Here is a 227,350-nt window from a genome sequence, read left to right as displayed (position 1 = left end):
TGCTGATGGCACCTTGTCCGGCCGAGCCCGCGGCGTGCCGTTTGCAAAGGCGTCCCGGCATATCGCGGTGCTCGTAAGCGGCACGTCCGGCCTATCGGTCGCGCTGGTCCCGACGGACAGGCCGCGGATCGATACCGGCCTCAACCTCGCCTTCGATGGCAGCGACAGCGTCGTTTTCGACAGGGTCGAGCCGGCCCGCATCGCTGCCGTACCGGTCGGCTTCGACCAGACCTCGCTGATGCTCATGGGCGGCGTCGTGCGCAGCCTCCAGATTGCGGGCGCGTTGGACTCCCTGCTCGCGATTACCGTCAAATATGCCAGCGATCGCATCGCCTTCGAGAAGCCGATCGCGAAATTTCAGGCCGTGCAGCACAATCTCGCAAAGCTCGCCGGCGAATCCGCGGCGGCCCTGGCAGCGGCAACGTCGGCCGCCGACGCCCTGGCCAACGCCACCGCATTCGACGACGCGGTCTTCCTCGAAGCGACCTCGGCCAAGATCCGCTGCGGCGAAGCCGCCGAAAAGGGCGCGGCCATTGCGCACCAGGTGCATGGCGCGATCGGCTTCACCACCGAGCATATCCTGCACCGTCATTCACTGCGCGCACTCGCCTGGCGTGACGATTTCGGTTCGGAAAGTTTCTGGGCGGTCGAGCTCGGCAAGCGCATCGCTGCACGCGGCGCCGATGAACTCTGGCCACTGGTCGCCTCGCGCTGATCACTCGAAACGAGAGAGGAATTGCTCATGACCGCGCTCCGTTTCGATCCGATCCGTTTGCCACCCGAGTGCGAAGAACTGCGCAAGGAGGTGCGCGCCTTCCTTGCGGAGGAGATCGCCGCCGGCAGGTTCAACCCGTTCAAGCCGCTGCGCGAGGATGCCGATGCGCGCGAGTTCTCCCGCAGGGTCGGTGCGCGCGGCTGGATCGGCATGACCTGGCCGAAACGGTATGGCGGCCACGAGCGCTCGTTCCTGGAACGTTATGTCGTAACCGAGGAGATGCGCGTCGCCAACGCGCCGACGCGGCGCTTCTTCGTCGCCGACCGCCAGAGCGGGCCGATCCTGCTGCGCTACGCACCCGAGCACATCAAGCAGGATATCCTGCCGCGCATCTGCCGCGGCGAACTATGCTTTGCGATCGGAATGAGCGAGCCGAACTCCGGCTCCGATTTGTTCGCGGCCAAGACGCGCGCAACCAAGACCGATGGCGGCTGGCTGATCAACGGCTCCAAGATCTGGACCACATCGGCGCACATGGCCGACTACATGATCGCGATCTTCCGTACCTCGGCGCCAACCAAGGAGAACCGTCGTCACGGCCTGACGCAGTTCTTGGTCGACATGAAGATGCCGGGAATCAAGGTGAATCCGATTCCGCAGATCACGGGCCAGAAGGAGTTCAACGAGGTCGTCTTCACCGATGCCTTCGTGCCCGACGATCACCAGCTCGGCGAAATCGACGGCGCCTGGAAACAGGCGACGTCGGAGCTCGCCTATGAGCGCTCCGGCCCCGAGCGCTTCCTGGAAACCTACTACGTGTTGACCGAACTCGTGCGCGCCGTCGGCAACGATCCGGACACCCGCAGCGCCGAAGGCATCGGCCGCCTGGTCGCGCAGCTGCATACGATGCGGCGGATGTCGGTCTCGGTCGCCGGCATGCTGCAGGCCGGCAAGGAGCCGGTGGTGGAGGCCTCGATCGTCAAGGACATCGGCACGGTGTGGGAGCAGCAATTGCCGCACCGGGTGCGCGAGCTCGCGGCATTCGTCGATGAGGACGCAGGAAATCGCGAGACGCTGGAAGCTCAATTGTCGTTCGCGATCCGCACCGCGCCGAAGCTGACGATCCAGGGCGGCACCACGGAGGTGCTCCGCGGCATCATCGCACGCGGCCTGGGCTTACGGTGAGTGAACGACACCGTGCTTACGATTGTTCGAGTACCGGCGAAGAGCTCGCGAGTTGCGAGCCAGCGCTCAGGCGGCGTACTCAGTCCACCCTCTCCCCTTGTGGGAGAGGGTGCCGGAGATGCGAAGCATCGAAGGCGGGTGAGGGGTTTCCATCCGCACGGATGACAATCGAGAGAACCCCTCACCCGTCTCGCCGCCGCGTTCCGCGTCGGCGATCCACCCTCTCCCACAAGGGGAGAGGGTAACGGCGCAAGTGGCGCGACCGTGACCTATCAGGAGACCACAGACATGACCCACTTCACTGACATCGGCGTCGAGATCCACGGCCATGTCGGCCTGATCGAGATCAGGCGGCCGCCGCTCAACTTCTTCGACATTTCGCTGATCAACCAGATCGCGGATGCGCTCGAGGCATTCGATCGCGACATCGAGATCCGCGCCTCGGTGCTGGCAGCCCAGGGCAAGGCATTCTGCGCCGGCGCCAATTTCAACGATCCGGCGCGGCAGGCGCAGGAGGCCGGCGACAGCAGAGGCGACCCGGCTGACAGCCTGGGTCCGATCAACCATCTCTACATTCAGGCGGTGCGCATCTTCCGCTGCAAGAAGCCGACCGTCGCCGCCGTGCACGGCGCTGCAATCGGCGGCGGCCTCGGGCTCGCGGTGGCGGCGGATTTTCGCATCACCTGTCCCGAAGCGCGGTTTTCGGCCAACTTCACCAAGCTCGGCTTTCATCCTGGTTTCGGGCTCACCGTGACGTTGCCGGAGCTGATCGGCAAGAACAATGCGGAATTGATGTTCTACACCAGCCGACGCGTCACCGGCGAGCAGGCGTATCGCTGGGGTCTCGCCAATGAATGCGTGCCGCAAAACGAGGTGCGACCCACCGCAATGAGGCTCGCAGCAGAGATCGCCGAATGCGCGCCGCTCGGCCTGCTCTCGACCCGCGCCACCCTGCGCGCAGGCCTCGCCGACCGCGTGATGGCCGCAACCAATCACGAGCTCGCCGAACAGAGCCGGCTGCGCGCCACCGAGGATTTCAAGGAAGGTGTCAAGGCGACCGAGGAACGCCGGCCTGCGAATTTCAAGGGACGATGATTGCTTGGGGCGCCATCGCCGCCGGGCATTACGAGTAACTGATCAGCGGCTCACGTCGTGAGCGCGAATGCGACCCCAGCGATCAGGAAGCTGCCTCCTGAGACCGCGTAGCCGCGGGCGCGCGCTGACACGCAGACCTGCGCGACATCGGTGACGCGAAACGTCAGCCCGCTCATGATCTCAGCCACACCGGCCACGAAGCGGATGCGGCAATTGGGCAATTCCAGAATCGGCGCCTGATCGGCATCGATCGTCGGCGCGATCTCGAGGATCTTGCCCCAATGCGCGGCCAGCTCCGCCGGATCGGGGCTCTGCAGCTCAATCTCAGTCAACGCCTGCGTCACGTCCTTGCGGATCGCCCGCTGCCAATCCGGCCCTGCCGGCGGATAAGGGCCAAGGACGTCGTCGCTGCCCGTGGTGTGGTTGAGCTCGATGAAAGCGGCGCGGCAGTCGCGCGGATGCAGCTGCACGCCGTGATAGGGCGGATGATCGATCACATTCGCCGTGCGCACGCCGAGGGCATTGGCGCGCGCCCCGCGCGCATCCGGATCGTCGCAAGCGAAAATCGCCATGTAGCCACCACGGCCGTCGGTCTTCTCCAGGAAGCGCCCCGCCGCCGTACCTTCACGGGTCGGTGCCACCACCTCCAGCAGGATCGTATCGACCGGCAGCAGCGCATTCTCCAGGCCGTATTTGTCGACATGCGGATCGCGATAGCAGACTTCGAGCCCCATGATCGCAGCGATGTCGGAGACCACAGGCTCGAGCTGCGGCGCGACCAGGCAGATCTGGCGGAGATGCAGATGGCCGCTCATGATCAACTCCTTCACCAACGGCATGGACCTCAAGCGCATCCGCGGACACAAGACCTCATCCCGAGGAGCATGCGCAAGCGACGCGTCTCGAAGCATGGGCGCCAGGTCAACTACGTCCCCTGAAACACCGGCGCGCGCTTTTCGACAAAGGCCTTTGCCGCCTCCATGTGATCGGCGGTCTCGCTGCAGCGGGAATGATGCATCGCCTCCGCATCGAAGCAGGCCTCGAGCGACAGCGCCTCGGCATTGTTGATGTTGCGCTTGATGTAGCCGAGCGTCACGGTCGGCCCGTGCGCCAAAGACATCGCGAGCTCACGTGCGGCGGCCTCGACCTCTGCGTCCGGCACCACCTTCGTCACCATCCCGAGTGCGTAAGCTTCCTGCGCGCTCAGCAGCGGCGAGGTCAGATACAACTCGCGCGCCTTGGCGCTGCCGAGCAGCTGGGTCAAAAAATAGGTGCCGCCGAAATCGCCCGACAATCCGACCTTGGCAAAGGCGGTGGTGATCTTGGCGGATTCGCCGGCGACACGGAGATCGCAGGCGAGCGCGATCGACAGTCCGGCGCCTGCGGCGGCGCCATCGATCTGCGCCACCACCGGCTTCGGCACCTGGTGCAGCAGCCGCGACACCTCCATCCGGTCACGCAGCGTCGCGACCTTGGTCTCGAAGGGCGGGGGCATCTTGCCTTCGGCCATCGCCTTGACGTCGCCGCCGACGCAGAAGGTGCCGCCCGCGCCCTTGATCAGCACCGCACGAACCTCGGGGTCATCGACGGCGCGGCGTGCTGCTGCAACGAGCCCAGTCGTCATCGCCGTGTTCAGCGCATTGCGCCGCTCGGGACGGTTCATCGTGATCGTGAGCAGGCCGGATTCGAGGTGCTGCAGGACGGTGTCGTTGGTGATCATGGGAGAAGCCTTGTCTTGCGGACTGCGCCTTTTTCGTCATTCCGGGGCGACGCGTTAGCGTCGAACCCGGAATCTCGAGATGACGGACTCAGATCGAGGTTCCGGGTTCGATGCTTCGCATCGCCCCGGAACGACTGTGCTTAATGCTTCACCAGCGGGCAACGTGACATCTCAAGCGGCTGGAATGCCTCGTTGCCCGGCACGGTCGCGAGCAGCTTGTAGTCGTCGGAGCGTCCCTTCGATTCGGACGGCTTCTTGACCTCGAACAGATACATGTCGTGCACCATGCGGCCGTCCTCGCGGATCCGACCATTCTTGGCGAACATGTCGTTGATCGGGGTCGCCCTCATCACCTTCATGACGGCGTCGGGATCAGTGGTGCCGGCGGTCTTCACCGCATTCAAATAATGCGTTACTGAGGAGTACACGCCGGCCTGCGCCGAGGTCGGCACGCGCTTGGTGCGCGCCATGAATCGCTTGGTGAAGGCGCGGGTCTCGTCATTGAGGTCCCAATAGAACGCCTCCGCTAGCAACAGCCCCTGCGCGGTCTCGAGCCCGACGCTGTCGATGTCGGAGACGAAAGCGAGCAGTGGCGACAGCCTCTGGCCGCTCTTGGTGAGGCCGAATTCGGCCGCCTGTTTGATCGCATTGATGGTGTCGCCGCCAGCGTTCGCGAGCCCGATCACCTTGGCCTTGGAGGCCTGCGCCTGCAGCAGGAAGGAGGAGAAATCCGACGTATTGAGCGGATGGCGCACGCTGCCGAGCACCTTGCCGCCGGACTTCACGACCACATTGGTCGTGTCCTTCTCCAGGTCCTGGCCGAAGGCATAGTCAGCCGTGAGGAAGAACCAGGTGTCGAGGCCCGACCTCACCGCGGCAAGCCCGGTCGTGTTGGCCTGCGCGTAGGTGTCGAACACGTAGTGAACCGTGTAGGGACCGCAGGCCTCGTTGGAGAGGCGCACCGAGCCCGGACCGTTGAAGATGATGATCTTGTTGCGGGCCTTGGCGATCTCGCCGGCCGCGAGCGCGGTGGCCGACGCCGCGACGTCGTAGATCATCTCGACGCCCTGATTGTCGATCATGTCACGGGCAATGTTGGCGGCAAGGTCGGCCTTGTTGAGATGGTCGGCCGCAAGCACCTCGATCTTGCGCCCCAGCACCTCGCCGCCAAAATCCTCCACCGCCATCTTGGCTGCGGTCTCGGAGCCGGGCCCGGTGATGTCGGCATAGAGGCTCGACATGTCGAGGATGCCGCCGATCTTCAGCGGTGGCTGGCTCTGCGCCACCGCGCCGCCCGATGTCAGCGTCAGGATGGCTGCGAGCGCAACCAGTGGCACCAACGCGCCGGACAACGTTGCGCGGGACAATATGCGCGTCATTGAAATGACCTCCCTGATGGAGCCGCCGTCATTGCAGCGGTCCTTATTGTTTGGTCGCATCATGCCGCAGCGCCTGCCGAGCAGCAAGGGCAGCGCCGAAGCGCGCGCAAATCACCGTGTCGTGCCGTTTTTCCGTTCGATGGAATGGATGAAGTGTGTGATGATGATTGCATTCGAATCTCTTGGCGGCTGCAGACATGCCGAGCACGCAACGCGTGTTAGATATACTTATTACAACCATTCTCGCTGTCGCTGCGCCGACGGCAGTTGGTGCAGCGCCTTGCGCGTTCGCAGAACAGGGTGACGGCCGCGCGACCGAGGTCGTGGACGGTCGCAGCTTCCGTCTCGCCGACGGTCGCGAGATCAGGTTGGTCGGCATCGAGCCTGCGAGCGTGGATGGTGGGACCACACCAGCCAATGCATTGGCTGAGCTGGTGCGTGGCCGTGACGTCGTCTTGCGCGGGACCGATGACGCGCCCGACCGCTACGGGCGACAAAGCGCCTTCGTGTTCTTTGCGGATTCCGATGTGCTGGTGCAGCACGAGCTTCTCGCGCGGGGTGAAGCACTCCTGGCCGCCGACGTCACCGACAAGGATTGCGCGGCGACTCTCGCTGCGGCAGAATCCGAGGCGCGTTCCGCCCGTCGTGGAATCTGGTCGAGCACGACGGTCATAAAAAGCGCAGAAAGTCCAGCCGATATTTTGACTGGGATTGGGCGATTTACTGTTGTCGAAGGGAAGGTGTTGTCCGTACGACAGGCGGGCACAACAACCTATCTCAACTTCGCACGTAACTGGACACGGGGCTTCGCTGTGACTATTTCAAGGCGTGTGCTGCCGGCCTTCGAAGCGGCCGGGCTCACCATGAAATCATTGGAACAACGACGGATTCGGGTGCGTGGCTGGGTGGAGGCGCGTCCCGGATCGAATTCGGGGCCGCGAATCGATGTGGCCAAGGTGGCCCAAATCGAAATCTTGAGCAGCAACTGACGTAAGGTACGCGAGTAGCCAGGTGAACGGGTTTGCGAAACGGCACGGAACAGCGATGAGCGGTGGCCTTCGGGTCGCGTCCGCTTTGCTGTGTCTCGGCTTCGCCCTTGCCGGCTGCAGCGACATGGGCAAGCTGCAGCAAGCGACAGCGCCGACACCCACGCCGCGACCGAAGCCGGCCATAGTCCAGGCCACGCCCGCAAGCGATCGCGAGCACGAAAGGATACTTGCAACCTACGGCGGTGCATACGACGACCCGCAGCTCGAAGCGCTGATCGGCAAGATCGTCGACCGGCTGGTGGCCGCGTCCGATCGCCCGGACCAGGGCTACAAGGTGACGATTCTCAACTCGGGCGCCGTCAACGCCTTCGCCTTGCCGACGGGCCAGCTCTACGTGACGCGCGGCCTGATCGCGCTTGCCAATGACACCTCGGAGCTCTCCTCGGTGCTCAGCCACGAGATGGCGCATGTGCTGGCCCGGCACGCGGCGATCCGCGAGGATCAGGCGCGCCAGGTCGCTGTGGTGGCGCGGGTGGGCTCCGACGACCCGGATCTGACTGCGCTTGCATTGGCCAAGACCAAGCTGACGATGGCGAGCTTCTCGCGTGCCCAGGAGTTCGAGGCCGACGGTATCGGCGTCGGGATTTCGGCGAAGGCGCATTTCGATCCCTACGGCGCGGCGCGGTTTCTCAACTCGATGGAGCGCAATGCGGAGCTGAAGGCGGGAAAGGCCGGGCTTGATCCGCGGGCCCAGGACTTCCTGTCCTCGCATCCGGCCACGCCGGAGCGGGTGCAGAACGCGGCGGCCGCTGCCAAGCAATATGCCTCCGCCGAGCCCAAGGAGCACGACCGCGAGACCTATCTGTCGGCGATCGACAACATCGTCTATGGCGAAGACCCGAGCGAGGGCTTCGTGCGCGGACGGCGCTTCCTGCACCCGAAGCTCGGCTTCACCTTCCAGGCCCCGGAGAACTTCACGCTCGACAACACCGCGCAGGCGGTGATTGGCGTGCGCGAAGGCGGCGCCCAGGCGATGCGCTTCGACGTGGTCCGGGTGCCGGCCGAGCAGACGCTGGGGGACTATCTGAACTCGGGCTGGATGGAGAATGTCGACAAGTCCTCCACCGAGGAGCTCACGATCAACGGTTTCCCGGCGGCTTCGACCACGGCGAGCGGCGATCCCTGGCAGTTCAAGGTCTACGCGCTACGCGTGGGAAGCGACGTCTATCGCTTCATCTTCGCCATGCGCCAGAAGACCACGGAGAGCGAGCGCAACGCGCGCGAGACCGTCAACTCGTTCCGCCGGCTGAGCCTGGATGAGATCCAGTCGGCACGGCCGTTGCGCATCAAGGTCATCACGGTGCAGCCGGGCGACACCGTGGAGTCGCTGGCGGCGCACCGCATGGCCGGTCTCGACCATCCGGTCGAGCGTTTCCGTGTGCTCAACGGGCTCGATGCCCATACCCAGGTCAAGGTGCGCGACCGCGTGAAGATCGTGATGGAGTGACGCGAAGGACAAGGCCAATGGAGCAACCAGACACTCCCGTCATTGCCATGGCATGGTACCGGCCGGAGGAATGGGCTGATCTCAGGCGCCTTTGCCCCGACCTCGATGACACCTATGAGGAATGGCTCGCCCAAGCGGAAGCTGCGATCGAGGAGCTCGGCGGTTCGCTCAACATGCAGATCGTAAAGACTCTCTTGACCGCTGACGAACTCCGACGATGGAAACGGGCCACCGGACGCGAGGTCACCGGAAAAATTCGTAGCCAGCTCGCGGTAAAGGCGGCCAAACGCCAATCGCCCTAGTCCTTGATCGCTGTTAGCGTGGCGGACGTGCTGTGGCTTCGCCAACCTGCCTACGGCATCGGAATAGCGGACACGCAAGAGTTCTGCGCCGACTTCCGGGCCTGCACTATGTCGGGTGTGCTTTGGTGGGCCGGCTATTGCCCACACCAGTTGAGCGCATTCCCAAACAAAAAGCCCGGCCGCTGGGGCCGGGCTTTCGTATTCAAACGAACGAATGAGCGTTACGCCGCCTCGTCGGCGACCGCAGTGTCATCGCCGTCGATATCATCGATATCGCCCTCGGCGTCGGCCTCGCCCTCGGCAGCCGCATCGGCCTCGGTCTTGGCGCCGCGGCGCGGGCTCTTGGCGAGCTGGCCCTCGATCTCCTTGACCGCTTCGGTCTCGGTCGAATGCTGCACCACCGCGATCTCGCGCGACAGCCGGTCGAGCGCCGCTTCATAGAGCTGGCGTTCGCTGTAGGACTGCTCGGGCTGCGACTCCGAACGATAGAGATCGCGAACGACTTCGGCGATCGCGACGATGTCGCCGGAATTGATCTTCGCTTCATACTCCTGGGCGCGGCGCGACCACATCGTGCGCTTGACGCGCGCGCGGCCCTTCAAGGTCTCCAGCGCCCTCTTGACCAGCGCCGGATCCGACAGCTTGCGCATGCCGACATTGGCGACCTTGGCGGTCGGAACGCGCAGGGTCATCTTGTCCTTGATGAAATTGATGACGAAGAGTTCGAGCTTGGCGCCCGCAATTTCCTGCTCCTCGATCGCCAGGATCTGGCCGACGCCATGCGCTGGATAGACCACGAATTCGTTGGTCTTGAAGCCCTGGCGCTGGGTCGGCAGCTTCTTCTCCTCGACGCGCGGCGCCGCAGCAGGGGCCGCAGGCGCAGCGGCCGGCTTGACTGCCGCGGTCTTTGCCGGGGCAGGCGCAGCGGCGGCCTTAGGGGCAGCAGCGGGCTTCGGAGCAGCAGCAGGCTTGGCAGCAACTTTCGCGGCAGACGTCTTCACGGCAGCGGTATTTACGGAAGAGGCCTTGGCAGCAGTAGCTTTCGCGGCAGTCTTGGCAGTCTTGTCAGGCATTGCGCTTCTTTTGTTCTTCGAGGATTTGGCAGCCGAAGCCTTTGCGGCAGCCCGAACTTCCCTTGCAGGAGCCCGAACACGGCCTTTGGGAACGCTGCGGCTGGCCGCGGCGGGCTTTTTGGTACTCTTGGAAGCACTCTTTTTACGCGTTTTCTGTGACACAGCCTGCGCGCGGAACTGCCACGCCCCTGTTTGATGTTGCGGGAACCTAAAAGGGCGGCCAAGAATACGCATGGCCGGGTTCGGCTTGAGAATGTGCCATATATAGCACATTTCCCGCAAATATCAATGATTTAGAGGTGGGGATGGCGGTATTGTGACGGTTCCACGTGGTTAGGGTTAAGTGGCGAGGCGCCCGGCCCAGACAATTGCACCGTTCGGCCGTCGCGATCCTGTGTTACATCGTTGTTTCCGCGTAATGATTTCGTAACCATTCACCCGCCCCGCAACGGGTGCCAGCTGCGACATCCACGGTCAAGAGCAGGCGGGGCTAATCCCCAGCCCCCGGGTTCGACGAAAAATATTTTTCGAACTTGCCGTCCTCGCCATCGTGCTCCTTGGCGTCGGCGGGCGGGTCCTTTTTCTGGGTGATGTTGGGCCACGCCTTGGCATATTCGGCGTTCACCTCCAGCCACTTTTCCAGCCCCGGCTCGGTGTCCGGCTTGATGGCGTCAGCCGGGCATTCGGGTTCGCAGACGCCGCAATCGATGCATTCGTCGGGATGAATGACCAGCATGTTCTCGCCCTCGTAGAAGCAGTCTACCGGGCAGACCTCAACGCAATCGGTATACTTGCATTTGATGCAGGCTTCAGTGACGACGTAAGTCATCCAACGCTCCGGAACGGTCTAAAAATCGGCTGGCCTGCACTAGCGCAGGACGTGATGTGCCGCAAGTGAACGGGACGAAGAACTGAATAGCGCCTATCGTCCGGTCAACCTGACTGCTGTGCGAGCGGAGCTCTGACCTCGGGTCCGATCTCCGGTATGCAGGTCGCCGGCCATATCGGCCTCACGAGCTACCTTCCAGATCGACATAGAGCACGCGCGCGGACGCCGCGTCGCCACGCCGCTCGGCAAAGGCCACCACCTTCAACACGCGGACGCTGCGGTCGAGCGCGATGGTAAGTACGTCGCCCGGCTTGACGCCGTGCCCTGGCGAGGTCTCGCGAACGCCGTTGACGCGGACGTGGCCGGATATCACCAGCGCCGCCGCGCTCGAGCGGGCCTTCACCACGCGCGCATGCCACAACCATTTGTCGAGCCGCTGGCGCTGTGACGGAGTTTCCGACGTCGGCGTTGTCCTCCTCGCGAGCGCGCCGGGAACGGTACGCGTCAATCCTTCCGATTGTTCGCCGTGAGCTGCTCTTTCAGCGCGGCGAGCTTGGCAAAGGGCGAGTTCGGATCGATCGGCCGGTCGCGATCGCGCGAGCCGGAGCTCGAGGCGTAAGGTCGCAGCGCCGGGCCACTGTCACGCTTGTCGCGACCGCCCTTGCCGAAGTCGCGGCCCTCACGGCCGCCCCGTCCCTCGCGGTCGCCGCCGAACTTGCCGCCCTTGCGGTCGCGATCCCGGCCCTTGGCCTCTTGATCGCGGCGCGGACCGCGGTCCTCGCGCGCCTGGGCGCCTTCGCCCTGCGGCTGTTGAGCTCCTGCCCCCTCGCGCGGCGGGCCCTTGCGAAAGTCCTTGCCGAACTCCTTCACCCGATCGCGGCGGCCGTGACCTTGCCCATGGCCGCCATGGCGGTGACGCTCACCCCGTGGCTCGCCCTCGGCCGGGGTCGCCGCACCCGCGCCTTGCTCGCCGGCAGCCTGCTGGGGGCGGTCCTGATGCGGGCGATGATGCCGATGGCGCTGATGTTCGTGCCGCGGGCGGCGCTCCTCGGAGCGGCCGCCAGGACGCCAGACCTCGACCAGCTGCGGCTCAGCGGCAGCGGACGCAGCCGCCGCCACAATATCTGCCTCTGCGCTGGCGGCTTCCGTGCTCGCAGCTTCCGTTTCAGCCGGCACGGCCTCGGGCAGCTCGGCCTGGGCCGCATCCGCGGGCTCCGGTGCGACGGCGACGGCCTCCGCCACGGGCGGCTCCGACGCCGGGGCCGGCTCTTCTGCAGGCCGCGGCGCGAATTCGATGGTCGGCAAGGACGCGGCGGTTGCGACCGGCGGCGCCTCTTCGATGGTCTCGACCGTCTCCGGCACGGCTGCGACCTGTTCGACCACCGGCGTTACCGCAGCTTCTGCCACCGTTGGCACAGCCTCGACCGGGGCTTCGGCAGGGGTCTCAATGGGGGTCTCAATGCCCGCCTCAGACGTGGTCTCCAGCGAGGCCTCGGCGGGCACGGCGTCAGGTGCCTCGGCCGGCGCGGCCTCAGCGGCCGTGTCTTCAGCGACTGCGGCTTCAGCGACTGCGGCTTCAGCGGCCGCGTCTTGGGATTGGGCTTGGGCTGGCGCCTCCACCGGCTTCGGCGGCAACGGCGGACGCTTCTCCATGCGGTAGCCGAGCGCACGCAGGATCGACGCGAAATCCTCGCCGGCCGAGCCGGTGAGCGAGGTCATCGCCTGGGTCACGACGAAGCCGCGGCCGTCGAACGCGCCGGCCGGCTTCTCGCCGGGAGCGTTCTCACGCCAGGCCAGCGCCGGGCGAATCAGGTCGGCCAGGCGTTCGAGGATGTCGACGCGCACGGCGCGCTCGCCGCATTGGCGATAGCCGAGCACGCGATAGGCATCCCGCGGCAGGGTCTTGTCGACCGGAAACGAGGTGCGGCCCGAGCTCGCCAGATGCTGCGCGCCCGTCAGCGCGGACATGTCGACATTGCCCTGCTTCTCGGCCCACAGCAGCGCCGCGAGCGCGCGCGCGGCGGGCTTGAGCAGCGCCGGGACGTAGATGTGGTAGGCGCCGAAGCGGACGCCGTATTTGCGCAAGGTGGCGCGCGAGGGCTGATCGAGATCCTTCATCTCGTTGGCGATCTTCGCCCGCTCGATCACGCCGAGCGCCTCGACCAGCTGGAAGGCGATGCCCCGCGCAATGCCGGTGATGTCCTCGGCCTTGGACAGTTCGAACAGCGGCCCGAGCAGCTTTTCGATATGGGTCTTCAGCCACAGGTCGAGCCGGGCCTGGACCTTGTCGCGCGCCGCCCCCGTGAGCCGCTCGTCGGCGATGATCCGCAGCCGCGGATGCAAGGCGTCCTCGGTCGCAACGAGCTTGGCGACCGCATCGCCGGTCCAGCGGATGGTGCCATCGGCGGTGAGCACGAAATGCTCGTCCGGCGCGTTGGACAGTTTTTCGGCACGCGCCTCGATCTCGCCGGCCAGGGCTTTCTGGGCCGCGGCCTGCAGGGCCTTGGCCTCGGAGCCGGCCTCGGCGGCGTCGGGCGCGAAGGTGAATCCATCCAGCCGGCCGATCGCGTGCCCTTCGACGATCACTTCGCCAGTCTTGCCGATTTCCGTATTCAAAACACTGTTCTCCCGCAGGCGCCGCATCAATACACTGGTACGACGATCAACGAAACGCTCCGTGAGCCGTTCATGCAGGGCGTCTGACAATTTATTTTCAACGTCGCGGGTAATCCCCTGCCAATGATCGGGATCGGCCAGCCAATCCGGCCGGTTGGCGACGAAGGTCCAGGTGCGAATTTGTGCAATCCGCCCGGACAGCGTGTCGATATCGCCGTCGATGCGATCAGCCTGATCGACCTGCGCAGCATACCAGGCATCCGGAATGCGCCCTTTCTGCATCAGGAAGCCGAACACCGTGGTCACAAGCTCGGCATGCGCGGCCGGCGACAGCTTCCGGTAATCCGGGATCTGGCAGGCCTCCCATAGCCGTTCGACCGCGGCAGGACCATGCGCCATATCGCGTACCTCGGCGTCGCGTGCGGCATGATCGAGCACGCGCAAATCTTCGGCAATCGGCGCCCGGGTCAGGGCCTCATGCGCAGGCGGCAGCGCCAGCGACACCTGCAGGGCGCTGACGCTTGCGAAATCCAGCCGCGCATTGCGCCATTGCAGCATCTTCACGGAATCGAAGGTGTGGTTCTGCAGCGCATTGACGAGCTCGGGCTCGAACGGGGCACAACGTCCGGTGGTGCCAAAGGTGCCGTTGCGCGTGGCGCGCCCGGCTCTCCCTGCGATCTGGGCAAATTCCGCCGGGGTCAGCCGCCGGAACTGATAACCATCATATTTGCGGTCGGAGGCGAAGGCGACGTGATCCACATCGAGATTGAGGCCCATGCCGATCGCGTCGGTGGCGACCAGGTAGTCGACATCGCCGTTCTGGAACATCGCCACCTGCGCGTTGCGCGTGCGCGGAGATAACGATCCCAGCACCACCGCCGCGCCGCCATGCTGCCGGCGGATCAGTTCGGCGATCGCGTAGACCTCGTCAGCCGAGAAGGCGACGATCGCGGTCCGCCGCGGCTGCCGCGTGATCTTGCGGTCGCCGGCGAATTCGAGCTGCGACAGCCGCGGTCGCGTCACCAGCGATGCGCCCGGCAACAGCCGCTCGATGATCGGCCGCATCGTCGCCGCGCCCAGCAACAACGTCTCGTCGCGACCGCGGCGGTTGAGAATGCGGTCGGTGAAGACGTGGCCGCGCTCGAGATCGGCGGCGATCTGGACCTCGTCGACCGCGAGGAACGAGACGTCGAGGTCGCGCGGCATGGCCTCGACGGTCGAGACCCAGTAGCGCGGATTTTTCGGCTTGATCTTCTCTTCGCCGGTGATCAGCGCCACCAGTTCGGTGCCGACGCGATCGACGATCTTGTTGTAGACCTCGCGCGCGAGCAGGCGCAGCGGCAAACCGATGATGCCGCTGGAATGCGCGAGCATGCGCTCGATCGCAAGATGAGTCTTGCCGGTGTTGGTCGGACCAAGCACGGCGGTGACGCCGGAGCCGGCAGCACGATCAGGCGTGCGCTCGAAGGGCGAGGCAGCCGAAGAGGACGAGAAAGCCATTCGTTAATTTAAGTCTTTGCCGGCGAGAGGCGCGTGCGAGCCGTGACGCGCGATGGAACCACATTTTGAAGCTGTTTCAGGAGGTCGCGACCTCGCTCATCTGTCTCACTTTGCAACGCATATAGTGCCGCGCCTTAAGCTTCGGAACGCCTTGAGAACGAATCACGCCCGAATCGGTGACTCCTGTGTCTTTCCGGCTTCGTTCACGCAACATCTCGCGCCTGACGCCAGGGAGTGCACTAGATCAAGTTTTACGGACGATCACAAGCAACCGTTTTGCGACGGATTCGGCGCAGGCGACGCGGGCGCTAAGTCGAATCAGATTCGAGCCGGAGTCAAACGGATTCATGCGCTGACCTGCCTCGTCATTCCGGGGCCGCGCGCGTCAGCGCGACCTCGGAAACCAGATGTGGAGAGCGAACAGCGGCTGCGGGCTCGCCAGCCCTACTGCGTCTTCGCCACGTGCGGCGGAGTCGCCTGCGTCACGAAGCTGGTCGCCTGCAGCACGCCGGTTCCGAACGGGGTCGGGATCACCAGCTTGAACGGCACCAGGACGCGCGTGCCGGCGATCGGCACGAAATAGATCTCGAGGTTGCGCGCGTTCGCCAGATACTTGATCACGGGCCTGTCCGGAATATAGCCGGCCACAGGCGTGAAATAGATGGCGCAGACCAAGGCCGGCCCGCGATAGCCCTTATCGGCCTTCACGTTCTCCATGCGCTTGAAATCGAGCTTGAGCTCGTAGCGCATGCGGCCATCGAACACCGGCGCGCCGGCGTGGCAGGCTTCCGGGGTGAGCAGCTCGCCATTGCCGGGAACGCGCAACAGCGACGCCGTCATCGGATCGTAGACGCCGTGCTTATGCGCCTCGGTCACCGGGATCCGGTCGGGATCCACCGGCGGCGTCGGATCGATGCCGAACTCCTTCACATTGCCGTTGGCAAGCGTGATGTGGATCTGCTCGGACTTCTTGCCGGCTGTCGTCGAGGCCTGGTAGCTCTGGCCGACCAGCGCGCCGTTGACGATACGCCCCTGGGCGGAGCCCTGCCCCGAGCCTTGCGAAAAGCTCTTCAGGAGCCCCGCGGTGCCGCCTTGCGCGGCCGCACCGTATTGGTCGTCGCCGATCTCGATGGCCCAGGTGCCCTTGCCGATCGGAATGCCGGCGAGTGTCGCCTCATATTCGGCATCGAGCCGGCCCTGGGCATCGGCTCGCGGGACCGCGGTGAGCAGCGCCACGGTCAGCGCAAGCATCCCAGCTGCGCGAAGCGCAAACCGGGAGCCAAGGGCGCGGCCACAGGCGGGCGCGACGTTCGGGTGGGCTATGCTATGAGTCACGTCTAAGGGCCGATCCTGCCAAAACCGCCTGTGCGCGCAATTGCGCGATCGCCTTGTTACTTAAGTCAAAAAAACTGCGGTACAACGCAACTGGTCCATCAATGGCGGCTTTTCCCGCGCTTTGAGCCTTGCTCGGCTCGGAAAGCGCCCGCTGGGGCCGAGCCGGCCCGGTCATCGCCAGCCGGCGGTGCCGCGTGGTCCGGTCGAAGGCGCCGAAGGTCGCCCGACGGTCGCGGCACCGGAGTATCCTGGCGCTCCGATTGCGCCGTTTATATGATGGCGAGCGGATAGCTATGGCCTTGATCCGGCAAGGCCTTTTCGGGTCAGAAGCGCGCCCGGGCAACCGGTCAGCCTGCCCTGCACCCCGTTCCCGCTGCCGCCTGCGGGACCGGACGAGCGCCGCTCGCCCCAAAGCGGCGGGAGGTCAGCCGGCGCCCCCGCATGCGCCGGCAGAGGCGGCCTTCAAAAACTTGACGTATTCGCCCATGCCCCCTATACGTCCGCGTCTCCCAGAGAGAACTGGACGAGTTTTGGACCCCCGCGCCGCCCGCCTGATGCGGCCTATGGGTGCGGGGATGGAAGAGGATTTGCAACAATGTCGCGGCGCTGTGAACTGACGGCCAAGGGCCCCCAGGTCGGCCACAAGGTGAGCCACTCCAACATCAAGACCAAGCGGCGCTTCCTGCCGAACCTGTGCAACGTGACCTTCATCTCGGATGCACTCGGCCGCAACGTGCGCCTGCGCGTCTCGACCAACGCGATCAAGAGCGTCGATCACAATGGCGGCCTCGACGCCTATCTGCTCAAGGCCAACGCGGCCGCGCTGTCGCCGCGCGCGCTGGAGCTGAAGCGCCAGATCGAGAAGAAGGCCGCCGAGGCTCCCGCCGCCAAGGCGAGCTGAGAAAGCGAGCTGAGGACGGCACTCGCTGCTTTGTGGCCAGCGAGGCCGCTCGCTCGGGGCAATACATAAAGGCCGGGTCGAGCGACCCGGCTTTTTTGTTTGGGATGGGCTACACATCCGTTACCAGCAGCTGGACCCGCGAATTTAGAACTGCACATTCAAGACTAACAACCACGAGACGAAACGCGAGAAAATGCGATGACGTCTACGATAGTGATGCCTTACACGCGTATCGCCGCTTGGAGCGTCCGGGGCGGGATCAGCCTTCCGACGCATTTCGAAGCAGGAGAACTGTACCGATCCGATCGGTGCTCATTTATACTTACGAATACGCCCGATACATATCTAGAGAAAGCCGATATTGGCTCGTCAATCGCGGCTATTGCGCTAAACACCATCTTCTGCAGAGACGGGAAGGACTTCGACGAGGCGCTGACGAAGTCCATGAATGAGATTCGTTCGATGCGCCAAGAAACTATCCGATCAAATCCAGTGTTGATTGCGGAAGGATATGGAGAAGCCCGCGTTTCGATCGATAAATCAGCAACAACGGATAGATTTATTGTAGCCCTCGATGGGGTCGACAAAGCAGCGCTCAAACAAAAACACGCGGACGAATTTGAGAGCATGAGATTGGCGCTTAGCCTTGAGGGTAAAGCGCCAGCGAATTTCGTTCAAGTAGCAGACCAAGTGTATTTCAGGCATCCTAGTGGGCGCGACGTCTACAGCTTTTCCGTATCGATGAATGGCCGCGTTTATCTATCTAAAAGCCTCTCAACCGAAGGTGTGACGGATATTCAGTCGAGGTTTCTCGCTCTTCAAGTCGACAAGAGTTTGAGCGCTGTCAAGCGCCTCTCTTCGCGAATGACTGAACACGAGAGGGATCCACTTCGAGCCTTCTTGTTCGGATGGTCGGCGCTAGAAATCTTAATAGCCAAATGCTTTTCGAGATATGAGCAGCAGTTTATGTCACCCTTAGCCGACGGCCCACAGACAGTGTTGAGAGGGAAGTTTCTTTTTCGGGTGCGAGATGTCATGAAGGACAAGTACCGGTTATCCGACAAATTCCATTGCGTAAGTTCTATACTATTTGCTCACTCATCTGAAGATGACGTAAGGGCAGATGTTGAGCAGTTTCAGAAAATAAAGAAGATGCGTGACACGATGCTTCACGGCGAAGAATACGACGAAAATGGACTTCCTATAGAGGAATTGGCTTCGCTGCTGCAAAAATACACAACTGCGTATTTAGATGCGAAACCATAGCCCCAGTCGCTCTGGTTCGAATTTCGGGTTCTAGACCTATCGGGTATATGCTCTTTTTTTCACGTCGGAGCTTGGCCGATTTTCTAGACCGACCCCTCCGCACTGGTGACCGCTGCGTCTCCCAAGATCTTAGCTACTGCGGAGTATCCGCCGCTTCCGCGCGCAACAATCTGATTAAAGCGGCTCTTGTACTTTTCACAGCGCGAGAGTTCCGCGAGCATAGGTGAATCGCTAACGGCCCCAGTTCGGCAATTCCTGCCTGCTGGAAGAAGTGTCACAAAACCCTATCTCCCAAAGCGTCACAGGATGGTCTACACTCGCCAAGGTCGAGCCTGGGAGAGTTGCAATCGCAATGAAGAATATCGTCATCTGCTGCGACGGCACCGGTAACGAGATCAGCGAAAACATCTCCAACGTGCTGAAGCTCTACCGCTGCCTGCGCAAGACCGACAAGACCACGCCGCATCAGGCGGTGTTCTATGATCCCGGCGTCGGCACGCTATCGCAACCAGACACCTGGAACCGCATCAAGGCCAATTTCAACATGGTGCTGGGGCTGGCGACGGGTTACGGGCTCGATGACAACGTGATCGCAGCCTACTCCTTCCTGGTTCACCATTACCAAGACGGCGACCGGATCTTCCTGTTCGGCTTTTCCCGCGGCGCCTACACCGTACGCGTGCTGGCCGGATTAATTCACAAGATCGGGCTGATCTCGCCGGACCAGGTCAATCTCGCAGGATCAGGCCTGATCGCCTACAAGAAATATTCCTCCGACAATCCGAAGGCCGGACGCGGCGTCACGCTGCGCGCCGAGATTGCCGACGAGGACGGTCCGCTTCCGGAAAGCCGCAACGACCAGGCCGCGCAATTTGCCCGCATCCTGTCGACGCGGGCTCCCTCGATCCATTTCATCGGCGTATGGGATACGGTCGCGAGCGTGATCGTGCCGCGTCCGGATCGCCTTTACTGGCCGAGCCTCGAGGAGCTGGCCTTCACGATCCAGAATCCGAGCGTGAGGATCTTCCGGCAGGCGATCGCGATGGACGAGCAGCGCTGCATGTTCCGCCTGAAGAAGTGGGACGAGCCGCAGACCTTCAAGCCGGTGCGCTTCAACGACGTCAATGCGACCCCGCAGGATGCCAAGCAGGTGTGGTTCGCCGGCGTGCATTGCGACGTCGGCGGCGGTTATCCGGAGAAAGAGTCCGCGCTGTCGAAATATCCGCTGTTGTGGATGATCGACGAGGCGATCGAGGCGGGGCTTTGCGTCAACCCGCGCACCGTCAACCAGCTCGCGTGGGGCGTGCAGCGCAAGGGCAGCCCGTTCTCCTATGTCGCGCCTGAGATTCGCGGGCAGCTGCACAATTCGATGACGCCGCCCTGGCGGCTGCTCGAATTCATTCCGAAGAAGGACAAGTACAAGGAATGGCCGGCCCGCAAATCGCATTTCGGCTTCTACATTCCCGATTGCGAGCCGCGCTTCATTCCCGATGGCGCATTCATCCACGAGAGCGCCTTGATGCGGATCGCCGAGATACCGGAGTATCGGCCCGTCAACCTGCCTGCGTCCTATGAGCGCATACCGCTGCCGGTGAAGGGCGACGCGTAGGAGATCATCGGCGCGTCAGCCTCAAGTGTCGTCCCGGCGAACGCCGGGACCCATACGCCGCGGCGGCTGCGAGTTCGCGATGCCGGTGCCATATCGCGCTTCGATAACTAATAGCGGCGCCTATGGGTCCCTGCTTTCGCAGGGACGACAGCGGGGTGTAGGGTGCGGCCAGCGCCTCAATCTCTAATCTCTCGACTGCCCTCACGCCGCGCGGTGCTTACGCCCCGGCACCGCAGCGAGCAGCTCGCACATATGGCCGCGCGCAAGCATCACCATCGGTCACACCATCGTCAGATGGATAATCCCGTCCTCGACCTCACCCCGCGCGAACCGTTCACGCGCCATCTTCTCATAGATCGTGCGGCGTTTGTGCAGGTAGCTCAGCGCCTCATTGCGGGTACGGAATTCGGTCTTGAGCTGGCAGACTAGCCGAACCGATCCGATCGCCAGCGCAAAGGTGACGATCCGCTTCTCGTTCCAAGTGTCCGGCTCGACGACCTGGACACCGCGTGCAGGGTGCTTGACCATCTCGGCTTTCCTCCCACAGCGGCTTTCATCTCAGTTTGTATAAGGCGGAACGCTAACGGACGATCCGCCTCTTGCGTTTCTTTTTCAGTGCGGCCTCAGGATCGGCCTGCGTTTTGGCCTGCTCGGCCTCCTTGGCCAGGCGCAGGGCACGAAGGCGTTCCATGTTCTTGCGGACGTCGACGGCACGCTGATTGAACTCGGCCATCGCCTTGGCGCCCTCTTCGGACGCGATGCGCTGCCGTTCAGCCCGCGCGAGACTTTCGGGAGACGGTTCAGACGCTTTCTTGCGGACCATCTTCCCACCCTATCGGTGACGCGCGAACGATGTGTGACGCGCAACAGCCCGCTCGATCCAACGGATCGAACGGGCGGGCGGCACCATTTCAATACATCAGTGAAATGGCGCAAGCAGCTCAGGCGAGCGACAGATTTTCCGCGCTCACTTTGCCACGCATCTTGTCAGTCTTGAGTTCAAAAGAGACCTTTTGACCCTCCGCGAGACCGGAGAGACCGGCCCGCTCGACGGCGCTGATATGCACGAACACATCCGCTCCGCCGTCCTGGGGCTGAATAAAGCCAAAGCCTTTTTGGCCGTTGAACCACTTCACCGTACCTTGCGGCATTGCTTCTTTCTCCAAAGCATTCTTCGCGTGACCATCACGCGAACTCATTCAACTGAGCGATGTCTTTGGGAAATAGCCTGCGGGGCACATTCAAAAAGGCACAGCGGCTAATCGAACACATCGAAGGTAGAGGTTCTGGAAATAAATACAAGCCAACGGGCAGAATTGTTTTCGTGTGGGAGGGTGGTGTGACCCTCATGAAGGCGCGTGTGCGCGCCCCCGATCCGTCCAGAAATTGCTGGCAATCCCCCGTTGGCATCCCTATCTTTGGGAGACCCGCGGTATCGGCGAGGCCGCCGCCGGCTGAGAGACAATCGTGCTCCCGCCTTCCATCAAGGAGAGCACGGTGGTTCATTTCAATCAGACCAACGTTGAACTGACACGCGTTTCGTCGAGTCGCGTCTGCGACAGCGCGATACTCATGCCGCAGAACGACAACTTCGTCGATGACGGCCCCTGCCCTGTCTGCCGCGGCGATGCCGGAGCTGACCGGCCAAGCGTGGAATATCATGGACGTCAGTTGCGGCGCCGTTGGGTGTGCCTTGCTTGCGGCCATCAATGGACGACCAATCCCCAGGGCTGACGCGCAAACGCCGGCGCGCCGCACGATGCGCGGCTGCAATCGACCGCCTATCAGCGCAGCCCGCCAAACCAAAGGAATGAATTCGTGCAAGTCTTTGTTCGCGACAATGATGTTGATCAGGCTCTACGGATTCTGAAGAGGAAGCTGCAACGCGAAGGCGTGTTCCGCGACATGAAGCGACGGAGGTTCTACGAGAAGCCGTCGGAGCGTGCGGTCAGGGAAAGAGCCGATGCGGTGCGGCGCAAGCGCAAACTGGCCCGCAAACAGGCAATTCGCGAAGGACTGCTGCCCGCTCCGCCGGCAAAGAAGCCCGCGCCGAAGCGACCCCCGCGGATCGGATAGGACCGGCCAGGAACGGACTGCCGCGAGCGGCCGGCGTTCGCGCAGCCAGCTCGGCGTTGCAGCCGGACGCAGCGATCAGCGGCGTTCGCCCTTTTCTTTCCCCGCCTTCGCTGGCTCCGTCCCGGCGTTCGCTTCACGAGCCAGGCGTTCTGCCTTGAGCCGCTCCCGGTTGTCGTAAAAGGCGCGCTGCTTCTCTTCATACTCTGTGCTGGCCGCCGCTCGCGGCTTGAACAGCTTTTCGGCTTCGAGCACAGCCTTGGTTTGGCTTCGCTTTAACATATGGAGTTTCCTTTGTTTGAGTAAGTGGAGGCTGCCTGCAATCCAGCCGCGGGACGCCGCTCGCCGGACCCGCGCAGGCGAGGCCTGCCTGCACACGCCGAAATGAGGCCCTCGGCGAAGGTCATTCGGCGAGGTCATTCGCCCCGCGACGTCATCGCGGTCAGACGGATTGATGGGTAAGACAGATGATCCAGGTTGAAACGCTCGCAATCGACGGCGCTCGCGCCTGTCGGAAAGTCCCGCTCTGATGAGTTGGGCTGACGGATCGCGCGATTTGCCGTTCCTATAGCATACAACGCCCGAACACGCGACTTGTTTCAAGCTGCAGGCTGCGGCGTTTGAACCTAGCGCCTTACGCCGCCTGGTGCTTGCGCCCCGGTACGGCCGCGAGCAGCTCGCGCGTATAGGCGTGCTCCGGATTGGCGAACAGCGCTGCCGTCGGCTTCATCTCGACGATCGCGCCCTTCTGCATTACCGCGATGCGGTCGCAGATCTGGGCGGCAACGCGCAGATCATGCGTGATGAACAGCATCGACAGCCCAAGCCGTGCCTTCAGATCCTCGAGCAGCCGCAACACTTGCGCCTGCACGGAGACGTCGAGCGCGGAGACCGCTTCGTCGGCCACGATGATCTCGGGCTCCAGTGCCAGCGCGCGCGCAATGCCGATGCGCTGGCGCTGGCCGCCGGAAAATTCATGCGGATAGCGCTCGATCGCGCCAGTATCGAGCCCGACCATGCCGAGCAGCTCCTGGGCCCGGCGTAGCGCGGTAACCAGCGGCGTGCCGCGCGCGACCATACCGTCGGCGATGATGCGGCCGACCTTGCGGCGCGGATTGAGGGAAGCAAACGGATCCTGGAAGATCATCTGGATGCGATGGCGCTGCTCGCGCAGCGCGGCGCCTTCGAGCACGGTCAGATCGATATCGCCGATCCGGACCGTACCGCGGTCGGCCTCGATCAGCCGCATTACCAACCGCGCGACCGATGATTTGCCCGAGCCGGATTCACCGACCAACCCGAGCGTCTCACCCTTGTGGATCGTGAAGTTGACCTCGTTGGCCGCCCGTGTCTGTCGCGCTGCACTGAACCAGCCGGTCGGCGTCACATAGGTCTTGTCGAGGCCGATCACCTCGACCGCCTTCGGTGCGGCTTCGAGCGAAGCGCGCGGCGGCGGATCGAACGACGGAACGGCGGCGAGCAGCGCGCGGGTGTAGTCGGCTTGCGGCTGCGCGAACACCGCCTCGGCCGCGCCCTCCTCCACCACCCTGCCATGGCGCAGCACCACGACCTGATCGGCGATATCGGCGACGACGCCGAAATCATGAGTGATGAACATCACCGCCATGCTGTGGCTCTGCTGCAGGTTCCTGATCAGCTTCAGGATCTGCGCCTGGGTGGTGACGTCGAGCGCCGTGGTCGGCTCGTCCGCGACCAGCACGGCGGGCTCGAGCGCGAGCGCCATCGCGATCATCGCACGCTGGCGCTGGCCGCCGGAGAGCTGATGCGGATAGGCGCGGATAATGCGTTCCGGATCGGGCAAGCCGACCTCGCGCACCAACGCCAGCGCCTTGGCGCGACGCTCGCCTGGCTTCAGCAAGCCATGCGCTTCGAACACCTCCGCGAGCTGGTCGCCAATCCGCATCAACGGATTGAGCGCGGTCATCGGCTCCTGGAACACCATGGCGATGCGGCGGCCGCGCAGATCGCGCCAGCCATCTTCGTCCACTTTGAGCAGATCGCGGCCCTCGAACAGGATCTCGCCGCTGTCGACCCGCACGGTGTCAGGCAACAGGCCCATCAGCGCATGCGCGCACATCGATTTGCCCGAGCCGGATTCGCCGACCACGCAGACGATCTTGCCGGCCTCGAGGTTGAACGAGACGCCATCGACGGCATGCACACGCTCGGCGCCCTTCGGCAGCGCGATCCGCAGATTTTTGATCGCAACGACGGGATCGGCCATCATTCATCGTCCTTCGCGCGACAGGCGCGGGTTGAGCGCATCGTTCAGCCCTTCGCCGATCAGGTTGAGGCCGAGTACCGAAAGCAGAATCGCGAGCCCCGGAAACACGGTGATCCACCAGGCCTGACGGATCACGGTGCGGCCGGCGCCGACCATGTAGCCCCAGGAGATCAGGTTGGGATCGCCGAGGCCGAGAAAGGACAGCGAGGATTCCAGCAGGATCGCGGTCGCGACCATCAGCGAGGCCAGCACGATCACCGGCGACAGCGCATTCGGCAGGATCTCGCGCCAGATGATCCAGCTGCTGCTCTGGCCGGTGACAATGGCGGCTTGGACATATTCGCGGGTGCGCAAGGAGAGCACCTCGCCGCGCACCAGGCGGGCGACCGGCGGCCAGCTGACGATACCGATCGCGGCGACGATCGAATAGATCGAGGGCTGCAGGATCGCGACCAGCACGATCGCAAGCGCAAAGCTCGGGATGGTCTGGAAGAACTCGGTGAAGCGCATCAAGGCGTCGTCGATCCGACCACCGAAATAGCCGGCGACGGCGCCGAGCGGCACGCCGACGATCAGCGCAACCAGCGTGGAGACCAGCCCGACCAGGAGCGAGACCCGCGCGCCGAAGATGAGGCCGGCAAGCACGTCGCGGCCCAGCGCGTCGGTGCCGAGCGGAACCGTCGAGACCGTGAACGGCGCCAGGAACGGACGCTGCACCATGCGCCACGGAGAGTTGGGGAAGTAGAAGGGGCCAATGATTGCGACCAGGATCGCAAGCGCCAATATCACCAGCCCGATCATTCCGCTCGGGCTGCGCAGCATGGTTTTCCAGAACTGCCTCATGCCGAGAACTCGATACGCGGATCGACCAGGCGATAGACGAGGTCGGTGACGAGATTGAAGATCAGCACCATTGCCGAGCTGACCACGAACACCCCGAGCAGCAGGTTGTAGTCGCGCTGGATCAGCGCGTCGTACATCAGCCGGCCGATGCCCGGCCAGGCGAACACGGTCTCGGTCAGCACGGCGCCGCCCACCAATGTGCCGGCGTGCACGCCGGCCAGCGTCACCACGGGGAGCAGCGCGTTGCGCAGGACGTGGCGGCGCAGGATCACGGAATCGCGCAGGCCCTTGGCGCGCGCGGTCTTGACGAAATCGAGCCGCTTGACCTCCAGCATCGAGGCACGGGTCATGCGGGTGTAAGTTGCCATGAAGAACAGGCCGAGCGTGGCGGCGGGCATGACCAGGTGGGCGCCGACATCGAGCGCGTGACGGAAGCCGGTATAGTTGGCACCGACAGTCTCGTAGCCGAAGCTCGGCAGCCAATCGACCCAGACCGAGAAGAGGAGGATCGCGATCAGCGCGATCCAGAACAATGGCGTGGCATAGAAGATCAGCGCCAGCACCGTGATCGCAGTGTCCATGACAGTGCCGGCGAAGCGCGCAGCGAGCGCGCCCAACAGGATGCCGAGCGCAAGCGAGATGACGAAGGCGCTGAGCGTCAACAGCAATGTCGCCGGCAGGCGCTCGGCGATCAGCTTCGACACCGGCGCCTGCTGACGGAAGGAGAAGCCGAGATCGAAGCTGGCGATGCCCTTGACGTAGATGAGAAGCTGCTCCGGCAATGGCCGGTCAAGCCCGAACTTCTGCCGCAACTGCTCGACGAAGACCTTGTCGGAGGCGCCCGCTTCGCCCGCCATCACGACCGCGGGATCGCCGGGCGCGAGGCGGATGAGGAAGAAGTTCAACACGACGATCGCGAGCAGGACGATGACGCCCTTCACGATTCTTTGCGCGATGAAGGAGAGCATTGAAGGCCCGTGATGATCAGCTCGAATTGCCGGTGACAAGACGGCGCGCGGAGCTCAAGCCCGCGCGCCACATCGCCGCGTTACTTATCGAGCCAAGCGTCGCGGAAACCGTCATTGACGCCGATGCCGGTGGTGATCAGATCCTTCACCTTGCACTTGGTGATGGTCGGGAACTGCAGCTCGAGCAGCCAGGCGACCGGCACATCCTCGACCAGGATCTTCTGCACCTTGTCGTAGATCTCCTTGCGCTTGGCGTCGGGCGTCGCCACCGCGCCGTCGGCGAACAACTGGTCCACTTCCGGGTTGGAGTAGCCCTCGACATTGTTGAACAGCTGGCCCTTGGCGATCGCGCTGGTCAGATAGTTGCGGGACACGCCGAGCGCAGGATCGCCGTATTGATAGAGATAGGTGAAGGCGATGTCGTAGTCCCAGTCCATGATCTTCTGGTTGCCGCCGGGCACGTCGGTGGCGATGGTCTCGATGTTCATACCGACGTCCTGCAGGTTCTGCTTGACCGCCTCGCCCCAGCGCTGCCAGGTCTCGCCATAGGCCAGCGGCAGCATCCGGATCTTCTCGCCCTTGTAGCCTGCTTCTTTCAGCAGCGCCTTGGCCTTGGCCGGGTCGTAATCGTATTTCGGAACATCATCAGTGTAGAACTTGATCGTGGAGGCCGACGGGCCGGTCGCGACCTTGCCGAGCCCGTTCCAGATCACGTCCTTGGCGAAGTTGCGGTCGATCGCATACATGATCGCCTGCCGCACCTTCTTGTTGGCGAGGATCGGATTGCGGTGGTTCAGCCACAGCCAGGCCAGCGGGCTGAAGAATTCCCAGCCCGCGCCGGTCACGCAGGCGCCGGGCAGCTTGGAGACGCGGGGCACATCGAAATTCTCGATCGAGCCGCCCGGCAGCACGTCGACCTTGCCGGTCTCGAATGCAACCGCGCGTGCCGCCGCGTCAGGAATGATCTGCCAGTAGATCGCGTCGAGATAGGGCTTGCCCTTTTCGTGGTAGTTCGGGTTCTTCACGAGCTCAATGAATGAGCCCTTCTGCCATTCCTTGAACATGAAGGGGCCGGTGCCGACCGGCGCATTGTTATACGGATTGGTGTTCCAGTCCGTGCCCTCGTAGAGATGCTTCGGCACCATCGGCATCGAGCCGACCTCGAAAATGCCGATGAACGGGCCAAACGGCTGCTTCAGCGTGAACACGACGGTGAGATCATCGGGTGCCTCGACCTTCTCGACAACAGTCAGATTGTTGCGGGCGCGTGCGTGCGTCTTCTTCAGCATCTCGATCGAGAACAGAACGTCCGCCGAGGTAAAGGGCTTGCCGTCATGCCAGGTGACGCCAGGCTTCAGTTTGAACGTGTAGACCTTGGCGTCGGGGCTGATGGTCCAGCTTTCCGCGAGACCGGGCAGCGGCTCGAGCTTGGGGCTGTAGCGGAGCAGGCCTTCGAAGATGTTGCCCGAGACCATCTGGGTCGGACCATTCTGAACCATCGCCAGCATCAGGCCGGGCGGCTCCGGCTGGATCACCGCGTTGATCACCCCGCCAACCTTCGGCTCCTCGGCCCGGCCGTCCACAGGCCAGGCCGCCGCGGCCAGACCGCAGCCGAGAAGAACGCCCAACAACACCCGCTTCAACATCATGCAACCTTCCGAAAACGTCCCAGTCGGCCGCCATGCATTCCGTGCGCCAATGCGCCGAAGTGAAGCCGCCTCCCGCTGTGACAATTGCTCGCGCGGCGCGCCGGCCGTTGGAGCGCCGGCGGGCTTTGCGTGTTGATGGAGTTCGAATCGGCACAGAGCAATGCGTTGGAAGCATCGCGCTGCCAGCATCCATGCGCGGTTCGCGCAGGCTCCTCTCCGGTCAAGCTCTCGGAGGCAGGCTCACACGGCCTGAACAAGCGCGGCAAGATGAAAGTCGCGACAGCGAACGCTCAAAAATTGAACAACGTCAATTACATCTCATCGACACGTTGAACGCGCATCGCCGATAATGACGTTACCTTGACGCGATCACTGCCGCACCCGCGCGATCGTGCCGGCCACGATCTGCATGGCGACGCCGGTCAGCCAGCCCAGCATGATCAACCAAGTCCAGGCAATGTGGGGATCCTCACGCAGGATGATGATGCCGACCGAGACGAAGGCGGTCAGCGTCGCGAGAAAGGTGCCGACCGCACTGAGGAACTCCGGCGCATCGATCCTTTTCGCCGCCGGCGTGCCTTCCTCGTGCGGATGGAATGGCCGCGGCGGCGTATCGATACCGAGATAGAAGCCGACGGCGCCGGACAGCATCATCAGCAGCAAAAACCCCTGGTTCGTCAGCCAAGGAACGCTGGAGCCGACATGGGCCCCGACGAACACGCCGCAGGCTGCGCCGGCCAAAGAGAGACCGGAGCGTTCCAGCACATGCGCGAATTTACGGACACGAAACCGCATCGATCCACCTGCGCCAAATTGACCGGCGCCCCCGGGGCGCCGGTCCAGCCGAATTATTAATCTTAGGCGGCCTTGTTCAGGTCCGCATTGAGATGGCGCAAACCCGGCATGACCTCGTGTTTCAGCAACTCCAGCGAATGGCGCCAGGCCTCCGGCTTGTGCTTGTAGTCGAACCCGAACACCAGGAGGGTCCCGAAGCCGCCGACCTCGTGCCAGATCTGTTCGATCTTCTCGGTGGCGGTCGCCGGCGAGCCGATGACCCAGTTGCGGCGGGCGCAATAGTCCACGGTGACATCGGTATCCGGCACCTCGGGCGCGTGCTTCAGATAGTCCTTGAAGCCGAAATGCCCGAGCAGCGGCAGGAAGTACTCGCTCATCATCCGGCCCATCATGTCGCCGGTCGACAGCCGCCAGGCTTCCTCATCGGTGTCGGCGACGAAGACCTCACGCACCAGCCGCCAGTCGCGACGATTTGGCTTGCGTCCGGTCTTGGCCGCGCCGGCCTCGACCGAATCCCAATGCGACGACACGTAGGCCGGGTTGAGATTGAGGCTCATCGGAATGAAGCCGCGTTCGCCGGCAAGCTTCAGGGTGTCGGAGTTCTTCGACAGCCCGGCGACCCCGATCGGCGGATGCGGCGCCTGCACCGGCTTGATGTGCGGCTTGAGGAAGTCGAACATCACTTCAGGCTTGGTAACCGTCCAATACTTGCCCTTATGCGTGAACGGCGCCGGCTCGGTCCAGAGCTTGAGGATGATCTCGAGCGCCTCGCGCGTCATCTCGCGGTTCTGACCGCTCATGCCGTCAACGTTGAACATCGCCCAGTCGCTCGGAAGTCCGGATGCGGCGACGCCGAAATTGAGCCGCCCATCGGAGAGATGATCGAGCATCGCGACACGGTTGGCGAGCTCGGCGGGATGATGATAGGGCAACAGGAAGCCGCCGGGCCCGAGCCGGATATTCTTGGTCTCGCGGAAGGCCTGCGCCAGAATCAGATCGGGCGCGGGATGCGGTTCCCAGGGTGCGGTGTGGTGCTCGCCGATCCAGGCTTCCTGATAGCCGAGCTCGTCGAGCCAGCGCAGCACCGTGAGGTCCCACTCCTGGCCCTCCTTCAATCCGCACTCCGGCGGATGCGAGGGCATGGTGAAATATCCGATTTCCATTGGCGCTTTCCTCTCGCTTTGTTGCGGCGCATCTTCGCGGATGCGCTCATCGTCACGCGAGACGAAACACGACCATGCGAGCCGGCATCGCCGCACGTGGCCTGCGAAGTCTAGCACGTCGCAGCACGCCGACAATCATCGGCTGTGTCGCGGGCGGAATGATGAAACTCGAAGCTACGGTACATATCTACGCGACGCGCTTCAGCCGCTTCCCGGCGACAAGAGCCTCGTCCAATACGGCTGGTATTCGGGCAGCTTCGCAGCCGACCAGATAGCCGAGTGCGATCGCCTTTTCGCTGGCCGCATTTACGCCGGCGACATCATGCAACCAGCCGGCATGGACGCGCATGTCATTGAGGTCGCCAAGCGCGCTCTGCATCCTCTTCAGCGCGGCATTGAACCGCCGCGCGCGCCGGCCACCGCCGACGACATCGCGAAGCTCGGCAAAGAACTCGCGCGCATAACGCAGCTTCTTGACTGCGATGCGAAGCTTGTGGCGCTGCACGGCATCCAGTCGTTCCAGCCTGCCGATCCGCTTGACGATCTCGCGGGTGCGGCGCTTCAGCTCGCGCGCGGCAACGTCTGCAATCGGTCGCTGCCGCAACGCTTGGCGGAGTGGATCGGAAGCGTTCCGCCAGTCGCCGTCGAGCAGCCACGCCGTCACGTCGAGAAGCAGATGGCGGAATCGTTCGCTTTCCACCGCGGCGCGGGCGCGCGCGAAGCCTTTCCGCCGGTCGTTGGCCACATCCTCCTCCAACAGTGCGAATTCCGGCTGATCTTGATGAGCTGACCGAAACGGCGTCACGGTCTTGGTAAGGAACACATCGCGATCGCGCGCCGGCCCAAGCTGCTCGGTCAGCCATTTGAGCTCGCCCTTGATCCGGCGCACCTCCGCGCCGCGCACCATGTCCTTGAACAGCGACAGCGCTGCGCGCAGCCGGCGCAGGCCGATCCGCATCTGGTGGACACCTTCGGGATCTTCCCGCCGCACGGACGCTTCATTGGCGCCGACCTGACGCAGGCATTCGAGGCCAATTTGGGCGAAGGCAGCGGCGGTGCTGGCTTCAGCCAGCGGAATGTGACCGGCCTTGACCGGTGCATCGGCATCGCCGTCCAATAGCGCATAGCCGCGCTCCGCCTTGGTCCGGGGCGCATAGGTGAGCTCGATCTCGCGGGCCAGTTCCCGCAGCAGCGTTACGGCGTCGCGCCGATTGCCGCGCTTCAATTCGATCTCGATCTCGGCGATCGGGGCGCATTGATCGTTTGGGGTGCGGACTTCGCCGGTATCGAATGCCAATTCGAATTCGCTCTCGCCGATCCGAACCGGCATCGTCACACGATCGACGTTCGTTTCGAAAATCGGCTGCAATCGCTTGCAAAGCTTGCCGGTCAGCATCCGCCCAAGAGCAGTATCCTCGGCGAGATCGAGGCGCGGCTTGTCGCCTTCGATCTCTTGCTCCCATTCGTTGCGCCCCAGCGCCGTACCTGCGGCCGATTTGATGGTCTGCAAATGGCGGGACCCGGTGTTGCGGACACGAAGGCTCACGCCGTGATCACGCAGCGCACATTTCGGCGTGTCAAAATAGATCGATTGCAATTTGGCTTGCGTCGCCGCTCCGGCAGCGATCTCCTTCAGCCATGATAGTGATGCGGCGTTGCGGATCGCGGCAGCGGGGGCGGCAAGTTTCAGTTCGATTTCGGTGCCCATGGGTTCCCCGTCATCGGAGTGTCACACCTGCTCCGATAAGGGAATGGCCCGCAACTCGTTCCGTTTCTGGAGCCGAGTTGATGAGAGTTCGCGCGGGGACGCTCCGCAGACATCGCCGACATGGTCGATGGAAGCATGGCAGAGTCCTGCCGTCGGCTACTTCTGGCCTGTGATCGAGGACGGAACGCGATTGGCCGGCTTGGACGACTGTAGCCGCTGCACGAGATCCCTCGGCAGAGTGACGACGGCGGCTTGCGGCGAGGCGGGCGCAGCGACCGGCTCATTGCCCTGGGTAGCTGCTCCATTGGAGGAACTAATAGGCGCGTCACTCATCAATTTGGCCGGAGCGCGCGTTTGCGCGGGCACGATTCGCGTCACCACATGCTCCCGGAGCAGTTCGCTGCCTTCAGGGAACCACATCGAACTCGGCTCCGCCTTGTTGGCACGTTCGGCAAATGCCCGGCTCAAGCCCAATTTTTGCAGCCGTTCTTCCTCGGCTGCGACGCTCCGACTGCGCTCGGCAGCGGTGATGCCGCGATAGGTCGGCTGATGAAAACCAAGCTTTGCGCTCGACAGGATGGCGCGATCCTTGCCGCCCAGGAAGACGATGGTACAAGCGGACAAGCATTGCTTCTCGACCAGGGTGGACAATCCGTGCGCCTTGATGAGGTCGGACATTTTTTGTGCCTCGCGAATACGGCCGCCGACGGAATCGAGCCGCACCGTTTTCAGCTCCGGCATTGCGCTCAGGAAATCTTCCAGCTCCTTCGCAACACCGAACTTGATGCCGCCGGAGAACTCCAGCATCTCGCCATAAGCGAGAACCTTGAACTGATGCGGACCGAGCGAACGGTCGCCCGCGACGATCTCGGCGACACCCGCGATCTGCGGCAAGCCTTGCATGAAGAACTGCAAAAGCGTGCTGGCAGCCCCCAGCGCCACCATGACCTTGGCGACTAGACCCCATCGGCCCTTGCCGGCAGCGCGATAGCGCGTGGCCGACCGCCAGATGCCGACGAGCTGCCAAAGCGTGAGCAACGCCACGCAAAGCCAGATCGCGCTCATCCATAGCAAGGCCGGGACGGGCTCCGCATCGAACTGTTCATGCACGATCAGGCCCGCGATGACCGCGATCGTCGCACCGGCGATCACGCCGACCAGTCCACCGTTGACCCAATAGGACAACGGCAGCGACAGCTCTCCACGCCAGTGGCGCGCGATGTAGCTGCGCTTCCCCTGATCCGCCGGGGGTGGAAGCGGAGGCGGACTCGCGGCGGAAATAGGCGTCCCCTCTGGCGGAGCCGTCTGGCCGGCGTCGCCGAACAGCACAGCAGGACCAGCCTCGGCGAAACGATCCATAGCCGGCGCCGTGGAAAAGGAGGCCGATTCGAGTTGGATCGTCGACCGCTCCGCGCGGATCACGCTGGTCCCCGCGAAGCGATCGTACCAGGTATCGCTTCGGACATAGACCTGCCGCCACGCTGCCAAGCCTACGATCAGGGCCGGACCATAGGAGGCGAGCGTTATCGCAATGAGAACGTTCTCTGGAAGCGCGGTCACAGGAAAGAACGACAGGATCACGGGCCAGATGATCAGCGGGCCCAGGATCGCAAGCAGAAACAAATAACGCCGTCTCACCTCACTGGCGGACGGCACAGATCCGTCATCGGCCCGCACCAGACGCGTGCGGCAAATCCTGCGACCGGGCGTGCCCTGTCGATCGTCGAGCGCAAAGCGCCAAACCAGCAGCAGCGGCAGCAGCAGAATGCCCAGCGACAGGCCCACGATGGGGACGCCATCCGCATCGAGCATACTGTCGATGTGAATCTCCTTCGTGATCGCTCCATCTCTGGTCACGCGCTGCACGCGCAACGTGCGGGCCGACAGCAGACCGAGCACGCTATTCTGGCAATCGATGATCACGTTGGCATTGAAATCGGCCGGGATCGCCACGCCGGCGGGGAGCGAATCGAGCTTGCTGCAATTGATTGCGTAGATGCCGTCGGCAAATTGAATGCGGCCATGGGTCAGCGGAAACAGGACCAGCGCGCAGAGCTGGAGAATGACTGCAATGATCATGACGTCGATCAGCAGCGCGGCCAGCCGGCGCCAGACGCCGGCGCGCTTGAAGTTGCTGCTGAGACTTGGGTCCGTCACAAAACCGCTCGGCAAACATCGCTGGCAATGCCCGCCGCGGGGCCGGCAGACCACCTGTATGCTGCCCGGAATTGATTGCCGTTACAAGGTGTCACAACCGGATCGCGCGCGGAAGGTTAAAGGCTTTTCCCGCGCGCGTCGCTCTCTTGCCGGCTTTGCGACGGTCGCGTATTAGCGCGCACCAAATGTCGTCTTGCCGAACAACTCCTTCTGCGTCGACGGCTGCGAACGCCAATATTGTGGCGGCGCGCTGACCTGACCGCCGAGTTCGGCGCCCGCGTGCCAGCCCCAGCGCGGGTCGTAGAGCATGCCGCGCGCGAGCGCGACCATGTCCGCCTTGCCCGAGGCCACGATCTCCTCCGCCTGCCTGGCTTCCGTGATCAGGCCGACCGTGATGGTGGGAAGGCCGGTTGCATGCTTCACGGCCTGAGCAAACGGCACCTGGTAGCCGGGGCCAAGCGCGATCTTTTGCAGCGGTGAGACGCCGCCGGACGACATGTCGATCCAGTCGGCGCCGCGGCGCTTGAGCTCTTGGGCGAAGGCGATGGTCTGCTCGAGGTCCCAGCCGCCGCCGACCCAATCCGTCGCGGAGACCCGCACGCCGACCGGCTTGTCGGCCGGGAACGCCGCACGGACTGCCTCGAACACCTCGAGCGGATAGCGCATGCGGTTCTCGATGCTGCCGCCATATTGATCGGTGCGGTGGTTCGAGAGCGGCGACAGGAATTGATGCAGCAGATAGCCGTGCGCGCCGTGCAGCTCGAGCGCATCGATGCCGAGCCTGTGGGCGCGCCGGGCCGCATCGACGAAGGCATCGCGAATGCGCGTGAGCCCCGCTGCATCAAGCGCCGCCGGCGGGGCTTCACCCTCCTTGTGTGAGATGGCCGATGGAGCAACCGTCTGCCAGCCGCCTTGCGCGAGCGGGATCTGCTGGCCGCCCTCCCAGGGGCGATAGCTCGACCCCTTGCGGCCGGCATGCGCGAGCTGCATCGCCACGGCGGTCTTTGAATGTTTGCGGACCGAGACGAGGATCGGCTTCAGCGCGGACTCGGTCGCATCGTCCCACAGGCCGAGGCAGCCCGGCGTGATGCGTCCGATCGGCTCGACATGCGTCGCCTCGATGCAGAACATCGCCGCGCCTGACAGCGCCAGCATGTTGATGTGAGTGAAATGCCAGTCGTTGGCCGCGCCGTTGTCGGCGGAATATTGACACATCGGCGAGACCATGATGCGGTTGGCAAGTTCGAGACCGCGCAGCTTGATCGGAGAAAACAGGGCGCTCATGCGGGAGGGTTTCCGGGCTGGACGAGGGACAGTGCTAAGTAGCGTGCGGTTCGATCTTCCTCAACTGCACGACCATCTCTGGACGCGAGTAGCTTCGATCACTTCGAGGTTAGAAGGGCGCACCCTGCCACCAAGGACGCCGCTGTCGTCCCCGCGAACGCAGGGACCTATAACCACAGGATTGAGTTGTCCCGCTCTGGACGTGCCAGGTGCCTGTTTCCAACATCACGCGGTATGGGTCCCGGGTCGCGCTCACTTCGTTCGCTTGCCCGGGACGACATGGGCGTCATTCCACCAGCGTGAATTGCAGCAGCAGCGTGCGCTGGATGATCGAGAAATTGTCATCGGAAATCATGGTCAGCACCGTGTCGCCCTCCGGCGTGACGTGCGCATCGATGCCTTCCATATTGTCGATCTCCTGGCCGAGATCCACCGCGAAGATGGTGGGGCCGTCGACCAGCGCGCCCGGCGCAATGTCGGCGAGCCGCAGGCGGCGGATACGGATGCCGACGCCTGAGAACAGCGAGAATTTGCGCTCCAGCACCAAGAGATCGCCTGATGGCAGCAACACGGCGTCACTGACGTCGAAGTCCTCGGTGCGCCGGACGCTGAACTGCCCGGGCGTCGGACCACCAACCAGGAACGAGATCAGATTGCCGTTCGCGTCCAGCCCGCGCTCCGAGATCGCGATCAGGGTGCCGGCAAGTGGCAGATCTTTCGGCACGAAGACGAGCGCCTCGAGACCCTTATTGTTCGGCAGCCGTTTCGCCGCCGGAGGCAGCGGCACGATCTCGCTGCGCGCGCGGGTAAAGCCCTTCGAAAAGTCGTAGCGCAGCACCTGGTTGACGCGTTCGAGCCCGATATAGACCTGATCGCCGTCCATCGCGATGGATTCGGAATCGTACCAGCCGCGATCGAGGATCGGCCGCCCGTCGGGGCCAAGTAGCGGCGCGGCCTCGACCTCGGCGAGACCCACCATCTGTCGGCCCGAATACACGATGCGGCCGGTGAACCAGCTGCCCTGGTCGCTGATGGCGATGAAGCGCTCGCCTTTGGTATCAAGCCGGATGCCTGACAATCCGCCGAAGCCGGGGAATGACGACGTCAGCACCAGCCCACTGCGGTACTCCAGCGAACCGAAGCGCAGCCGCGAGCGGTCGCGCAGGTCGAAGGTCGGCAGCGGCCGTGCTCTCACCTCGATCGCGACCGGGCTGCTGACCGAATGCGCGTCGTGGACGGTTCGATTGGCCGCCGGGGTAAATGCCGCCTGAGCCTGTGCCAGCCGAGGGTGTGCGAGCGTGGCAAGTCCCGCGAGCGCCAGCTCCAGGAAACGTCTCCGATCGGAGACCGTGTATCGCGACATCGCTGCCAGGGCCCCCTTCCCCGACCCTCGCCGTCACGGCGAGGGAGCGCTGCCCAGCTTGATCACGCTCACGAATGCAGCCGGCGCTTCGGCACGTGTGCGGGCTGCGGCGCCGCGTGCGTCTCGGTGAAGAGTTCGGCCAACTTCTCGGTGATCGCCCCGCCCAGCTCCTCGGCATCCACGATGGTGACCGCGCGACGGTAATAGCGCGTGACGTCATGGCCGATGCCGATCGCGATCAGTTCGACCGGCGAGCGCGTCTCGATCTCCTCGATGATGTGCCGCAGATGACGCTCCAGATAGTTGCCGGGATTGACCGACAGCGTGGAGTCGTCGACCGGCGCGCCGTCGGAGATCATCATCAGGATCTTGCGCTGCTCGGCACGTCCGAGCAGGCGCTTATGCGCCCAGTCGAGCGCCTCGCCGTCGATGTTCTCCTTCAACAGGCCCTCGCGCATCATCAGGCCGAGGTTCTTGCGCGCCCGGCGCCACGGTGCATCAGCGGCCTTGTAGATGATATGGCGGAGGTCGTTGAGCCGGCCGGGATTGGCGGGCTTGCCGGCCGCAAGCCAAGCCTCGCGCGACTGCCCGCCCTTCCAGGCCCGCGTCGTGAAGCCGAGAATCTCGACCTTGACGCCGCAGCGCTCCAACGTGCGCGCCAGGATGTCGGCGCAGGTCGCGGCCACCGTGATCGGGCGTCCGCGCATCGAGCCGGAATTGTCGAGCAGCAGGGTCACGACGGTATCGCGGAAGGTGGCCTCCTTCTCGCGCATGAAGGACAGCGGCTGATAGGGATCGATGACCACGCGCGACAGCCGCGCCGGATCGAGGATTCCCTCCTCGAGATCGAACTCCCAGGCACGGTTTTGTTGCGCCATCAGCCGGCGCTGCAGTCGGTTGGCGAGCCGTGCCACAATGCCCTGCAGATGCGCGAGCTGCTTGTCGAGATAGGAGCGCAGCCGCTCCAGCTCATCGTGATCGCAGAGATCTTCTGCTGCGATGACCTCGTCGAACTTCGGCGCGAAAGCATGATATTCCGGACCGCGCGGCTCATTGGCGCCGCCACGGTTCGGCCGCGTCGCTTCGCCCGGCGTCTCGTCATCGCCAAGCTCGCCCTCGTCAAGGGTGTCGCTGGCCGAGGCCTGCGCCGCCTCCATCGCACTTTCCGACATCTCGTCCGACGTCGTCTGCGCCTGGTCGGCGCTCATCTCCTGCGCGGCATCGGAATCGGGCGAGCCTTCCGCGCCGGATTGCTCGTTGTCACCGTCGCGATTGTCGTCGTCGTTCTCGTCCTCTTCGGAATCGGCACTGCGCTCGTCACCGAGTTCGAGTGCCGACAAGAGGTCATGAACCATGTCGCCGAATTTGGCCTGGTCCTCGGTGAAGCGGCCCAACTGGTCGAGGCGGTTCCCGATCTTGTCCTCGAGAATTGGACGCCAGAGATCGACCAGCTTGCGCGCGGCAGTCGGCGGGGCCATTCCGGTCAGCCGCTCGCGGACCAGCATGGCCAGAGCATCCGACAACGGCGCGTCGGCGCGATCGGTGATCTCATCGTATTTGCCGCGATGGAAGTGATCGTCGAGCATCGCGGTGAGGTTCTTCGCGACGCCGGACATGCGCCGCGCACCGATCGCCTCGACGCGCGCCTGCTCGACCGCCTCGAACACGCCGCGCGCCTGCGGATTGGCGGGGATCAGCTTGCGGTGGATCTTTGGATCATGACAGGCGAGCTTCAATGCGATGGAATCGGCGTGGCCACGCACGATCGCCGCATCGCGCTTGGTCATCTTGCGCGCGGGCTCCGGCAGCCGCGCCTTGCCGGGCGCCAGGCCCGGCCGCTCGGCCGCGAAGGAGACTTCAAGCTCCGGCGCCTTGGCGATCGCGCGCAGGCAGGCCGTGACCGAGCGTTTGAACGGCTCAGTCGGCGCTTCCTTGGCTCCGTTGCGGAATTTGCTGTTGGATGTGGTCATCGCTGCTCAGTTTGTCGTCCCCGCCTTGTGCGCGATTGCGCGCTGGAGCGGGTACCCATAACCACCGGCGGCTAATATGGTTGGAGCAACTAGCCGCCTCGCTTGATCGAAACATTCCGCGGTATGGGTCCCGGGTCGGGCTTCGCTTGCCCGGGACGACACCGACGTTAGCTCAACGCCACATTGACTGCGGACTCCGGCAGCTCCGCGTTGAAGCAGCGCTGGTAGAACTCCGCGACCAGCGGGCGCTCCAGCTCGTCGCATTTGTTCAGGAAGGTGACGCGGAAGGCAAAGCCGATATCGCCGAAGATCTCGGAATTCTCCGCCCAGGTGATCACGGTCCGCGGGCTCATCACCGTCGACAGATCGCCATTGGCAAAAGCGTTGCGCGTGAGATCGGCGAGCCGGACCATCTTGTTGACGATGTCGCGGCCCTGCTGGTTCTGATAGTGGCGCGCCTTGGCCAGCACGATTTCCACTTCCTCGTCATGGGCCAGGTAGTTGAGCGTGGTGACGATCGACCAACGGTCCATCTGGCCCTGGTTGATCTGCTGGGTGCCGTGATAGAGGCCCGAGGTATCGCCCAGACCGATGGTGTTGGCGGTCGCGAACAGGCGAAACGCGGGATGCGGCTTGATGACCTTGTTCTGATCGAGCAGCGTCAGCCGGCCCGAGACCTCGAGCACGCGCTGGATCACGAACATCACGTCCGGACGGCCGGCGTCATATTCATCGAACACCAGCGCCACGTTGTGCTGCAGCGCCCATGGCAGAATGCCGTCGCGGAATTCGGTGACCTGCTTGCCGTCCTTGACGACGATCGCGTCTTTGCCAACCAGATCGATGCGGCTGATATGGCTATCCAGGTTGACGCGCACGCAGGGCCAGTTCAAGCGGGCCGCGACCTGCTCGATATGGGTCGACTTGCCGGTGCCGTGATAGCCGGTGACCATGACGCGGCGGTTCTTGGCGAAACCGGCGAGGATCGCCAGCGTGGTGGCGCGATCGAAACGGTAGTCGGTGTCGACCTCCGGAACATGCGGGTCGGTTTGGGAAAAGGCCGGCACCTCAAGGTCGCTGTCGATCCCGAACACCTGACGAACCGACACTTTCATGTCGGGCAAACCGGTGATCTCCTGCGCATTGGTCGTAGCGGCGGTCGTCATTCGTCCTCCGAGGTCCCGGGCGTTTTCCGAAACCAGATTTTGTCTGTGGCTGCGGTTTGTGGCTTCGCAACAGCCTAGCAGAGAGCGCTGGCGGGCAGAAGCCTAAGGGTTAATCAAAGTTCCGTTGGGATATCATCGAGATAGGCGCGAGACGCGATTTTTGAAAGGCTGCTCTGCGAATCATTGCCACCTTTTTCCCCTGCCCATCCCTGCTGCGATGCGGCGTGGCACTTTCCCCGGAGGTTCCTAGTTATGAGGCATCGTTATCAGCCCAGCCAGGATTTGCGTGGCCCACCTGCTTGATCCCCTCATCGCCTTCGTCTCCGAACATTCGGGACTGGCCTATCTCACCATCTTCCTGGCTGCCCTGCTGGAAGCCATCCCAATCGCGGGCTCGGTCGTCCCGGGCACGACCATCATCCTCGCGTTGAGTGCGCTGATCGCCGGCGGCGAACTCAAGCTGGAATGGGTGCTGGCCGCAGCGATCATGGGCGCTGTGCTGGGCGACGGCTCAGCCTTCTGGGTCGGCCACCGCAGCCAGCGGGAAATCCTGACCGCTTGGCCGTTCTCGAATTACCCCCGCCTGGTGGCCCAGAGCGAAGCTTTCTTCCATCGTTTCGGGACGCTGGCGATCTTCTTTGCCCGGTTCGTGGCCCCGATCCGCGCCGTGGTGCCGATCACGGCCGGAGCGCTCGACATCCCGCCGGTCCGCTTCTATGCCGTGAACGTCCCGGCCATTGTGCTCTGGGCCTGTGCGCATGTGCTGCCGGGCGTGTTCGCCGTGCAGCTCCTGCATCGCTATGCCGGCATCCCGCATCACAGCCACATCGCCAAGCCGATCTGGATCCTGGCCGTGGTGATCGGCACGATCCTGGTCTGGCTGGTGCTTCGGTTGCTGCGGAAGCGCCGCGAAGGACAATTCGTAGCGCAGGCGAGCGAGTAGTGGTGCCTCAGAGCGAATCGAGGATGGCACCGCGCCCGGGCGACGGACCGACATAGCGGGCGCGGGGACGGATCAGCCGGCCGTGCTGCAGCTGCTCGCAGGCGTGGGCAATCCAGCCGACCGAACGGGCCATCGCGAACAGGGCCAATTCGCTGCCCGCAGGCAGCCGCAGGCTGTGCACCAGCACGGCCAGAGCGTAGTCGATATTGACAAATTCACCGGTCGCCTCCGCGATCCGCTCCGGCACTTCGCGGGTGAATTTGCGCGGCGCTCCGGCACGATTGAGGGCATCAAGCAAGGAGATCGCGCGGGGATCGCCGCGCTTGTAAATGCCGTGGCCGAAGCCAGCAAACCGCTCCCCGAGCGCCACCCTCTCCCGGATCAGTGGCGCGACGTCCCGATCGATCAGCGCCTTGACCAGCTGCGACGCAAGAACGCCGGCGCCGCCATGCTTGGGGCCTTTCAAGGCCGCCAGGCCAGCAATGGTCGCGTCATAGAGGTTCAACCCGGTCGATGCCGCGCAGCGCACGGTGAAGGTGGAAGCGTTGAGCTCGTGATCGGCGAGCAGCACCAGCGCGCGGCGGATCAGGTCGGGCGCATGCTTGTGCTCGACGGCCCAGGCGTTCGCGACCTGCAGGTGCAAGGGCTGAGCTGAAGCTGCCGTGTTGAGCATGGTGGCGACGAGAAGCCGAACGATGCGTGCGCCCACCAGCGCCCGTCCCCCGGCTGCGCGGTTGAATGCGCCGGGATCGGCGCTGGCGGCCAGCGCCAAAACCGCGATAGCCCGATCCAGCGGCGCGGCACGCCGTGCAGCGTCGGCGATGACGGTCATCGCTTCAGAGACGACCGGACAATTGTCCGAAGCAAACGGATCGATCGCGGTCACGTCCCACAACAACGTCGCTGCGTGCTCGAGCGTGTCCTTCTCGGCCAGTTCGACGCAATTGACCCCGCGATAAATCGGGCCGGCTTCGGTGATGGTCGAGACGGCCGAGTCCAGCACGGGTAGATCGGCATCGAAGCTGCGGAAACCTCTCGGCTCCGGCGCAGGCGCCCGACGCTCCTTCAGGGCGCGGACGTCCTCGGCCCGATAGCGATGGCTGCGCGAATCCGGCGACGGCTCGGAGCGAATGAAGCCGCGGCTGACATACGCGTAGAGGGTCGCGGGCGAGATCGCCAGTTCGGCAGCCGCCTCTCGCGCCGAGAGATAAAGACCCGATGAATTTTTCATATTGATTTGTATAATCAAGATTGATCAATGCGTCCAGCTGATCAACCTTCCGAAAGCGACATCCCATCGGAAGGAGATCCCGTCATGAATATCCAGCTCGGCAGAACCCCAATTGGCCTGGACGGCATTCCAGCGGCCGAGACCGCGCTGAGCCACGTCGACGGCGAGCACGGAGAGCTCATCATCGCCGGTGAACGCGTGGCCGACCTGGCGGCCGCGGCGAGCTTCGAGGCGGTGACAGCGCGGCTGTGGAGCGCGGCAAGCGGCCAGCCGGTGGACGAGGTCGAGGTCCGTCAACAGCTCGGCGTCGCCCGCGAACGCGCCTTTGCGCGGATCCCCGAATTGCTGGCGGCCTCACCTGGCATGAGCATCATCGACGGCTTCCGCGCCGCGGTCGCGGCGCTGCGGGCCGAGGACGGGCTGGCGCATGAGGCCACAATTGTCGGCGCTTGTGCCGTGATCGCCGGGGCCTTGGTTCAGCGTGCGAACGGGGCTCCGCCGATCGCACCGGATCCCACGGCAAGTCATGCTGCCGATACGCTGCGCATGTTACGGGTCGGCGCGCCCGAGCGGCGCGAGGTCGCTGCGCTCGATACTTATCTGGTGACGGTTTGCGACCACGGCATGAACGCCTCGACCTTTGCCGCGCGTGTGGTGGCCTCGACCCAGGCCGACCTGTTCGCCGCCGTCACCGCCGGTTATTGCGCGCTGACCGGGCCGCTGCATGGCGGCGCGCCGGAGCCCGTGCTCGAAATGCTCACCGCGATCGGCACGCGCGAGCGCATCAAGCCCTGGGTGGATGACGCATTGGCGCGTGGCGCGCGGCTGATGGGATTTGGCCATCGCATCTACCGCGTGCGCGATCCGCGCGCTGACGTGTTGAAGGCGGCGATCGAACGGCTCGCCGACGCAGGCACGGCTCTTCCCTTCGCGAGCGCGGTTGAGGCCTATTGCCGCGAGGCGCTGCGGCGAAAAAATCCCGACCGCGTGCTGGATACCAATGTCGAGTTCTTCACGGCGATCCTGCTGGATGCGCTGAAGATTCCGCGTCAAGCCTTCACGCCGATTTTCGCTGTCGCCCGCAGCGCCGGCTGGACCGCGCATGCGCGCGAGCAGCAACGCACCGGCCGACTGATCCGGCCAAGCTCGGCCTATATCGGACCAACACCTGATGCGCCCAAGGCGTGAATTAACGTCGCATCCTGCACCGCGTGCGGCCGCGTTGCGGCCCACGCAAGGCGTATCAAGCGCGGATCAGGTCCGCACTACCGTCTTCAAATAATTGTAAGCCTTGATGATCTCGATCAGGCGATCCTCGGTCGAACGGTCGCCGCCATTGGCATCGGGATGGTGCTGCTTCACCAGCGCCTTGTACTTGCCCTTGACCTCTTCGAGCGTAGCATCGGGGCCCAGCCCCATCACCTGCAGCGCCTTGCGTTCGGCGTTGAAGACCTTGCGGGTCTCAGGCTTCGGTGCGGCTTGCGGCCCCGGGCGCCAGCTGGCGCGGCCATTGATCTCGGAGAACACGCTGAACGGATCGGCGGCGCCCTCGAGATCGCCATCGACATTGCCGCGCTTGCCCGCGGTGTTGGCGCCCATCTTCCAGGTGGGACGGTGGCCAGTCAGCGCATCCTTCTGATAGCGCGCCACCGCCTCCGCATTCATGCCTGAGAAGAAATTATAGGACTGGTTGTATTCGCGCACGTGATCGAGACAGAAGTGCCAATATTCGCGCGCATTCTCTCGCCCCTTGGGCGCGCGATGCGTGCCCTTGTTATGGCAGTCAGGCCACTGGCAAGGCGTGGCCTCCTCGCGCACCTGAGGCTGCCGCGAAGCCGCCTTCTTGGGCTTGATGCGGATGGAGTCGAAGAATTTGGATGAATCGATCGGCATGACGGACTTTGACTACGCAACGCGAAAAGCTTCAAGTCTTGACATTGCGAATACCTCAGAGGGGGCCGGCGGATTGACGAAAAATAATTTGATGCGTATTGCCGGACACCATGAGCATGAGAGACGCTATCACAAAGAAGTTGCGCGAAGCTTTCTCGCCGGAAAGCCTCGAGGTGCAGGACGAATCTTATCTGCATGAAGGCCACGCCGGCCACGCGCCGGGCGGGGAGACGCATTTCCGAGTCTATATCGTGTCGCAGGCCTTTGCCGGCAAGAGCAGGATCGAGCGTCACCGCCTGATCAATGCGGCATTGGCTTCGGAACTCGCAGGCTCAGTGCACGCGCTCGCGCTGCACGCCAAGGCCCCCGGCGAAGCCTGATTATCGCATAGAATTTCGTTCGCGTACATATGCATCACATCCAGCGCATCTGGCTCAGCTGACGCACAGATCAAAACGCCGTGCCGGCGCGCCTGGGCCTTGCGTCTTCCACCTCGCCACGCGGCACCGGCACGATCCGGAGCGCGGTGATACGGTTGCGCTCCCGCCGCAGCACACGGAAGCGAAAGCCGTGAAAGGTAAAACTCTGGCCGCGCTCCGGGATTGAACGGGCCTCGTGAATGACAAGACCCGCGACCGTGGTGGCCTCTTCGTCGGGCAGATCCCAATCCATCGCGCGGTTGAGATCGCGGATCGGAACCGAGCCGTCGACCACTACCGAGCCGTCGGGCTGAACCCGAACGCCGGCAACCTGGACATCCTGCTCGTCGGAAATATCACCAACGATTTCCTCCAGAATGTCTTCCAACGTGACGATGCCTTCAACTTCGCCATATTCGTCCACGACGAGGGCGAAGTGAGTTTTGCGGCGACGGAACGCCTTGAGCTGCTCGGAGACGGAGCGCATTTCCGGAACGAACCAGGGCGGCAGCGCCAGCGATGCGACGTCGGTCCGCGACATGTCACCTTCGGAGGCGCGGATCGCGCGCAACAGGTCCTTCGCATGCAGCACGCCGATGATGTTCTCCGGCGTGCCGCGCCAGAGCGGGATACGGGTATATTCCGAGGCCAGCACCTCGCGCACCAGTTCCTCCGGCGGTAGATCGGCGTTGACCATCACCATTTCGGTGCGGTGAACCATGACCTCGGAGACTTGGAGTTCACGAAGATCCAAGAGCCCGCCGAACATATCGCGGTCCTGCTTCTCGACCTTGCCCTCGTGATGCAACAGATCGACCGCACCGCGCAAACGTTCGGTCGGCGATAGGATCGGCTGGTTGGCGCCGACCTTGAAGCCGATCAGCCGCATCAACACGCGCACAACCGCTTCGATCACCGCGAGCAGCGGCCCAAGCACGAACACGGTGGTCCGCATCGGCCGCGCCACCGCGAGCGACACCCGATCCGGCGCGTTGATCGCGATCGTCTTCGGCAGCACCTCGGCAAAGATCACCACCAGCGCGGTCATGACGCCGGTGGCGTAGAGCACGCCGACTTCGCCGAACCAGGACGTGAACAGCCCGGTGGCCAGCGCCGACGCGCCGATATTGGCGATGTTGTTGCCGAGCAGCAGCGCGCCGATCAGGCGCTCGCGCATCTCGAACAGGCTCGAGACCACATCGGCATCGCGATTGCCCTGCTTCGACAGCCGCAGCATGCTGGCGCGGGAGGCGCCGGTGAGCGCCGTCTCACTCAGCGCAAAGAATGCTGATGTCGCGAGCAGGATGATGACGATCGAAAGCGTGATCCAGTCCATGATGCCGATGTCGCTTTGCATATGGGCCGCCCCTGCCGTTTCGCTGCCGATGCTCAACACGGCAGCATCCGGTCAGGCGCGGCGCTGAAGCTTGGCCTGCAAGAAGTCACGAACCCTCGACGGGTCGACATCCCTGGCGATCACGGCCCGGCCGATCGCCTCGAGCAGAATGAAGGTGAGCTTGCCGCGCTTGACCTTCTTGTCCTGGGCCATCAGGGCCATCAGGCTGTCGGCATCGCCAATCCCTTCCTGGGCGAAGCCGGCGATATCCTGCAGATGGGTCGGCAGGCCGACCGCAGCAAGGTGATGCTCGATCCGTTCGACGTCGCTTGCCGGCAGCATACCGAGCTCAGCGGAGAATTGCGCCGCCAGCGCCATGCCGACCGCTACGCCTTCGCCGTGGAACAGCCGGTCGGAAAAGCCGGTCGCAGCTTCCAGCGCGTGGCCAAAGGTGTGACCGAGATTGAGCAGTGCGCGATCGCCGGTCTCGCGCTCATCACGCGCGACAATGGCGGCCTTGGCGCGGCAGGAGGTGGCGACGGCGTGCTCGCGCGCCGACCCGCCCTTGACGATGTCGGCGTGGTTGGCCTCGAGCCAGGTGAAGAAGCCGGCATCACCGAGCAGGCCATATTTCGCGACTTCGGCGTAACCGGCGCGGAACTGGCGCGGCAACAGCGTGTCGAGCACCGCGGTGTCTGCAATCACCAGGACCGGCTGGTGGAAAGCGCCGAGCAGGTTCTTGCCTTGCGGCGAGTTGATGCCGGTCTTGCCGCCAACCGATGAGTCAACCTGGGCCAGGAGTGAGGTCGGCACCTGCACGAAATCGACGCCGCGCCGCAGGATCGCCGCGGCGAAGCCGGCGAGATCCCCCACCACGCCGCCGCCGAGCGCGATCACGAGATCGTTGCGCTCGATCCTGGCCGCGATCAGCGCCTCGCTGACCTTCGCAAGCCCGGCATAGGTCTTCGACCCCTCGCCCTCCTCGACCACGATTCTCGTCGTCGGAATGCCGGCTTGCGCCAGCGCCGCCTCGGCCGGTTCGAGCCAGTGGGTCGCGACGGTGCGATCAGTGACGATGGCGGTGCGGACGCCGGGCCGCAACGCTGCGATCCGCTCGCCGAGCGAGGCCAGCACGCCTCGACCGATGACGATGTCATAGGCGCGCTCGCCGAGCGCGACATCGACGGTGATAGGATCGACGGCCTTCAACGGAGCAGTCATCGCAGCCCACCCATGGCTTGGGTAACATCCGTCGGAGCGTCATCGGCCTCCGTCGCGTCGCCCTCTGCTGCTTCGGGCGCACCACAAAGGCGCGCATAAAGCGCGTCGATGCACTCATCCACGATCTTGTCGTGCGGCACGTCGCGCGACCAGATCGTCACATCGGCATGCTGGTAGACCGGCTCGCGCTCGGTCAGCAGCCGGGTGACGGTGCCGGCGGGATCGGCAGTCTGCAGCAGCGGCCGATCGGCCCGGCGCCTGACACGGCGCATGATCACGTCGGCATCCGCCTTGAGCCAGACCGAGACCGCCTTATCCTGAATGCGGCGGCGCGTCTCCTCGCGCATGAAGGCCCCACCGCCGGTCGCCAGCACGCCGGGCCCGTTTTCCAGCAGCCGCGCGATCACCCGCGCCTCACCGTTGCGGAAATAGTCCTCACCACTGGATTCGAAGATCTCCGGTATGGTCATGCCGGCGGCGGCCTCGATCTCATTGTCGGCATCGACGAAAGGCAGTTTGAGCCGGGCCGCGAGCCGGCGCCCGACCGTCGACTTGCCGGCACCCATCATGCCCACCAGCACGACAAGCCGCCTGCCCAGGGCCGCTGTGATCGCGGCCTCCGGAGCGGGAGGGCTGGCTGCTGGTTCAGGCGTGTCGGTCATCAATTCCGCTATTATCCCACCGGCTTGCTGCATTCAAAGGCGCCTGTTCCAGGCAGCTATACTCCGTGGACGCCCCGCCTTGCCAGATACACTTGCAAGCCGCCGGCGAACATGGTGGATGTCCCGCGTCCTTCGCTGCCTTGCTGGCCGAGATGCCCAGTCTTTTCCGATTTCTGACCGTGGTCGCCATCATCGTGGGCGTCGTCTACGGCGCGATCTACGCGCTGGCGAACTTCGTCAACCCGAAGCCGCGCGAAATGACGGTGACCATCCCGCCGGACAAGTTCCAGAAAAAATAGCGCGCGTCGCACTGCTGGCCGAAAAGCCACACCGTTTTGATTAAGTTTTTTACTGTTCTCTTTTGAACAAACAGCGCCGCGATCTCGGCCAACTTCGCTTCCAGGCCTCCAGGGCCGGGATGATCGTCCTGCGGCGCACCGATTCGGACTTCGACGAGACGCGGACACCAGATGCGGGCCAAGGCCTCGAATGCCACTCTGACCACCCTGTTCCTGGACATGCTGGCTGCGGAACAAGGCGCGGGCGAGAACACGCTCGACGCCTACCGCCGCGATCTCACTGACCTTGCCGTCTTCCTCAGCCGCAAGAGCTCCAGCTTTGCAGCGGCGGATACCCAGGTGCTGCGGGACTATCTGGCCGACCTCGACACCAGGGGCTTCAAATCCTCTAGCGTGGCACGCAGGCTGTCGGCGATGCGGCATCTGTTCCGCTTCCTGCTCAACGAACGCATCCGAACCGACGACCCTGCCGCGATCCTCGCGGGGCCCAAGCGCGGCCGGCCGCTGCCGAAGGTGCTGTCGATCGCCGACGTCGACCGCATGCTGACCCGGGCCAAGGAGCTCACTTTGGTGGCGGATGCCTCGCCGACCGCACGATTGCGGGCGATGCGGCTCTATTGCCTGCTCGAAGTGCTCTATGCCACCGGCTTGCGCGTCTCCGAGCTGGTCACGCTGCCGCGCACCGCCGCCCGCCACGACGCCCGCATGATCGTGGTGCGCGGCAAGGGCAACAAGGAGCGGCTGGTGCCGCTGAACCAAGCCTCGCGGCAGGCGATGGCGGACTATCTCGCCGCGATGGATGCGCTCAAGCCCGAGAAGAAGGCCAGCGTCGCCGCCTCGAAATGGCTGTTTCCTTCGTTCGGCGAGAGCGGGCACCTGACCCGCCAGCACTTTGCCCGCGACCTCAAGGATCTCGCAGTGGCCGCCGGCCTGCCGGCCCGGCTGGTCTCGCCGCACGTGCTGCGCCACGCCTTCGCCAGCCACCTGCTGCACAACGGCGCCGACCTGCGCATCGTGCAGACCCTGCTCGGCCACACCGATATCTCCACCACCCAGATCTACACCCATGTGGTGGAGGAGCGGCTGAAGAGCCTGGTGCGCGACCTGCACCCGCTGGCGGAGAAATAGCAGGCCGAGAAATAGCAGGCCCGGACGGAACCAAATCCGGCCCTCCCAGCCTTGACTTCGCAGCCATTCGACCCGAAAGAGCGCCATCCTGTCCGCGGGCGCGGCACAAGCTGCGCGCGCGGATCCCGAGCGATTCACTAAGCCGTTGAAGATATTTGTCTTCCAAGGCCGAGCCAAACCCGCCACGTTGCCTCACCCAGCGTCCCCATAAGCGATTCCATGCCGGACCCCATGCGCAGCTATCTTGATTTCGAAAAGCCCGTTGCCGAGCTCGATTCCAAGGTCGACGAATTGCGCTTGCTCGCGGCCTCCGGCACCGACATCGCCGAGGAGGTGACGCGGATCGAGGAGAAGGCCGGCCAAGCCCTGGCCGAGCTCTACGCCAATCTGACGCCCTGGCAGAAGACGTTGGTGGCGCGGCACCCGCAGCGGCCGCATTTCACCGATTTCGTCAACGGCCTGATCACCGAATTCACCCCGCTCGCCGGCGACCGCAAATTCGGCGAGGACGCCGCCCTGCTCGGCGGCTTCGGCCGCTTCCGTGGCGAGCCGATCTGCGTGATGGGCCAGGAGAAGGGTGCCTCGACCGAATCCCGGCTCAAGCACAATTTCGGCATGGCGCGCCCCGAAGGCTACCGCAAGGCCGTCCGGCTGATGGAGATGGCCGAGCGATTCGGCCTTCCCGTGCTGTCGCTGGTCGATTCCGCGGGCGCCTATCCCGGCATCGGCGCCGAGGAGCGCGGCCAGGCCGAGGCGATCGCCCGCTCGACCGATTTCTGCCTCGCGCTCGGCGTGCCCAATGTCTCGATCATCACCGGCGAAGGCATGTCGGGCGGCGCCATCGCGCTGACCACGGCCAACCGCGTGTTGATGCTGGAGCACGCAATCTACAGCGTGATCTCCCCCGAAGCTGCCTCCTCGATCCTGTGGCGCGACGGCACCAAGGCCCAGGAAGCCGCCAACAGCATGAAGATCACCGCCCAGGACATGCTCCGTTTCGGCGTGGTCGACTCCATCCTCAAAGAGCCGGTCGGCGGCGCCCATCGCGATCCCACCGCGATGATCGCGGCAACGGGTGAAGCGATCGTCCAGGCGTTCGACGAGCTGAAGGGGCTGGACGCCGACGCCATCCGCAAGCGGCGCCGGCAGAAATTCCTCGAGATCGGCCGCAAGCTCGGTTGAGGCGCTCCTTTTCTCCCTCCTCGCACCCGTCGGCTCGCGAATTTGTGAGCGAAAGCAGCCCTTTGGCCGCATTTCAGCCTGGACGCGGGTGTTCCCTGTTTAGATGTTGTTGACCACGCTGGCCGCGTGGCCGAGCGTCGGGAGGTGAGCGGGTTGCGGCCCAAAGGGCCAAAGGCTACAGTTTTAATCAAGGTTGAGGCATGCGCAGGGCTTGATCGGCGACAATTCCTTGTCTGCCGCTCCGGCCTTAAGGTGAGACGATTGGGGTTTTGCGACATGCCGTCGTGCCGGGGAGCTTTGCATTGATCAACCGCGCGTTTGTCCGGGTCCTGATGACCTCGGCGGCGTTGGCCGCTGGTGCGCTTTTGGCTGGCTGCAACAGCGATCAGGTGTCGCTTGCAAACAATGCCAAGGCCAACCAGCCAGTGCCGCCCAAACTGGTGGCCTCGATCGGCGAGAAGGACATGGATCTGCAGTCGCCGATCCTGATTCGCCTGTTCAAGCAGGAGGCCGAACTCGAGGTCTGGAAGCAGGACCGCTCCGGCAAGTTCGCGCTGCTCAAGACCTATCCGATCTGCCGCTGGTCGGGCGATCTCGGACCCAAGGTGCGCGAGGGCGATCGCCAGGCGCCGGAGGGCTTCTACTCGATCTCGCCGGGGCAGATGAACCCGCAATCGGCCTACTACCTCTCCTTCAACACTGGCTATCCCAACGCCTATGACAAATCGCTCGGCCATACCGGCTCGGAGCTGATGGTGCATGGCGACTGCTCCTCGCGCGGCTGCTACGCGATGACCGACGAGCAGATCGCCGAGATCTATTCGCTCGGCCGCGAGTCCTTCTTCGGTGGCCAACGCGCCTTCCAGTTCCAGGCCTATCCGTTCCGGATGACGGCGGTGAACATGGCCAAGCACCGCAACAATCCGAACATGCCGTTCTGGCGCATGATCAAGGAAGGCTACGACCATTTCGAGGTGACGCGTCAGGAGCCGAAGGTCGATTTCTGCGAGCACAAATACGTGTTCGACGCCTCGAGGCCGCCGGGCGCGACGCGTGATCCCGTGTTCGACGCCTCGGCGAAATGCCCGGCCTATGTGGTGGCCGACGACGTCGCGAACGCCGTGCGCGAGAAGCAGCAGGCGGACGAGGCGGAGTATGCCAAGCTCGTCGCCAAGGGCACGCCGGTCGCCAAGCTCAACACCGGCATCGACGGCGGCATGAACAGCGTGTTCGCCTCGCGCGTGCCGGGCGCCTCGACCGGCCTGTCCGAACCTGGCGAAGCGCCGGGTCTGTCGTTCTCGCAGTTCTCGGCGATGCCCGGCACCATCCCCGGTCACGTCAATCCTCCGCGTGCGCCGAACGCCGATGAGACCGCAGTTGCGGCTGCTCCTGAGCCGGCCTCGGTTGCTTCGACGACGCCGCGCGTCGCCGCCGTCAGCGCGCCGGAGAAGTCGAGCCTGCTGTCCAACTTGCGCAAGATCGGCTCGAGCGGCGCCGTGGCGGCCAACGCCACTGCTGCGACCTCGAAGCCTGTCGAGAGCAAGCCGGCAGCGCCAAAGGCCGTTGCCGCCAAGCCGGCCGAGACCCGGCCGAACAACACCAGGCAGGCCGCAGCACGTCCGCCGTTCAAGCCCGATGCTCCAGCAACGACCGCGACCACGGCACCGAGCCAGCCGCAGACCAACACGCTGGTCGCAGGCGCCTCGCCGGTGCTGCAGTCGAACTCGTTCGACAGCCGCTTCTCGGCGTTCAAGTAAATCGCGACCCACGCTCCGCGCGGGACGTTCTGCGATTTAGTTGTCAAACAAGCGCACCCCTGTCAGCCCCCGGCTTGACCGGGGGACCCAGTATCCCAGAGATTGCAGTCGTCCCCCGATAAGCCTCGGCTTACTGGATGCCCCGCCGGAGCCTGTCGTCGGGCTCGCCGGAGGCGAGACCCGATGGCGGGGCATGACAGTGAGTATGGGGACTCCGTCATTGCGAGCAAAGCGACCTGTCCGCCAGAGCCCGAAGGGCGACGGCGGAAGCAATCCGGTGCCTCATGTCGATTCTGGATTGCTTCGGCGCGTCGCGCCTCACAATGACGCGCGTGATGTCGTCCGATTTACAATTCAAACAGCGATCAGGACGTGAGCCGGCGTTCTCGCGGCGCGTTTTGCGTCCGAGCTATCCATTCAGTTCACCCTCTTCTGGAAGAGGGCGCAGGGAAGGCCGGACCTCGACTGAGGCCCGTGGCCCGCCTGCGGAAAAAATGCAGGCGGCAGGTACCGCGGGTCCAGCCGGACGACCCGGCCTTCCCTGCGCGATGGTTTTAACGTTTATACGCGCTCTCCTCGGGGACCGGCGTTGTTGCCCCCGTGTCGCGACAACGCGCGAGGCGCGTTGCGCTCGGCGCCAGCACCGGGGCGCCAGGACCACACGATTTCACGTCCGCATCGGCGTTGTTCGCCCGCAGCTGCTCGCCGCTGCAACACCGTCGCGTCCACCGCATCCCACACCCAACGCTCGTGACGATCGCGAAGCGCCCCTCTCATCGGGCGGGGACGCAGCGAGACAACCATATATTTCTGAAAAAGCGAAGCGCGATATTTTTCCCGAGCCGGCTTGACCACCCAAATCAGTTTGATGCGGCAAACAAAATTGGTTTTTCCGCGCGGGCGGTTCTTGCGCTCTTGCTGACCGCAAGCGTGGCGCAAAGGTCGGTCGGACCTGCGCGATCGGATTTGGCCTCCACCTACTGCACGATATGAGGTGTTCCGACCGCCTTCGCGACCTCCTCGCTGCTCAGCCCATGAATATCGCTGGGCGCGAACTCGACCTGAACGATGATGCGATCCTTGCGCTGCTTTCCGCTGCCCAAGGCAGGAACGGACTCGCCCTTCCGGATCGGGCTGACGACGACATTGAATGCGCCGGTATAAGGGTTGGCCGGGTCGGCAAAGTCCTGGATGTTCTTTGCAATGTCGGCCTCCAGGAGGGGAGCCAGGTTGATTCTTGCAAGTCCCTCTTGTGACAGAACGACCGGGAAATCGATCTTGTGGTGCATGGTCTGACTCAGGGGCCGCGCCTCCTTGCGCGGGTCATCCAATTGGTAGAACAGCCCCAATCCCGCCAGAGGGAGGATGTGAATATCGACTCCCGAGATTTGCAGATCCCCGCAATTGCTGACGTACAAATAAACGGCAGGCTTCTCCGGCGCTGTGATGCGGACATTCTTGTCCCTGACGTCGACGCAGACCTCGGGATTCAAATTGCCGAGCGCAATGTCATTCGCTCTCTTCGCCTCCAGGAGCGCAGCATTCGCCGTCGCTGTCGCGTGCTCAGCTTCCTTGAACTGCAAATATGTGAATGTTGCCGCGCCCAAACTCACCGCGATGGCGACTAGGCTCAAGAAAATGTCGAGATGGTCTCTGTTCAATGGCATGTCTCGCCCCGTGATCCCAGCACGTTTCGAAAGATCGAAGCTCAATCTGTCACGATCACTGCAATCAATGCGGCGGCCGTTGCGCAGCTCGCCGATCCAATAAGCAATCCGCAAAACGTCCGTAGTAAGAGCCGAACTCCCCGGCTCAGCCGCAGGATACACCTGCCAACCGACAAACCACCATGCTAGACTAGCGAGAACGGTCACAACGTCAGTGAATCACCCACATGTTTGAGCGGACCTATCGGCAGCGTCTCGAGGCTGATCTGGCGCGCTGGGAAACTGATGGCGTGATCACGCCGGCGGCGGGCGTTGCGATCCGCAGCGCGCTGCCGCCGCTTGCGCCGGGCGCCAACATTCCGGTCGTTGTCGGCATCGTTGGCGGGCTGCTGATCGCAGCCGCGTTTCTCGCGTTCGTGGCCGCACATTGGAGCGAGATCGCACGGCTGTTGCGCTGCGCCATCCTGGCTGCGGGCCTCATCGCCGCCTATGGACTTGGCGCCTGGTTCGCCCGCACGGGTCGGGTGGTGCTCGCTGATCTCTGCGCCAGTGTCGGCGCGATCATCTTCGGCGCTGGCATCGCGCTGGTCGGCCAGATGTATCACCTCGGTTCGGATTTCGCCGGCGGCATGCTGCTGTGGGCGATCGGCGCGCTCGGCGCGGCCGTGCTCACAGGCTCGCGCGGCGCGCTGGCGGTGGCCCTGGCAGCGGCTTGCATCTGGAGCGACATGCGTATGGTCGAGGGTGACGGCATGCCGCACGTCCCCTTCGTCGCGTTCTGGCTCGTTGCCGCCGGCCTCGCCATCTCCTGGAATTCGCGCGCCGCTGCACATCTCGTCGCGCTCGCCGCGCTGAACTGGTGGATCACGGTCGCACTCCAGGCTGGCGTGCATGATCAACTCGCCGTGCTCGCGGACGGCGCCGGCTTGCTGCTCGGCGGCGGGCTGACGCTGGCCGCGCTCCGCTCGCCCCGGCTGTCGGAGTTCGGTGCTGTACTATCTTCCTATGGAGGCTTCATGCTGGCCGCGGCGGCGGTCCTGGGCAGCGCGGCATTCGACTCCTCCGTTCTCCTTTACCTGCCGTCAGGTCATCCCGCCTGGGCACTCAGCTGCGGAGCAGGCGGCATGCTGCTGGCATTCGTCGCTGCCGCGGTCATGCGGGACTCCGGCGTGGCCTTGGCCGGACTGGCCATCGCCCTCGCGCTGTTCGCGCCTGAGCAAGGCGTGGCGCAGCAAGACCGCCAGCCATGGTTCGCCTATGCGCTCGAGCTCGGCGCCATGCTCTGCCTGGTCATCTCCGGCATGATCGATTCGGCCCGGCCGCGCATCGTCGCTGGCTGGCTCGGCGTCGCCGGCGTCATCGCCGCAATCACCTGGGCGGTCAAAGGCTCGCTCTTGGAACGCTCGATGTTTCTCGCCGTGGCCGGCGTGGTCGCGATCGTGCTGGCGCTTGTTCTCAACGCATTGCTGGCGAGGGATGCGCGATGATCTCTGCAGCCACGCTTGCACAACGCCTGGGGCGTATTCCGAAAACTCTTCTGTTCGGCTTGGCCGCGCTGATCCAGCTGGCGCTGCTGGCGGTGATGGTGGTCGACCGCATCGAGATCCTGCGCGACGGCAAGGAAGTGACATTGCAGACCCGACCGGTCGACCCGCGCGACCTCCTGCGCGGCGACTACGTGTCACTCGGCTACGACATCTCGCAGCTGCCGGCCGGCGCACTCAAGGATCAGCCGTCGCACGGGCAACATCCGGTCGTGTTCGTGAAGCTCGCCCCCAATCAGGACGGCGTCTACGAAGCGGTCTCGGTGCACACCGATCCGGTCCCGGTGCAAGGGGCCGAGGTGCTGATCCGCGGTCATGTCATCTATGGCGCGAGCTGCGGACCGAAGCGGGATTCGTTCTGCGACTCTTTGCGCCTTCGCTACGATATCGAGAATTATTTCGTGCCGCAGGGCGAAGGCAAGGCGCTCGAACAGCTGCGCAATCAGCGCAAGCTGATGGTGGTGGCGGCCGTGCTGCCCTCGGGCCGCGCCGCCATCAAGCGGCTCCTGGTCGACGGCACGCCGGCCTATGAGGAGCCGTGGTTCTAGCGGCCAAGTCTCTACAGACCGCGCGTCTGGGTCAAGATTTCTGACCAGGCAAGCCAAGCCAACCGCGATCCCGCGGCGGATTGACGGACGACTTATCATGTAATATCAAAAGTTACATGAGAGCCAACAGCCAGTTGTCCGGCGTGCTGCATGTCCTGCTCCACATGGCGGAGCAGGACGGCCCGGCCACATCGGAGATGCTGGCGCTGATGATGCAGACCAATCCCGTGGTGATCCGGCGGATCATGGCGGGCCTGCGGGAGCGCGGCTATGTGCGCTCTGAGAAGGGTCATGGCGGCGGTTGGACGCTCGCCCGGGACCTCGCCAGCATCACCTTGCGCGACATCTACGACTCGCTGGGCAGCCCATCGCTGTTCGCCCTCGGCAACCGGACCGAAAACCCGGATTGCCTGGTCGAGCAGGCGGTCAATGCCGCGCTCGACACCACGTTTCGGGAGGCGGAGGCCTTGCTGCTGTCCCGCCTCGGCGACGTGACGCTCGCCGCCTTGAGCGCCGATTTCCACAACCGCCTGCAACGCCACAAGCGCTCCCGCAAAGGACAGACCCGCCATGGCTGAGATCACAGATGGCACGCAGGTGTTTCTGCGCGCGTTCTCCGATCCGGAGATCGTTGCGCGCTACACCGACGGACCGCGCCGCTTCGTGCCCGGTCTCGACGGACTTCACCGCATGACCGCGGTCGTGCTTGGCGAGCAGGCGCCTGCGCATGCCAAGGTGCTCGTGCTGGGCGCCGGCGGCGGACTTGAGCTTTCCGCCCTGGCCGATGCGCATCCGTCCTGGAGCCTTGTCGGCGTCGATCCGTCGGCGCAGATGTTGCGGCTGGCCGAGCAGACGCTCGGCTCCCGCATGGGTCGCGTCGAACTGATCGAAGGCTATATCGACGACGCGCCCGCCGGTCCCTTCGACGCGGCGACCTGCCTGCTGACGCTACACTTCCTCTCGGCGCCCGAGCGATTGAGGACGGTGCGCGCGATCCATCAGCGGCTTCGGCCCGGCGCGCCGTTCGTGGCCGCACACAGCTGCCTGCCGCAGGAGCCGGCTCAGCGCGCGCTCTGGCTGGATCGTTATGCCGCGTACGCCGTCGCCTCAGGTGTCGATGCCGAGCAGGCGAAAACGATGCGCAAAACGGTCGAGGCCGGCGTCAACATGCTCAGCCCCGAGCAGGACGAAGCCATTCTGCGCGACGGCGGCTTCCAGGACGCCAGCCGTTTCTTCGCGGCCTTCACCTGGCAAGGCTGGATCGGCCACGCCTGAACAGCAAACGCCCGCCGCAGCCTGTCGCTTCCCCACTGAAACGTGTCTTTGTGTTGAACGGCGCGCACGACACAAAGGACACGTCGCGGCTGTGCAAGGAGACCAAACCGTCCATGAACTGGCTTCATCCGCTGTCCTATCTGTTCGCGGGCGCATTCCTCACCAATGCGATTCCGCATCTCACCAGTGGCGTGATGGGCCGCCCGTTCCAGACGCCATGGGCGAAACCGCGCGGGCCCGGACAATCCTCCTCCATCGAGAACTTGCTGTGGGGCTTCTTCAATCTCGTGATCGGCTATCTGCTGATTTGTCGGGTCGGCGATTTCGACCTCAGAGCCAATCAAGACGTGATCCCGCTTGGGCTCGGCGCACTACTGATGGGGCTTGGCCTGGCGTGGCGGTTCGGCCAGTTCAATGGCGGCAGGCTGAGCTGAGAAGCGGCAGGATTCCGCAGCCAAACTCGCGTAGCATCGGGGCCGACGATGAGAGGCCCCATGCAATCCGAGGCGAAATCCGAGGCAACATCGAGAGATTGCGGCGATTGCACGCTGTGCTGCAAGGTGATGGCGATCGAAGCGCTGGGCAAGCCAGCCAATGCGTGGTGTGCGCATTGCCAGCCGAAGCGCGGCTGTTCGATCTACGCCGACCGCCCTAACGAATGCCGGGCATTCCGCTGCCTGTGGCTGTTGAACGAACTACTCGACGATCAATGGAAGCCAGCCAAGGCGAAGTTCGTGCTGACGACCTCGGACGACGGCATCGAGGTGCGCTGCGATCCCGGCTTTCCGGACGCGTGGCGCAAGGCGCCGTATCAGAGCGAGATCCGCGAATGGGCCATGTCAGGCGAAGAGCATGACGTCACCGTCCTCATCATCAACGGTCCGCGCATCATCCTGGTCACACGCGAGCGTGACTTCGATCTCGGCGATGTCGGCCCCGACCAGCGCATCGTGCGCGAGCTCGACGGCACGCGCGTCGTCAATGCGACGGTCGTGAGGGCAAGCGAGTTAGCTAAGGCAAGCGACCTGGATCAAGAGTAAGCGCTGTTCACTGCGGCAGCCGGACGATCGCGGCAATGGGGCCGCCACCTGGCGGTCCCTGATGCTCGGCGCCGCCGGATACATAAACCGCGCTGGTCCCTGCCAGCCCGCTGATCAGGCCGCCGACGGCGGCGCGGGCATGCCGCGTGGCGCTGATGTCGGTATCCTCCAGCATCGTGTGCCGGACGCCGCGCACCAAGCCGTTGGGCGAGGCCTCGGCCTTGGCAAAGATGTTGACGAGCTGGCGGCCGTCGTTCGTTACGCCGCCGATCGACAGGCCGACGCTGCCCAAGACCTCGATCACCGCAGCAGCGTCGATCGCATCCTGCATCACCGCGTGGCCGATCTTAAACGCACTCGCCGACGTCTCCGAATTGCCAAGCACGATCACGACGTTATGCATGAGCTCGATGCCGGCCGAGGTCGAGGCCACCTGCGAAAACAGGTCGAAGCGGCGCATCACGTGCGCGTCGTCGATCTCGCCTTCGATCTCGCCGAGCGCCGCGGCCACGCCGAGGGCCGAGGCGCCGCGCGAATACGCCATCGACGCATAGGCGCTGCTGGTGACGGTCGTGTTGCCACGGCTCAGCGCGGCCGCGACGCGCTCGCTGGTCAGCAGCGGGCATTTGATCTGGACGAAATGAACATCGCGCGGATCGGAGATCCCGGCCTCGATCATGGCCCTGGCAACGGCGTTCGCCGTCTCCTGGATCTGCGCGCCGCGTCCGAGCTCTTCTGGGAGGAAGTCGCGGGTCTGCGCGATCCCGATGCTCAGACGCTTGCCGGAGATCTCGGACGGCGGCCGATCGCCGACATCATGCCGGGTAAAGACCGTGATGTGCGGGCTGAGCACGCCTTCCGTGCCGCCGGACATGACGAAGGCAATGCGCTGCTCGACGCCATCGGGCGACAGACCGAGATGCGGCGCCAGCGCCGCGCATAAAGCGGAGACGGCATATTCCCGGGTGAAATCGTTGACGCCGCCATTGCCCTCGGTCTTGCCGAGAACGGCAACGATCTTCGTCGGATCGATCGCGCCGGAGTCGATCCGGCTCATGAGGCCGGAGACGTCACCCGGGCCATGGGTCGCAATGCGAATGATTTCGACTGCTGTTGTCCGCATGCCGCCCCCTCCAGGTCTGCTCACGCGCGTTGGCCGTGCAAGACCCAAGCCAGCGAAGATCGCAGTTTGAAACGGATGCTCAACCTTTAAGAGTCAGCGCAGGCTCATCGGCTGAACGACGGCCGGCGGCGACAACGCCGCCGCCTGTGCGCGGTAGGTCAAGAGATCATGGTCGAGCGAGGACAGCACGCAGAGCGCCAGGCTCGCCCACACCGCGGCGCTGAAATAGAGCGACATCCAGGCGATCTCGTCCTTCCAGTGATCGAAATCATGGGTGACGATCCAGCGCGTGGCGGCGTCACGCAGGCCGTCTAGCGGATGCAGCAGCTTGGTGCCGTTGGCGCGCCCGATGCGCCAGCGGTTGAGATACATCGGCACGTCGATGACGATCAGGAAGCCGAGATAGAACGCGATGCCGACAAGGCCGGTGATCAGGAGCCAGCGCAGCGGCCCCTCGAAGTCCGGCAGCAACCGGCTGAGCCCGATCCCGACCAGCAGGAAGGTGACGGCCCACAGCGAGTTCTCGATCGCATTGCCGAGGAAGTTGGTGGTCAGGACCGCATACCAGGAGCAGATCTCGGCGACGATGATCAGCGGCACGATGATGCGCGCGATATTCACCGCGGTCGGCGCATCCGCGATGGTGCCGAGCTGGCCGAGGATAATCGCCCATTGCGCGGCGAAGCAGATTTCCGCGATGGTCGCGACCGAACGTCCGACGAACACGCTCGACAACCAACTGTCGACCAGGCAGATCCGCTGCACGTCGGCACGCGGCAGCACCGAGCGGAAGGCGCAGCCGAACACATAGGCCGCGCAGAGCATCAACATCGAGGACGTTTCCGAGCCGGCGGCTGCGGCCGTCACAGGCTGGCCGGAGAGCTGACGGTACAGCAGGATCCAGAACGCGATATTGGCGATGCTGACCAGGGTCAAAAGCCCCCACCACCACGCCACCGGATTCGACACCGCCTGCCGCCGCACGCCCATGCTACGCTCCACGTCTTTCGTCAAACTGACATGTCAACGTATTAATACTGTCATAATTGACCCGTCGGCCAGTACAAAAAGGCGTGTGCGGCCCCGGCAACCGGATACGTGCGTCGAAGGTTCCGGAGCTGCGATCCTGCGGCCGCTAGCGGACCGACCGGCAGGAACTTCTCCTACTGCGGACGGTTCTTGAGGCGCCGGGCGGATCGCCCTAACATCACTGCCATATCGAGGAGCCGCGGCATGGTCGGCGCCGGCGAACTGCAGCGCGCACCGCTGCTCACCTTCACGGTTATCATCCTCACCCTCATGGGCGCGGTGCTCGCCGCCGGCGGCGTATGGCTATTGGCGCTCGGCGGCTCGCTCTACTACGTCATTGCCGGCGCTGCGCTGCTGCTCACAGCCTGGCAGCTGTGGCAGCGGCGCGCCGAAGCGCTGTGGGTCTATGCCGCGCTGCTGCTCGGCACGATGGCCTGGGCGATCTGGGAAGTCGGCCTGGATTTCTGGTCACTGGCGCCGCGCGGCGATGTGCTGGCGCCGCTCGGCATCTGGCTGCTCCTGCCCTTCATCACCGCCCATCTTGCGGGAAACATGCCGGCGGCGCGCTGGGGCCTCGTCGCCGTGCTGGTGCTGGCCGCGATCGTGCTCGGCGTGGCGCTGCGCGGCGATCGCTTCGGGCTGAACGGCACGTTGGCGCAAGCAGCAGGCGCCGCAGGCACGGATACAACGGCCGCACAGGCGCAATCGGACTGGACCGCCTATGGCGCCACCAATTTCGGCACCCGCTATTCCAGCCTCAATCAGATCACCAAGGAGAATGTGAAGGACCTCAAGCTCGCCTGGGAATTCCAGACCGGCGATCACAAGGGCCCCGATGATCCCGACGAGTTCACCAATGAGGTGACGCCGCTGAAGGTCGGCGACCTGCTCTACACCTGCTCGCCGCACCAGATCGTGTTCGCGCTGGACGCGGCCAGCGGCAAGCTGCGCTGGAAGTTCGATCCCAAGATCGAGCATCACAAGAATTTCCAGCACATGACCTGTCGCGGCGTCGCCTATCACGAAACCAAGCCGGGCGCTGTCGACAGCACCGGCGCGGCTGCACCTGCGGAGTGCCCCAAGCGCATCTTCCTGCCGACCGATGACGGCCGGCTGTTCGCGCTCGATGCCGAGACCGGCAAGCCCTGTGAGGGATTTGGCGATCACGGCCAGATCGACCTCAAGGCTGGCAACGAGATCACGACGCTCGGATTCTACGAGGGCACCTCGCCGCCTGTGGTCACCGACAAGGTGCTGATCATGGCGGGCGCCGTGATCGACAACTACTCGGACAAGGTGCCTTCAGGCGCGATCCGCGGCTTCGATATCTACTCGGGCAAGCTGATCTGGGCGTTCGATCCCGGCAATCCCGACCCCAATGAGATGCCGTCGGCAACGCATCATTTCACCATGGGCTCGCCGAACTCCTGGAGCGTCGCAGCGGCCGACGAAAAGCTCGGTCTCGTCTACGAGCCGCTCGGCTCGAGCTCGCCGGACATCTGGGCCGGCAACCGCACGGCGGACAACGAACGCTATGATTCGGCGCTGGTCGCACTCGACATCAACACCGGCAAGCTGCGCTGGTCCTACCAGAACGTGCACCACGATCTCTGGGACATGGACATGCCGTCGCAGCCGAGCCTGATCGACGTGCCGACCAAGGACGGCGTGGTCCCGGCGATCTACGTGCCGGCCAAGACCGGCAACATCTTCGTGCTCGACCGCCGCGACGGCCACCTGCTGGTGCCCGCGCCGGAGACGCCGGTGCCGCAGGGCGCGGCGCCCGGCGACCGCACCGCGCCGACGCAGCCATTCTCCGACCTCAGCTTCCGCCCGCGCCAGATCCTCACCGGCGCGCAGATGTGGGGCGCCACGATGTTCGACCAGCTGGCCTGCCGCATCAAGTTCAAGCGGCTGCGCTATGAAGGCCCGTTCACGCCGCCGTCCGAGCAGGGCACGCTGGTGTATCCCGGCGATTTCGGCATGTTCGAATGGGGCGGCATCGCCGTCGATCCCGTCAGGCAGATCGCGATCGCCAATCCACAATCGATCCCGTTCGTCTCGCGCCTGGTGCCGCGCGGCAGCGACAATCCGGCCGCACCCAATGCGGCGCATCCGCCCGGCACCGAGCTCGGCGTGCAGCCGATGTATGGCACGCCCTATGGCGTCGATCTCGGCATCTTCCTGTCACCGCTCGGCATCCCCTGCATGGCGCCGCCCTGGGGCAGCCTCGCCGCGATCGACCTGAAGATCAACCAGATCGTCTGGCAGCACCGCGTCGGCACCATCCGCGACAAGGCGCCGGTGCCGCTGCCGTTCAAAATGGGCGTGCCGATGCTGGGGGGCCCGATGGTCACCGCCGGCGGCGTGGCCTTCCTCAGCAGCACGATGGACTATTACATCCGCGCCTTCGACGTGAATGATGGACGGCTGCTGTGGCAGGACCGGCTGCCGGCCGGCGGACAATCGACGCCGATGACCTATGAGGCGGGCGGCCGGCAATATGTGGTTACGGTCGACGGCGGCCATGGCTCGTTCGGCACCAAGCTCGGCGATTACGTCCGCGCCTATGCGCTGCCAGGTAACGTCGCGAGCCGGTGAGCCAACTCCCTCTCCCCGCTTGCGGGGTCGCGACGAGCTTCGCTCGCGCTGAGAGGGTCGGGGTGAGGGGGAGTCTCCGCGCACCGAACTCGTGGTGAGTCCCCCTCACCCGGATTGCATCTTGCGATGCAATCCGACCTCTCCCCACACGCGGGGAGAGGTTTGAGCCGGCCTAATGCGACGGCGTCGGCGCGGGCACCGCGGTGCGGTTAGCGAACACGTTGACCGGCTGGTAGGAAAACACGTCGCGACTCCTCGGATCGACGGTCACCTTCAGCCAGCGAACGTCGTTGTTGCCGTTGGCCTGGTTGTCGCCGAAGGTCTCGACGCGGGTGAAGTTCTCCAGACGGCGGCCCTGCGAATCCAGCAACGGCTGATCGATCCGGAAGTAGTGCGAATCGCCGTGGACATAGGCCACCGGCTTGCGGAACGCGATCACCTCGTCGCGCAGCGCGGTCAGGAAGCTGGCGAAGCCGTCCGGCTGGCCGTCGGTCTCGGCGAGCGTCTTCGGGTCGCGCAGCGGCGCCCGCGTCGTATCGGAGAGGTCCCAGCCCGGATCGGCCTGCGAGATGAACATCACGGCCACCGCGTTGCGCTGCTTGGCTTCTGCGAAGGTCTGCTTCATCCAGGTGATGACCGCGGCATTGCGGGCGTTGAACTCGGCCGGATCCGGATTGGTGTCGCAGAGATTGTTGCAGGAGCCCTGGATGTTCAGCGTCGCATAGGTGACGCGGCCGACATGCCAGCGGCGGTTCTCGACGCAGCCGGTCATGTTGCCGGAGGCGTCGAGGCAGAGCTTGTCGGTCTGCACCTCCTGGCGCATGCGGTGCTTGCCGAGCGTGAACGGCGTCGAGAAGAACACCTTGCGCTCATAGTCGAGCCGGTCGCGCGAGTTGAAGCCGCCGTTGGAGGCGCGGTCGCAATCAACCCAGTCGTTGTCGCCAGGCGTGAAGATCGCCGGCGCCTCCAGGCTGTTGAAATTGGCCAGCGCCTGCGCATAGAGGCCGGCGTCACACAGCGAGCCGGAGCCCTGCTTCAGGTCGCCGTCATGCGCGGTGAACTTCAGCCGATGCGCGTTCATGTCGGCGATCAGGTTCGGCACGCCGACGGTCGCCTGCAAGGTCGAATACGGCAGGTCGCCCCACAGGCCGATCTGATAGGTCTCATCGTCGTCGAAGTCGAAGACGTCGAAATCATGCGCGACGGCCGGCAGCGAGGCGGCCATCGACAGCACCGGCACAGCGAACAACAACAGCTGGCGCAGGCGCGATCGGACGCGCGACCACGCCGACGAATCGTTTGGACTCGTTGACATCAAAATTCCCCCAATACGGAAAATGACCGCCCTCTCAACGGCGGCGCGCCACCATGTTCGGCGTCCTTAACCGGCGCGTGACGGGCGTTTAACAATGAACTGAAAAGCGGATGTCAGGACGAAGAGCGGCCTCGAAAGCGCATCAATTTACCGCTCGAACGAGCGGTTTCGATGATGGCCGACACGAGCGCCACGATGCGGCAGCCGCGATCAGCCGCGCGGCTAAGGCGCGAGGTAACGCACCAGGTCCGGGCTGTGACGGATCTCGTCCGCGGGACCCTGTAGCGCGACGCGGCCCCGATCGAGCACATAGGCGTAGTCGGCGACGCGCAGCGCGAGTTCGAGATGCTGCTCGACCACGATGACGGCGATCTCCTTGGCGAGATCGATCAAGCGTTCGGTGATCTCCTCGATCACGCCGATCCACACGCCCTCGGTCGGCTCATCCAGCAGCAACAGCCTGGGCTCACCGAGCATGGCGCGGCCGATCGCCAGCATCTTGCGCTCGCCCCCTGACAAGGTGCCGGCCGGCTGATCGAGCCGCTGCGCCAGCTTCGGGAAGATCGACAGCACGCGATCGACGGCGGAGACGTTCTTGTTGATCAGCGAGCCGACGGCGAGATTGTCGCGCACCGACAGCCGCGCGAACACCGAATGTTCCTGCGGCACATAGCCGATGCCACCGCGCACGCGGCTCTCGGTCGGGCTACGACCGATGTCACGGCCGTCGAACATCAGGTCGCCCTTCCAGACCGGAAGCTCGCCGACGATGGTCTTCATCAGCGTGGTCTTGCCGGCGCCGTTGCGTCCCAGCACGGCGACGCCGCCGCGCCAGGGGATTCCGAGATTGACGTCGAACAGCACCTGGCTGCGGTTGTAGCCGGTGTCGAGATGGCGGATGTCGAGGAAGCTTTGTTCAGGCACGGCGCAAATAGATCTCCTGCACGCTCCGGCTCGCCTGGATCTCGGCCACCGTGCCGGTCTCCAGCACCGCGCCCTGGTCGAGCACGGTGAGGCGGTCGCAGATATCGCGGATGAAATCGAGATCGTGCTCGACGATGACGAGCGAGCAATGCGCCTTGATCGGCGCCAGCAATTCGCCGGTGACGCGGCGCTCCTCCAGGCTCATGCCGCCCGTCGGCTCGTCCAGCAGCAGCAGCCGCGGCTTGGCGGCAAGCGCCATCGCGATCTCCAGCCATTGCTGCTGACCGTGCGACAGTGCCGAGGCTGGATCATGGGCGCGTTCGGCGAGGCGAAACTGCTGCAGCATGGTCATGACCTGGTCGTGCAGCGCGCCGCGCGTCCGCGACAGCACGAGATCGAGCAGCGACGCCTGCGCCTGCAGGGCCAGCAGGATATTGTCGTAGAGCGAGAGCGCCGGCAGCACACTGGTGATCTGGAATTTCAGGCTCATCCCGGCGCGTGCGCGCTCGGCCGGCGACAGCGCGGTGATATCGGCACCCGCGAAGCGCACGCTGCCTTGCGTCGGCGTCTCGGCCCCGGCGACGCATTTCATCAGGGTGCTCTTGCCCGAACCGTTCGGACCGATCAGGCCGTGAAACTCGTTCTCGCCGACGGTAAGCGCAGCGCCGTTGAGCGCGGTGAGCTTGCCGAAGATCTTGACGATGCCCGAGGCCTCAAGAAGCGCCATGACCGACCTTTTCATGGCTGCTTTTCCTGGACCTGACGCCGAAGCTGCCGACGCGCTCGCGCTCCGACAGGACGAAGCTGATAAGGCCCAGCGGACGGAACAGGATGACGAGCAACAGCAGCACACCAAGAATGATCGGCCAGATATCGCGGTAATTGTCGGACAGCCAGAAGCTGACGCCTTCGATGATGACGGTGCCGATGACAGCACCGATCAGGGTGCCGGAGCCGCCGAACAGCACATAGAGCACGACCTGGGTCGAGATCACCACGCCGACCATGTTGGGCCAGACGAAACCTTCGTGCACGGCGTAGAGGCTGCCGGCCAGCCCGGCAATGGCGCCGCCGATTGCGAACACGATCGCTTTCAGATGCTGCGTCTTGTAGCCGAAGAAGGCGATGCGGGTCTCGTTCTCACGCAGGCCCGCAAGCGCCAGCCCGAACTGCGAACGCACCAGGAAGCGACAGAGCAGATAGACGAGAACGAGCAGCGCCAGCGCAAAATAATAGAAGACCGGCCCTTCCTCGAATTCGTAACTCCCCAGTGTCATCGGCGGGATCGAAGGAATGCCGTTCTGGCCGCCGAGATAGTACCAGCCGCGCGCCAGGCGATCAGCGGCATAGGAGCCGGTCAAGGTGCCCAGCGCCACAAAAATCATGCTGGTCGGATGCCGCCCCAGCAGCAGGAAGCCGCCCAGCAGCAGCGCGAAGGCCAGTCCGATCAGCACGCCGGCCGGCAGCAGCAGCAGGACCGCCGAGATGTTGAGATCGCGCCCGAGCAGCGCCACGCCATAGCCGGCGGCGCCGAAGAACAGCGCCTGGCCGAAGCTCATGATCCCGGCATAGCCCCAGACCAGGTCGAAGGAGAGCGCAAACAGCGCCAGGATGGTCACGCGGGTGGCGAATACCGTGAGATAGTCGGGCAAGGCCAGCGGCAGCGCTGCCGCAAGCGCCAGCAGGACAAGCTCGACGATCGGCAGGACATTCCACCGTGGCGCGGTGCTGCCTGCTGCTGTCGGCGCGAGGCCGGCCACTCCAGTTTCAGCCATCGTTTTGATGGTTCCTCTGCTCATCCAAAGCATGCACGGATCGTCTCGATCTTGCGAGTCCGCCACCTCGCCCCGCCTGCGGGGAGAGGTCGATCGCGAAGCGATCGGGTGATGGGGGCTCTCCACTAGCTCGGTCCTTGTGGAGACTCCCCCTCACCCCAACCCTCTCCCCGCACGCGGGGAGAGGGAGCGCACCGACATCTGCGCGATGGCTCGCCGATAGGCCCTGAGAGTTGTGGACGTCCTTGCTCATCCGCAGCACGCGACGAGAGCTCCGCGACATCGCAGCATCACGCATCAGCATTCCTTGGGATCGACGAGGCCTTCGCTGCGGGCGACGATCTCGTAATTGCCGCCCTTGGCGATGGCGGTGTACATCTTCATCTTGCAGTGGCGCTTGCCCGGCACCATCTCGGCCGGCCCACCCGGCCCTTCCGCGATCTTGGCGTGATCGAGCGCGGCCGCGACCGAATCACGATCAACCTTGCCGGCTTCCTTCACCGCCGCCGCCCACAGCATCAGGCCGCGATAGGTGCCGGTGGCCGCCGAGCCCGCCGCGAACAGGAAGTTGCCCGGATAGTCCTTCTCATAGGCGGCCTGGATCTTGGCGGAGACCGGATCGTCCTTGGTCAGCACCTTGAAGTAGTCGAGGCAGCTCGCCAGCCCTTCGATCTCGTTGGCCTGGTTGATGTTGAGCGTGTTCTCATCATAGTAGACGCAGGCAAGTCGCCCGCCGTTCTTCTGAAACCCGGCTTCATAGAGCTGCTTAAAGAACGGACCGACGCCGGGCGGAATGACGGTGTTGAAGACCACGTCGACCTTGTTGGAGACGATGCGGTTGACGGTCGCGGAAAAGTCGACCTGATCGAGCGGATAATATTCCTCGAACACCACCTCGCCGCCGCTCGCCTCGATCACCTTGCGCGCATATTCATTGAGCACGTGCGGCCAGACATAGTTGGCCGACGGCAGCGCGAACTTCTTGCCGCCGTTCTTGATCAGCCACGGAATGAACTCGTCGCACTGCTGCGCCGGGGTCGGCCCGGTGCAGAACAGATAGGGCGTGCACTCCTTGCCTTCGTAGAGCTGCGGATAGATGTAGAGCGTCTTGCCGCGCGCGACGATCGGGTCCTTGATCGCGTTGCGCATCGACGAGGTGATGCCGCCGAGCACCATGTCGACCTTGTCGCGCTGGATCAGCTTGCGGACGTTGCCGACCGCAACTGATTCGTTCGACGCGGTATCTTCGATGAAGAGCTCGATGGGCCGGCCCAAGAGGCCGCCGGCATCGTTGAGCTGCTTCACCACCATCTTGGCGGTGTTGGCGTCGGCGTTGCCGGCGTAGCCGATCGGGCCGGTCAGGTCGGTGGCGATGCCGACCTTGATCGGACCTTCGGCCGCATTGGCCCAATCGGGCCTGATCACCCAGCTGCCGACACCGGTCGCGACCGCGCCCGTGGTGAAGGCGAGCCCGGACAGAAAGCGCCGGCGTGACAGATCTGCGCGAAACTCAGACATGCAACTAAATCCCCTTGCCAGATAGCAGGCCCTGCGGCCGGAATTTGATGAAGACGATGGCGAGCACGAAGACGAGAACGTCGGCGATGACGGGCGCCATCACCCAGGGCAGCGCCGCGCTCATGGTGCCGATCACGGCCGCGCCCGCGACCGGTCCCATGAAGGAGCCGACGCCGCCGACCATGACCGCGACGAAGCCCTGGATGAGAAAGCGGATGCCGAGATCGGCGAACAGGCTGAACACCGGCACGACCAGTGCGCCGGCAAGGCCGGCGAGCGCAGCGCCAAACGCAAACGTCGCGCCATAGATCTTGGCGGTCGAGATGCCGGAGGCCCGCGCCAGCGCCGGGTTCTCCAACGTTGCGCGCACCCGCAGGCCGAAACTGGTGCGCGACAGCAGCAGGTAACAGCCGATCATGACGGCGACGGTGACCACGATGATCACGAACCGCCAGGCCGAGATGTGCACGCTGCCGAATTCGATCGAGCCGCCGATCGGCTCCGGCACCGAGAGATAAAGCCCACCGATCAGGCCCCGCACGATCTCCCGGATGATCAGGCTCAGCGCGTAGGTGCCGAGCATGGCCACGATCGGCGCGGCGTAGAAGCGCCGGATGATCAGCGCCTCCAGGATGAAGCCGAGGCCACCGACCAGGAACGGCGCCGCCGCCATCCCGATCCAGACTGGTATGCCGCGCGAGTAGGCGAGATAAGCGACGTAGGCGCCGAGCAGCACGAACTCGCCCTGGGCGAAGTTGAAGATGCCCATCATGCTGGCGATGATGCCAAGGCCCAGCACCACCAGCACGATGATCGCGGCGAAGCTCAGAATCTCGAAGCCGGCAACGAACGAACTAGCCATGCCTTGCGGTCCATCCCGGCTGCAATGGGCTGCTCCCTCACATCTTCTTCCAGTCGCCGGCCTGTTCGAAGGCATGCGCGGCGCGATAGATCGTGGTCTCTGCAAAATGCTTGCCGACCAGCATCAGGCCGACCGGCAGCCCATCGACCATGCCGCAGGGCAGCGACATCGCCGGATGATGGGTGATGTCGAACGGCGCGGTGTTGGTGATCATCTCGAGCGCGCGCGCGACATAGTCCTCGCGGCTCGCGGTCGGCTCCGGCAGCGGCGTCGCCTTCATCGGCGTGGTCGGCAGGAGCAGCAGATCGTATTTGGATAAGGCACGATCATAGGCGGCGGTCAGCCGGCGCGAGATGTTCTGTGCCTTGCCATAGAAGCGCGGCCCGTAGATGTTGTTGATGTAGGTACCGAACAGCAGGAACAGTTTGGTGGTTTCCGACAGCGCGTCGGCCTGGCGGCGCCAGCCGCGGTGGAAATCCATCAGCGACGTGGAGTAGAGGTCCGGGCGGCTCAAGCCGTAGCCATCGCCATGCATCATGGTCTGGGTCATGCCCTCGACGCCGATCGGGGTCCAGATCGCCGGCCCCATCAGATGCATCGGGATCGAGATCTCCTCGACGGCAGCCCCCAAGCTGGCGAGGCGCTTGGCCGCTTCCTTCACGCTCTCACTGACAGCCCCTTCCGCGCCGGGCTGTTCAAAGCCCTCCTTCAAGATGGCGATCTTCATGCCCTTGACGCCGGCACCGAGCGCTTTGGTGTAGTCCTCAACCTTCGGCGCCTTGATGCGCGGGTCATAGCCGTCGTCGCCCGCGATCACTTCCAGCAGCAACGCATTGTCCTCGACCGTCGCCGTCATGGGCCCGGTGTGGTCGACGAAGATCTCGATCGGCATGATGCCGGTGTAAGGCACGAGGCCCCAGGTGGGCTTCATGCCGTAGATGCCGCAGAACGAGGCCGGCATGCGGATCGATCCGCCCTGGTCGCCGCCGATCGCCATGTCGACCTCGCCGAGCGACACCACGACGCCGCTGCCGGACGACGAGCCACCGGCTGAATAGCCCATCTTGTGCGGGTTGTGCACCGGGCCGGTCGCGCCGGTGTGGCTGCCGCCCGACATGCAGAAGGATTCGCAATGCACCTTGCCGGCGATCTCGGCGCCCGCGTCCAGCATGCGCGTGACGATCGTGGCGTCGAAATCGGGCGTGTAGCCCTCCAGCGTCGCCGAGCCGTTCATCATGGGCACGCCGGCGAGCATGATGTTGTCCTTCAGCGCGACGGTCTTGCCCTTGAGCTTGCCGGACGCGGCACCTTTGACGGTCGCCTTGCGATACCAGGCGTTGCGCGGATTTTCCGCCGGCGACGGACGATAGCCGGGCGTGCGCGGATATTTCACCTCCGGCACCTCGTCCGGCAGCGCCGCCACCAGATTGTAGGCCTCGACCGATCCCTGCATCAGGCCGCGGAACGAGGCGACGTCCTCGTCGGTCAGCGACAGGCCACATTGCGCGGCAACCTCGTGAAGCTGACTGGGGGTTGGAAGCACGACCGACATGGCGCTCTCCTGATGCTGTTTCGTTGCGCGATACGTTTCTTGCGCATCACCAGGCTCCGCCAGCCCGTTGACACGGCGGCATTACTAGAACTCGAAATATTTTCCTTTTCAAGAATTATTTTGGACTGCGGCCCGCATGAGATCATCCGTCAGCAGGATGGACGGACTCAGAACGTCCTGATGACGCTGAAGTCGAGTCCGTCCGCCTCGCACAAATAGATCGGCATGTCGGCACGGCCGTTGCGGATCGTCACGGCCCCGCGTGCGCCGGCATAAACGAGGTTGCCGCCGGCCGCCTCCAGCGACCGCAGCGCCAGCGATCCGGCGCGCTCAGCGGCCGCCTGCAGGAAGCGGATTCCTTCATAGTTCGATTGCCCGACCGAGCCCACCGGCGGCGCATGGGCGCCGAACATGTCGGTGTAGCGGCTCATGAAATCGTCGTTGGCCTTCGAGCCCACGCTGTTGAAATAGCCGGAGGCGCAGAACAGGTTCTCGGTGTTATCGGCGCCGATGCCGAGCAGCACCGTCTCGTCCATCGCACCGGCGAGCCGCAGCGTGGTGGCGGCGAGGCCGGCTTCCGCAAATGCACGATTGAAGGTGATGCTGTCGGTGCCGATCAGGGAGATCAGCACGACATCGGGCCGCGCCGCGCGAATCCGCGCCAGATGGGCTTCGTGATGGTCCTCGCCGACGGGCACGAACTCCTCGCCCACCACCTGGCCGCCCGCCTCGGCGATATAGGTCTTGATGGATCGGTGCGACTGCCAGGGCCAGACATAGTCGCTGCCGATCAAATACCAGCGCAGCGCCTTTTTGGTCTCGGCGAGCCAATGGATCGCGGGGCGGGTCTGGCTGCGCGGGACCTCGCCGATCGCCATCACGCCGGGCGTGCGCTCGCCGCCTTCATAGACCGGCGTGTAGATATAAGGCACGCGGCCACGTGTGATCTTGCGCAGCGCCACCCTGACTGCGCTGATATGCGAGCCCATGATGATGTCGACTTCGTCGAACTCGACCGCATCGCGCGCGCGTTGCACGACATCCTCGATCGCGCCGCCGGAATCGTACATCGCAAGCTCGAGCTCGCGGCCGAGAATGCCGCCGCGCGCATTGATCTCGGCCACGGCGAGCAGCGCGCTGTTGGTCGACGACGGGCCCCAGATTCCCGGCGAGCCGGAGAAGGTGAGGAAGTTGCCGATGCGCAGCTTGTTGCGGGCGCCGTGAGGCTTGAGCCGGTCGCGATCCAACGGCGACAGGAAGGGCGCGCGGGGCTGCGCAGGCGATCCCCTGAACAAGAGATGCGGCGGGACATTGACCTGAGCTGAGACAGGGACTGTCGAAAGCACACCCACTCCTTAGCCGTCATGCTTGGGCCGGCATCATCGCCGACAGTCGAACGCCGTCAAATTGAGCACCCGCTGGATAAATATCCTATTGGAAAATATTGAAACTTCAAGAATCAGCATGCATATAGAAACGGCAACGACTGCCGGACATTCATTCAATCCCGACCCCAGAAGTACCACCGTGGCCAAACCGCCCAGCCCTGACGCCCCTCTCACCGACCATCTCGCCTATCTGCTCGCCCAGGCCAGCCGGGAGATCAACCGGCAGCTCGAGACGCGCCTGAGCACCGAGGGCGTGCCGGTGGAGCAATGGCGCATCCTCAAGGTGCTGTCCGACGGCGAGGGGCACTCGATGGGCGAGCTTGCGGACGCCGTGCTGCTCAACCATCCGACGCTCACCAAGATGGTCGACCGCATGGTGTCGGACTCGCTGGTCTACCGCCGGCAGGATGCGGAGGATCGCCGCAAGGTCCTGATGTTCATCTCCGACCGCGGCAACGCGCTGTGCAAACGGCTCAATTCGCTGGCGGTGAGCCAGGAGGCGCACATCCTGGAAAACTACGGCGGCAAGGCCACCGGCGAGCTGAAGCGGCTGCTCGAGAACCTCATCGACGCCGCGAGCTGAGTGTTAGAGCCGATATATTGACCACCACACCGGTGTCGTCCCGGTGCACACCGGGACCCATGCGCCGCAGCCGTTTGTGGCACGCCGTCAGTGGCAGTCATCGCAACACGGGCGGCGGTGGTTCTGGGTCCCGGCTCAAGGCCGGGACGACACCGACTGTAAATCCTCCGCTGCCGCAAATCATGCCACCGCCCGAACAGGTGATGGACGCAAGACAAATCCTCGATCATTGTTGACGTTACCGATCGCGCCGAACGGGCCAAAGAGCCCGCGCGCGGCCGGCGGCCGACCTGCAAGCCACAGGTCCGGCCGCGGAAGAACACGTCAATGGGAGGATCAAGGCCATGACGGGCGTCCACCTGCTCGATCGCGTGATCGGCAGCGACTATCCGAGCTTCACCACCGCAGCGGAGATCCGCGCGTTCGAACAGGTGCCTTACACCGAGCGTATTGCAGCGCAAAGCACGTATGATGCGGTCCGGCTTGGCGCCGCCGTCGATCCCGATGCGCCGGCGATCCAGTTTCTCCCCAATGCCGATCCGGCGGACACCCCGCTCGTCATCACCTATCGCGACTTGATCGGGCGCGTGACGCAAGCCGCCAACATGTTTCACGCGCTCGGCGTCGGCCCCAACGACGTGATCAGCTTCATGCTGCCGTTGCTGCCCGAGGCCTTCATCACGCTGTTCGGCGCCGAGGCGGCCGGTATCGCCAACCCCGTCAACCCCCTGCTCGAGCCGCACCAGATCGCGGAGATCCTCGATGCCGCGCGCACCAAGGTGCTGGTCGCGCTCGGGCCTCTGCCCGGCACCGATATCTGGCAGAAGGTCGAGAAGGTGCGCGGCAGCCTGCCGCACCTCAAGGCCATCGTACAGGTGCATGGCGGCGGCGATCCCGCCAATGGCATCTACGCCTTCAACGACCTGATCACGCCGCAGCCGGCCGATCATCTGGTCAGCGGCCGCCAGATCTCAGCTGACGACACCGCCGCCTATTTCCACACCGGCGGCACCACCGGCACGCCGAAGCTGGTGCGCCACAGCCACGGCAATCAGGTCTATCAGGCCTGGGGTGTGAACCTGCTGTTGAAAGCCAAGCCCGGCGCCACGCTGTTGTTCGGCATGCCGCTGTTCCATGTCGGGGGATCGCTGACCCAGACGCTGCCGACCCTCAGCGCAGGTGGCTGCCTGGTGGTACTGTCGCCGTCCGGATGGCGTAATCCGGCCGCCGTCCGCAACATCTGGGGGCTGGTCGAACGCTTCAGGACCGAGACGCTGTCGAGCGTGCCGACCGTGCTGGCCGCGACCTTGGCGATCCCGCAAGGCAACGCCGATGTCTCCAGCCTGCGCTATGCCGCCGGCGGCGGCTCGGCCATCCCCGTCGCCGTCGGCCAGGCCATCCAGGACAAGCTGAAGCTGCCGGTCGTCGAGGTCTACGGTATGACCGAGACCTCCAGCATCCATACCATGGCCTATCCGGACCAGCCGATCCGGCTCGGCTCGGTCGGGCTACCGCTGCCTTACGCGCGGGTGCGCATCGTCAAGCTCGACGCCAATGGTGCCTACGAGCGCGACTGCGCGCCGGACGAGATCGGCGTTGTCATCATGGCCGGGCCTGGCGTGTTCTCGGGCTATCTCGACGACGCCCATAACAAGGGCGCCTTCATCGACGGCCATTGGGTGAACTCCGGCGATCTCGGCCGGCTCGATCATGACGGCTTTCTCTGGATCACCGGCCGCGCCAAGGACCTGGTGATCCGCGGCGGCCACAACATCGATCCGGCGCCGATCGAGGAGATCCTGTTTCAGCATCCGGCGGTCGGCTTCGCCGCCGTGGTTGGACAGCCGGATTCTTACGCCGGGGAGCTGCCGGTCGGCTATGTGCAGCTCAAGCCGGGCACGTCCGTGCAGCCGGGCGAGCTGGAGGACTGGGTGCGCACGCGTACACCGGAGCGCGCCGCCGTGCCGGTGCAGATCATCCCGGTCGACCCGATGCCGCTGACCGGTGTCGGCAAGGTGTTCAAGCCGCAGCTGCGCTGGGACGCCGCCACGCGCGTCTTCACAGGCGTGCTGTCGCAGCTCGCCGATCGCGGCATCGACTGCAGCGTGAAGGTCGGTCCGCACGGCAGCCACGGCAGCCTCGCCACCGTGATCTTGCGCAACGTGCCGACAGAAGCCCGCGAGGCGGTCGAAAACGAGGTGCACACGCTGCTCGCGCCGTTCGTGCTGAGGCATGAGGTGGTACATGCCTGAATGCGCGGGGTCGTGATGAGGACTGCCTAGCGATCGCGGAATGACGCCGGCCTCGCGCCGGCTCGGGGCAGCATGGCGGCCGGCGGCTCACGCCGGCGCAGGCGTCCCGCCCCTTGTCTCGGGCGGCCGCCTGAACTAGGCCTATGGTCCAAAGGACCGGCGCCAATGCCGGCCATGCAAACGGGGGAAGCTTGATGCGGCGCCATGCCGCCTCGCGAGATCGCAACGCATCCAGCCCTCCCCCAGAACCTCTTTCGAGCCTGCGCGACGGACCATGCCCATGACCGAGACCCCTGTGATCATCGCCGGCGGCGGCATCGGCGGCCTTGCGACCGCGCTGACCCTGCAGCAGATCGGGGTGCCCTGCGTCGTCTATGAAGGCGTGCGCGAGATGCGCCCGCTCGGCGTCGGCATCAACCTGCAGCCCAACGCGGTGCGCGAGCTCTACGAGCTCGGCATCTCGGCCGATGATCTCGACCGGGTCGGCCTGCCCGCCAAGGAGTGGGCGCTGGTCGGGCTGAACGGCAACGACATCTATTCCGAGCCGCGCGGGCTCTCGGCCGGCTACAGCTGGCCGCAATATGCCGTGCATCGCGGCCATTTCCACCTGCTGCTCTACCGGACGCTGATCGAGCGCGCCGGGCGTGACTCGGTCCGACTCGGCAGCCGCGTCCACGCCTATGTGAAGAACGCGGACGGCACGGTCACCGCGTTGATCGAGCATGCCGACGGCTCGACCTCCAAGGCGCGCGGCCGGCTCCTGATCGGCGCCGACGGCATCCACTCCGCTGTCAGGGCCGAGATGCATCCGACCCAGCCGCCGATCCATTGGGGCGGCGCGGTGATGTGGCGCGGCGTCACGCGCGCCAAGCCGATCCGCACCGGCGCCTCCTTCGTCGGGCTCGGCACGCACCGGCATCGCGTCGTGATCTACCCGATCTCCCATCCCGATCCGAAGACGGGGCTGGCGCTGATCAACTGGATTGCCGAAGTCACGATGGACAATACGGAAGGGTGGAAGCAGACCGGCTGGTTCAGGCAGGTGCCGGTCAGCGACTTTGCCCATCATTTCGAGGGCTGGACCTATGACTGGCTCGACGTGCCTGCGCTGATCGCCGGCGCCGAGAGCGCCTATGAGAACCCGATGATCGATCGCGATCCGATCCCGACCTGGGTGGACGGCCCGGTGGCGCTGCTCGGCGATGCCGCGCACGCGATGTATCCGACCGGATCGAACGGCGCCAGCCAGGCCATTGTCGATGCGCGCGTGCTGGGGGCAGCCATGCTCGATCACGGCGTCACGCCGGCAGCGCTCGCGGCTTACGACGAGAAGCTGTGCGGCCCGATCTCGCAGGTGATCCTGCGCAACCGCGGCGCCGGCCCGTTCGGGCTTTTGAACATGGTCGACGAGCGCTGCGGCGGCACGTTCACCAATATCGACGACGTGATCCCGCCGGCCGAGCGCGACGCCTTCATGGCCGGCTATAAGAAAGCCGCGGGCTTCGCCATCGAGCAGCTCAACACCGCGCCGCGCACGATAGCCGAGGGGGCGCGGGTGAGGACGGTAGACGCGATTTAAGCGGCGCTGCCGACGATCGGGCTGACGCCCGATGCGGGTCTACATCACATCGAGGCTCTGATGCTCCGACGCGCGAGCAAGCGACTTGCCTCAGAGAGAATGTCACTTCCAAATAGCGTCGAGCCACCGTGCGAAGTCAATTTTCTCGTCTCCTGCTAGCCATCGTGTATTTGATCCTGTTGGATCACGGTGCATTTGCTGCCGATTGCACGGATAGGCCCGCGATGTCGCGACGGGTCGGCTCAATGATCATGGCCGGCTTCTTCGGTACCAAGCCGTCCGATCCTGGATTTCAGCAAATTCTGGCAGATCTGGAAGACGGCCTGATCGGGGGCGTTATCATCCTGGGCCGCAACGTCGGAACGCGAGAAGACCTCGAGCAAATGATTGAGCGAATCCGCTCCTGCAAATGCGCGACGCCTCCCTTTATCGCCGTCGACGACGAAGGCGGCACTGTCGAACGCCTCGGGAAGAACATCGGATTGCAGGAGACCCCCTCAGCAGCAACCGTCGCCGAAGGCTCCGTCCGGTCGGCGCGCAAGGCCTACGCATCACTAGCCGAGAAGCTGTCGTCGCTGCACTTCAACACCAATCTCGCGCCGGTGGTCGACGTCAACAGGAACCCGGCGAATCCCATCATTGGGCAGCGACAACGCAGCTTTGGAAGCGACGCCGACACGGTCGCAAAATACGCCGCGGCCTTCGTCAAGGAGCATAGAAAGCGGAAAATCATTACAGTGCTCAAGCATTTTCCCGGCCATGGATCGTCGACGGCCGATAGTCATGCTGGCATTGCCGATGTGACGGCCAGCTGGTCGCCGGAGGAATTGAAGCCGTTCAAGCGGCTCATAAGGTCGGGGTTGGCCGACGCCGTCATGGTCGGCCACCTCGCGAATTTCAACAGATGGGGAAACGTCGCCACCCAAAGCGGGGCCCATGCGATCGACCGCATGCTCAGGAAAGAGCTCCGTTACGACGGCGTGGTCATGACGGACGACCTGGCCATGAAGGCCATTCTCGATGGAAAGCAGGCGTCCGCCGCTGCGGTCGCGGCGATCAATGCGGGCGCCGACCTCATGATCATCACCCGGCTGAGCGAGGAGGATGAGACGTCCGACGTCGGCCGCGAGATCAACCGAACGCTCACCTCTGCGGCTTGCTCAGGCGAGATCAAGCCAGAGGTGATCCAGCGATCGGCTGCGCGCATCAGTCAATTGAAGTCGCACTGGAGCGAGCACCATCGCCGCAAGGGCAGAAGGGGGATGTCAGCCCTGTACAAAACCTTGCAAACAGCCGACATCCCCTTGCTGCCAAATGAGGATCGAAGCACACAGGGCTAATTGAGCCTGATCACTTGCTTCGCTTCAGTCGTCGCTGTCCTCAGACAATGCACGGCGCCGGTCAACGGCGTCACTCATTTCGCGCAGGACAAAAACCGAGAGGGCCGCCATGCGCTGCCTCTGTTCTTGGCTCAGCGTATTATAGAGCGGCTGCCACGCCTCGGCGAGCTTATCCAGATCGGCTGATCGCTGAGCCAAGGCTTGCGAGCGTCGTTGCAGGAAGGCGATGGGATCACGCTTGCGCATGGCTTCCATCCGGCTTTCGTCGTTCCGTACACCCACGGTCTCCTGGATCTTTGCAATACGGGCTCTCCGATCCTCGGCGTTGGATCGAATAGCGCTTTCGACAGCCGGCCAGAATTTCTCCTGCTCAGGTGTCAGCTGCAACGCAGCCTTGACCAGATCAACCCTCATGTCGGTGAGTGTATTCCGGTCGGCTGCGTTCAGCCGTTCCGGAGTCGCGGGAGAAGGAGTCTGCGAGGATTGCGCGTTGGCAATCGAGGAGGCCGTAAGGAAGAATGCAGTTCCGATCACGACTGTCTTCAACATCGGTAATCTCCAGGGTTGATTGCCCCCGGGGCACCGAAAGCTCGCGCGGTCGGACGCTGCTTGACCTAAGTCAAAGGAATCGACAGCCCCGCAAATGTGAACACAGGGCCATCAATCCGATCGCAAGCAGCAAGTGTTACCGATCCTGCATGGCATACCGGCGCGTCCCGCCGACAGCCATGTCCGGCACGAATTGCGAGTGAGCGACCTTCGAGGCAGCGAGCCTGCCCGTAGTGCCGCTGAGCGCCAGCAAGCACCACGATAATATTCGCTTCAAATGCACAAGCGAGCGATGAGCTCACGAGAGCATTGAAAGCCTTCGCTACGCGTAGCGGCCATGGCAGTGCTTGTACTTCTTGCCGGAGCCGCAGGGACAATCCTCGTTGCGGCCGACCTTGCCCCAGCTCGCGGGGTTCTGCGGGTCGCGTGCCTCGGCGACGGCGGCATTGGCCGCGGGCGCCAGCGAGACGTTGGCGAAGGCCATTTCGTCCTCGCCGGTCGAGGGATCGGCGTGATGCACCTGCATCGGCGGCAGCATCTGCTGCTGCTCCTCCGGCGGCACGATCTCGACCCGCATCAGCTGTGCCGTGACCGCCTCGCGCAAATGAGCGACCATGGTCTCGAACAGCGTGAAGGCCTCCGACTTGTACTCCTGCAGTGGATCGCGCTGGCCATAGCCGCGCAAGCCGATCACCTGGCGCAGATGGTCGAGCATGATCAGATGCTCGCGCCACAGGTGATCCAGTGTCTGCAACAGGATCGTCTTCTCGACGTAACGCATCACGTCGGGACCCCATTGCGCGACCTTGGCCGCCATCCGCTCGTCGACATGCTTCTCGATGCGGTTGAGCAGCTCCTCGTCGGCGATGCCCTCTTCCTTGGCCCATTCGTCGACCGGCAGATCGACGTCGAGCACGCGCTTCAGTTCTTCCTTCAGCCCGGCGACATCCCACTGCTCGGCATAGACATGCTCGGGCACGTGCTTGGCGACGATATCGTCGATGAAGGCGTGGCGCATGTCAGCGACCGTCTCTGCGACGCTGTCGTCCTTCATCAGTTCGACGCGCTGCTCGAAGATCACCTTGCGCTGGTCGTTCTGGACGTTGTCGAACTTGAGCAGGTTCTTGCGGATGTCGAAGTTGCGCGCCTCGACCTTCTGCTGCGCCTTCTCCAACGCCTTGTTGATCCAGGGATGGATGATCGCCTCGCCCTCTTTGAGGCCGAGCCGGGTCAGCATGCTGTCGAGCCGATCGGAGCCGAAGATCCGCATCAGATCGTCTTCCAGCGACAGGAAGAATTTCGAACGGCCGGGATCGCCCTGACGGCCGGAGCGGCCGCGCAGCTGATTGTCGATGCGGCGGGATTCATGGCGCTCGGAGCCGATGATGTAGAGGCCACCGGGCTTCTGCACGGTCTTGGCGGCCTTCGAGCCCTTGGCCGGCTCGACCTCGACGGTTTCCTCGGCCTTCAGCACGATCTCGCGGAAGCGCTCGACGTCGGCCTTGATCTGCTCGATCTTCTTGGCCTTCTCGGCCTCGTCGGTGATCCCTGCGGTCTCCTGCTGGATCCGCATGTCGAGCGAGCCGCCGAGCTTGATGTCGGTACCGCGTCCCGCCATGTTGGTCGCAATCGTGATCGCGCCGGGCACGCCGGCCTCGGCCACGATGTAGGCTTCCTGCTCGTGGAAGCGCGCGTTCAGGACCGCGAAGAGCTTGGCCGGCTTGCCGGCGCGCGCCGCGGCATAGAGCTTGTCGAGCGCACGTTCGCTGCCGAAATCGATCTGCTTGTAGCCGTGCTGCTTCAGGTAAGCCGCCAGGACTTCCGATTTTTCGATCGAGGCCGTGCCGACCAACACCGGCTGCAGCCGTGAATTGGCCCGCTCGATCTCGGCCAGGATCGCGGCGTATTTCTCCTGCTGGGTGCGGTAGACCTCGTCGTCCTCGTCGAGGCGCGCCACCGGCAGGTTGGTCGGGATCTCCACCACTTCGAGCTTGTAGATGTCGAACAGCTCGTCGGCCTCGGTCGCAGCCGTGCCGGTCATGCCGGCAAGCTTCTCATACATGCGGAAGTAGTTCTGGAAGGTGATCGAGGCGAGCGTCTGGTTCTCCGGCTGGACCGGCTGATGCTCCTTGGCTTCGAGCGCCTGGTGCAGGCCTTCCGAATAGCGGCGACCCGGCATCATGCGTCCGGTGAACTCATCGATGATGACGACCTCGCCGTCGCGAACGATGTAGTCCTTGTCGCGGGTGAACAGCGTGTGGGCGCGCAGCGCCTGGTTGATGTGATGGACGACGGAGACGTTCTCGACGTCGTAGAGCGACTCGCCCTTCAGCAGGCCGGCATCGCGCAGCAAGGTCTCGATCTTCTCCATGCCGGCTTCGGTCAGCGTGACCGTGCGCTGCTTCTCGTCGACTTCATAGTCGGACTTGTCGAGCCGCGGCACGAAGGTGTCGATGGTGTTGTAGAAGTCCGAGCGGTCGTCGAGCGGACCGGAGATGATCAACGGCGTGCGCGCTTCGTCGATGAGGATGGAGTCCACCTCGTCGACGATCGCGAAGTAGTGCCCGCGCTGGACCATGTCCTCCAGGCGGTACTTCATGTTGTCGCGCAGATAGTCGAAGCCGTATTCGTTGTTGGTGCCGTAGGTGATATCGCAGGCATAGGCGGCCTTGCGCTCGGCATCGTCGAGCCCGTGGACGATGACGCCCGTGGTGAGCCCCAGGAAGCCGTAGATCTGGCTCATCCAGCCGGCGTCGCGGCGGGCGAGGTAATCGTTGACGGTCACGACATGCACGCCCTTGCCGGCGAGCGCGTTGAGATAGACCGCGAGGGTCGCAACCAGGGTCTTGCCTTCGCCGGTCTTCATCTCGGCGATGTCGCCCTCATGCAGCACCATGCCGCCGATCAGCTGCACATCGAAGTGGCGCTGGCCGAGGGTGCGCTTGGCGGCCTCGCGCACGGTGGCAAAGGCAGGAACCAGGAGGTCGTCGAGCGTCTTGCCGTCGGCGAGTGCTTTCCGGAACTCGTCGGTCCGGGCCCTCAGGGCCTCGTCCGACAGCGCCGCCACTTCCGGCTCGAGCGCGTTGATCGCGCTGACACGCGCCTGGTAACCCTTGACCCGTCGGTCATTGGCGGAGCCGAAAAACTTGCGGGCGAGCGCGCCGATCATGCGAAAATCCTGCCTATGTGGGTCTGCGTTGCAGCCGTTAGAGGGTCTATCCGGTTCGCCATGATCCCACGATGACGCACCGCAGCACCAGCAACCGGCTCAAGCTTGGGAGCTGGGCGCGACCGCCGGGTGAGTGGGATGTGAGCCAACCAAGGTTCAACGGCCAAAAACGCAGTAAAATAAGCGCTATCGCCCTTGAAGCGATGGGGCAGAGATATGGCCGGGGGGCATGCTTGTCAACGGCGCGCCGTGCCTACCAAATCGGCCTTAACCTGTCGCTAATTTCACGAAATTGACAGACTTTTCGCGTTGCCAAGGCGGCCCGATTGGGCGAGTGTCCGGCCGCCTTGAGGTCCCTCTCGAGCCTCACTTCAAGAAGGATTTTCCATGACCACCTCGTTCCCGGTTACGAAAACCGGCCTGCGCTTCGGCCTCGCAACCGCGCTGGCCGGCAGTCTCGCATTGACCCTGATTGCGGGTCCCGTGCGCGCCGCCGAAGATCCCAATCCAGTGCTCGCCAAGGTGAACGGCACCGAAATCCGCAAGAGCGACGTGGCGCTCGCCGAAGAGGAGCTGGGGCCGAGCCTCGCGCAGATGGATCCGGCGAGCCGCGACGACAACGTGCTGTCGTTCCTGATCGACATGAAGCTCGTCGCCAAGGCGGCCGAGGACAAGAAGATCGGCGACAGCGAGGATTTCAAGAAGCGCCTCGCCTTCACCCGCAACCGTCTGCTGATGGACAGCCTGCTCGCCAGCGAGGGCAAGTCCGCGACCACCGACGACGCGATGAAGAAGGTCTATGAGGAGGCCTCCAAGCAGATCGGCGGCGAGCAGGAAGTGCATGCCCGCCACATCCTGGTCGAGACCGAAGACGAGGCCAAGGCCGTGAAGGTCGAGCTCGACAAGGGCGCCGACTTTGCCGAACTGGCCAAGAAGAAATCCAAGGACCCCGGCGCCTCCGATGGCGGCGACCTCGGCTTCTTCACCAAGGAACAGATGGTGCCGGAATTCGCCAACGTTGCCTTCACGCTGGAGCCGGGCAAGATCTCCGACCCGGTGAAGACCCAGTTCGGCTGGCACGTCATCAAGGTCGAAGAGAAGCGCAACCGGAAGCCGCCGGAGTTCGACCAGGTCAAGAGCCAGATCGAGACCTATGTGACCCGCAAGGCGCAGGCCGACTACGTCGCCAAGCTGCGTGCCGACGCCAAGATCGAGCGTACCGCCGATGCCGGCAAGCCGGCGGATGCGGCCAAGCCGACCGAGGCCAAGAAGTAGGCCCGCTTGCGCTGAGACGCGACATCAGTCCGTCATGAACATGTGCCCCGGCGCGTAGCCGGGGCCGCTACCACCCGGACGTCACCATCCGCCAGCTGTCCGAGATCGCTGACCGCGCCAAGCCACGGCCGAACAACCGCCTCCACATCGCCGGCCTCGGCTTTCACGGGCAGCCGGGGAATGAAAAGCGGGCGATCGACCGGACCACCGCCGCAGGCTGGCTGTGGCCGCACCAGAACGGCGCCCCGTTTCAAGAATCCGAAGTTCATTTCAGTCTGCAGTCATCGCCTGAAGCGAACCGTTCCGGCTGCGCGACAGGCGCCCGGTTTTCCGGACCTCAATGGTTGACAAGGACAGCAGCGCTTGCGGGCCGCGCGCGTGACAGCGCGTAAGACGGGCAGTCACGTAAGAAGAGAACAATCGCGATCATTGCGACCTGCGAAAGCCCCAGACAGATCACGCCAACCGCAAAGGTCGTATCATTTCTGAGTGTCTGAGTGAGGCGCCGATGCACGGCCCGCATCGTCCCAGCTAACACACAGCGCTCCTTTACAACCGAAGAATGAGCCCGTTAAACACGCTTTCTAAGCAGAACAAAAGATGGCGAAAATGGCCGGGGAAACTCCAACCAATTCAGATGCAGCATTGGCGAAGCGTCACAGGCAGTCGGCGATCATTGCCCGTCTGACCGTGGCCAGCTTCGTCGCGATGCGCAGCGGTTACCCGCGCAAGCACATCGGAGCCGTGTTCGAGGAACTCCTGGTGGCGCTGGCGATCCGCATCGCCGACGATCTGGGCGCGACGCCGTCGACCGCGTCCGGCCTTTCGAAACGTCTCGGCCTGCCGCGCTCCAACGTCCGTCGCTGCCTTGATGCGCTGATCAGCGAGGGCGTCATCCGAAAGGAGGAGGACGGCTACAGGGGCGAGCTCGACTGGCTGGTTTCACGCGTCGATGCAGACTATTTCCTGAAAATTCGCGATGCGATCATCACCGCCGCCGATGAGCTGAAGGGGCTGGAGTTGCCCGCCTGACACCGCTGTTGACGGCATGATTAGTGGCGGTCGCGTTGCGGTCTGAGTTGAGGTCCCCGCGCCCGCGAGCCATCTTATTGCACTCGGCTGCATGGGGCGGTGTTGCCTGATCACCGGCCCGCCCTCGATCATGCCAGAGATCGCTAGGCGGACATCGCCCCCCGGTGATGGTTGGGGACGGCCCACGAAGGTGGATGTTGTCGCGCGCGCCCTCTCCCACAGCAACAATTGAAGTGATACAGAGCGGTTCCCGCCAAACCTGCCGCCGGAAGCTCTCATGTCCTCAGCTGTATCTCCGCTCGCCCCGACCGACGTCCCCGACATGCCGGCCATCGCGGGTGTGACGCTCGCCACCGCCGCCGCCGGCATCCGCTACAAGAATCGCACCGACGTGCTGCTGGCGCTGCTCGACCCCGGCACCACCGTCGCCGGCGTGTTTACCCTGTCGAAATGCCCCTCCGCGCCGGTGGAGTGGTGCCGCGCCAAGCTCAAGGGCGGCAAGGCCCGCGCGCTGGTCGTCAATTCCGGCAATGCCAATGCCTTCACCGGCAAGACCGGCAAGCAGTCGACGGCGCAGACCGCGCAGATCGCCGCCAAGGCCGTGGGCTGCAAGCAGGACGAGATTTTTCTGGCCTCGACCGGGGTCATCGGCGAGCCGCTCGATGCCACCAAGTTCGACGGCGTGCTGCAGGGCCTGACCGGCACCGCCGCACCAGAGGACTGGATGGGTGCGGCGCGCGCCATCATGACCACCGACACCTTCCCGAAAGTTGCGACCGCGACCGTGAAGCTCGGCAAGGCCAAGGTGACGATCAACGGCATGGCCAAGGGCGCCGGCATGATCGCGCCTGACATGGCGACCATGCTGTCCTTCATCTTCACCGATGCGCCGATCACAGCGCCCGCGCTGCAGGCGCTGCTCAAGGCTGGCGTCGAGGACACCTTCAACGCAGTGACGATCGACGGCGACACCTCGACCTCCGATACCCTGCTCGCCTTTGCCACTGGTGCGGCCGCAGCTAACGGCGCACCGAAGATCAGCCGCGCCAGTGACCCCCGATTGAAGGCTTTCGTCAAAGCCTTCAACAAGGTGCTCGCCGACCTGGCCGAGCAGGTCGCCCGCGACGGCGAAGGCGCGCGCAAGCTGGTCGAGATCATCGTCGAGGGCGCCAAGACCAAGCAGTCAGCGCGCAGGATCGCGATGTCGATCGCCAATTCGCCGCTGGTGAAGACGGCGATCGCCGGCGAGGACGCCAATTGGGGCCGCGTGGTGATGGCGGTCGGCAAGGCCGGCGAACCGGCCGATCGCGACAAGCTGGCGATCTCCTTCAACGGCATCCGCGTCGCCTCCAAGGGCGCGCGCGATCCGTCCTATGACGAGACGGAAGTCTCGGAAGCGATGAAGGCGCCGAAGATCCAGATCAAGGTGGGCCTCGGGCTCGGCAAGGGCCGCGACCGCGTGCTGACCTGCGATCTCACCAAGGAGTATGTTGCGATCAACGGCGATTACCGGTCGTAAGGCTAGAGGCGCTCTGAGACCTGGACGTGCATCTCGATGGTGTTCGTCCGGGGCTTGTTGAGCGTGTCGAGGCCATCACGGGCGAACACGAAGCTGTCTTCGCCGACATAGCCGGGGCGGGAAATGTAGACGACCCGCCGGCCCTCGATCGAGACCCTGCCGTGGGCCGGCTGCTGCAGCACGCGGGGACCGAAGGTGGGCCCTGCTGTGATCAACGAGACCACGCCGCAGCGCTTGCCGCTGGCGACGAACATATTCCCCTGCACCGTCTGGTTCGCCAGGGTCCTGTATTTTGGCACGACGCAGACGGCAGCTGACGCCTGGCTGCCGAGCGCAGCCAATAGAACGCATGACAATCCGATCGCCCTGATCACGCCGCCCCCCATTTCCGTTCTCGGTCCGCGCACCTCAGTCCGCGCGCACGAGTGTATTAGACCTCAGGTGGAACATCAGATCAATGCCTCCACGAAGTTGCTCGGCCCGAACAATGGCCTCAACCGCTGATACGCGCGTCGGCAACTGCCTTCTTGAACAACGCATTCATCGCGTCCGAGATGCCCTGGGTCGGCGAGACCTCGAAATAGAATCCATCCGAGGCGCAGGCCTGCATGTTCTGCGCGATCTCGCTGTTGGGCGAGGGACCGAACGGTCCCTTGTTGAAGGGGTCGATCCAGGCCATGTACCAGCTGTTGGTCGGCAGCTGCAGATAGGTGGTGTAGAGCACCGCGATCTTGATGCCGCGATCCTTCAAGGCCTTGCACAGCGCGGGATTGATCGGCGACTGGCAGCGCGGCGAAATGTTGCCGAAGGTCGCATTCTTCATCGTCTTCAGGCAACCGGTGTTGCTCTCGTCGGCAACGCCGTCGGAGACGAAGAACAGGTATTTCAGCGGCGAGCCCGTGGTGCCGTCGCCCGGGTTCGCGATCTGGCCGTTGATCGCGGGAAAGACGGTGCTGAACTGAGTATCCTTGTCGGCGGTGTAGGCGTCGTTGTTGCCGTAGACCCCCATCAGGTCGATGCTGCCGGCCGCCGTCTTGGCATTCGACAGGCTCGCCGACAGATTGAACAGCGCCCGCAGCCCGATCGTCTTCGAGGACGCGCCGAAATCGTAGATCGCCATCCGGAACTGGTCCTGATAGACCTCGGTCTGCGCCGCCGTATCCATCAGCTGCTGGGTGGCGCTGCGCAATACGTCGATCCGGGTGGTCACGCCGAGCGTCTTGGCGAGATTGTAATAGTTGTTGGCGTTGTTGTAGTCGTGACAGGCGAAGGCGCATTTGTCCGACGTGTTGCTCACCATCTTGGTGACATCGGCCGGAGTTGCCGCCACACCCATTGACGGCGAATTGTCCAGCAGCAGGTAGAAGTCGACATATTTCGGCATCGTCGCCGTGGCGGTCGAGGAGCCGTTCATGGTCAACGACCTGATCCCGACCACATTCATGAACATGGTCGGCACGGTCGCCGTATACGACACCGTGGCCGTGACGATCGCCCCCTTCTTCTGCACCAAAGGCGTCAGGCTGGTCAGCGTGTAGCCGCCGCTGCCGGCGATATTGCCGTTGAAGATATTCTGGGCATCCGTGTTGCCCACATCGATCGTGCCATCTGCGCTCATCCCGCCCGCGGCGATGAAGGCGGGCGAGGTCCGGGCCACGGCGCCGACCGATGCGGCATCGACGGCGGCTTGCAGCTTGGCCCGGATCTGGTTGGCGCGGCTGTAGTCGACGCCGCAGCCAACGGCCGAGATCAGCGGCACACAGACGATGGCGAAGGTGACCGCAATATTCGCCCTGGTATCGCGGCGAAAGCGGGCGATCAGATTGGATAAAGCGCTCATGGGACAATGCCTCGGGACAATGCCTGGCGGACATGCGTCGGTGACAGGAAGCCCCGCAGAAATGCACGGAAATAAATTAAACTTGGCTTATTCCGATCGTAGAAATAAGACCCTGTGGTCCGGCCCAAGAACGGTAATCCATGCAGCGCGACTGCAGCTTTCCCAGCTCGAATCACAGGCATTTCGACGATGACCGACCTCAAGCTCACCCTCGTGGTCGCCTGCGCGCTGATCGATGCCGACAAGCGCGTGCTGCTGGCGCAGCGGCCGCCCGGCAAGACGCTTGCAGGCCTCTGGGAGTTTCCGGGCGGAAAGATCGAACCCGGCGAGCGGCCGGAAGCCACATTGATCCGTGAGCTGCATGAGGAGCTCGGCATCAGCGTGAGCGAGCCCTGCCTCGCGCCACTGACCTTTGCAAGCTATGCCTATGAGACCTTTCATCTGCTGATGCCGCTCTATATCTGCCGGCGCTGGGACGGACAGGTCGCGGCGCGCGAGGGCCAGCAGCTTGCCTGGGTGCGGGCGAGCAAATTGCGCGACTATCCGATGCCGCCGGCCGACATTCCGCTGATTCCGCACCTGCTCGATCTGTTGCTGTGAGGCGAACGTCGGCGGCCCGTTGGGTCGTCATGCCCGGGCTTGACCCGGGCGTCCATCATTCTTCAAAAGGACTTCTCGAAGACGCTGGATCGCCGGGTCAAGCCCGGCGATGACGACGGTGGCTCACATGTCATCGCGTGCGCTTTGGGCCCGCTTCACCGCGTCCTCCAGGCTCGCCTTCGCCGAGCCTGGCTTCAGCGGGGTCTGCTGGCTCTCATGCGGCGCCCAGCCGGAGATCCAGATGATATCGAAGGTGGCGCGGATGCGGCCGTCCGGATCGGCGAAGCGCTCGGCATAGATCTCGGCCATCCGCAGCAGCGTGGTGCGCCGGGTCGGCGTGCGGCGGCGCTCGATCAGGCTGTTGGTGGCGCCCATGCGCCTGAGGTCCTGCATCAGACCGAACGCGTTACGATAGCGCACCACCACGCGATCGACATCGGTGACCGGCAGCGCAAACCCCGCACGCTGCAGCAGGCTGCCGATATCGCGCAAATCGGCAAACGGCGCGACCCTGGGCGACACCCCGCCCTCGCATTCGGCTTCCGCCGCGGCGAAGCTCTGCCGCAACTCGATCAGGCTGTCACCGCCGATCATCGCGGCCAGCAACAGACCGTCCGGCCGCAGGGCGCGACGAATCTGCGCCAGCACGCCGGGCAGGTCGTTGACGAATTGAAAGGCGAGCGCCGACAGTGCGAGATCGAGCGAATTCGGCGCAAGCCCGAGCTCCTCGCGCGCCGTGTCGGGCGCAGCCAGCGCAGTGAAGTTGGCGAATCCCTCGACAAACGGCGCCCGCAGGCCGCCCGGCGTCCAGATGTCGGCCACGGCGGTGAAACGGCGGTTCACCGCCAGCAGGCGGTCGGCCATGTCCTCGACGACCCGCTCCATCAGAAATGTCTCCGGCGCGCCCGCAACGCGCCGCTGGCGCGCGGCGAGCAGCGCGCGGTCGAAAAGGATGGGCGCCGAACTGGAGCTGGTCATCATGTCCCGTGGTTACGCCGATTGCAGCAGCTTCCGCAATCCGGCGCTTGAGCCCCTGCAGCCGTAGCGGTACCGTCAACGCATGGACGCCGTCACCGCTCCTATCCGTTTCGCCAGGCCGAAGCTGCGGGCCGCCTTAGCTGCCGTTCGCGGCACTTGCGCCAATGTGGCGAAGCTTGCGCTCGATATCGCCTTGCCGACGCTTTGCATCTGCTGTCGCGAGCCGGTCGATGGCGAGGGCGTCTGCGCCGCCTGCTGGGGCAAATTGTCGTTCATCGAACGCCCCTATTGCCCCAAGCTCGGCATTCCCTTTGTCTATGACCCCGGCCCCGAGCTGCTCTCAATGGAGGCCATCGCGAGCCCGCCGGCCTATGCCCGGGCGCGAGCTGCCGTCCGCTATGACGACGTCGCCCGCATCCTGGTCCATGCGCTGAAATATCAGGATCGCACCGACCTCGCGCCGATCATGGGGCGCTGGATGGCGCGCGCCGGACGCGACCTGCTTGACGGCGCCGATGCGGTGGTGCCGGTGCCGCTGCACTGGCGCCGCGGGTTCGGCCGCCGGTACAACCAGTCCGGGGCGCTCGGGCGATCAGTCGCGCGGCAAAGCGGCGTCAGGCTGAGGAGCGATCTCTTGCGCCGGGTGCGCGCGACCGAGCAGCAGGTCGGGCTCTCGCGCAGCCAGCGCGCCAGCAATGTGCAGGGCGCCTTCCAGGTATCGCCGGAGCGCTTGGCTGACGTGCAGGGACGGCGGATCGTGCTGGTCGACGATGTCCTGACCACCGGTGCGACAGTCGATGCCTGCGCACGGGCGCTGCTCAGGGCCAAGGCGGCCGAGGTCAGCGTGCTGGTCTTCGCCCGGGTTGTCGATGCACCGCGACCTCCCATATAATCTTGCGCTTTGGAACGAAAGAATCGAGCGCGAGATGACCGCTGCCATTGAAATCTACACCCGTCCGGGCTGCGGCTATTGTTCCGCGGCCAAATCGCTGTTGACCCGCAAGAAGGCCGCATTCACCGAATACGACGCGGGCAAGGACCCCTCGTTCCGGCAGCAGATGTATGATCGGGTCGGACCCGGCTCGACCTTTCCGCAGATCTTCATCGGCGAGGAGCATATCGGCGGCTGCGACGATCTTTACGCGCTCGACCGCGAGGGCAGGCTCGACGCCATGCTGGCAGGGGAGAAGGCGACATCATGAGCACGGATCGCAGCTTCACGGCCGCCCTGGTGCAGATGCGCACCGGGCTTCTGCCGGAGCCGAGTCTCGCGCAGGGCACCCGCCTGATCCGGGAAGCGGCCGCGCAAGGCGCGCAATATGTGCAAACGCCCGAGGTGAGCAACATGATGCAGCTCAACCGGACGGCGCTGTTCGAACATCTCAAGTTCGAGGCTGCGGATCCGTCGCTGAAGGCATATCGCGCGCTGGCCAAGGAGCTGAAGATCCACCTTCACATCGGCTCGCTGGCATTGCGCTTTTCCGATGAGAAGGCGGTCAACCGCTCCTTCCTGATCGGGCCGGAGGGCGACATCCTCGCCAGCTACGACAAGATCCATATGTTCGATATCGATCTGCCGGGCGGCGAGAGCTACCGGGAATCGTCGAACTATCAACCCGGCGAGACCGCCGTCATTTCCGACCTGCCCTGGGGCCGGATCGGACTCACCATCTGCTATGACTTGCGGTTTCCGGCGCTCTATCGCGCGCTGGCCGAAAGCGGCGCGTCGTTCATCTCGGTCCCGTCCGCCTTCACCCGCAAGACCGGCGAGGCGCATTGGCACACGCTGCTGCGGGCCCGCGCCATCGAGACCGGCTGCTTCGTCTTTGCGGCCGCCCAATGTGGCCTGCACGAGAACAAGCGCGAGACCTTCGGTCATTCGCTGATCGTCGATCCCTGGGGCGAGGTGCTCGCTGAAGGCGGCGTCGAGCCGGGCGTGGTCCTGGCGCGCATCGATCCGTCGCGGGTGGAGACGGCGCGCAAGGCGATCCCCTCGCTGCAGCACGGCCGCCGCTTCAGCGTCGCCGATCCCAAGGCCGGCCCCGATCATCTGCACCTGGTCCGGGGATCGGCATGATCCGCTACGCCCTGCGCTGCGAACACGACCACACCTTCGAAAGCTGGTTTCAGAGTTCGTCGGCCTACGAGACGCAGGTCAAGAAGAACCTGGTCGAATGCCCGGCCTGCGGCTCGACCAAGGTCGAGAAGGCGATCATGGCGCCAAGGATCGTCAAAGGCAGCGTCAGCAAGAAGGGCCGCGAGGCCAATCTTCCCGCTCCCGCCCCGGCTCCGGCGGCCGAGATCATCCCACCCGGACAACCGACCTCGCTGATGATGGCGCAGGAGCGCGAGCTGCGCGCCAAGCTGAAGGAGCTGCGCGACCACATCGTCAAGAACGCCGATGATGTCGGCCAACAATTCCCGACCGAAGCGCGCAAGATGCATTATGGCGAGACCGAACACCGCCCGATCTATGGCGAGGCCTCGCCGCAGGAAGCCCGCGAGCTGATCGAGGAAGGCATCGAGGTCGCGCCGCTGCCCGTGCTGCCGGAAGATCGGAATTGAAGGGCGGCGCCCCGTCGCAATGACCGCGGAAGGCGCAGATATCAGGAACGCCTGTTACACCGCGATCAAGAGCGCCACGCCGGCGACGATCAGCAGGATGCCAAACAGCTCGCGCAGCGAGATCGGCTGCTTGAACGAGTAGTACGACACGGCCTGCGCGAACAGCACCTCGATCAGCGCCAGCGTGCGCACATTGGCGGCCGCTGTCAATGCAAAGGCCAGAAACCAGAATTGCGAGGCGAACGCGCCGGTGAAGCCGGCCAGCATCGACGGCCGCCACAGCACGATGATCCCGCGCAGCACCTTCGGCGCGCGCACCAACAGATAAATGCTCAGGATCAGCGTCTGGACGAACAGACCCCACACCAGCGTGTAGGACGCCGAAGTCACGAAGGAGACGCCTTCGACGGTGATGATGGCGCCGCGAAAGCCGACCGCCGAGAGCGCAAAGGAGGCAGCCGCGACCAGGCCGATGATCGTGGGCTTCCATTCGGCGAAGCGCCGCTCGCCGCCCGGGCGCAGCGCGGTGATCACCACGCCCACCGTGGCGATCAGGATCGCGACCAGCTTCGTCGGAGACAGCGGATCGCCCAGGAACACGAAACCGAAGATCGCGGTCTGGATCGCCTCGGTCTTGAGATAGGCCGTCGTGACCACGAACGACCGATCGGTCATGGCGAGCAGCATCAGGCCGGTGCCGAGGATCTGCGTGAGCGCGCCCAACAGCAGCCAAGGCCCGAATGCGAGCGGCGGCCACGGCAGGCGGTCGCCGGTGGTCAGCAGCACGGCGGCCAGAAACAGCAGCGAGAACGGAAAGCCGAACAGGAAACGGATATTGGTGGCGCCCCAGGTGCCGAGCTTCGCCGTCAGCGACCGCTGCATGGCATTGCGCGCAACCTGACCGGCGGCCGCAATCAGCGTGAAGGGAATCCAGAGCGTGGCGAGAGAGGGCATGGAACAGAAGCTGGCAACGGGAAGACTGCCTCACCGTGCCGGGCGCGTGCCGCGGGGTCAACAGGCCCACCGCATGTCAGGATTGCAGGTAGCGCCAATGGCAATTGCGACTTCGAATTTGATCAGCGAAACTCGTCGCAAAGTCGGTGTCGTCCCTGCGAACGCAGGGACCCATAACCACCGGCTTCAGTGATCTCCGACAATCCATCCGCGTGATGGTCCGGCCATGTATTACGTCTATATTCTCGCGAGCGGCCGACATGGCTCCTTGTATATCGGCGTAACCAATTCGCTTCAGAAACGGCTTGAACAGCACCGCAGCGGCCAAGGCTCGCATTTCGTGCATAAGTATGGAGTCTTTCGGCTGGTCTATGTCGAAACATACGATCTCGCCGAAGAGGCGATTAACCGCGAGAAACAACTCAAGCGCTGGAAGCGCGACTGGAAAATCGAACTGATCGAGCGCGACAATCTCGAATGGCGAGATCTCAGCGACTTAATCTCCTAATGCGCCTCGAACTCCGCCCTGTGGTTATGGGTCCCTGCGTTCGCAGGGACGACACCACTTACGTGGCTGCGAACATACTCAAGCTAACGATGAAAGCGAGATTGAGGACCCACCATCACACCATCTGCTCGGCGACCATCATGTAGTTGACGTCCATGTCGGACGACAGGCTCCAGCGGTCGGCGAAGGGGCTGTAGACGACGCCGCTCTGCTCGGTGACGACGAGGCGGTTGTCCAGGAGGTGTTTGGTGAGTTCGTCCGGGGTAACGAACTTGTTCCACTGATGGGTCCCGCGCGGCAGCCAGCGCAGCACGTATTCGGCGCCGACGATCGCCAGCGCAAAGCTCTTCCAGTTGCGGTTCAAGGTCGAGACCACCATCATGCCGCCCGGCTTGAGCACCGCGGCACAGCGTCCGAGAAAGCCGCTGACATCGGCGACGTGCTCGACCACCTCCATTGCCAGCACGATGTCGAACCGCTCGCGCGGATCCATTTCCTCGATCGTGGTGCAGCGATAGTCGATCGACAGATGGCCTTTCTCGGCATGCAGTTTCGCGGCCGCGATGTTGCTCGCGGAGGGATCGACGCCGACCACCTGGGCGCCGAGCCGCGTGAACGGCTCGCACAACAGGCCCGCGCCGCAGCCGATGTCGAGCATGCGCAGCCCCGACAGGCAGTTGAGGCTCTTGGCGTTGCGCGCGAACTTCCGGCAGGCGGCGTCCCGGATATAGGCAAGCCGCAACGGATTGATCTTGTGCAGGGGCGCCATCTTGCCCTTGGGGTCCCACCAGGTCTCCGACAGTTTGGAGAACTTCGCGATCTCGGCCGGATCCACCGACGAGGTCGAGGCGGACGGATTGGAGGAGGTGTCCTGCGGCATAGCCATGCTCAAAACCTCTCCCCGTTACCGTGCGGTGATCGCGTTGCGGAACGCCAGCGGCGCGGCAATGGTCGCTATGGTTTCCCTGCCCTCGCCGACCCCCATGATGGTGACGTCGCCATAGTTGAGGATGCGTCCCATGATGGTCTGGTTGACGTCGACGCTTTCCACCTTGTCCAGCGCGATCTCGAAGGTCCGTCGCTGAATGAAGCCCGTCTTGTGCACGACGCGCTTATTGGTCACGTCGGTCTCGGTGGTCAGGCGATGGAACCAGGCCCTGACGGTCCAATACAGTGCGGCGACCGCAATCACGGCCGCGGCGGCAAGGCATATCATCTGAAGATTGTAGACGGCGGTGAGTTGAGACAGGATGAGAAGCGCGAACACCACGATCCAGGCACCGATTGCGGGTAGATAAAACATCCAATGCGCGTTGGTCGAATACAGCACCTTCTCGCCAGGCTGCAAAATCTCGTCGATATAACGCCCCATTACCCTCGCCTCTACCTCACCACTGGCCCCGGCGGAACAGCCAAAAAGCCTCGATCCAGGAACCTGCTTGCCCCCGGCCGCGCCGCTCTGTATACGCGCCTTTCGGCTGGCGCGCCTGAAGTTTCGCGCCGGCCTACCACCTTATTCTCCCTGAGGGAAATGAGCGCGCCGTCATGAGTCGCCTCGTGCTGAAATTCGGCGGCACGTCCGTCGCCAATATCGACCGTATCCGCAATGTCGCGCGCCATGTGAAGCGCGAGGTCGACGCCGGCCACGAAGTTGCTGTGGTCGTCTCCGCGATGGCCGGCAAGACCAACGAGCTGGTCGCGTGGTGCACCGAGGCATCGCCGATGCATGATGCGCGTGAATATGACGCCGTGGTGGCGTCGGGCGAGCAGGTCACCTCCGGCCTGCTGGCGATCGTGCTGCAGGGCATGGGTATCCAGGCCCGCTCGTGGCAGGGCTGGCAGATCCCGATCAGGACCAGCGACGCCCATGCCTCCGCCCGCATCATGGAGATCGACGGCTCCGAGTTGATCCAGCGGTTCAAGGACCGCAAGGAGGTCGCGGTCATCGCCGGCTTCCAGGGCGTCAACCCTGAGACCAATCGAATCACCACCCTCGGCCGCGGCGGCTCCGACACCTCAGCGGTGGCGATCGCGGCCGCCATCAAGGCCGACCGCTGCGACATCTACACCGACGTCGATGGCGTCTATACCACCGACCCGCGCGTCGTTCCAAAGGCGAAGCGGCTCGACAAGATAGCCTTCGAGGACATGCTGGAACTGGCCTCGCAGGGCGCCAAGGTGTTGCAGGTGAGGTCGGTGGAACTCGGCATGGTGCACAACATGCCAATCTTCGTCCGTTCCAGCTTCGATAAGCCCGAGGACATCGATCCCCATGCCAACCAGCCGCCGGGCACGCTGATCTGCAGCGAGGAGCAAATCATGGAAAATCACGTGGTCACCGGCATCGCCTTCTCCAAGGACGAGGCCCAGATCTCGGTGCGTCAGATCGAGGACAAGCCTGGCATCGCTGCCTCTATCTTCGGCCCGCTTGCCGACGCCAACATCAATGTCGACATGATCGTGCAGAACGTGTCCGAGGACGGCAAGACAACCGACCTCACCTTCACGGTGCCGGCCACCGACTATAAGCGGGCGCGCGAAACGATCTCCGCGGCCAAGGACAAGATCGGCTATCAGCGCCTCGATACCGCCACCGACGTCGCCAAGGTATCGGTGATCGGGAGCGGGATGCGCAGCCATGCCGGCGTGGCCGCGCAGGCTTTTGCCGCCCTGGCGGGCCGCAACATCAACATTCGCGCCATTACAACCTCCGAGATCAAGTTCTCCGTCCTGATCGACGCCGCCTATACCGAGCTTGCGGTCCGCACGCTGCATACGCTCTACGGGCTGGATCAGGTCTAGAAGAAATTTCCCCTGTCACGCCATGTCCCGCTTTGCAACAAGGCGGGACATGGAAACGTGTTGCAAGCGGTCCGAAAGCCGTTGATGCTGGCAGGCGTTTTGCTTGGCAAAACAAGCTCCAATTCGCTATACGGCCACGCAGAACAAGCGCTGCAATTGCGCCCCCGGCGAGGGCTGTCCCGATTCGGGCGGCGGATGAAGCCTACGACGGCGTCGCATCACGAAAGCTGTTGTATTTCGGAAGCTTAGTACCAGATTCCGGCTGACCACCGGACTGGTCCCAGGAAGGGGGATTGTGCCACATGCGAAGCACGTCGGGAGGCCCCCGCGTCTTACTGAGACGGCTTCGCGAGACCATGGCGGAGCAGGTCTCGGCACAGGAGCGCCTGGACAAGATCGTGGTGCTGATCGCGGCCAACATGGTGGCCGAGGTCTGCTCGGTCTACGTGCTGCGCGTCGACAACACGCTCGAACTGTACGCCACCGAAGGTCTGAACCGCGACGCCGTGCACATGACCGTGCTGAGCGCGCATGAGGGCCTGGTCGGCCTCGTCGCCAGCGAGGCCACGCCGCTCAACCTGAGCGATGCACAGAGCCATCCGGCGTTCTCCTACCGCCCGGAGACCGGCGAAGAAATCTACCACTCCTTCCTCGGCGTGCCGATCCTGCGCGCCGGCAACACGCTCGGCGTCCTGGTGGTGCAGAACCGCGCCAAGCGCACCTATGTCGAGGAAGAGGTCGAGGCGCTGCAGACCACCGCGATGGTGCTCGCCGAGATGATCGCCTCCGGCGAGCTTGCCGCGCTGGCGCAGCCCGGCGCCGAGCCCGCCGTCCGCCATTCGATTCACAAGTCCGGCACCGTGCTGTCCGACGGCATCGCGCTCGGCCATGTGGTGCTGCATGAGCCGCGCGTGGTGGTGAACAACTACATCGCCGAGGACCTGCCGAAGGAGATCAAGCGGCTGGATGCGGCGCTCGTCATGCTGCGCGCCGACCTCGACCGCATGCTGGAGCGCGGCGATGTCGCCGACAGCGGCGAGCACCGCGACGTGCTCGAAGCCTACCGCATGTTCGCCAACGACCAGGGCTGGTCGCACAAGCTGCATGAAGCCGTGGCCACGGGCCTGACGGCCGAGGCCGCAGTCGAACGCGTGCAGTCCGACACCCGCGCCCGCATGCTGCGCTCGACCGATCCCTATTTGCGCGAGCGCCTGCACGATCTGGAGGATCTCGGTTACCGGCTCTTGCGCCAACTGGTCGGCCGCGACCACGCACCCTCGCGGGAGCAGATGCCTGACAACGCCATCCTGATCGCGCGTGCAATGGGTCCGGCCGCACTGCTCGATTACGATCGCAAACGGCTGCGCGGCCTGGTGCTGGAGGAAGGCACCGCTAATTCGCACGTCGCCATCGTGGCACGCGCGCTCGGCATTCCCGCCGTCGGCGAGGTGCCGAACGCGCCCGGCATCGCCGATCCCGGTGACGCGATCATCGTCGACGGCACCTCCGGCTCGATCTATGTGCGCCCCTCCAACGAGATCGAAGCCGCCTATGCCGAGCGGGTGCGCTTCCGCGCCCGCCGCCAGGCGCAATATCTCGAGCTGCGCAACAAGCCCTGCGTCACCAAGGACGGCCAGCCAGTCGAATTGATGATCAATGCCGGCCTGGTGATCGACCTGCCGCATATCGACGACACCGGCAGCGCCGGCATCGGCCTGTTCCGGACCGAGCTGCAGTTCATGGTCTCGGCCAATCTGCCGCGCTCGAGCGATCAGCTCGCACTCTACCGCACCGTGCTCGATGCCGCCGGCCAGAAGCCGGTCACCTTCCGCACGCTCGATATTGGCGGCGACAAAGCGCTTCCCTATATGGAGACCGTGATCGAGGAAAATCCCGCGCTCGGCTGGCGCGCGATCCGCCTCGGGCTCGATCGTCCTGGCCTCCTGCGGGGCCAGATTCGGGCCTTGTTGCGCGCCGGCGGCGGCCGCGCGCTGCGCATCATGTTCCCGATGATCTCGGAGGTCCCGGAGTTCGACGCCGCCAAGGCCATCGTTGAGCGCGAGCTGACCTATTTGCGCCAGCACGGCCATACGCTGCCCGAGCGCATCGACGTCGGCACCATGCTCGAAGTCCCCGCGCTGCTCTATCAGCTCGATGAGCTACTCACCAAGGTCGACTTCATCTCGGTGGGCTCCAACGACCTGTTCCAGTTCCTGTTCGCAGTCGACCGCGGCAATGCCAAGGTCTCCGAACGTTTTGATACGCTGTCTGCTCCGATCCTGCGGGCGCTGCGCGACATCGTGCGCAAATCGCAGATCGCCAAGAAGTCGGTTTCGCTGTGCGGCGAAATGGCGTCGAAGCCGATCGGCGCGTTGGCGCTGATTGCGCTCGGCTACCGCTCGCTGTCGTTGTCGGCGACCGGGCACGGCCCCGTGAAGGCAATGATCCTCGAGCTCGACGCCCGCAAGGCCGAGGCGATGATGGATAGGCTGCTCGCCGCTCCCGCCGGCAGCATGTCGATCCGGCAGAAGCTGACCGAGTTCGCCGAGGCCGAAGGCCTGGCTTTGTAGCGGCGCTCGTCAGCGCTTCCGCGTCATTGCCCCGAATCCATTTGTTCCTGAGACAAGAAGAATCATGTCGTCGCTGCCCGAAGCCAAACTGGACGTCCTGCTGGCACATCACGCTTCTCTCGAAGCGGAGCTGCTGGGTCAGGTCAATTCCGACAAATACGTCCAGATCACCCGCGAACTCGCCGAACTCAATCCCGTGATCGATGCGGTGAAGGCCTACCGTGCCGCGGTCAAGGAGCTCGCCGACGCCGAGACGCTGATCGCCGATCCCGCGACCGACGCCGAGATGCGGACGATGGCGGAAGCCGAGCGGGAGGAGCTGGTCGAACGCCGCGCCGAGCTCGAGCAGAAGATCCGCCTGGCGCTGTTGCCGAAGGACGCGATGGACGACCGCAACGTGGTGCTGGAAATCCGCGCCGGCACCGGTGGCGACGAGGCCTCGCTGTTCGCCGGCGACCTGTTCCGGATGTATGAGCGTTTCGCTTCGCTGCAGGGCTGGAAGGTCGAGGTGATCTCGGCCTCCGAAGGCACCGTCGGCGGCTACAAGGAAATCATCGCGGAGGTGCAGGGCCGCGGCGCGTTCGCGAAACTGAAATTCGAATCGGGCGTGCATCGGGTGCAGCGCGTGCCCGACACCGAGACGCAGGGGCGCATCCACACCTCCGCGGCCACGGTCGCGGTGCTGCCCGAGGTCGAGGATGTCGACGTCGACATCAAGACCGAGGATCTGCGCATCGAGACCATGCGCGCGCAAGGCGCCGGCGGCCAGCACGTCAACAAGACGGAGTCGGCGATCCGTATCACCCATCTTCCGACCGGCATCGTGGTGATGATGCAGGACAGCCGCTCGCAGCATAAGAACCGCGCCTCGGCGATGAACATCCTGCGCTCGCGCATCTACGATGCCGAACGGCAGAAGGTGGACGCCGCGCGCTCGGCCGACCGCAAGGAGAAGGTCGGCTCCGGCGACCGCTCCGAGCGGATCCGCACCTACAACTTCCCGCAAGGGCGCGTCACCGACCACCGCATCAACCTGACGCTCTACAAGCTGCCGCAGGTCATTGCCGGCGAAGCGCTGGGCGAGCTGATCGACGCGCTCACCACCGAACACCAGGCCGCACAGCTCGCGGCGCAGGGAGCAGCGGCGTGACCCCGTTCCCCGCATCGTTTGATGTGGTGCGGAGATGTCGCAACGTTTCCAGTGTCGTCCCGGCGAACGCCGGGACCCATAACCACAGGCGATTGTGGTTCGCACGGCGATGGAGCGGCGTCCTCGCTTCCCCTCTGCTGACGGTGGTTATGGGTCCCCGCTTTCGCGGGGACGACACCGAGAACGTCTCGACAGTCCAGGCCCTCTCGTGAGTGGCGTGGCCCCCTCCGTCACCATCGATTCCGCCCGTCGTGGGCTAGCAACACGTTTCGCGGCCGGAGGCGTCGATTCGCCGGAGCTCGACGCGCGCATCCTGGTCAGCGCAGCGCTGGAGCTCGATCTCACTGGGCTGATCACACAAGGCGCGCGTACCCTCACCTCGGAGCAGGCCGCGCAGATCGCGGCGCTTGCCGAGCGCAGGCTCGCGGGCGAGCCGGTCGCGCGTATCCTGGGTTGGAAGGAGTTTTGGGGACTGCCGCTCACGCTCTCAGCCGAAACGCTGGTGCCGCGGCCCGACACCGAGACGGTGGTCGAGCTCGCGCTGGAGCATTTGTCTGCCAGCGGCGATCTGAAGCGAAGGTTGCGCCTCGCCGATCTCGGCACCGGCTCCGGCGCGATTCTGCTCGCGCTGTTGTCGGAGCTGCCGAATGCGTTCGGCGTTGGGACCGACATCAGCCTGGACGCGCTGCTGACGGCACGGACCAACGCGATCCGCCTCGATCTCGCCAGCGGCGCCGGCTTCGTCGCCTGCTCCTATGCCTCGGCGCTGGCAGGTGCATTCGATTTGATCGTATCGAACCCGCCTTACATCCGCGGGCCTGAGATTGCCGATTTGGCGTTCGAGGTGCGTGAGCACGATCCGCACCGGGCACTCGATGGCGGGCCCGATGGGCTCGATGCCTATCGTGCGCTGATCCCGCAAGCCGCAGATCTGCTCCGACCGGGAGGCGCGCTGGTCGTCGAGGTCGGCCGCGGCCAAAGCGATGATGTTGAAAGCTTGATGACAAAGGCCGGCTTGCTTGCAGATTTTACCACCACAAGGTCCGATCTGGCCGGAATTCCCCGCGCGGTGATGGGTCGAAAAAAGCCCTGAGAAGGCGGAATTAACCAGTAAAAACCTCTTGGAATATCGCCGCGGAGCGACTACGTTCCGCTCAAAGCATCGGCGCAGGCCCCCGTAGAGCGGTCCCGGATGGGACGACCGCCACGGATCCACGAAAGCGAGCCGCGCCGGGCGATAGGTTCCAAGACGCAGGTCGGACGAGCGCAATAGCCGGAAATGAGGCTATGTGGCTCGCGACTGCAGAGCGAACGAAAGCCTGATTTTGCGCTTGACGTCTTACACAAAGGAAACTGGGTCTGTCGCAGCAACAGCTGCCTTGGCAGGCTGAAAACGTGGTTCGCCGGCATAGCCGCTGGCGGGTGGGGAACGCGTGTTGAACGCGCTTTGTCGAGACATCGGTCGAGATGATCGTCCGTCGAAGATTCGGCTGTCGATCGCAGCTATCGATCACGTCGACACAGGTCAGATTGCAGCGCAGGACCGCGGCTGGCACGTGCGGCCCGGCGAGGTTGTATTGGCGTAAATATCACAATTCGCAGTGGCATTTCAGTGCTTCTAACACAGGGTTGGAATAAAGGCAGGACATGAGAAACGGTCAAAACAACAAGCGGATGCGCAACCGGAATAACAACAATAATAACCGGCGCGGCCAGAACCCGCTGACCCGTGTGTTCGAATCCAACGGGCCAGACATCAAGATCCGCGGCACTGCCTCCCACGTGGCGGAAAAATACGTCCAGCTTGCCCGCGATGCCCGCTCGTCGGGCGACCCCGTTGCGGCCGAGAACTACTATCAGCACGCCGAACATTATTTCCGCCTGATCGCCGCCGCCCAGGAGCAGCTCCGCCAGAACCAGCCGCAGCCGCGTCACACCGACGATCTGACGGTGGACGATCTCGACGACGAGGGCGATGGCTTCTCGAGCTTCGGCCAGGAACCGGGCTTCGTTCCGGCCCCGCAGCCGCAACCTTTCATGCGCGACCGCGACGGCGGCCAGCGCGATCGGGAGCAGCGCGACAACCAGCCCTATCAGCGCGACCAGCAGCCGCGGGAGCAGCGCGAGCCGCGCGAGCATCGTGAACCCAGAGAGCCACGCGACCAGCGTGAGCCGAGGGAACATCGCGAACCTAGAGAGCATCGGGAGCATCGCGAGCCGAGGGAGCATCGCGAACCCCGCGAGCCGCGAGAGTTTCGCGAGCGCCCGCAGCCGCAATATCAGCCCCAGCCGCAACCGCAGCCCGTGGTCGCCGATAGTAGCGTCGACCGCCTGCCGTCCTTCATCACCGGCCCGCAGCCGCAGATCTCGAACGCGCCGGCCGGCTTCGAAGGTGGCGGCGAGCGCTATCCCCGGCGGCGCCGCCGCCCGCACGCCCCGCGCTCGGCTGAAGCTGCGGCCGCGCCGGCACCTGCGCCGAGCGAAGATTTCAACTCGGGCGAATAGGTCCGCACGGACGTTTCCTCAGCATTCTTGGGCGGGTGGATCCGATGATCCGCCCGCCTTTTTGTTGCCTGCGCGCCCGCTCGAGAGCCGGCCCCGGCATCCGTGTCAGCACCCAGTCACAGTCCGTGTGCTACCGCAGAGCGCATGAAATACACGCTGCTCGCGATCGCGATTCTCGCCGAGGTTCTGGCCACCACCGCCTTGAAACAGTCGGAAGGCTTCAGCCGGCCGCTCTGGACCGCGCTGACCCTGGCCGGCTATGCGATCGCATTCTACTGCCTGTCACTGAGCCTCAAGAGCATCCCAACCGGCATCGCCTATGCCATCTGGTCGGGGGTCGGGATCATCCTGATCTCGCTCTTTGCCTGGGTATCCCATGGGCAGAGGCTGGATGCGCCGGCCATGATCGGCATGGGCTTCATCATCACCGGTGTGGCGGTGATGAACCTGTTCTCCAACGCGACCGCTCAATAGCCGAGCGATAGCCCGGAAGACCCGCGCGGGCGCGGAGCCGCTGTCCTCAGCCGTTGCGGCCGCTGGCCGGCGCCGAGGGCACCAGCACCGGCTCGAGCCTTGGGATCAGCCGGATGCGCTGCCGGCGCGCGGGGATGACCCGGTAGACCTGCTTGGTGGCCTCGATGATCAGCACGCCGGCAAAGGGCAGTGACAGTGCCGCGCCGACCCGCTCCCAGGCCAAGGCCGAACGCAGAAGCCAGCCCCCGCTCACCGGCGGCATGAACAGCGCCTCGCTCCAGCCGGTCGGCGTGAACCAGGTCTGCCGCAAGAGCTCCGTGATCTGCGAGCGCGAATAGGGCCGGCCGTGACCGAACGGGGTGCTGTCGGTGCGCGTCCAAACGCCGCGGCGGTTCGGGATCACCATGATCATGCGCCCGGATGGCGCCATCACCCGCCACACCTCGCGCAGCAGCCCGGCAGGATCGTCCGACATTTCCAGCGCGTGCACGAGCAGGATACGATCGACCGCCGCATCCGGCAGCGGCAGCGCATATTCATCCACCAGGGAGGCCAGCGTCGGCCGCGCAGTGGGCCATTTTAGGACGCCTTGCGCCGCAGGCATGAAGGCGATGCAGCGCTCGGAATCCTCGCGGAACAGACCGAGATAGGGCGTCGGATAGCCGATGCCGAGCACGCGCTGGCCTTTAGCGCTTGGCCACCGCGACCTGATGCCGCGATTGATCAAACGCCGCGCCACGATGCCGAGGTGCTGCGAATAGAAGTTGCGGAGATCGATGACATCCATGGTTTCAATGTAGCACGGCGCGGACGCTATTCGCCCAGCCAAGATTGCGTTGCGTCGGCAGCGCTGACGCCATATCTCTCGCCAATATCTCTCGTGAGGCGTTTGGCACCTGACCATAACGCCGCGCCCAACCCGCCGATGGAGACAACATGGCCGCCGACATCAGCGTCTTTACCTGCCTGTCCGACAATTTCGGCTATCTGATCCACGACCCCGCGACCGGCGCCACCGTATCGATCGACGCGCCGGAGGCGGCGCCGATCATCCGGGAATTGAACGCCAAAGGCTGGCGGCTCACCGACATCCTGATCACCCATCACCATCACGACCATGTCGGCGGTGTCGCCGAGCTCAAGCAGGCCTATGGCTGCCGCGTGGTCGCGCCGCACGACAAGACGGCCAAGATCGCCAATGTCGATCAGCGCGTCGTCCATGGTGACGTGGTCAAGATCGGCGAGCTGCTGGCGCGCGTCCTGGAGACGCCCGGCCACACGCTGGACCATGTGTCCTACGTGTTCGATGCGGAGAAGGCGCTGTTCGCCGCCGACACGCTGTTCTCGATCGGCTGCGGGCGGGTGTTCGAGGGCACCTATCCGATGATGTGGGACTCGCTGTTGAAGCTGCGCGCCCTCCCAGACGACTTCAAGCTTTATTGCGGCCACGAATATACCGCCTCGAATGTCAAATTCGCGCTCACCGTCGACTCCGACAACGAGGCGCTCAAGGCGCGCGCCGAGGAGGTCACCCGGCTTCGCGCCGCCAACCGGCCGACCATTCCAGCGCTGCTCGGCGAGGAGAAAAAGGCCAACGTGTTCCTGCGTGCCGACGATCCCGCGGTCGCGATCAAGCTGCGCATGAAAGGCGCAAGCGCGGAGGAAGTGTTCGGCGAGCTGCGCGAACGCAAGAACAAATCCTAACGAGCCGGCCGCGATCATGAGCACGCTGACAGCCGCCGAAATCATCGCCCAGCTCGGGCTCAAGCCCCATCCCGAAGGCGGGCACTATCACCAGACGTTTCGCGACGCCAAGGTCGATGCGAGCGGACGCGCGGCCTCGACCTTGATCTATTTTCTGCTGGCCCGTGGCGAGCGCTCACATTGGCATCGGGTCGATGCCGCCGAGGTCTGGCACTTCTATGCGGGCAGTCCCTTGACCCTGCGCATTGCCGAGGACGGACGCGAGCCGCAGGCGATTCGGCTGGGCAGCGATCTGCTCGCCGGTGAGCGGCCGCAAGCCGTGGTGCCGGCGCATGCCTGGCAGTCCGCCGAATCGACCGGCGACTGGACCCTGGTCGGCTGCTCGGTTGCACCCGGATTCGAATTTTCGGGCTTCGAACTGGCGCCGCCAGGCTGGACGCCGCCCGGCTGACTGAAGCGACGAATGCGTCTCCGGACGATGCTCCGCATCGCCGGGAGAACCATGAGGCCTGCGCTCCATTCGGACCCATACGTAGCGTTCGGATCACGCGCCCGTTGCGCGCTTCTGCGTCGATGTCTCGGACACGCGTCGACGTTCCTCGGCCAGGAAGCCGGCGACGGCGTCCGCAGGCATCGGTTTGGCGAAGTAATAGCCCTGAACGAAATCACAACCCAACCGACGCAGGCTCTCGAGTTGCGCTTCGGTCTCCACGCCTTCGCCGATGCAGGCGATCTCCATGTCGGCGCACAGGCCGGTCAGCGACTTGACGATCTTATGGCTGATTGGATTGCTGTTGATATCGGCGACGAAGCTGCGGTCGACCTTGAGCTTGTCGAGCGGCAGCCGGTGGACGTGGCTGAGCGACGAATAGCCGGTGCCGAAATCGTCCAGGGAGATGCCGCAACCGATCGCCTTGAGCGTCGCGATCGAATGCTCGGCGCGGGAGAAATCATAGGTCACCGCGGTTTCGGTGATCTCGAACTCGATACGGCCGGCCGCAACGCCGCTCGCTTCGATCGCGGAGATCAGGTGCAGGATGCCGTCCGGCGAGCAGATGTCGTGAGCCGAGAGGTTGAAGGAGATGCGGATCTCCTCCGGCCAGGTCGCGGCCGCGGCCAGTGCCTTGACCAGCAGGACACGAGTTAAGGCGCGAATGACTCCGGTGCGTTCGGCTGCAGGAATGAAGTCGCCCGGCGACACCAGCCCGAGCTTCGGGCTCTGCCAGCGCGCCAGCACCTCGAAACCTCTCGTCCGCTCGCTTTTGACGTCGATGATCGGCTGGAATGCCAACTGCATCTCCGTTTCGAAATCCGCCGTCCGCAGCATGTGCTCGATCACGCAGCGGCTGCGGATTTCGGCTTCGAGCTCGCTGGAGAAGATGACCGCGCCGCCGCGCGCGTGGCGCTTGGCGTGATAAAGCGCATAGTCGGCGCATTCATAGAGCGGTTCGGCGGCGGTGGCCGAGCGCGGATAGAGCGCGAAGCCCATCGAGCAGGACAGACCGGTATGGGCTGTATCCAGCTGGTACGGCAGCTTGATGCGATCGGTGATCTGGCGGCCCAGCGCGAGCAGATCCTCATCGGTGGGATTGTCGCCGACCACCAGGCCAAACTCATCGCCACCGAGGCGGGCGAGATGAACCCGCGGACCGCAGCCGTCGCAGACCTCGCCGAGACGGCGCGCCGCCTCGATCAGGACGCGATCACCGACGGTGTGACCATAGGTATCGTTGATCGGCTTGAAGCCGTCGAGATCGATGATGCCGACCGCGAGCCTCGTGCCGTCGCGCTCGGCATCGGCAAAGAAGCGGGTGAGTTCGGAGAAAAAGCGCCGGCGATTGGGCAGGTCAGTCAGGGAGTCCAGATTGGCGAGCCGGAAGTTCTCATCCGAAAGAGCCTGCGTCGCGGCCTGCTCTGCGAGCAGTGACTTGCGGCTGGCAACAAGGTCGGCGAAATCGCGGTAGTAGATGAACAGCACCGTGACCATTGCGCCTGAGACCAGAAGCTGGTTCACCGCGATCGCCTGCAACGCGTGTTCACGCGTAGCCATGAAGTAGATGACGAAGGGAACGATCACGACCAGCGTCACGATCAGCGCGGCCGAGCGCAGGTGCATCAGGCAGAAGATGATGCCGATGACGGTGACCGCCATGTAGAATGCGACCTGGCCTTTGGCGAACGGATCGCCATAGGGAAACAGCGCGAACGACCAGACGACGAACAAGGCGCCGATCGGACCGGCAATCCGGTTGGTCACGCGCAGATTGCGCAGGATCTCCGCATCGTCGAGCACGACATTGCGCTGGCGCAGCCACCAGATCGTCCGAATGCCCGTCAACGACGTCAGCAGCGCGGGCGTGCTGATGGTCAGCCACGCCGGCGCCAGCGGCAGGAATGTGTAGGCAACCGCGATGCTGTTCGTGATCAGGATGAAATAAAGCAGCGGCACCTGCTTGGAGAAAGCCAGGAACTGCGCGCGCGTGAGCTCGGGATTGTCAGCGGGCACGCGAAATAACTCTCGCGCGCGAGCCAGGTCGCGTCTCAGGTCCCGCATATGCCGCCCCGTATCAACACCATTGAGGCCACTAACTTGCTGACCGCAGGTAAAAGCGGGGTTAGGTGTGTTGCGCCCGAAAACCACCGAACGGTTGTAAACTACCACTGCAGGCCCGGCTGGGGCGTTCCGGTTAAGTCGCCGTCAACGATGTTGGCAGGAGTGCCACGCCGCGCGGGCCATACGGCCCGCAGGCTGCTCAGCGGACTTGCCGGCGGATGCGCAACATGTCCTTTGCGGCGACCAGCCCGCCGCCGGCGATCAGGAGTGCGGCAAGCGCGATATTCGCGCTCGGCCGGGCAAAGCCCGCCAGGATCAGGAACGCCGTCGACAGCAAAGGCGTGGCGTAGGACGCCGCACCGAGCACGCGGATATCGCCGCGCTTCATGCCGATGTCCCAGGCGTAGAACGCGGCTCCCACTGGCCCGACTCCGAGTCCGATGACGGCCAGCCATTGCGTCAACGTCTCCGGCCAAACGGTGGCTTCGACCGCAAGATGCATGATCGCGGCAAGCGCCGCAGTCGCCAGGCAGAAACCGGCCACCGCGTCGGTCGGCACCCCCTTGAGCCGGCGCGACAGCACCGAATAGGTCGCCCACACGAAGGCCGCGATGAAGGCGGCGAGCAGCCCCGGCACCTGGCCGGCCGCAAAGCTCGCGCCATTGCCGACGAACAGGAGCACGGTGCCGGCAAGACCGAGCGCAGCGCCGATGATGTGATGCGGCGCCAGCCGCTCGCCTGGTAGGAACGCCGAGAACAGCACGATCAGCAGCGGCCAGAGATAATTCAGAAGACCGGCTTCGGCCGGCGGTGCAAAGCGCAGCGCCAGGAAATACAGCGCGTGATAACCGAACAGGCCACCGACGCCGACGATCCAGGCGACCGCCGGCTGGCGCAAGGCTTTCATCGCCCCCGGCCGACCGATCCAGGTCAGGGTGCCGACCACGCCGCCGATGGCAAAGGTCATGGCGGCGAGCTGGAACGCAGGAATGACCCCGGTCGCCACCGTCATCACCGCAAGCAGCGACCACATCAGAATCGCGGTAAGGCCGATCAGGGTCGCAGTACGGGGGGACATGAGGCCGTCATTGCGAGAGAAGCGAAGCAATCCATGCCGCTTCAATAGCGAAGTTGCATGGCTTCGTCGCTACTGCTTCTCGCAATGACGATCACGATTCACACCATGTACTGACCGCCATTGATGGTCAGCGTCGAGCCGGTGATGGCACCGGCGTCATCGGCGGCCAGGAACACGACGGCACGCGCGATCTCCTCGGGCTCGCCGAGCCGGCCGACCGGGATCAGCGGCAGGATCGACTTCTCCAGCACGTCCTTCGGCACCGCTTGCACCATCTCGGTGTTGATATAGCCGGGGCAGATCGCGTTCACGGTGATGCCGGCTTTCGCCGTCTCCAGCGCGAGCGCCTTGGTGAAGCCGATATCGCCGGCCTTCGCCGCCGAATAGTTCACCTGGCCGAACTGGCCCTTCTGGCCGTTGATCGAGGAGATGTTGATGATGCGGCCGAACTTGCGCGCGCGCATGCCCTCGATCACGGGCCGCGTCATGTTGAACAGCGAGCCGAGATTGGTGTTGATCACGGCGCTCCATTGCTCGAGCGACATCTTGTGAAACGCGGTGTCGCGGGTGATGCCGGCATTGTTGACCAAGATCTCGATCGGCCCGAGATCGGCCTCGACCTTCTTGATGCCGTCGGTGCAGGCCTCGAACGAGCTGACGTCCCATTTGTAGACGGGAATCTCGGTCTCGCCCTTGAATTTTTCGGCGGCCGCATCGTTGCCACCATAATTGGCGGCGACTTTGTATCCGGCGGCCTTCAGCGCTTTTGCAATTGACGCTCCGATGCCCCGCGTTCCACCCGTTACCAACGCAACCCGTGCCATGTCGCATCCTTCCCTTGGTCGTTTACTCGGCTCGTTCCTTTGGCTCGCTCAAGCGTCACAATCTTAAGATGTATCGCCGTCGGCCGCTTGTCGCACATGATCGATCGGCAGGACCTCACAACCATCTCGCGCAGCACCGTTATCTAATCACGGATTATGCGACCTGTTTGACGGACATCAAGAACAAAACGCCCGGCGATGTCGCCGGGCGTTTTTCTTTAGTTCAGCTGCGTGCAGGTGCGAAGATTATAGCATTCGCAATCGCTGCCGCGTTTTTAGTCGCGTGCAATGCACATCGCGATGCCCATACCGCCGCCGATGCACAATGTCGCAAGGCCTTTCTTCGCGTCGCGCTTCTGCATTTCATGCAGCAACGTCACCAGCACGCGCGCACCGGAAGCGCCGATCGGATGTCCGATCGCGATCGCACCGCCGTTCACATTGACCTTGGCCGGATCCCAGCCGAGATCCTTGTTGACCGCGCAAGCCTGTGCCGCAAAGGCCTCGTTGGCTTCGATCAGGTCGAGGTCGGCAATATTCCAGCCCGCCTTCTTCAGCGCGGTGCGCGACGCCGGGATCGGGCCCGTGCCCATGATCTTCGGATCGACGCCGGCCTGGCCCCAGGAGACGATGCGAGCGATCGGCGTCCTGCCTTCCTTCGCGGCCTGCTTGGCGGTCATCAACACCACGGCGGCGGCGCCGTCATTGATGCCGGAGGCGTTGCCGGCCGTGACGGTGCCGTCCTTCTCGAAGGCGGGGCGCAGCTTGCCCATCGCATCCAGCGTGGCGCCGTGGCGCGGATATTCATCGGCATCGACCACGACATCGCCCTTGCGGCTCTTGATTGTCACCGGCACGATCTCGTCCTTGAACCGGCCGGCCTTCTGCGCGGCCTCGGCCTTGTTCTGCGAGGCGACTGCAAACTCGTCCTGCTGCGCGCGGGTGATCTGATATTGCTTTGCGACGTTCTCGGCGGTGTTGCCCATGTGATAGCCATTGAAGGCATCCCACAGGCCGTCCTTGATCATGGTGTCGACGAGCTCGAGCGAGCCCATCTTGACGCCGCCGCGCAGATGCTGCGCGTGGGTTGCCATGCTCATCGACTCCTGGCCGCCGGCAACCACGATCTCCGAATCACCGTTGATCAGCGCCTGGTAGCCCAGCGCCACCGTGCGCAGGCCGGAGCCGCATAGCTGGTTGACGCCCCAGGCCGGGCTCTCCACCGGAATGCCGGCGCCGATCGAGGCCTGGCGGGCGGGGTTCTGGCCTTGGGCGGCAGTCAGGATCTGACCCATGATGACTTCGGAGACGCGGCCGGGCTCGACGCCGGCGCGCTCCAGCGCGGCCTTGATCGCGATCGCGCCGAGCTCATGGGCCGGCAGATTGGCGAACGCGCCGTTGAAGCTTCCCACCGGGGTGCGGGCGGCGCTGACGATGACGACATCGTCTGACATGGGCATCTCCTGAGTTTTGCTTTGGGGGACGGGAGTCTTTGAAACTTAAAAGAAATTCGAACCGTGGGGCGCTGCAGCGTGCCGGTGGGGACGACGGCAAGCCCCGGATTGGCGGATGCGCAATCTCTAGATCGCATCCTGTTAACCTCGTTGAGGCATGTCAATGAGCGAGAGCTCCGTTTCCTGCTGCGGCGCATTCAAATTGGCGCGGCTGTCCGTTTCATAAGCACAATTTCTGCTTTGGAATTAACCGTCTCGCACAAAACCGTAGCCGAACTCGCCCGAAAGTGATTACCCTATCGCAATTGCGTAGCTCGTCCCCTGCGGTGCCCCCGCGGGGTTTTCCCGCCCTCGGTATGAATGTGTGAGCTTCCATGGCGAAATCCGACCAACCCACCACAATCAAGAAATATGCGAACCGGCGGCTCTATAATACCGGGACGAGTACCTATGTGACCCTGGAAGACCTCGCCGCGATGGTTAAGGAGGGCGAGGATTTCCTGGTTTACGACGCCAAGACCGGCGACGACATCACCCGCTCGGTGCTCGCCCAGATCATCTTCGAGCAGGAGAACAAGGCCGGCCAGAACCTGTTGCCCACCACCTTCCTGCGCCAGCTGATCCGGTTCTACGGCGACAGCATGCAGATGGTGGTGCCGAAATATCTCGAGCAGTCGATCGATACGCTGACCAAGGAACAGGAGAAGTTCCGCAAGCAGATCGCCGAGACCTTGAGCGGTACGCCGTTCGCGCCGCTTGAGGAGCAGGTCCGCCGCAACATGGAGCTGTTTCAGCAGACCTTCTCGATGTTCAAGCCGTTCGTGCCTGCACGCACCGAGGATAAGGCTGCAGAGCCCACGCCCACCGACGACAATATCGACGACCTGCGCCGTCAGATGAAGGAGATGCAGGAGCGGCTCGACCGCATGTCGAAGGAGCCGAAGCAGGAGGGGTAGGCCCCTCGTTTCCCTGTCGTCTTGCTCCCCTGTCGTCCCGGGCAAGCGCGAAGCGCGCCGGCCCGGGACCCACACCGTGCGATCCCTGAAACAGGCACGCGGCCGGTACCGCCCGCAACCAGCCTATCCTGCTATGGATGCCGGATCGCGCTCGGTGCGGGCGATGTTTAGCATTGCCGCGAGCTCGCTCGTCCGGGGTGAATGGGAGTTTGCGGCGGCCACACCATCGCCGCGACATCGGCTTCGGCTTTCTATCCCGCCACGGGCAAGGCTTGTTCGGCCGCCGTTCGCCAGGGACGTGCGGTCGCCGCGAGTCCGATCACCCGACCCTGGATGTAGTCGCAGCCCCATTCGCGCAAGAGCGCGGCCGATTCCTCGTCCTGCACCCATTCCGCGACCGTCTTGATCTGCAGCCGCCGCGCCAGATCGATCAGCGTCTGCACGAAGGCGCGATCATCTGCGGAGCGCGCCAGGTTCTGCACGAAAGCGCCGTCGATCTTGACGATGTCGACGCCGAGCTTGCGCAGGTTGCGGAACGAGGTGTAGCCGGCGCCGAAATCGTCGATCGCGATCCGGCTGCCGAGATCCTTGAGCCGCGAGACGAAGCCGCGGAGATCGTCGAGATCCTGGATTTCCAAGGTCTCGGTGATCTCGACGATCAGCCGCTCGGCGACGCCTTGATGCGCCCGCATCAGGAATTCGATCGACGCCCACCAGTCCGGATCCATCGTGGTTTCCGGCGAGATATTGAGGCTGAGCCGCACCCCGGGTGCGGCTGCGAGCTCGGCGACGACGAGCTCCAGCACGCGATGATCGACCAGACGAATCAGCCCGAGCCGCTCGGCCACCGGCACGATGTCGGGCGCCAGCAGCACCCGTCCGTCGTGCTGCTGCATCCGCACCAGACATTCGTAGAAGGCCGGCGCGCGCGAGCTGGCCTCGACCACCGGCTCGAAGGCGGTCACGATCCGCCGCTCGTTGAGCGCGGTGACGATCTCGTCGGTGACGCGGATATTGACCTTGCGCTGCGCGTCGCGCTCGACATTGGGCCGCCAAACCGCAAACGAGCCGACCCGGCGTCGCTTGGCGCCATCCAGGGTCTCATGGGCGCGGTTGATGGCCTCCTCGGTCGTGCGCGCGTGACGTGGCACGCTGACGGAGCCGATGGTCACGGTGACGGCGACCGGCCCGGATCTGGTCGGCACCACGTCGTCGCGCACCGCGGCCAGGAAGCGCTCGGCCGCGACCGTCATATCGTCGGTCGTGCAGTTCTTCAGGATCAGCCCGAACTTGTTGCCGGAGAAGCGCCCAAGGACGTCGCCGCCGCGCAGCCGCGCGCGAATCCGCTGTGCGACCTCCAGGATCACGCCGTCGGCGACGTCGAAGCCGAAGGCATCATTGATGCGCGCCAGATGATCGATGCCGACCAGCATGAAGGCACAGGAGAAGCGGAAACGCTGGGCCTCCTCGATCGCCGCAGCGAGGGCACCGATCAGATGGCTGCGGTTGAGCTCCCCGGTCAGCGGATCATGCTGGGATGATCTGAGCAGTTGCTCGTCGCGGGCGTGGCGCTCGTTGTTGATACAGACGAGACCTTGCGCGCGGGCCGGCCGACCATCGGCGTCGGCGAACCAGCAGCCGGTCTCCTCGACCCAGAGCAGCGGCGCGCCGGTGTGGGCCCGCACCCCATATTCGATGCGGTAAGGTGCGCCGACTGCGCCGTGCAGCGGCGGTGATTGCAACAGCACCTCGGAGCGAATCGCCTGCTGCGGCTCGATCAGCTTGGCAAAGTCGGCGCCACGCGAGAGCTGCGACAGCGGGATGTCGGGAAACACCGCGCCGACATGGTCGCTCCAGACGATCGTGTCGGTGGCAATATCCCAGACGAAGGCGGCCTGGCCGAGGGACGCCAGAATCATCGAGGTCTGCGGCAATTCGGCTGTCAAGATCGCCTCGTTTCGGGACACGGCCGGTTTCGATCGCGGCCGCAACAGTTGCAGATGACCGGCACGCGGCCGCCTGTAGCGGCACCGGCGTCGCGAATCAGCCTACGCACTTCTGGTTAATGAGAGCATTTTGTTGCGACAGGCCATTTGCAAGGGGATGCGCTCCAGGCGTAAACCAACACGGAACATCGGGGAACGGCCGCCGCGCAAACGGCATTTCTCTTGCGATGTCCTGGGGAGGAAAGGATCCGGCGTTCCAAAATAAGACAAGCAGAGCCGGATTTGGTTGGACGATGTTAACAATTGACCGGAATGAAACGTCCGCGCCGGACGCCGCCTCGACGGAGAGCGTCGCGCTGGTCCCGCTCGTCCACGCAGCCGGTCGCGCATCCGCGACGCACCGCTCGGTGCGCCCCGATCCCACCTTTCTGGCTCACCTGATCGCCACGGCCGAGCAACTGCCGCAAACGCGCAATCTCCGCCGCGCAGCGCCGGCCGACGCACTCTCGGCCTATGCGGCTCATCTGCAGACGGACCATCGAGTCGGGCGAACCCGACAGGTGATCTAGGGGAAAGTCATCTCAGAAAGGCTAGTCGTCTGACGCGAGTGCGTCGCGGCGCACTTACGGCTTCGGCGCGTCAGGAGTCCGCTCCGGCTCATGCGGCTCCGGCTCGTGCGGCGAGGCGGGCTCGGCAGACTCAGTCGGCAGGGCGTGGTCGCCCGCTTTCGGCGGCGGCTCGGTTGCCGCGGACACGGCAACGCGCGGGTCCGGAGGATCCAGCAGCACGGACTCGGCGACGGCTGCCGCCGCTGGTACGGCAGGGGTCGCGGGTGTGACAGGGGTCGCAGGTGTGGGGGTCGCTGGCGCCGGTGCGGGCTCGCTGGAAGCAGCCGGCACATGCTCGGCGGGCGCGACGTCAGGATCGGCATGCTCCGCTGCCGGCAACTCGGGCTCCGCGGCGGGCGGCTCGGGCTCCGGCGCAGGTTCAACCCGCGGCGCAGGTTCGATCCGCGGTGCTGACGTTGCCGACGCAGCAACGGCGACCATCCCGCGGCGACGCTTGTTGCGCAGGCCGATGCCTGCGAAAAAATCCACCGTGGCGAGCAGGGCCAGCAGGAAGAAGGTTGAGTTGGCGAATTTGGGCCACATCACGAATTCGGCCACGGCGCCGGCCGCGACCAGGAACGACAGCAGATGGTCGGTCAGATATTTGCCGTTCGGTCGGGCGGCCTTGATGACCTCGAGCCACAGCAGCAGCACGCCGAGCGCAAGCAGGATGTCGCCGAGCGACACCGTCCACATCTCGCCCGAGACCAGCCGCACCTGCACGAGCGTCTCGTTGAAGCCGACCGCCGGCATCAAGAAGGCGATCATGTTGTAGATCGCCAGCGGGATCAGCAGCAGCGGAAAGCCGACCATGGACATCGGTGACGCCTTCAACCGCGCAAGGATTGCACCACTGCGCACCTTCTAAGAGCCGAGGACGAGAAACACGAGGACGAGAACAAAGGAGTGCGGCGCGTTCATCATGCGCGACGGTCCCGGCGAATGGGCTCGCACGGGACCGCTCTCAACCCCATCGATGGCCGCGCCGCGACAGGCATCCGCCTGCCGCACGCTGACGGCCGATCAGGCGTCCTTTTTCTTCAGGACCTGGCGGCCCTTATACATGCCGGTCTTGAGGTCCAGGTGGTGCGGACGACGCAGCTCGCCGGAATCCTTGTCCTCGACATAGGTCGGCTTCTTGATCGCATCAGCCGAGCGACGCATGCCACGTCGCGAGGGCGACGTTTTTCTTCTGGGGACGGCCATATCCGTATCCTCTAGGGGTAATCTTTTATGGCATCAGCAGGACATCGTCGCTCAGCGACGGCCGCAAGCAATCGCCGGCGGGCCCGGATGCCGATCAAGGCCGCGCTTATAGAGGATGAGGTCCCTTAATGCTAGCGCCGTTTGCGGCAATTTCGGCCAAAATTCGCGTATCGCGACTACCGGCCCTCGCCCCAACAGGTCTGAAGCGCAGGGGACTGAGCTCGCGCCACATAGGTTATGGCCAGCCGGCGGACGCCGGGTCCCGGATTCCGCGCGCTGCGTTTGACGGGATTGGGCAGGATCGACGCGAGCAGGGCCGCCTCACGGGCGCCGAGGATGGCGGCGGACCGTCCAAAAGCATAGTTTGCCCCGGCTTCGGCCCCGAACTGGCCTGACGGGCCGAGCTCGGCGACATTCAGGTACAGTTCCAGGATCCGCCGTTTTGGCAGCACCGCATCGATCCAGAGAGCGAGCGGCAGTTCCAGCGCCTTGCGGACGAAGCTGCGGCCCGGCCACAGGAACAGATTCTTGGCGAGCTGCTGGGTGATGGTCGAGCCGCCGCGCGAAACCTCGCCCTCCTCCGCATCGTCCATCACCTCGCGCAGCGCGCCCCAGTCGACCCCATGGTGGCTGCAGAACTTGGCATCTTCCGCCGCGACCACCGCGCGCGGCAAATAGGGCGACATCGCCGAAAGATCGATCCAGCGCCGCTCGACCGGCCTGCCGGTCACCGAGCGCCACAGCATCAGGGCCGAAACCGGGTGCCCCACCGCATAGAACGGCGTGAGCCCGTAGGGCACGAGCAGCACCAGCAGGATGATCACAAAGAGGGTTCGGAGCGGGCGCAAATTGAGGGCTTCGCGGAAATGGTTAAGGCATGATCAACGATGGTCCTGCGCGATTATCCGATATCTCCATGAAATTTCCTGCCTTTTTCGCGCCGACGCGGCCAAGCGCCGCGCAATTGACGTAGCCTGCGTCATCAACGATTGTCCGGCGAATTTTTTGCCGCGAATGAATCCCCTTTGGAGCCCTTCTTGATGACCGCGACGGCCGTGACCGACTTCACCCAACGCCTGGACAAGACCGCCGAGGACACCGAGGCCCTGCTGGGCGACCTGCTGTCGGACAAGGCGATGCCGGACGAGATCGCGCGGCCGAAGCGGCTGATCGAGTCGATGCGCTATTCCAGCCTGAACGGCGGCAAGCGGCTCCGTCCATTCCTGGTGGTCGAGAGCGCCGCGATTTTCGGCGTGCCACCCAAGGGCGCGCTGCTGGCGGGCGCGGCGCTGGAATGCATCCATTGCTACTCCCTGATCCATGACGACCTGCCGGCGATGGACAATTCCGACCTCCGCCGCGGCCGCCCCACCCTGCACAAGGTCTATGACGACGCGACCGCCATTCTCGCCGGCGACGCGCTCCTGACCATTGCGTTCGACATCATCACCCGCGACGAGATCCATCCCGACGCCGGCGTTCGTCTGGCGCTGACCCGGGCGCTCGCTCGCTGCGCCGGCATCGGCGGCATGGCCGGCGGTCAGATCCTCGACCTCGCCGGCGAAGGCCGCTTCGGCGACCGCGAGCCGGTCGATGTCGCCCGCGTGCAGCAGATGAAGACCGGCGCGCTGCTGCGCTTCGGCTGCATCGCCGGCGCCATTCTCGGCCAAGCCTCGGCGAAGGAATACCAAGCGCTCGACGATTTCGGCCGCGCGCTCGGCGAGGCCTTCCAGATCGCGGACGACCTGCTGGACGTCGAGAGCGACGCGGCGACGCTCGGCAAGCCGGCCGGCGCCGACGCCGAGCTCGGCAAGACCACCTTCGTCACCCAACTCGGAATCGAGGGTGCCAAGCAGCGCGTTCGGGACCTGCTTGCGCGCGGCGATGCGGCGCTCTCGATGTTCGGCTCCAAGGCAGATGTACTGCGCGCCACCGCCCGCTTCGTGGCCGAGCGCAAGAACTAGAGCGTGCCCGTCCGGCCGGAGCACACCGAAGACGCCGCGCTCGCCCGTTTCGCCCGGCTGCCGATGGCGTTGCGCGTGGTCTATGCGCGGCCGCGCACCTTCATCGCGCTCGGCATCGCGATCCTGTCGTTCTTCGTGCTGCCGGCGGCGTGGCGACCGGTCACGCGCCTTCTGCTCTGCTGGGACGTGTTCGCGACGCTGTATCTGTCGCTGGTCATCATCATGATGCTGCGGTGCCAGCACCAGCACATCCGCCGCAACGCCATCAAGCAGGACGACGGCCGCTTCGTGATCCTGATGGTGACCGCGCTCGGTGCCTTCGCCAGCATTGCGGCGATCGTGTTCGAGCTCGGCGCCTCGAAGCGCGGCGCCTTCGAGCTCGCTTTCGCCACGATCACGGTGAGCCTGTCCTGGGCGATCGTGCACACCACCTTCGCCCTGCACTACGCCCATGATTATTATCGCACGCTCAAGCCCGGCGGCCTGCAATTTCCGAGCGGCGACACCAAGGACGAACATGCCGATTATTGGGACTTCGTCTACTTCTCCTTCGTGATCGGCATGACCGCCCAGGTGTCCGACGTCGGCATCACCGACAAGGTGATCCGCCGCACGGCGACCGTGCACGGCATCATCTCCTTCGTCTACAACACGGCCCTGGTCGCGCTGATGGTCAACATCGCCGCAAGCGCGATCTCAAGTTGAGCACCGCTGCTATTAAGACCTTCCTTTGCAGCCGCTCGGAGCCACTCCGCTTAGGTCTGGCAGGGTTATCCCTTTTCGGAAAAATTCGCCCGGCGATCTTAGTCGCGACCGTCCTTCGAGACGCTCGCCTCCGGCGAGTTCCTCAGGACGAGGGCAGAGTTCGCGGCGAACCTCCGACCCTCATGGTGAGGAGCGCCGCTTGCGGCGCGTCCCCGGACGATGCGTCGCATCGCCGGGAGAACCATGAGGCCCCGTCCAGTCCGGACTAATCAATCACACACTTCCACGCTGGCGTTCTGGGCAGGGCCGCCGCCTCCGCGATAGTCGAGATGGCAACCGCGCCGCACCGGACGGCACAGATAAGCATCGCAATAGATCTGGCCTGACACGAGGGCCGGCTTCTCCGCCCGAAGCTGCGGCCTGACCTCATCCGGAAGCGGCCGGCTATCAACGGTCGCTGGCATCCCCAGCCGCCGCTCCGAGGATCGCCGCTTGCGGGCCGACGGTTCGTCGTCACTGCGGTCGCGACCGGCGATCGGCTTCCTGGGCGGACCTTTTTTCGTAGGCGCCAAATCAGCGTCTGCCGGCTCCGTCCCCACCGTCTCCAGCGCCGCCTGCAGCGGAGTCGCCAAATCCTCCTGCCGAGTGCGTTCGGCTTCCGCCGCCTGCTGGCGTGCGATCTCCGCGACCTGCTCGGCCGCGACCCGCGCCTGCTCCGCCGCCTTGGCCTCGGCCTGCGCCTTTGCTTCGGCCTGAGCCAGCACCTCCTTGGCCGCGCCTTGGGCGGCAAGACGGGCGCGCTCGGCTTCCGCCGCCCGTGCCTGCTCGGCCAGCGCGGCGCGATTCTCGTCCGCCGTCAGCTTGTCGAGCTGCAGCCGGGCAAGGCTCGCATAGAAGCCATCCGGATATTGCGTCAGGAAAGCCTCGAACGCCCCCTTGTTGCCGATCTGCAGCGCCAGCTCATAGTCCCGCCGGGCGTCCGCCCGCGGATTGGCTGTGGCCGGCGGCTGCGCCGCGACACGCGCTGCCGGCACCAGCGGAACGTCCTCGCCGCCGAGCGAGCCGTAGACGAACGGCTCCTGGCGGTTGCCGGTCGCCTTCAACACATCGTCGCGCACGAAGCCGAAGGCCTTGCGGATGTCGAGGCCTGGCGTGGTGAGACGCCGCGACAATGAGATCGTGAATGGGCTGTTCCTGCCGCTGCCGTCCTGTGCTGTCGATCCCGCCTTTGCGGAATAGGCAATCAAGGTATTCGGGCTGGAGGGCTCGACCTTGGCCAGGCCGAGGCCGAGGCCGCGCGTGGCCGTGGTTCGCTCCATGGCCTTGGCGAAGGGATTGTCGCGGCAGGCATCGAGGATGACCAGCCGCAGCTTCTTGGCCGGCTCGATCGCGACCAGAATGCGATCGAGCGACAGCGTCTCGTCATAGACGTCGGTGTCACGCTCCAGCCGCGCATCGACGGGGATCAGGTAGTTGGCGCCTTCCGACTCCATGCCGTGCCCGGCGTAATAGACCACCGCGATATCTGCATCGCGCGCGACGTCGGCGAAGTCGCGCAGCGCCCGCCGTGTCTGCTGCGCCGACAGATCGCGGCGGAAGTCGACGACGTCGAAACCGGCATCCTTGAAGGTCCGGGTCATGACCGCGCCGTCATTGACTGGGTTCGCCAGCGGCGGAACGTTCTGATAGGCCGAGTTCCCGATAATCAATGCCACCCGCTTGCCGGCAAATGCCGGCTGGCATAGCAGGAGTAGCGTCGCCGCGAGCAGCAGGCGTGGAAACTGAAGCGATTGCGGCCAAGACATCGTGACAGGCCCGTGGTTTGGGAGGCTGGGTTTCGGAGACTTAGTGTACAAAACGTGGTGTAGAAGACTTGAGGAGAAGACTTGCGCGTTCGTGCTCCGACCAAAACCAGCATTCTTTGTCGCCGCGGATGTGACCTTGGTGCGGCTTGCCAATCACATTTTTGCGGTGAAAATGCGCTATCGTTCGTTCCGTAGCGAAGGGAGAGAGCTATGAGCGCCGATCGGTCCAGTGTCGAAGCCGTGGTTCAGGGCTATTTCGACGCACTCTATGAGGGCGATGCCGACAAGCTCGGCGCGATTTTCCATCCCACGGCCGATCTGCGCTGGATCGAGAACGGGGAATTGAAGGTCCTGACCGTGCCCGACTGGCAGGCCTGGGTACGCAAGCGGCCCTCAGCAAAATCGGAGGGCAAGGCGCGGGACGACTTCATCGTCACGATCGACCACTCGGACCAGAACACCGCCTTCATCAAGGTCCGCTGCCAGCTGCCGCCACGCTATTTCACCGATTACCTGGTGGCGATGAAGCTCAAGGACGGCTGGCAGATCGTGTCCAAATCCTACCGCTACGATTTGCGGGACTGAGTGTTGCGGCGAGCGACGCCAGAACGTTAGGGCGGCATGGAAGACGATTTTCAGCTGTTTCTGATCCTGCTCACGGTGCTGGCGGGAACCGCACTGCTCGCGCGTCGCGCCGGGATTGCCCCGGCGATCCTGCTGATGCTGGCCGGCATCGCACTCGCCTTCGTGCCGACCATACCCGCCTTCGCCCTGCCGCCGGAGCTGGTCCTGCTGGTGGTGCTGCCGCCGCTGATCTATTCGGCCAGCGTCGCCATGAGCTGGCGCGAGTTCAAGCTCAGCCTGCGCCCGATCGTGCTGCTCGCGGTCGGCTGCGTCATCTTCACCGCCTGCGCAGTCGCAGCTGCAACTCACTTTCTGATCGGCCTGCCCTGGAGCGTCGGCTTCCTGCTTGGCGCCATCGTCGCGCCGCCCGATGTGGTGGCGCCGCTTGCGATCGCCCGCCGGCTGCAGCTGCCGCGCCGGATCCTGGTGGTGCTGGAAGGCGAAGGCCTTGCCAATGACGCCACCGCCTTGATCCTCTATCGCTTTGCCGTCGCCGCGATCGCCACCGGCACGTTCTCGCTGCCGGTCGCCACCGGCGAGTTCGCACTCATCGTCGTGGGCGAGGTCGCCTTCGGCATCGGCGTCGGCTGGCTGATGCTGCGCGCCCGCTATTATGCCTGCGACCCGCAGATCGAGATCACGCTGTCAGTGCTCACGCCCTATCTCGCTTTTTGGATTCCCGAACATGTCGGTGGCTCCGGCGTGATCGCGACGGTGGCTTGCGGCCTCTATATGAGCTGGAACGGGCCGCTCCTGATCCGGTCGGCGACGCGGCTCCAGGGCATCTTCTTCTGGGACCTCGTCATCTACCTGATCGAGGGCATGCTGTTCCTGCTCACCGGCTTCCAGATGCGGCTACTCTATGAGAAGTCCAAGGCGTTCCCGCTGCACGACATTCTGCTGGTTACGGCGCTGGTCGTCGTGATCATCATCCTCGCGCGCTTCGCCTGGATATTCCCGGCCACCTATCTGCCGCGCTGGCTCTCGAAAAGCCTGCGCGCACGTGATCCGTCGCCGCCCTGGCAATGGGTGTTCATCCTCGGCTTCACCGGCGTGCGCGGCACCGTGTCGCTGGCGGCGGCGCTGGCGCTGCCCCTGACGCTCTCGACCGGCGATGCCTTTCCTTATCGTGACCTCATCCTGTTCGTCTCCTTCGGCGTGATCTTCTTCACGCTGGTCGGGCTCGGGCTGACGCTGCCGCGCGTGGTTAAATGGCTCGGCGTGACGAGCGCGGGGCGCGCCGAACATGCCGCCGAGCACGAGCAGGAGATAGAAGCCCGACGCGAGGCGCTCGACACCGCGCTGCGCTCGCTGGAGACGATGACCAGTGATCGCGAACTGTCCGAGGAGGTGGTGCGGCTATTGCGCGCCCGCCATGAGGTGCGCTTCAACCAGCTGCCGCAGGCGCTCGATCCCGATCAGCAGGATGCGTCCGCGCTCGGCATCGAGCTGACCCGCGAGTTGATCGCGGTCGAGCGCCGGTTCATCCACGTCATGCTGCGCGATGGCAGGATCACCGACGAGACGCGGCGGCGCATCGAGCGCGACCTCGATCTGGAGGAAGCCAGCCTGGCCAACCGCGAATATGGCGAGCTGCCGTTGTGAACATGCCCGGGACATCTGGCGCGAAGACTGCGCTTCGCGCTTTTGCCCGGGCATGACGACGTCAATGTTGAAATGACCGAACGCTAGCCCGCTGCGCCCTGGTCCTCCAGGATCGGGCCGAACAGCTCCCAGCGTTCGCCGTTGAACCTCATCATCTGCAGCTGCTTGTTGACACGATAGTCGGTCGGCGAGGTGTTGAGCTCCATGCCCGGCAGCGACAGATCGCCTACTACGTGCTTCAACGACGCCGCCTGCTTCATCACGTTCTCGCGGGTCAGATTGTCGCCGCACATCTGCAGCACCGTCACCAGGAGCTGCGCGGTCGAGTAGCCGTAGATGTTGAAGTTGGAGTTCTTGTCGCCTTCCGGATAATACTTCGCCATGAAGTCGAAATAGCGCTTCATGCCGGCATCATCCTTCCAAGCCGGATCGAGCGGGTCCTTGCCGTAATTCACGGAGATGACCCCCTTGGAGGCCTCCAGCCCCGCGGGCTTCATCACCGCGCCGACCGAGGTGGCGTTGATGTCGACGATGTGGACCGGCTTCCAGTCGAGCTCGGCGATCTTCTTGATCGCCTGTGCGGCCTGCTTCGGGGTCGAGGCCGAGAAAAACAGGTCGGCGCCGGAGGCCTTCAGCTTCAGGATCTGGGAGTCGATGGTCGGATCGGAGACCTCGTAGGACGCCTCTGCCACGATCATGCTCGCCGCCTTGTCGCCAAGGCCGGCCTTGATGCCGTTCAGATAGTCCTTGCCGAGATCGTCGTTCTGATAGAGCACGCCAATCTTGGCGTTGGGATGTTCCTTGAGGATGTACTGGCCGTAGATGCGGCCCTCGGTGAAGTAGTTGGGGTTATATCCCATCGTCCAGGGGAAGTTCTTCGGGTCGGTGAAACGGGTGGCCCCGGTGGCGGCAAACAGCTGCGGCACCTTCTTGCCATTGAGATATTTCTGTACGGCGGCATTTGAGGGCGTGCCGATGATCTGGAACGTCAACAGCACCTCGTCGTCCTCGACCAGCTTGCGCACCTGCTCGACCGCCTTTGGCGGAGAATAGGCGTCGTCATACTGGATCAGCTTGATCTTGCGGCCGTTGATACCGCCCTGCTCGTTGATCATGTTGAAATAGGCGGCCTGGGTCTTGCCGATCGAGGCATAGGCCGAGGCGGGGCCGGAGAACGGCACGGTCTGGCCGACCTTGATCTCGGTATCGGAGGCGCCGGGATCGTATTTCTTCTGGGCGTAAGCTGATGTGACCGAGAGCGCGGCCGCAAGCGCAGCCACCCCGGCGAGACGAATCATGCCATCTCTCATGGGCTGTGTTCCTCCTGGATGTTTTCGCGCGATGGTCTTGATTGTTTTGGACGCCATCGCTGCCGGCGATTGTGGAGGAAGCCATGGCGCCATGCAAGACGAGGCGGCCGGCCAGCGATTACGGATTTCGGGTCGACGCCGTGGCTCGGAGCCGACATAGAGCGTTAAGAATGCATCAACCGGGACCGGTGAAACCGACAATGCCCGAACGCAGCCACCTGACGCAAAAGCCGCCCACCACTTTCAGCCTGGACCGGCTGTCCACGCCGATCGGCGCAGCGCTGCTGGTCACCGACGACGATGGCGTGCTGCGCGCCCTCGACTGGGAAGATTATGCGCCGCGGATGCTGGATCTGCTTCGGCGCAACTATGGCGCAGTGGTCCTGAAGGACGGACAGGCGCCCGCGGCAATGAAGGCGGCGCTATCGGCCTATTTCAACGGCGATCTCGACCGGCTGGCCGAGGTCGCATGGCGCGTGGCAGGAACGGAGTTCCAGCGCAAGGTGTGGTCGGCGTTGCCGGGAATTCCTGCGGGCCAGACCATGAGCTATGGCGCGATGGCGGCCCAATTGCAGGCGCCCAAAGCGATGCGTGCGGTCGGTCACGCCAATGGCGCCAATCCGATCAGCGTCGTGCTGCCCTGCCACCGCCTGATCGGCGCCGACGGCGGGTTGGTGAAATATGGCGGCGGCTTGATGCGCAAGCGCTGGCTGCTGCGGCACGAGGGCGTGGAGGTTTAGGCGTCAGCTTTCTCGGCTGTCATTCCGGGGCGCGCGGAACGCGCGAGCCCCGGAATGACGAGTAGAGATAGCTGAGGACCTCATTGACTACGCCGCTGGCTGTGCGGCGGCTTCGTCGGCCGACAACAGATGCAGCAGCGTGCTCTTGATCGCGGCCTGCCGCGTGGGCGCGCTGATCTGCGCGCCCAGGAGATCGGTGACGTAGAACACGTCGCGGGCGCGCTCGCCGAAGGTCGCGACGTGGGCGGAGGTGATGTTGAGGTTGAGCTTGGAGATCGCGGTAGTCAGCTCATACAACAGGCCCGGACGGTCGAGGCCCGAGACCTCGATCACGGTATAGAGCTCCGACCATTGATTGTTGATGGTCACCTCCGGCTCGACCGAGAACGCCTTGTGCTGCTTGCCGCGCGTGGTCCGTCGCGCCACGGCGTCCGGCAGCTTGAGCTTGCCTTCCAGCACCTGCTCGATGGTCTCGCCGATCCGCGTGGCGCGCCGCGCCTCGTCCTCGTCGCGCTCATATTCCCGGGAGATCGCGATGGTGTCGAGCGCGCGGCCGTCGGTCGTGGTGTAGATCTGCGCATCGACGATGTTGGCACCGGCGGAGGCGCAGGCGCCCGCGATGATCGACAACAGCCAGGGATGGTCCATCGCGAAGATCGTCAGCTCGGTGACGCCGCGCGCCGGATCGAACCCGACATTGATTGCGAGCTTGTGGCCCGCGTGCTCGCTCGCGCGCACGAAGCGGGCGTGGCGGATCTTGCGCGGCAGCTCGACCTTGAGCCAATAGGCCGGATAGTGACGAGCGATATAGGCGCCGAGCTCGGCTTCCGGCCAGTCGGTCATGGCCATGCGGAACTCGGCCTGCGCCGCGGCCAGCCGCTTGGCGCGGTTCACCTCCGAGAAGCCGCCGGTGAGCACCGGCTCGGTCTCGTAATACAGCGTGCGCAACAGCTGCGCCTTCCAGCCGTTCCAGACGCCCGGACCGACGCCGCGGATATCGGCGGTGGTCAGGATGGTCAAAAGCTTCATCTGCTCGACCGACTGCACGACGGCCGCAAAATTCTCGATGGTCCGGCGATCGGAGAGGTCGCGCGACTGCGCCACCGTGGACATCGTCAGATGCTCCTCGATCAGCCATGCGACGAGCTCGGTGTCGGCATTGCTGAAGCCGAGCCGCGGACACAACCGCCGTGCCACCTTGGCGCCGGCGATCGAATGATCCTCAGGCCGGCCCTTGGCGACGTCATGCAGCAGCACCGCGATGTAGATCACCGGCCGGTGCTCGGGCCTGATCTTGCGCATCAGATCGGAAGCGAGCACGAACTCGTCGCTGCCGCCACGCTCGATCTCCTGCAAGAATCCGATGCAGCGGATCAGATGCTCGTCGACCGTGTAGTGATGATACATGTTGAACTGCATCATCGAGACGATACGGCCGAAGGCGCGGATGAAATGGCCGAGCACGCCGGTCTCGTTCATCCGCCGCAGCACCACCTCGGCCTCGTTGGAGGTCAGGATCTCCATGAACAGCCGGTTGGCTTCCGGATCTTCGCGCAAGCCCGTGTTGATCAGGCTGAGCGAGCGCGTCACCGCCCGCATCGCGTCCGGATGGAAGGCGAGATTGTTCTTCTGCGCCAGCCGGAAGATGCGGATCAGGTTGACCGGATCGTGCTTGAAGACATCGGGTGCGGCGAGGTTGATACGGTTGTTGTCGACGATGAAATCATCGCTCTCGGGCACCCGGCGCCAGGTCGAGCCGGTCGTCAGCCGCGAGATCATCCGGCTCAACACCGGCGCGGGCTTGGCCTGCTGGTCCTCCAGCTTGGCGCACAGGATCGCGGTGAGGTTACCGACCTCCTTGGCGACCAGGAAGTAGTGCTTCATGAAGCGCTCGACATCCTGCATGCCGGGATGGCTGGTGTAGCCGAGCCGCACCGCGATCTCGCGCTGCAGGTCGAAGGACAGCCGCTCCTCGGGGCGGCCGCTCAGGAAATGCAGGTTGCAGCGCACCGACCATAGGAAATCGGAGCAGCGGCGGAAGGTGCGAAATTCATGCGCGTCGAACACCCCGCGCTCGAGCAGCTCGTCGGTCTCGCGCACGCGATAGACGTATTTCGCGATCCAGAACAGCGTGTGCAGGTCGCGCAGCCCGCCCTTGCCATCCTTGACATTGGGCTCGACCAGATAGCGCGACTGGCCGCCGCGCCGATGCCGCTCCTCGCGCTCGGCGAGCTTGGCGGTCACGAACTCGGCCGCAGTGCCCTGCACGACCTCCTTGTCGAAACGCGCGACCAGCTCGTCATAGAGCGGACGGTCGCCGGCGAGATAGCGCGTCTCCAGGATCGCGGTGCGGATGGTCATATCGCCGCGCGCCTGCCGGATCGATTCGTCGACCGAACGGGTGGCGTGGCCGACCTTCAGCCCCATGTCCCAGAGGCAGTAGAGAATGGCTTCGGCGACCTGCTCGCCCCAGGCGGTCTGCTTGTAGGGAAGGATGAACAGCAGATCGATGTCGGACTCCGGCGCCATCAGGCCGCGGCCATAGCCACCGGTTGCGACCACCGCCATGCGCTCCGCGCCGCTCGGCACGTCGGAGCGGTAGAGATGCCCGGTGGCGGCGGCGTAGAGGATGCGGATGATCTCGTCCTGGATGAAGCAGAGCCGCTCGGCGCAGCGTCGGCCGTGGCGATCCCTCAACAGCTGCGCCTGGGCCGCCGCGCGCGCCTTGACCAGCTCGGCCTTGAGGAATTGTGCCACCGCCGAGCGGAACATGTCCTCGCGCCCGGAATGCTGCTTGGCCAGCGCCTCGACCGCCGCTGCGATAGCGGCACTGTCGAAGTCCACGTCGTCCCTGAGGTGATCTGTCGCAACGGTGTCCATGGACCATCCGGATATCGAACACAGCCTGTGCTGTCACGAGCCAATATAAGGTTGTCCTGCCCGGGTCGGGAGGGCGTGCCGTTCTCACTCAAAGGCTGACTTTGTCGGCGACGCCGATTATACCGGCTGAAACGATTTTTGGGAGGATACAGCATGGATGCGACCGAGCTGCGCGCGCTACAGGCGCCGTTCAAGGAACGCTACAAGTCCGATCCGTCGGCGGCCGTCATCACACTGAAGGCCAAGGGCTCGGTGGGCGGTGAAGGCCTGACCTGCAAGGTCGAGACCGGCCGCGCGCTCGCCGTGGCCGGCCTGCATCCGGGAACGGGCGGCTCCGGCCTCGAGCTCTGCTCCGGCGACATGCTGCTGGAAGCGCTGGTCGCCTGCGCCGGCGTCACGCTGAAATCGGTGGCGACCGCGGTCGAGGTGCCGCTCAAGAGCGGGCAGGTGATCGCCGAAGGCGACCTCGACTTCCGCGGCACGCTCGGCGTCGACAAGGAGGCGCCGGTCGGCTTCCAGGAGATCCGGCTGCGCTTCGAGGTCGAGACCGACGCGCCTCAAGATAAGCTCGATCTGCTGCTGAAGCTGACCGAGCGCTATTGCGTGGTCTATCAGACCATCAAGAACGGCCCGAAAGTGTCGGTGAGCCTGAAGCGGGTGTGATGCGATCGTCGTCCCTGCGAAAGCAGGGACCCATAGCCACAGGCCTTGCTTGTGGCGATGACTAGGTACTGCAATCTACTTACACAACAAGCGCCTGTGGTTATGGGTCCCGGGTCGGCGCTCGCATGCGCTCGCTTGCCCGGGACGACAGATGAACATGCCCCTCGATCTCTCCTTCATCCTCATCCTTGTCTTACGCATGGGCATCGCCGCCGCCTTCGTGGTCTCGGCGTCCATGATCGCCGAGCGGTCAGGTCCCGTCATCGGCGCGCTGGTCGCCACCTTGCCGATCTCGGCAGGGCCGACCTACGTGTTCCTCGCGCTCGATCACGACGCCGGCTTCATCGCCGAGGGCGCGCTGACCAGCCTGCCGATCAATGCCGCCACCATCTTCCTCAGCCTGATCTATGCGGTGCTGGCGCAGCGGCAGACTGTACTCATCAGCACGGCCTGCGCCGTGGCCGTCTGGCTCGGGCTCGCGGCGCTGATCCGCAGTGTGCCATGGTCACTGGCTACGGGGCTGATCGCCAACGCCATCACCTTTGCCATCTGCCTGCCGCTCCTCGCGCGCTATCGCCACGCCAGGATGCCGCTGATCACCCGCCGTTGGTACGACGTGCCGCTGCGGGCCTCGCTGGTCGCGGCACTCGTTGCGATCGTGACTTCGGTGTCGGGCTGGGCGGGACCGGCGATCTCCGGCATGCTCGCGCTATTTCCGATCGTCTTCACCTCGATGATGCTGATCCTGCAGCCGCGCATCGGCGGTCCCGCGACCGCCGCCGTGATCGCCAACGGCGCCTGGGGCCTGATCGGCTTCGGCATTGCGGTGGCCGTGCTGCATCTCGGTGCCCTGCATCTCGGCGCGCCGGCGGGCCTGAGCCTCGCGCTGGCGACGTGTGTCGGGTGGAATCTCGGCTTGTGGTGGGTCGGGCGAAGGAAGAAGGCCGCGAAGTAGCTGTCATTCCGGGGCGGCTCGCAGAGCCGAACCCGGAATCCATCGGGCGATTTGGACTGCCGTGAGATAGATTCCGGGCTCGCTCGTTCCACGCGTCCCGGAATGACGGCGACTACGATTTCGGCAACTTCGCCTTCAGCGCATAGAGCGCGTCCATCGCTTCGCGCGGGGTCATCTCGTCCGGATTGAGCGCCTTGACCGCACCGATCAGCTCTTCCGCCTCTTGCGACATCGTGGGCTCGACGCTCGCGCGCGAGGGCACGGCGAACAGCGGGAGATCGTCGACCAAAGCACGCGCGCTCTGGCCACGGTCCTGCGCCTCCAGCTTCGCCAGCACCGATTTGGCGCGACTGATCACTGCGGGCGGCAGGCCGGCGAGCTTGGCCACCTGGATGCCGTAGGAGCGGTCGGCCGAGCCCGGCAGCACCTCGTGCAGGAACACCACATTGCCCTGCCATTCCTTGACCCGAACTGTCGCGTTGAACATGCGCGGCAGCTTGGCGGAGAGCGCGGTCAGCTCGTGATAATGCGTGGCGAACAGCGTGCGGCAGCGGTTGGTCTCGTGCAGATGCTCGATCGCGGCCCAGGCGATCGAGAGCCCGTCGAAGGTCGCCGTCCCGCGACCGATCTCATCGAGGATGACGAGCGCGCGCTCGCCGGCTTGATTCAGGATTGCCGCGGTCTCGACCATCTCGACCATGAAGGTCGAACGTCCCCGCGCGAGATCGTCGGCGGCGCCGACGCGCGAGAACAGCCGGTCGACGATGCCGATCCGCGCGCGTGAGGCCGGCACAAACGCGCCGATCTGGGCCAACAGCGCAATCAGCGCGTTCTGGCGCAGGAAGGTGGATTTGCCGGCCATGTTCGGTCCGGTGAGCAGCCAGAGCTGGCCGCTCTTTTGTCCCGGCGCTGGTGACAAGTCGCAGGAATTGGCGATGAACGGCTGGCCGTCGCGCTTCAAGGCCTGCTCGACCACCGGATGGCGGCCGCCTTCGATGGCAAAGCCGAGCGAGGTGTCGACCTCGGGCCGCACATAATTGTCATCGACCGCGAGCTTGGCGAGCGAAGTCGCGACGTCGAGCAGCGCAAAGCCATGCGCGGCATCGCGCAAGTTTTCGCCGGCTTCGAGCGCGGCCGTACAGAGCCGATCGAAGATTTCGAGTTCGAGATTGAGCGCACGCTCGCCGGCATTGGCAATCTTGGCTTCGATCTCACCGAGCTCGGACGTCGTGAAGCGCACCTGGCCCGCCAGCGTCTGGCGATGAATGAAGGTCGCATTCAACGGCGCGGTCATCAGCTTGTCGCCGTGCTGCGCAGTGACTTCGACGAAATAGCCGAGCACATTGTTGTGCCGGATCTTGAGCGCCTTCACGCCGGTCTGGTCGGCATAGCGCGCCTGCATCGAGGCGACAACCAGGCGCGAGGCATCGCGCAGATTACGCGCCTCATCGAGCGCAGGCTCGTAAGCCGCGCGGACGAAGCCGCCGTCGCGCTTGATCAGCGGCAGCTGATCGTCGAGGGCGCGGGCGAATTCGGCCGCGAGGTCACGCGACGGCCGCGCCAGCGCGGCCATCACAGCCGCGATCTCCTGCGGCGGCTGCTCCAGGACAGCCAGCCGGTCGAGCACCTGATCAGCGGCCAGGATGCCATCGCGAAGGGCTGCAAGATCGCGGGGGCCGCCGCGGCCGACCGACAGCCGCGCCAGCGCCCGTGACATGTCGGGCGCGCCGCGCAGGATGCTCCTGACATCCTCGCGCGCGGCGCTGTCGGCAACGAAGGCGGCGACCGCATCCAGCCGGCGCGCGATCTGTGCGGCGTCGGTGAGCGGCGCCGCCAGCCGCTGCGCCAAGAGTCGCGAGCCGGCCGAGGCGACCGTGCAGTCGATGGCATCGAGCAGCGAACCCCGGCGTTCGCCGGCCAGCGTGCGGGTCAATTCCAGATTAGCGCGGGTGGCGGGATCGATCGCCATTGTCGCACCGGTCGCTTCGCGCGACGGCGGCGCCAGCGGCGGACGTTTTCCCACCTGGGTGCGATCGACATAGGTGACGCAAGCGGCGGCGGCCGTGCCTTCCAGCCGCGACAGCGCCGCCAGCCCATCCATGGTGGCGACCGCGAAGTAATCGCACAGTCTGCGCTCGGCGGTGGCGCTGTCGAACACGTCGCGGGTCAGCGGCGTCACCGCGGCGAGCTCGCGGAGGATCGGCTCGAACGCATTGTCGGAATAGAGCGCGTCGCTGACGATCACCTCGTTCGGATTGATCCGCGCGAGCGTCGCCGCAAGCTCCGCGAACGCGCATTCCGTGACGATGAACTCGGCGGTCGAGATGTCGATCCAGGCGAGCCCCAACCGGTCACCGCCGGACGAGCCGCGAGCGCGCGCAATCGCAAGCAGATAATTGTTGGCGCGCGCATCGAGCAGATTGTCTTCGGTGAGCGTCCCCGGCGTGACCACGCGGACCACGCCGCGCTTGACCACGCTCTTGTTGCCGCGCGCGCGGGCGGTGGCCGGGTCTTCCATCTGCTCGCAGACGGCGACGCGGATTCCTTGCGCGATCAGCCGGTGCAGATAATCCTCGGAACGCTCGACCGGCACGCCGCACATCGGGATGTCGACGCCCTGGTGCTTGCCGCGCTTGGTCAGCACGATGCCCAGCGCCTTCGAGGCGACCTCCGCATCCTCGAAGAACAGTTCGTAAAAGTCGCCCATCCGATAGAACAGCATCAGGCCGGGATGCGCCGCCTTGATGTCGAGGTACTGCTCCATCATCGGCGTGAGTTTGGCCGGCGCCTCTGGCGCGGGCGTCGCATCGGGCATGTCGGGCGCGGAGATCGGCTGCTGGATCGTCATGGCGCGGAAATTACCCCAACTCGACGGCACGCTCCTACCGCTTTGCGGGCCCTGTCCCGGTTTTCCACGTCTGGCATCCGTTCCAAGATGCGGCGGTCTCGAGGCCCGCGCGGTCCAACCTCTCCCGCTTACGGAGGAGGCCGCATCGCATTGGAGATGCGATGCGGGTGGGGGAAGTGCCTCCATTCGCACCGTTCGGGCGGGTTGCCCCCACCCCGACCCTTCCCCGCAGGCGGGGGGAGGGAGCGCACCGCCCCAGCGGCGAGTGGAGAGCACGCACACTGCAAATCGCCGCGCATACCCTCCCGCGCTCCCGTCATTTGACCTGGTTCCGGCACACTCCTAAAACCGCCCTCAAATCCGACCAGAAACACGCGACTTCAGGGAGAGAGCGATGCGAGACGTCTATATCTGCGATGCGGTACGGACCCCGATCGGCCGCTTCGGCGGCTCGCTCGCGAAAGTGCGTGCGGACGATCTTGCGGCCACGCCGATCAAGGCGCTGATCGCGAAACATCCCAATCTCGACTGGTCCGCCGTCGATGAAGTGTTCTTCGGCTGCGCCAACCAGGCCGGCGAGGACAACCGTAACGTCGCGCGCATGGCGGTGCTGCTGGCGGGCTTGCCCGACTCTACTCCCGGCCAGACCTTGAACCGCCTCTGCGCTTCCGGCCTCGATGCGGTCGGCGCCGCGGGCCGCGCAATCCGCGCCGGTGAGATCGACCTCGCGATCGCGGGCGGCGTGGAGTCGATGACGCGCGCGCCGTTCGTGCAGGGCAAGGCGACCGAAGCGTTCTCACGCTCGGCCGAGATCTTCGACACCACGATCGGCTGGCGCTTCATCAACCCGCTGATGAAGAGCCAATATGGCGTCGATTCGATGCCGGAGACCGGCGAGAACGTCGCAGAGGAATTCCAGGTCTCGCGCGCCGATCAGGACGCGTTCGCGATCCGCTCACAGCAGCGTGCCGGCAAGGCGATCGCGTCGGGCTATTTCGCCGAAGAGATCACACCGGTCACCGTGCCCGGCGGCAAGGCCGGCCCCGTCATCGTCGACAAGGACGAGCATCCGCGTCCCGACACCACGCTGGAAGGTCTCGCCAAGCTGAAGCCGATCGTGCGCAATCCCGGCACGGTGACGGCTGGCAACGCGTCCGGCGTGAATGACGGCGCCGCGGCGATGATCCTCGCCTCTGAAGCCGCCGTGAAGAAACACGGCCTGACCCCGCGCGCAAAGGTGCTGGGGCTGGCATCAGCCGCCGTGCCGCCGCGCATCATGGGCATCGGCCCGGTGCCGGCGACGCGCAAGCTGATGGAGCGGCTGGGGCTGAAGATCACCGATTTCGACCTGATCGAGCTGAACGAGGCGTTCGCCAGCCAGGGCATCGCCTGCCTGCGCCAGCTCGGCGTCGCCGATGATGCCGATTTCGTCAATCCGCATGGCGGCGCGATCGCGCTCGGGCATCCCCTGGGCATGAGCGGCGCGCGACTGGCGCTGACCGCCGTGCACGGGCTCGAGACGCGCGGCGGCAAGCGCGCGCTCGCCACCATGTGCGTCGGCGTCGGCCAGGGCGTGGCGCTGGCAATCGAGAAGCTGCAGTAATGCCAACCTCACCGTCATTCCGGGGCGCACCGCGAGGTGCGAACCCGGAATCTCGAGATGAGTCCAACATTGTCGAGGTTCGCGGTGCGCAATTGCGCACCTGAGGGTTCGGCTCTTCCAGCCGCCCAGGAACGACGGAGGGGAAGATCATGACCATCTCCCGCGAGCAGGACGTGACGCCGGCCGTGCTGGCCGTGATGGAACGAACGACAAACCCGCGGCTGCGCGAGATCATGATCGCGCTGATCAAACATCTGCACGACTTCGTCCGCGATGTCAGACTGACCGAGGCCGAATTCCGCGAGGCTGCCGCCCTCATCGCCGAGCTCGGCCAGCGCACCAACGACACCCACAATGAGGTGGTGCTGATGGCGGGCTCGCTCGGCGTCTCGTCGCTGGTCTGCCTGCTCAACAATGGCGACCACGGCAACACCGAGACCTCACAGTCCCTGCTCGGCCCGTTCTGGCGGTTGAATTCACCTCGGATGGAGAATGAAAGCTCGATCGTGCGCTCCGCCACGCTCGGGCCGGCGCTGTTCGTGCACGGGCGCGTGCTCGATCCCGATGGCGCGCCGGTGGCCGGCGCCGAGGTCGACGTCTGGCACGCCTCGCCGGTCGGGCTGTACGAGAACCAGGACCCCGATCAGGCCGACATGAACCTGCGCGGCAAGTTCACGACCGATGCCGACGGCCGCTTCTGGTTTCGCTCGGTGATGATGGTGGGCTATCCGATCCCGACCAATGGGGTGGTCGGCCGGTTGTTACAGGCGCAGGGCCGGCATCCTTATCGCCCCGCGCATCTGCATGCGCTGATCGTGAAGCCCGGCTTCAAGGTCCTGATCTCGCAGGTCTACGACCCGAACGACCCGCATATCGACAGCGACGTCCAGTTCGGCGTGACCAAGGCGCTGCTCGGCGATTTCATCCGCCACGATGAGCCGCATCCGGCCGCGCGCGACGTGGTCGCGCCCTGGTACTCGCTCGACCACGTCTACCGCATGGAGGCCGGCGAGACGGTGCTGCCACGCGCGCCGATCAAGTAGCAGGCCCTTTTCATCACGAGGTGCATAGCCGCAGGCCTGGTCGTGAGCTATCATCCGGCACGCAACCACAGGACGCGCGCCGCATGACCGCAACGCCTTTGCCTCCGGCCGTCGATCCTGCTCACCTGACCGAGGCATTGCGTGCATCGGGCGTCCTCGGGGCGGGCTCCGTACGCCAGGTGACCGTGCTGAGCGCGCGCGACATCATCGTATCGCGCATCATACGGCTGCGGCTCAGCTATGACGGCCCAGCGCCCGACGCACCTGAGACGCTGATCCTGAAAGTCGCGCAGGAGAATTTTGCGAAAACCCTGTGGCAAGCCGGCCACCAGGAGGTCGCCTTCTATCGCAACGTCGCGCCGCGCATGCCGAAGCACCTGGCGCCACGCTGCTTCGATTCGCTCTGGAACAGCGACACTCATGCCTGGCATCTGCTACTTGAGGACTTGTCCGAGACGCACGAGCTTGCGACCGAATGGCCCCTCCCGCCGAGCTTGGAGCAGGCGGCATCCATCGTCGAAGCCTTGTCGCGGCTGCACGCGGCGTGGTGGGACCATGAGAGTCTTGGCCAGTCGATTGGCACCTTCGCGGACATCACGGCGATGGACCAGGTCATGGCGGAGTTCGCCGGCCATTTCGAGCGCTTTGCCGCGCTGCTCGGTGATCGCCTGACTGCGGAACGGCGTGACATCTATTATCGCTTTATCAAAGCTTCACCACGGCTCCTGCAGCGCTACCATTCGCGGCGTAACGTCACCATCGCGCATGGCGACGCACATATCTGGAACTTTCTTGTTCCGAGGCACGGAGTGAACGATCGTGTCCGCGTGTTCGATTTCGATCAATGGCGGATCAATGTGGGCGCGAACGATCTGGCCTATATGATCGCCCTGCAACTTTATCCCGAGCGTCGGCGTGACATCGAAGGGGAGCTTCTGGATCGTTATCATGGGACGTTGGTGAGCCACGGCGTGAACGGTTATAGCCGCGCTGCGCTCAGCGATGACTATCGCCGCGGCGTGCTCTGGCAGATCACCAAACCGGTGTGGCAATGGACCGCGAAGATTCCGCCGGTGATCTGGTGGAATAATCTGGAGCGGATCTTCCTCGCGGTCGACGATCTCGGCTGCCGCGAATTGCTGGACTGAGGCGACCCGGAACAAGCTCGGCAGCAACGTGATCGATTTCGAGCTGGCCAAGCAGCGCATCGCGGCGATGCCGGCAAGGTTGTCGAAGCCCGGGAGGAAGCCAAAGGCGAGGCAAAGGCGAACCTTCTCAAGGCCGATGTCATCAACGACAAGCCGCTGCCGGCGGTGACGCCGCAGGCGTGAGTTCTGGTCCGGCCAGGACAGTGTGGGGCTTCCCGCCCTCCCCTCACTCATGGGGAGGGTGACAGCATCTTCTTCTGTCGCGCTCGATGGGAAAGATCCCGGGGGCTGGGGGCGGCGCTGGAGGTACCACCGCCCCCATCCGGCACATCATGGCGGGGCGTCCATGAGGCACTGCCTCCACGTGCAACTTAAACGCGGAGGACCGGGTTACCCATATGATAGCCCGAAACGTGAGCATGGTTGACCGGAAAACCATCACGCCCGGTCACCTTTTCGCTACCTTGAGAGCTACTCCATGACAGCGTGATCGGCCGGCGCGGCCTGCGCGCGCAGCGCGGTCCGGGTCGAGCCGATCATGATCGCGAGCGGGATCGACACCAGGATGAACACCATCACCAGCTGGTAGTCGTGGGAGAAGGCCAGGATCTGCGCTTGCACCATCACCATCGCGTCCGCCATGGCGCGACCGGCATCGGTCGACAGGTTGATCATGCCGGCGACGTTCGGCATCTGGAGCGCGTGATTGAACGGGTTGATGTGCTCGACCAGGATCGCATGATTGCGGCGGGTGCCCTCGGTCAGCTGCGCGATCGCAATCGAAATCCCGATCGAGCTCGCGACATTGCGCACCAGGGTCAGCATCGAGGTGCCGTCGGTGCGCAACTGCCCCGGCAGCGTCATGAACGCCACCGTCGACAGCGGCACGAACACCAGCCCGAAGCCGAAGCCCTGCATGATGCTGATGGTGACGATCTCGGGCACGCCGGTCTGGTCGGTCCATGCCGTCATCTGGAACAGCGACAGCGCGGTCAGGCCGAGGCCGACCACGATCAGCGTCCGCGCCTCGATATAGCGCAAGAGCCGCCCGACCAGCATCATCGCCACGAAGGTGCCGCAGCCCCGGCTCGCCAGCAGCACGCCGGCGGTGATGATGGGATAGCCGATGACGTTCTGCAGGTAGGGCGAGGACAGCGCCATGGTCGAGAACAGCACCAGGCCCATCACCGTCATGAACACGCAGCCGCCGACGAAATTCTTGTCCTTGAACAGCGCGAACTGGATGAAGGGGCGCTGCGTAGTCAGCGAATGCGCCAGGAAATAATAGAAGCCGATCCCGGCGATGATGAACTCGATGATGATCTCGTTGCTCTCGAGCCACCCCTGGTCCTCGCCGCGATCAAGCGCGATCTGCAATGAGCCGATACCGACCGCGAGCGCGAGGAAGCCGAACCAGTCGAATGTCAGCTCGGTGTTCGGCTTGGTCTCGTCCATGAACGCCATCAGGCCGAGCACGGTGACCAGACCGAACGGCAGATTGACGAAGAACACCCAGTGCCAGGAATACGTCTCGGTCAGCCAGGCCCCGAGCGACGGACCCATGATCGGGCCCATCATCACGCCCATGCCCCAGATCGACATCGCTTTGGCGCGTTCATGCAGCGCGTAGGAATCGAGCAGGACCGCCTGCGACAGCGGGACCAGCGAGGCGCCGAACACGCCCTGCAGCAGGCGGAACAGCACCATCTGGTTGATGTCCTGCGCCAGCCCGCACAGCACCGAGGCCACGGTGAAGCCGGCCGAGCAGACGATGAAGGTGCGCTTGCGGCCGAAGCGGTTGGCGATCCAGCCGACCGGCGCGGTCATGATCGCCGCCGCCACGATGTAGGACGTCAGCACCCAGTTGATCTGGTCCTGCGACGCCGACAGCGTGCCCTGCATGTAGGGCAGCGCCACATTAGCGATGGTGGTGTCGAGCGCCTGCATGATCGTCGCCGTCATGGCGCAAATCGTCACCATGTTGCGGCGAAAGCCGGGGACGGCCGAGGGTGAGGGCGCAGCCGTGCTCATCACCCTACTCCGCCGTCTCCGCGGCGTGGGCCGCGCCGAACAGCCCGGCCAGCGAACGCTGATGGCCGGTGTCGATCGCGACGTTGACGCTCATGCCGGCCTTCAGCTTCGCGACATATTTGTCGTTCTTGTCGAAATAGATCCGCACAGGCACGCGCTGCACGACCTTCACGAAATTGCCGGTCGCGTTCTGCGGCGGCAGGATCGCGAACTGTGCGCCGGTGCCGGGTGAGAGCGAACCGACAGTGCCCTTGAACGCGTGGTTCGGGAAGGCGTCGACATCGAGCTCGACCGGCTGGCCGACCGCGACGAAAGTGAAATCGCTTTCCTTCGGATTGGCATCGACCCAGGGATTGGCGACGTCGATCACCGAGAACACCGGCGTGCCGGCCGCGACGAAACGGCCAAGCTGGATCTGGTCGACCTGGGTGGCGATGCCGGCCATCGGCGCCCGCATCACGGTGTGATCGAGATTGCGCTGGGCGATGCCGAGCGCCGCCTTGGCCTGGTAATAGGGCGGGAATTGTTCGATCGGCAGATCGGGGTTGCCGAGCAGCTGGGTCTTGGCGGTGGACAATTGCTGCTGAACGAAGGCGTATTCCGCCCGGGCCGTGACCAGGGCCGACGAGGCATTGTCGAGATCGAGCTGCGAGCCGAAGCTGTTCCTGGCCAAAGCCGACTTGCGCTCGACGTCCTTCTGCTTCAGATCGATGGTCTGCTGCATCAGATCGGCCATCTGCTGATAGATTTTGATGTTGGCGAGCAGATTGTTGTAGCTGGTGCGGGCTTGCTCGAGCGTGGATTTGGCCTGATCAAGGGCGAGCTGGAACGGCTCGGGATCGATCTCGAACAGCTCGTCGCCCTGGCTGACCTGCTGGCCTTCCTTGACGATGATCTTGACGATCTTGCCGGAGATGTCGGGCGTGATCAGCACCTTCTGGGCGCCGACATAGGCGTCGTCGGTGGTCACATAGCGGCCGCCATGCAGATAGAACTCCAGGCCGCCGACCGCGGCGAGGACCGGCAGCACGACCAGCAGCAGCACGCGGCGATAGCGCTTGAACATGCCGCCTTTCGGCCGCGCCGCCGCAGCAGTCGCGCCGTCGGGGCTCGCCTTTTTCTGTTCGGTGGCAATCTTCAAAGCGGGTTCAGCCATAATGCTGCTCCTTTCGCTGCGTGTCGCAAAGCGACTGCAGGGCGTTTCTTACGTTTTCTTTGATGGCTTCGAGCTGGTTCATCAGCCGCTGCGTGTCAGCGCCGCTGATGCCGGCGAGCGCGGTTTCGGTCAGCTCCAGTTTGAGCTCGGCGAGCTTGGCGAGCAGCGGGCGTGCGGCCTTCTGGAGATAAAGCCGGTTGACGCGCCGGTCATTGTCGTCGCCGCGGCGCTCGATCAGGCCGGCGTCGGCGAGCTTGTCGATCAGCCGCGTCAGCGTGATCGGCTGCATCTCCATCTGCTCGGCGAGCTCCGACTGCTTCATGCCCTCGTTGCGCTCGACCCTGGCGAGCACGGCCCATTGCGCGCGGGTCATGCCGAAGCGCGCCGCTTCCTTGTCGGCATAGACGCGCACCAAGCGCTGCAGCTCGCCGAGGGCAAACAGGAAATTCACGTCCGCGGGATCTCGGGCCATATCCGTTCATTTCTCAATCCGCGCAATTCTGGCTCGGCGGACAATGGCAGCAGGCTTTGGAACCAAGCTTGGGAACTAAGCTTGCCTCAAATAAGCTTCGCTATAATAAGCAAGCTTATGAATTTTTCATGGCTTTTTTCACGCAATCCCTATCCGACCGGCGCGCATGGCTGGCGACGGCGCCGCTTTGGCGATGGCGGGAGAGAAATGGTAGGTTGCTGCCTGATGACCGTTGCCAGACCCGCATTCCCCGACCCCGACCATGATCACGGCCGCTGCACCGCGGATGCGCTTGACCATGCCGAGCGCGTGTGCGCGCAGCGCAGCCAGAAATTCACCCCGCTTCGCCGCCAGGTGCTCCAGGCGCTCTTGTCCACGCATCGGCCGCTCGGGGCCTATGAGATCATCGAGGAACTCGCCAAGAGCGCAGCCCGCCCGGCACCGATCACGATCTATCGGGCGCTCGAGTTCCTGATGACCAACGGCCTGGTCCACCGGATCGAGAGCCGCAACGCCTATCTCGCCTGCGCGCAGGATCACGACTCGACCACGCTGGTCGCGTTCCTGATCTGCGAGCGCTGCGGCGCGGTCGGCGAAGTTCCAGCGGCCCCGATCGCGGAAGGCCTCAAAGCCGCCGCCGCGACCTCCGGCTTCACTCCGAAGCTCTCGGTGGTGGAGATCACCGGCACCTGCGCACATTGCAGGGAAGCAGCGTGACGTAGACAACAATCAGAGAAAACAAGAAGACCACCAAGCTCGCAGGGAGCAAATGTCCTCGAACTCCACTCTCACCTCGGCAGCCCGGCCGCTCGGCCCGGGCGCCATCGCCATCATCCTCGTGCTGTGCCTGTCCTGGGCATTCAACCAGATCGCGGTCAAGCTGGCGCTGCCGGAAATCCCGCCGATGCTGCAGGCGACCTTGCGCTCGGCCGGCGCGCTGCCGGTGTTGCTGCTGATCGCGTGGGCGCGCGGCGTCAGGATGTTCGAGCGTGACGGCACGCTGATCGCGGGCCTGGTCGCCGGCACCATGTTCGGCATCGAGTTCGTGCTGATCTATGGCGGCCTGCTTTTGACCTCCGCCTCGCGCGCGGTCGTCTTCCTCTACACCGCGCCGTTTTTCGTCGCGCTCGGCTCCTACCGCTTCCTTGGCGAGCGGCTCGGCGCCACCCAATGGGCAGGCCTGGGGCTGAGCTTTGCCGGCGTCGCGCTGGCGATCGGGCTTCCGCAGGCCAATGTCGACAGCCGCGTGCTGCTCGGCGACCTCATGGTGGTGGGCGGCGGCCTGTTGTGGGGTGCAACGACCGTGATGGCCAAAGGCACCAGGCTGCGCTTTGCGCCGCCGGAAAAGGCCCTGGCATACCAGGTGGCGATGTCGATCCCGATCCTGGGCGCGGCAGCCCTGCTTTCCGGAGAGCGGCTGGCCCAGGTTCCCAGCCCGTTCGTGCTGTCCTTGATGGCCTATCAGGCGATCTGGGTGGTCGGGACCACCTTCACGTTGTGGTTTGCGCTGGTGAAGACCTATTCGGCCAGCAAATTGTCGGCATTTACCTTCATCACCCCTTTATTCGGGGTCGTGGCCAGCTATTTCATCCTGCATGACGCCCTGACGCTGGCCTTTGGCGGCGCCGCCCTGCTTGTGATTGCAGGCCTTTTTCTGGTCAATCGCCCGGCCAGGGCCGTTCCGGTCACGACAGACGCATTGCTGAATGTCACCAAAACCTGATATCCGAGACCTCATGAACAAGCCCGAAATCCTGTCTCAGAACGACATCGCCGGCCCCGCTCCCCGGCATCAGACCACCCAAGTCATGGTCGGCAACGTCGCCGTCGGCGGTGGTGCGCCGATCGTGGTGCAGTCGATGACCAATACCGATACCGCCGATGTCGACTCGACGGTGGCCCAGGTCGCAGCGCTGGCGCGCGCCGGGTCCGAGATGGTCCGTATCACCGTGGACCGCGAGGAGGCCGCCGCCGCGGTCCCGCACATCCGCGACGCTCTCGACAAGCGTGGCATCACCACACCGCTGATCGGCGATTTCCACTATATCGGCCACAAGCTGCTGACCGAGTACCCGGCCTGCGCCGAGGCGCTCGCCAAGTACCGCATCAATCCGGGCAATGTCGGCTTCAAAGACAAGCGCGACACCCAGTTCTCCTCGATCATCGAGATCGCCAACAAGAACAACAAGCCGGTGCGCATCGGCGCCAATTGGGGGTCGCTCGACCAGGAGCTGCTCTCCAAGCTGATGGACGAGAATGCGGCCTCGGCCACTCCGCGCGATGCGCGTGCGGTGACGCGCGAGGCGATGGTGCAGTCGGCGCTGCTGTCCGCCGCGCGGGCGCAAGAGCTCGGCATGCCGAAGGACCGCATCATCCTCTCCGCCAAGGTCTCGGCGGTGCAGGACCTGATCGCGGTCTACCAGGATCTTGCGGCGCGCTCGGATTACGCCATCCATCTCGGCCTGACCGAGGCCGGCATGGGCTCCAAGGGCATCGTTGCCTCCTCGGCCGCGCTCGGCATCCTCCTGCAGCAGGGCATTGGCGACACCATCCGGATCTCGCTGACGCCGGAGCCCGGCGGCGACCGCACCCTCGAGGTGCAGGTCGCGCAGGAATTGCTGCAGACCATGGGCTTCCGCACCTTCGTGCCGCTGGTGGCGGCGTGCCCGGGCTGCGGCCGCACCACCTCGACCGTGTTCCAGGAGCTGGCGCGCTCGATCCAGGATTTCATCCGCGACGAGATGCCGGCCTGGAAGACCAAATATCCGGGCGTCGAGGAACTCAACGTTGCGGTCATGGGCTGCATCGTCAACGGCCCCGGCGAATCCAAGCATGCCAATATCGGCATCTCGCTGCCCGGCACCGGCGAGGCCCCGGCCGCGCCGGTGTTCGTCGACGGCAAGAAGTTCCGCACCCTGCGCGGCCCCACCATTGCAGCCGACTTCAAGGCGCTGGTGATCGACTACATCGACCAGCGCTATGGTGCCGGCGCCAAGGCACCCGAGGCGGTGACCGCGGCGGAATAGGCCAGCGGTCTCGCGGCAAATTCGATGTCGTCCCCGCGAACGCGGGGACCCATACTCCGCGGCCATCATATTGGACCGTGCTGTCGCTCCAGCGCTCGCAACAGAACCTGCGGTGTTTATGGGTCCCGGCTCAAGGGCCGGGACGACAGCGGAATGAGTTGCGCCAGCGCCCGTCCATCCACCGCGGCCGTGCGAGGAGCGCCAGCGACGAAGCAATCCAGCATTCCAGAGGCGTCGCGTACAATCGAGAAGCCGCGGCGTACTGGATCACCCGCTTTCGCGGGTGATGACGACTGAGAGCATTGCACTCCCCTTCCCCTTCGCTACCATGCCCTCAATCAACGATTGAGGGAGAACGCGCATGAGCTCGCTCGCCGGCCGAGAGGGACCGCGCTACAAACATCGCGCAGACGACAGCGCGCCCTACGAGACCATCGGCGTCGACAAGCTTACGCCGATCATCGGCGCGGAGATCTCCGGCGTCGATATTGGCAAGCTCATGTCAGACGAATCGCGCGCCAACCGCCAGATGGACGAGATCCACCGCGCGCTGGCCGAGAACCTCGTGATCTTCTTCCGCGATCAGCGCATCACGCCGGAACAGCATCTCGCCTTCGGCCGCCGCTTCGGCGAGCTGCATATCCACCCCGCCGCACCGCATGAGGGCGACGATCCCGCGTTGATGCGCATCTACGCCGATCAGAATTCGCCCCGCGCCAATGGCGAGGGCTGGCACTCCGACGTCTCCTGCGACCTCGAGCCGCCGATGGGCTCGATCCTGCACATCCGGCAATGCCCGCCGCATGGCGGCGACACGCTGTTCGCCTCGATGTATGCCGCCTATGAGGCGCTGTCGGAGCGGATGAAGACCTATCTCGACGGGCTCACCGCCTTCCATGACGGCGAGAGCGTCTATCGCGGCCTCTATGCCAACTACGGCGTCGCCGACCGGCCGGCCTACCCGAGCGCCGAGCATCCGGTGGTGCGCACCCACCCCATGACGGGCCGTAAGGCGCTCTATGTCAACCGCGGCTTCACGCGCCACATCATCGGCATCCCGCGCGACGAGAGCGACGCGATCCTGAGCTATCTCTATCAGCACGCTGAGAACCCGCTGTTCCAGTGCCGCTTCCGCTGGACCGAGAACGCGATCGCGTTCTGGGACAACCGCTGCACCCAGCATCGCGCCATGTGGGACTACTGGCCGCATACCCGCGCCGGCACGCGCGTGACGGTGAAGGGTGAAAAGCCGGCGTAAGAGCGAGACAGCACGTCAGATGCGACCAGGTGTGTGTGCGGACAGAGCTACTACACTTCGGCTGTCATCGCCCGGCTCGACCGGGCGATCCAGTACGCCGAGGCCTCTCGTCGATCATCCGGCGCCTCGGAATACTGGATCACCCGCTTTGATGACGAAGTCAGTTTGTCTTGCGGTTCAGTTTCCTGGCACTACCCTGTCCTCGATCTATCAGAGGCGCACGAGCCGAATATCCCGTTCAAAGGTGCAACCATGAACCTCGACGTCCGCGAGATGGCACTCGACGAGACCGGCATCGTCATCGACTACTTCCACTCGTCCACGCCAGAGCATCTCGAGATGATGGGCGTCGACCCGACGCGGATGCCGAGCCGGGCCATCTGGGCCGGGCGTTTCAAGGAGCTCTATGCGCAGCCGATTGCGGAGCGGACCAACTTCCTGGTGCTATGGCAGCTCGACGGCAACCCGGTCGGCTTCTCCAGCTGCGACAAGATCGTATTCGGCAATCGCGCCAACATGCATCTGCACGTCACCGAGCCCGAGTTGCGGCAGCAGGGCATCGGTGCCGAATGCGTTCGCCGCAGCGTCGACATCTATTTCCGCACATTCGAACTCAAGCAATTGTTCTGCGAGCCGAACGCGTTCAACGTCGGTCCGAACCGAACCTTGCAGAAAGCCGGGTTCAGATATCTCAAGACCTACAAGACCGTGCCGGGCTATCTCAACTACCACCAGGCGGTGACGCGCTGGGTGATCGAGCGCTAAAACAGGCTTACGCAAGCAATCCTTGATTGCTTGCGTAATGGATATTCGCTCAGATTGATTTCGCGTGACGACGTTATCGGTGTCGGCTACGGTCTCCTGACATCAGTGACCTGCTCACGCGTGACGGAGACGACCGTGGCGCCTTTTTCCAAGCTGTTGGGCGTTTCGGCGCACTGTGTATCAGCAGCCTTTGCTCTATCGACGCTGATTGTCGCTCCGTCCGCGCACGCCGAGGACACGACGCCGCATCCGGGCGAAGCGCTCTATCAGCAGCATTGCGCCTCCTGTCACGAGGGCGGAGCCGTGGCGCGCGCGCCGGAAACCGCAAGCCTGCGGCAGCTTCCGCCGGAGCGGGTGCGCTTCGCGCTCACCTTCGGCCTGATGAACCAGCAGGGGCGCGATCTGACGCAGAGCCAGATCGGCGACGTCGTGCGCTATCTCTCCGCCACCGCTGTGGCCGCAGCGCCGCCGCTTCCAGATTCATCCTGCCATGACCCCGGACCTTTGCAGCGCGATGCCAACGTGCCGCGCTGGAACGGCTGGGGCGCGGACATCCGGCAACATCGCTTCCAAGCGGCCGACATGGCGCAGCTCGCGCCTGATGACGTGCCGCGATTGAAACTCCACTGGGCGTTCGGCTTCCCAAACGATACCCGCGCCTCTGCGCAGCCGACGGTATGGGGCGGGCGCATCTTCGTCGGCAGCGCCGGCGGCAAGGTCTATGCGCTGGATGCCAAGACCGGATGCCAGCGCTGGATGTTCGACGCCGGCTTCGGCGTGCGCAGCGCGATCACGATCGGCGAGGACGACCGCGGCGCAACCGCTTATTTCGGCGACCAGCGTGGCGAGGCCTATGCGCTCGATGCCGAGACCGGCAAGCTGATCTGGAAGACCAGGATCGAGCCGCATGCCGGCGCCGTCATCACGGGAGCGCCGACGCTGGCCGACGGCGTGCTCTATGTTCCGGTCTCCTCGCTCGAAGAGGTGATGGCGGCCGATCCGCGTTACCCCTGCTGCAGCTTTCGCGGCCTGATCGCAGCCCTCGACGCGCACAGCGGCGAGGTGCGGTGGCGCGGCTATGTCGCGCCACCCGCGCAATCGGTCGGCACCAATTCGATCGGGACGCCGCTGTTTGGACCCTCAGGCGGCGCGATCTGGTCGGCGCCATCGGTCGATGGCGCGCGTCAGCGCATCTATGCGACCACCGGCGATAGCTATTCCGAACCGCCGTCGGCGACGTCGGACGCCTTCGTCGCATTCGATCTCGCAAGCGGCCAGCTCGCGTGGTCACGGCAGATGACCGAGGGTGACGCCTACAACGTGGCGTGCACCGCGCGTTTCACCAACAACTGCCCGAAGACCAAGGGACCCGATTTCGATTTTGGTTCGTCGCCGATGCTCGTTGACCTGGCCGATGGCAAGCGAGCCCTGATCGCCGGCCAGAAGTCAGGCATGGTGCATGCGCTCGATCCCGATCACGACGGCGCCATTCTCTGGCAGCGCCGGATCGGACGCGGCAGCACGCTTGGCGGGGTGCAGTGGGGCGCCGCCACGGACGGGACCAACATCTATGTTGCGCTCTCCGATGTCGGCATCAAGCCCGTGCCCGCGGGCACCGCAGGCGCACAGAAATCCGTGTTCGGCAACACGCTGAAGCTCGATCCGGCGCAGGGCGGCGGTCTCTACGCTCTGAACCCGGCAACCGGCGAGATCGTCTGGCACACACCGCATCCCGGCTGCGACGAGCGGCCGGGCTGCAGTCCGGCCCAATCGGCGGCCGTCACCGCGATCCCAGGCGTCGTGTTCTCCGGCGGGCTCGACGGGCATCTGCGCGCTTATGCGGCGACCACCGGCGCAATCATCTGGGATGTCGACACGGTCAAGGACTACACCACGGTGAACGGCGCCGCTGCCCATGGTGGTTCGCTCGATGGCCCTGGCCCGGTCGTCGCCGGCGGCATGCTCTATGTCAATTCCGGCTACGCCAACTACGGCACCATGCCGGGCAATGTGCTGCTGGCGTTTTCGGTCGATGGACAGTGAGGCTGCGGCGCGCTCCCGCACGAAGCAAATTGCGAGCGAGGACGCTTGCTCCACTCTCATGGCTGTCTGACAATCGAGGGTGACATGAGCTCCCGCCGCAAACTCACTGTCGTCCCGGCCTTGAGCCGGGACCCATATTCCAGAGGCCCTGGTCATCGGCGAGCCGCCGAGCCACCGTTCGCAACCACAACGTCCTGCGGTTATGGATCCCCGCGTTCGCGGGGATGACGACTGAGGCTTTGGCGCGAGCAGCGCCTCATTCGCCGGCAAGCCTACTCCGGAATCTCCCCGAACGTTTCGCCGATCGGCAGCACAGCGTGGCGGATCAGGCGCGAGTCTTCCACCGCGGCCTGGCGATGTTTCACTGCCTCGCGATAGACCGGATCGCGGATCATCTCGACGAAGGCGTCAACGGACGGATACTCCGCGATGAAGCAGTGATCCCAATATTCCTCGCGCGGGCCGATCAGCATCAGCTCGAACCGGCCCTGCCAGACGATGCGGCCGCCGAGCCGCTTGAACACCGGGCCGCTCTCGCGACCATAGGCGGCATAGGCCTCCGCGCCGCTCGCCTTGCGGCCGTCCGGGTACGCAGCTTCCTTGCGCAGCCGCACCAGGTTCAGCATGTGGATCGGGCCAGCGCGATCGCGCGCGCGAAATTCGGCAAAGACCTCCTTGGTCGGATCGATGTAACCCATCGGCGTTCCCTCGTTAACTTGGCCTTAACCATAACAGCGCGTGCATGTCGTGAAAGACCTAATTGCGCGTTAACCTCTTGCTAACCGGCCCTTAAACTCCGGCCATTAGCGTAATCACGGACGGTTGCGGGCGTATTGGCGTATGGCGGGACGGAACAAGAGCGGCGGGCGCAAGGAGCCGCTATTCGGCCTCGCGGCGGCCATGCACGACCTCCGTCTCGATGCCAAGGATCGCATACCCGCAGGCGAGGACGCGCCGAAGAAGGCGACCGCGAAGCGCAAGCCTGTCGTCGAGGAGGATGACGACGAGCCGCCACCGCGGGAGCCCAAGTCTCCGCCGAAGCCGCGCCCTGCCAAAGGCAACAAGTGCATGAGCAGATCGCGTGTCGGTTTGTCATTCGGGCGGATGCTCTACTGGGCACTGGTCTGCGGCCTGTGGGGCGTGATCGCGCTGGTCGGCGTCGTGGTCTGGGCCGGCGCGCACCTGCCGCCGATCCAATCGCTGGAGATCCCCAAGCGGCCACCGACCATCGAGATCACGGGCCTCGACGGTAGCGTGCTCGCGCAGCGCGGCGAGATGGCCGGTGCCAACGTCGCGCTCAAGGAGCTGCCGGCCTATCTGCCGAAGGCCTTCATCGCCATCGAAGACCGCCGCTTCTATCAGCATTTCGGCATCGACCCGATCGGCATCGCGCGCGCGGTGGTCGCCAACGTCCTGCATCGCGGCGTCTCGCAGGGCGGCTCGACCCTGACGCAACAGCTCGCCAAGAACCTGTTCCTGACCCAGGAGCGGACCCTGGCGCGCAAGCTGCAGGAGGCCGAACTCGCGCTGTGGCTGGAGCGCAAGCACTCCAAGAACGAGATTCTCGAGCTGTACCTGAATCGCGTTTATTTCGGCTCGGGCGCCTACGGCGTCGAAGCCGCCGCGCAACGCTATTTCGGCAAATCCGCGCGACACGTCACGCTCGGCGAGGCGGCGATGCTGGCAGGCCTGGTCAAATCGCCGTCGCGACTGGCGCCGAACCGCAACCCGGAAGGCGCCGAGAAGCGCGCCGAGACCGTGCTTGCGGCGATGGCGGACGCCGGCTTCATCACCGACGCCCAGGCGAAGGCCCAGATCGCGCATCCCTCGGTCACGGTGAAGCCGGCCGGCGCCGGCACGATCAACTACGTCGCCGACTGGATCGGCGAGGTGCTCGATGACCTCGTCGGCCAGATCGATCAGTCGATTGTGGTCGAAACCACCATCGATCCGAAGCTGCAGGCCACGGCCGAAGCCACTGTGATCGACGAGCTCGCCGCCAAGAGCGTGAAGTTCAATGTCAGCCAGGGCGCGCTGGTGGCGATGACGCCCGACGGCGCCGTGCGCGCCATGGTCGGCGGCCGGAACTATTCCGACAGCCAATATAATCGCGCCGTCACCGCCAAGCGCCAGCCCGGCTCGGCGTTCAAGCCGTTCGTCTATCTCACCGCGATCGAGCAGGGCCTGACCCCGGACACCGTCCGCCAGGATGCGCCGCTGGACCTGAAGGGCTGGAAGCCAGAAAACTACACCCGCGAATATTTCGGCTCCGTGACGCTGACGCAGGCGCTGGCGATGTCGCTGAACACGGTCGCGGTGCGCGTCGGCCTTGAGGTCGGGCCGAAGAACGTGGTGCGCACCGCGCACCGCCTCGGCATTGCTTCCAGGCTCGATCCCAACCCGTCGATCGCGCTCGGCACGTCCGAAGTCTCGATGCTCGAACTGGTCGGCGCCTATGCGCCGTTCGCCAATGGCGGCCTCAGCGTGGCCCCGCATGTCGTCACCCGGATCAAGACGCATGAGGGCAAGCTGCTCTATCTCCGCCAGGCCGATCCGCCCACCCAGGTGATCGAGCCGCGCAACGTCGCGATGATGAACCAGATGATGCAGGAGACCTTGATTTCCGGCACGGCGCGTAAGGCCGATATCCCGGGCTGGGTCGCAGCCGGCAAGACCGGCACCAGCCAGGATTTCCGCGACGCCTGGTTCATCGGCTACACCGCCCGGCTCGTCACCGGGGTCTGGCTCGGCAACGACGACAATTCTCCGACCAAGAAAGCAACCGGCGGCGGCTTGCCGGTCGAGGTGTGGACGCGTTTCATGCGCGCGGCGCATCAGGGCGTGCCGGTGGCGGCGCTGCCGAACACCCAAGGCTCCGGCCTGGTGCCGACGCTCGCGCAGATCACCTCACAGATCACGGCCCCGACCGCGCCTGCACCGGCGCCGGCGGCCAATTACGGCGGCAGCCGATCAGTCACCCCGACGCGCACGGCGGCGCGACCCGAAGCCGCCGCAGGCCTCGACGGCTGGCTGGTCGATCGGTTGTTCGGAGGACAGCGCTGAGAATGGCAGCGTAGCGCGATCAGGCCGCAGGCACAGAGCCGGCCTTGCGCGGCGTCAGGGCGTCGGACGGCTTGGACGACGGCGCCGCGAGCGCGCGGCCGATCTGCTTGAGCATCAGGCTGGCGCGACTGGCACTGTGTTCGAGCAGCCAACGCCCGAAACCGGTCGCGGGCAGCGGCCGCGCGTAGAGGAAGCCCTGCAGCGCGTCGCATCCGAGCTCATCCAGCAGATGGCGCTGCCCCTCGGTCTCGACGCCTTCGGCCACGACAGCGAGATTCATGCTCTGCCCGACCCGGACCACCGCGGTCACGATGGCGCGGGTGCCCGGATTGTCCTCGACATCGCGCATGAAGCTGCGATCGATCTTCAATTCGCTGATCGGCAGCTGTGCCAGCCGGCTGAGGCTCGAATAGCCGGTGCCGAAATCGTCCAGCGACAGCCCGACCCCCAGATTGCGCAGCTCGTTCATGGTCGCCACCACGGTGGCGCGCTCGTTCAAGAACACGCCCTCGGTGATCTCGAGCATCAGCCGCTTCGGCGGCAGGCCGAATTCGTTCAGGATCTGCGCCACGCGCGCGGCCAGATTGACGTTCTGGAAGTTGATCGGCGACAGATTGACCGAGACGCTCGGAATATCGAGCCCGGCCCGTTGCCATGCGGCCATCTGCCGGCAGGCTTCGCGCATCGACCACAGCCCGATCTGCTCGATCAGCCCGCATTCCTCGGCGAGCGGGATGAATTTCGCCGGCGATACGTCGCCGAGGACCTCGTCGTGCCAGCGCGCCAGCGCTTCCACACCGTGAATGGCCCCGTCCCGGCTCCGGATCTGCGGCTGGTAGTACAGCTTCAGCGCCTCGTTGGCGACCGCGTCGCGCAGCGCCGTGCTGTGCATCAAGCGCTGCTCGGCGATCTTGTCGAGATCGGCGCTGAAAAAGCGGTAGGTGGCGCGCCCGGCGCTCTTGGCCTTGTACATCGCGGCATCGGACTGCTTGATCAGCGTGTCGATGTCGGAGGCGTTGTCCGGGTAAAGGCTGAGCCCCATGCTCGCCGACATCGGCACCTGCCGGCTGCCGATCGTGAGCGGCACCGCCAGCGCCGCGGTGATGCGGGCGGCCATCAGGGAGGCCTCGATCGAATCCCGGTTCGGCAGCAGCACCAGGAACTCGTCGCCGCCGAGCCGCCCCAGCATGTCGCCGGGCCGCAGCTGCCCGCGCAGCCGCTTGGCGAAGGCGATCAGGAACTCGTCGCCGGCGGCGTGGCCGAGCGTGTCGTTGACGTCCTTGAAATTATCGGCGTCGAGATAGGCGACGGCAACATGCCCGCCCTCGGGACAGGCCTCGAGCGCCGTCGCGATCAGGGAGCGGATATGGGCCCGGTTCGGCAGGCCGGTCAGCATGTCGTAATAGGCCATGCGCGCGACCGCGGACATCGCCTCCTGCCGCTCGATCGCGAGCGCCCCGAGATGGACGCAGGCCTCCACGATCTGCTCATGCCATCGGCTCGGGCCGCGGCATTCCCGGAAGTAGAAGGCAAAGGTTCCGATGACCCGCCCGTCCTTGCCCTTGATCGGCGTCGACCAGCAGGCGCGCAAGCCCGCCGCCAGCGGACCCGCTTTATAAGGCTGCCAGCGCGGGTCGGCGTCGATATCCTCTGCCAGGACCGGCTCGCGGAGATAGGCTGCGGTCCCGCAGGATCCGACCTCAGGCCCGATCGGGATGCCGTCCAGCGCCGCAGAATAGTCCGCCGGCAGGCTGGGACCGCCGAGCGGATGGACCATCCCGTCCGCATCGACATGGAGGATCGAGCAGACGACGTCGGGTGCAAGCTCCTCCACGCGCCGGCAGAGCCGGTCGCAGATCTCGGCGATCGGGACGTTGTCGGCCAGTGCTGTCGTGATCAGCTGCTGCAGCGAGCGCAGCTGCTTGCTTTCGCTGATGTCGCTCAGCAGGCCGACCAGATATTTGACGGCGCCTCGCCGGTTCCGGTGCGCCTTGACATACGCGGTGACCCAGATCTCGCGGCCGCTCTTGTCGTAGACGAGGACCTCCTCCTCGCCGCCGCGGTCTTGCGCCAGCCAGAGCTTCAGCTTTTCGATCGCGTTGCGGTCGGTGCAGGGACCGACCATCAGCTCGTCGGCCCGGCGTCCGATCGCCTCTCCAGGCTGGTAGCCGAACATCTCCGCAAAGGCGGCGTTGGTGTAGATGATCTTCAGCTCGTGATCGGTCACCACCATCGCCCGGTTGGTCCGATCGGCGACGGAATGGAGCAGCGCGAGCCGGTCGCGCCGCTCGACTTCGGCCGTGACGTCCCGCGCAAACAGCGCGAGCCAGATCGTACCGTCGAGATTGAGCCGCGACAGCGTCAGACTGACGCAGATGCAGCTGCCGTCAGCCGGTCGGAGCTTGATCTCGACCGGCCGCGGCGAGCTCTCGCTGCGATCGGGCAGCGCATGATCTGCGCCGGCAGGGGCCCTGAAGATGGCATGATCGCGCGGGATGCCGAGACGGCTGACATCGGAACCGACGAGCGCGGCGCCGTCGGCACGGAACAGGCGCTCAGCAGCGGCGTTGGCGTGATGAACGCACAAATCCGAATCGAGAATGACCACAGCTTCGCTGGAGTGTTCGAGCGCGGCCAACAACACGTCGGCGGGTTCGGCCATGGGCTACTCGTCGGGGCGCATCAGGTTCCTGCGGAAACGCAGCTGCGCTGGGTTGGAGTCACGCCTCGTCACCTGGGCAAGGACCCATAAGTTCTGACAAGCTTCCTCTTACAACCGGTTAAAAACGGCGCCGCTTGTGATCGCGATCATGCTTAAAGGAATGCTACCCGCCCCGGGGCGGTGGCGCAGCTGCGCCGATGAAGACGCACCAAAAGAAAAGGTCCGGCAAAAGAAGAAAAGGTCCGGACCAGCCGGACCTTGTCATGTCTCAATCGTCGATCCCGTAGCGGTGGAGATCGTTGCCACAGGTGTCGAGCCATTTCTTGGCGCGCTCGACCGAGCCGCAGATCCGGCCGCAGACTTTCCAGAACCGCGGCGAGTGGTTCATCTCGACCAAATGCGCAACCTCATGCGCAGCGAGATAGTCGAGCACGAAGGGCGGCGCCAGGATCAGGCGCCAGGAGAAGGACAGCGAGCCGGCCGACGTACACGAGCCCCAGCGGCTCGACTGGTCGCGGATCGACAGCCGCTTCACCTTGACACCGAGCTGGTCGGCATAGGATTCGGCGGCCTTCTGCAGATCGCGCCGAGCCTCCCGCTTGAGGAAGTCATGCACGCGGCGTTCGATATGCTCGAGGCCTCCGGCAACGCAGAGCACCTTCTCGCCGCTGTCGCGCGTCTCGGTCCACACCGTGCCGCGCTCGCCAGCGCGATGCGCGATCCGGTGCGGCACGCCGCGCAGCGGCACGACCGTTCCAGGCAAGAACGGTGCGGCCTTCGGCAAACGACCGAGGCGTGCGGCAATCCACGCACCGTGACGCTGCGCGAAGTCCTTGGCTTCAGCGATCGTGCCGCGCGGCGGCATCGTGAGGATCGCTTCGCGGTCGGAAGGATGGATTCGCAACGTGTAACGGCGCGCCCTGCGGTGGCGGCGCAATCTGATCGAGTAGATTTGCGAGCCATGCTTGACGAGAAGACGCGAAGGTTCGGCGGGCCGCCGATAAAGGAGGGCGCGAGTGGCCATATCTGTCAGTCCGGGGAGTAAGAGTTCGCCCGGATTCTGCCATATCCGCCGCCAGGGAAATCGTTCGGCGCAAAAACAAATCATTTGCCCAACATACAGCGGTCCAGCGCCCGACGAACACCAGACCTTGGGCCTCGAAAGCAACTTTTTGAATGAATCTTTAATCAAAAGCATTGCTCAAGGAGTGACGCCATATTCACCCCTTGAGTCACTCATGGAATCCGGTTTCCCGGGGCAAATCAACGCCTTACCCAAACTCGGATTCGAGCAGGGACGCAGCACTCCAAGCGGCTATTCAGCAGCGAGCGCGAGCAGTGCTTTCGGATCTGCAGCCGACATCATGAAATCCGAGATGCGCGGCACGATTTCCGACTTGAATCGCGAACCGTTGAACACGCCGTAATGTCCGACACCGGGCTGCACGTAGTGAACACGGCGATGCGCCGGGATCGAGGTGCAGAGTCTGTGTGTCGCTTCGGTCTGTCCGAGACCGGAAATGTCGTCTTTCTCCCCTTCCACCGTCATCAAAGCCACGCGCGTGATCTTGGATGGGTCGACCGGATTGCCGCGATGGGTCATTTCCCCCTTCGGCAGGGCGTGCTTGATGAACACCGTCTCGACTGTCTGCAAATAATATTCCGCAGCCAGATCCATCACCGCGAGATATTCGTCGTAAAAGTCGCGGTGCTTGTCGACCTGATCGCCGTCGCCCTTCACCAGATTGGCGAACAGCGCCTTGTGCGCATCGACATGGCGATCGAGGTTCATGCTGATGAACCCGTTGAGCTGCAGGAAGCCCGGATAGACGTCGCGCATCACGCCGGGATGCGGGAACGGCACCTTGGTGATGACGTGATTGCGGAACCAGTCGATGCCGCGCTGAACGGCGAGCTGGTTGACCGCGGTCGGATTGCGGCGCGTGTCGATCGGTCCGCCCATCAAGGTCATCGACAGCGGCACGAACGGGTCGCGCTCGGCTTCCATGACCGAGATGGCCGCCAGCACCGGCACGGCCGGCTGGCACACCGCCACGACGTGCATGTTCGTCCCGAGCACGTGAAGCATCTCGATGACGTAATCGATGTAGTCGTCAAGATCGAAGCGGCCTTCCGCGAGCGGCACCATGCGCGCATCGGCCCAATCGGTGATATAGACCTCGTGCGTCGGCAGAAACGCCTCGACCGTTCCGCGCAACAGGGTCGCGTAATGGCCGGACATCGGCGCTACGATCAGAAGCCGCGGCTGCGGAGCGCGCAGGGGCCGGGTCAGCTTGCGGTCGAAATAGAGCAGCCGGCAGAACGGCTTTTCCCAGACATTGTGGATCTCGACCGGGGTTCTGACACCGTTGACCTCGGTCTCGTCGAGCCCCCATTCAGGCTTTCCATAACGGCGCGTGGTGCGCTCGAACAGTTCGCAGGCCGCCGCGATCGACTTGCCGGCCTGTGTGTGGGTCCACGGATTGAGCGGATTTTGAAACAGGATCTTGGTGGCGTCCGTGACCGCCCGCGCCGGATTGAGCGAGGCGTGCGCCATTTCGTACATCCAGTACATCGGAGTCGTCAGGACGGGACTGCCTTCCGACGCCAGGGGCGGTGCGCCGCCAAACTCACCTATCGGCATGCTTTTTCGAACCTCTCTGCAACGCAATATATAGTGCCGAATGCGTAATAAAGCGTCAATCCGCTGTTGCACTAGCTAACGCATTCAAGAGCCAAAACTCACCGGAAATTCACGGGGAAATGTGGATTATTCCCCGCTGCTCAACAGCGCCCCGGCGCGCCGGGCGCTCCGCAAAAGAGCAATGAATGCTGCAAATGACGCCAATAGCAGGGCGGCATTGAGCGCCAGCGCGGTGAGCATCAGGTCGACACGGAAAACCTGGTTGATCAGAAGCGCACGCATCCCTTCGAATACATAGGTGGGCGGCAAGGTCCAGGACACCGATTGCAGCCATCCGGGCAGCACGCTGACCGGATAGTAGACGCAAGCCAGTGGCATCAACGCGAACATCAAGGTCCAGACAATGCTCTCGGCGCCGAGACCATTGCGCAGCACCAGGCCCGACACGAAGATGCCGACTGCCCACGAGGTGAAGATCAGGTTACAGAAGAAGGCGATCAGCGGCAGGCCAAGGCTGTAGAAATTGAACTGGAAGAACGCGATGGCGAGCAGCGTCATCGGGATCACGCCGATCGCCAGCCGGATCACGCTCATGACCATCAGCGCGAGCAGGAACTCGATCGGCTTCAAGGGACTCATCATCAGGTTGCCGAGATTGCGCGACCACATCTCCTCCAAAAACGAGATGGAGAAGCCGAGCTGGCCTCGAAACAGGATGTCCCAGAGGATCACCGCGCCGATCAAGGTGCCGCCGGCGCGGGCAAAGAAGCCGGCATTGCTGGCGATATAGGTCTGCAGGAATCCCCAGGTGATGATCTGCAATGTCGGCCAGTAGATCAGCTCCAGCAGCCGCGGCCAGGACGACAGCAAGAGATACCAGTAGCGCAGGATCATCGCGCCGATCCGGTGCGGCGCGATGGCTAGGGAGAAATCGTTCATGGCACGGCCTCCCGATCGCGGCCGCGCGCGACGTCGAGGAACACCTCTTCGAGCGTGCTCCGGTTGTATCGCGCCATGATCTGCGCCGGGCTGTCGTCATCCTCGATGCGGCCGCGCTTCATGATGATGACGCGGTCGCAGAGCCGCTCCACCTCAAGCATGTTGTGGGAGGCGAGCAGGATGGTCGCGCCGCGCCGTCGGCGATAGCGCTCGAGATGGCCGCGCACCCAGTCGGCGGTATCGGGATCGAGCGAGGCCGTCGGCTCGTCCAACAGCAGGAGCTCGGGATCGTTGATCAGGGCCTTGGCCAGCGCAACGCGCGTCTTCTGCCCCGCCGACAGCTTGCCCGAGGCGTGATCGAGGAAATCGTTAAGGTCAAGGTCGGACGCCAGCTGCGCGATACGGTCTTTGAGGCCTCCGACGGCATAAAGGCGCCCGAAGATCGTGAGATTTTGTCGCACCGTCAGCCGCATCGGCATATCGACATAGGGGCTTTCGAAATTCATCCGCCCCAGTACCTCATCGCTCTGCTCCGGCATCGGATGTCCAAGCACCTCGACTTGCCCTGAGGTCGGCAGCACCAGCCCCATGATCGTGGCAATCGTCGTGGTCTTGCCCGCACCATTGCCGCCGAGCAGGCCGGTGATGCTGCCGTGGCCGATGCGAAACGAGATGTCGTCGACCGCGCGGGTCGCTTTGTAGATCTTTGTCAGATGCGTGACCGCGATAGCCGCCGAGACATGCGGCCCCTGCGCGGCCGCGCGGGGCAAGGCTGCGTCATCATGTGTCATGGGCCTCGTTCATTGGGCCATTGCGCTGCGAAGCGCAACAGGCGAAGCAGGTGAACGGGCCGATTTGTCGCCGCCCCCAGGCGACACTAAGTTGCTGGTCATGACCGACACGCTGATCACCGACACGCCGGACACCGAGCTTCGCGACCCGCGGCGGCGGGTCCGACTCGACACCATTCTGCGGCTGCGCTGGCTCGCCGCACTGGGGCAATTGACGGCGATCTTCGTGGTCGTCCAGGGCCTGGAATTCGACCTGCCGGTGGTGCCGTGCCTTGCCGTTATCAGCGTTTCGGCGCTGGTCAATCTCGCGCTGCAGATCGCGTTCAACCCGATGCAGCTGCTGGAACCGCGCCATGCCGGCGGCCTGCTCGCGCTGAACATCGTCGAGCTCGCAACATTGCTCTATCTGACCGGCGGGCTGGATAACCCATTCTCGTTCATGTTCCTGGTGCCGGTGCTCATATCGGCCACCGCGCTGCCGGTCCGGCTCACCGTGATGCTCGGGCTGCTCGCGGTCGCCTGCGCCACCCTGCTGCTGTTCTTCCATATGCCGTTGCCCTGGGATGGCGAAGAGCCGCTGGATTTCCCGCCGATCTATATCTTCGGCGTCTGGCTCTCGATTGCGCTCGCGATCGGCGTCACCAGCCTCTATTCGTTTCAGGTCACAGAGGAGGCGCGCAAGCTTTCGGACGCGCTCGCGGCCACCGAGCTCGTGCTGGCGCGCGAGCAGCACCTGACCCAGCTCGACGGACTTGCGGCGGCTGCGGCACATGAGCTCGGCACGCCGCTTGCCACCATCGTCTTGATCTCGCGCGAGCTCGAGCGGGCGCTGCAGGACAACGGACAGGTGTCAGGTGACATCAAGACGTTGCGCGAGCAGGCGCAGCGCTGCCGCGACATTCTCGGCAAGATCACTCAGCTCTCATCAACCGGCTCGATGTTCGACCGCATGAAGCTCTCGACCCTGATCGAGGAGACGGTGGCGCCGCACCGGGATTTCGGCGTCGATATCAAGGTGCGCATCGCTCTCGCCGCGGCCAAGGAGCCGGTCGGGACGCGCAATCCCGCGATCCTCTATGGCGTCGGCAACATCCTGGAAAACGCAGTGGACTTCGCCCGCGATGCGGTCGAGGTCAATGCCTGGTGGAACAATGAGACGGTGGAGATCGCGATCTCCGACGACGGTCCGGGCTTCGCACCCGACATCCTGAAGCGGATCGGTGAACCCTATCTGTCGCGGCGCCGCGGAAACGACGACTCCCAAGGAGGCGGCCTGGGCCTGGGCGTCTTCATCGCCCGGACGCTGCTCGAACGCACCGGCGCCAAGGTCTCGTTTACCAATCGGCCATTTCCCGACCACGGCGCGGTCGTGCAGATCGTCTGGCCGCGGCAACGCTTCGAGGCGGTCGAGGAAAGCGAGACCGGCGACCGGCACGGCGCCGACCTGACCGGAAGTAGTTGATACCACACACGAAAATGACGCGGCGTCACGCCGCACCACCTGCCGTCTTGGCAGATGACGGCCATAACGCCATATGTGAGGTATGATAGCTTCCTACAACCGAGCCTCCTGAGGATGACCGTGAGTGCCATCGCCGAACTCGCCAATCAGCCCGATCGTTCGCTGCTGATCGTGGAAGATGACAAGCCGTTCCTGGAGCGGCTCGCGCGGGCGATGGAGACCCGCGGCTTCGTCGTGACGTCATGCGAGAGCGTCGCTGACGGCATCTCGCAGATCGGCAAATCTGCCCCGGCGTTTGCGGTGGTCGATCTCAGGCTCGGCGACGGCAACGGCCTTGACGTTGTCTCGGCTTTGAAACGCACGCGCCCCGATGCACGCGCCATTGTCCTGACCGGCTACGGCAATATCGCGACAGCCGTGACCGCGGTGAAGATGGGCGCGGTGGATTATCTCGCCAAGCCTGCCGATGCGGATGACGTCGTTGCAGCGTTGCTCTCCACGGGCGGTGAGAAATCGGAGCTGCCGCAGAACCCGATGTCGGCCGACCGTGTGCGCTGGGAGCACATCCAGCGCATCTATGAGATGTGCAACCGTAACGTCTCAGAAACCGCGCGGCGGCTCAACATGCATCGCCGCACCCTGCAGCGGATCCTCGCCAAGCGGGCGCCCAAGTAGACGCACCGATTTTCTGCGCAGCCGCCGAAAACAGCGGGACAGAGTTCGCCCGCAGCGCAGACTAGAACTCCTGGTGCCCTTGCGGATCGATCAGACGGCTCATGCGCTGCGCCGCGGCGAGCGCGAAGCGCACCGTCATCAGCTTGCGCGTCGGCGCCGGCAATTTGTGCAGCGGCGCCTCGCACTGCAGATGGGCGCCATAGGCATCGGCGACGATCAGTCCGGTCTCCGCAGGGAAGATCTCGCAGGGCAGATCCTGCGTGAACGCGAACAACAGCCGGTCGCAATGCAGCCGATAGTCCTCCCATTTATGGTCGGCGCGCAGATCCTCGACCGACGACTTGATCTCGACGATCCAGATCTCGCCGCGCTCGTTCAACGCCACCAGATCGGCGCGCCGGCCTGACGGCAACGGCAATTCGCTGACCGTGGCGAAGCCGAGCGAGCGCAACAGCCGCGATGTGCCGCGCGCGACCGCGAGCGCGGTCTCGGACTGACGCCCATCAATGGGAACGAGGCTGATTTTGGCGGCGGCGGATTCCATTCGCTCAGCATACCCGATTCCGCGGTTCACCCAAGCGCCCTCTCATCCTCACGGAACCGGGAACTCGCGTGCCGCCTTCTGCTTAACAAGCGGCCGCAATCAGCGGCCGTGCGGGAGGCAGCCGTTCATGATCGACGATCTCTGGTACAAGAACGGCATCTTCTACTGCCTCGCGGTCGGCACCTATATGGACGCCAATGGCGACGGGATCGGCGACTTCGTCGGCCTGACCCGCCGGCTCGATTATCTCCACGGGCTCGGCGTCACCGCGATCTGGCTGATGCCGTTCCAGCCGTCGCCGCAGCGCGACGGCGGCTACGACATCGCCGACTATTACGGCGTCGATCCGCGCTATGGCACGCTCGGCGATTTCGTCGAATTCGCCCATGGCTGCAAGCAGCGCGGCATCCGTATCATCATCGATCTCGTCGTCAACCACACCTCCGACCAGCATCCATGGTTTTTGGAGGCGCGGCGCTCCAAGGATTCGCCGTATCGCGACTGGTATGTGTGGTCGGACAAGAAGCCGGCCAACGCCAATACCGGCATGGTGTTTCCCGGCGTGCAGAAATCGACCTGGACGCGCGATAAGGAAGCCGGCGCCTGGTACTTCCACCGCTTCTATGACTTCCAGCCCGATCTCAACACCTCCAATCCGCATATGCAGACCGAGATTCTCAAGATCATGGGGTTCTGGATCCAGCTCGGCGTCTCCGGCTTTCGCATGGATGCGGTGCCCTTCGTGATCGCGACCAAGGGCGCAAGCGTGAAGAAGTCGGTCGAGCAATACGACATGCTGCGCGCGTTTCGCGAATTTCTGCAATGGCGGGAGGGCGACGCGATCATCCTGGCCGAAGCGAACGTGCTGCCGCAGACCGATCTGGAGTATTTCGGCGCCGACGGTGACCGCATGCACATGATGTTCAACTTCCACGTCAACCAGCATCTGTTCTATGCGCTGGCCGCCTCCGATACGCGGCCGCTGGCGAAGGCGCTTGTCGCCACCAAGCCGCGCCCTGCGTCCGCGCAATGGGGCCTGTTCCTGCGCAATCATGACGAGCTGGATCTCGGACGGCTGACCGAGGCGCAGCGCGAGGCGGTGTTCAAGGCGTTCGGGCCGGACAAGGACATGCAGCTCTATAACCGCGGCATCCGACGGCGGCTGGCGCCGATGCTGGGCGGCGACCGGCGGCGGCTCGAGCTCGCCTACAGCCTGATGTTCACGCTGCCCGGCACGCCGGTGATCCGCTATGGCGACGAGCTCGGGATGGGCGACAATCTCGCGCTGCCCGAGCGCGAATGCGCGCGCACGCCGATGCAATGGTCGGCCGAGCCGCATGGCGGCTTCACCAAGAGCGACAAGGCGGCCTCGCCGGTGCTCGACCAAGGTCCGTATGGTTATGAGCATGTCAACGCCGCCAAGCAGCGGCGCGATCCGAATTCGATGCTGAACTGGACCGAGCGCATCATCCGCATGCGCAAGGAGGTGCCGGAGGTCGGCTGGGGCGATTTCGAAGTGATCGAGACCCGCGACCCGGCGGTGCTGATCATCCGCTACGACTGGCGCAACAATTCTGTGCTGTTCGTACACAATCTCGATGAGAAGCCGCGCGAGATCGCGTTTGCGACCGGGCTGGCTGACGACAGCGGCAAGCTGCTGATCAACCTGCTCGCCGAAGATCACAGCCGCGCCGACAAGCGCGGCCGCCATACGCTGGTGCTGGAGCCTTACGGCTATCGCTGGTACCGGGTCGGTGGGCTCGACTATCTGCTCCGCCGCAGCGACGTGGATACCGAAAGATCAGCGAAGCGCACGCGAAAGGCAGCGCATCCGAGGTAATGCGGCCCACGCTGCTGCTACGAATTGGGTGTCGTCCCTGCGAACGCCGGGACCCATAGCCACCGGCGATTGTGGCTCGAACGCGGTATTGGCTGCATACGACTTTCTTGCATCACGCGGTATGGGTCCCGGCGTTCGCCGGGACGACAGCCATTATGTGGTTGCAGCCGGCCGCCCGATCACGACGCCCTCATTGCCGCGCAGATCGAGCGTGCCGTGAATGGCCTCGCCGTCGCGGTCGAGATGGGTCGAGAGCAGGATCTGTCCCTCCAGGCCGCTGCCTTCGGTCGCGAGCGACACCGGATCGTCGCCCAGATTGAGCGCGATGGTCAGGATCTCGCCCTCCCCGTCGCGGCGATAGAGCAGGAGATCGCCTTCGGCCGCGACCGGCCGGTAGTGGCCTGTCACCAGCGCGGCGTGGCGCTTCCGCAAGCGGATCAGCGCGCGATAGAGATTGAGGATCGAGCGCTTATCGGCGGTCAGGTTGACCACGTTCTCGTGCATGAAATCATGGGCCACCGGCAGCCAGGGCGCCGCGGTGGAAAAGCCGGCATTTGGCGTCGCATTCCACTGCATCGGCGTGCGGCATCCGTCGCGGCCGACGCCGATGCCGGGCACGTTCTTCTCGAACGGATCGCGCACCTGGTCCGGTGCGATGGCGACCTGCCACATGCCGATCTCGTCGCCGCAATAGAGCGTCGGCGTGCCGCGCAGGGTCAGCAGCAGCATGGCGGCCACCCGCGCCTGCTCAGCCCCGACCCGGCTTGCCACCCGCGGCCGATCGTGGTTGCCGAGCACCCAGTTCGGCCAGGCGCCGGGCGGCAGCGCAGTCTCATATTCGGCGATGATCCTCTCGATGTCGCGCGCGTGCCAGGGCGCAGAGAGCAGCGCGAAGTTGAACGGCAGGTGCGCGCCGGAGAGATCCTTGCCGTAATAGGCCATCAGCCGCTCGATCGGCAGATAGATTTCGCCGATCAGCACGCGATCGCCGAACGCGTCCAGCACCTTCCGCATCTCCGCGATGACCTGGTGCACCTCGGGCTGATCGGTCGAATGACGCGGCAGGATCCGTTCGTGCGGTGGCCGCCCTTCGATGTAGCCGGGGTTGGCAGGATTGTCGCGGAACTCGGCGTCCTTGATCAGGTGCCAGATCACATCGACGCGAAAGCCGTCGACGCCCTTGCGCAGCCAGAACCGCATCACGTCGTAGACCGCGGCGCGCACGGCCGGATTGCGCCAGTTGAGATCCGGCTGCTGGGCGAGAAAGGCGTGATAGTAGTATTGACCGGTTGCCTGGTCATATTGCCAGGCGCTGCCGCCGAATTCGGACAGCCAGTTGTTGGGCGGCCCACCGTCCGGCTTCGGATCGCGCCAGATGTACCAATCGCGCCGGGGATTGTCGCGCGAGCGGCGCGCCTCGACGAACCAGGGATGCTGGTCGGAGGTGTGGTTCGGCACCAGGTCCAGGATCACCTTCAACCCGCTCTCATGAGCGGCTCGAACCAGCGCATCGAAATCCTCCATCGTGCCGAACAGAGGATCGATGCCGGTGTAGTCGGAAATGTCGTAGCCGAAATCGGCCATCGGCGAGGTGAAGATCGGCGACAGCCAGATCGCGTCGACGCCAAGCGTCAAAATATAAGGCAGCCGGTGGACGATGCCGGCGAGGTCGCCAACGCCGTCGCCGTCACTGTCCTGGAACGACCGCGGATAGATCTGATAGAAAATACCCTGGCGCCACCACGCCCCGCTCTCGACCATCGCATCATCCTGCTCGCTGATGTGGCGCTCCAACGCCGGAACAGCCGGCAAGTTCAGAGCGGCCCGCCCGGTGGTTCGGAGGCGGCGGCATCAAGAGGGCGGTATCGGGCGTCTTTTCGCTTGGCGCAGTGCGAAAAATGGGCATGCTTGGGAGCATGAGCCAGAAAACCGAGAACGAAACCGAGAACAAAGCCAAGGCCGGCGCTGTGATCGTGCCGGTCACGCCGTTCGAGCAGAACTGCACCATCCTCTGGTGCGAGGCCACCAAGAAGGCAGTCGTGATCGACCCCGGCGGCGACGTGCCGGTGATCCGCGACGCGATCGCCAAGGCCGGCGTCACGGTCGAGAAGATCTGGCTGACACATGGTCACATCGACCATGTCGGCGGCGCCGCCGAGCTGCGCGAGGCCTTGAACGTGCCGATCGAGGGACCGCATCTCGCCGACAAGTTCCTGCTCGACAACGTGGTGTCGAGCGGGGCGCGCTTCGGCATCACCGGGGTGCGCGACTTCACGCCGGACCGCTGGCTCGACGAGGGTGAACGGGTCGAGATCGGCGAGCTGACCTTCGACATCCTGCATTGCCCCGGCCATTCGCCGGGCAGTGTGGTCTTCTTCAATAAGGAGATGCACTTCGCGCTGGTCGGCGACGTGCTGTTCAACGGCTCGGTCGGCCGCACCGACCTGCCCGGCGGCAGCCATGCCGCGCTGATCAGGTCGATCAAGGAGAAGCTGTTGCCGCTCGGCGACGAGGTCGGCTTCATCTGCGGCCACGGCGCAGGCTCTAGCTTCGGCCAGGAGCGGATGACCAATCCATTCCTCACCGGCGAATTCTAGCCCGCCAGCTGACAGCTATTTCTTCAAGCCGGCTGCGTGCAGCGCGCGCTCGATCACAGCGGTCACATCGATCTGTGCCCGCCGCGGCTTCTGCTGCGGCGGCTTCGGTGCCATCCTGGCAACCGGCTCCGCGGGCTTTGCTGCGACAGGCCGCACCTCTACCGGCTTAATAGTGGCAGGCTTGGCATCGAGAGGCTTGAGATTGGCCGGCTTGGCATCGGCGGGTTTGGTCTCGACCGCCGTCACAGTGTCTAGCTTCGGCTCCGTGGCCTTGGGCCACAGGATCTTGGTCAGGCTCGGAAGCGCCGACGAAATCGGCGAGACCTGGGGAATGAGCTTGGCGCTCGGCGATTCCGGCGCGATCTTCTGCGGCCTGATCCAGTCGGTCACGCCGAAGAATTTCGCGATGTGGTAGGAGGACGAGATCCCGACCTCGAGCAGGAACGGCCCCTGCTTGCCATAGCGCTTGTCGTTGGCGGCAAGCCCGAGCGGTGCGCCATGCGCCATGTCGGTGATGGTGAAGGACTCCACCACTGTCTCGCCGTCGGCATTCCACCACTGCTGATGCGGGTAGCCGTCGACCTTGGCATCCGCCATCGGCGCCAGCGGCAGCCGGTGCAGGTCGAGCCACTGCTTGACGATCTCGTCGGCGTTGTGAGGATGCACGGTGTGGTCGGCCGTGCCGTGCCACACCGACAGTTTAGGCCAGGGCCCGCGATGGCGTGAATTGCCGCGCACCAGCTTGCCCAGCTCGCTCGCCGAACGCGTCTGCGGCATGCGCATCTGAAGGATCGCGTCGCGCACATTGCGGGCGACGCCGAACGGCAGGCCGGCAATCACTGCACCCGCCGCGAACAGCTCGGGGTGGTTCGCCAGCATCGCCATGGTCATGGCGCCGCCGGCCGACAGGCCGGTGATGAAGATGCGCCTGGGGTCGATCGCACAATCGGCGACCATGCGCGCGATCATCTGCCTGATCGAGCCAACCTCGCCGTGATCCCGCACGATATCCTCGGGATCGAACCAGTTGAAGCAGCGTTGCGGATTATTAGCCCGCTGCTGCTCAGGCAGCAGCAGCGCAAAGCCGTAATGCTTGGCAAGCGTCGACCAGCCTGCGCCCAGATCGAACTCGGCCGCGCTCTGCCCGCAGCCATGAAGCACCACGACGAGCGGCAGCAGCGCTTGGCGCTGCGCCGGCACATAGGCAAACATCTTCAGCCGGCCCGGATTGGAGCCGAAGCGATCGATCTCGATCAGCGGACTGGCTGGCGTCGGCCGAGGCTGGCGTTGGAAGTCCCCGAATCCGGTAATGCCGTGCAGCTCTCGCAGCCGTCGCAGATATTCTACATTTTCAGCAAGAGACACCGGCAACTCCTTGCAGCGGCGGAATCAACCCACCATCACCCACATAGTTGCCGCGACGCAAAATAAAAAGCTGGTAGATTCTCGGTCTCCGGCAATTCTGTTGCGAATTTTTCGCTTGCTGCGATCTAAATGTCACGAACGAGGCCATTTGCATACAAACGGGCGCAAATCAGCTCCTGAACACCGCGTCGACGCGGCGCGCGACGTGGACCGCTGACCGATATGTGAACTCAAGTGCTGCGCTCGTGAGCATCACGCCACAATGATTGCTGCGTGAGGCGCGATCATGGATCACGCTTCGCTCATATCGCCTTGAGCTTGCGGTAGGCGAACCAGACCATCTTCAAGAGCAGCCAGCCGTCGCGGAAGCGGGAGATCTGGGTCTCGCCGAAGGTGCGCGCCTTGTAGTGGATCGGGGTCTCGATGATCTTCAGGTTCTGTTTTGCGGCACCGAAGATCAGGTCGAAATCGCCGAACGGATCGAAATCGCCGAAATAGCTGCGCTCGCGCGCCAGCACTTCGTAGTCCTTGCGCAAGAGAACCTTGGTGCCGCACAGCGTATCGGTGAGACGGGTGTTGACCAGGAAGCTGAACAGATAGGCGAAGCAGCGGTTGGCGATGAAGTTGAGCGGCCGCATCGCCTCGTCTTCCATCGGATAGACCAGCCGCGTGCCGTTGACGAACTCCGCCTTCCCGCTCTCGATGATGGCGTGATACTTCGGCAAGGTCTCCGGCGGCATGGTGAGGTCGGCATCCAGGATCATCAGCACATCGCCGCTCGCCGCCGCAAAACCCTTGCGCACCGCGTCGCCCTTGCCCTTGCCGTCCTGCTTGAAGACCTTGATGTCCCACTGATCCTTGTAGGCCTCGCGGACGCGCTCGCACTCCGCAAAGGTATCGTCGCTGGAATTGCCTTCGACGAACAGGATCTCCTGATGCGCGCCGAAGCGTGGCATCCGCCGGATGGCGCTCTCGATGTTGCCGCGCTCGTTGCGGCAGGGGATGACGATGCTGGCGGAGAGCTTGCGCTCCGGGAATTGCCGTACCGGCCGCACCACCAGATAGGTCCGCAGGCACAGGGCACGAATTCCCGGCAAGGGCGCGACATAGCTGTTGATGACCGGCCCGATCCCCAGCCAGCGCTGCGGCAGCAACTGCCGTTGCTCATGACGAATGACCTCGTAATCGGCGAGATCCATCAGATTGAGAAAGTCGGCGGTCGCGATGTAGTTGATCTTGGGCTGCTTGCGCCTGAGATTGACCGCCTCCGCGGCCCTGAGGACCGGCTCCCAGAGATGGGAATAGTAGGAAATGATGATCCGCGTCGACGGCGCACACAGCTTCTGGATCAGCCGCATCGTGCCGTCGATATCCTCGAACATGCCGATGGTGTCGGCGATCACGATGTAGTCGAATGGTCCTTCGATCGCATCGAGCGTCGCCGGATCCTCGACGTCGCCGAGCACAAAACCGAGATGCGGATAGCGCGAATTGGCGGTGGCGATGGTCTGCGCACCGAAATCGATGCCGACGCCATACGATGGCTTGAGCGCCGCGAGCAGATCGCCGCGGCCGCAACCGAGCTCGAGAACCCGCTTGCCCGGCGGGATCAGAAACTGCATGAACTTCAAGTCGTCAGCATGATAGGCCGCGTTGAATTCGCGCCAGCGGTCGAGCTCCTCGACGTTGCTTTCATAGTGATCGAGCAGATCGCGCTTGCGCCTGCTGGACAATTGCAGCGTCGCATTGGCGTCGGACGGCCTCAGATACATGCTTGCCTCAGGCGAACAGGACGATATTCCACTTTGTGGACCGGCCATCGTTACAGGTCGGGCGGGTAGCGGGTCAATCGGCCCACGCCGCCGCTTTCGCGCCACGATGTCACTCGAAAGACATCTCCAGGGTGCAATCGCACCTCACGTTTCAAAATGCTTCCGGCGACGAGTTCGGTTGCGGATCGAAGGCGGCACTCGCGCGATCCGCGCGTCGGCGGCAGCCCGCCTTGCACCAGGAGCAATTGCTCAACGCGGGTGCACCACATAGCCTCTTCGGTCGACAACGACAAATTCCGTTTGGGAGAAAACATCATGGCGCGTCTCAAGTTTGGAGCATTCCTCGCCCCGCATCATCCGATCGGCGAGCACCCGATGCTGCAATTTCGCCGCGATCTTGATCTCGTCGCCCAGCTCGACGCGCTTGGCTATGACGAGTTCTGGTGCGGCGAGCATCACTCGTCGGGCTGGGAGACGATCGCCTCGCCCGAGATGTTCCTGGCGGCGGCCGGCGAGCGCACCAAGCGCATCAGGCTTGGCACCGGCGTCATCTCGCTGCCTTACCATCATCCGTTCAATGTCGCCCAGCGCATGGTGCAGCTCGACCACATGACCGGCGGGCGCGCCATTTTCGGCTCCGGCCCCGGCGCGCTGGCCTCCGACGCGCACACGCTCGGCATCGACCCGATGACGCAGCGCGACCGCCAGGACGAGGCGATCGGCATCATCCGACGCCTGTTCAACGGCGAACGCGTCACCGCCAAGAGCGACTGGTTCACCATGAACGATGCGGCCCTGCAGATCCTGCCGCTGCAGGAGGAGATGCCGTTCGTGGTGGCGTCGCAGATCTCGCCCTCGGGCATGACGCTCGCCGGCAAATACGGCATTGGCATCATCTCGCTCGGCTCGATGTCGACGCAAGGCTTGATGGCGCTGCCGCAGCAATGGCAATTCGCCGAGGATGCCGCGAAGCAGCACGGCACGACCGTGAGCCGCGCCGATTGGCGGGTGCTGTTGTCCTGGCACATCGCCGAGACGCGCGAACAGGCGCGCCGCGAGGCCGGCGCCGGCCTGATGCGCTGGCACAACGAGTATATTGTCGGCACGCTGATGCGACCGGGCCTGAAGCCGTTCTCATCGCCCGACGAAGCCGTCGACAAGACCGCGTTCGTCGAGGGCGCGGCGTCGACGATCGGCACACCCGACGATCTCGTCAAGACGATCAAGACCCTGATGCAGGTCTCCGGCGGCGTCGGCCACATCATCGGCTTCGTCCACGACTGGGCCAACCCGGAAAACACCCGCCGCAGCTGGGACATGGTCGCCCGCTACGTCGTGCCGGAGATCAACGGCTACATCGACGGCCTGCGCCGCTCACAGAAATTCGTGATCGAGAACCGCGAGATTTTCGAGCGCGCGGGACAGGCCGTGATGGCCAAGATCATGGACAACGAAAAGGCCGCGGCCGCGCTGGCGCAGACCGGGCCCGGCCGAGTCGCAATCCCCGCAGTGAATGCACCGGATTTGCAGGAGGCGGCAAAGCGGAAGGTGTGAGCTTTGGAGTCGCGAGACTCCCCCCAATCCCGATCGGCCAGCGCCCGGCATTCCCCGTACCCTCTGCCTGAGAGGGCAGGTCTTCTAGCAAAGCCCGGACGCGTATCGCGCCGCGGGATCGCGAAGGCTTGAGTTGCAGCAGGCTTGTGGTGACAATGAGCTGCAGAGAAGATTGCAGCCGTGGACCCCCACGGTTCAATGGACGCCACGACATCCCGCCCCGTCCCGACCAATGGAGCCCCCGTATGTCGATGCAGAATGTCGCCTCTCCCGCGCTGAAGCTGACCGCGCCCAGGCGGAATTCGCTCACCCATATTCCCGGCGACGAGGGCTGGCCGATCATCGGCAAGACGCTGCAGATCCTGGCCGATCCCAAGGGCCATGTCGAAGCCAACGCCGAAAAATACGGGCTGGTCTATCGCAGCCATGTGCTGGGCGAGACCACCATCGTGCTGCTCGGGCCGGAGGCCAACGAGCTGGTGCTGTTCGACCAGGCCAGGCTGTTCTCGTCGGCGCATGGCTGGGAGCCGGTGCTTGGGCTGCTGTTTCCGCGCGGGCTGATGCTGATGGATTTCGACGAGCATCGCCTGCACCGCAAGGCGCTCTCGGTCGCGTTCAAGGCCGGGCCAATGAAATCCTATCTCGCAGGGCTCGACCGCGGCATCGCCGCGCGCGTTGCGCAGTGGAAGGCAAAGCCCGGCGAGATGCTGTTCTATCCCGCGATCAAGCAGCTGACCCTCGACCTCGCGGCCACCGCCTTTCTCGGCACCGAGCTCGGGCCGGAGGTCGAGACCATCAACCGCGCCTTCATCGACATGGTGGCCGCCGCGGTCACCCCGATCCGCAGGCCGCTGCCGGGCACGCAGATGGCGCGTGGTGTGCGGGGACGCAAGCGTGTCGTGGCCTATTTCTCCGAGCAGGTGCCGCTCCGCCGCGCGAAGGGTGATGGCGAGGACCTGTTCTCGCAGCTCTGCCGCGCCACCGACGATGATGGCGCGCTGCTGTCGACGCAGGCCATCGTCGATCACATGAGCTTCCTGATGATGGCCGCACACGACACGCTGACCTCGTCCTTCACGTCCTTTGTCGCGCAGCTGGCGGCGAATCCGGACTGGCAGCAGAAGTTGCGCGCGGAGGTCTTGAGCCTCGGCCTTGCGCCTGGCGAGCCGATGGATACGAGCCACCTCGAGAAGATGAAGCTGACCGAGATGGCGTTCCAGGAGACCTTGCGCCTGATGCCGCCGGTGCCGTCGCTGCCGCGGCGAGCGGTTCGGGACTTCACCTTCAGGGGCTATGCGATTCCGGCCGGCACCGGCGTCGGCGTCAATCCGATGTTCACGCACCACATGAAGGACGTTTGGCCCGAGCCAGACCGCTTCGATCCCCTGCGCTTCACCGACGAAGCGCAGCGAAGCCGCCACCGCTTCGCCTGGGTGCCGTTCGGCGGCGGCGCGCATATGTGCCTCGGCCTGCACTTCGCCTACATGCAGGCGAAATGCTTCGCGCGGCATTTTCTCGCAAACGTCGAGGTCTCGTTCGGATCGGGCTATCGGCCGAGCTGGCAGGTCTGGCCGATCCCGAAACCGCGCGACGGGCTCAAGGTGACGCTGAAGGCACTATGAGCTTGGCACGTTGGCCCGTCGGCGCATCGCGCGCCGGGCAAGCGCGCGCCCTCACTCCACCGCCTGCCCCAGGAGCTTGCGCATCGTCTCATAGCCTTGCTGCTGCTGGCTCCAGTTGCGGCCGCCAGTGATGGCGCCGTCGATGACGAGATCATGGCCGTTGATGAAGCTCGACTCGTCGCTGGCGAGAAACACCGCGGCGTAGGCGATGTCATCGGGCGAGCCGGCGCGCGGGATCGGCTGCGCAGTCGCATAGGCGTTGCGGATCGTCTCCGGCGTTTTTTCGGCGGCCTCCGTCGACAGGCCCAAGGCCTTGCCGAAGATGCCGGTCGCGATCAGACCCGGCGAGATCGAGTTGACGCGGATGCCGGACTCGCCGAGCTCCATCGCCACGCACTTGGTCAGATGAATGACGGCGGCCTTGGCCGTGCCGTAGACCAGCGAGGTCGAAAAGCCGGCAAGCCGGCCGGCAATGCTGCCATTGTTGATGATGCTGCCGGAGCCCTGCTTCTTCATATGAGGCGCGGCATATTTCATACCAAGCATCACGCCGCGCAACAGCACCGCCATGGCGGCATCGAACCGGCTGGCATCCAGCCCTTCGATGCCGCCGGTCTGCGCCGGACCTCCGGCATTGTTGAACAGGCAGTCCAGCCTGCCGAATCTTTCGACCGCGAGATCGATCAATCCGCGGACCTCGTCGTCAATGGCGACGTCGGTCTGGCGGAAGAGACAATTCGCGCCCAACCTCTTCGCCAGCGCTTCGCCCTCGGCCACGCGGCGTCCGGCCACGACGACCTTGGCGCCCTCGGCCACGAAGACTTCCGCTGTGCGCAAGCCGATGCCGCTGGTCGCTCCGGTGATCACCGCAACCTTGCCGTCGAGTCGTCCCATGTCCTGCTCCCTTGTTATTCGTTGCATCATATTCATGGCATCGTGATCAGCGCACGACCCCGGTTCCGCGTTGGAACCATGTCGCAGTGTAGCGCATGACAAGATGAACGGGAGGCCTATCCACGATACTGTCGTAGTTCTGCCCTTTCCGCCTTAATTTGGATGCGGGGCTCAGGCTGATGGATGCGATGAGGCGATTCGTCGACGAGTTCCGGCTCACTTGGCGGGGCGAGCTGCAGCCGTCGCCGGCCATGAGCGCGAGTTTCGCCACGGTCTGCCTGTTGGTGGCGACGCTGGTGCGCTGGGGATTGTCCCACATCCGCCCCGACATCTTCTTCACGCCCTATTTTCCTGCAGTGGTCGTCGCCGCCGCGTTCGGCGGCCCGCGCTACGGAATTGCAACCACGATCGCAGGCGGCGCACTCGGCATGCTGCTCGAATTTGGTGCCGGCCCATCCGATATCGCGAAGCTCGTGCTGTTGGCCCTCTATGTGGTTGCCTGCGGCCTGGTGATCTGGGGCATCGACCACTATCGCACGATCGCGGCCAAGCAGCGCGAAATCGCCAAGCGCCTGATCGAGGAGGAGCGATATCGGAAGCTTGTCGTCGACGAGCTGCAGCATCGGCTGAAGAACAAGACCTCGACCATTCACGCCGTTCTGCACCAGGTGCTGCATGAGCAGCCGGAGGTGTGGGCGACGATCGATCACCGCATTCGCGCGCTCGCTGTCGCCGATGACCTGATCGCCAAGGTCGACGGTCGCGGCTGCGACCTGAAGGACCTCTTGATCTCCGAACTCGGCCCTTACGGGCACGTGCGCTTCGTGCTCAACGGCGGCGCGTTGTTCCTGCCTGCCAAGCTTGCCGTCAGCCTTGCCCTCATCTTCCATGAGCTTGCCACCAATGCCGCGAAATACGGCGCGTTCGCGTCGCCGTGCGGCTTGCTGCAGGTGACCTGGACGACGCAGAATGAGCGCCTCAGTCTCACCTGGGACGAGACCGAAGGGCCACCGATCGAACACGTCGGCAAGCCCGGCTTCGGGACCAAGCTTTTGAAGGCGGCGCTGTCGGCATTCGACGGATCGACCGAAACCACCTTTCTCAGGACCGGCATTCACTGCACCATGCAGTGTCATGTTCCGCCGAGCTGATCTCGCCGTGTACATTCTGCGGTCGTATTGACGCTCCATTAATGATGACGCACCTGCATCCGTCGCCAATCGGTGTACCCCGCCCGATCGTTTCCGTGTTTCTACGTAGCTCTTAACTAAAATGAAGCGGGAACTGCGCACAATCGGCGCATGTACGGCAGCGATCGTTTCAACTCTTTTTCCGGCGCAGCTGAGAGCACAGTCACGGCCGAGGCCGAGCTGAGCCTGCTGCGCGGCGTTCTGACCATGCTTCCGACCGGCGTCACCGTTCAGGATGAGCATGGCCGCTTCGTGCTGGTGAACGACGCAGCAGCCGCGCAGCTTGGCCTGACTGCGGAAGACTCAGCCGCGGCGGCGGCGCGCCAGATCGAGCAGCGCGAGGCGACCTGCCGCGAAATCTTAAGATCGGGCAAGGCCGTGGTAACCGAAGAACCGGTTGCGACCGAGCGCGGCCGGCAGACGCTGTTGACGGCGCACCGTCCAGTGCGGATCGGCGAGCGCGACCTGCTGCTCTCGAGCTCCGCCGACATCAGCGAGCAGAAGGATTTTGAAGACCAGCTGTTCCGCTCGGCCTATTACGACGAGCTGACAGGATTGCCGATGCGGCGCGTGATCGAGCATCGCGCCACCAATCTGGTCAGATTGGGCGGTGCCGCAGGCCGGTTCGCGCTGGCGTTTCTCGACCTCGACAATTTCAAATACATCAACGACTATTACGGCCACGCCACGGGCGATGCGCTGCTCATCGAGCTTGCCAAACGGATCGGTCGCGACCTGCGCGAGAGCGACTTGTTGTCGCGGATCAGCGGCGATGAATTTCTCCTGTTGCTGCATCCGATCGAGCGTGCCGAGGAGGTCGCCGAGTTCCTGCAGGCCACGCTGCATCGGCTCAGCGCGCCGTTCTTCATCGACAGCGCCGAGGTTTTCGCCTCGGCCTCGATCGGCGTCAGCCTTTATCCCGAGCACGGCGCGAGCTACGAGGTGCTGCGCCAGAACGCCGACCTCGCGATGTACCGGGTGAAGAACGCCGGCAAGGGCGCGCTGGCGTTCTTCAACAGCGGCATGGAGCACGAGGCGCTCGCGCGCATGAAGGTCGAGCAATCCTTGCGGCTCGCCATCCTCGAAAAGCGGTTCTGCTGCGCCTTCCAGGCCAAGGTCGACATCCGCACCGAGGAGATCAAGGGCATCGAGGCGCTGGTGCGGCTGCGCGACAATGAGGGCGTGATCCAGGCGCCCGGCGACTTCGTCAACCTGGCTGTCGAACTCGGGCTGATCGACGAGTTGACGCATCTGGTGCTGGCCGAGATCGTCAAATCCATCGACCTGATCAACGAGGCATTCGGTCCACAAGCAACCATCAGCATCAATGTCGCGGCCAAGCAGGCCGCCAATGTCGATTTCATGCGGCCCTTCGTCCGCGCCATCGAGGCGACCGGCTTCCCCCGGCGCTTCATGATCGAGGTCACCGAAGACGCCTTCGTCGCCCGTAGCCATTTCCAGGATCAGATCCTGCCGATGCTGCGCGAGATCGGGGTCAGCATCTCGATCGACGATTTCGGCATCGGCTATTCGTCGCTATCAGCGCTTGCCGACATCACCGCCGACGAGATCAAGATCGATCGCTCCTTCATTACGGACATTCACAAGCGACCGCGCAGCCAGGGCATCCTCCGCGCGATCGAATCCTTGAGCGAAGCGCTCGGCATGACCGTGATCGCGGAAGGCATCGAATCGTTCGAGGAACTGGCTTATTTGCAGGCTGCCACCCGCATCCGCTACGCCCAGGGCTATTATTTCTCGCGGCCGATCTTCCTCGAGGAGCTGAAGCCGGCGATCCCGCTTGCGAGCGAGGCGCGCGTCAGCCTGGCCAGCCGCCCGGTGCAGGAAAACCGGCCGGTTCATATTCGCGGCAACCGCTATCGGCGTTAGCCGCCCCATGCTCACCTTCCTATCATCTTGCGACGAACTCTCATGCTGATGTCAGCGCCGGAACACGAGCCGAAGGGATGAGAGCCGGCCGCGCTTGTGGCGCGGAAAGCGCCTTGACCTCGGCCAAGCCGCCACACTATCAGTTTCTCCCATAAACGCCCGAAAAGCGTGGGAGGATAGCTCGTGCGAAAGTCTGATTTTCTTAAGGTCATTGTTTCGGGATTGACAGTCGCGCTGCTCGCAGCATCGGCTCATGCCGACGACCTCAAGGTCGCGCTGATCTACGGTAAGACTGGACCGCTGGAGGCCTATGCCAAGCAGACCGAGACCGGCTTGCGCATGGGGTTCGAGTACGCCACCAAGGGCAGCATGACGGTCGACGGTCGCAAGATTGTCATCATCACCAAGGACGACCAGGGCAAACCGGACCTCTCCAAGGCGGCGCTCGCCGAAGCCTATCAGGACGACGGCGCTGACATTGCCATCGGCACCACGTCGTCGGCTGCGGCGCTCGCCGACCTGCCGGTCGCAGAGGAAAACAAAAAGATCCTGATCGTCGAGCCGGCGGTGGCCGACCAGATCACCGGCGAGAAGTGGAACCGCTATATTTTCCGTACCGGGCGCAACTCCTCGCAGGATGCGATCTCGAACGCGGTCGCGATCGGCAAGCCGGGCGTGACGGTGGCGACCTTGGCGCAGGATTACGCCTTCGGCCGCGACGGCGTCGCCGCGTTCAAGGAAGCGCTGGCGAAAACCGGCGCGACCCTCGGGGCTGAAGAATATGTGCCGACCACGACCACCGACTTCACCGCCGTCGGCCAGCGCCTGTTCGACGCGCTGAAGGACAAGCCGGGCAAGAAGATCATCTGGGTGATCTGGGCCGGAGCCGGCGATCCGCTGACCAAGCTGCAGGATATGGACCCGAAGCGCTACGGCATCGAGCTATCCACCGGCGGCAACATCCTGCCCGCGCTGGCCGCCTATAAGCGGCTGCCCGGCATGGAGGGAGCCACCTACTATTACTATGACATTCCGAAGAACCCGGTGAATGACTGGCTGGTGTCCGAGCACCAGAAGCGCTTCAACGCGCCGCCTGACTTCTTCACGGCCGGCGGCTTCTCCGCGGCGATGGCGGTGGTCACCGCGGTGACCAAGGCGAAATCGACCGACACCGAGAAGCTGATCGCGGCGATGGAAGGCATGGAGTTCGATACGCCGAAGGGCAAGATGATCTTCCGGAAAGAGGATCACCAGGCGCTGCAGAGCATGTATCACTTCCGCGTCAAGGTCGATCCGAACCTCGCCTGGGCCGTCAACGAGCCAGTGCGCGAGATCAAGATCGAGGACATGCAGATCCCGATCCGCAACAAGCGGTGACGGTGATACGAATACTGCCTCTTCCCCCTCTCCCCGTTCTTACGGGGAGAGGGTTGGGGTGAGGGGCAGCCGCACAATCAGTGCAACTTGATAGGCCTGTACCCCCTCACCCGGATTGCATCTTACGATGCAATCCGACCTCTCCCCGCAAGCGGGGAGAGGTTAAACCGAGCAAGTTGCATCGGCGCGCGAACATCCCATGAGTCTCACGCTCGAAACCAGAGATCTCACCATCCGCTTTGGCGGCCATGTCGCGGTCAATGGCGTCAGTTGCAGCTTCCGCCCGGGCGAACTGACTGCGATCGTCGGTCCGAATGGCGCCGGTAAGACCACCTATTTCAACCTGATCTCAGGCCAGCTTCGCGCGACGTCGGGCAGCATCCTGTTCGACGGCACCGACATCACCGGCCACTCGGCGCCGTTGCGCACCCGCGCCGGGCTAGGCCGCGCTTTCCAGCTCACCAATCTGTTTCCGAATTTGAGCGTGGAAGAGAATGTCCGCCTCGCCGTGCAGGCCGAGCGCGGCGTGCATTACGACCTGCTCCGGCCCTGGATGGCGCGCCGAGATCTGATCGCCCGTGCTGATGCGATCCTCGAGCAAGTTGCACTCGGCAATCGACGCCAGGTCGCGGCGACCGCGCTCTCCCATGGCGACCAGCGCAAGCTCGAGGTAGCGCTGATGATGGCCCTGGAGCCTAAGGTCTTCATGTTCGACGAGCCAACCGCCGGCATGAGCATCGACGAGGTTCCCGTCGTGCTCGACCTGATCGCAAAGCTCAAGCAGGACACCAGCAAAATCATCCTCCTGGTCGAGCACAAGATGGACGTGGTGCGCTCGCTCGCCGACCGCATCATAGTGCTGCACAACGGCCGCCTCGTCGCGGATGGGAAACCGGCCGAGGTGATCGCCTCGCCGATCGTGCAGGAAGCCTATCTCGGCATTGCGCCCGGGCGGAGCGCGGCATGAGCGCGCTCCTGACCCTCTCCGGCGTCCACACCTATATCGGCCGCTATCATATCCTGCAGGGCGTCGAGTTCGACATTCCTGAAGGGCAGACCACGATGCTGCTCGGACGCAACGGCGCCGGCAAGACCACGACCTTGCGCACCATCATGGGCCTGTGGCAGGCGCGGAGCGGCACCATCACGCTGGCCGGCGCACGCATCGAGCAGCTTGCCACCCCCGACATCGCGCGCGCCGGCGTCGGCTACGTGCCGGAGAGCATGGCCGTGTTCTCCGATCTGACGGTGAAGGAGAACCTGATTCTTGCCGCACGCAACGGTCCGCTCGACGACGCCCAGCTGGCCTGGATCTTCGGCTTCTTCCCAGCGCTGAAGAAATTCTGGCTGTCGCGCGCGGGCTCGCTCTCCGGCGGGCAGAAGCAGATGCTCTCGATCGCCCGCGCCATCGTCGAGCCGCGCAAATTGTTGCTGATCGACGAGCCGACCAAGGGTCTGGCGCCTGCCATCGTCATGGCACTGATCGAATGCCTGAAGGAGATCAAGCGCCGCGGCGCCACCATTCTCCTGGTCGAGCAAAATTTCCATGCCGCGCGCGAGCTCGGCGACCAGGTGCTGGTGATGGACAACGGCACCATCGTGCATCGCGGCGAAATGGCGACGCTTGCCGCCGACGTGCCGCTGCAGGAACATCTCCTCGGCCTCAGCCTGGAGGCGCATCAATGACCGAGATCGCTGCAACCGACACTTTGCCGAAGCCGAAGCGGGACATCGCGCCCGTGCTGCTGCCGATCGCGCTCGCGCTGGTGATGATCCCCCTCATTGGCTCGGTCAGCTCCTGGGTGACCTTGACGGTCGCGAGTCTCGCGATGGGCATGATGATCTTCATCATGGCCTCCGGCCTCACGCTCGTGTTCGGCCTGATGGACGTGCTCAATTTCGGCCACGGCGCGTTCATCGCGGTCGGCGCCTACATCGCGACGCTGGTGCTGCTGCCGCTCGCAAGCTTTGCCCAGGCCGACTCGCTGCTGACCAACCTTGTCGTGCTGGTGCCGGCCGCACTGCTGGCAATGGCGGTGACCGCCGCGCTCGGACTTGTGGTCGAGCGCGTGCTGGTGCTGCCGGTCTATGGCCAGCATCTGAAGCAGATCCTGATGACGACAGGCGGACTGATCGTCGCCGAGCAGACGCTGTACGCGCTGTTCGGGCCGCAGATCATTCCGACGCCGCTGCCGGCGAGCCTGCGCGGCTCCTTCATCATCGGCGACATCGCCATCGCCAAATATCGCCTGCTGGCGATGCTGGTCGGGCTCGTGATCTTCGTCGCAATCGAGCTGGTGCTCAACCGCACCAAGATCGGGCTTTTGATCCGCGCCGGCGTCGAGAACCGCGAGATGGTGGAATCGCTGGGCTATCGCATCCGCCGCCTGTTCCTCGGCGTCTTCATGACCGGCTCGGCGCTCGCCGGTCTCGGCGGCGTGATGTGGGGACTTTATCGCGAGCAGGTGCATGCCTCGATCGGCGACGAGCTCACGGTGCTGGTGTTCATCGTCGTGATCATCGGCGGGCTCGGCTCGATTACCGGCTGCTTCATCGGCGCGATCCTGGTCGCCATGGTCGCCAATTACGGCGGCTTCCTGGTGCCGAAGCTTGCACTCGTCTCCAACATCCTGCTGATGGTCGCCGTCCTGATGTGGCGGCCGCGCGGCCTCTATGCGGTGACCAGCCGATGATGATCCTTTCCGGCGATCCGCCACGCAGCCGCGTGCTGTCCGCCCTGCTCGTCATCATCATGCTGGCCCTGCTGGCGACGCCCTTCATTTTTCCGGGCGCCAAGGCGATGAATGTGGCGGCGAAGATCTGCATCTTCGCGGCCCTGGTCGCCTCCTACGACCTCCTGCTCGGCTATACCGGCTCGGTGTCGTTCGCGCATACGATGTTCTACGGCATCGGCTCCTATGCGATCGCGATCGCGCTCTATGCGCTGGGGCCGAACTGGGCGGCGGTTGCCGCCGGCGTCGCCGCCGGCCTGCCGCTCGCACTTCTGCTCGCGCTCGCGATCGGCCTGTTCTCGCTGCGGGTCGAAGCGATCTTCTTCGCCATGATCACGCTCGCCGTCGCCTCCGCCTTCCTGGTGCTGGCCTCGCAGCTGTCATGGCTCACCGGCGGCGAGGACGGCCGCAGCTTCCAGCTGCCCGAGCTGTTGCGCCCGGGCACGGTGTTCATCCCGAAGGACTGGTTCGGGATCGTCATCAACGGCCGGATCCTTACCTATTACATCGTCTTCGCGGCCAGCGCGCTGATGATCCTGGCCCTCTTGCGCGTGGTCAATTCGCCGTTCGGCCGCGTGCTGCAGGCGATCCGCGAGAACCGCTTTCGCGCCGAGGCGCTGGGCTACCGCACCGTTTTCCATCTCACCTATGCCAACTGCATTGCGGCTGTCATCGCCGCACTCGCCGGCATGCTGAACGCGCTGTGGCTGCGCTATGCCGGGCCCGACACCTCGCTCAGCTTCTCGATCATGCTCGACATTCTCCTGATGGTCGTGATCGGCGGCATGGGCACGATCTATGGCGCCATCATCGGCGCCGCGATCTTTCTCCTCGCAGAGAACTATCTGCAGGCGTTGATGGGCGCGGCGTCGGCCGCCGCGGCAGAGGCCGGGGTGCCGCTGTTGCCGGGCCTGCTGCATCCCGACCGCTGGCTGCTGTGGCTCGGCCTGTTGTTCATCGCCAGCGTCTATTTCTTCCCGACCGGCGTGGTCGGCCGCCTGCGCAACAAGCCGCGCCCGGCAAGCGGCCATTAGCCGATCGGCGGCGACGCACCTCGCACTCCTGGCTTTGCCGCGGCGAACACGGTCTCCGGCCGATGGAACCGCGAGATCCGCGTCCCTTTTTCTGCACAGCGCTTAACAGCTGGGTAACCGCCTTTCCTAACCTTCGCGCCATCTGTCCCGCGTATTTATTGGGCAAGCGGAAGAGAAAAGCGCGGACATCAATCTGCATGCCTCCCGGCCTCGACCTGTCCGGGCCCATCGCGGCCCCCTCGGATTCCAGCGACCTGCCGCGTCAGCGAGACCCGGTGCTCTGGCTGATCATCTGCGGCTGCCTGCTGATCGGCGCCATCATGATCGGCACCATCATGATGGCCAACGGCTTCCGCGCCCGCGCGTTGGACAATGGCGCGCGCGAGCTCGAAAACACCGTGCTGCTGCTGACGCGGCATTTCGACCAGCAGTTCAAGGATGCCGAGACCGTGGTGCGCGACGTCATCCGCCGCATGCACCCGTCCGACATCGCCACGCCCGAGGCATTCCGCGCCCGGATGTCGGGCAGCGCGATCCGCGAGCTGCTGCAGTCCGAAGGGAACGGGCTGTCCTACATGGGCGATCTGACCGTGGTCGATGCCGATGGCAACATCATCAACTGGTCAGGCCCGGCACCGTTGCCGTCGGTCAACCTGTCGGAGCGCAACTATTTCAAGACGCTCAAGACCAATCCGCCGCCCGACCAGGTCGTGATCGAGGCGCTGCGGAGCTATGTGACGGGGCGCTGGAGCGTGCTGGTGGCGCATCGGCTCAACGGCGCGAATGGCGTTTTCCTCGGCCTCGTATCCCGCCGCATCGATCCTGAGACCTACGAGAGCTACCTGCAGTCGATGGCGCTTGGCCGTGGCGCGGCGATCACCCTGCTTCACGACGACGGCACGCTACTGGTCCGCCACCCCCACATCGACGGCGTGGTGGGACGCAAGATCCCCGACTCGCAATTGCTCGCGCCCGTGCTCGAGCACGGCCGGCATACGACACAGATGATCAGCCCGATCGACAATATCGAACGGCTCGGCGCCGGTGCGCGAATCGCCGGGCTGCCGCTGGTCATGATCGCAACCAGACCCGTCGTCGACGTGCTGGCGGATTGGCGCTCGCAGGCCGTGCTGCTGGCCGCCGCTGCGGCATTGACCGCCTGCGTGATTGCGGCGATGTTCGCGCTGATCATCCGTCAGATCGGCCGCCACAACAGCGAGGCCAAGCGCCGGCTGGAGCGGGAGAAGCAGCGCGTCGATACAGCGCTCAACAACATGACCCAGGGTCTCGTGCTGTGGGACGCCGAGGCACGGCTCGTGATGCATAACCAGCGTCTCCTCGATCTGCTGAACATGTCTGAGACCGATCTGCCACTCGGCATCGAGTTCCGCGCGCTGGTTGAGCTCGCCACGCAACGCGGCCTGTTGAAGCTCGACGTCGATCAATTCTGCCCCCAGGTCATGCAAAACATCGGCGGCGGCAGCACGGCCCAGACCGTGCTGGAAACAACCGACGGCCACTTCTATCACGTGATCGACAAGCCCTTGGCGCGCGGCGGATGGGTCACCACCATCGAGGACATCAGCGAACATCGCAGGCTGGAGCAGGAGCGCGACCGCAATCACGCCTTCCTGCGCGAGATCATCGACCACATCCCGTCGCAGATCACGGTGAAGGACGTTCGCGATCGCCGCTATGTGCTGATCAACCGCGTCGCCGAGCAGCACTTCCTGCGCACGCGCGACGGCATCATCGGCAAGACGGTGTTCGACCTGTTCCCCGAAACCGCGGCGGAACAGGTGACGATCGACGACGATCGCGCGCTCGCGCGCTCGGATGGCCTGTTCATCGATGAACATCCCACGCAAAGCCTGGCATTGGGCCTGCGCTACGTCACCTCGCGCCGCATCGCGATCCGCGACGCGGCGAACGCACCGCGCTACCTGATCCATGTGGTCGAGGACGTCACCGAGCGCCGCCAGGCCGACGAGACCATCGCACATCTGGCGCATTTCGACGCGCTGACCGACCTGCCGAACCGCGTCCTGTTCCAGGAGCGGATCGAGCAGGAGCTTGAGCAGGCCCGGCGGGGCGAGCCGTTTGCGCTGCTCTATATCGATATCGACGAATTCAAAGGCATCAACGACTCGCTCGGCCATCACGTCGGCGACGAGCTCTTGAAGACGGTTGCCGAACGGATCACGAGCTGTGTCGCTTCCGGCGACCTAGTGGCACGGCTCGGCGGCGACGAATTCGCGGTGCTGCTGACCACGATCGAGGACCGCGACGATGTCCTGGCCGTGGTCAGGCGGATCTACGAGGCCGTCCGACGGCCGGCGCACTGCCTTGGCCATCAACTGTCGACCGATGCCAGCATCGGCATTGCGCTCGCACCACGTGACGGCACCGACCGCGATCAACTGACCAAGAACGCGGATCTCGCGATGTACGCGGCCAAGGCCGGCGGACGGCGCACCTTCCGCTTCTTCGAGCCGGCCATGGACGAAAGCGCACGTGCGAAATTGCAGCTGGAGCAGGACCTGCGCCGGGCGCTCGCCGAAAACCAGTTCGAACTGCACTATCAGCCATTGGTAGACCTCAGCGACAACAGGATGACCGGTTGCGAGGCGCTGCTGCGCTGGCGTCATCCGCAGCGCGGCATGGTTTCCCCGCTCGACTTCATCCCGCTCGCCGAGGATACCGGGCTGATCGACGAAATCGGCGACTGGGTGCTGCGCACCGCGTGTGCGGAGGCCGCCAGCTGGCCCTCCGATATCCGCATCGCCGTCAACGTCTCGCCGGTGCAGCTGAAATCGCAGAGCCTCGCGCTGCGCGTCACCGGCGCGCTCGCGGCCTCAGGACTCGCGGCCCATCGGCTCGAGATCGAGATCACTGAGGCCGTGCTGATCCGCGACGACGAAACCGCGCTTGAAATCCTGCATCAGTTGCGCACGATCGGCGTGCGCATTGCGCTCGACGATTTCGGCACCGGCTATTCATCGCTGAGCTATCTCAAGCGGTTCCCGTTCGACAAGATCAAGATCGACCGCTGCTTCGTCAACGATCTCGGTGTCGGCGGCTCCTCGGCCATCGTGCAGGCGGTGGTCGGCATCGCCGCGGCCAGCAACATGACGACGACCGCGGAGGGCGTGGAGACCGGCCAGCAGCAGGCGCTGTTGCGCCAGCTCGGCTGCACCGAGATGCAGGGTTTTCTGTTCAGCGCGCCCAGGCCGTCGGCCGAGCTCCGCAAGCTGTTCGAACCGCAGGACGACATCAGGGCGGTGGGCTGAGACCCCGCCGGCCCCGGCTTCCGGGACCTGCGCGAATCCCGCAACGATCGCCGCGGCCGGTTGCCGCCTAGGCTCAGGCCCTGCGCCGGGCTATAATGCGGGCCGTCCGTCCAGGTCAGTGCGCCCCATCAGTCAGGTGATCCATGCAGCCCATGTCCCTTCTCCTGAACCTCCTGTGGATCCTGTGCGGTGGCGCCTATATGGCGTTCGGCTGGCTGATCGCGGCCGTGGTGATGGCGATCACCATCATCGGCCTGCCCTGGGCCCGTGCCGCCTTCAACATTGCCATCTATACCCTGCTGCCATTCGGCTCCCGCGCCGTGCGGCGCAGCGAATTGACCGGTGAGGAAGACGTCGGCACCGGTCCTCTGGGACTGATCGGCAACATCATCTGGTTCGTGCTGGCGGGCTGGTGGCTGGCGCTGGGCCATCTGATCACCGCGGTGGTGCTGGCGATCACCATCATCGGCATCCCGTTCGCGTGGGCCCATCTGAAGCTTGCCGGCATCGCGCTGTGGCCGATCGGCAAGACCATCGTGCCGGCGTAACGGACAAGCGGTCTGCCGCTGCCGCCGGAGCTAGCCCGCGCCCGCTGGAGGCAGGCCCGGAGCGACGGAACACCCCGCGCGGACCGATATCCAACGCGCCTTTTGGGGCAAACCCGGCTGGTCAGGCCGCCCGCCAAGCCCGTTGCCGATCCCGCGCCAATCAGCTAAAGGGACGGCTGCTGCACCCGTAGCTCAGCTGGATAGAGCGTTGCCCTCCGAAGGCAAAGGTCACACGTTCGAATCGTGTCGGGTGCGCCATATTTCCGTCCCGATACATGCCGTGCCTTCGCTCATCGCCGGGCCCTGAGCTCCGGACCGGGTTTCCCGCATTTCACTGTCTCGTTTCGGCAGGGTCCGACATTCGCAATGATTTGCGGAGCGTAATCAGGGTGAGGTCATCTCGCAGCGGCACGCCGACACTCGGGTCATCGTAAGGGAAAGGTTCGATGTCTCCGGTTCGTTCATAGCCTCGTCGTTCATACCAGGCGATCAGGCTGTCACGGACGTCGATGACGGAAATCTTGACGGAACGTGCGCCACGTTCAGCCAGGAACGCTTCGGCGGCCCTCATGATCGATTTGCCAAGGCTGCCGGTCTGAAAGGCCGGACCGACCGCCAGCATCGACAGGTACCATTGGTGGTCTTCCATTGGGCGAACCGCGACGCATCCTTGGATCCGTTTAGAGGCCTGATCTCGCGCGAGCAGGACCGTCGCCTGTCCATTTTCGATCATCTCAGCGACAACGGCTCGGTTGACGCGAGGCCCCTCTATCAGATCGGCTTCCGTCGTCCATCCACCGGACGAGGCGCCGCGATAGGCCTGATTGACGAGATCAACGATGCTGTCGGCATCGTCGTGAGCCGCAATTGTCAGTCGCATCTCATTTCCTTGACCAAGATTTCGAGAGAACGTGCCGTCCAGGGCACCATACAGCGAGGGCGGTGCACGAGCCAGGAGCGGCGGTCCGCACTGAGCGCGCCGGCCATGACACCGCTGCCCCGCCGAATAGGCTAACCCGAAGACACGTTGCTATTCACGGGCCACCATCATCCGTTCCGCGATTTCTGACATAGCGGCATGGCGAGGCAGGAGTTGCCCATCTTCATCGGCTGTGGTGCGCCAGCCATTCAACAGATTGCGCGTCGGGAAGAGCGCGTGACATCAAAGTCATCGACAAACAGCCTGGAGCACGGACTCGGCGGTCGCCCTGTCCGCGGCACTATCACGTATGGCTATGGCCATCATCGCTGCTGCGTTATTACTCGTGGGCCTTTCGAGGGGAATGATCCCCGGAGCACGGGCAAGCTCCCGGGGTTGGGTCCGATACGGCCGCCGAAGCTGCTGCTCGACAGCCGACAAATAGTCGGCGTCTTTGCGCACCGGCTTACTGATAAATCCCCGAGATCCTGCGAGGCTTGGGCCCCCCTCCGCTAACGACAGGGGCGTCGTCGACCGTTGAGAGCCGTGTAGGTCCCAGACGCCGGATCGTACGAGCGGAATTGCATGCAACCGGGCGGGCCGATGAGCGGGACGCTCTCCGTTTGCTTGGACGCCTTCTGCTCTGAACCAGAGGGTTTGGTCGCGGCGGTAGCCTGGTCGTCTGATTGGGAAGGGACGTCCTTTTTGGACGGTTCTGCGGATTCGTTATGGGCGACCTTGAGACCCTCCAGGTCTTTTTCGAGGCGATCTAAACGTGCCGCAAGCGCGTCAACCTGTTCCCTCAATACGTCTCTTCCGCCGTCTTCTCCTGAGGAACGGCTGGCGTGTCCTGCATTTTCCTGTGCCGCTGGCGCCGGCTCGGGCTTTGGCTGCGAGGTTAGTGAGGTCACTGGTGGCCGGTCGTTCCCGGGCGACTTGTTTGCCCACACGAACCAGCCAGCTGCGAGGGCGCCAAAAAGGATGACCAACAGCCACGCTATGATTTGCCGCCCCCGCGCGGCCCCGTTCGGCGCAGCAACGGGATCTGCCGGGTCTGCTTGCGGGGACTGAGCAACAGGATCTGCCGGCTCCGCTTGCGGGGTGGCATCGGTCGCAATCTTGGCGGTCGTTGCTCTGGTTTTCTCGAGCTCCAAGGCGAGAGCGTTCAGGTGCTCCCCCACGCGGATGAACACGTCGCGTTTCCCATCAGGAGCGAGACGGCCCAACATTAGGCACTCTGCCGCATCCGAGCGGATCTTGTCCAACTGCGCTTGAAGGCCCGTCATGGAACCTCAACTCGAACTGTACGTATGGAATTGTAGCATCTCACTGTACTGAAACCCAACCTACTGGATTGATTTGAGTTCGTTCCTCAGAACCTCGGAGCACATTCTCCAGCGCCGCAAGTGCTTGGTCAGGTCGAAAAATCCCTGACGACATTCTGGACCGGTGCGCTTCGAACGTTAGATGAACGCGAGCGCCCCTCGAGCAGCCGGCGCAGGGATGCGGGCGAACGCGACCTTATCAGTCGGCTAGCGGCGGACAGCGACAATTGCGAGATGTTCGCCGGAGTCGCCCTTTTTGGACTTCGGTCCCCATGTGGGTTTATCTGGCCGGCCGGATGTGTCCCCATTCAGATAGCCGTCTTGATGTTTCCATCGCGCAATCGCCTACGGCTTCTTGACCCAGCTAGGCTCCTCAAACGGAGGCGACCTGAGTGCGCTGGACTCGCGGCGAAGACGGCGGAATGCCTCCGGCTGGCCGCTTGGCGGATACGGCTACTCGCCCGAGGCAGACATGGGCTTGCTGAAAGCCGAGAATCGCCGCTTACCCGAAGCGGAAAATAGTAGGGTTAGAAAAAGCCGGAGCTCAGATCTATCCCATAGGTCAGCGCCAGCATCAATACGAACAATATAGCGGCGCAGCACAGCACCAGATGTCTGAGCAGATCGTGTTTTGTACCATAAGACGACTCAGAAAACGCTCGCGATAGAACTCTGACCATACTCGTCATCTACGACCTTTACCTCACGCGTCCTGACGTAGGTCAAGATGAGAAGCAGAAAGGTTCATCTCAGCATGGGCGTTGCTGTATCGGCGGTTTCTTCCGGAGTAGTGATCTAACGCTTAGTTGTCCCAATATCGCTCGTCGCAGTTGCATTGGGACAGGAGGGCGCCCCTTCCGGCTTTGGGATCAGGTATTTGTTGCACTAACTTAGGTCGTCTCCAGAAGCGCCGGCATTCTGCGGTAGACGCCGGATGCGATCAACTTCGGTGCAGCCCCGGTGCACCGAACCAATTTCCGGCTGTACGCCCGTACTGTCTACCATGAGTTGAGCTAACTGCCCGAGCGCAGTGCGACAACGATACCGGGAATGGCTACTTTGCGAGCGTATTCGTGCACCTCACGCCGTAGCACTTCCACGCTCAACCCGCTGGCCGCGGCGGTCCGCGCGACATACGCGGCGCCATGCCGGAAGCAGCCGCCTTGCGCAAGGCCGTTCAGCGTTCCGATCGCAACCGCGTCTTCATCATCGTCATTCGGAAACACCGTGAAGACGAATACACCGCCGGGGCGCAGGCACTGCCGCGCGGCGGCGAAAACGGCATTCAATTCGCCGAAATGGACCAGCGTCGCCGCGCTCGCGATCACGTCGCAGCTGCTGGGGTGCCGGGCCATGTAGTTCAGCAGGTCGCCGCAGTGCAGATCATCATAGCAGTTCTTCTCCCGGGCTTGCGCCAGCATTGCATCCGACATGTCGATGCCGATCAGGCGCTGCGCGCGCGGCCGCAGCAGCTCGCCGACGAGGCCGGTCCCGCAACCCGCATCAATGACCGTGCCGAGTGAATGCGGGTTGCACTCCGTCACGACTGCCGCCACAAGCTGGTGTCCGCGATAGCTGTTGTCGACTGCCGCGCCCTTGTCCCACCCGTCCGCACGCGAATTGTAGAGGTGCACGATCTGCTGGTCCGTGGCGCGCGCCGGCAAGGCGCCCCCGACTGCGGCGAGTAGCATCGCGATCTCGTCCCTGTCCTGCGGATGCGCGGCGAGATGTCGCTCGAAGCATAGCCTTGCGCCGTCCTGACAGCCGACGCGGGCCAGCAGGATGCCGAAGGTCTTGTGCGGGAAGCCGGGCGCGGTGTCGGCTTGGGCGAGCACCTGCGCGTGCTGGTAGGCCTCGGCGATCCTGCCCTGCTCGACCAGCGCAAGGCCAAGATTGATCCGGGCGCCGAAATGGAGTGGATCGATCTGCAGCGCCCGCAGATATTGCTGTTCGGCCTCGGCATGTTCGGCGAGTTGCCCGAGGCTGAAAGCGAGCGTGGAGTGTGCATCGGCGCTTGACGGATCAAGCGCTGCGGCCCGCCGATGGAATGGTAACGCCTCGGAAAAGCGATTGAGCTCGGACAACGCCATAGCGAGATTATACGCGACCACGGCAACGTTCGGATTGATTTGGAACGCGAGAGAGAAATGCCCGACTGCTTCGGCCGTGCGCCCGGTATGGCGCAGGACGTGGCCGAGATTGTTGTGCGCCTCGTAGCACTGTGGATCGAGTGCGATCGCCTCCCGGTTCATCTCTTCCGCACGCTTCATGCGGCCCGCGCGCATATGGGCGTCCGCAACGCAGACCAGACTGAGCGGATCCTTCCGTTTCGCCAAGGCCCGGCGATGGTTGCGGTTCATGCGGTCGCTCCCCAAGCGTCGGGACTGTGACCGAACAGGGTTAACAAATGACAAACCCGTCGTAGCGCGGCGGCCTCCAGCACTGTGGTTCCACGGTACGTGAGGCGCACGCAATGATCCCTTATTGCAATGCGGGTCATTGCGAGACCCCGAACGAAATGCGTCCGCCGGTGCCATCGACGCTCACCTGCTACGCGCCGTCTGCGCGTACCCTGGTCTCGACGGCGGTCAGCAGCACGCGCCAATGCTCGGCCAGCCGCCGCTGGAACAGCATGAGATCGAAGCCGTGGCGCGCGACGTGGTCCTTCGGGATGCCGTCCCAGCCGCGATGCTCGACCGTCACGCGCGTCTGCGCACCGACCGCCTCGAAGCGCACCTCAAGCTGCGTCGACTGGCCGGGCGCGAACGTCGCCTGCCGCCAGGTGAGCGCGAGCCTTTCGCCCGGCTTCCAAACCGTGATGCGACCGACTTCGAATTCTTTTCCATTCGCGAGCATCGCCACCAGCCGCCCGCCTTCGCCAGGTTCGAAACGAAGCTGGCCGTCGCCGCGCGGCGTCAGCGCAAACAACGGGTTCGGGCGCCACCATTCGGCGATTTGCTCGGTGAAGAGCTCGAATGCACGCAGCGGCGTCGCATCGACCCGGATCGATACGATCACCGCGGCGCTCATTTGCGCTGTCTTTCGACATGCGCCTTGAAGCTCGACAGCTGCGCCGACCACATGGCTTCGGTCTGAGCGAGCCAACGCTTCAACTCCGCCATCGCGCCATCCTTCAGCGCATAGATGCGAACGCGCGCATCGAACTCCGGATGCGTCTCCTCGACCAGGCCGCTTCGCTTCAGCTCGCGCAAATGCCGGCTCATGGCGGGCGCCGGCAGGCCGAGCGCGTCGGCGAGTTCGCCAGCGCGATGCGGTCGGCGGCGCAACAATTCGATCGTCTGCCGCCGATGCGGATCGGCGAGCGCCGCCAGGGTCTTGTCGATGCGCGCGGTCAATCGAGCCGCTTCTTGGTGATGAGACCGCTCGCGCGATCCCACTCGTCGGGCGTCATTTTGGTCTTGGTGACACCGAACGTCCAGATATGGCCTTCCGGGTCGCGGGCGCGATAGGTGCGATCGCCGTAGAATTGAGTGTCGGGTTCCTGGAGGATCTCCGCGCCCGCCTGGCGAGCACGCTCGCAATGCGCATCGATGTCCTCGCCTTCCGCAAGCTGCACATGGACGGTCTGCGTGTTGTTGCCACCGATCGATTTCGGGCTCTTGTGATCGGCACTCCATTCGTTGCCGACCATGAGCACGGAATGCCCGAAGGTCATCTCGGAATGGGCGAGGTTGCCGTCCGCATCGAGAATGACGAACAGGGGCTCGAAGCCAAAAGCCGCCTCAAGCCAACGAAAGGCTCCCTTGGCATCCTGATAGCAGACTGCGCTTGTCAGGCCTTTAGGCCGATAGGGATCACTCATTCTGGTCTCCTCGATAGATCAGTCATGCAGTTTCTGAGTTTTAGAATATTTGGCGAATTTTACAATTAAATTTCAACGCGTCGGGGATCGCGCAGCAGCAATCGCTAGGGTCGGTAGACCAAACACCGGAGCATCGCGTGCGGCTCCACGCTATCGGGAACAACGGATTCGGGGGGCTGCGCGCGGTGTCGACTGCCGGGTCACGGCTGCATCGCAAACATTGGAGCTCATTTTCGCTGGCCGTGGCGCGGCTCGTTCGAATTCGAGCTGCCTGCATTCCAGCTGGGAGGAGAGCCCGCCAGAGGGTACTGGCGGGCCTTGCTGCTCAGCGGGTACGGTTCGTGTTCGCGCCGGTTGTCTGCCCCGGTGCATATCCGGACGCACCGTGGTGGCCGGCTTTCGAACCCTTCGCTTGCATCTCGCGTCCCGGTGCGTAGCCCGAAGCGCCCGAATAGCCCTTCTTGGAGCCTTTCACCTGCATTTCATGCCCAGGCGTCTTGGACGCGCTCGCGGCGCTCGCAGCCTGCGTCGCGGAAAGCAGAGCGACGGCGGACAAAGCGATGATCACTTTCTTCATGGCAGTCCTCCTCCTGTTGCCCCGCTGACCAACCGATTGAAAAAGCTGGCGTTCCATGAACATCGGTTCATCGGAGGCGGCATCGGCTCACGGTGCCGAGCGCGAAGCAGCGCCGAGTGGCAGGTGCACTGCACTGTCCGTTCTCAGCTTGCGAATGCGAAATACGCGTCGTCCATGCGGATTGGAGCTGCCGGCAATCCGACGGCCGCACAGAAATCGATCGGGATGGCCGTTCACTTCCGCGACACATGGGTGCACTATCACCCAATTGCACCTTGAGGTTATTGGGAGCGAAACATGTCCTACGGTTTCACGACACGATTTGCGCGATACGCTTTGAGCTTCAGTGTCTGCCTGCTCGCTGTCTGCGGCGCGTCCCAGGCAGCGCGCGCTGCAGACGCCGAAGCGGTGACGATCGATACCACCTTCATCGTCAAGACCCCGCCGGTGCGGCTCGACCGGCCGGCGCGGCAGGCGCGCGCCAGCGTCATCCTGCTGACGGGCGGCAACGGCCTGCTCAGCCTCGATTCGACCGGCACCATCATCGATTCCACCGGCAATTTCCTGATCCGCTCCGCTGATCTGTTCTTGCGCGACGGCCTCAACGTGATGATGGCCGATGCCACGCCCGCCCACCCGGCGGGCCTCACCCAGGCCAACCGCCTGAGCGCGGCGCATGCCGCCGAACTGCAGGGCTTCATCAACGCCGCCATCACGCGCTGGGGCAAGCCGGTCTGGGTCGTCGGCACCAGCAATGGCAGCATTTCAGCGGTGACTGCGGCGGGCTTCCAGCCGGTCTTATCGGGCCTCACCGGCGTGGTCCTGACATCGTCAGTCACCCAGCTGGCGCCGGCCAATCAGCCGACTTTCAACCTCTATGCCTCGCGCATCACGGTGCCGACGCTGGTCGTCTGGCATGAGAATGACCACTGCACCATCAGCCCGCCGGCCGGCTCAGCGGCATTGTTTGCACTCATCCCGGCCGCGCGCAAGGAAAGCCGCAGCTTCACCCACGGTCACTCGGTAGCCACCGATCCCTGCGGCGCGTTCTCGGAGCACGGCTATGCCGGCATCGAAGAGCCCGTGGTCGAGCGCATTGCCGACTTCATTCGCGGAGACCATGACGATTGGGCGCACCGGTAATGGGCGTCATAGGTCATCGCGCCGAAGTACGCGGCTCCGGCGCGGACATGCTGTTCAGGATGCGGAGGGCTTCAGTGGCGCGCTGATCCGGCACGAACAGATGATCGTGGTAGAAGGCCGAGACCGCATTGACGCTGATGCCGGCCTCGGCCAGTCGCGCCGTGATCGCTGCGAGAAAACCCACCGCGTTCAGCGACGAATGGATCGTCAACGTGATCAGCCGTGACGCAAATTGAGAGCTGAGCCCCGCTCTCTCCGCCTGTTCGCGCCGCATCACCAGCGTTGTTCCTTCCTGTTCGCGGAACATCAGCAGCGGATTGATCGCAGCCGGGATTTCCTGGCCAGGCGCGATCGTGCAGAAGACGAAAACGCCCTCCTGCATCTCCGGCTTCATGTCCCGCAGGAGCGCCTTGAGATCCCGTTCACCAGCCACAGCCACTCCTTTCAGGACTTCCGACCCCACCTGATGCAGACTTGCCGCTTTGAGCCACCCGTGGCTGGACGCGGCGATCGCGAGCACGAATTGGAGGCTCCAAGGCGCACGTCCCTTCACGCGCGCCGCACGCCGAAGTGATGCGTCTCAAGATTCTCTCAAGGAAAGCTCCAAGCGTCCAGTGCGGGCGCACGGCATACTACGCGTGGATTTGAACCACGGTAGTCAGCGTAAGCATGTTGAACATTTCTTATCGGATGCCGAGACGGCTTTTTGCAGGTCATGGTTCGATCGCATCATTGGTGCGCCGGCTGTTGAAGGCAGTCAACAGCCTGATTGCTGCGGGCATTGCGCAACGCGAATACGAACTCAATCTGATCATCCTCGAAGGGCTTTCAGACCGTGAGCTGTCGGACATGGGGCTCACACGAAGCCAGATTCCGGGCGGCTTGAAAGACGCTGCCAGGGACCGCGCACGTCTCCAGAGGGAGCGTTTGGGGATGTAAGCCCCGCTCGACATCGCGCCTGACGGCGCCCTCTCATCGAGAGACCATTGGGCTCCGGCCGTCAAACGCAGCCGCAGCGACCGATCGCGCGTACGGCGCTGGCATCCATCGCCCGAAGGGCCGCTCGCGTGCCTTCGACCGACGCGGCGAGGAGAACGGGTCCTCGATTGCATCGAAATGCGAAACAGTCCGTCAAAGGAAAGCTGGATTATCCCGCCGGCGCAACCGGCCTATCTAAATGACACAGCGGAGCCATCTGCTGCCGCCTGCGAGACACCACACTGACATCCATCCCGCGAGTTGTCCGATGTCAAAGCTCATCGCCATCGTCGCATCCGTGAAGGCGGTTGCTTTTCTTGCTGCCATCGGCGTCGCCCGGGGAGAGATGCTCCCCGTCATTCTGATCTCGGCCCTGTTCAATCTCACCCAGATCGGACGCGGGCCGGCGGGTCTGATTCCGGCACGGGAGACTTTGGTGGTTCGCCGAGGACTGAGCGATCAGTCCGACTGAGACGGCACATCGATCATGACGTTTCGACGCTCCTGGCTTCTCGGGCGAAGGGATCGGCTGCGCGGGCAGCCTGACTGATCCCGATACCACTCCTAATAGATGCCACTCCTATTATGTCTCAGATGCCCAAGCCACGTCGGTCCTTGGAGCGCCTGCGGCCGGCGGTCGCAGCCAAGCTATCCACGGTGCGCCAACACCGTTGAATGCTCCTGCAACTAACAGGCGCTTGTGCGCACCATGGAAATTTGAATGATTAGGTTCCCGGGGATCCGATCGGACCGCGACGAGAGGCGTGCCGATTGGTGGCTTTGGGGACTTCCGGACATGTTGACGCTCAGCCCGCATGGCGAATGCCTGCTGTGGAGGCCGGAATTGATCTGGCTGAACGCCGTCTCCGACCTCCTGACGTCCACGGCCTTCTTCGCCATTGCCTTCGTACTGGCCTTCTTCGTTTGGCGCCGCCGTGACATTCAGTTCAGCGCCATCTTCTGGGCCTTCGCGGTCTTCGTCACGGTGTGCGGCATCGCGCGCCTGCTCGAGGTCTACACCATCTGGGTGCCGGCCTACGACCTCGAAGCTGCGACCAAGGGCTTCCTCGCTTTCATGTCGGTCGGAATCGCCGCAGCGCTGATGTTGCTGCTGCCGCGCATCCTGGTGCTGCCGTCGCGCGCCCAGCTGCGGAAGGCCTATGCGCAGCTCGAGGAGGAGATGCAGCAGCGTCGCACCGCCGAAGCCATGATCCGACGCTTCCAGGAGATCGAAGCGACCGAGGCCCAGGTGCGCCAGGCGCAGAAGATGGAAGCGGTCGGCCAGCTCACCGGCGGCGTGGCGCACGACTTCAACAACATCCTGACGGTGATCACCGGCACCATCGAGATCCTCGCCGAGGCCGTAAAGGACCGTCCGCATCTCCTGCAGATCACCAACCTGATCAGCTCCGCCGCCGCACGCGGCGCCGATCTCACCCGTCATCTGCTGGCGTTCGCCCGCCGCCAGCCGCTGCAACCGCGCAGCGTCGACATCAACGGTCTCGTCGTCGATACCGCGCGCCTGTTGCGGCGGACGCTGGGCGAGCAGATCGAAATCGAGTCGATGCTGGCGGATGATATCCTGCCGGCGATGATCGATCCGAGCCAGCTCTCGACCGCGCTTCTCAATCTCGCCTTCAACGCGCGCGACGCGATGCCTGGTGGCGGCAAGCTGACCTTGGAGACCAGGAACGTCGTGCTCGACGACGACTACGTCCGCATGAATCCGGAAGTCGCGCCCGGCAGCTACGTCATGATCGCGGTGAGCGACACCGGTGAAGGCATCCCTGCGAACCTGCTCGACAAGGTGTTCGAACCCTTCTTCACCACCAAGGATGTCGGCAAGGGCGTGGGCCTTGGCCTGAGCATGGTCTACGGCTTCGTCAAGCAGTCCAACGGCCACGTCAAGATCTACAGCGAGCCGGGACATGGCACCACGGTCAAGCTGTACCTGCCGCAAGCCAGCGCCGATGTCACCGAGCTGGCCGCGGGCCCCGCGATCACGACCATCGCGCACGGCGACGAAACGGTCCTGATCGTCGAGGACGATGCACTGGTCCGCGACTACGTCGTGGCTCAGATCAAGCGGCTCGGCTACACCACGCTCGCGGCGAGCAAGGCCGACGAGGCTTTGGCCTTGATCGACGGCCCTGTCCGCATCGACCTGCTGTTCACCGACATCATCATGCCCGGAGGCATGAATGGCCGTCAGCTCGCGATCGAAGCGCTGAAGCGACGTCCCGGGCTGAAGGTTCTCTACACGTCCGGCTATACCGAGAACGCGATCGTCCATCATGGCCGGCTCGATGCCGGCGTGCTACTGCTGACCAAGCCCTATGTCAGTGCCGATCTCGCCCGCATGCTCCGGATGGCGCTCGCGTCCTGACCGCTTTCAACGCGGCGCCGCCCGAATGCGGCAGGACATGCTCGGCAGCAGCGTCCTTACTGCTCGGCGCCCCATGGCCAGTGCCAGTTGCGCCATCCCCATCTGCGCGGACCGACCGAATCCAGGCTGGCTTTCTGCTTCTCATCAAGCCCGTCATAGAAGGCCTGAAACGCCGGGCGTACCACCTTAATGGCCTGCAGCATGGTCTCGAGTCGTTTCTCGGCGAGATCCAACCGTTCCGTGGGCTTGAGCGGGATCGCCGTCGGACAGTCCTTGGTAATGAGGTCGGCAGCCTTCGCGGACGCGCTCTTCAGCTCCTCGAGCGCCGCCTTCTGCGCCTCATTGGGCTTGACGGCCTCCTCGATCTCCTTGAGCCGCCATTCGGCGAAGCCGGCCATGCGCGGATTGCAGAAGAACCCGAACCCGCCGTGCCCCATCATGCCCGGCCCCATCATCATCCCGGGGCCCCATCCCGGACCGGACGGCCCCGGCTGAGCCGGCGCCGGACCAGCAACAATGATCGTCAGCGCCAACGTGCTGACGGCGAGACTGAGAACCCTGCCTGCGTGCCGCATCGAAACTCCTCCTGAACGCGAGATCGAGATCGCGTCTGCTGCCTTGTGGAGGTAATACTCGCCCGACTTGGACTGATCGACGTTGATCGACCTCAAACCCGGCGGCGTCTCGGATGCCGGTACAGGCTCAGTCCGAGGTGCCTACTTCCGTCTGTCCAGCATCGGCATCAGGATCGTCAGTCGAAAGTCCGGCCAGCCCGCGAACGACATCGACACCTGCTGATAATGGAGCAGGCCGTCGGCCGGATGTTTGAACGTGCGCTCGCCGCCTTCGCGCGCCAACACAGTGTGCGCGGCCCAGCAGCGCGCGAAATCGGGACTTGCCGCATTGAGGTCATCGACGAGGCTTCGCACCGCGATATCGTCGACATGGCTGGTCGTGGCGGCCCGAAACTCGGCGACGACGCGCTGCGCCCGCATCGCCCAATCGAGGATGAGCGAGCGCGCCTCCGGCCGCAGGAAGATGTAGCGCAGCAAATTGAGCTCGCCGCCGGCGTCGAGCCAGCCCGCAAACAGCCGAGCCGCCTTGGCATTCCAGCGGCGGGCCGTCCAGCTGCGGTCGAGGACGTAGGACGGGCCATCGATCAGATCGACGCAGTCAAGCATTGTCTCGGGCGGATCATCGCCGGCGTCGGCGCGATCCGGATCGCGCTTGCCCGAGAGCTCGAACAGATAATGTCGCTCTGCCCGCGACAGGCGCAATCCGCGCGCCAAGCGGTCGAGCGTCGCCGGCGAAACGGACACCTCGCGGCCCTGCTCGATCCAGGTGTACCAGGTCGCGCTCAATCCGCAGAGCTGCGCCAGTTCCTCGCGTCGGAGGCCGGACGTGCGCCGGCGTCCGCCAACGAGGCCGTGAGCGGCTGGATCCTGGCGCTCTCGCAGCGAGCGCAGGAATGCTCCCAGGGAGAGAGCCTGGCTTTCGGGGACCTGTCCCTTCATGGTGCAGGAGATACTAGGATAGGCAGCAATATTAAACCGGCATTCGTTCAATGATACGCTCAGTGATCCCGGAGGGAAGGGAGGATCGGCATGGGCAAGCAATTTACGAAGATCGAACCGGAACACAGGTCTTTCATCGAACGGCAGAAGATCTTCTTCGTCGCAAGCGCCCCGTCGACCGGGCGCATCAACGTCTCGCCCAAGGGGCTGTCCTCGCTTCGCGTGCTCGGCGACAACGACGTCGCGTATCTCGATTGCACCGGCAGCGGCAGCGAGACCCGCGCCCACTTGACGGCCTCCGACGACAAGCGGCTGACCATCATGTTCTGCGCCTTCGAAGGCCCTCCGGTCATCCTGCGCCTGTACGGCCAGGGTCAGTCGCTGATGCGCGGGACAGAGGCTTATGACGCGCTGCTCCCGCATTTCGAGGAGATGCCGGGCGCGCGGCAGATCGTGCGTCTTGCCGTGGAGCTCGTGCAGACATCGTGCGGCATGGGCGTGCCGCTGTTCGACTACAAGGAGGAACGCGGCAGCCTGGTTCGCTACTGGACGGCGCAGGGGCTCGACAATCTGCGCAAATATTGGGGGCTGAAAAACGCAAAAAGCATCGATGGTCTGCCGACCGGCTTTGCCCCGGACAGCATGGCCGGGATGCGCTGACGCCGCTCGGACTTGTATGATGCCCGCAAGAGGTGATGCCAGCCAGTCGAAGACGGCCGAGAGCGATCTCCGCGCCAGCCTGCTCGCCATGCTCGGCTTCGTGCTCGTCGCCACCGCCCAGGTCACCAACATGATCCTGGCCCGTGGACTGGCTGGCGCGGTGCCGCCGTTCACGCTGGCATTCTTTCGCTGGACCATCATTGCAGCGGGCCTTGCGCCATTGGCGATCGCCGAGGTCCGCAGCGGGCGTCTGCCGCTGCGAGGCAACGTACTGCCGATCCTGGCCGCCGGCTTCCTCGGCATGTTCCTGTGCGGGGGTCCGGTCTACATCGCCGGCATCACCACGACGGCGATCAATATCGCCCTGATCATGTCGCTGTCGCCCATCGTCGTACTGCTGCTCTCACGGATCTTCGGCCTGGAGCGGATCGGCGGGCTGCAACTCCTCGGCATGGCTCTGGCCCTGCTTGGTGCGCTGCTGGTCGTATCGAAAGGGCATCTTCGCACCTTCGTCGAGCTGCGCACGGCATCCGGCGATCTGCTGGTGGTCGTGGCCATGCTCGGCTGGTCGGGCTACACGCTTGTGCAGTCAAGGGTCGCCACCAGCGCGACGCTTCTGGCCCGCATCGCGGCCTTTGCCGCCGCCGGTGCATTGTTCACGCTTCCCATCGCAATCGCGGAGATCTGGCGTGCACCTCAATCCGCGTTCACCTCGCGGGCGCTTGGCGCCTATCTCTTCGCCGGCCTCGTGCCCGGCCTATTCGCCTATGCCGGGTTTGCCTATCTCGGCACCCGCTTCGGCTCGGTGCGGGCCTCCATCGTGCTCTATCTCGGCCCGATCGCCGGCGCGCTCTTATCGTGGGCCATCCTCGGCGAGCCGCCGACGCTGATCCACCTCATCGGCGGCACCCTCATTCTCGGCGGCGTGTGGGCAAGCCTGAAGAAATGAGTTTGGCTCGCCTCGGGCGCAGCAGCTCCGCGAGACCGCACCAGTATGCATCACCTGGACTCATCAAGACCGCGCGAGGGTGGAATTAAAGGTTGCGATGGCCGGCCCGATCCGGTCGATTGAGGCGAGACGGACGGAGCGTTCGCCTCGTCCCGATCGTCGTCCGAACCAACCGCGAGAGGTCAAGCCGATGGACGGTGCAGAGCTTCTGGTCGCTGCCTTGCAGAACGAGGGCGTCACACGGATTTTCGGCGTGCCCGGCGAGGAAAACCTCGATGTGGTCGAGGCGCTCAGGCGCTCCCCCATCGAGCTGGTGCTGACCCGGCACGAGCAGGCCGCGGCCTTCATGGCCGCCACCCATGGCCGGCTCACCGGCAAACCTGGCGTCTGCCTCGCGACGCTCGGCCCGGGCGCGCTCAACTTCACCACCGGCGCCGCCTATGCGCTGCTTGGCGCGATGCCGATGGTGATGATCACGGGACAGAAGGGCATCCTGAGCCGCAAGCAGGCGCGGTTTCAGGTGGTCGACATGGTCTCGACCATGACGCCGCTGACCAAGATGGCGCGCCAGATCGTCAGCCCGGCGACCATTCCCTCGATCGTGCGCGATGCCTTTCGCGTCGCGCAGCAGGAACGGCCGGGACCGGTGCATCTGGAATTGCCGGAGGACATCGCCGGAGCCGAGACCGCGGACATGGCGCCGATTCCGCCGCACCCGATCGACATGCCGGTTGCCCAGCCTGCCGCACTCGATCGCGCGGCCGAGCTGATCAAAGGCGCGCAACGGCCGCTTGTCATGCTCGGCGCCGCCGCCAGCCGGCCGCGTCTTGCCGCGGCGCTGGCGGACTTCGTCCGCCGCCTGCAGATTCCGTTCTTCAACACCCAGATGGGCAAGGGCTCGGTCGCCGGCGGCTCCGGACTCTATATGGGCACCGCCGCGCTCTCGGAGCGGGACTACGTCCACGACGCCGTCGACCGGGCCGACCTGATCATCGCTATCGGTCACGACACCGTCGAGAAGCCGCCGTTCCTGATGGGTCCCGGCGGGCCGACGGTGCTCCATGTCGGTTATCTTCCGGCCACCGTCGAGGAAGTGTTCTTCCCGCACGCCGAGCTCGTCGGCGATGTCGGTCCGAGCCTGACACTCCTTGCCGATCGCCTGGAGGGCAAGCTGCCGAACGCCGGTGCGCTGCTGTCCCTGCGCGCGGAGATCCTGCGTCGCATCGAGGATCGCGCTGAGGAGAGCCGCTACCCGCTGACGCCGCAGCGGATCGTGCATGACGTGCGCCAGGTGATCCCGGAAGACGGCATCGTCTGCCTCGACAACGGCATGTACAAGATCTGGTTCGCCCGCAACTACCGGACCCGGGTTGCCAATACGTTGCTGCTCGACAATGCGCTTGCGACCATGGGCGCCGGGCTGCCGTCGGCGATCATGGCCGCGTGCCTGCATCCGGAGCGGCGGGTGATGGCGGTATGCGGCGATGGCGGCTTCATGATGAACTCGCAGGAGCTGGAGACCGCGGTCCGGCTCGGCGTGAACCTCGTCGTGCTGATTTTGCAGGATAATGCCTACGGCATGATCCGCTGGAAGCAGGGCGTCGACGGCTTTCCCGATTTCGGCATGACCTTCGGCAATCCGGATTTCGTCGCTTACGCGCAGGCCTACGGTGCGAAGGGCAGCCGCGTCGAGACCGCCGACGGCTTGGCTCCTGCACTCGAAGCCGCCTTCGCAGCCGGCGGCGTGCATCTCGTGTCCGTTCCGGTGGACTATTCGGAAAACATGCGCGTGCTGGTGCATGAGCTGCAGGCGCATGCACCGGGATCCAAAACGTGAGCGCATGATCCCGCTACAAGCGCCCTACTCCGCCGCGGCGGCGCCGAGCTCGCCGGCGCGGTCGAACACCACCTTGCCGTTGAGCAGCGTGAGATCACAGCGCACATCATGCTCCAGCCTGCCGGGCTCACACGTAAAGACATCATCGCTGAGCACCGCGATGTCAGCGGCCTGCCCCGGCACCAGCCGGCCGACGTCAGATTCCGCAAACTGGGTGTAGGCGCCGCAATAGGTGTAGGCATGCAGCGCCTCGACCATGCTCAGCACCTGATCCGGCCCCAGCACCGTATGCCGGTTCGACATCCGCGTCGTCATCGTGAACAGGTTCTTGAACGGATCAGTGGTGGACACCGGCGCATCCGAGCTCGCCGCCGGATGCAGGCCGGCGTCGAGCCATTTGCGCATCGGATAGGCCGCGGCGGTCCTGATGTCGCCGACATTGCGCAAGTAAAGATCGCCGAACTCATACATGAAGATCGGCTGCGGCACCGGTTCGATGCCGGCTTTCGCCATGCGCGCGATCTGGCCGTCAGAGAGGAAACCGCAATGCTCGATGCGGTGGCGTCGACCTTCGATCGGCTGGTCTTTGGTGCCGGCCTCCTCGATGCCGCTCAGCACCTGCTCGATCGCGGCATCGCCGATCGCATGGATCGCGAGCTGGTAGCCTTGCGCATGATAATGCGAGAGGTACTGATGCATCTCCTTGTCCGAGAAGCAGAAGATGCCGCGATTGTCCGGCTCGCCAACCAGATAGGGCTCGCTCATCGCCGCCGTGAGGCCGCCGGCGCTGCCGTCGCCGAACACCTTCATCGCGCCATAGCGCAACAGGCCGGTGCGGCGGCCGAAGCGGTAGCCGCCCTCATAGGCCTTGTCGGCGATGCCATCGGGATTGCCATAGAGGCAGGCCCAGACCTTGATCGGCAATTCATCCGCGGCGGCCAAGGCTTCGTAGGCCGCGATCTCCTCCATGCCGGCGGACATGCCGACCGCCGCATCCATCACGCTGGTGAACCCCTGCGACAGCATGAAGCGGCTGGCGCGATCGATCGCCGCCTTCAGCTCGGCACGCGTCGGCTTCGGCGCGACATCGACGATCAGCCGCATCGCGCGCTCGGCGAGCAGTCCAGTGAGCTGGTTGTCGCGCCGCTCGATCAGGCCGCCGTCCGGATTCGGCGTGTTGTGGCCGATGCCGGCCTCGCGCAGAGCCAGCGTGTTCGCAATCGCGACGTGCCCGCAGGTGCGCTTGATGTAGACCGGATTATTGGGCGCGACCCGGTCGAGCTCGGCGGCGGTCGGATGGCGCTTTTCGGCAAGCTCATTGTGATCGTAGCCGCGGCCGAGGATCCATTCGCCGGGCGCCGCGGTCTTTGCCTTGTCCGCGATCCGGCGCAGGATCTCGCTCACGCTCCGCGCCCCGGCTTCGGGACGCAGATTGATCTCGGCCATGTAGAGCCCATAGGGCAACAGATGCATATGCGCATCGTTCAACCCGGGCACCGCGAGGCGGCCACCGAGATCGATCGTGCGCGTGGCGCCACCTCTGAGGCCTTCGATATCGGAGGCCTTGCCGGTCGCGAGCACGCGTCCGCCACCGATGGCGAGTGCCTCGGCAAAGCCGTCGTGCAGGCCGCAAAAGATGCGGCCATTGGTCAAAATGAGATCTGCCTTGTCCATCGCGTTTGCGCCCTCGGCTGCCGACGGTGCGCAGGTCAGCGGGACCGCGCCTCGATGTCAATCACGCTTGTCGCATGGGGCAATGCCATACTGCGAGGTGAAGACGTTCTGCGCAATCTGACTGCAGCATGCGCACGATCTGCGCGGCTTCGGCCGCGCATCTGCTCAAGCCGCCGGCAACCGCTCCCGAAAGAACCCGACGACGCGCGCCACGGCATCCGCCGACGCAGGATCGTTCTCGGCAAAATCGAACCCGTGAGGCTTGCCGGGATAGGTGACGAGCTCGGCCGGGGCGCCGACGGTCTTGGCGAGGCGAACCAGCGCCTCTCCTCGCGCGATCGAGACATTGCGATCGGCGTCGCCATGCAGCTCGAGCAACGGCGGCAGATGCTTCACGCTCGTCGCGATCTGGTCGGGCATGCCACCGTAGAGCACGGCGAGCGCAGCAACACGGTCATCGCGCGCGGCCGTCGCGGCAGCGACGAATCCACCAAGCGAGAATCCGAGCAGACCAAGCCGGCCGGAACTATCGGCGCGCGCCAGCACCGCGGAAGCGACCGCCGAGACCCGTTCGGCCCAGGCACCAAACCGCGCGTCCTCATGCGCGAGGCGAGCTTCCCGCGTGCTGGTCGGCGCCATTGCCTGGTCGTCGACCGGGCTGTAGTAGCGCACCAGATAGGCGTCGATGCCCGCTGCCGTCAGGGCGTCGGCATAGCGTTCGTAGGCACGTTGCCTCAATTCGACACCCCGCGCACCGTGCAGAACCAGGACGCTCGGCCGTTTCGCCGTGCCGTTTGCGGCATAGTGGGCCGAAACGATTGCACCCTCGGCGGACTCTACGCGGAATTGGTCGGCAGGCTCGGCGTGCAGGGATTGCGCGGTGGCAAGAATGGCAAGACCGCCGCCCAACACGGTCCTGCGCGTGATCATCGTGGCAATCGATTGAGATCGGAAATCCGAGGTCGACACCATAACGAGTCCCCGCGCGCAAGCCCTCTGCGGCAAAAGGGACCGGCGAAGGCGGACTGTCAAGTCCGCATCGCGATCGTCGGGTGCGCGATGCGCAACTGCTGCGGCTTACGCGGCCGCAGCCATCTCCCAGCGCGGCGCATGATAGGCCGGACGCGGAGCGGCGCGTTCGCTTGCGGCATTGCGGGCAGCGAAATAGCCCTCGAGCTCGACCACCGCGCGGTTTTCCCATTCCTCCGCCTGCTCCAGCAGTGACCAGCGCTGATGCGGACGGAAGGCGGCGGTCTGCCGATACAAGGATGCGATGGTGCGATAACGACGCACGTTTTCCAGGACGGCTTCCCCATTCATCGTCATGCTCAATCTCCCCACTCTGTCCCCCTCAGGACAGGCTGACGGTGCACCAGCGCGATTTTCGAAATCGTTAGCGCCCCGGACCAGCCGATGCGATGGTTGGCGAACCGTTGCCGGCGCGCGTGCAGGCGGCACGGCCGGGATGCACACGCGCCCGGTCTGGCGCCCCTGCAGGATTAAGCTTTCCGAAACCCTGTTCAACGATGGGCCGAAAGCTGTCTCCTTTCGGCTACGCTCCGGTGGCGGTGACCGCGGCGCGGAAACGCCAGATCGTCAGGGTCAGAAACAGCGCGCCGATGCCGGCGATCGCGATGAAATGCGGCCACACCACGTCGAACCCTGCGCCGCGATAGAGGATCGCTTGCGCGACCGATACGAAGTGGGTCGAGGGCGAAGCTTTCATGATCGTGGACAGCCATTGCGGCTGAGCTTCGACCGGCGTGGCACCGCCCGACAGCATGTTCATGGGCACCGCGACCAGGATGTAGAGCAGCCCGAGCTGCGGCATCGAGCGTGCGATGGTGCCGAGAAACAGGCCGACCGCGGTGCCGAAGAACAGGTAAAGCACGACGCCGACCATGAACAACGGAATCGAGCCCGCGATCGGCACGCCAAGGACGAGCTGCACCACCAGATAAAGCGCGATCACGACAGCAGCCGCAATGACCAGCCCATTGGCCCAGATCTTGGACATCGCGATCTCGAATGGTGAGAGCGGCATGACGAGAAGATGCTCCATCGTGCCATGTTCGCGCTCGCGCACCAGCGCCGCGCCCGCCAGGATGATCGCGAGCATGGTGACGCTGCTGATGATGCCCATCACGCTCTCGAACCAGGACGTCGTCACGTTCGGGTTGAACGCGATCCGCGTCACCAGATTGACCGGCGACAAGGGCGTGGTCTGCGCCCGCGCCAGGAACCAGTCGATCTCAGTATCGATGATCTGCAGGATGTAGCCCGAGCCAAGACCCGCCTGCACCATTGCAGTGGCGTCCACATTGACCTGCAGAGCCGGCCGATGACCGGCCAGGACGTCGCGCTCGAAGTTCGGCGGAATGTCGAGCACGAAGGTGAATCTGCCGCTGTTCATCACCGGCTCGATCTGAGCTTGCGTGATGTGCACCGGCGGCTGGAAGTAGGGCAGCAGGAACGCGCCGATGATGCGGCGCGACAGTTCGGAACTGTCCTCGTCGACCACGGCGATCGAGGCGTGATAGAGCTCCTGCGAATTGCTCTGCGCCTGGCTGATCACCGCGACGGTAAACGAATAGATCACCAGCCCGATCAGCACGACGTCGCCGAACAGGCTGCGCAATTCCTTGGTCCCGAGCCAGAAGATGTTGGACAGCGAGCGCATGACCCCTCACTGCTCCTGCTTCGGCAACAGAACGAGACTGAGCGTCGTCAGCACGGGAATGAACGCGAGCAGCATCAGGACGTATGGCCCGAGATCGGCAAAGCCGAGACCTTTGGTAAAGGTGCCGACGGTGATTGGACGGAAATAGGTCATCGGAAAGCCCATGCCGATCAGCTGGGCGAAGCCCGACAGCGACGACACGGGGACCATCATGCCGGAAAACTGCGTCGCCGGCAGCACCGTCAGAATCGCGGTGCCGAACAGCGCCGCGATCTGGGTGCGGCAGAAGGTCGAGATCAGCATGCCATACCCGGTGGTCGTGAAGACATAGACCACCGTGCCCAGGAGCAGCGGCAACATGCTGCCCTTGAAGGACACGCGAAACAGCCACAGCGCCATCACGAACATGACCGCGAAATTGACCAGGGCGACCGCGACATAGGGCAGTTGCTTGCCGAGCAGGAATTCGAGCCGGGTCACGGGCGTGACATAGAGATTGGTGATGGAGCCGAGCTCCTTCTCCCGGACCACAGCCAGCGCCATCAGGATCGCCGGAAACAGCGCCAGCATCAGCGCGATCGTGGTCGGCACCATCGCGTAGATGCTGTCGAACGACTGATTGTACTTGAAGCGGATCGCGATGTCGGCTGCCGAGGCCGCGGAAGCCTGCGTGGTCTTCACGGCGGGGTCGGACAAATAGAGGATATGCGTTCCCTCGAGATAGCCGCGGATGGTCTCGGCGCGGAACGGCATCGAACCATCGATCCAGGCGGAGACGAAAGCGGGACGGCCGCGCTTGATGTCCATACCGAAATTCGGCGGGATCTCGATCGAGGCCTTGATGTCGCCGTTCTTCATCCGCCGCTCCAGATCCGCGTAATCAGCAAGCGGCGGTCTTTCCGTGAAATAGCGCGACCCGCGCAGCTCGGCGAGGTAGGCACGGCTCTCCGGCGTCTGGTCGTGGTCGAGCGCCGCAAAGGTCAGGTTATTGACGTCGGTCGAGATGCCGAAGCCGATCACGATCATCAGGAATGCGGTGCCGAACAGCGCAAACAGCAGCCGGATCGGATCGCGGATGAGCTCGAGCCCCTCACGGATCGTGTAGGCGAGCAGACGCCGCGAGCTGAACAGCGCGCGCTGGCCATCCTCGTCTGCTCTCGGCAGAGCGGCCCGGTTCGGATCGGCCTGCGTCAGCGTCACCGGTGCGCCGTCGTCGACACCGGCGTCCTGCTCCAGAAAAGCGATGAAGGCCTGTTCGAGCGATCGCGCATTCTTGGCCTTGATCAGTCCGTCCGGCGTATCGGTCGCGAGCACGCGCCCGTCATGCATCAACGACAGGCGGTCGCAGCGCGCGGCCTCGTTCATGAAGTGGGTGGAGACAAAGATCGTCATGCCGTCGTTGCGGGAGAGCTCGATCAGCAGCCGCCAGAACTGATTGCGCGCGACAGGGTCGACGCCCGACGTGGGCTCGTCGAGGATCAACAGATCGGGCTTGTGAACGATCGCAACCGCAAGCGAAAGCCGCTGGCGGATGCCGAGCGGCAGGTCGGAGGCGAGGCCATCGATATGATCGGCGAGATCACAGCGCTCGACCAGCTCGGCGATGCGCTTGTCGGCCTGATCGGGCGGCAGGTGAAAAAGCCTGGCGTGCAACACGAGATTTTGCCGCACGGTCAGCTCGCCATAGAGCGAGAAGGATTGCGACATGTAGCCGACGCGGCGGCGGGATTCGTAATTGCCGGCCTCCATGGTGCGACCGAAGATCAGCGCTTCGCCGTCGCTCGGCGGCAGGAGACCGGTGAGCATCTTCATGGTGGTGGTCTTGCCGCAACCATTGGAGCCGACGAAGCCGAAGATCTCGCCCTTGCGGATCGAGAAACTGACGCGATCCACGGCGGTGAAATCGCCGAACTGGCGGGTCAGCTCACGCGCGATGATCACCGGCTCGTGGCTGCCATCGAGCACGGTGCGTGCCGGCATCTCCGCCTGATCCTGGTCCGCAGCCAGCGGCAACAGCGCGACGAACGCATCCTCGATCGAGGTGGCGCCGGTCTGCACTCTGAGCTCGGCCGGCGAGCCGGTGGCGAGAATGCGACCATCATTCATGGCGATCAGCCAATCGAAGCGCTCGGCCTCCTCCATATAGGCCGTCGCGACGACGACGCTCATCTTGCCCGCGCTACGCGCGCGCAGCCGGTCGATAAGGTCCCAGAATTGGCGTCGCGACAGCGGATCGACCCCGGTGGTCGGTTCATCGAGAATCAGCAGATCGGGGTCGTGGATCAGCGAGCAGCACAGGCCGAGCTTCTGCTTCATGCCGCCGGACAACTTCTTCGCCGGACGGTCTGCAAAATCCGCCAGTCCCGTGCTCTCGAGAAGCTCGGCGATGCGCCATTCGCGCTCGTCCCTGGATTGGCCGAACAGGCGAGCAAAGAACTCGATATTTTCGCGGACGCTGAGGTCGGGATAGAGATTCTTGCCGAGCCCCTGCGGCATGTAGGCGATGCGCGGGCAAACCCTGGATCGCGCCCGACGATCCGCCATGTCGGCGCCAAGCACCATGACCTGCCCGTCCTGAATTGCGCGGGCGCCGGCCAAAATCGACAGCAGCGACGATTTGCCGACCCCGTCGGGGCCGATCAATCCGACGACGCAACCGGACGGCAATTCGATCGAGATATCGGCGAGGGCGGTGACGTCGCGATAGCGCTGCGTAACATTCCTGATCACCGCGACCGGAGGCGCGGCATCGCTCATGGCGACACTTGCAGGCTGGCGGGCCAGGTGACGTCCGGTTTCCAACGGACATAGGCGACGCCGGGAAGCCCGCTTCTCACGGCATCTGCATGTGCAGCCAATGGCTCCGGGTCGACGCGGACGCGGATGCGGAACATCAGCTTGTCGCGTTCGCTCTGGGTCTCCACCGTCTTCGGCGTGAATTGCGCCTCGCTTGCGACGAAGGAGACCTGGGCGGGAATAGGACGATCAGGATAAGCGTCGAGCACGATGCGGGCCTCGGTGCCGACCTTGATCTTGCCGACCTGCTCGGTCGGCAGAAAGATGTCCATATAGACGTAGCCGATGTCGAGCATGGTGAAGACCTTGCCGCCTGCAGCCAGCACCTCGCCGATATTGGCGAGCCGATACTGGATGCGGCCGGCTTTCGGCGCCACCAGCGAATTGTCGGCGATCTGCACCAGGTAGAGCGCCACATCATGGCGGGCCGCTTCCAGCGCGCGCTCGGCTTCCGACACTTTGGCCGTTGCGCCAGCAAAACCTGCAGTCGCGGCATCAAGGATCTGCTGACGCTGGTCGGCCGTCTCCTTCGTCGTCCAGCCGTTCTGCAGCAGCGCCCGCGTGCGTTGCATCTCCTGCTCCGCCAGCGTCTTCTGGGTCTGCGATTGCGTGAGGCTGGCGCGCGCCTGGTCGACCACGTGTTGCGCCTGCTGCTCCTGCGCCTCGGCTTTCGACAGCGACTGTTGCAGCTCTTTGGTGTCCATCCGCGCCACGACCTGCGCCGGCGTCACCATATCGCCGATGTCGGCGAGCAGCTCGGAGACACGCCCGGCATATTTGGTGGCAATGTCGATCTCATCGGCCTCGATGCGGCCATTGCCGAAGCTGATGCCGACTGGCAACGGCGGATGCGTGTGCTGCCACCAGAGATAGCCGCCACCGCCGGCGGCACCGAGGGCGACCAGCAGCAGCAGAAACGGCCATGCGCGCCGCTTCCGACGGACGACATGCGCGGGTACAGGCAGCACCTCGGTTCCCGCTGGCACAGCCGGATGCAGCTGGGGCGCGGTCGCGACCGGAGGACCGGAACGCTGAATTTCCTGTTGATCCATGCACCACGCCTCTGCATTTCAGAACACTTAAGGTCGTGTGCCACAGGCGGAGGTAAACCCGTTGACGCAGCTCAAACAGGGCGGCCGGGCATTCGCCGGCACGGGATCAAGTTTTGGTTATGTCGTCCAAGGCGGCGCGCACGCGCGTGACCACACGCGCGTAATCGCGGCTTGCATCCTGCCGGAACAGCCGCACGCTTGGATACCAGGGGCTGTCGTCGCGGTTCAAAAGCCAGCGATAATCCGGCGTAAACGGCAGCATGATCCAGGTCGGCTTACCGAGGGCGCCCGAAAGATGGGCAACGCTGGTGTCGACGGTGATGACGAGATCGAGGCAGGAGATCAGCGCCGCGGTGTCGACAAAGTCGCCGACCTCGGCGGTCGGATCGAGGATGTCCCCTCGCGTCGCCAGAAATGTTCTGTCCGCCGGACGTGGCTCCTTCTGCAGGCTGATGAATTGCGCATCCGCATCCCACAGCGGCGCCAGCGCGGACAGTGGCATGGAGCGGTTGTGGTCGTTGAGATGGGCAGGGTTGCCGCACCACACCAGGCCGACGCGCAGCCGGTCGCGCGATCCGAGCCGGTCGCGCCAGATCTGCACGCGGTCATCCGACGGCAAACGCAGATAGGACGGCGCGGACGGAATGGTCTCGAGCCGCGTCGCGAAAGCAAGCGGCAGGCTCGACAGCGGACAATGATAGTCAACCGCAGGCACCGCATCGCGGCCACGCGCGAGACATTGTGCCACGCCGGCGACACCCGCGAGCAGCGGCTGCAGCACGGCATCGACCTCCAGCAGCACGCGCGCACCTTGCTCGGCGACCATGGTCGCGTAGCGGCAGAACTGGATGGTATCGCCGAGACCCTCGTCGCTGTGGAGCAGGATGGTCTTGCCGGCGAGCGGCGCATCCGCGAGCCACAACGGGGCGTCGAACGTGCGATCGACGAAACCGACCGCGCGGCACTTGCGGCCCCATTCGCGTGCCGCCCAGCCGTGCGTGAAATCGCCGACCAAGAGGCGGAACAGCGCCGCGTTCCAATGCGCGTCGGCCAGATCCGGCTTCAGCGCGATCGCGCGCTCAAAGCTCGCAAACGCCTCCTCGAAGCGATGCAATTCCGCCAGCGATGTGCCGCGATGGTTGTGAAAATCCGCAAAATCCGGCCTGATGGCGATAGCCTTGTCGAACACCGCCACCGCTTCATCGTAGCGGCCAAGATTCTGCAGCACGCAGCCGAAGCTGTTGGCGATGTCAGGATCGTGCGGCGCCAGCGCATGGGCGCGCTTGCCGGCCTCGAACGCCTCCTCGTAGCGCCGCAATCGCCGCAGCGAGATGGTCTTGAGGCAAAGCACGCCGGGTTGATCCGCCTTCAGCCGCAGCGACCGGTCGAACCGGGCGATCGCCTCCTCGTAACGCTCGGTATTGAAGTAGATCAGCCCCGCATTGTTGGCGGCCTCGAGATCATCAGGCTTGAACTTCAGCGCCTCGTCGAAGCTCAGTGCCGCCTCAAGCTGGCGCTCCTGCGCCTTCAACAGCTCGCCAAGCCGGAACCAGATCTCGGCGCGATCCGGCACAAGCTGCAACGCGCGGTCATAAGCCTGCGCGGCTTCATCGAGCCGGCCCTGCTGGTGCAACACCCCGGCAAGAGCATCCCAGCTCTCCGGCACATCCGGCTTGAGCTGCAGCGCGCGGTCAAAGCATTTGACGGCTTCGTCCAACCGCCCACGCTCGCGCAGCACCTGACCGAGATTGATGAAATAGTCGGCGACGGTCGGATTTTGAGTGATGGCGCGGGCAAACCATTCGATCGCAAGCTCATGGCGTGCGAGCGCGGCGCAGACCAGCCCCATTGCATTGAGCGCGTCGGCATGGCCGGCATCCACGGTCAGCGCACGACGGCAGGCCTGCTCGGCCTCCACCACCTGCCCCGCCCGCAGCATGCGAAGGGCGGCGGCACACAACGCCTCCGCCGTATCGGGGCGCGGGGCACCGGCGGGCTTGGCGAACTTGCCGGGCGGACGGCGCTGCTGGCGGCTCATCGACGGGTCTCTGCGGCTCCTGCACGCAGCAGTAGATGATTCCCCGATGCCCGGGAAGATTGTGCCGCATGCGACCGCAAGCGATAGAGCCGCAGCACAGCTCCGATGTCACAGGCTCGGTGCTGGCGCCAGCGGCAGCGCCTCGAGTCCGCCGAAGCGGCGCTCGCGGCCATGGAAGGAGGCCAGCGCCTGCGTCAGATCCTGCGCATCGAAGTCGGGCCACATCCGCGCCGTGAAATGCAGCTCGGCATAGGCGCCCTCCCAGAGCAGGAAATCGGAGAGCCGCTGCTCGCCGGAGGTGCGGATGATGAGGTCGACGTCGCGCAGGCCGACCTCGCCGGTGACCAGATCCGAGAAGCCTTCTCGGCTGAGATTGCCGAGCTCGCGGGCCTTCAGTGCGGCGTTGAGGATGGCGTCGCGTGCGGAATAATCCACCGCAATGCGCAGATGCAGCGTCTCGCCGTTTGCGGTCGCGGCTTCCGCCCGCGCGATCGCCGCCGCGATGCCGTCAGGCAAGCGATCCCGGCGCCCGATCACCGTCAGCCGCACACCGTTGCGCGCGAGCGCCTCGACCTCGTTGGCGAGATAGATCCGCAACAACGTCATCAGCCCCGCGACCTCGGCGCGCGGGCGGCGCCAATTGTCGCTGGAAAAAGCATAGAGGGTCAGCGTTCCCACGCCCTGCTCCGGAGCCGCCTCCACCACGCGACGGATCGCCTCCACCCCGGCCTCGTGCCCGCGCAGTCGCGACAGGCCGCGCCGGGTCGCCCAGCGGCCGTTGCCGTCCATGATGATGCCGACATGGAGCTTCTCGCTCGCATTCGGTTGAGGTTTGGACTGGAAACGACTTTGCATCATAAAGCTCCTGGTCAAAAAAATAGCATCAAGCCCGGCTCGGCACGGCGCCGAGATGCGGCAGGTGGACGTGCTCCTTGCCCGCAGCATGCGCGGCGTCGCGCACCAGACGTTCGAGCACGGCGAGATAGTCGAGAAAGCGGCGGCGGCCGATCTTGGTGAGGCGGCAGGTGGTGTGCGGACGGTTGCCCTCATACCCTTTTGTCACTTCGACCAGGCCTGCCTCCTGCAGCACCTGCAGATGCCGCGAGAGGTTGCCGTCGGTGAGCCCGCAAAGCTGCTTCAAGTCGGCAAAGGCCAGTCCCTTCGGATGGGCGATCAGCGAGGTGAGCAGCCCGAGCCGCGCCTTTTCGTGGATCACGCGATCGAGGCCGTCATAGGAAAACGGCGCGCTGTTGTCAGTCTTCGACATCGGACTCTCCGGACGCAAAATACAGGATTGCCGCCATCAGCGCCTGACCGACCGCAAAGGGCAGGCCCATGGTCCAGGGCGACAGCGTGTGGGTTGCGCTGGCAAACACGAGCACGGCAAATCCGGCGAGAAAATACCAGGCTCCCGCCAGCGCCACCGTGCGCGGCAATGAGCGGACCGAGGCGAATACGCCGAGCGAGGTCAACACCTGCCAAAGCCCGGGCAGCGTCCACAACGATTCCGGCGCGAACTTCCACAACAAGACCGCGAGCAATACGCCGGCAATGCCGGCCGGCAGAAACTGTTCGACCGCCTGGTGGATCATCGCATCGGCAAGGCCGGAATGATGGCGGCGCGAGCGCGCCCGCATCTCGACCCAGATCATTGTCAAAGAGACCAAGGCCGCGGCGGCCCAGCCCAACAGGAAGGTCAGCGGCTGGCCGGTCGGATCTTCGAGCCAAGCGTGCTGCAACAGCACGGTGACCAGCGCCACCGCCGACGTCGCCGCCATGGTCGCGGGACCATAACCGCGAAAGGCCGTTCCGGCAGCGAGCTGGCTGCGAATCGCGATGATGTCGGCGAGCGCCTTGTCGAGATCCTGCATCTCATACCCCGAACGAGCCGAACCGGATCAACTCGAACTTTGCGATACAAAGTATATCGGCTCGCAAAGCGAATGCAAGGCCGTTCGAATACCGCCCGGCCGGAGCCAGCGCCCCGGAGGGCTCAGTAATGGCGCGCTCAGTAGTATTGACGCTCACGATGGTAACGACGGCGCGGCGCAGGGAACGGCTCATCGATGTAGACCGGCAGGCCCTGGCGAGCGCGCGCAAACGCGACCACTGGATTGATGCCGCAGGAGACCAAACGGCCAGAGGCGCTGGCCTGGCACTGCGCATAGGTCTGGTAGGAGCAGTCGCCGGGATAGCCGACGCCACGGCCCTGCACACACCAGGGATATTCATAGGCCGCGGCCGGCGTCGAGCCGACCCCGCCCATCAAGCCCGCCCCAACCAAAGTCGCGGCCATCAATACGATCCGACGCATGGTTCCTGCCTCCTCCGTTGCCGGTGTCTTACAGCACAGTCCCATGGTTAAAAAACGACATTCTCGCGCCGCCCTATTCCACCTTCAGCCCAGCAAACTCGACCACCTTTTTCCACTTCTCGGTCTCCGCCGCCACCATCGCGCCGAACGCCTCCGGCGACTGGATCAGCGGCTCGCCACCGAGCTCGACCAAGCTCTTCCTGATCCCCGGTTCGGCCAGGATGGTGTTGACCTGCTTGTTGAGCAATTCGACGATCTCTTTCGGCGTGTTCTTCGGCGCGCCAACCCCGAACAGCGCACTCGCCTCATAGCCCGGCACGGTCTCGGCAATCGCCTGCACGTCCGGCAGCTGCGGTGAACGCTCCGCGGTCGTCACGCCAAGCGCCCGCAGCGAACCGGCGCGGATGTGCTGGATGATCGAGGGCATGTTGTCGAACATGATCTGCACCTGGCCGCCGAGCATATCGGTGATCGCCGGCGCCGCGCCGCGATACGGCACGTGCTGCATCTTGGTGCCGGTCATCGCCATGAACATCTCGCCCGACAGGTGCACCGAGGTGCCGTTGCCCGAGGAGGCCATGTTCACCTTGCCCGGATTGGCCTTCAGATAGGCGATGAATTCGGCCACATTGTTGGCCGGCACGTCCTTGTTGACCGTCATGACATTCGGCACCCGGTTGAACGAGGCGATCGGCGCGATGTCGCGGACGAAGTTGAACTTGAGATTGGCGTAAAGCGTGGTGTTGATGTAGTTCGCGGGATTGACCAGGAGAATCGTGTAGCCGTCGGGGGCGGCGTTCACCACCGCCTCGGTGCCGATATTGTTGCCGGCGCCCGGCTTGTTCTCGACCACGAATTGCTGGCCCATGCTTTCCGACAGGCGCTGCCCGATCAGCCGCGCCAGGATATCGGTGGCACCGCCTGGCGGATAGCCGACCACGAAGCGGATCGGGCGGGTCGGATAATCGAGCGCGGAGGCGCTGCGGATGAACGCGGTGGCCGGAACAGCGGAAGCGATCAGGCCAATCGCGCGGCGACGTGAGATCATGCGTTTCCCCGAATCTTATCGTTATCGTTGATGCCGAGAGGCCTGCCGTTATAACAGGCGCCGGCGGCTCCGACGAGTTCTGCAGCTTTATGAAAAGGGATAAGCGATGCCGGTCAAGGTCCACGCGCTCGATCACCTCGTCATCAATGTCAGCGACGTTGCCCGCACCACGGAATGGTACCAAAAGATCCTGGGCATGGAGGTCGTCGTGTTCGATCCCGGCCAGGGCAAGGCGAAACGCACCTCGCTCGTGTTCGGCAACCAGAAGATCAACGTGCGACCGAAGGACGCGGACAAGGTCGACTGGTTCACCGCCGACCATGAGATGGCCGGCAGCGACGACCTCTGCTTTCTCACCACCAGCACGCCGGACGAGGTGGTGGCGCATCTTGCAGCCAATGGCGTTGCCATCGAGGAAGGCCCGGTTGCCAAGCAAGGCGCGCGGGGAACTTTGCGCTCGGTCTATTGCCGCGATCCCGACGGCAGCCTGATCGAAATATCGTCGTATGCAGAGTGAAGGCTGACGTGCCCACCGGCCGCAGCCGGTTGTCCACCCCGGCTTGAAGCAAACGTCGTGCGGGATAGGTCGCGCGCCAGCGAACCGCGCTCCGTTGCGCCCTTCTCGGTTTGACAAGCAACGCCGGAAAGTCCGACAAATCCAACAACGAAGATCGACGTAGCGCGACGCCTGGCTCCGCGCCATCGATCGATAACATTGGGGAGGAGCAGATGCGTCATCGTGGTCTTGGAGTGTGCGTTGCGGGATTGCTGCTCTTATCCACCGGCGCCGCATTGGCCGAAACGGCTAATACCGTTCTGTTCAACGGCAAGGTGTTGACCGTCGACAAGGATTTCACGGTCCAGGAGGCGATCGCGATCGGCCATGGACGCGTGCTCGCGACCGGCAACTCGACGGCGATGAAGGCGCTGGCCGACGCCCATACGCGCGTCATCGACCTCGGCGGCCGTACCGTCATTCCCGGGCTGACCGACGGCCACATCCACGGGGTGCGCGCGGCGCTGACGTTCGGCACCGAAGTGAACTGGATCGGCGTGCCAACGCTGAAAGAGGCGCTGGACAAGATCCGCGCCGCGGCCACAACGAAACCTCCGGGTTCGTGGATCGTGGTGGCCGGCGGCTGGACCGAGGAGCAGTTCGCGGAGAAGCGCAGGCCTACGCCTCAGGACATCGCGGCGGCCGCGCCGGACAACCCGGTCTACATCCAGCACCTCTATGATTGGCTGCTGCTGTCGCCGAAAGCCATGGAGGTGCTCAACATCCGCGACGATGCGGATGTCGCCCCTGGGGGCAAGCTCGAGCGCGATAGCAACGGCAGGCCCACCGGCGCGATCGTCGCGGGCGGCGCTGCGCTCGGCAAGATCTTCGATCGCCTGCCAAAGCCAACCCTCGCGCAACAGGTCGAAGGCTCGCAGGACTTCTTCCGCGAGATGAATTCACTCGGGATCACCGGCATCGTCGACGGCGGCGGCGTCAGCATGTATCCCGCCAACTACCAAGCCCTGTTCAAGCTGTGGCGCGACAAGAAGCTCACCGTCCGCGTGGCCTATCATCTCTGCGCGCCGAAGCCGGGCTCGGAGCTTGCCGACCTGCAGAACCTGACGCAGCTGCTGCCGCAGGGCTTCGGTGATGACATGCTGCATTTCAACGGTCCCGGCGAGATCCTGATCTGGGCCGACTGGACCGACGGCGACATCACGGCCGACGGCAAGGCCAGGCTCGCCGAACTGCTGCGCCGGGCGGCCTCGAAAGGCTACACCATCCAGCTGCATTGGAATCCGGACCGCACCGTGCACGATCTGCTCGACGTGATCGAGGACATCAACAAGGACACTCCGGTCCGGAACCTGCGCTGGACCGTGCTGCATCTCTACAATGCGTCAGAGGAAAATCTGAAGCGCATGCTGGGGCTCGGCCTGATCTGGGGCGTGCAGGACGGGCTCTATTTCGGCGGCGAGCGGCTGCAGCAGGAGGTCGGAGCCGAGCGGGCGCGCGAGATGCCGCGGATCGCCACCGCGCTGAAGCTCGGGCTGACGGTCGCCGCCGGCACCGACGCGCATCGGGTGTCGTCCTATAATCCGTTCGTGTCGCTGCAATGGTATCTCGACGGCACCACCATCGGCGGCACCCAGACCCGCGGCGAGGCGGAAGCACCGAGCCGACCGCAGGCGCTCACCATGTACACCCGCAACTCCGCCTTCATGGCCAATGACGACGACAAGCGCGGCACCCTGGAGGCGGGAAAATATGCCGACCTCGCCGTGCTCTCGGCCGATTATCTGACGGTGCCGGTCAAGGAGATCGGCAACATCCGCTCGCTGCTGACCATGGTCGGCGGCGACGTGGTCTACGCGGCGGCGCCGTTCAAGGAGATCGAGGTCAGGGCCGGCCGATGACGCGCCGACTCAATGCGCGCCCATTGCCACGGGGCGGAAGGCCTGCAGCAGCTGCTGGTCCAGCTTCGCGCCCATGTTCTCCATGATGGAGAAGGCACGGGCCGGCGGGAACGGCGCGCGATAGGCCCGATTCTCGGTCAGCGCAGCGTAGATGTCGACGATCGTGGTGAGCCGCACGATGTCGCTGATCTGCTCGCTGCGCAGCGCGTTCGGATAGCCGGTGCCGTCGAGGAATTCGTGGTGATGCAGGATGACGTCGAGCATTTCCGGCGGGAAGCCGCCCTGCTCGGCCAGCGCCTCATAGCCGCGGCGCGGATGCTGGCGCAGGACCGCGATGTCTTCTGCCGTCAGCTTGCCCTGTTTGTCGAGCACCGCGACCGGAATGAAGGCCTTGCCGACGTCGTGCAGCAGCGCGGCGCGGGTCAGGCGGCGCTGGTCGTCATCGCGCATCCCAAGATGCAGCGCAAAGCCGACCGCAAATCCGGTGACGAACAAGCAGTGGCGATAGGTGTCGTTGTGATGGCAGCCGACGACGGTGAGCCATTCGCGCAGCGAGGAGTGCTTGATCGCCTTCAGGATCTTGCCCTCGGCCGCGATGACATCGTCCATCGACAGCGGCACGCCGGCCGGCAGCTTCTCGAAGATCTTGACCATGACCTCGTGCGCAGCTTCGACGCCGCGGTTGAGCAGCTTGCCGCGATCGGTCTCGTCATAGCCGTCATTGCTCGGAAAGGCGCCGCGAATCCGCTGCAGTACATCTCCCGGGCTGAACGGGCGCGCAATGGTGTCGGTCGCGCCGAGCGCCCAGGCCTGCATGGTGGCGTGGTGCAGGGCTTCCTGCAGCACGAACAGCCGCGGCATGTCGCTGTAAGCACGTGAGGACAGCTTCCTGCGCACCCGCTGCACGCTTTCCGGCGAGCGGAGATTGATATCGACGATCACGCCGGAGAAGCGGCCTTCCGGATCTTCCGGGATCTCGGTGGTCGGCATCGTGTCGACGTCGCCGACCGAGCGCAGGATGCGGGCGAGTTCGCTGCTCTGGTCGCCGCGATCCGACGCCAGCAACAGATGGCGCTTGGTAGCGGATGCGGTCTTCTTGGCTACTGCAGTCATACGTGCTCGCCCCCGGGCCGTTTTGGTGCCGATCGAATTTACCCCGTCGCGCGTTCCCTGCCGCTTAACCGGTTTGTTCAAACTGTCTGCATCGGGGTAACCGCAGACCTAATCAGATCGCGCGATTTACCCGCGCTGCAGACAATATGAATCAAATTGAATCGAAGGGGGACCGAGGAGGATCCCTCATCGCGGTATTCGCCGCCTCGGCTGTCATCGCCGACACTCGCATGCAAGCGCACACGCAGGCAACAAAGACCGCGTTGGCCGCGCGCCGGCGCGACCGTGGTCACCGCATCGGCTACGGCACGGTCCTTCGACGACGTCCGCGCGACGCAAGGCATGCGAGCGGGCCACATCCGCTCGCCAACTTATGATGTTCCTCGATCAGCAGGATCGCGCTAAACTGCGCAACAAGCCGACGGAACATTCTGAAACACCAAATCTGAGATCAGACGTCATGAGCTGCCGCTGGATGACACGGATGGCGCGTGCTGGTTGCGCGCTTCTGATCGCAACCTTCATTGCGCCAGCGGGCATTGGCCTGCGGCCGGCGACCGCGCAGCAGATCGCCCCTGATGGCGTGCACCGGCTGCCGTTCACGGCAACACTCTCCAACACCACCCCGCTTGCCTTCGGCATGGACGCCGGCGAGACCTCGCGTGCCCTCGGCCAGCCGCTGACTTATGTGAAGGGATCTGCCGGCAACGAGATCTATCTGGTGCTGCGCGATCTCGGCGGCAGCGGCCTGGTCCCTCACCATCATCGCCTGTTCCTCAAGTTCCGCCGGGGCCACCTGACCGGCTGGAAAGAGGATTATGGCGAGAACTGGATGTGGCAGTAGCCACGCCGGACCTTAGGTCCGGATCAGCTCATCCTCGCACATCAACCAAGGAATGACCGTGGGACAGGACATCAGACTGACCGCTTCCGACGATTTTGAATTCGGCGCCTACCGCGCCGATCCTGCCGGCAAGCCGAAGGGCGCGCTGGTCGTGATCCAGGAGATTTTTGGCGTCAATCACCACATCCGCCATGTCTGCGACCGATTGGCGGCCGAGGGCTATGTCGCGGTAGCGCCCTCGATCTTCGACCGCACCGAGCCCGGCTTCACATCGGGATATTCACCTGAGGAAATCGCAGTCGCGCGCAAATTCGTCGCCAATCCGGATTGGCAGGCGATGTTGCGCGATACCCAGGCTGCGATCGACGCTGTCCAGGCTGTCGGCCCGGTCGGCATCGTCGGCTTCTGTCTCGGCGGCAGCATCGCCTATGTGGCGGCGACAAGGCTGTCGGGCCTCAAGGCGGCGGTCGGCTATTACGGCGGCGCCATCGTGCGCTTTGCCGACGAAACGCCGAAAGTGCCGGTGCAATTGCATTTCGGCGAGAAGGACGCCGGCATTCCCTTGAGCGATGTCGAGACCATCAAGGCCAAGCGGCCGGAGCTCGAGATCTTCATCTATCCGGGCGCGCAGCACGGCTTCAGCTGCGATGAACGCGCCAGCTACGACAAGACCAGCGCCGATCTCGCCTGGCCGCGCGCGATGACGTTCTTTGCGCAGCATCTCAAATAGCAAACGCCGTCATTCCGGGCGCGCGGAACGCGCGAGCCCGGAATCCATAACCACGAACTGAAATAATTGGAACGCGGCAACCAGACGGGTCAGCACAGCTCGCTAGCGTGATGGATTCCGGGCCCACGCCCTTCAGGCGTGTCCCGGAATGACTCGTGCAGAGATCAGAACCAGCGCTCTCCGACCTGAAGGGTGTCGCCTGGCCGCATTGGCGTGCCGAGCGGCACCTCGTAGCGTGCAGCGCCTGCGGCATCGGTGTGCGTCAGCGTCACCACGTCGCGGCGGGCTCGCGGCGAGAAGCCACCGGCGATGGCGATCGCGCTCTCGACGGTCATGTTCGGTACGTAGGGATATTGGCCGGGCGCCTGCACCTCGCCGAGAATGAAGAACGGCCGGTAGGCTTCGATCTCCACCGCCACCGACGGCTCGCGGATATAGCCGTTGCGCAAGCGGGCGGTGATCTCGGCTGCGAGCCCGGCCGGGGTGCGGCCGCGGGCCGGGACGGCGCCGATCAGGGGCATGGTGATCGATCCCGCCGCGTCGATCGCATAGGTGTTGGTCAGGCCTTCCTGGCCGTAGACCACGACGCGCAGCTTGTCGCCGGCGTCGAGATGATAGGCGGACTCAGAGCGCCGCGCCGGCGCTGCATAGGCAACCGGGGTGGGGGCTGCGGCAAACGATTCGCGCAGTGCCGCGATCGCGCCCCCGCTCTGCCCGGTGGCGGCAACCGGGCTTGAGACAGGCGGCCGACCATAGGCCATCGCATCGAGATCGCTGACGGGCTGGCCGACGGCAACGGGGGAGACCGTCTGCATGCAGCCCGAAACAAGCGATGCGGCGAGGATGGCAATGACCGGCAGGAAGAACGCGCGCACTCGACTTATCCTTCGAACGGATATGGCCCTAGTGATGCGCGGTTAAGGTTAATAAAGCGTTGGCGCAGAGCCGCGCTGCATCGTTCCTGCGCATCATCCGAGCAGGTCGAAGCAGCCGCCGCTATCCCTCAGCTCTCATCGAGGGCAGCGCGATCGCACCTGGCTGAAGCGACGAAAGCGGGCGCATTCGGTGGCCAATTGGGTCGCTCGTCATGCACGGGCTTGTCCCGCACATCCACGTCTTCATTTCCGAACGACATGGATGGCCAGGGACAAGTGTTCAGCCCGGCCATGACGACGCGGAGGGGGTCTGCGCCGAGCTCCGCTCCCTCCACGCGCGGTTATCCTCCGTGGAGGGGGACGAAGCTGGTGAACGCGGGTCGAGCTGAGCTTTATTCTCAGCCTACGCGCTGACGCCGCCCCGATCGGCCGGACGAAGCCGGCGGGCGAGCCTTCAGTCGCGGGAATAGCCGATCAGCGGCTTGCGCGGCCGGAACAGCAGCATCAGGATGATCCCGAGCAGGCCGAGGACCGCAAAGACCGGCTGGTCGAGCACCCCCTTCACGATCCAATCCCACAGGAACGGCGCCTTCGCCTCGATCCAGGCATGAAAGGCGGCCTGGCTGGACTGATGGACATCGTTCCAGAACTGGCCGAACTGGGTGAATTGGAGGGTCTGATCGGCGACCCAGCGGGCGCCGTCATAGACCATGAAGATGAATCCGCCCGCCAAGAGCAACAGCCCCACCAGTCGGAAGAAACCGCGGATCATGCCTCACCTGCCCTCTGTGGCGCCGAACAAGAGCTGCAAGGCCATAGCGGGGGCCATCAGGAAATTCAACCTGGCCAGGGGCTTACCAGGCGCCCCGGCCCGGCCGTTCCAGCCGGATCGGCGCCGCGAGGCCGTTGACGCTCGAAAAGCCTGCCTTTATAAGGGCGCGAAATGGCGGTGGGCGCAATCCCGCCGCCGCTGTTCTTTGAGCAGCGCCGCGCTACCGAGCTCTGCCGCTCCGGTCATGGCATTCTCAGAGAGGCGTCCGAACAACCCATCGCGTCGATCAGGCTGCAAGCCGCGGCCAGCGCGCGTTACGTAAGATCGCGGCGACTGCGCGCCGCCGAAGGATATTTGAGAGCATGGCCAACACGACTTCAGCCAAGAAGGCGACGCGCAAGATTGCCCGCCGCACCATCGTCAACAAATCGCGCCGCACCCAGATGCGCGGCGCCGTTCGCACCGTCGAAGAAGCGATCAAGAAGGGCGACCGCGACGCCGCGTTGCAGGCGATGGAGCGCGCCGAGCCGCAGCTGATGCGCGCGGCCCAGCGCAACATCATTCACAAGAACAGCGCGAGCCGCAAAGTGTCGCGCCTCGCACATCAGATCGCGAAGCTCGCGAAGTGAACTGATCGCGTCATACTGATTATCTATCATGCATCGAAAGCCCGGCCTCGCGCCGGGCTTTTGTTTTCGAACACGCATGACGCACCAGCGTACGCCAGCATCGCGCTCTATCATTTGTTTCATCCGTAGTTCTGGCGTGCACGTTCCGTAGTTCTACCAGGTGACAAATTCGCCTCACCTGCAACGCAGAAACGCCATCGTCACCTGCACAACACTGTCAAGTGAGCGAGCTGCCGGGTTTTGATCGCGGACGGGCGCGCAACGGCGCGAACGGGCCTGCAGGCGGGAGTTACCCGAAAAAATAATCGCAAAAAGCTTCGGCTTGAAAACGACTTACCCACATAGCGCGACCAAGTGTTTGGAAAAGCCGGTCACCCATCGGCCAACGTAAATATTTTATGAAAATTTTTTGGGCGGCCGCCGTGATTTGTCACATCCGAGATTCCTCGCGCTGATTCAAGAACATGCTTTCGCGGGGTGCAACGTGGCGCTGCGGCGCGTTCTAGGACTCGTTGCAGTGCGCCGATCAAATGGATTGCCTGAACCGGAGCATTGTGTATTTCTTAGATCGCTCGCGGCGCCCACGATCTGTAAGACCAGCGCGGTTTTAGAAACGGGGCGGACGTGCAAATCGGCGGCGGTGTGCGCGTTGGCGACGCTTTCCAAGCGATTGTCGGTTCGGGACTCATAGTAATATGGGTAACGTTGGAGCTATGTCTAAATTTCTCGGGCGGGGCATTCGTGCCTCGTGGTTTGAACAAGAGAAATACGGTATAGAGCCAACCCGGCAGGAGCTTCGATAGCAACGCTTTGCGAGCGGGACAGTTGTACGGGATGTAGTGGCGTAGCGGCTGAATCTGGGGTTCAGGCGCGGCTGCATTTGGGACATGTGCGAGATGACAACTTGCCGTGAGCAATCACGGTGAGGCGGGGAGGTTGCATGCTTTACGGACACATCGCGGTTTCACATCACCAACCAGTTCCGGACCACGCCCTCTTAGCGATCGACATCGCCTTTACCGCCCTGGGCCCTCCCCCCAAGCCTCGCTAGGCACCATCGCCTCACCAGGCAACATCGTCGAACGCGTGCTGACTTCGCGTCAGCTTCATTCCATCCAGCATTGATCTGATCACAGGCATTCGTGCCGACGGCGGAGCTATGCCTGGAATCTGCGTCCGGCCCGTTCGTGGCGCCTTGGCAGCCAAGCTGCACGGCCGTTCACGGCATCCATCACTCACTTTCGAAAAGTTACGCGACAATGACAAATTCGGAACAGGAACGCTGGTCTCGCGTCAAAGGTCGGCTGCGGTCGACGGTCGGCGAGGACGTCTACACGAGCTGGTTTGCGCGGATGGATCTCGAAAGCGTCCAGGACGAGAGCGTCCATCTGTCGGTTCCCACGCGCTTTCTGAAGAGCTGGATTCAGGCGCACTATGCCGAGCGGGTGCTGACGTGCTGGCAGGCCGAAATGCCGGAGGTGCACCGGATCGATCTGTCCGTGCGCTCGGCGATGCGCGCCGCCACGCCGGTCATCAAGGATGCGCCGGCTCCCGTCGAGATGCGCCGGGCCGAACGCAGCGACAACCGTCCGGCGCTCGAGATGCGCCCGGCCACAGTCCCGCCGGCTGCTGCGAGTCATGACGCGCTCGGCGGCTCGCCACTCGACCCGCGGCTCACCTTTGCAGGCTTCGTGGTCGGCCGCTCGAACACGCTGGCGCATGCTGCGGCCCGCCAGGTCGCGGAAGGACGCCGCGGCGATCCCGTGATGTTCAATCCGCTCTACATCCATGCGGGCGTCGGCCTCGGCAAGACGCATCTGCTGCAGGCCGTGACCTGGGCTGGCAACGCCAATCCCGAGCGCAAGGTACTCTATCTCACGGCGGAAAAGTTCATGTACGGCTTCGTCGCGGCGCTGAAGAGCCAGACCGCGCTCGCCTTCAAAGAAGCGCTGCGCGGCATCGACGTGCTCGTCATCGACGACCTGCAATTCCTGCAGGGCAAGTCGACCCAGGCCGAGTTCTGCCACACGCTGAACGCGCTGATCGATGCCGGCCGCCAGGTCGTCATCGCTGCCGATCGCCCGCCCTCCGATCTCGAAAGCCTCGACGATCGCGTCCGCTCGCGGCTCGCCGGCGGGCTCGTGGTGGAGATGGGTGCCCTCGGCGAAGATCTGCGGCTCGGCATTCTCAAGTCGCGTGTTGCCGCTGCGCGTGCGCATCACGCCAGCTTCGATGTCCCCGAGCCGGTACTCGACTATCTTGCCCGCGCCATCACTCATAACGGCCGCGACCTCGAAGGCGCGATCAATCGCCTACTCGCCCATTCCAAGCTGAACAACCAGCCGGTGACCTTGGATATGGCCGAGCGCGAGGTGCGCGACCTGATCCGGCCGCAGGAGCCGAAGCGGATCAAGATCGAGGACATCCAGCGCGTGGTGGCGCGGCAGTACAATGTCAGCCGCTCCGACCTGCTGTCCTCCCGTCGCACCGCCAACGTGGTGCGGCCGCGCCAGGTGGCGATGTATCTGGCCAAGACGCTGACCTTGCGCTCGCTGCCGGAGATCGGCCGGCGCTTCGGCGGCCGCGACCACACCACCGTGCTGCACGCCGTGCGCAAGATCGAGGCGCTGGTCGGCAAGGACACCACGCTGTCCGAAGAGGTGGAATCCCTGAAGCGCCAGCTGCAGGAATAGGCCCGCTACCTCGCCCCGGGGGCGGACAGAAGGTCCGGCCCCTCGGCGTTTTCATGCTCCCGTCTCAAACGTGCGCCGACGGCCCGGAAAGGGCCGCCGAAAGATGGGAAATGGCCGTCCCATCCCTTGCGCTTCCGCCCCATCCGCGCCACTTTACGCTCCCCCCGTGGCCCCGAACTGACCCGAGGTTCTGGTCGGGCGCGGGTGTCATCGGCCGCGGCGCTGACCCAAAAGCCCCGCCGGCACTCCCAAGACATGCTCTGTGGAACGGGCGGGTATTGCTATGAAGGTTACCGTCGAACGCGCGCAACTCCTGAAGTCGCTAGGCCACGTCCACCGCGTGGTCGAACGGCGGAACACCATTCCGATCCTGGGCAATGTGCTGGTCCGCGCCGAGAATGCGCAGCTCTCGCTGAAAGCCACCGACCTCGACCTCGAAGTGACGGAAACGCTGGCCGCTGAAACCGCGACCGCGGGCTCGACCACGGTACCGGCGCATATGTTCTATGACATCGTCCGCAAACTGCCGGACGGCTCGCAGATCGTGCTGGAAAGCGACGGTGAGCGCGCGGTGCTGGCGATCCGCGCCGGCCGCTCCCGCTTCACCCTGCAGACCCTGCCCGAAAGCGATTTCCCCGACCTTGCCGCCGGCGAGATGACGCACTCCTTCGTGCTGACCGCCAAGGACATCAAGGGCCTGATCGACCGCACGCAATTTGCGATCTCGACCGAGGAGACGCGCTATTATCTCAACGGCATCTACCTGCATGCCGCCGGCAGCGCCAAACAACCCGTCCTGCGAGGCGTAGCGACCGACGGTCACCGGCTGGCCCAGGTCGACCTGCCGCAGCCTAGCGGCGCGGCCGACATGCCCGGCGTGATCGTGCCGCGCAAGACCGTCGGCGAGGTGCAGCGGCTGATCGAGGACAACGAGGCGGAGATCCGGATCGAACTGTCGCAGGGCAAGATCCGCTTCACCATCGGCCAGGTGGTGCTGACCTCGAAGCTGATCGACGGCACTTTCCCCGATTACGGCCGCGTCATTCCCCAGAACAACGACAAGGAGCTCATCGTCGACAAGGCCGATTTCGCCGCCGCCGTCGACCGCGTCTCCACCATCTCATCGGAACGCGGCCGCGCCGTGAAGCTGGCGCTGTCGGGCGGCAAGCTGGTGCTCTCGGTGACCAACCCGGATTCCGGCAGCGCCACCGAAGAGCTCGAGGTCGAATACGCCTCCGACGCGCTCGATATCGGCTTCAACTCGCGCTATTTGCTCGACATCGCCGCCCAGATCGAGGGTGAGGTCGCGGTGCTGCGCCTCGCCGATCCGGGATCGCCGACCCTGATCCAGGACCGCGACAACAAGAGCGCGCTCTACGTGCTGATGCCGATGCGGGTGTGAGAACCCATCGGTATATGATGGGTCAGGAGAATTCGCTCGTCATGGCCGGGCTTGAGCCGGCCATCCATCCAAACAGATGACCTACTGGGTGTACATCCTCGCAAGCCACCCTGGTGGAACGCCCTACGTAGGCGTGACGAACGATCTCGTACGGCGCGTCTACGAGCATCGCGAAGGTCTCGCAGAAAGCTTCACCAGGCGTTACGGCATCAAGCGGCTGGTCTATTTCGAGCCACACGACACGATCGCAGCAGCGCTTCAGCGCGAGAAGAACATCAAGCACTGGTCTCGTGAATGGAAGATCGACCTGATCGCCGCGAGCAATCCCGATTGGCGTGACTTATATGATGAAATTGTCCGTTGACGCGGACGATGGATTGCCGGGTCAAGCCCGGCAATGACAGAGTTTCGGATCCCCTCGCGCCGTCGCCCCAGATGACCCCCTCCCGCATCAACCGTCTCGCGCTGACGCATTTCCGGAGCTACCGCTCCGCGAGCGTCGAGGCGCGCGCCGATATGATCGCGCTGGTCGGCCCGAACGGCGCCGGCAAGACCAATTGCCTGGAGGCAATCTCGTTCTTTGCGCCCGGCCGCGGCCTGCGCCGCGCGACGCTGGAGGACGTTGCCGACAACCAGGGCGACGGCTCCTGGGCGGTCTCGGCGGAGGTGGAAGGCGCATTCGGGCTCACCACCTTCGGCACCGGCATCGAGCCGCCACGAACCGATACGACGACCAGCCGGCGTTGCCGGATCGATCGGGAACCAGTGTCGTCGGCAAGCGCCTTTGGCGACCACATCCGCATGGTCTGGCTGACGCCGGCGATGGACGGCCTGTTCACCGGCGCGGCCTCGGAGCGGCGACGCTTCTTCGACCGGCTGGTGCTGGCCATCGACAGCGAGCATTCGAGCCGCGTCTCGGCGCTGGAGCGGTCGTTGCGCTCGCGCAACCGGCTGCTGGAGGTGCGCAATTTCGACGATCATTGGTGTGAGGCGATCGAGCGCGAGACCGCCGAGCTTGCGGTCGCCGTCGCGGCGAGCCGGGGCCAGACCGCCGTCAAGCTCGCCGCCATGCTGCGCGCCCGTGGGCAGGCCTCCGCCTTCCCGTCGGCCGAGATCGCGCTCGACGGCTGGATGGAAAACGCGCTGCTCGCCGAGCCTGCGCTGGCAGTCGAGGATCGCTACCGCGCGATCCTGCGCGACAACCGCGTGCGCGACGCTGCCGCCGGCCGCACCCTCGACGGCCCGCATCTGACCGATCTCCACGTCGTCTATGCGCCCAAGAACATGCCGGCGCGCGATGCCTCCACCGGCGAGCAGAAGGCGCTCTTGATCGGCCTCATTCTCGCGCATGCCACGCTGGTGGCGGAAACCACCGGGATCGTCCCCTTGCTCCTGCTCGACGAGATCGTCGCGCATCTTGATCCAGGTCGGCGCGCGGCGCTGTTCGCCGAGCTCGGCAAATTGGGCGCCCAAGTGTGGCTGACCGGCGCGGATCCTGCGGCCTTCGTCGAGCTCGGCGCCACGGGCGAAATTTTTGACGTCGAAGGCGGCCGCATCAACCGGCGCGCTGCCTGACCCTCCCGGATTCCAGGACCTGGATTCCAGGACCTGATTCTAAGCTTGGCGGAGCGCTTCGAAGTGCAAAAAATCCGTCGTTTGGCGAAGGTAAAATGGGTGCTCGAATCGCGCCTTCGCAACGCCTAAAACCGGCCCTCGCGCACCTTGAAAAACCGTTAAAAAAAGCTATTTCTTCAATATCTTACACGTCACCACTTTGCGCTAGGCGCGCATCGTCTTTCGTGGCACAAATAGCATCTGCAGCATCCTGTCGCGCGCGCCGCACTTTCGGGATATCTCAAAGGCCTCACATGACTGAACCCGCCCGGCAATCGATCGCCGAAAACGAGCCTGCCATTGCGAGCGCGTATGGCGCGGAATCGATCCGGGTGCTGAAGGGCCTGGACGCCGTGCGCAAGCGTCCCGGCATGTATATCGGCGACACCGATGACGGGTCCGGCCTGCACCACATGGTCTATGAGGTGGTCGACAACGCGATCGACGAGGCGCTGGCCGGCTATGCCAGCGCGGTCGAGGTGGTGCTCAATCCCGACAATTCCGTCACCGTACGCGACGACGGTCGCGGCATTCCGGTCGACATCCACAAGGGCGAAGGCGTCTCCGCGGCCGAAGTCATCATGACCCAGCTGCATGCGGGCGGAAAGTTCGACCAGAACTCCTACAAGGTCTCCGGCGGCCTGCACGGCGTCGGCGTCTCCGTGGTCAACGCGCTGTCGAGCAAGCTGCAGCTGCGGATCTGGCGCGAGGACAAGGAGCACTATATCGAGTTCGCCCATGGCGACGCCGTGGCTCCGCTGGCGGTGGTTGGCGAAGCCAAGGGCAAACGCGGCACCGAAGTGACGTTCCTGGCCTCGACCGAAACCTTCAAGATCATCGAATACGACTACGCGACGCTCGAGCATCGCCTGCGCGAGCTCGCCTTCCTGAATTCCGGCGTTCACATCGTGCTCTCCGACATGCGCCACGCGGTCGAGAAGCGCGAGGAGATGCACTATTCCGGCGGCGTCGAGGAGTTCGTCAAATATCTCGACCGCAACAAGAAGGCGATCGTTCCCGCGCCGATCATGGTGCGCTCCGAGGCCAACGGCATCACGGTCGAAGCCGCGCTGTGGTGGAACGACAGCTATCATGAGAACGTGCTGTGCTTCACCAATAACATTCCGCAGCGGGACGGCGGCACCCATCTCGCCGGCTTCCGCGGCGCGCTGACGCGCCAAGTCAACGGCTATGCCGAGGCTAATGCGAAGAAGGAAAAGATCGCGCTGACCGGCGACGACTGCCGCGAGGGCCTGACCGCGGTGCTGTCGGTGAAGGTGCCGGACCCGAAATTCTCGTCCCAGACCAAGGACAAGCTGGTCTCGTCCGAGGTGCGCCCCGTGGTCGAGAACGTGCTCAACGAGGCGCTCTCGGCCTGGTTCGAGGAGCACCCGTCCGAGGCCAAGGTGATCGTCGGCAAGGTGATCCAGGCCGCCGCGGCGCGCGAGGCCGCCCGCAAGGCCCGCGAGCTCACCCGCAAGAGCCCGCTGGCGATCTCTTCGCTGCCGGGCAAGCTCGCCGACTGCCAGGAGAAGGACCCGGCCAAGTCCGAGCTGTTCATCGTCGAGGGTGACTCGGCAGGCGGCAGCGCCAAGCAGGGCCGCAACCGCGAGTTCCAGGCGGTGCTGCCGCTGCGCGGCAAGATCCTCAATGTCGAGCGCGTGCGGCCGGACAAGATGCTCTCCAGCGAGCAGATCGGCACCCTGATCACTGCGCTCGGCACCGGCATCAGCGACGATTTCTCGGCCGAGAAGCTGCGCTACCACAAGATCATCGTGATGACCGACGCCGACGTCGACGGCGCTCATATCCGCACTTTGCTGCTCACCTTCTTCTATCGGCAGATGCGCGAGATCATCGACCGCGGTCATCTCTATATCGCCCAGCCGCCGCTCTATAAGGTGACGCGCGGCAAGTCCGAGCAATATCTGAAGGACGACCGGGCGCTGGAAGACTATCTGATCGGCATCGGTCTCGGCGATTGCGTGTTCAAGACGGCGTCCGGCGATGATCGCAGCGGCCGCGATCTGCTGTCTCTGGTGGAGGAGGCGCGGGTCATCCGCCACGTGCTGCGCAATCTGCACAGCCGCTACGACCGCAAGGCGGTCGAGCAGGCCGCGATCGCGGGCGTGTTGCGCCATGAGATCGTGCGCAATCCGGAAACGGCGGAGGCCGCGGCCGATTACATCGCCAAGCGGCTGGATGCCCTTGCCGACGAGGTCGAGCGCGGCTGGGTCGGGCACTTCACCGAAGGCCAGGGCTTCCTGTTCGAGCGCACGGTGCGCGGCGTGAAGGACGTCGCCGTGATCGACGACGCCCTGCTCACCTCCGTCGACGCCCGCAAGCTCGATGACTACGCGGCCCGGCTGCAGGAGGCCTATGCGCGACCCGGCCTGCTCCGCCGCGGCGACACCGAGACCGTGATCCACGGTCCGGTCGACCTGTTCGAGGCTGTCACCGATGCCGGCCGCAAGGGCATCACCCTGCAGCGCTACAAAGGTCTCGGCGAGATGAATCCGGAGCAGCTGTGGGAGACCACGCTCGACACCGAGGCGCGCTCGCTGCTGCAGGTGAAGATCAAGGAGGTCGACGAGGCCGACGACATCTTCACCAAGCTGATGGGCGACGTGGTCGAACCCCGCCGCGAATTCATCCAGGACAATTCGCTCTCCGCCAACGTCGACGTGTAAGCCATCGGCGCCGCAGCATCGCCGCGGAGACTGATCCGCGCGCGCAATTTGCCGATGACCCTGCCTGTCGCCCGATCCGTATCTGCGCTATAATTGATCGGGCCTGCGGTGCAGGGCCACGGGCCATGCGCGGCCGTCCTGCACACCGGCAAGCTCCCGGGCGTCTGCCGGTGGAGGTCGCCGATCATGAACACGCGTTCGAGCGAGCTGGCGGTCGAGGGTGAGCTACCCCCTCTCGTGGCGCATGTCGGTGGCGAGAGCGGCGCGCGCTCCGCGCTCAAGGCCGGCGCCAAGGAGCGCAATGGCGGGATCGACGCGCTTCGCGCGGCGGTTACGCTGCTCGTCGTGTTGCATCACACCGCGATCACCTATGGCGCCATTGGCGGCTGGTACTACAAGGAAATCGCGCCCTCCGACACGCCGGGCAGCCTGCTGCTCGTTCTGTTCTGCACCGTGAACCAGGCCTGGTTCATGGGCCTGTTCTTTCTGTTGGCGGGTTACTACACGCCGCCCTCTTTCC

197 protein-coding genes and 1 tRNA gene (2 of these 198 cut by a window edge) are annotated in these 227,350 nt (G+C 64.4%); 98 read left to right on the top strand and 100 right to left on the bottom strand.

From position 1 onward, the window contains the following. From ACQR1W_RS12515 to ACQR1W_RS12505, 3 genes are all read left to right on the top strand, one after another. Positions 1-715, top strand: the 3' portion of a protein-coding gene (locus tag ACQR1W_RS12515) for an acyl-CoA dehydrogenase family protein (RefSeq protein ID WP_434851031.1). 362 nt of this gene lie to the left of the window's left edge; 715 of the gene's 1,077 nt are visible here — the last part of the coding sequence; its start codon lies off the left edge, out of view; it ends in the stop codon at positions 713-715. 27 nt (positions 716-742) lie between these two features. Continuing rightward, complete coding sequence (locus tag ACQR1W_RS12510) at positions 743-1,900, top strand: acyl-CoA dehydrogenase family protein (protein WP_434851030.1); 1,158 nt, start codon at positions 743-745, stop codon at positions 1,898-1,900. Positions 1,901-2,188: 288 nt separating this feature from the next. Continuing rightward, positions 2,189-2,995 (top strand): enoyl-CoA hydratase/isomerase family protein, encoded by an 807-nt coding sequence (locus ACQR1W_RS12505; RefSeq protein ID WP_434851029.1) that lies wholly within the window; start codon positions 2,189-2,191, stop codon positions 2,993-2,995. Between the two features lie 50 nt (positions 2,996-3,045). Here ACQR1W_RS12505 and ACQR1W_RS12500 read toward each other — a convergent pair whose 3' ends face one another. The 3 genes from ACQR1W_RS12500 to ACQR1W_RS12490 form a co-directional block, all read right to left on the bottom strand. Further along, on the bottom strand, positions 3,046-3,810 hold the full coding sequence (locus ACQR1W_RS12500; RefSeq protein ID WP_434851028.1) for a VOC family protein: 765 nt from the start codon (positions 3,808-3,810) through the stop codon (positions 3,046-3,048). 110 nt (positions 3,811-3,920) lie between these two features. Then, positions 3,921-4,715, bottom strand: coding sequence for an enoyl-CoA hydratase (locus ACQR1W_RS12495; RefSeq protein WP_434851027.1), 795 nt, complete (start codon positions 4,713-4,715; stop codon positions 3,921-3,923). Between the two features lie 140 nt (positions 4,716-4,855). Further along, the gene (locus ACQR1W_RS12490) at positions 4,856-6,094 is read right to left on the bottom strand and encodes an ABC transporter substrate-binding protein (protein WP_434851026.1); all 1,239 of its coding nucleotides are present in this window, start codon (positions 6,092-6,094) and stop codon (positions 4,856-4,858) included. A 197-nt stretch (positions 6,095-6,291) separates the two neighbouring features. On the opposite strand from ACQR1W_RS12490, the gene ACQR1W_RS12485 reads away from it, so the two are divergent. Genes ACQR1W_RS12485 through ACQR1W_RS12475 form a run of 3 tightly spaced genes read left to right on the top strand, consistent with a single transcriptional unit; the run spans position 6,292 to position 8,892 of the window. Beyond that, complete coding sequence (locus ACQR1W_RS12485) at positions 6,292-7,083, top strand: thermonuclease family protein (protein ID WP_434851025.1); 792 nt, start codon at positions 6,292-6,294, stop codon at positions 7,081-7,083. Positions 7,084-7,138: 55 nt separating this feature from the next. Continuing rightward, positions 7,139-8,590, top strand: a complete 1,452-nt coding sequence (locus ACQR1W_RS12480; protein WP_434851024.1) for a M48 family metalloprotease — start codon at positions 7,139-7,141, stop codon at positions 8,588-8,590. Between the two features lie 17 nt (positions 8,591-8,607). Further along, on the top strand, positions 8,608-8,892 hold the full coding sequence (locus tag ACQR1W_RS12475) for a hypothetical protein (RefSeq protein ID WP_434851023.1): 285 nt from the start codon (positions 8,608-8,610) through the stop codon (positions 8,890-8,892). Between the two features lie 221 nt (positions 8,893-9,113). Here the strand turns inward: ACQR1W_RS12475 and ACQR1W_RS12470 are convergent, their stop codons facing one another. The 5 genes from ACQR1W_RS12470 to ACQR1W_RS12450 form a co-directional block, all read right to left on the bottom strand. Further along, on the bottom strand, positions 9,114-9,965 hold the full coding sequence (locus tag ACQR1W_RS12470; RefSeq protein ID WP_434851022.1) for a CarD family transcriptional regulator: 852 nt from the start codon (positions 9,963-9,965) through the stop codon (positions 9,114-9,116). Between the two features lie 490 nt (positions 9,966-10,455). Then, positions 10,456-10,794, bottom strand: a complete 339-nt coding sequence (gene fdxA, locus ACQR1W_RS12465; protein WP_008966714.1) for a ferredoxin FdxA — start codon at positions 10,792-10,794, stop codon at positions 10,456-10,458. Between the two features lie 181 nt (positions 10,795-10,975). Beyond that, positions 10,976-11,302, bottom strand: a complete 327-nt coding sequence (locus tag ACQR1W_RS12460) for an RNA-binding S4 domain-containing protein (RefSeq protein ID WP_434851021.1) — start codon at positions 11,300-11,302, stop codon at positions 10,976-10,978. After that, entirely contained in the window at positions 11,299-14,910 is a 3,612-nt protein-coding gene (locus ACQR1W_RS12455) for a helicase-related protein (RefSeq protein WP_434851020.1), read from the bottom strand. The genes ACQR1W_RS12460 and ACQR1W_RS12455 overlap by 4 nt, the downstream gene beginning before the upstream one ends. A gap of 444 nt (positions 14,911-15,354) precedes the next feature. After that, positions 15,355-16,161 carry a DUF3108 domain-containing protein gene (locus ACQR1W_RS12450; protein WP_434851019.1) on the bottom strand — a complete coding sequence of 269 codons (807 nt, stop codon included), beginning with the start codon at positions 16,159-16,161 and terminating at the stop codon, positions 15,355-15,357. A gap of 679 nt (positions 16,162-16,840) precedes the next feature. Between ACQR1W_RS12450 and rpmB the strand changes: the two genes are divergently transcribed. The 3 genes from rpmB (at position 16,841) to ACQR1W_RS12435 (ending at position 20,021) form a co-directional block, all read left to right on the top strand. Then, entirely contained in the window at positions 16,841-17,146 is a 306-nt protein-coding gene (gene rpmB / locus ACQR1W_RS12445) for a 50S ribosomal protein L28 (protein ID WP_434851018.1), read from the top strand. Positions 17,147-17,590: 444 nt separating this feature from the next. Next, on the top strand, positions 17,591-18,412 hold the full coding sequence (locus tag ACQR1W_RS12440; RefSeq protein WP_434851017.1) for a hypothetical protein: 822 nt from the start codon (positions 17,591-17,593) through the stop codon (positions 18,410-18,412). Positions 18,413-18,764: 352 nt separating this feature from the next. Continuing rightward, positions 18,765-20,021, top strand: a complete 1,257-nt coding sequence (locus ACQR1W_RS12435) for a DUF2235 domain-containing protein (RefSeq protein WP_008966722.1) — start codon at positions 18,765-18,767, stop codon at positions 20,019-20,021. A gap of 279 nt (positions 20,022-20,300) precedes the next feature. Here the strand turns inward: ACQR1W_RS12435 and ACQR1W_RS12430 are convergent, their stop codons facing one another. The 3 genes from ACQR1W_RS12430 to ACQR1W_RS12420 form a co-directional block, all read right to left on the bottom strand. After that, positions 20,301-20,549, bottom strand: coding sequence for a hypothetical protein (locus ACQR1W_RS12430; RefSeq protein ID WP_008966723.1), 249 nt, complete (start codon positions 20,547-20,549; stop codon positions 20,301-20,303). Positions 20,550-20,601: 52 nt separating this feature from the next. Then, complete coding sequence (locus tag ACQR1W_RS12425; RefSeq protein ID WP_434851016.1) at positions 20,602-20,844, bottom strand: transcriptional regulator; 243 nt, start codon at positions 20,842-20,844, stop codon at positions 20,602-20,604. Between the two features lie 118 nt (positions 20,845-20,962). After that, the gene (locus ACQR1W_RS12420) at positions 20,963-21,172 is read right to left on the bottom strand and encodes a cold-shock protein (RefSeq protein WP_008966725.1); all 210 of its coding nucleotides are present in this window, start codon (positions 21,170-21,172) and stop codon (positions 20,963-20,965) included. A gap of 667 nt (positions 21,173-21,839) precedes the next feature. Here ACQR1W_RS12420 and rpsU point away from each other — a divergent pair. Next, positions 21,840-22,097, top strand: a complete 258-nt coding sequence (rpsU, locus tag ACQR1W_RS12415) for a 30S ribosomal protein S21 (RefSeq protein ID WP_008966726.1) — start codon at positions 21,840-21,842, stop codon at positions 22,095-22,097. A gap of 75 nt (positions 22,098-22,172) precedes the next feature. Here rpsU and ACQR1W_RS12410 read toward each other — a convergent pair whose 3' ends face one another. The 13 genes from ACQR1W_RS12410 to cobS all read right to left on the bottom strand — a co-directional run bounded on the left by ACQR1W_RS12410 (position 22,173) and on the right by cobS (position 39,405). Next, entirely contained in the window at positions 22,173-22,376 is a 204-nt protein-coding gene (locus ACQR1W_RS12410; protein WP_434851015.1) for a hypothetical protein, read from the bottom strand. Between the two features lie 352 nt (positions 22,377-22,728). Further along, complete coding sequence (locus ACQR1W_RS12405; protein ID WP_434851014.1) at positions 22,729-24,339, bottom strand: ABC transporter ATP-binding protein; 1,611 nt, start codon at positions 24,337-24,339, stop codon at positions 22,729-22,731. A gap of 3 nt (positions 24,340-24,342) precedes the next feature. Further along, positions 24,343-25,182 (bottom strand): ABC transporter permease, encoded by an 840-nt coding sequence (locus ACQR1W_RS12400; RefSeq protein ID WP_434851013.1) that lies wholly within the window; start codon positions 25,180-25,182, stop codon positions 24,343-24,345. Then, entirely contained in the window at positions 25,179-26,150 is a 972-nt protein-coding gene (locus tag ACQR1W_RS12395) for an ABC transporter permease (RefSeq protein ID WP_434851012.1), read from the bottom strand. Before ACQR1W_RS12395 ends, ACQR1W_RS12400 begins: the two co-directional genes overlap by 4 nt. An 80-nt stretch (positions 26,151-26,230) precedes the next feature. Further along, positions 26,231-27,796 carry an ABC transporter substrate-binding protein gene (locus ACQR1W_RS12390; RefSeq protein ID WP_434851159.1) on the bottom strand — a complete coding sequence of 522 codons (1,566 nt, stop codon included), beginning with the start codon at positions 27,794-27,796 and terminating at the stop codon, positions 26,231-26,233. A 372-nt stretch (positions 27,797-28,168) separates the two neighbouring features. Then, complete coding sequence (locus ACQR1W_RS12385) at positions 28,169-28,594, bottom strand: hypothetical protein (RefSeq protein WP_008972380.1); 426 nt, start codon at positions 28,592-28,594, stop codon at positions 28,169-28,171. 62 nt (positions 28,595-28,656) lie between these two features. Then, complete coding sequence (locus tag ACQR1W_RS12380) at positions 28,657-29,757, bottom strand: LLM class flavin-dependent oxidoreductase (protein ID WP_434851011.1); 1,101 nt, start codon at positions 29,755-29,757, stop codon at positions 28,657-28,659. A 187-nt stretch (positions 29,758-29,944) separates the two neighbouring features. Then, on the bottom strand, positions 29,945-31,465 hold the full coding sequence (locus ACQR1W_RS12375; RefSeq protein ID WP_434851010.1) for a CHAD domain-containing protein: 1,521 nt from the start codon (positions 31,463-31,465) through the stop codon (positions 29,945-29,947). 156 nt (positions 31,466-31,621) lie between these two features. After that, positions 31,622-33,622, bottom strand: a complete 2,001-nt coding sequence (locus ACQR1W_RS12370) for an RDD family protein (RefSeq protein WP_434851009.1) — start codon at positions 33,620-33,622, stop codon at positions 31,622-31,624. Between the two features lie 171 nt (positions 33,623-33,793). Continuing rightward, positions 33,794-34,906, bottom strand: coding sequence for an NADH:flavin oxidoreductase/NADH oxidase (locus ACQR1W_RS12365; protein ID WP_434851008.1), 1,113 nt, complete (start codon positions 34,904-34,906; stop codon positions 33,794-33,796). A 286-nt stretch (positions 34,907-35,192) separates the two neighbouring features. Continuing rightward, positions 35,193-36,269 (bottom strand): esterase-like activity of phytase family protein, encoded by a 1,077-nt coding sequence (locus ACQR1W_RS12360; RefSeq protein ID WP_434851007.1) that lies wholly within the window; start codon positions 36,267-36,269, stop codon positions 35,193-35,195. A gap of 68 nt (positions 36,270-36,337) precedes the next feature. Then, positions 36,338-38,239 carry a cobaltochelatase subunit CobT gene (gene cobT / locus ACQR1W_RS12355; protein WP_008972374.1) on the bottom strand — a complete coding sequence of 634 codons (1,902 nt, stop codon included), beginning with the start codon at positions 38,237-38,239 and terminating at the stop codon, positions 36,338-36,340. Between the two features lie 167 nt (positions 38,240-38,406). Then, entirely contained in the window at positions 38,407-39,405 is a 999-nt protein-coding gene (gene cobS, locus ACQR1W_RS12350; RefSeq protein WP_035982942.1) for a cobaltochelatase subunit CobS, read from the bottom strand. A 286-nt stretch (positions 39,406-39,691) separates the two neighbouring features. Here cobS and ACQR1W_RS12345 point away from each other — a divergent pair, with 286 nt between their 5' ends. Then, complete coding sequence (locus tag ACQR1W_RS12345) at positions 39,692-40,348, top strand: DedA family protein (protein ID WP_434851006.1); 657 nt, start codon at positions 39,692-39,694, stop codon at positions 40,346-40,348. 7 nt (positions 40,349-40,355) lie between these two features. On the opposite strand, the gene ACQR1W_RS12340 is transcribed toward ACQR1W_RS12345, so the two are convergent. Beyond that, the gene (locus ACQR1W_RS12340; RefSeq protein WP_434851005.1) at positions 40,356-41,579 is read right to left on the bottom strand and encodes a citrate/2-methylcitrate synthase; all 1,224 of its coding nucleotides are present in this window, start codon (positions 41,577-41,579) and stop codon (positions 40,356-40,358) included. 84 nt (positions 41,580-41,663) lie between these two features. Between ACQR1W_RS12340 and ACQR1W_RS12335 the strand changes: the two genes are divergently transcribed. Continuing rightward, positions 41,664-42,767 (top strand): citrate synthase/methylcitrate synthase, encoded by a 1,104-nt coding sequence (locus tag ACQR1W_RS12335; RefSeq protein ID WP_434851004.1) that lies wholly within the window; start codon positions 41,664-41,666, stop codon positions 42,765-42,767. A gap of 66 nt (positions 42,768-42,833) precedes the next feature. Here the strand turns inward: ACQR1W_RS12335 and ACQR1W_RS12330 are convergent, their stop codons facing one another. Next, positions 42,834-43,472: a J domain-containing protein gene (locus ACQR1W_RS12330; RefSeq protein ID WP_434851003.1), complete on the bottom strand. Its 639-nt coding sequence runs from the start codon at positions 43,470-43,472 to the stop codon at positions 42,834-42,836. Between the two features lie 110 nt (positions 43,473-43,582). Here ACQR1W_RS12330 and ACQR1W_RS12325 point away from each other — a divergent pair, with 110 nt between their 5' ends. After that, the gene (locus ACQR1W_RS12325; RefSeq protein WP_035982937.1) at positions 43,583-43,852 is read left to right on the top strand and encodes a BolA family protein; all 270 of its coding nucleotides are present in this window, start codon (positions 43,583-43,585) and stop codon (positions 43,850-43,852) included. Positions 43,853-43,922: 70 nt separating this feature from the next. Here ACQR1W_RS12325 and ACQR1W_RS12320 read toward each other — a convergent pair whose 3' ends face one another. From ACQR1W_RS12320 to ACQR1W_RS12310, 3 genes are all read right to left on the bottom strand, one after another. Next, the gene (locus ACQR1W_RS12320; protein ID WP_434851158.1) at positions 43,923-45,227 is read right to left on the bottom strand and encodes an HlyC/CorC family transporter; all 1,305 of its coding nucleotides are present in this window, start codon (positions 45,225-45,227) and stop codon (positions 43,923-43,925) included. A 72-nt stretch (positions 45,228-45,299) separates the two neighbouring features. After that, positions 45,300-46,448, bottom strand: coding sequence for a 3-dehydroquinate synthase (gene aroB, locus ACQR1W_RS12315; protein ID WP_434851002.1), 1,149 nt, complete (start codon positions 46,446-46,448; stop codon positions 45,300-45,302). After that, the gene (locus ACQR1W_RS12310) at positions 46,445-47,110 is read right to left on the bottom strand and encodes a shikimate kinase (RefSeq protein ID WP_008972365.1); all 666 of its coding nucleotides are present in this window, start codon (positions 47,108-47,110) and stop codon (positions 46,445-46,447) included. Before ACQR1W_RS12310 ends, aroB begins: the two co-directional genes overlap by 4 nt. A gap of 152 nt (positions 47,111-47,262) precedes the next feature. Here ACQR1W_RS12310 and ACQR1W_RS12305 point away from each other — a divergent pair, with 152 nt between their 5' ends. From ACQR1W_RS12305 to ACQR1W_RS12290, 4 genes are all read left to right on the top strand, one after another. Next, positions 47,263-47,409 (top strand): hypothetical protein, encoded by a 147-nt coding sequence (locus tag ACQR1W_RS12305; RefSeq protein ID WP_008972364.1) that lies wholly within the window; start codon positions 47,263-47,265, stop codon positions 47,407-47,409. A gap of 171 nt (positions 47,410-47,580) precedes the next feature. Then, positions 47,581-48,537: a site-specific tyrosine recombinase XerD gene (gene xerD, locus ACQR1W_RS12300; protein ID WP_434851001.1), complete on the top strand. Its 957-nt coding sequence runs from the start codon at positions 47,581-47,583 to the stop codon at positions 48,535-48,537. A gap of 219 nt (positions 48,538-48,756) precedes the next feature. Next, on the top strand, positions 48,757-49,719 hold the full coding sequence (locus tag ACQR1W_RS12295) for an acetyl-CoA carboxylase carboxyltransferase subunit alpha (protein ID WP_434851000.1): 963 nt from the start codon (positions 48,757-48,759) through the stop codon (positions 49,717-49,719). Between the two features lie 302 nt (positions 49,720-50,021). Beyond that, positions 50,022-51,476, top strand: coding sequence for a L,D-transpeptidase family protein (locus tag ACQR1W_RS12290; protein WP_434850999.1), 1,455 nt, complete (start codon positions 50,022-50,024; stop codon positions 51,474-51,476). A gap of 977 nt (positions 51,477-52,453) precedes the next feature. On the opposite strand, the gene ACQR1W_RS12285 is transcribed toward ACQR1W_RS12290, so the two are convergent. Then, positions 52,454-53,350 (bottom strand): hypothetical protein, encoded by an 897-nt coding sequence (locus ACQR1W_RS12285; protein WP_434850998.1) that lies wholly within the window; start codon positions 53,348-53,350, stop codon positions 52,454-52,456. Positions 53,351-53,370: 20 nt separating this feature from the next. Here ACQR1W_RS12285 and ACQR1W_RS12280 point away from each other — a divergent pair, with 20 nt between their 5' ends. The 6 genes from ACQR1W_RS12280 to ACQR1W_RS12255 all read left to right on the top strand — a co-directional run bounded on the left by ACQR1W_RS12280 (position 53,371) and on the right by ACQR1W_RS12255 (position 57,550). Further along, entirely contained in the window at positions 53,371-54,630 is a 1,260-nt protein-coding gene (locus ACQR1W_RS12280; RefSeq protein WP_434850997.1) for a DUF2157 domain-containing protein, read from the top strand. Next, positions 54,627-55,235 carry a GDYXXLXY domain-containing protein gene (locus ACQR1W_RS12275; RefSeq protein WP_434850996.1) on the top strand — a complete coding sequence of 203 codons (609 nt, stop codon included), beginning with the start codon at positions 54,627-54,629 and terminating at the stop codon, positions 55,233-55,235. The genes ACQR1W_RS12280 and ACQR1W_RS12275 overlap by 4 nt, the downstream gene beginning before the upstream one ends. 116 nt (positions 55,236-55,351) lie before the next feature. Continuing rightward, complete coding sequence (locus ACQR1W_RS12270) at positions 55,352-55,813, top strand: Rrf2 family transcriptional regulator (protein WP_434850995.1); 462 nt, start codon at positions 55,352-55,354, stop codon at positions 55,811-55,813. Next, the gene (locus tag ACQR1W_RS12265; protein ID WP_434850994.1) at positions 55,806-56,510 is read left to right on the top strand and encodes a class I SAM-dependent methyltransferase; all 705 of its coding nucleotides are present in this window, start codon (positions 55,806-55,808) and stop codon (positions 56,508-56,510) included. Before ACQR1W_RS12270 ends, ACQR1W_RS12265 begins: the two co-directional genes overlap by 8 nt. A gap of 113 nt (positions 56,511-56,623) precedes the next feature. Next, positions 56,624-56,944 (top strand): hypothetical protein, encoded by a 321-nt coding sequence (locus ACQR1W_RS12260; RefSeq protein WP_434850993.1) that lies wholly within the window; start codon positions 56,624-56,626, stop codon positions 56,942-56,944. 60 nt (positions 56,945-57,004) lie between these two features. Then, complete coding sequence (locus ACQR1W_RS12255) at positions 57,005-57,550, top strand: hypothetical protein (protein WP_434850992.1); 546 nt, start codon at positions 57,005-57,007, stop codon at positions 57,548-57,550. 7 nt (positions 57,551-57,557) lie between these two features. Here ACQR1W_RS12255 and ACQR1W_RS12250 read toward each other — a convergent pair whose 3' ends face one another. Further along, on the bottom strand, positions 57,558-58,673 hold the full coding sequence (locus ACQR1W_RS12250) for a ring-opening amidohydrolase (RefSeq protein ID WP_434850991.1): 1,116 nt from the start codon (positions 58,671-58,673) through the stop codon (positions 57,558-57,560). A 93-nt stretch (positions 58,674-58,766) separates the two neighbouring features. Then, the gene (locus tag ACQR1W_RS12245) at positions 58,767-59,663 is read right to left on the bottom strand and encodes a hypothetical protein (RefSeq protein WP_434850990.1); all 897 of its coding nucleotides are present in this window, start codon (positions 59,661-59,663) and stop codon (positions 58,767-58,769) included. Positions 59,664-59,906: 243 nt separating this feature from the next. Here ACQR1W_RS12245 and ACQR1W_RS12240 point away from each other — a divergent pair, with 243 nt between their 5' ends. Beyond that, entirely contained in the window at positions 59,907-62,303 is a 2,397-nt protein-coding gene (locus ACQR1W_RS12240) for a glucose/quinate/shikimate family membrane-bound PQQ-dependent dehydrogenase (RefSeq protein WP_434850989.1), read from the top strand. A gap of 172 nt (positions 62,304-62,475) precedes the next feature. On the opposite strand, the gene ACQR1W_RS12235 is transcribed toward ACQR1W_RS12240, so the two are convergent. From ACQR1W_RS12235 to ACQR1W_RS12200, 8 genes are all read right to left on the bottom strand, one after another. After that, a complete protein-coding gene (locus ACQR1W_RS12235) occupies positions 62,476-63,618 on the bottom strand; it encodes a hypothetical protein (RefSeq protein ID WP_434850988.1) in 1,143 nt (380 codons plus the stop codon). A 222-nt stretch (positions 63,619-63,840) separates the two neighbouring features. Further along, on the bottom strand, positions 63,841-64,542 hold the full coding sequence (locus ACQR1W_RS12230; RefSeq protein WP_434850987.1) for an ABC transporter ATP-binding protein: 702 nt from the start codon (positions 64,540-64,542) through the stop codon (positions 63,841-63,843). Further along, the gene (locus tag ACQR1W_RS12225; RefSeq protein WP_434851157.1) at positions 64,535-65,269 is read right to left on the bottom strand and encodes an ABC transporter ATP-binding protein; all 735 of its coding nucleotides are present in this window, start codon (positions 65,267-65,269) and stop codon (positions 64,535-64,537) included. Before ACQR1W_RS12225 ends, ACQR1W_RS12230 begins: the two co-directional genes overlap by 8 nt. Beyond that, the gene (locus ACQR1W_RS12220) at positions 65,256-66,317 is read right to left on the bottom strand and encodes a branched-chain amino acid ABC transporter permease (protein ID WP_434850986.1); all 1,062 of its coding nucleotides are present in this window, start codon (positions 66,315-66,317) and stop codon (positions 65,256-65,258) included. Before ACQR1W_RS12220 ends, ACQR1W_RS12225 begins: the two co-directional genes overlap by 14 nt. Before the next feature lie 297 nt (positions 66,318-66,614). Beyond that, positions 66,615-67,835 carry a substrate-binding protein gene (locus tag ACQR1W_RS12215; RefSeq protein WP_434850985.1) on the bottom strand — a complete coding sequence of 407 codons (1,221 nt, stop codon included), beginning with the start codon at positions 67,833-67,835 and terminating at the stop codon, positions 66,615-66,617. Positions 67,836-67,839: 4 nt separating this feature from the next. Next, complete coding sequence (locus ACQR1W_RS12210) at positions 67,840-68,697, bottom strand: branched-chain amino acid ABC transporter permease (protein WP_434850984.1); 858 nt, start codon at positions 68,695-68,697, stop codon at positions 67,840-67,842. Positions 68,698-68,734: 37 nt separating this feature from the next. After that, a complete protein-coding gene (locus ACQR1W_RS12205; protein WP_434850983.1) occupies positions 68,735-70,249 on the bottom strand; it encodes an amidase in 1,515 nt (504 codons plus the stop codon). Positions 70,250-70,416: 167 nt separating this feature from the next. Beyond that, positions 70,417-71,595, bottom strand: a complete 1,179-nt coding sequence (locus ACQR1W_RS12200; RefSeq protein ID WP_434850982.1) for a substrate-binding domain-containing protein — start codon at positions 71,593-71,595, stop codon at positions 70,417-70,419. 181 nt (positions 71,596-71,776) lie between these two features. Here ACQR1W_RS12200 and ACQR1W_RS12195 point away from each other — a divergent pair, with 181 nt between their 5' ends. The 4 genes from ACQR1W_RS12195 to ACQR1W_RS12180 all read left to right on the top strand — a co-directional run bounded on the left by ACQR1W_RS12195 (position 71,777) and on the right by ACQR1W_RS12180 (position 77,391). Then, positions 71,777-72,220 (top strand): MarR family winged helix-turn-helix transcriptional regulator, encoded by a 444-nt coding sequence (locus tag ACQR1W_RS12195; RefSeq protein WP_434850981.1) that lies wholly within the window; start codon positions 71,777-71,779, stop codon positions 72,218-72,220. Between the two features lie 344 nt (positions 72,221-72,564). Continuing rightward, complete coding sequence (locus ACQR1W_RS12190; RefSeq protein WP_434850980.1) at positions 72,565-74,472, top strand: acyl-CoA synthetase; 1,908 nt, start codon at positions 72,565-72,567, stop codon at positions 74,470-74,472. A gap of 280 nt (positions 74,473-74,752) precedes the next feature. Then, entirely contained in the window at positions 74,753-76,051 is a 1,299-nt protein-coding gene (locus ACQR1W_RS12185; protein ID WP_434850979.1) for a flavin-dependent oxidoreductase, read from the top strand. Between the two features lie 224 nt (positions 76,052-76,275). Then, positions 76,276-77,391 carry a glycoside hydrolase family 3 N-terminal domain-containing protein gene (locus ACQR1W_RS12180; RefSeq protein ID WP_434850978.1) on the top strand — a complete coding sequence of 372 codons (1,116 nt, stop codon included), beginning with the start codon at positions 76,276-76,278 and terminating at the stop codon, positions 77,389-77,391. Positions 77,392-77,415: 24 nt separating this feature from the next. Here the strand turns inward: ACQR1W_RS12180 and ACQR1W_RS12175 are convergent, their stop codons facing one another. Both ACQR1W_RS12175 and secA read right to left on the bottom strand, forming a co-directional pair. Beyond that, positions 77,416-77,940: a Spy/CpxP family protein refolding chaperone gene (locus ACQR1W_RS12175; RefSeq protein ID WP_434850977.1), complete on the bottom strand. Its 525-nt coding sequence runs from the start codon at positions 77,938-77,940 to the stop codon at positions 77,416-77,418. A 322-nt stretch (positions 77,941-78,262) separates the two neighbouring features. Continuing rightward, positions 78,263-81,109, bottom strand: coding sequence for a preprotein translocase subunit SecA (gene secA, locus ACQR1W_RS12170; protein ID WP_434850976.1), 2,847 nt, complete (start codon positions 81,107-81,109; stop codon positions 78,263-78,265). Between the two features lie 387 nt (positions 81,110-81,496). On the opposite strand from secA, the gene ACQR1W_RS12165 reads away from it, so the two are divergent. From ACQR1W_RS12165 to argJ, 3 genes are all read left to right on the top strand, one after another. Then, entirely contained in the window at positions 81,497-82,384 is an 888-nt protein-coding gene (locus ACQR1W_RS12165) for a peptidylprolyl isomerase (protein ID WP_434850975.1), read from the top strand. 600 nt (positions 82,385-82,984) lie between these two features. Further along, positions 82,985-83,416, top strand: coding sequence for a helix-turn-helix domain-containing protein (locus ACQR1W_RS12160; protein WP_434850974.1), 432 nt, complete (start codon positions 82,985-82,987; stop codon positions 83,414-83,416). A 277-nt stretch (positions 83,417-83,693) separates the two neighbouring features. Further along, complete coding sequence (argJ, locus tag ACQR1W_RS12155; protein ID WP_434850973.1) at positions 83,694-84,935, top strand: bifunctional glutamate N-acetyltransferase/amino-acid acetyltransferase ArgJ; 1,242 nt, start codon at positions 83,694-83,696, stop codon at positions 84,933-84,935. A 2-nt stretch (positions 84,936-84,937) separates the two neighbouring features. Here argJ and ACQR1W_RS12150 read toward each other — a convergent pair whose 3' ends face one another. Both ACQR1W_RS12150 and ACQR1W_RS12145 read right to left on the bottom strand, forming a co-directional pair. Beyond that, entirely contained in the window at positions 84,938-85,321 is a 384-nt protein-coding gene (locus ACQR1W_RS12150; RefSeq protein ID WP_434850972.1) for a hypothetical protein, read from the bottom strand. 107 nt (positions 85,322-85,428) lie between these two features. Continuing rightward, positions 85,429-86,775 carry a TadE/TadG family type IV pilus assembly protein gene (locus ACQR1W_RS12145; RefSeq protein WP_434850971.1) on the bottom strand — a complete coding sequence of 449 codons (1,347 nt, stop codon included), beginning with the start codon at positions 86,773-86,775 and terminating at the stop codon, positions 85,429-85,431. 189 nt (positions 86,776-86,964) lie between these two features. Between ACQR1W_RS12145 and ACQR1W_RS12140 the strand changes: the two genes are divergently transcribed. Further along, positions 86,965-87,375: a (deoxy)nucleoside triphosphate pyrophosphohydrolase gene (locus tag ACQR1W_RS12140; protein ID WP_434850970.1), complete on the top strand. Its 411-nt coding sequence runs from the start codon at positions 86,965-86,967 to the stop codon at positions 87,373-87,375. A gap of 123 nt (positions 87,376-87,498) precedes the next feature. On the opposite strand, the gene ACQR1W_RS12135 is transcribed toward ACQR1W_RS12140, so the two are convergent. Continuing rightward, entirely contained in the window at positions 87,499-88,353 is an 855-nt protein-coding gene (locus tag ACQR1W_RS12135) for a methyltransferase domain-containing protein (protein ID WP_434850969.1), read from the bottom strand. Between the two features lie 82 nt (positions 88,354-88,435). Here ACQR1W_RS12135 and ACQR1W_RS12130 point away from each other — a divergent pair, with 82 nt between their 5' ends. From ACQR1W_RS12130 to ACQR1W_RS12115, 4 genes are read left to right on the top strand one after another with little or no spacing between them, the layout of a single operon-like run. Further along, positions 88,436-89,245 carry a ComF family protein gene (locus tag ACQR1W_RS12130; RefSeq protein ID WP_434850968.1) on the top strand — a complete coding sequence of 270 codons (810 nt, stop codon included), beginning with the start codon at positions 88,436-88,438 and terminating at the stop codon, positions 89,243-89,245. A gap of 34 nt (positions 89,246-89,279) precedes the next feature. Further along, complete coding sequence (gene grxC / locus ACQR1W_RS12125) at positions 89,280-89,555, top strand: glutaredoxin 3 (protein ID WP_008973658.1); 276 nt, start codon at positions 89,280-89,282, stop codon at positions 89,553-89,555. After that, entirely contained in the window at positions 89,552-90,430 is an 879-nt protein-coding gene (locus ACQR1W_RS12120) for a carbon-nitrogen hydrolase family protein (protein ID WP_434850967.1), read from the top strand. Before grxC ends, ACQR1W_RS12120 begins: the two co-directional genes overlap by 4 nt. Continuing rightward, positions 90,427-90,918, top strand: a complete 492-nt coding sequence (locus tag ACQR1W_RS12115; RefSeq protein WP_434850966.1) for a DUF1178 family protein — start codon at positions 90,427-90,429, stop codon at positions 90,916-90,918. Before ACQR1W_RS12120 ends, ACQR1W_RS12115 begins: the two co-directional genes overlap by 4 nt. Before the next feature lie 54 nt (positions 90,919-90,972). Here ACQR1W_RS12115 and ACQR1W_RS12110 read toward each other — a convergent pair whose 3' ends face one another. Further along, positions 90,973-91,872: a DMT family transporter gene (locus ACQR1W_RS12110; protein WP_434850965.1), complete on the bottom strand. Its 900-nt coding sequence runs from the start codon at positions 91,870-91,872 to the stop codon at positions 90,973-90,975. Between the two features lie 226 nt (positions 91,873-92,098). On the opposite strand from ACQR1W_RS12110, the gene ACQR1W_RS12105 reads away from it, so the two are divergent. Continuing rightward, positions 92,099-92,380 (top strand): GIY-YIG nuclease family protein, encoded by a 282-nt coding sequence (locus tag ACQR1W_RS12105; RefSeq protein WP_434850964.1) that lies wholly within the window; start codon positions 92,099-92,101, stop codon positions 92,378-92,380. 115 nt (positions 92,381-92,495) lie between these two features. Here ACQR1W_RS12105 and ubiG read toward each other — a convergent pair whose 3' ends face one another. Next, entirely contained in the window at positions 92,496-93,266 is a 771-nt protein-coding gene (gene ubiG / locus ACQR1W_RS12100) for a bifunctional 2-polyprenyl-6-hydroxyphenol methylase/3-demethylubiquinol 3-O-methyltransferase UbiG (RefSeq protein WP_434850963.1), read from the bottom strand. 18 nt (positions 93,267-93,284) lie between these two features. Then, positions 93,285-93,752 (bottom strand): PH domain-containing protein, encoded by a 468-nt coding sequence (locus ACQR1W_RS12095; RefSeq protein WP_008973663.1) that lies wholly within the window; start codon positions 93,750-93,752, stop codon positions 93,285-93,287. Between the two features lie 173 nt (positions 93,753-93,925). Here ACQR1W_RS12095 and ACQR1W_RS12090 point away from each other — a divergent pair, with 173 nt between their 5' ends. The 6 genes from ACQR1W_RS12090 (at position 93,926) to ACQR1W_RS12065 (ending at position 101,881) form a co-directional block, all read left to right on the top strand. Then, complete coding sequence (locus tag ACQR1W_RS12090) at positions 93,926-95,182, top strand: aspartate kinase (RefSeq protein WP_008973664.1); 1,257 nt, start codon at positions 93,926-93,928, stop codon at positions 95,180-95,182. A 302-nt stretch (positions 95,183-95,484) separates the two neighbouring features. Next, the gene (gene ptsP, locus ACQR1W_RS12085) at positions 95,485-97,752 is read left to right on the top strand and encodes a phosphoenolpyruvate--protein phosphotransferase (protein WP_008973665.1); all 2,268 of its coding nucleotides are present in this window, start codon (positions 95,485-95,487) and stop codon (positions 97,750-97,752) included. 64 nt (positions 97,753-97,816) lie between these two features. After that, complete coding sequence (gene prfA, locus ACQR1W_RS12080; RefSeq protein ID WP_434850962.1) at positions 97,817-98,902, top strand: peptide chain release factor 1; 1,086 nt, start codon at positions 97,817-97,819, stop codon at positions 98,900-98,902. A 208-nt stretch (positions 98,903-99,110) separates the two neighbouring features. Next, positions 99,111-99,995 (top strand): peptide chain release factor N(5)-glutamine methyltransferase, encoded by an 885-nt coding sequence (gene prmC / locus ACQR1W_RS12075; protein WP_434850961.1) that lies wholly within the window; start codon positions 99,111-99,113, stop codon positions 99,993-99,995. A gap of 554 nt (positions 99,996-100,549) precedes the next feature. Continuing rightward, complete coding sequence (locus ACQR1W_RS12070) at positions 100,550-101,407, top strand: DUF4167 domain-containing protein (RefSeq protein WP_434850960.1); 858 nt, start codon at positions 100,550-100,552, stop codon at positions 101,405-101,407. Between the two features lie 144 nt (positions 101,408-101,551). Further along, entirely contained in the window at positions 101,552-101,881 is a 330-nt protein-coding gene (locus ACQR1W_RS12065) for a DMT family transporter (protein WP_434850959.1), read from the top strand. Positions 101,882-101,927: 46 nt separating this feature from the next. Here ACQR1W_RS12065 and ACQR1W_RS12060 read toward each other — a convergent pair whose 3' ends face one another. After that, positions 101,928-102,668, bottom strand: a complete 741-nt coding sequence (locus ACQR1W_RS12060) for a class I SAM-dependent methyltransferase (RefSeq protein ID WP_434850958.1) — start codon at positions 102,666-102,668, stop codon at positions 101,928-101,930. Between the two features lie 149 nt (positions 102,669-102,817). Between ACQR1W_RS12060 and gloB the strand changes: the two genes are divergently transcribed. Both gloB and ACQR1W_RS12050 read left to right on the top strand, forming a co-directional pair. Then, positions 102,818-103,585, top strand: a complete 768-nt coding sequence (gene gloB, locus ACQR1W_RS12055; RefSeq protein WP_434850957.1) for a hydroxyacylglutathione hydrolase — start codon at positions 102,818-102,820, stop codon at positions 103,583-103,585. 16 nt (positions 103,586-103,601) lie between these two features. After that, the gene (locus tag ACQR1W_RS12050; RefSeq protein WP_434850956.1) at positions 103,602-104,036 is read left to right on the top strand and encodes a cupin domain-containing protein; all 435 of its coding nucleotides are present in this window, start codon (positions 103,602-103,604) and stop codon (positions 104,034-104,036) included. A gap of 93 nt (positions 104,037-104,129) precedes the next feature. Here ACQR1W_RS12050 and ACQR1W_RS12045 read toward each other — a convergent pair whose 3' ends face one another. From ACQR1W_RS12045 to ACQR1W_RS12030, 4 genes are all read right to left on the bottom strand, one after another. Further along, the gene (locus tag ACQR1W_RS12045; RefSeq protein ID WP_434850955.1) at positions 104,130-106,139 is read right to left on the bottom strand and encodes a putative bifunctional diguanylate cyclase/phosphodiesterase; all 2,010 of its coding nucleotides are present in this window, start codon (positions 106,137-106,139) and stop codon (positions 104,130-104,132) included. A gap of 199 nt (positions 106,140-106,338) precedes the next feature. Beyond that, positions 106,339-107,217, bottom strand: a complete 879-nt coding sequence (yddG, locus tag ACQR1W_RS12040; RefSeq protein WP_434850954.1) for an aromatic amino acid exporter YddG — start codon at positions 107,215-107,217, stop codon at positions 106,339-106,341. Positions 107,218-107,315: 98 nt separating this feature from the next. Continuing rightward, positions 107,316-108,041 carry an acetoacetyl-CoA reductase gene (phbB, locus tag ACQR1W_RS12035; RefSeq protein ID WP_008968833.1) on the bottom strand — a complete coding sequence of 242 codons (726 nt, stop codon included), beginning with the start codon at positions 108,039-108,041 and terminating at the stop codon, positions 107,316-107,318. Positions 108,042-108,316: 275 nt separating this feature from the next. After that, entirely contained in the window at positions 108,317-109,495 is a 1,179-nt protein-coding gene (locus tag ACQR1W_RS12030) for an acetyl-CoA C-acetyltransferase (protein ID WP_434850953.1), read from the bottom strand. Positions 109,496-109,869: 374 nt separating this feature from the next. Here ACQR1W_RS12030 and phaR point away from each other — a divergent pair, with 374 nt between their 5' ends. After that, a complete protein-coding gene (gene phaR, locus ACQR1W_RS12025; protein WP_434850952.1) occupies positions 109,870-110,451 on the top strand; it encodes a polyhydroxyalkanoate synthesis repressor PhaR in 582 nt (193 codons plus the stop codon). Between the two features lie 251 nt (positions 110,452-110,702). On the opposite strand, the gene ACQR1W_RS12020 is transcribed toward phaR, so the two are convergent. Further along, the gene (locus ACQR1W_RS12020; protein ID WP_434851156.1) at positions 110,703-112,370 is read right to left on the bottom strand and encodes an EAL domain-containing protein; all 1,668 of its coding nucleotides are present in this window, start codon (positions 112,368-112,370) and stop codon (positions 110,703-110,705) included. Positions 112,371-112,690: 320 nt separating this feature from the next. On the opposite strand from ACQR1W_RS12020, the gene ACQR1W_RS12015 reads away from it, so the two are divergent. Further along, complete coding sequence (locus ACQR1W_RS12015) at positions 112,691-112,966, top strand: hypothetical protein (protein WP_434850951.1); 276 nt, start codon at positions 112,691-112,693, stop codon at positions 112,964-112,966. 54 nt (positions 112,967-113,020) lie between these two features. Here ACQR1W_RS12015 and ACQR1W_RS12010 read toward each other — a convergent pair whose 3' ends face one another. The 3 genes from ACQR1W_RS12010 to ACQR1W_RS12000 form a co-directional block, all read right to left on the bottom strand. Further along, complete coding sequence (locus ACQR1W_RS12010) at positions 113,021-113,824, bottom strand: hypothetical protein (RefSeq protein WP_434850950.1); 804 nt, start codon at positions 113,822-113,824, stop codon at positions 113,021-113,023. Between the two features lie 204 nt (positions 113,825-114,028). After that, the gene (gene rpmF / locus ACQR1W_RS12005) at positions 114,029-114,211 is read right to left on the bottom strand and encodes a 50S ribosomal protein L32 (RefSeq protein WP_006610266.1); all 183 of its coding nucleotides are present in this window, start codon (positions 114,209-114,211) and stop codon (positions 114,029-114,031) included. Positions 114,212-114,387: 176 nt separating this feature from the next. After that, positions 114,388-115,035 carry a transglycosylase domain-containing protein gene (locus ACQR1W_RS12000; protein ID WP_434850949.1) on the bottom strand — a complete coding sequence of 216 codons (648 nt, stop codon included), beginning with the start codon at positions 115,033-115,035 and terminating at the stop codon, positions 114,388-114,390. A gap of 216 nt (positions 115,036-115,251) precedes the next feature. On the opposite strand from ACQR1W_RS12000, the gene ACQR1W_RS11995 reads away from it, so the two are divergent. Beyond that, positions 115,252-116,175 (top strand): polyprenyl synthetase family protein, encoded by a 924-nt coding sequence (locus ACQR1W_RS11995; RefSeq protein WP_434850948.1) that lies wholly within the window; start codon positions 115,252-115,254, stop codon positions 116,173-116,175. Positions 116,176-116,238: 63 nt separating this feature from the next. Beyond that, positions 116,239-116,880, top strand: coding sequence for a DUF1345 domain-containing protein (locus tag ACQR1W_RS11990; protein WP_434851155.1), 642 nt, complete (start codon positions 116,239-116,241; stop codon positions 116,878-116,880). Positions 116,881-117,149: 269 nt separating this feature from the next. Here the strand turns inward: ACQR1W_RS11990 and ACQR1W_RS11985 are convergent, their stop codons facing one another. Then, positions 117,150-118,685: a caspase family protein gene (locus ACQR1W_RS11985; RefSeq protein ID WP_434850947.1), complete on the bottom strand. Its 1,536-nt coding sequence runs from the start codon at positions 118,683-118,685 to the stop codon at positions 117,150-117,152. Between the two features lie 210 nt (positions 118,686-118,895). Here ACQR1W_RS11985 and ACQR1W_RS11980 point away from each other — a divergent pair, with 210 nt between their 5' ends. Together ACQR1W_RS11980 and ACQR1W_RS11975 are read left to right on the top strand one after the other, a co-directional pair. Further along, on the top strand, positions 118,896-119,270 hold the full coding sequence (locus ACQR1W_RS11980) for a nuclear transport factor 2 family protein (protein WP_434850946.1): 375 nt from the start codon (positions 118,896-118,898) through the stop codon (positions 119,268-119,270). Between the two features lie 36 nt (positions 119,271-119,306). Further along, positions 119,307-120,914, top strand: coding sequence for a Na+/H+ antiporter (locus ACQR1W_RS11975; RefSeq protein WP_434850945.1), 1,608 nt, complete (start codon positions 119,307-119,309; stop codon positions 120,912-120,914). 83 nt (positions 120,915-120,997) lie between these two features. Here ACQR1W_RS11975 and ACQR1W_RS11970 read toward each other — a convergent pair whose 3' ends face one another. Next, positions 120,998-122,224 (bottom strand): ABC transporter substrate-binding protein, encoded by a 1,227-nt coding sequence (locus ACQR1W_RS11970; RefSeq protein WP_434850944.1) that lies wholly within the window; start codon positions 122,222-122,224, stop codon positions 120,998-121,000. 200 nt (positions 122,225-122,424) lie between these two features. Here ACQR1W_RS11970 and ACQR1W_RS11965 point away from each other — a divergent pair, with 200 nt between their 5' ends. Further along, a complete protein-coding gene (locus ACQR1W_RS11965; protein ID WP_434850943.1) occupies positions 122,425-122,964 on the top strand; it encodes a methylated-DNA--[protein]-cysteine S-methyltransferase in 540 nt (179 codons plus the stop codon). Positions 122,965-123,051: 87 nt separating this feature from the next. Here ACQR1W_RS11965 and ACQR1W_RS11960 read toward each other — a convergent pair whose 3' ends face one another. Continuing rightward, positions 123,052-125,844, bottom strand: coding sequence for a [protein-PII] uridylyltransferase (locus ACQR1W_RS11960; RefSeq protein ID WP_434850942.1), 2,793 nt, complete (start codon positions 125,842-125,844; stop codon positions 123,052-123,054). A 153-nt stretch (positions 125,845-125,997) separates the two neighbouring features. Here ACQR1W_RS11960 and ACQR1W_RS11955 point away from each other — a divergent pair, with 153 nt between their 5' ends. Further along, complete coding sequence (locus ACQR1W_RS11955) at positions 125,998-126,507, top strand: OsmC family protein (protein WP_434850941.1); 510 nt, start codon at positions 125,998-126,000, stop codon at positions 126,505-126,507. A gap of 157 nt (positions 126,508-126,664) precedes the next feature. Then, entirely contained in the window at positions 126,665-127,462 is a 798-nt protein-coding gene (locus ACQR1W_RS11950; protein WP_434851154.1) for a hypothetical protein, read from the top strand. 112 nt (positions 127,463-127,574) lie between these two features. Here the strand turns inward: ACQR1W_RS11950 and mutS are convergent, their stop codons facing one another. Continuing rightward, the gene (gene mutS / locus ACQR1W_RS11945) at positions 127,575-130,310 is read right to left on the bottom strand and encodes a DNA mismatch repair protein MutS (RefSeq protein ID WP_434850940.1); all 2,736 of its coding nucleotides are present in this window, start codon (positions 130,308-130,310) and stop codon (positions 127,575-127,577) included. A gap of 394 nt (positions 130,311-130,704) precedes the next feature. On the opposite strand from mutS, the gene pcaF reads away from it, so the two are divergent. The 3 genes from pcaF to ACQR1W_RS11930 all read left to right on the top strand — a co-directional run bounded on the left by pcaF (position 130,705) and on the right by ACQR1W_RS11930 (position 134,104). Beyond that, positions 130,705-131,913, top strand: a complete 1,209-nt coding sequence (gene pcaF, locus ACQR1W_RS11940; RefSeq protein ID WP_434850939.1) for a 3-oxoadipyl-CoA thiolase — start codon at positions 130,705-130,707, stop codon at positions 131,911-131,913. 149 nt (positions 131,914-132,062) lie between these two features. Then, positions 132,063-132,956 (top strand): dioxygenase, encoded by an 894-nt coding sequence (locus ACQR1W_RS11935; RefSeq protein WP_434850938.1) that lies wholly within the window; start codon positions 132,063-132,065, stop codon positions 132,954-132,956. Positions 132,957-133,039: 83 nt separating this feature from the next. Continuing rightward, positions 133,040-134,104 (top strand): phosphotransferase, encoded by a 1,065-nt coding sequence (locus ACQR1W_RS11930; protein ID WP_434850937.1) that lies wholly within the window; start codon positions 133,040-133,042, stop codon positions 134,102-134,104. A gap of 471 nt (positions 134,105-134,575) precedes the next feature. Here ACQR1W_RS11930 and ACQR1W_RS11925 read toward each other — a convergent pair whose 3' ends face one another. Genes ACQR1W_RS11925 through ACQR1W_RS11915 form a run of 3 tightly spaced genes read right to left on the bottom strand, consistent with a single transcriptional unit; the run spans position 134,576 to position 137,763 of the window. Beyond that, positions 134,576-136,135, bottom strand: a complete 1,560-nt coding sequence (locus ACQR1W_RS11925; protein ID WP_434850936.1) for an MDR family MFS transporter — start codon at positions 136,133-136,135, stop codon at positions 134,576-134,578. Positions 136,136-136,139: 4 nt separating this feature from the next. Continuing rightward, positions 136,140-137,291: an HlyD family secretion protein gene (locus ACQR1W_RS11920; protein ID WP_434850935.1), complete on the bottom strand. Its 1,152-nt coding sequence runs from the start codon at positions 137,289-137,291 to the stop codon at positions 136,140-136,142. After that, on the bottom strand, positions 137,284-137,763 hold the full coding sequence (locus tag ACQR1W_RS11915; protein ID WP_008971137.1) for a MarR family winged helix-turn-helix transcriptional regulator: 480 nt from the start codon (positions 137,761-137,763) through the stop codon (positions 137,284-137,286). Before ACQR1W_RS11915 ends, ACQR1W_RS11920 begins: the two co-directional genes overlap by 8 nt. 225 nt (positions 137,764-137,988) lie before the next feature. On the opposite strand from ACQR1W_RS11915, the gene ACQR1W_RS11910 reads away from it, so the two are divergent. The 6 genes from ACQR1W_RS11910 to ACQR1W_RS11885 all read left to right on the top strand — a co-directional run bounded on the left by ACQR1W_RS11910 (position 137,989) and on the right by ACQR1W_RS11885 (position 144,855). Then, positions 137,989-138,480, top strand: a complete 492-nt coding sequence (locus tag ACQR1W_RS11910; protein ID WP_434850934.1) for a Fur family transcriptional regulator — start codon at positions 137,989-137,991, stop codon at positions 138,478-138,480. A gap of 52 nt (positions 138,481-138,532) precedes the next feature. Beyond that, a complete protein-coding gene (locus ACQR1W_RS11905; protein ID WP_434850933.1) occupies positions 138,533-139,486 on the top strand; it encodes a DMT family transporter in 954 nt (317 codons plus the stop codon). A gap of 13 nt (positions 139,487-139,499) precedes the next feature. Further along, positions 139,500-140,789, top strand: a complete 1,290-nt coding sequence (gene ispG, locus ACQR1W_RS11900) for a flavodoxin-dependent (E)-4-hydroxy-3-methylbut-2-enyl-diphosphate synthase (protein WP_434850932.1) — start codon at positions 139,500-139,502, stop codon at positions 140,787-140,789. A 361-nt stretch (positions 140,790-141,150) separates the two neighbouring features. Then, complete coding sequence (locus ACQR1W_RS11895; RefSeq protein ID WP_434850931.1) at positions 141,151-142,047, top strand: TauD/TfdA dioxygenase family protein; 897 nt, start codon at positions 141,151-141,153, stop codon at positions 142,045-142,047. A gap of 252 nt (positions 142,048-142,299) precedes the next feature. After that, a complete protein-coding gene (locus tag ACQR1W_RS11890; protein ID WP_434850930.1) occupies positions 142,300-142,812 on the top strand; it encodes a GNAT family N-acetyltransferase in 513 nt (170 codons plus the stop codon). A gap of 135 nt (positions 142,813-142,947) precedes the next feature. Beyond that, on the top strand, positions 142,948-144,855 hold the full coding sequence (locus ACQR1W_RS11885) for a PQQ-binding-like beta-propeller repeat protein (RefSeq protein WP_434850929.1): 1,908 nt from the start codon (positions 142,948-142,950) through the stop codon (positions 144,853-144,855). A 272-nt stretch (positions 144,856-145,127) separates the two neighbouring features. Here the strand turns inward: ACQR1W_RS11885 and ACQR1W_RS11880 are convergent, their stop codons facing one another. Next, on the bottom strand, positions 145,128-145,553 hold the full coding sequence (locus ACQR1W_RS11880) for a DUF1330 domain-containing protein (RefSeq protein WP_434850928.1): 426 nt from the start codon (positions 145,551-145,553) through the stop codon (positions 145,128-145,130). A gap of 142 nt (positions 145,554-145,695) precedes the next feature. On the opposite strand from ACQR1W_RS11880, the gene ACQR1W_RS11875 reads away from it, so the two are divergent. Further along, on the top strand, positions 145,696-147,918 hold the full coding sequence (locus ACQR1W_RS11875) for a transglycosylase domain-containing protein (RefSeq protein WP_434850927.1): 2,223 nt from the start codon (positions 145,696-145,698) through the stop codon (positions 147,916-147,918). A gap of 19 nt (positions 147,919-147,937) precedes the next feature. On the opposite strand, the gene ACQR1W_RS11870 is transcribed toward ACQR1W_RS11875, so the two are convergent. The 5 genes from ACQR1W_RS11870 to ACQR1W_RS11850 form a co-directional block, all read right to left on the bottom strand. Then, positions 147,938-150,580: an EAL domain-containing protein gene (locus ACQR1W_RS11870; protein ID WP_434850926.1), complete on the bottom strand. Its 2,643-nt coding sequence runs from the start codon at positions 150,578-150,580 to the stop codon at positions 147,938-147,940. A gap of 268 nt (positions 150,581-150,848) precedes the next feature. Next, positions 150,849-151,688 (bottom strand): M48 family metallopeptidase, encoded by an 840-nt coding sequence (locus tag ACQR1W_RS11865; protein WP_035982373.1) that lies wholly within the window; start codon positions 151,686-151,688, stop codon positions 150,849-150,851. Between the two features lie 207 nt (positions 151,689-151,895). Further along, on the bottom strand, positions 151,896-153,224 hold the full coding sequence (locus tag ACQR1W_RS11860) for a polyhydroxyalkanoate depolymerase (protein WP_008971124.1): 1,329 nt from the start codon (positions 153,222-153,224) through the stop codon (positions 151,896-151,898). A gap of 126 nt (positions 153,225-153,350) precedes the next feature. Next, the gene (locus tag ACQR1W_RS11855; protein WP_434850925.1) at positions 153,351-154,163 is read right to left on the bottom strand and encodes an ABC transporter permease; all 813 of its coding nucleotides are present in this window, start codon (positions 154,161-154,163) and stop codon (positions 153,351-153,353) included. Next, positions 154,160-154,954: an ABC transporter ATP-binding protein gene (locus tag ACQR1W_RS11850; RefSeq protein ID WP_434850924.1), complete on the bottom strand. Its 795-nt coding sequence runs from the start codon at positions 154,952-154,954 to the stop codon at positions 154,160-154,162. Before ACQR1W_RS11850 ends, ACQR1W_RS11855 begins: the two co-directional genes overlap by 4 nt. 100 nt (positions 154,955-155,054) lie before the next feature. Here ACQR1W_RS11850 and ACQR1W_RS11845 point away from each other — a divergent pair, with 100 nt between their 5' ends. Together ACQR1W_RS11845 and ACQR1W_RS11840 are read left to right on the top strand one after the other, a co-directional pair. After that, positions 155,055-156,416 (top strand): ActS/PrrB/RegB family redox-sensitive histidine kinase, encoded by a 1,362-nt coding sequence (locus tag ACQR1W_RS11845; protein WP_434850923.1) that lies wholly within the window; start codon positions 155,055-155,057, stop codon positions 156,414-156,416. A gap of 120 nt (positions 156,417-156,536) precedes the next feature. Continuing rightward, on the top strand, positions 156,537-157,091 hold the full coding sequence (locus ACQR1W_RS11840) for an ActR/PrrA/RegA family redox response regulator transcription factor (RefSeq protein WP_008971120.1): 555 nt from the start codon (positions 156,537-156,539) through the stop codon (positions 157,089-157,091). Positions 157,092-157,152: 61 nt separating this feature from the next. Here ACQR1W_RS11840 and ACQR1W_RS11835 read toward each other — a convergent pair whose 3' ends face one another. After that, positions 157,153-157,635, bottom strand: coding sequence for an MmcB family DNA repair protein (locus ACQR1W_RS11835; RefSeq protein ID WP_434850922.1), 483 nt, complete (start codon positions 157,633-157,635; stop codon positions 157,153-157,155). Positions 157,636-157,762: 127 nt separating this feature from the next. Here ACQR1W_RS11835 and ACQR1W_RS11830 point away from each other — a divergent pair, with 127 nt between their 5' ends. Then, entirely contained in the window at positions 157,763-159,475 is a 1,713-nt protein-coding gene (locus tag ACQR1W_RS11830) for an alpha-amylase family protein (protein ID WP_434850921.1), read from the top strand. A 153-nt stretch (positions 159,476-159,628) separates the two neighbouring features. On the opposite strand, the gene ACQR1W_RS11825 is transcribed toward ACQR1W_RS11830, so the two are convergent. Then, complete coding sequence (locus ACQR1W_RS11825) at positions 159,629-161,236, bottom strand: alpha-amylase family glycosyl hydrolase (RefSeq protein ID WP_434851153.1); 1,608 nt, start codon at positions 161,234-161,236, stop codon at positions 159,629-159,631. Between the two features lie 155 nt (positions 161,237-161,391). Here ACQR1W_RS11825 and ACQR1W_RS11820 point away from each other — a divergent pair, with 155 nt between their 5' ends. Further along, on the top strand, positions 161,392-162,072 hold the full coding sequence (locus tag ACQR1W_RS11820) for an MBL fold metallo-hydrolase (RefSeq protein ID WP_434850920.1): 681 nt from the start codon (positions 161,392-161,394) through the stop codon (positions 162,070-162,072). Between the two features lie 15 nt (positions 162,073-162,087). Here the strand turns inward: ACQR1W_RS11820 and ACQR1W_RS11815 are convergent, their stop codons facing one another. Together ACQR1W_RS11815 and ACQR1W_RS11810 are read right to left on the bottom strand one after the other, a co-directional pair. Continuing rightward, complete coding sequence (locus ACQR1W_RS11815; protein WP_434850919.1) at positions 162,088-163,437, bottom strand: extracellular catalytic domain type 1 short-chain-length polyhydroxyalkanoate depolymerase; 1,350 nt, start codon at positions 163,435-163,437, stop codon at positions 162,088-162,090. 302 nt (positions 163,438-163,739) lie between these two features. Beyond that, a complete protein-coding gene (locus tag ACQR1W_RS11810) occupies positions 163,740-165,209 on the bottom strand; it encodes a glycosyltransferase (protein ID WP_434850918.1) in 1,470 nt (489 codons plus the stop codon). A 315-nt stretch (positions 165,210-165,524) separates the two neighbouring features. On the opposite strand from ACQR1W_RS11810, the gene ACQR1W_RS11805 reads away from it, so the two are divergent. Both ACQR1W_RS11805 and ACQR1W_RS11800 read left to right on the top strand, forming a co-directional pair. Continuing rightward, positions 165,525-166,763, top strand: a complete 1,239-nt coding sequence (locus ACQR1W_RS11805; RefSeq protein WP_434850917.1) for an LLM class flavin-dependent oxidoreductase — start codon at positions 165,525-165,527, stop codon at positions 166,761-166,763. 245 nt (positions 166,764-167,008) lie between these two features. Further along, positions 167,009-168,385: a cytochrome P450 gene (locus ACQR1W_RS11800; protein ID WP_434850916.1), complete on the top strand. Its 1,377-nt coding sequence runs from the start codon at positions 167,009-167,011 to the stop codon at positions 168,383-168,385. Positions 168,386-168,436: 51 nt separating this feature from the next. Here the strand turns inward: ACQR1W_RS11800 and ACQR1W_RS11795 are convergent, their stop codons facing one another. Then, positions 168,437-169,279 (bottom strand): SDR family NAD(P)-dependent oxidoreductase, encoded by an 843-nt coding sequence (locus ACQR1W_RS11795; RefSeq protein ID WP_434850915.1) that lies wholly within the window; start codon positions 169,277-169,279, stop codon positions 168,437-168,439. A 188-nt stretch (positions 169,280-169,467) separates the two neighbouring features. On the opposite strand from ACQR1W_RS11795, the gene ACQR1W_RS11790 reads away from it, so the two are divergent. From ACQR1W_RS11790 to ACQR1W_RS11745, 10 genes are all read left to right on the top strand, one after another. Next, a complete protein-coding gene (locus ACQR1W_RS11790; protein WP_434850914.1) occupies positions 169,468-170,430 on the top strand; it encodes a sensor histidine kinase in 963 nt (320 codons plus the stop codon). A gap of 150 nt (positions 170,431-170,580) precedes the next feature. Continuing rightward, positions 170,581-172,359 (top strand): putative bifunctional diguanylate cyclase/phosphodiesterase, encoded by a 1,779-nt coding sequence (locus tag ACQR1W_RS11785; RefSeq protein WP_434850913.1) that lies wholly within the window; start codon positions 170,581-170,583, stop codon positions 172,357-172,359. Between the two features lie 183 nt (positions 172,360-172,542). Beyond that, positions 172,543-173,736 (top strand): substrate-binding domain-containing protein, encoded by a 1,194-nt coding sequence (locus tag ACQR1W_RS11780; RefSeq protein ID WP_434850912.1) that lies wholly within the window; start codon positions 172,543-172,545, stop codon positions 173,734-173,736. Between the two features lie 199 nt (positions 173,737-173,935). Further along, positions 173,936-174,703, top strand: coding sequence for an ABC transporter ATP-binding protein (locus ACQR1W_RS11775; protein WP_434850911.1), 768 nt, complete (start codon positions 173,936-173,938; stop codon positions 174,701-174,703). After that, positions 174,700-175,422, top strand: a complete 723-nt coding sequence (locus ACQR1W_RS11770; RefSeq protein WP_434850910.1) for an ABC transporter ATP-binding protein — start codon at positions 174,700-174,702, stop codon at positions 175,420-175,422. The genes ACQR1W_RS11775 and ACQR1W_RS11770 overlap by 4 nt, the downstream gene beginning before the upstream one ends. Further along, a complete protein-coding gene (locus ACQR1W_RS11765) occupies positions 175,419-176,429 on the top strand; it encodes a branched-chain amino acid ABC transporter permease (protein ID WP_434850909.1) in 1,011 nt (336 codons plus the stop codon). Before ACQR1W_RS11770 ends, ACQR1W_RS11765 begins: the two co-directional genes overlap by 4 nt. Continuing rightward, entirely contained in the window at positions 176,426-177,502 is a 1,077-nt protein-coding gene (locus ACQR1W_RS11760; RefSeq protein ID WP_434850908.1) for a branched-chain amino acid ABC transporter permease, read from the top strand. Before ACQR1W_RS11765 ends, ACQR1W_RS11760 begins: the two co-directional genes overlap by 4 nt. 197 nt (positions 177,503-177,699) lie before the next feature. Next, a complete protein-coding gene (locus tag ACQR1W_RS11755) occupies positions 177,700-180,792 on the top strand; it encodes a bifunctional diguanylate cyclase/phosphodiesterase (protein WP_434850907.1) in 3,093 nt (1,030 codons plus the stop codon). 143 nt (positions 180,793-180,935) lie between these two features. Continuing rightward, positions 180,936-181,340 carry a YccF domain-containing protein gene (locus tag ACQR1W_RS11750; RefSeq protein WP_008971099.1) on the top strand — a complete coding sequence of 135 codons (405 nt, stop codon included), beginning with the start codon at positions 180,936-180,938 and terminating at the stop codon, positions 181,338-181,340. Positions 181,341-181,521: 181 nt separating this feature from the next. Further along, positions 181,522-181,598, top strand: a tRNA-Arg gene (locus ACQR1W_RS11745). A gap of 73 nt (positions 181,599-181,671) precedes the next feature. On the opposite strand, the gene ACQR1W_RS11740 is transcribed toward ACQR1W_RS11745, so the two are convergent. From ACQR1W_RS11740 to ACQR1W_RS11710, 7 genes are all read right to left on the bottom strand, one after another. Then, positions 181,672-182,220, bottom strand: coding sequence for a GNAT family N-acetyltransferase (locus ACQR1W_RS11740; RefSeq protein WP_434850906.1), 549 nt, complete (start codon positions 182,218-182,220; stop codon positions 181,672-181,674). A gap of 551 nt (positions 182,221-182,771) precedes the next feature. Continuing rightward, the gene (locus tag ACQR1W_RS11735; RefSeq protein ID WP_434850905.1) at positions 182,772-183,545 is read right to left on the bottom strand and encodes a BA14K family protein; all 774 of its coding nucleotides are present in this window, start codon (positions 183,543-183,545) and stop codon (positions 182,772-182,774) included. 1,052 nt (positions 183,546-184,597) lie between these two features. After that, the gene (locus ACQR1W_RS11730) at positions 184,598-185,944 is read right to left on the bottom strand and encodes a methyltransferase domain-containing protein (RefSeq protein WP_434850904.1); all 1,347 of its coding nucleotides are present in this window, start codon (positions 185,942-185,944) and stop codon (positions 184,598-184,600) included. 190 nt (positions 185,945-186,134) lie between these two features. After that, the gene (locus ACQR1W_RS11725) at positions 186,135-186,614 is read right to left on the bottom strand and encodes an SRPBCC domain-containing protein (protein ID WP_434850903.1); all 480 of its coding nucleotides are present in this window, start codon (positions 186,612-186,614) and stop codon (positions 186,135-186,137) included. Next, a complete protein-coding gene (locus ACQR1W_RS11720; protein WP_008971091.1) occupies positions 186,611-186,940 on the bottom strand; it encodes an ArsR/SmtB family transcription factor in 330 nt (109 codons plus the stop codon). Before ACQR1W_RS11720 ends, ACQR1W_RS11725 begins: the two co-directional genes overlap by 4 nt. Beyond that, positions 186,937-187,407 carry a VOC family protein gene (locus ACQR1W_RS11715; protein ID WP_434850902.1) on the bottom strand — a complete coding sequence of 157 codons (471 nt, stop codon included), beginning with the start codon at positions 187,405-187,407 and terminating at the stop codon, positions 186,937-186,939. The genes ACQR1W_RS11720 and ACQR1W_RS11715 overlap by 4 nt, the downstream gene beginning before the upstream one ends. A gap of 325 nt (positions 187,408-187,732) precedes the next feature. Continuing rightward, on the bottom strand, positions 187,733-187,984 hold the full coding sequence (locus tag ACQR1W_RS11710; RefSeq protein WP_434850901.1) for a hypothetical protein: 252 nt from the start codon (positions 187,982-187,984) through the stop codon (positions 187,733-187,735). Positions 187,985-188,281: 297 nt separating this feature from the next. Here ACQR1W_RS11710 and ACQR1W_RS11705 point away from each other — a divergent pair, with 297 nt between their 5' ends. Further along, positions 188,282-189,127: an alpha/beta hydrolase gene (locus ACQR1W_RS11705; protein WP_434850900.1), complete on the top strand. Its 846-nt coding sequence runs from the start codon at positions 188,282-188,284 to the stop codon at positions 189,125-189,127. A gap of 13 nt (positions 189,128-189,140) precedes the next feature. Here the strand turns inward: ACQR1W_RS11705 and ACQR1W_RS11700 are convergent, their stop codons facing one another. Further along, positions 189,141-189,560, bottom strand: coding sequence for an ACT domain-containing protein (locus ACQR1W_RS11700; RefSeq protein WP_434850899.1), 420 nt, complete (start codon positions 189,558-189,560; stop codon positions 189,141-189,143). A gap of 236 nt (positions 189,561-189,796) precedes the next feature. Here ACQR1W_RS11700 and ACQR1W_RS11695 point away from each other — a divergent pair, with 236 nt between their 5' ends. The 3 genes from ACQR1W_RS11695 (at position 189,797) to ACQR1W_RS11685 (ending at position 192,491) form a co-directional block, all read left to right on the top strand. After that, complete coding sequence (locus ACQR1W_RS11695; RefSeq protein WP_434850898.1) at positions 189,797-190,066, top strand: DUF1127 domain-containing protein; 270 nt, start codon at positions 189,797-189,799, stop codon at positions 190,064-190,066. A gap of 307 nt (positions 190,067-190,373) precedes the next feature. Continuing rightward, the gene (locus ACQR1W_RS11690; RefSeq protein ID WP_434850897.1) at positions 190,374-190,577 is read left to right on the top strand and encodes a hypothetical protein; all 204 of its coding nucleotides are present in this window, start codon (positions 190,374-190,376) and stop codon (positions 190,575-190,577) included. Positions 190,578-190,901: 324 nt separating this feature from the next. Continuing rightward, on the top strand, positions 190,902-192,491 hold the full coding sequence (locus tag ACQR1W_RS11685) for an ATP-binding protein (RefSeq protein ID WP_434850896.1): 1,590 nt from the start codon (positions 190,902-190,904) through the stop codon (positions 192,489-192,491). A gap of 56 nt (positions 192,492-192,547) precedes the next feature. Here ACQR1W_RS11685 and ACQR1W_RS11680 read toward each other — a convergent pair whose 3' ends face one another. Together ACQR1W_RS11680 and ACQR1W_RS11675 are read right to left on the bottom strand one after the other, a co-directional pair. Further along, entirely contained in the window at positions 192,548-193,066 is a 519-nt protein-coding gene (locus ACQR1W_RS11680) for a Spy/CpxP family protein refolding chaperone (protein WP_434850895.1), read from the bottom strand. A 141-nt stretch (positions 193,067-193,207) separates the two neighbouring features. Next, positions 193,208-194,005 (bottom strand): helix-turn-helix transcriptional regulator, encoded by a 798-nt coding sequence (locus ACQR1W_RS11675; protein ID WP_434850894.1) that lies wholly within the window; start codon positions 194,003-194,005, stop codon positions 193,208-193,210. 90 nt (positions 194,006-194,095) lie between these two features. On the opposite strand from ACQR1W_RS11675, the gene ACQR1W_RS11670 reads away from it, so the two are divergent. The 3 genes from ACQR1W_RS11670 to ACQR1W_RS11660 all read left to right on the top strand — a co-directional run bounded on the left by ACQR1W_RS11670 (position 194,096) and on the right by ACQR1W_RS11660 (position 197,451). Beyond that, on the top strand, positions 194,096-194,665 hold the full coding sequence (locus ACQR1W_RS11670; RefSeq protein ID WP_434850893.1) for a pyridoxamine 5'-phosphate oxidase family protein: 570 nt from the start codon (positions 194,096-194,098) through the stop codon (positions 194,663-194,665). A 19-nt stretch (positions 194,666-194,684) separates the two neighbouring features. After that, positions 194,685-195,614, top strand: coding sequence for a DMT family transporter (locus ACQR1W_RS11665; protein WP_434850892.1), 930 nt, complete (start codon positions 194,685-194,687; stop codon positions 195,612-195,614). A 190-nt stretch (positions 195,615-195,804) separates the two neighbouring features. Next, a complete protein-coding gene (locus ACQR1W_RS11660) occupies positions 195,805-197,451 on the top strand; it encodes an acetolactate synthase large subunit (protein ID WP_434850891.1) in 1,647 nt (548 codons plus the stop codon). A gap of 24 nt (positions 197,452-197,475) precedes the next feature. On the opposite strand, the gene ACQR1W_RS11655 is transcribed toward ACQR1W_RS11660, so the two are convergent. The 12 genes from ACQR1W_RS11655 to ACQR1W_RS11600 all read right to left on the bottom strand — a co-directional run bounded on the left by ACQR1W_RS11655 (position 197,476) and on the right by ACQR1W_RS11600 (position 211,053). After that, on the bottom strand, positions 197,476-199,125 hold the full coding sequence (locus ACQR1W_RS11655) for an amidohydrolase (protein ID WP_434850890.1): 1,650 nt from the start codon (positions 199,123-199,125) through the stop codon (positions 197,476-197,478). Positions 199,126-199,290: 165 nt separating this feature from the next. Further along, a complete protein-coding gene (locus tag ACQR1W_RS11650; protein WP_434850889.1) occupies positions 199,291-200,055 on the bottom strand; it encodes a dienelactone hydrolase family protein in 765 nt (254 codons plus the stop codon). A gap of 147 nt (positions 200,056-200,202) precedes the next feature. Continuing rightward, positions 200,203-200,451 carry a hypothetical protein gene (locus tag ACQR1W_RS11645; protein WP_434850888.1) on the bottom strand — a complete coding sequence of 83 codons (249 nt, stop codon included), beginning with the start codon at positions 200,449-200,451 and terminating at the stop codon, positions 200,203-200,205. A gap of 226 nt (positions 200,452-200,677) precedes the next feature. Then, a complete protein-coding gene (locus ACQR1W_RS11640; RefSeq protein ID WP_434850887.1) occupies positions 200,678-201,805 on the bottom strand; it encodes an ABC transporter permease in 1,128 nt (375 codons plus the stop codon). A gap of 6 nt (positions 201,806-201,811) precedes the next feature. After that, on the bottom strand, positions 201,812-204,562 hold the full coding sequence (rbbA, locus tag ACQR1W_RS11635; RefSeq protein ID WP_434850886.1) for a ribosome-associated ATPase/putative transporter RbbA: 2,751 nt from the start codon (positions 204,560-204,562) through the stop codon (positions 201,812-201,814). Then, the gene (locus ACQR1W_RS11630; RefSeq protein ID WP_434850885.1) at positions 204,559-205,653 is read right to left on the bottom strand and encodes an HlyD family secretion protein; all 1,095 of its coding nucleotides are present in this window, start codon (positions 205,651-205,653) and stop codon (positions 204,559-204,561) included. Before ACQR1W_RS11630 ends, rbbA begins: the two co-directional genes overlap by 4 nt. 106 nt (positions 205,654-205,759) lie before the next feature. Beyond that, positions 205,760-207,691: a tetratricopeptide repeat protein gene (locus tag ACQR1W_RS11625; protein ID WP_434850884.1), complete on the bottom strand. Its 1,932-nt coding sequence runs from the start codon at positions 207,689-207,691 to the stop codon at positions 205,760-205,762. 108 nt (positions 207,692-207,799) lie between these two features. Continuing rightward, on the bottom strand, positions 207,800-208,546 hold the full coding sequence (locus ACQR1W_RS11620; RefSeq protein WP_434850883.1) for a di-trans,poly-cis-decaprenylcistransferase: 747 nt from the start codon (positions 208,544-208,546) through the stop codon (positions 207,800-207,802). Between the two features lie 28 nt (positions 208,547-208,574). Continuing rightward, the gene (locus ACQR1W_RS11615; RefSeq protein ID WP_434850882.1) at positions 208,575-208,958 is read right to left on the bottom strand and encodes a transcriptional regulator; all 384 of its coding nucleotides are present in this window, start codon (positions 208,956-208,958) and stop codon (positions 208,575-208,577) included. Then, complete coding sequence (locus ACQR1W_RS11610) at positions 208,945-209,562, bottom strand: hypothetical protein (protein WP_008971067.1); 618 nt, start codon at positions 209,560-209,562, stop codon at positions 208,945-208,947. Before ACQR1W_RS11610 ends, ACQR1W_RS11615 begins: the two co-directional genes overlap by 14 nt. 137 nt (positions 209,563-209,699) lie before the next feature. Then, positions 209,700-210,005, bottom strand: coding sequence for a DUF3551 domain-containing protein (locus tag ACQR1W_RS11605; protein ID WP_434850881.1), 306 nt, complete (start codon positions 210,003-210,005; stop codon positions 209,700-209,702). A gap of 73 nt (positions 210,006-210,078) precedes the next feature. Continuing rightward, the gene (locus ACQR1W_RS11600) at positions 210,079-211,053 is read right to left on the bottom strand and encodes a Bug family tripartite tricarboxylate transporter substrate binding protein (protein WP_434850880.1); all 975 of its coding nucleotides are present in this window, start codon (positions 211,051-211,053) and stop codon (positions 210,079-210,081) included. 106 nt (positions 211,054-211,159) lie between these two features. On the opposite strand from ACQR1W_RS11600, the gene ACQR1W_RS11595 reads away from it, so the two are divergent. Then, positions 211,160-211,570 (top strand): VOC family protein, encoded by a 411-nt coding sequence (locus ACQR1W_RS11595; protein WP_434850879.1) that lies wholly within the window; start codon positions 211,160-211,162, stop codon positions 211,568-211,570. Positions 211,571-211,782: 212 nt separating this feature from the next. Further along, the gene (locus tag ACQR1W_RS11590) at positions 211,783-213,468 is read left to right on the top strand and encodes an amidohydrolase (RefSeq protein ID WP_434850878.1); all 1,686 of its coding nucleotides are present in this window, start codon (positions 211,783-211,785) and stop codon (positions 213,466-213,468) included. Between the two features lie 9 nt (positions 213,469-213,477). Here ACQR1W_RS11590 and ACQR1W_RS11585 read toward each other — a convergent pair whose 3' ends face one another. Beyond that, positions 213,478-214,581, bottom strand: a complete 1,104-nt coding sequence (locus ACQR1W_RS11585; RefSeq protein ID WP_434850877.1) for an HD-GYP domain-containing protein — start codon at positions 214,579-214,581, stop codon at positions 213,478-213,480. Positions 214,582-215,065: 484 nt separating this feature from the next. On the opposite strand from ACQR1W_RS11585, the gene ACQR1W_RS11580 reads away from it, so the two are divergent. Beyond that, on the top strand, positions 215,066-215,425 hold the full coding sequence (locus ACQR1W_RS11580) for a hypothetical protein (RefSeq protein ID WP_008971061.1): 360 nt from the start codon (positions 215,066-215,068) through the stop codon (positions 215,423-215,425). 58 nt (positions 215,426-215,483) lie between these two features. Further along, a complete protein-coding gene (locus ACQR1W_RS11575) occupies positions 215,484-216,155 on the top strand; it encodes a dienelactone hydrolase family protein (protein ID WP_434850876.1) in 672 nt (223 codons plus the stop codon). Positions 216,156-216,319: 164 nt separating this feature from the next. Here the strand turns inward: ACQR1W_RS11575 and ACQR1W_RS11570 are convergent, their stop codons facing one another. Next, positions 216,320-217,030 carry a polysaccharide biosynthesis/export family protein gene (locus ACQR1W_RS11570; protein WP_434850875.1) on the bottom strand — a complete coding sequence of 237 codons (711 nt, stop codon included), beginning with the start codon at positions 217,028-217,030 and terminating at the stop codon, positions 216,320-216,322. Positions 217,031-217,484: 454 nt separating this feature from the next. Continuing rightward, on the bottom strand, positions 217,485-217,802 hold the full coding sequence (locus ACQR1W_RS11565; protein WP_008971058.1) for a hypothetical protein: 318 nt from the start codon (positions 217,800-217,802) through the stop codon (positions 217,485-217,487). A 362-nt stretch (positions 217,803-218,164) separates the two neighbouring features. On the opposite strand from ACQR1W_RS11565, the gene rpsT reads away from it, so the two are divergent. From rpsT to ACQR1W_RS11530, 7 genes are all read left to right on the top strand, one after another. Then, entirely contained in the window at positions 218,165-218,431 is a 267-nt protein-coding gene (gene rpsT, locus ACQR1W_RS11560) for a 30S ribosomal protein S20 (protein WP_008971057.1), read from the top strand. 1,259 nt (positions 218,432-219,690) lie between these two features. Continuing rightward, positions 219,691-221,124, top strand: coding sequence for a chromosomal replication initiator protein DnaA (dnaA, locus tag ACQR1W_RS11555; RefSeq protein WP_434850874.1), 1,434 nt, complete (start codon positions 219,691-219,693; stop codon positions 221,122-221,124). A gap of 283 nt (positions 221,125-221,407) precedes the next feature. After that, a complete protein-coding gene (dnaN, locus tag ACQR1W_RS11550) occupies positions 221,408-222,526 on the top strand; it encodes a DNA polymerase III subunit beta (protein WP_434850873.1) in 1,119 nt (372 codons plus the stop codon). Between the two features lie 76 nt (positions 222,527-222,602). After that, positions 222,603-222,890: a GIY-YIG nuclease family protein gene (locus tag ACQR1W_RS11545; RefSeq protein WP_434850872.1), complete on the top strand. Its 288-nt coding sequence runs from the start codon at positions 222,603-222,605 to the stop codon at positions 222,888-222,890. 71 nt (positions 222,891-222,961) lie between these two features. Further along, complete coding sequence (recF, locus tag ACQR1W_RS11540; RefSeq protein ID WP_434851152.1) at positions 222,962-224,101, top strand: DNA replication/repair protein RecF; 1,140 nt, start codon at positions 222,962-222,964, stop codon at positions 224,099-224,101. Positions 224,102-224,394: 293 nt separating this feature from the next. Continuing rightward, entirely contained in the window at positions 224,395-226,830 is a 2,436-nt protein-coding gene (gyrB, locus tag ACQR1W_RS11535; RefSeq protein ID WP_434850871.1) for a DNA topoisomerase (ATP-hydrolyzing) subunit B, read from the top strand. Between the two features lie 186 nt (positions 226,831-227,016). After that, positions 227,017-227,350, top strand: the start of a protein-coding gene (locus ACQR1W_RS11530) for an acyltransferase family protein (RefSeq protein WP_434850870.1). The gene runs 881 nt beyond the window's last position; the window shows 334 of its 1,215 coding nt (coding positions 1-334); the start codon lies at positions 227,017-227,019; the stop codon falls past the right edge of the window.

Source organism: Bradyrhizobium sp. HKCCYLS1011 (genome assembly GCF_051167795.1).
GTDB lineage: Bacteria > Pseudomonadota > Alphaproteobacteria > Rhizobiales > Xanthobacteraceae > Bradyrhizobium.
The sequence above is the reverse complement of the archived record's forward strand: the minus strand, read 5'-3'. Positions and strand labels throughout refer to the sequence as shown.

What these genes read in the sequence shown, in the direction of transcription:
- ACQR1W_RS12240 (WP_434850989.1), top strand. Translation starts at nt 59,907, where the DNA reads ATGGTCGGCGCCGGCGAACTGCAGCGCGCACCGCTGCTCACCTTCACG.
- ACQR1W_RS12330 (WP_434851003.1), bottom strand. Translation starts at nt 43,472, where the DNA reads ATGCCGATCGATTCATCCAAATTCTTCGACTCCATCCGCATCAAGCCC.
- ACQR1W_RS12260 (WP_434850993.1), top strand. Translation starts at nt 56,624, where the DNA reads ATGAACTGGCTTCATCCGCTGTCCTATCTGTTCGCGGGCGCATTCCTC.
- ACQR1W_RS12430 (WP_008966723.1), bottom strand. Translation starts at nt 20,549, where the DNA reads ATGGTCAAGCACCCTGCACGCGGTGTCCAGGTCGTCGAGCCGGACACT.
- ACQR1W_RS12110 (WP_434850965.1), bottom strand. Translation starts at nt 91,872, where the DNA reads ATGCCCTCTCTCGCCACGCTCTGGATTCCCTTCACGCTGATTGCGGCC.
- ubiG (WP_434850963.1), bottom strand. Translation starts at nt 93,266, where the DNA reads ATGGCTATGCCGCAGGACACCTCCTCCAATCCGTCCGCCTCGACCTCG.
- ACQR1W_RS12410 (WP_434851015.1), bottom strand. Translation starts at nt 22,376, where the DNA reads ATGTTAAAGCGAAGCCAAACCAAGGCTGTGCTCGAAGCCGAAAAGCTG.
- ACQR1W_RS12485 (WP_434851025.1), top strand. Translation starts at nt 6,292, where the DNA reads ATGCCGAGCACGCAACGCGTGTTAGATATACTTATTACAACCATTCTC.
- ACQR1W_RS12020 (WP_434851156.1), bottom strand. Translation starts at nt 112,370, where the DNA reads ATGATTCTGGCGTCCCTCGGCCAGGCCGCCTTCGTCTGGGATATTGCC.
- ACQR1W_RS11810 (WP_434850918.1), bottom strand. Translation starts at nt 165,209, where the DNA reads ATGTATCTGAGGCCGTCCGACGCCAATGCGACGCTGCAATTGTCCAGC.
- ACQR1W_RS12320 (WP_434851158.1), bottom strand. Translation starts at nt 45,227, where the DNA reads ATGGACTGGATCACGCTTTCGATCGTCATCATCCTGCTCGCGACATCA.
- ACQR1W_RS12440 (WP_434851017.1), top strand. Translation starts at nt 17,591, where the DNA reads ATGAATGAGATTCGTTCGATGCGCCAAGAAACTATCCGATCAAATCCA.
- ACQR1W_RS11790 (WP_434850914.1), top strand. Translation starts at nt 169,468, where the DNA reads ATGAGGCGATTCGTCGACGAGTTCCGGCTCACTTGGCGGGGCGAGCTG.
- ACQR1W_RS11990 (WP_434851155.1), top strand. Translation starts at nt 116,239, where the DNA reads ATGGCGTTGCGCGTGGTCTATGCGCGGCCGCGCACCTTCATCGCGCTC.
- ACQR1W_RS11730 (WP_434850904.1), bottom strand. Translation starts at nt 185,944, where the DNA reads ATGAACCGCAACCATCGCCGGGCCTTGGCGAAACGGAAGGATCCGCTC.
- ACQR1W_RS12275 (WP_434850996.1), top strand. Translation starts at nt 54,627, where the DNA reads ATGATCTCTGCAGCCACGCTTGCACAACGCCTGGGGCGTATTCCGAAA.
- ACQR1W_RS12405 (WP_434851014.1), bottom strand. Translation starts at nt 24,339, where the DNA reads ATGGCCGATCCCGTCGTTGCGATCAAAAATCTGCGGATCGCGCTGCCG.
- ACQR1W_RS12180 (WP_434850978.1), top strand. Translation starts at nt 76,276, where the DNA reads ATGTCGCGACGGGTCGGCTCAATGATCATGGCCGGCTTCTTCGGTACC.
- gyrB (WP_434850871.1), top strand. Translation starts at nt 224,395, where the DNA reads ATGACTGAACCCGCCCGGCAATCGATCGCCGAAAACGAGCCTGCCATT.
- ACQR1W_RS12215 (WP_434850985.1), bottom strand. Translation starts at nt 67,835, where the DNA reads ATGTCTGAGTTTCGCGCAGATCTGTCACGCCGGCGCTTTCTGTCCGGG.
- ACQR1W_RS11870 (WP_434850926.1), bottom strand. Translation starts at nt 150,580, where the DNA reads ATGGCCGAACCCGCCGACGTGTTGTTGGCCGCGCTCGAACACTCCAGC.
- ACQR1W_RS11755 (WP_434850907.1), top strand. Translation starts at nt 177,700, where the DNA reads ATGCCTCCCGGCCTCGACCTGTCCGGGCCCATCGCGGCCCCCTCGGAT.
- cobT (WP_008972374.1), bottom strand. Translation starts at nt 38,239, where the DNA reads ATGACCACATCCAACAGCAAATTCCGCAACGGAGCCAAGGAAGCGCCG.
- ACQR1W_RS12090 (WP_008973664.1), top strand. Translation starts at nt 93,926, where the DNA reads ATGAGTCGCCTCGTGCTGAAATTCGGCGGCACGTCCGTCGCCAATATC.
- pcaF (WP_434850939.1), top strand. Translation starts at nt 130,705, where the DNA reads ATGCGAGACGTCTATATCTGCGATGCGGTACGGACCCCGATCGGCCGC.
- ACQR1W_RS11655 (WP_434850890.1), bottom strand. Translation starts at nt 199,125, where the DNA reads ATGGACAAGGCAGATCTCATTTTGACCAATGGCCGCATCTTTTGCGGC.
- ACQR1W_RS11680 (WP_434850895.1), bottom strand. Translation starts at nt 193,066, where the DNA reads ATGCGGCACGCAGGCAGGGTTCTCAGTCTCGCCGTCAGCACGTTGGCG.
- ACQR1W_RS11735 (WP_434850905.1), bottom strand. Translation starts at nt 183,545, where the DNA reads ATGACGGGCCTTCAAGCGCAGTTGGACAAGATCCGCTCGGATGCGGCA.
- ACQR1W_RS11675 (WP_434850894.1), bottom strand. Translation starts at nt 194,005, where the DNA reads ATGAAGGGACAGGTCCCCGAAAGCCAGGCTCTCTCCCTGGGAGCATTC.
- ACQR1W_RS11640 (WP_434850887.1), bottom strand. Translation starts at nt 201,805, where the DNA reads ATGCGCTCGCTGTCCAACATCTTCTGGCTCGGGACCAAGGAATTGCGC.
- ACQR1W_RS11795 (WP_434850915.1), bottom strand. Translation starts at nt 169,279, where the DNA reads ATGGGACGACTCGACGGCAAGGTTGCGGTGATCACCGGAGCGACCAGC.
- ACQR1W_RS12045 (WP_434850955.1), bottom strand. Translation starts at nt 106,139, where the DNA reads ATGCGGGACCTGAGACGCGACCTGGCTCGCGCGCGAGAGTTATTTCGC.
- ACQR1W_RS12475 (WP_434851023.1), top strand. Translation starts at nt 8,608, where the DNA reads ATGGAGCAACCAGACACTCCCGTCATTGCCATGGCATGGTACCGGCCG.
- aroB (WP_434851002.1), bottom strand. Translation starts at nt 46,448, where the DNA reads ATGACTGCTCCGTTGAAGGCCGTCGATCCTATCACCGTCGATGTCGCG.
- yddG (WP_434850954.1), bottom strand. Translation starts at nt 107,217, where the DNA reads ATGTCCCCCCGTACTGCGACCCTGATCGGCCTTACCGCGATTCTGATG.
- ACQR1W_RS12310 (WP_008972365.1), bottom strand. Translation starts at nt 47,110, where the DNA reads ATGACCGACACGCCTGAACCAGCAGCCAGCCCTCCCGCTCCGGAGGCC.
- ACQR1W_RS11590 (WP_434850878.1), top strand. Translation starts at nt 211,783, where the DNA reads ATGCGTCATCGTGGTCTTGGAGTGTGCGTTGCGGGATTGCTGCTCTTA.
- ACQR1W_RS12250 (WP_434850991.1), bottom strand. Translation starts at nt 58,673, where the DNA reads ATGCGGACAACAGCAGTCGAAATCATTCGCATTGCGACCCATGGCCCG.
- ACQR1W_RS11715 (WP_434850902.1), bottom strand. Translation starts at nt 187,407, where the DNA reads ATGAGTGATCCCTATCGGCCTAAAGGCCTGACAAGCGCAGTCTGCTAT.
- ACQR1W_RS11955 (WP_434850941.1), top strand. Translation starts at nt 125,998, where the DNA reads ATGGATGCGACCGAGCTGCGCGCGCTACAGGCGCCGTTCAAGGAACGC.
- ACQR1W_RS11995 (WP_434850948.1), top strand. Translation starts at nt 115,252, where the DNA reads ATGACCGCGACGGCCGTGACCGACTTCACCCAACGCCTGGACAAGACC.
- ACQR1W_RS11605 (WP_434850881.1), bottom strand. Translation starts at nt 210,005, where the DNA reads ATGCGTCGGATCGTATTGATGGCCGCGACTTTGGTTGGGGCGGGCTTG.
- recF (WP_434851152.1), top strand. Translation starts at nt 222,962, where the DNA reads ATGACCCCCTCCCGCATCAACCGTCTCGCGCTGACGCATTTCCGGAGC.
- ACQR1W_RS12175 (WP_434850977.1), bottom strand. Translation starts at nt 77,940, where the DNA reads ATGTTGAAGACAGTCGTGATCGGAACTGCATTCTTCCTTACGGCCTCC.
- ACQR1W_RS11690 (WP_434850897.1), top strand. Translation starts at nt 190,374, where the DNA reads ATGTCAAAGCTCATCGCCATCGTCGCATCCGTGAAGGCGGTTGCTTTT.
- ACQR1W_RS11975 (WP_434850945.1), top strand. Translation starts at nt 119,307, where the DNA reads ATGGAAGACGATTTTCAGCTGTTTCTGATCCTGCTCACGGTGCTGGCG.
- ACQR1W_RS12435 (WP_008966722.1), top strand. Translation starts at nt 18,765, where the DNA reads ATGAAGAATATCGTCATCTGCTGCGACGGCACCGGTAACGAGATCAGC.
- ACQR1W_RS12205 (WP_434850983.1), bottom strand. Translation starts at nt 70,249, where the DNA reads ATGTCGGTCGTGCTTCCAACCCCCAGTCAGCTTCACGAGGTTGCCGCG.
- ACQR1W_RS12505 (WP_434851029.1), top strand. Translation starts at nt 2,189, where the DNA reads ATGACCCACTTCACTGACATCGGCGTCGAGATCCACGGCCATGTCGGC.
- ACQR1W_RS11820 (WP_434850920.1), top strand. Translation starts at nt 161,392, where the DNA reads ATGAGCCAGAAAACCGAGAACGAAACCGAGAACAAAGCCAAGGCCGGC.
- ACQR1W_RS11920 (WP_434850935.1), bottom strand. Translation starts at nt 137,291, where the DNA reads ATGGCTGAACCCGCTTTGAAGATTGCCACCGAACAGAAAAAGGCGAGC.
- ACQR1W_RS12385 (WP_008972380.1), bottom strand. Translation starts at nt 28,594, where the DNA reads ATGCGGTTTCGTGTCCGTAAATTCGCGCATGTGCTGGAACGCTCCGGT.
- ACQR1W_RS12365 (WP_434851008.1), bottom strand. Translation starts at nt 34,906, where the DNA reads ATGAGCGCCCTGTTTTCTCCGATCAAGCTGCGCGGTCTCGAACTTGCC.
- ACQR1W_RS11660 (WP_434850891.1), top strand. Translation starts at nt 195,805, where the DNA reads ATGGACGGTGCAGAGCTTCTGGTCGCTGCCTTGCAGAACGAGGGCGTC.
- ACQR1W_RS12255 (WP_434850992.1), top strand. Translation starts at nt 57,005, where the DNA reads ATGCAATCCGAGGCGAAATCCGAGGCAACATCGAGAGATTGCGGCGAT.
- ACQR1W_RS11725 (WP_434850903.1), bottom strand. Translation starts at nt 186,614, where the DNA reads ATGAGCGCCGCGGTGATCGTATCGATCCGGGTCGATGCGACGCCGCTG.
- rbbA (WP_434850886.1), bottom strand. Translation starts at nt 204,562, where the DNA reads ATGAGCGATGCCGCGCCTCCGGTCGCGGTGATCAGGAATGTTACGCAG.
- ACQR1W_RS12190 (WP_434850980.1), top strand. Translation starts at nt 72,565, where the DNA reads ATGACGGGCGTCCACCTGCTCGATCGCGTGATCGGCAGCGACTATCCG.
- ACQR1W_RS12490 (WP_434851026.1), bottom strand. Translation starts at nt 6,094, where the DNA reads ATGACGCGCATATTGTCCCGCGCAACGTTGTCCGGCGCGTTGGTGCCA.
- ACQR1W_RS11770 (WP_434850910.1), top strand. Translation starts at nt 174,700, where the DNA reads ATGAGCGCGCTCCTGACCCTCTCCGGCGTCCACACCTATATCGGCCGC.
- ACQR1W_RS12400 (WP_434851013.1), bottom strand. Translation starts at nt 25,182, where the DNA reads ATGAGGCAGTTCTGGAAAACCATGCTGCGCAGCCCGAGCGGAATGATC.
- ptsP (WP_008973665.1), top strand. Translation starts at nt 95,485, where the DNA reads ATGCGAAGCACGTCGGGAGGCCCCCGCGTCTTACTGAGACGGCTTCGC.
- ACQR1W_RS12395 (WP_434851012.1), bottom strand. Translation starts at nt 26,150, where the DNA reads ATGCTCTCCTTCATCGCGCAAAGAATCGTGAAGGGCGTCATCGTCCTG.
- ACQR1W_RS12030 (WP_434850953.1), bottom strand. Translation starts at nt 109,495, where the DNA reads ATGTCAGACGATGTCGTCATCGTCAGCGCCGCCCGCACCCCGGTGGGA.
- rpmB (WP_434851018.1), top strand. Translation starts at nt 16,841, where the DNA reads ATGTCGCGGCGCTGTGAACTGACGGCCAAGGGCCCCCAGGTCGGCCAC.
- ACQR1W_RS12060 (WP_434850958.1), bottom strand. Translation starts at nt 102,668, where the DNA reads ATGGATGTCATCGATCTCCGCAACTTCTATTCGCAGCACCTCGGCATC.
- ACQR1W_RS11860 (WP_008971124.1), bottom strand. Translation starts at nt 153,224, where the DNA reads ATGCCGATAGGTGAGTTTGGCGGCGCACCGCCCCTGGCGTCGGAAGGC.
- ACQR1W_RS11685 (WP_434850896.1), top strand. Translation starts at nt 190,902, where the DNA reads ATGTTGACGCTCAGCCCGCATGGCGAATGCCTGCTGTGGAGGCCGGAA.
- ACQR1W_RS12145 (WP_434850971.1), bottom strand. Translation starts at nt 86,775, where the DNA reads ATGAGCGCTTTATCCAATCTGATCGCCCGCTTTCGCCGCGATACCAGG.
- secA (WP_434850976.1), bottom strand. Translation starts at nt 81,109, where the DNA reads ATGATCGGCGCGCTCGCCCGCAAGTTTTTCGGCTCCGCCAATGACCGA.
- ACQR1W_RS12450 (WP_434851019.1), bottom strand. Translation starts at nt 16,161, where the DNA reads ATGCTTGCGCTGACCGTGGCGCTGCTCACCGCGGTCCCGCGAGCCGAT.
- phbB (WP_008968833.1), bottom strand. Translation starts at nt 108,041, where the DNA reads ATGGCACGGGTTGCGTTGGTAACGGGTGGAACGCGGGGCATCGGAGCG.
- gloB (WP_434850957.1), top strand. Translation starts at nt 102,818, where the DNA reads ATGGCCGCCGACATCAGCGTCTTTACCTGCCTGTCCGACAATTTCGGC.
- ACQR1W_RS11760 (WP_434850908.1), top strand. Translation starts at nt 176,426, where the DNA reads ATGATGATCCTTTCCGGCGATCCGCCACGCAGCCGCGTGCTGTCCGCC.
- xerD (WP_434851001.1), top strand. Translation starts at nt 47,581, where the DNA reads ATGCGGGCCAAGGCCTCGAATGCCACTCTGACCACCCTGTTCCTGGAC.
- ACQR1W_RS11765 (WP_434850909.1), top strand. Translation starts at nt 175,419, where the DNA reads ATGACCGAGATCGCTGCAACCGACACTTTGCCGAAGCCGAAGCGGGAC.
- ACQR1W_RS11670 (WP_434850893.1), top strand. Translation starts at nt 194,096, where the DNA reads ATGGGCAAGCAATTTACGAAGATCGAACCGGAACACAGGTCTTTCATC.
- ACQR1W_RS12295 (WP_434851000.1), top strand. Translation starts at nt 48,757, where the DNA reads ATGCCGGACCCCATGCGCAGCTATCTTGATTTCGAAAAGCCCGTTGCC.
- ACQR1W_RS11710 (WP_434850901.1), bottom strand. Translation starts at nt 187,984, where the DNA reads ATGAAGAAAGTGATCATCGCTTTGTCCGCCGTCGCTCTGCTTTCCGCG.
- ACQR1W_RS12420 (WP_008966725.1), bottom strand. Translation starts at nt 21,172, where the DNA reads ATGCCGCAAGGTACGGTGAAGTGGTTCAACGGCCAAAAAGGCTTTGGC.
- rpsT (WP_008971057.1), top strand. Translation starts at nt 218,165, where the DNA reads ATGGCCAACACGACTTCAGCCAAGAAGGCGACGCGCAAGATTGCCCGC.
- ACQR1W_RS12280 (WP_434850997.1), top strand. Translation starts at nt 53,371, where the DNA reads ATGTTTGAGCGGACCTATCGGCAGCGTCTCGAGGCTGATCTGGCGCGC.
- ACQR1W_RS12210 (WP_434850984.1), bottom strand. Translation starts at nt 68,697, where the DNA reads ATGGCTAGTTCGTTCGTTGCCGGCTTCGAGATTCTGAGCTTCGCCGCG.
- ACQR1W_RS12305 (WP_008972364.1), top strand. Translation starts at nt 47,263, where the DNA reads ATGCCCAGTCTTTTCCGATTTCTGACCGTGGTCGCCATCATCGTGGGC.
- dnaA (WP_434850874.1), top strand. Translation starts at nt 219,691, where the DNA reads ATGACAAATTCGGAACAGGAACGCTGGTCTCGCGTCAAAGGTCGGCTG.
- ACQR1W_RS11695 (WP_434850898.1), top strand. Translation starts at nt 189,797, where the DNA reads ATGTTGAACATTTCTTATCGGATGCCGAGACGGCTTTTTGCAGGTCAT.
- ACQR1W_RS11910 (WP_434850934.1), top strand. Translation starts at nt 137,989, where the DNA reads ATGACCGTTGCCAGACCCGCATTCCCCGACCCCGACCATGATCACGGC.
- ACQR1W_RS11835 (WP_434850922.1), bottom strand. Translation starts at nt 157,635, where the DNA reads ATGGAATCCGCCGCCGCCAAAATCAGCCTCGTTCCCATTGATGGGCGT.
- ACQR1W_RS11565 (WP_008971058.1), bottom strand. Translation starts at nt 217,802, where the DNA reads ATGATCCGCGGTTTCTTCCGACTGGTGGGGCTGTTGCTCTTGGCGGGC.
- ACQR1W_RS11905 (WP_434850933.1), top strand. Translation starts at nt 138,533, where the DNA reads ATGTCCTCGAACTCCACTCTCACCTCGGCAGCCCGGCCGCTCGGCCCG.
- ACQR1W_RS11845 (WP_434850923.1), top strand. Translation starts at nt 155,055, where the DNA reads ATGACCGACACGCTGATCACCGACACGCCGGACACCGAGCTTCGCGAC.
- cobS (WP_035982942.1), bottom strand. Translation starts at nt 39,405, where the DNA reads ATGACGACCGCCGCTACGACCAATGCGCAGGAGATCACCGGTTTGCCC.
- ACQR1W_RS11630 (WP_434850885.1), bottom strand. Translation starts at nt 205,653, where the DNA reads ATGGATCAACAGGAAATTCAGCGTTCCGGTCCTCCGGTCGCGACCGCG.
- ACQR1W_RS12220 (WP_434850986.1), bottom strand. Translation starts at nt 66,317, where the DNA reads ATGGCTGAAACTGGAGTGGCCGGCCTCGCGCCGACAGCAGCAGGCAGC.
- ACQR1W_RS12380 (WP_434851011.1), bottom strand. Translation starts at nt 29,757, where the DNA reads ATGGAAATCGGATATTTCACCATGCCCTCGCATCCGCCGGAGTGCGGA.
- ispG (WP_434850932.1), top strand. Translation starts at nt 139,500, where the DNA reads ATGAACAAGCCCGAAATCCTGTCTCAGAACGACATCGCCGGCCCCGCT.
- ACQR1W_RS11750 (WP_008971099.1), top strand. Translation starts at nt 180,936, where the DNA reads ATGCAGCCCATGTCCCTTCTCCTGAACCTCCTGTGGATCCTGTGCGGT.
- ACQR1W_RS11785 (WP_434850913.1), top strand. Translation starts at nt 170,581, where the DNA reads ATGTACGGCAGCGATCGTTTCAACTCTTTTTCCGGCGCAGCTGAGAGC.
- ACQR1W_RS11960 (WP_434850942.1), bottom strand. Translation starts at nt 125,844, where the DNA reads ATGGACACCGTTGCGACAGATCACCTCAGGGACGACGTGGACTTCGAC.
- ACQR1W_RS11965 (WP_434850943.1), top strand. Translation starts at nt 122,425, where the DNA reads ATGCCCGAACGCAGCCACCTGACGCAAAAGCCGCCCACCACTTTCAGC.
- ACQR1W_RS12115 (WP_434850966.1), top strand. Translation starts at nt 90,427, where the DNA reads ATGATCCGCTACGCCCTGCGCTGCGAACACGACCACACCTTCGAAAGC.
- ACQR1W_RS12015 (WP_434850951.1), top strand. Translation starts at nt 112,691, where the DNA reads ATGTTAACAATTGACCGGAATGAAACGTCCGCGCCGGACGCCGCCTCG.
- ACQR1W_RS12050 (WP_434850956.1), top strand. Translation starts at nt 103,602, where the DNA reads ATGAGCACGCTGACAGCCGCCGAAATCATCGCCCAGCTCGGGCTCAAG.
- ACQR1W_RS11610 (WP_008971067.1), bottom strand. Translation starts at nt 209,562, where the DNA reads ATGCAGGATCTCGACAAGGCGCTCGCCGACATCATCGCGATTCGCAGC.
- ACQR1W_RS12495 (WP_434851027.1), bottom strand. Translation starts at nt 4,715, where the DNA reads ATGATCACCAACGACACCGTCCTGCAGCACCTCGAATCCGGCCTGCTC.
- ACQR1W_RS11600 (WP_434850880.1), bottom strand. Translation starts at nt 211,053, where the DNA reads ATGATCTCACGTCGCCGCGCGATTGGCCTGATCGCTTCCGCTGTTCCG.
- fdxA (WP_008966714.1), bottom strand. Translation starts at nt 10,794, where the DNA reads ATGACTTACGTCGTCACTGAAGCCTGCATCAAATGCAAGTATACCGAT.
- ACQR1W_RS12335 (WP_434851004.1), top strand. Translation starts at nt 41,664, where the DNA reads ATGAATATCCAGCTCGGCAGAACCCCAATTGGCCTGGACGGCATTCCA.
- ACQR1W_RS12390 (WP_434851159.1), bottom strand. Translation starts at nt 27,796, where the DNA reads ATGTTGAAGCGGGTGTTGTTGGGCGTTCTTCTCGGCTGCGGTCTGGCC.
- ACQR1W_RS11825 (WP_434851153.1), bottom strand. Translation starts at nt 161,236, where the DNA reads ATGGTCGAGAGCGGGGCGTGGTGGCGCCAGGGTATTTTCTATCAGATC.
- ACQR1W_RS11645 (WP_434850888.1), bottom strand. Translation starts at nt 200,451, where the DNA reads ATGACGATGAATGGGGAAGCCGTCCTGGAAAACGTGCGTCGTTATCGC.
- ACQR1W_RS12510 (WP_434851030.1), top strand. Translation starts at nt 743, where the DNA reads ATGACCGCGCTCCGTTTCGATCCGATCCGTTTGCCACCCGAGTGCGAA.
- ACQR1W_RS12140 (WP_434850970.1), top strand. Translation starts at nt 86,965, where the DNA reads ATGACCGACCTCAAGCTCACCCTCGTGGTCGCCTGCGCGCTGATCGAT.
- ACQR1W_RS11895 (WP_434850931.1), top strand. Translation starts at nt 141,151, where the DNA reads ATGAGCTCGCTCGCCGGCCGAGAGGGACCGCGCTACAAACATCGCGCA.
- dnaN (WP_434850873.1), top strand. Translation starts at nt 221,408, where the DNA reads ATGAAGGTTACCGTCGAACGCGCGCAACTCCTGAAGTCGCTAGGCCAC.
- ACQR1W_RS11855 (WP_434850925.1), bottom strand. Translation starts at nt 154,163, where the DNA reads ATGAACGATTTCTCCCTAGCCATCGCGCCGCACCGGATCGGCGCGATG.
- prfA (WP_434850962.1), top strand. Translation starts at nt 97,817, where the DNA reads ATGTCGTCGCTGCCCGAAGCCAAACTGGACGTCCTGCTGGCACATCAC.
- ACQR1W_RS12095 (WP_008973663.1), bottom strand. Translation starts at nt 93,752, where the DNA reads ATGGGGCGTTATATCGACGAGATTTTGCAGCCTGGCGAGAAGGTGCTG.
- ACQR1W_RS12225 (WP_434851157.1), bottom strand. Translation starts at nt 65,269, where the DNA reads ATGGCGCTTCTTGAGGCCTCGGGCATCGTCAAGATCTTCGGCAAGCTC.
- ACQR1W_RS11740 (WP_434850906.1), bottom strand. Translation starts at nt 182,220, where the DNA reads ATGCGACTGACAATTGCGGCTCACGACGATGCCGACAGCATCGTTGAT.
- ACQR1W_RS12500 (WP_434851028.1), bottom strand. Translation starts at nt 3,810, where the DNA reads ATGAGCGGCCATCTGCATCTCCGCCAGATCTGCCTGGTCGCGCCGCAG.
- ACQR1W_RS11615 (WP_434850882.1), bottom strand. Translation starts at nt 208,958, where the DNA reads ATGTCGAAGACTGACAACAGCGCGCCGTTTTCCTATGACGGCCTCGAT.
- ACQR1W_RS12340 (WP_434851005.1), bottom strand. Translation starts at nt 41,579, where the DNA reads ATGAAAAATTCATCGGGTCTTTATCTCTCGGCGCGAGAGGCGGCTGCC.
- ACQR1W_RS12130 (WP_434850968.1), top strand. Translation starts at nt 88,436, where the DNA reads ATGGACGCCGTCACCGCTCCTATCCGTTTCGCCAGGCCGAAGCTGCGG.
- ACQR1W_RS12425 (WP_434851016.1), bottom strand. Translation starts at nt 20,844, where the DNA reads ATGGTCCGCAAGAAAGCGTCTGAACCGTCTCCCGAAAGTCTCGCGCGG.
- ACQR1W_RS11850 (WP_434850924.1), bottom strand. Translation starts at nt 154,954, where the DNA reads ATGACACATGATGACGCAGCCTTGCCCCGCGCGGCCGCGCAGGGGCCG.
- ACQR1W_RS12120 (WP_434850967.1), top strand. Translation starts at nt 89,552, where the DNA reads ATGAGCACGGATCGCAGCTTCACGGCCGCCCTGGTGCAGATGCGCACC.
- ACQR1W_RS12160 (WP_434850974.1), top strand. Translation starts at nt 82,985, where the DNA reads ATGGCGAAAATGGCCGGGGAAACTCCAACCAATTCAGATGCAGCATTG.
- ACQR1W_RS12265 (WP_434850994.1), top strand. Translation starts at nt 55,806, where the DNA reads ATGGCTGAGATCACAGATGGCACGCAGGTGTTTCTGCGCGCGTTCTCC.
- ACQR1W_RS11985 (WP_434850947.1), bottom strand. Translation starts at nt 118,685, where the DNA reads ATGTCTTGGCCGCAATCGCTTCAGTTTCCACGCCTGCTGCTCGCGGCG.
- rpmF (WP_006610266.1), bottom strand. Translation starts at nt 114,211, where the DNA reads ATGGCCGTCCCCAGAAGAAAAACGTCGCCCTCGCGACGTGGCATGCGT.
- ACQR1W_RS11625 (WP_434850884.1), bottom strand. Translation starts at nt 207,691, where the DNA reads ATGAGCCGCCAGCAGCGCCGTCCGCCCGGCAAGTTCGCCAAGCCCGCC.
- ACQR1W_RS12185 (WP_434850979.1), top strand. Translation starts at nt 74,753, where the DNA reads ATGACCGAGACCCCTGTGATCATCGCCGGCGGCGGCATCGGCGGCCTT.
- ACQR1W_RS12375 (WP_434851010.1), bottom strand. Translation starts at nt 31,465, where the DNA reads ATGGGCACCGAAATCGAACTGAAACTTGCCGCCCCCGCTGCCGCGATC.
- ACQR1W_RS11925 (WP_434850936.1), bottom strand. Translation starts at nt 136,135, where the DNA reads ATGAGCACGGCTGCGCCCTCACCCTCGGCCGTCCCCGGCTTTCGCCGC.
- ACQR1W_RS11890 (WP_434850930.1), top strand. Translation starts at nt 142,300, where the DNA reads ATGAACCTCGACGTCCGCGAGATGGCACTCGACGAGACCGGCATCGTC.
- ACQR1W_RS12150 (WP_434850972.1), bottom strand. Translation starts at nt 85,321, where the DNA reads ATGGGGGGCGGCGTGATCAGGGCGATCGGATTGTCATGCGTTCTATTG.
- ACQR1W_RS12065 (WP_434850959.1), top strand. Translation starts at nt 101,552, where the DNA reads ATGAAATACACGCTGCTCGCGATCGCGATTCTCGCCGAGGTTCTGGCC.
- ACQR1W_RS11830 (WP_434850921.1), top strand. Translation starts at nt 157,763, where the DNA reads ATGATCGACGATCTCTGGTACAAGAACGGCATCTTCTACTGCCTCGCG.
- ACQR1W_RS11915 (WP_008971137.1), bottom strand. Translation starts at nt 137,763, where the DNA reads ATGGCCCGAGATCCCGCGGACGTGAATTTCCTGTTTGCCCTCGGCGAG.
- ACQR1W_RS11620 (WP_434850883.1), bottom strand. Translation starts at nt 208,546, where the DNA reads ATGCAAAGTCGTTTCCAGTCCAAACCTCAACCGAATGCGAGCGAGAAG.
- ACQR1W_RS11970 (WP_434850944.1), bottom strand. Translation starts at nt 122,224, where the DNA reads ATGAGAGATGGCATGATTCGTCTCGCCGGGGTGGCTGCGCTTGCGGCC.
- phaR (WP_434850952.1), top strand. Translation starts at nt 109,870, where the DNA reads ATGGCGAAATCCGACCAACCCACCACAATCAAGAAATATGCGAACCGG.
- ACQR1W_RS12270 (WP_434850995.1), top strand. Translation starts at nt 55,352, where the DNA reads ATGAGAGCCAACAGCCAGTTGTCCGGCGTGCTGCATGTCCTGCTCCAC.
- mutS (WP_434850940.1), bottom strand. Translation starts at nt 130,310, where the DNA reads ATGACGATCCAGCAGCCGATCTCCGCGCCCGACATGCCCGATGCGACG.
- ACQR1W_RS11805 (WP_434850917.1), top strand. Translation starts at nt 165,525, where the DNA reads ATGGCGCGTCTCAAGTTTGGAGCATTCCTCGCCCCGCATCATCCGATC.
- ACQR1W_RS12135 (WP_434850969.1), bottom strand. Translation starts at nt 88,353, where the DNA reads ATGACCAGCTCCAGTTCGGCGCCCATCCTTTTCGACCGCGCGCTGCTC.
- ACQR1W_RS11880 (WP_434850928.1), bottom strand. Translation starts at nt 145,553, where the DNA reads ATGGGTTACATCGATCCGACCAAGGAGGTCTTTGCCGAATTTCGCGCG.
- ACQR1W_RS11585 (WP_434850877.1), bottom strand. Translation starts at nt 214,581, where the DNA reads ATGACTGCAGTAGCCAAGAAGACCGCATCCGCTACCAAGCGCCATCTG.
- ACQR1W_RS11650 (WP_434850889.1), bottom strand. Translation starts at nt 200,055, where the DNA reads ATGATCACGCGCAGGACCGTGTTGGGCGGCGGTCTTGCCATTCTTGCC.
- ACQR1W_RS12070 (WP_434850960.1), top strand. Translation starts at nt 100,550, where the DNA reads ATGAGAAACGGTCAAAACAACAAGCGGATGCGCAACCGGAATAACAAC.
- ACQR1W_RS11935 (WP_434850938.1), top strand. Translation starts at nt 132,063, where the DNA reads ATGACCATCTCCCGCGAGCAGGACGTGACGCCGGCCGTGCTGGCCGTG.
- ACQR1W_RS12245 (WP_434850990.1), bottom strand. Translation starts at nt 59,663, where the DNA reads ATGGGCGTGCGGCGGCAGGCGGTGTCGAATCCGGTGGCGTGGTGGTGG.
- ACQR1W_RS11930 (WP_434850937.1), top strand. Translation starts at nt 133,040, where the DNA reads ATGACCGCAACGCCTTTGCCTCCGGCCGTCGATCCTGCTCACCTGACC.
- ACQR1W_RS12360 (WP_434851007.1), bottom strand. Translation starts at nt 36,269, where the DNA reads ATGTCGCGATACACGGTCTCCGATCGGAGACGTTTCCTGGAGCTGGCG.
- ACQR1W_RS12105 (WP_434850964.1), top strand. Translation starts at nt 92,099, where the DNA reads ATGTATTACGTCTATATTCTCGCGAGCGGCCGACATGGCTCCTTGTAT.
- ACQR1W_RS11545 (WP_434850872.1), top strand. Translation starts at nt 222,603, where the DNA reads ATGACCTACTGGGTGTACATCCTCGCAAGCCACCCTGGTGGAACGCCC.
- ACQR1W_RS12480 (WP_434851024.1), top strand. Translation starts at nt 7,139, where the DNA reads ATGAGCGGTGGCCTTCGGGTCGCGTCCGCTTTGCTGTGTCTCGGCTTC.
- ACQR1W_RS12010 (WP_434850950.1), bottom strand. Translation starts at nt 113,824, where the DNA reads ATGTCCATGGTCGGCTTTCCGCTGCTGCTGATCCCGCTGGCGATCTAC.
- ACQR1W_RS12235 (WP_434850988.1), bottom strand. Translation starts at nt 63,618, where the DNA reads ATGTCAACGAGTCCAAACGATTCGTCGGCGTGGTCGCGCGTCCGATCG.
- argJ (WP_434850973.1), top strand. Translation starts at nt 83,694, where the DNA reads ATGTCCTCAGCTGTATCTCCGCTCGCCCCGACCGACGTCCCCGACATG.
- ACQR1W_RS12165 (WP_434850975.1), top strand. Translation starts at nt 81,497, where the DNA reads ATGACCACCTCGTTCCCGGTTACGAAAACCGGCCTGCGCTTCGGCCTC.
- ACQR1W_RS11800 (WP_434850916.1), top strand. Translation starts at nt 167,009, where the DNA reads ATGTCGATGCAGAATGTCGCCTCTCCCGCGCTGAAGCTGACCGCGCCC.
- ACQR1W_RS11875 (WP_434850927.1), top strand. Translation starts at nt 145,696, where the DNA reads ATGGCGGGACGGAACAAGAGCGGCGGGCGCAAGGAGCCGCTATTCGGC.
- grxC (WP_008973658.1), top strand. Translation starts at nt 89,280, where the DNA reads ATGACCGCTGCCATTGAAATCTACACCCGTCCGGGCTGCGGCTATTGT.
- ACQR1W_RS11580 (WP_008971061.1), top strand. Translation starts at nt 215,066, where the DNA reads ATGGCGCGTGCTGGTTGCGCGCTTCTGATCGCAACCTTCATTGCGCCA.
- ACQR1W_RS11865 (WP_035982373.1), bottom strand. Translation starts at nt 151,688, where the DNA reads ATGATTTGTTTTTGCGCCGAACGATTTCCCTGGCGGCGGATATGGCAG.
- ACQR1W_RS11980 (WP_434850946.1), top strand. Translation starts at nt 118,896, where the DNA reads ATGAGCGCCGATCGGTCCAGTGTCGAAGCCGTGGTTCAGGGCTATTTC.
- ACQR1W_RS11950 (WP_434851154.1), top strand. Translation starts at nt 126,665, where the DNA reads ATGCCCCTCGATCTCTCCTTCATCCTCATCCTTGTCTTACGCATGGGC.
- ACQR1W_RS11775 (WP_434850911.1), top strand. Translation starts at nt 173,936, where the DNA reads ATGAGTCTCACGCTCGAAACCAGAGATCTCACCATCCGCTTTGGCGGC.
- ACQR1W_RS12455 (WP_434851020.1), bottom strand. Translation starts at nt 14,910, where the DNA reads ATGGCTTTCTCGTCCTCTTCGGCTGCCTCGCCCTTCGAGCGCACGCCT.
- ACQR1W_RS11665 (WP_434850892.1), top strand. Translation starts at nt 194,685, where the DNA reads ATGCCCGCAAGAGGTGATGCCAGCCAGTCGAAGACGGCCGAGAGCGAT.
- ACQR1W_RS11595 (WP_434850879.1), top strand. Translation starts at nt 211,160, where the DNA reads ATGCCGGTCAAGGTCCACGCGCTCGATCACCTCGTCATCAATGTCAGC.
- ACQR1W_RS11705 (WP_434850900.1), top strand. Translation starts at nt 188,282, where the DNA reads ATGTCCTACGGTTTCACGACACGATTTGCGCGATACGCTTTGAGCTTC.
- ACQR1W_RS12470 (WP_434851022.1), bottom strand. Translation starts at nt 9,965, where the DNA reads ATGCCTGACAAGACTGCCAAGACTGCCGCGAAAGCTACTGCTGCCAAG.
- ACQR1W_RS12325 (WP_035982937.1), top strand. Translation starts at nt 43,583, where the DNA reads ATGAGCATGAGAGACGCTATCACAAAGAAGTTGCGCGAAGCTTTCTCG.